The sequence below is a fragment of the Paenibacillus cellulositrophicus genome (genome assembly GCF_009363095.1).
Lineage (GTDB): Bacteria > Bacillota > Bacilli > Paenibacillales > Paenibacillaceae > Paenibacillus_AQ > Paenibacillus_AQ favisporus.
On sequence record NZ_CP045295.1, the window covers coordinates 3020515 to 3251200 of the forward strand.

The 230686-nt window shown below is 54.9% G+C and carries 215 protein-coding genes, 1 tRNA gene, 2 pseudogenes and 3 riboswitches (1 of these 221 cut by a window edge); of the genes and pseudogenes, 53 read left to right on the plus strand and 165 right to left on the minus strand.

Features of this window, described 5'->3' with window-relative positions; translation table 11 throughout:
• Window positions 1-8: 8 nt before the first annotated feature.
• The 15 genes from GCU45_RS13560 to GCU45_RS13630 all read right to left on the minus strand — a co-directional run bounded on the left by GCU45_RS13560 (window position 9) and on the right by GCU45_RS13630 (window position 25007).
• On the minus strand, window positions 9-986 hold the full coding sequence (locus GCU45_RS13560; protein WP_076172909.1) for a carbohydrate ABC transporter permease: 978 nt from the start codon (window positions 984-986) through the stop codon (window positions 9-11).
• On the minus strand, window positions 983-1879 hold the full coding sequence (locus GCU45_RS13565) for a carbohydrate ABC transporter permease (RefSeq protein WP_143811899.1): 897 nt from the start codon (window positions 1877-1879) through the stop codon (window positions 983-985). Before GCU45_RS13565 ends, GCU45_RS13560 begins: the two co-directional genes overlap by 4 nt.
• Window positions 1876-4029, minus strand: a complete 2154-nt coding sequence (locus tag GCU45_RS13570; protein WP_152399330.1) for a DUF5696 domain-containing protein — start codon at window positions 4027-4029, stop codon at window positions 1876-1878. The genes GCU45_RS13565 and GCU45_RS13570 overlap by 4 nt, the downstream gene beginning before the upstream one ends.
• Window positions 4030-4093: 64 nt before the next feature.
• On the minus strand, window positions 4094-6109 hold the full coding sequence (locus GCU45_RS13575; protein WP_167527135.1) for a YIP1 family protein: 2016 nt from the start codon (window positions 6107-6109) through the stop codon (window positions 4094-4096).
• A 26-nt stretch (window positions 6110-6135) separates the two neighbouring features.
• The gene (locus GCU45_RS13580) at window positions 6136-7002 is read right to left on the minus strand and encodes a carbohydrate ABC transporter permease (protein WP_152399332.1); all 867 of its coding nucleotides are present in this window, start codon (window positions 7000-7002) and stop codon (window positions 6136-6138) included.
• A 4-nt stretch (window positions 7003-7006) separates the two neighbouring features.
• The gene (locus GCU45_RS13585; protein ID WP_244364560.1) at window positions 7007-7978 is read right to left on the minus strand and encodes a carbohydrate ABC transporter permease; all 972 of its coding nucleotides are present in this window, start codon (window positions 7976-7978) and stop codon (window positions 7007-7009) included.
• Window positions 7975-10929, minus strand: a complete 2955-nt coding sequence (locus GCU45_RS13590; protein WP_152399333.1) for an extracellular solute-binding protein — start codon at window positions 10927-10929, stop codon at window positions 7975-7977. Before GCU45_RS13590 ends, GCU45_RS13585 begins: the two co-directional genes overlap by 4 nt.
• Window positions 10926-12044, minus strand: a complete 1119-nt coding sequence (locus GCU45_RS13595; RefSeq protein ID WP_152399334.1) for an ABC transporter ATP-binding protein — start codon at window positions 12042-12044, stop codon at window positions 10926-10928. Before GCU45_RS13595 ends, GCU45_RS13590 begins: the two co-directional genes overlap by 4 nt.
• Window positions 12045-12298: 254 nt before the next feature.
• On the minus strand, window positions 12299-16645 hold the full coding sequence (locus tag GCU45_RS13600; protein ID WP_280117542.1) for a glycosyl hydrolase family 28-related protein: 4347 nt from the start codon (window positions 16643-16645) through the stop codon (window positions 12299-12301).
• 211 nt (window positions 16646-16856) lie between these two features.
• The gene (locus tag GCU45_RS13605) at window positions 16857-17717 is read right to left on the minus strand and encodes an NAD-dependent epimerase/dehydratase family protein (RefSeq protein WP_105445625.1); all 861 of its coding nucleotides are present in this window, start codon (window positions 17715-17717) and stop codon (window positions 16857-16859) included.
• Window positions 17718-17743: 26 nt separating this feature from the next.
• Window positions 17744-18955 carry an enolase C-terminal domain-like protein gene (locus tag GCU45_RS13610; protein ID WP_152399335.1) on the minus strand — a complete coding sequence of 404 codons (1212 nt, stop codon included), beginning with the start codon at window positions 18953-18955 and terminating at the stop codon, window positions 17744-17746.
• 30 nt (window positions 18956-18985) lie between these two features.
• Window positions 18986-21742 (minus strand): alpha-mannosidase, encoded by a 2757-nt coding sequence (locus GCU45_RS13615; protein WP_152399336.1) that lies wholly within the window; start codon window positions 21740-21742, stop codon window positions 18986-18988.
• Window positions 21743-21807: 65 nt separating this feature from the next.
• Window positions 21808-22626: a carbohydrate ABC transporter permease gene (locus tag GCU45_RS13620; protein WP_076172898.1), complete on the minus strand. Its 819-nt coding sequence runs from the start codon at window positions 22624-22626 to the stop codon at window positions 21808-21810.
• Window positions 22627-22639: 13 nt separating this feature from the next.
• Window positions 22640-23533 (minus strand): carbohydrate ABC transporter permease, encoded by an 894-nt coding sequence (locus GCU45_RS13625; RefSeq protein WP_152399337.1) that lies wholly within the window; start codon window positions 23531-23533, stop codon window positions 22640-22642.
• 88 nt (window positions 23534-23621) lie between these two features.
• Complete coding sequence (locus GCU45_RS13630; RefSeq protein WP_145161243.1) at window positions 23622-25007, minus strand: ABC transporter substrate-binding protein; 1386 nt, start codon at window positions 25005-25007, stop codon at window positions 23622-23624.
• A gap of 433 nt (window positions 25008-25440) precedes the next feature.
• Here GCU45_RS13630 and GCU45_RS13635 point away from each other — a divergent pair, with 433 nt between their 5' ends.
• Window positions 25441-26580, plus strand: a complete 1140-nt coding sequence (locus tag GCU45_RS13635) for a GntR family transcriptional regulator (protein WP_152399338.1) — start codon at window positions 25441-25443, stop codon at window positions 26578-26580.
• 89 nt (window positions 26581-26669) lie between these two features.
• Here the strand turns inward: GCU45_RS13635 and GCU45_RS13640 are convergent, their stop codons facing one another.
• On the minus strand, window positions 26670-28160 hold the full coding sequence (locus GCU45_RS13640) for a glycoside hydrolase family 43 protein (protein ID WP_152399339.1): 1491 nt from the start codon (window positions 28158-28160) through the stop codon (window positions 26670-26672).
• A 173-nt stretch (window positions 28161-28333) separates the two neighbouring features.
• Between GCU45_RS13640 and GCU45_RS13645 the strand changes: the two genes are divergently transcribed.
• The 4 genes from GCU45_RS13645 to GCU45_RS13660 all read left to right on the plus strand — a co-directional run bounded on the left by GCU45_RS13645 (window position 28334) and on the right by GCU45_RS13660 (window position 31852).
• Window positions 28334-29242 (plus strand): WD40/YVTN/BNR-like repeat-containing protein, encoded by a 909-nt coding sequence (locus GCU45_RS13645; RefSeq protein WP_152399340.1) that lies wholly within the window; start codon window positions 28334-28336, stop codon window positions 29240-29242.
• A gap of 154 nt (window positions 29243-29396) precedes the next feature.
• Entirely contained in the window at window positions 29397-29960 is a 564-nt protein-coding gene (locus GCU45_RS13650) for a class I SAM-dependent methyltransferase (RefSeq protein WP_152399341.1), read from the plus strand.
• Between the two features lie 124 nt (window positions 29961-30084).
• Window positions 30085-30765, plus strand: coding sequence for a response regulator transcription factor (locus GCU45_RS13655; protein WP_152399342.1), 681 nt, complete (start codon window positions 30085-30087; stop codon window positions 30763-30765).
• Complete coding sequence (locus tag GCU45_RS13660; protein WP_152399343.1) at window positions 30758-31852, plus strand: sensor histidine kinase; 1095 nt, start codon at window positions 30758-30760, stop codon at window positions 31850-31852. The genes GCU45_RS13655 and GCU45_RS13660 overlap by 8 nt, the downstream gene beginning before the upstream one ends.
• 128 nt (window positions 31853-31980) lie before the next feature.
• Here the strand turns inward: GCU45_RS13660 and GCU45_RS13665 are convergent, their stop codons facing one another.
• The 16 genes from GCU45_RS13665 to GCU45_RS13740 form a co-directional block, all read right to left on the minus strand.
• A complete protein-coding gene (locus GCU45_RS13665) occupies window positions 31981-33186 on the minus strand; it encodes a TraB/GumN family protein (protein WP_152399344.1) in 1206 nt (401 codons plus the stop codon).
• A gap of 37 nt (window positions 33187-33223) precedes the next feature.
• The gene (locus GCU45_RS13670) at window positions 33224-33406 is read right to left on the minus strand and encodes a hypothetical protein (RefSeq protein ID WP_152399345.1); all 183 of its coding nucleotides are present in this window, start codon (window positions 33404-33406) and stop codon (window positions 33224-33226) included.
• 40 nt (window positions 33407-33446) lie between these two features.
• On the minus strand, window positions 33447-34736 hold the full coding sequence (locus tag GCU45_RS13675; protein ID WP_152399346.1) for an ABC transporter permease: 1290 nt from the start codon (window positions 34734-34736) through the stop codon (window positions 33447-33449).
• Entirely contained in the window at window positions 34729-35631 is a 903-nt protein-coding gene (locus tag GCU45_RS13680) for an ABC transporter ATP-binding protein (protein WP_152399347.1), read from the minus strand. Before GCU45_RS13680 ends, GCU45_RS13675 begins: the two co-directional genes overlap by 8 nt.
• Window positions 35609-36547: an ABC transporter ATP-binding protein gene (locus GCU45_RS13685; protein ID WP_152399348.1), complete on the minus strand. Its 939-nt coding sequence runs from the start codon at window positions 36545-36547 to the stop codon at window positions 35609-35611. Before GCU45_RS13685 ends, GCU45_RS13680 begins: the two co-directional genes overlap by 23 nt.
• Window positions 36548-36958, minus strand: coding sequence for a GntR family transcriptional regulator (locus GCU45_RS13690; protein ID WP_145161262.1), 411 nt, complete (start codon window positions 36956-36958; stop codon window positions 36548-36550). It abuts the gene before it with no gap.
• A gap of 52 nt (window positions 36959-37010) precedes the next feature.
• A complete protein-coding gene (locus tag GCU45_RS13695; RefSeq protein WP_152399349.1) occupies window positions 37011-37727 on the minus strand; it encodes a hypothetical protein in 717 nt (238 codons plus the stop codon).
• Window positions 37728-37934: 207 nt separating this feature from the next.
• Window positions 37935-38879, minus strand: a complete 945-nt coding sequence (locus GCU45_RS13700; RefSeq protein WP_167527136.1) for a DUF4850 domain-containing protein — start codon at window positions 38877-38879, stop codon at window positions 37935-37937.
• Window positions 38880-39282: 403 nt separating this feature from the next.
• A complete protein-coding gene (locus GCU45_RS13705) occupies window positions 39283-39747 on the minus strand; it encodes a DUF420 domain-containing protein (RefSeq protein WP_105445641.1) in 465 nt (154 codons plus the stop codon).
• 28 nt (window positions 39748-39775) lie between these two features.
• On the minus strand, window positions 39776-40690 hold the full coding sequence (gene ctaG, locus GCU45_RS13710) for a cytochrome c oxidase assembly factor CtaG (protein ID WP_152399351.1): 915 nt from the start codon (window positions 40688-40690) through the stop codon (window positions 39776-39778).
• A gap of 98 nt (window positions 40691-40788) precedes the next feature.
• Window positions 40789-41109 carry a cytochrome C oxidase subunit IV family protein gene (locus tag GCU45_RS13715; RefSeq protein WP_152399352.1) on the minus strand — a complete coding sequence of 107 codons (321 nt, stop codon included), beginning with the start codon at window positions 41107-41109 and terminating at the stop codon, window positions 40789-40791.
• Window positions 41110-41113: 4 nt separating this feature from the next.
• On the minus strand, window positions 41114-41740 hold the full coding sequence (locus GCU45_RS13720; protein WP_145026736.1) for a cytochrome (ubi)quinol oxidase subunit III: 627 nt from the start codon (window positions 41738-41740) through the stop codon (window positions 41114-41116).
• Window positions 41737-43587, minus strand: coding sequence for a cytochrome c oxidase subunit I (gene ctaD, locus GCU45_RS13725; protein WP_152403048.1), 1851 nt, complete (start codon window positions 43585-43587; stop codon window positions 41737-41739). Before ctaD ends, GCU45_RS13720 begins: the two co-directional genes overlap by 4 nt.
• 73 nt (window positions 43588-43660) lie before the next feature.
• Complete coding sequence (coxB, locus tag GCU45_RS13730; protein ID WP_076172876.1) at window positions 43661-44704, minus strand: cytochrome c oxidase subunit II; 1044 nt, start codon at window positions 44702-44704, stop codon at window positions 43661-43663.
• A gap of 414 nt (window positions 44705-45118) precedes the next feature.
• Complete coding sequence (gene map / locus GCU45_RS13735) at window positions 45119-45871, minus strand: type I methionyl aminopeptidase (protein ID WP_152399353.1); 753 nt, start codon at window positions 45869-45871, stop codon at window positions 45119-45121.
• 222 nt (window positions 45872-46093) lie between these two features.
• Window positions 46094-46282, minus strand: coding sequence for a hypothetical protein (locus tag GCU45_RS13740; RefSeq protein ID WP_036651115.1), 189 nt, complete (start codon window positions 46280-46282; stop codon window positions 46094-46096).
• A 381-nt stretch (window positions 46283-46663) separates the two neighbouring features.
• Between GCU45_RS13740 and GCU45_RS13745 the strand changes: the two genes are divergently transcribed.
• The 4 genes from GCU45_RS13745 to GCU45_RS13760 all read left to right on the plus strand — a co-directional run bounded on the left by GCU45_RS13745 (window position 46664) and on the right by GCU45_RS13760 (window position 49643).
• On the plus strand, window positions 46664-47683 hold the full coding sequence (locus GCU45_RS13745; RefSeq protein ID WP_244364561.1) for a serine hydrolase domain-containing protein: 1020 nt from the start codon (window positions 46664-46666) through the stop codon (window positions 47681-47683).
• Window positions 47684-47777: 94 nt separating this feature from the next.
• Entirely contained in the window at window positions 47778-48071 is a 294-nt protein-coding gene (locus tag GCU45_RS13750; RefSeq protein ID WP_076172873.1) for a transposase, read from the plus strand.
• Window positions 48072-48258: 187 nt separating this feature from the next.
• A complete protein-coding gene (locus tag GCU45_RS13755; RefSeq protein WP_076172872.1) occupies window positions 48259-48597 on the plus strand; it encodes a DUF4870 domain-containing protein in 339 nt (112 codons plus the stop codon).
• 137 nt (window positions 48598-48734) lie between these two features.
• The gene (locus GCU45_RS13760; RefSeq protein WP_152399354.1) at window positions 48735-49643 is read left to right on the plus strand and encodes a diacylglycerol/lipid kinase family protein; all 909 of its coding nucleotides are present in this window, start codon (window positions 48735-48737) and stop codon (window positions 49641-49643) included.
• 88 nt (window positions 49644-49731) lie between these two features.
• Here the strand turns inward: GCU45_RS13760 and GCU45_RS13765 are convergent, their stop codons facing one another.
• Together GCU45_RS13765 and GCU45_RS13770 are read right to left on the minus strand one after the other, a co-directional pair.
• A complete protein-coding gene (locus GCU45_RS13765) occupies window positions 49732-51090 on the minus strand; it encodes a nucleobase:cation symporter-2 family protein (protein WP_152399355.1) in 1359 nt (452 codons plus the stop codon).
• A 36-nt stretch (window positions 51091-51126) separates the two neighbouring features.
• Window positions 51127-51705: a xanthine phosphoribosyltransferase gene (locus GCU45_RS13770; protein ID WP_152399356.1), complete on the minus strand. Its 579-nt coding sequence runs from the start codon at window positions 51703-51705 to the stop codon at window positions 51127-51129.
• 125 nt (window positions 51706-51830) lie between these two features.
• A riboswitch (purine riboswitch) is annotated at window positions 51831-51930 on the minus strand.
• Window positions 51931-52100: 170 nt separating this feature from the next.
• On the opposite strand from GCU45_RS13770, the gene mscL reads away from it, so the two are divergent.
• Window positions 52101-52592: a large conductance mechanosensitive channel protein MscL gene (gene mscL / locus GCU45_RS13775; protein ID WP_152399357.1), complete on the plus strand. Its 492-nt coding sequence runs from the start codon at window positions 52101-52103 to the stop codon at window positions 52590-52592.
• Between the two features lie 127 nt (window positions 52593-52719).
• Here the strand turns inward: mscL and GCU45_RS13780 are convergent, their stop codons facing one another.
• Complete coding sequence (locus tag GCU45_RS13780) at window positions 52720-53025, minus strand: hypothetical protein (protein WP_076172867.1); 306 nt, start codon at window positions 53023-53025, stop codon at window positions 52720-52722.
• Window positions 53026-53159: 134 nt separating this feature from the next.
• On the opposite strand from GCU45_RS13780, the gene GCU45_RS13785 reads away from it, so the two are divergent.
• Window positions 53160-53795, plus strand: a complete 636-nt coding sequence (locus GCU45_RS13785) for an NUDIX hydrolase (RefSeq protein ID WP_152399358.1) — start codon at window positions 53160-53162, stop codon at window positions 53793-53795.
• A gap of 138 nt (window positions 53796-53933) precedes the next feature.
• On the opposite strand, the gene GCU45_RS13790 is transcribed toward GCU45_RS13785, so the two are convergent.
• Window positions 53934-54794, minus strand: coding sequence for a TrmB family transcriptional regulator (locus GCU45_RS13790; protein ID WP_152399359.1), 861 nt, complete (start codon window positions 54792-54794; stop codon window positions 53934-53936).
• Window positions 54795-54878: 84 nt separating this feature from the next.
• Entirely contained in the window at window positions 54879-55685 is an 807-nt protein-coding gene (locus GCU45_RS13795) for a zinc ribbon domain-containing protein (RefSeq protein ID WP_152399360.1), read from the minus strand.
• A 304-nt stretch (window positions 55686-55989) separates the two neighbouring features.
• Between GCU45_RS13795 and GCU45_RS13800 the strand changes: the two genes are divergently transcribed.
• The 3 genes from GCU45_RS13800 (at window position 55990) to GCU45_RS13810 (ending at window position 59601) form a co-directional block, all read left to right on the plus strand.
• The gene (locus GCU45_RS13800; RefSeq protein ID WP_152399361.1) at window positions 55990-58116 is read left to right on the plus strand and encodes an ATP-dependent helicase; all 2127 of its coding nucleotides are present in this window, start codon (window positions 55990-55992) and stop codon (window positions 58114-58116) included.
• A gap of 134 nt (window positions 58117-58250) precedes the next feature.
• Window positions 58251-58619, plus strand: coding sequence for a hypothetical protein (locus tag GCU45_RS13805; protein ID WP_105445653.1), 369 nt, complete (start codon window positions 58251-58253; stop codon window positions 58617-58619).
• A 241-nt stretch (window positions 58620-58860) separates the two neighbouring features.
• The gene (locus tag GCU45_RS13810; protein WP_105445654.1) at window positions 58861-59601 is read left to right on the plus strand and encodes a GTP pyrophosphokinase; all 741 of its coding nucleotides are present in this window, start codon (window positions 58861-58863) and stop codon (window positions 59599-59601) included.
• Between the two features lie 132 nt (window positions 59602-59733).
• Here the strand turns inward: GCU45_RS13810 and GCU45_RS13815 are convergent, their stop codons facing one another.
• The 7 genes from GCU45_RS13815 to GCU45_RS13845 all read right to left on the minus strand — a co-directional run bounded on the left by GCU45_RS13815 (window position 59734) and on the right by GCU45_RS13845 (window position 70627).
• On the minus strand, window positions 59734-60576 hold the full coding sequence (locus GCU45_RS13815) for a M15 family metallopeptidase (protein ID WP_152399362.1): 843 nt from the start codon (window positions 60574-60576) through the stop codon (window positions 59734-59736).
• A complete protein-coding gene (locus GCU45_RS13820) occupies window positions 60573-61355 on the minus strand; it encodes a hypothetical protein (protein ID WP_152399363.1) in 783 nt (260 codons plus the stop codon). The genes GCU45_RS13815 and GCU45_RS13820 overlap by 4 nt, the downstream gene beginning before the upstream one ends.
• Before the next feature lie 99 nt (window positions 61356-61454).
• Complete coding sequence (locus GCU45_RS13825; RefSeq protein WP_152399364.1) at window positions 61455-64547, minus strand: DEAD/DEAH box helicase; 3093 nt, start codon at window positions 64545-64547, stop codon at window positions 61455-61457.
• Between the two features lie 374 nt (window positions 64548-64921).
• Complete coding sequence (locus GCU45_RS13830; RefSeq protein ID WP_152399365.1) at window positions 64922-67372, minus strand: glycoside hydrolase family 31 protein; 2451 nt, start codon at window positions 67370-67372, stop codon at window positions 64922-64924.
• Between the two features lie 87 nt (window positions 67373-67459).
• Window positions 67460-68737 (minus strand): ABC transporter substrate-binding protein, encoded by a 1278-nt coding sequence (locus tag GCU45_RS13835; RefSeq protein WP_152399366.1) that lies wholly within the window; start codon window positions 68735-68737, stop codon window positions 67460-67462.
• Window positions 68738-68909: 172 nt separating this feature from the next.
• Window positions 68910-69746: a carbohydrate ABC transporter permease gene (locus tag GCU45_RS13840; protein WP_076172855.1), complete on the minus strand. Its 837-nt coding sequence runs from the start codon at window positions 69744-69746 to the stop codon at window positions 68910-68912.
• Window positions 69746-70627, minus strand: a complete 882-nt coding sequence (locus GCU45_RS13845; protein ID WP_152399367.1) for a carbohydrate ABC transporter permease — start codon at window positions 70625-70627, stop codon at window positions 69746-69748. Before GCU45_RS13845 ends, GCU45_RS13840 begins: the two co-directional genes overlap by 1 nt.
• Before the next feature lie 140 nt (window positions 70628-70767).
• Here GCU45_RS13845 and GCU45_RS13850 point away from each other — a divergent pair, with 140 nt between their 5' ends.
• Together GCU45_RS13850 and GCU45_RS13855 are read left to right on the plus strand one after the other, a co-directional pair.
• Window positions 70768-72639, plus strand: coding sequence for a cache domain-containing sensor histidine kinase (locus tag GCU45_RS13850; RefSeq protein WP_152399368.1), 1872 nt, complete (start codon window positions 70768-70770; stop codon window positions 72637-72639).
• A gap of 5 nt (window positions 72640-72644) precedes the next feature.
• Window positions 72645-74273, plus strand: coding sequence for a response regulator (locus GCU45_RS13855; protein WP_152399369.1), 1629 nt, complete (start codon window positions 72645-72647; stop codon window positions 74271-74273).
• A gap of 12 nt (window positions 74274-74285) precedes the next feature.
• Here GCU45_RS13855 and GCU45_RS13860 read toward each other — a convergent pair whose 3' ends face one another.
• The 3 genes from GCU45_RS13860 to GCU45_RS13870 all read right to left on the minus strand — a co-directional run bounded on the left by GCU45_RS13860 (window position 74286) and on the right by GCU45_RS13870 (window position 77405).
• Window positions 74286-75563: an ABC transporter substrate-binding protein gene (locus tag GCU45_RS13860; RefSeq protein WP_152399370.1), complete on the minus strand. Its 1278-nt coding sequence runs from the start codon at window positions 75561-75563 to the stop codon at window positions 74286-74288.
• Between the two features lie 58 nt (window positions 75564-75621).
• Window positions 75622-76407 (minus strand): carbohydrate ABC transporter permease, encoded by a 786-nt coding sequence (locus GCU45_RS13865; protein WP_244364625.1) that lies wholly within the window; start codon window positions 76405-76407, stop codon window positions 75622-75624.
• A 116-nt stretch (window positions 76408-76523) separates the two neighbouring features.
• Window positions 76524-77405: a carbohydrate ABC transporter permease gene (locus GCU45_RS13870; protein ID WP_116232741.1), complete on the minus strand. Its 882-nt coding sequence runs from the start codon at window positions 77403-77405 to the stop codon at window positions 76524-76526.
• Between the two features lie 161 nt (window positions 77406-77566).
• Here GCU45_RS13870 and GCU45_RS13875 point away from each other — a divergent pair, with 161 nt between their 5' ends.
• The gene (locus GCU45_RS13875; protein ID WP_152399371.1) at window positions 77567-78328 is read left to right on the plus strand and encodes a TspO/MBR family protein; all 762 of its coding nucleotides are present in this window, start codon (window positions 77567-77569) and stop codon (window positions 78326-78328) included.
• Window positions 78329-78453: 125 nt separating this feature from the next.
• Here GCU45_RS13875 and GCU45_RS13880 read toward each other — a convergent pair whose 3' ends face one another.
• From GCU45_RS13880 to GCU45_RS13890, 3 genes are all read right to left on the minus strand, one after another.
• Window positions 78454-78834 carry a RidA family protein gene (locus GCU45_RS13880; RefSeq protein ID WP_105445662.1) on the minus strand — a complete coding sequence of 127 codons (381 nt, stop codon included), beginning with the start codon at window positions 78832-78834 and terminating at the stop codon, window positions 78454-78456.
• A 180-nt stretch (window positions 78835-79014) separates the two neighbouring features.
• Window positions 79015-80520 carry a sensor histidine kinase gene (locus GCU45_RS13885; RefSeq protein ID WP_152399372.1) on the minus strand — a complete coding sequence of 502 codons (1506 nt, stop codon included), beginning with the start codon at window positions 80518-80520 and terminating at the stop codon, window positions 79015-79017.
• A 369-nt stretch (window positions 80521-80889) separates the two neighbouring features.
• On the minus strand, window positions 80890-81093 hold the full coding sequence (locus tag GCU45_RS13890) for a CsbD family protein (protein ID WP_076172846.1): 204 nt from the start codon (window positions 81091-81093) through the stop codon (window positions 80890-80892).
• 299 nt (window positions 81094-81392) lie between these two features.
• Here GCU45_RS13890 and GCU45_RS13895 point away from each other — a divergent pair, with 299 nt between their 5' ends.
• From GCU45_RS13895 to GCU45_RS13915, 5 genes are all read left to right on the plus strand, one after another.
• Entirely contained in the window at window positions 81393-81800 is a 408-nt protein-coding gene (locus tag GCU45_RS13895; RefSeq protein WP_152399373.1) for a GntR family transcriptional regulator, read from the plus strand.
• On the plus strand, window positions 81797-82510 hold the full coding sequence (locus GCU45_RS13900) for an ABC transporter ATP-binding protein (protein ID WP_152399374.1): 714 nt from the start codon (window positions 81797-81799) through the stop codon (window positions 82508-82510). The genes GCU45_RS13895 and GCU45_RS13900 overlap by 4 nt, the downstream gene beginning before the upstream one ends.
• The gene (locus GCU45_RS13905; RefSeq protein ID WP_152399375.1) at window positions 82510-83280 is read left to right on the plus strand and encodes an ABC transporter permease subunit; all 771 of its coding nucleotides are present in this window, start codon (window positions 82510-82512) and stop codon (window positions 83278-83280) included. Before GCU45_RS13900 ends, GCU45_RS13905 begins: the two co-directional genes overlap by 1 nt.
• Before the next feature lie 347 nt (window positions 83281-83627).
• A complete protein-coding gene (locus GCU45_RS13910; protein ID WP_244364563.1) occupies window positions 83628-84602 on the plus strand; it encodes an ABC transporter ATP-binding protein in 975 nt (324 codons plus the stop codon).
• Between the two features lie 93 nt (window positions 84603-84695).
• A complete protein-coding gene (locus tag GCU45_RS13915) occupies window positions 84696-85841 on the plus strand; it encodes an ABC transporter permease (protein ID WP_152399376.1) in 1146 nt (381 codons plus the stop codon).
• A gap of 90 nt (window positions 85842-85931) precedes the next feature.
• Here the strand turns inward: GCU45_RS13915 and GCU45_RS13920 are convergent, their stop codons facing one another.
• On the minus strand, window positions 85932-87476 hold the full coding sequence (locus tag GCU45_RS13920; RefSeq protein ID WP_152399377.1) for an HD-GYP domain-containing protein: 1545 nt from the start codon (window positions 87474-87476) through the stop codon (window positions 85932-85934).
• A 594-nt stretch (window positions 87477-88070) separates the two neighbouring features.
• Window positions 88071-89063 carry a polysaccharide deacetylase family protein gene (locus GCU45_RS13925; RefSeq protein ID WP_152399378.1) on the minus strand — a complete coding sequence of 331 codons (993 nt, stop codon included), beginning with the start codon at window positions 89061-89063 and terminating at the stop codon, window positions 88071-88073.
• 92 nt (window positions 89064-89155) lie between these two features.
• Between GCU45_RS13925 and GCU45_RS13930 the strand changes: the two genes are divergently transcribed.
• Window positions 89156-89494, plus strand: coding sequence for a L,D-transpeptidase (locus GCU45_RS13930; protein ID WP_152399379.1), 339 nt, complete (start codon window positions 89156-89158; stop codon window positions 89492-89494).
• Between the two features lie 6 nt (window positions 89495-89500).
• On the opposite strand, the gene GCU45_RS13935 is transcribed toward GCU45_RS13930, so the two are convergent.
• The gene (locus tag GCU45_RS13935) at window positions 89501-90217 is read right to left on the minus strand and encodes a glycoside hydrolase family 73 protein (RefSeq protein WP_152399380.1); all 717 of its coding nucleotides are present in this window, start codon (window positions 90215-90217) and stop codon (window positions 89501-89503) included.
• Between the two features lie 192 nt (window positions 90218-90409).
• On the opposite strand from GCU45_RS13935, the gene GCU45_RS13940 reads away from it, so the two are divergent.
• The gene (locus GCU45_RS13940; RefSeq protein WP_152399381.1) at window positions 90410-90961 is read left to right on the plus strand and encodes a GNAT family N-acetyltransferase; all 552 of its coding nucleotides are present in this window, start codon (window positions 90410-90412) and stop codon (window positions 90959-90961) included.
• A 98-nt stretch (window positions 90962-91059) separates the two neighbouring features.
• On the opposite strand, the gene GCU45_RS13945 is transcribed toward GCU45_RS13940, so the two are convergent.
• Window positions 91060-92514 (minus strand): SulP family inorganic anion transporter, encoded by a 1455-nt coding sequence (locus tag GCU45_RS13945; protein ID WP_152399382.1) that lies wholly within the window; start codon window positions 92512-92514, stop codon window positions 91060-91062.
• A 342-nt stretch (window positions 92515-92856) separates the two neighbouring features.
• A complete protein-coding gene (locus GCU45_RS13950; protein WP_084203986.1) occupies window positions 92857-92949 on the minus strand; it encodes a sporulation protein YjcZ in 93 nt (30 codons plus the stop codon).
• Window positions 92950-93233: 284 nt separating this feature from the next.
• Between GCU45_RS13950 and GCU45_RS13955 the strand changes: the two genes are divergently transcribed.
• A complete protein-coding gene (locus tag GCU45_RS13955; RefSeq protein ID WP_152399383.1) occupies window positions 93234-93923 on the plus strand; it encodes a class I SAM-dependent methyltransferase in 690 nt (229 codons plus the stop codon).
• A 29-nt stretch (window positions 93924-93952) separates the two neighbouring features.
• Here the strand turns inward: GCU45_RS13955 and GCU45_RS13960 are convergent, their stop codons facing one another.
• Window positions 93953-94663, minus strand: coding sequence for a TetR/AcrR family transcriptional regulator (locus GCU45_RS13960; RefSeq protein WP_152399384.1), 711 nt, complete (start codon window positions 94661-94663; stop codon window positions 93953-93955).
• Between the two features lie 155 nt (window positions 94664-94818).
• Here GCU45_RS13960 and GCU45_RS13965 point away from each other — a divergent pair, with 155 nt between their 5' ends.
• Window positions 94819-95490: a DUF6022 family protein gene (locus tag GCU45_RS13965; RefSeq protein WP_152399385.1), complete on the plus strand. Its 672-nt coding sequence runs from the start codon at window positions 94819-94821 to the stop codon at window positions 95488-95490.
• A gap of 69 nt (window positions 95491-95559) precedes the next feature.
• On the opposite strand, the gene GCU45_RS13970 is transcribed toward GCU45_RS13965, so the two are convergent.
• The 11 genes and pseudogenes from GCU45_RS13970 to GCU45_RS14015 all read right to left on the minus strand — a co-directional run bounded on the left by GCU45_RS13970 (window position 95560) and on the right by GCU45_RS14015 (window position 101642).
• The gene (locus GCU45_RS13970; RefSeq protein WP_152399386.1) at window positions 95560-96207 is read right to left on the minus strand and encodes a pyroglutamyl-peptidase I; all 648 of its coding nucleotides are present in this window, start codon (window positions 96205-96207) and stop codon (window positions 95560-95562) included.
• A gap of 186 nt (window positions 96208-96393) precedes the next feature.
• A complete protein-coding gene (locus GCU45_RS13975; RefSeq protein WP_076172832.1) occupies window positions 96394-96618 on the minus strand; it encodes a phage holin in 225 nt (74 codons plus the stop codon).
• A 90-nt stretch (window positions 96619-96708) separates the two neighbouring features.
• Window positions 96709-97179, minus strand: coding sequence for a 2-thiouracil desulfurase family protein (locus GCU45_RS13980; RefSeq protein ID WP_152399387.1), 471 nt, complete (start codon window positions 97177-97179; stop codon window positions 96709-96711).
• Between the two features lie 221 nt (window positions 97180-97400).
• Complete coding sequence (locus GCU45_RS13985; protein ID WP_152403056.1) at window positions 97401-97847, minus strand: spore coat protein; 447 nt, start codon at window positions 97845-97847, stop codon at window positions 97401-97403.
• 131 nt (window positions 97848-97978) lie between these two features.
• Window positions 97979-99310, minus strand: coding sequence for a voltage-gated chloride channel family protein (locus GCU45_RS13990; RefSeq protein ID WP_152403058.1), 1332 nt, complete (start codon window positions 99308-99310; stop codon window positions 97979-97981).
• A gap of 134 nt (window positions 99311-99444) precedes the next feature.
• Window positions 99445-99505, minus strand: a riboswitch (Fluoride riboswitch).
• A 137-nt stretch (window positions 99506-99642) separates the two neighbouring features.
• A complete protein-coding gene (locus GCU45_RS13995; RefSeq protein ID WP_152399388.1) occupies window positions 99643-100065 on the minus strand; it encodes a CBS domain-containing protein in 423 nt (140 codons plus the stop codon).
• Window positions 100066-100178: 113 nt separating this feature from the next.
• Window positions 100179-100322: pseudogene (locus GCU45_RS14000) on the minus strand (manganese catalase family protein); the annotation flags it as partial.
• 104 nt (window positions 100323-100426) lie between these two features.
• Entirely contained in the window at window positions 100427-100537 is a 111-nt protein-coding gene (locus GCU45_RS14005; RefSeq protein WP_105445680.1) for a sporulation protein YjcZ, read from the minus strand.
• A gap of 261 nt (window positions 100538-100798) precedes the next feature.
• Window positions 100799-100915: a YjcZ family sporulation protein gene (locus GCU45_RS34020; protein ID WP_208837126.1), complete on the minus strand. Its 117-nt coding sequence runs from the start codon at window positions 100913-100915 to the stop codon at window positions 100799-100801.
• Window positions 100916-101186: 271 nt separating this feature from the next.
• Window positions 101187-101258 (minus strand) — tRNA-Thr (locus GCU45_RS14010).
• 81 nt (window positions 101259-101339) lie between these two features.
• On the minus strand, window positions 101340-101642 hold the full coding sequence (locus GCU45_RS14015; protein WP_152399389.1) for an MTH1187 family thiamine-binding protein: 303 nt from the start codon (window positions 101640-101642) through the stop codon (window positions 101340-101342).
• Window positions 101643-101930: 288 nt separating this feature from the next.
• A riboswitch (cobalamin riboswitch) is annotated at window positions 101931-102153 on the plus strand.
• A 234-nt stretch (window positions 102154-102387) separates the two neighbouring features.
• Between GCU45_RS14015 and GCU45_RS14020 the strand changes: the two genes are divergently transcribed.
• The 3 genes from GCU45_RS14020 (at window position 102388) to GCU45_RS14030 (ending at window position 107082) form a co-directional block, all read left to right on the plus strand.
• Complete coding sequence (locus GCU45_RS14020) at window positions 102388-104721, plus strand: ribonucleoside-diphosphate reductase subunit alpha (RefSeq protein WP_152399390.1); 2334 nt, start codon at window positions 102388-102390, stop codon at window positions 104719-104721.
• Between the two features lie 486 nt (window positions 104722-105207).
• A complete protein-coding gene (locus GCU45_RS14025; RefSeq protein ID WP_145026826.1) occupies window positions 105208-106239 on the plus strand; it encodes a ribonucleotide-diphosphate reductase subunit beta in 1032 nt (343 codons plus the stop codon).
• Between the two features lie 144 nt (window positions 106240-106383).
• A complete protein-coding gene (locus GCU45_RS14030) occupies window positions 106384-107082 on the plus strand; it encodes a M50 family metallopeptidase (RefSeq protein ID WP_076172968.1) in 699 nt (232 codons plus the stop codon).
• A gap of 121 nt (window positions 107083-107203) precedes the next feature.
• On the opposite strand, the gene GCU45_RS14035 is transcribed toward GCU45_RS14030, so the two are convergent.
• Window positions 107204-107368, minus strand: coding sequence for a DUF1328 domain-containing protein (locus GCU45_RS14035; RefSeq protein ID WP_076172824.1), 165 nt, complete (start codon window positions 107366-107368; stop codon window positions 107204-107206).
• 154 nt (window positions 107369-107522) lie between these two features.
• Between GCU45_RS14035 and GCU45_RS14040 the strand changes: the two genes are divergently transcribed.
• Window positions 107523-107993, plus strand: a complete 471-nt coding sequence (locus GCU45_RS14040) for a MarR family winged helix-turn-helix transcriptional regulator (RefSeq protein ID WP_152399391.1) — start codon at window positions 107523-107525, stop codon at window positions 107991-107993.
• A 174-nt stretch (window positions 107994-108167) separates the two neighbouring features.
• Here GCU45_RS14040 and GCU45_RS33785 read toward each other — a convergent pair whose 3' ends face one another.
• Complete coding sequence (locus GCU45_RS33785) at window positions 108168-108344, minus strand: hypothetical protein (protein ID WP_167527137.1); 177 nt, start codon at window positions 108342-108344, stop codon at window positions 108168-108170.
• On the opposite strand from GCU45_RS33785, the gene serS reads away from it, so the two are divergent.
• Together serS and GCU45_RS14050 are read left to right on the plus strand one after the other, a co-directional pair.
• Complete coding sequence (gene serS / locus GCU45_RS14045) at window positions 108334-109629, plus strand: serine--tRNA ligase (RefSeq protein ID WP_152399392.1); 1296 nt, start codon at window positions 108334-108336, stop codon at window positions 109627-109629. The two genes, GCU45_RS33785 and serS, sit on opposite strands and share 11 nt — an antisense overlap.
• Window positions 109630-109721: 92 nt before the next feature.
• Entirely contained in the window at window positions 109722-110228 is a 507-nt protein-coding gene (locus GCU45_RS14050) for a DUF1572 family protein (protein ID WP_152399393.1), read from the plus strand.
• 113 nt (window positions 110229-110341) lie between these two features.
• Here the strand turns inward: GCU45_RS14050 and GCU45_RS14055 are convergent, their stop codons facing one another.
• The 9 genes from GCU45_RS14055 to GCU45_RS14095 form a co-directional block, all read right to left on the minus strand.
• Window positions 110342-111355, minus strand: a complete 1014-nt coding sequence (locus GCU45_RS14055; protein WP_152399394.1) for a HoxN/HupN/NixA family nickel/cobalt transporter — start codon at window positions 111353-111355, stop codon at window positions 110342-110344.
• A gap of 27 nt (window positions 111356-111382) precedes the next feature.
• Window positions 111383-111994: a PadR family transcriptional regulator gene (locus GCU45_RS14060; protein WP_152399395.1), complete on the minus strand. Its 612-nt coding sequence runs from the start codon at window positions 111992-111994 to the stop codon at window positions 111383-111385.
• A 184-nt stretch (window positions 111995-112178) separates the two neighbouring features.
• Window positions 112179-113003, minus strand: coding sequence for an urease accessory protein UreD (locus GCU45_RS14065; protein WP_152399396.1), 825 nt, complete (start codon window positions 113001-113003; stop codon window positions 112179-112181).
• Between the two features lie 3 nt (window positions 113004-113006).
• On the minus strand, window positions 113007-113618 hold the full coding sequence (gene ureG / locus GCU45_RS14070; protein ID WP_145026839.1) for an urease accessory protein UreG: 612 nt from the start codon (window positions 113616-113618) through the stop codon (window positions 113007-113009).
• 31 nt (window positions 113619-113649) lie between these two features.
• A complete protein-coding gene (locus GCU45_RS14075) occupies window positions 113650-114336 on the minus strand; it encodes an urease accessory protein UreF (RefSeq protein WP_152399397.1) in 687 nt (228 codons plus the stop codon).
• Window positions 114329-114784 (minus strand): urease accessory protein UreE, encoded by a 456-nt coding sequence (gene ureE / locus GCU45_RS14080; RefSeq protein WP_145138467.1) that lies wholly within the window; start codon window positions 114782-114784, stop codon window positions 114329-114331. Before ureE ends, GCU45_RS14075 begins: the two co-directional genes overlap by 8 nt.
• A 17-nt stretch (window positions 114785-114801) precedes the next feature.
• Window positions 114802-116514, minus strand: coding sequence for an urease subunit alpha (ureC, locus tag GCU45_RS14085; protein ID WP_152399398.1), 1713 nt, complete (start codon window positions 116512-116514; stop codon window positions 114802-114804).
• Window positions 116511-116834 carry an urease subunit beta gene (locus tag GCU45_RS14090; protein ID WP_145138473.1) on the minus strand — a complete coding sequence of 108 codons (324 nt, stop codon included), beginning with the start codon at window positions 116832-116834 and terminating at the stop codon, window positions 116511-116513. Before GCU45_RS14090 ends, ureC begins: the two co-directional genes overlap by 4 nt.
• Before the next feature lie 11 nt (window positions 116835-116845).
• Entirely contained in the window at window positions 116846-117148 is a 303-nt protein-coding gene (locus tag GCU45_RS14095) for an urease subunit gamma (protein ID WP_145026848.1), read from the minus strand.
• A 236-nt stretch (window positions 117149-117384) separates the two neighbouring features.
• On the opposite strand from GCU45_RS14095, the gene GCU45_RS14100 reads away from it, so the two are divergent.
• Window positions 117385-118329: an urea transporter gene (locus GCU45_RS14100; RefSeq protein ID WP_244364565.1), complete on the plus strand. Its 945-nt coding sequence runs from the start codon at window positions 117385-117387 to the stop codon at window positions 118327-118329.
• A 346-nt stretch (window positions 118330-118675) separates the two neighbouring features.
• Here the strand turns inward: GCU45_RS14100 and GCU45_RS14105 are convergent, their stop codons facing one another.
• From GCU45_RS14105 to GCU45_RS14120, 4 genes are read right to left on the minus strand one after another with little or no spacing between them, the layout of a single operon-like run.
• Window positions 118676-119374: an ABC transporter permease gene (locus tag GCU45_RS14105; protein ID WP_167527138.1), complete on the minus strand. Its 699-nt coding sequence runs from the start codon at window positions 119372-119374 to the stop codon at window positions 118676-118678.
• On the minus strand, window positions 119367-120290 hold the full coding sequence (locus GCU45_RS14110) for an ABC transporter ATP-binding protein (RefSeq protein ID WP_152399400.1): 924 nt from the start codon (window positions 120288-120290) through the stop codon (window positions 119367-119369). Before GCU45_RS14110 ends, GCU45_RS14105 begins: the two co-directional genes overlap by 8 nt.
• 19 nt (window positions 120291-120309) lie before the next feature.
• A complete protein-coding gene (locus GCU45_RS14115; RefSeq protein ID WP_152399401.1) occupies window positions 120310-121242 on the minus strand; it encodes a sensor histidine kinase in 933 nt (310 codons plus the stop codon).
• Window positions 121239-121964: a response regulator transcription factor gene (locus tag GCU45_RS14120; RefSeq protein WP_280117543.1), complete on the minus strand. Its 726-nt coding sequence runs from the start codon at window positions 121962-121964 to the stop codon at window positions 121239-121241. Before GCU45_RS14120 ends, GCU45_RS14115 begins: the two co-directional genes overlap by 4 nt.
• A 177-nt stretch (window positions 121965-122141) precedes the next feature.
• On the opposite strand from GCU45_RS14120, the gene GCU45_RS14125 reads away from it, so the two are divergent.
• The gene (locus GCU45_RS14125) at window positions 122142-123593 is read left to right on the plus strand and encodes an amidohydrolase family protein (protein WP_152399402.1); all 1452 of its coding nucleotides are present in this window, start codon (window positions 122142-122144) and stop codon (window positions 123591-123593) included.
• Window positions 123594-123703: 110 nt separating this feature from the next.
• On the opposite strand, the gene GCU45_RS14130 is transcribed toward GCU45_RS14125, so the two are convergent.
• From GCU45_RS14130 to GCU45_RS33790, 9 genes are all read right to left on the minus strand, one after another.
• Entirely contained in the window at window positions 123704-126244 is a 2541-nt protein-coding gene (locus GCU45_RS14130; RefSeq protein ID WP_152399403.1) for a LamG-like jellyroll fold domain-containing protein, read from the minus strand.
• A gap of 437 nt (window positions 126245-126681) precedes the next feature.
• On the minus strand, window positions 126682-127821 hold the full coding sequence (locus GCU45_RS14135) for a glycoside hydrolase family 88 protein (RefSeq protein WP_152403064.1): 1140 nt from the start codon (window positions 127819-127821) through the stop codon (window positions 126682-126684).
• Between the two features lie 2 nt (window positions 127822-127823).
• Entirely contained in the window at window positions 127824-129683 is a 1860-nt protein-coding gene (locus GCU45_RS14140) for a heparinase II/III family protein (RefSeq protein WP_244364567.1), read from the minus strand.
• Window positions 129684-129716: 33 nt separating this feature from the next.
• The gene (locus tag GCU45_RS14145; RefSeq protein ID WP_152399404.1) at window positions 129717-131366 is read right to left on the minus strand and encodes a response regulator transcription factor; all 1650 of its coding nucleotides are present in this window, start codon (window positions 131364-131366) and stop codon (window positions 129717-129719) included.
• A complete protein-coding gene (locus GCU45_RS14150) occupies window positions 131359-133164 on the minus strand; it encodes a sensor histidine kinase (protein ID WP_152399405.1) in 1806 nt (601 codons plus the stop codon). The genes GCU45_RS14145 and GCU45_RS14150 overlap by 8 nt, the downstream gene beginning before the upstream one ends.
• A 71-nt stretch (window positions 133165-133235) precedes the next feature.
• Complete coding sequence (locus GCU45_RS14155; RefSeq protein ID WP_076172816.1) at window positions 133236-134627, minus strand: ABC transporter substrate-binding protein; 1392 nt, start codon at window positions 134625-134627, stop codon at window positions 133236-133238.
• Between the two features lie 252 nt (window positions 134628-134879).
• Entirely contained in the window at window positions 134880-135719 is an 840-nt protein-coding gene (locus GCU45_RS14160; RefSeq protein ID WP_105445697.1) for a carbohydrate ABC transporter permease, read from the minus strand.
• A gap of 21 nt (window positions 135720-135740) precedes the next feature.
• Complete coding sequence (locus GCU45_RS14165; protein ID WP_152403068.1) at window positions 135741-136676, minus strand: carbohydrate ABC transporter permease; 936 nt, start codon at window positions 136674-136676, stop codon at window positions 135741-135743.
• Between the two features lie 232 nt (window positions 136677-136908).
• Window positions 136909-137052 (minus strand): hypothetical protein, encoded by a 144-nt coding sequence (locus GCU45_RS33790; RefSeq protein ID WP_167527139.1) that lies wholly within the window; start codon window positions 137050-137052, stop codon window positions 136909-136911.
• Between the two features lie 72 nt (window positions 137053-137124).
• Between GCU45_RS33790 and GCU45_RS14170 the strand changes: the two genes are divergently transcribed.
• Window positions 137125-137595 (plus strand): hypothetical protein, encoded by a 471-nt coding sequence (locus GCU45_RS14170; RefSeq protein WP_152399406.1) that lies wholly within the window; start codon window positions 137125-137127, stop codon window positions 137593-137595.
• 25 nt (window positions 137596-137620) lie between these two features.
• On the opposite strand, the gene GCU45_RS14175 is transcribed toward GCU45_RS14170, so the two are convergent.
• From GCU45_RS14175 to GCU45_RS14185, 3 genes are all read right to left on the minus strand, one after another.
• On the minus strand, window positions 137621-139249 hold the full coding sequence (locus GCU45_RS14175; protein ID WP_152399407.1) for an NAD(P)H-hydrate dehydratase: 1629 nt from the start codon (window positions 139247-139249) through the stop codon (window positions 137621-137623).
• A gap of 151 nt (window positions 139250-139400) precedes the next feature.
• Window positions 139401-140033, minus strand: coding sequence for an NAD(P)-dependent oxidoreductase (locus GCU45_RS14180; protein WP_152403070.1), 633 nt, complete (start codon window positions 140031-140033; stop codon window positions 139401-139403).
• A 79-nt stretch (window positions 140034-140112) separates the two neighbouring features.
• Window positions 140113-140835, minus strand: a complete 723-nt coding sequence (locus tag GCU45_RS14185; RefSeq protein ID WP_152399408.1) for a DUF421 domain-containing protein — start codon at window positions 140833-140835, stop codon at window positions 140113-140115.
• Between the two features lie 174 nt (window positions 140836-141009).
• Here GCU45_RS14185 and GCU45_RS14190 point away from each other — a divergent pair, with 174 nt between their 5' ends.
• Together GCU45_RS14190 and GCU45_RS14195 are read left to right on the plus strand one after the other, a co-directional pair.
• Window positions 141010-141660: an MgtC/SapB family protein gene (locus GCU45_RS14190; protein ID WP_105445702.1), complete on the plus strand. Its 651-nt coding sequence runs from the start codon at window positions 141010-141012 to the stop codon at window positions 141658-141660.
• 302 nt (window positions 141661-141962) lie between these two features.
• Window positions 141963-142826: a hypothetical protein gene (locus GCU45_RS14195; RefSeq protein WP_152399409.1), complete on the plus strand. Its 864-nt coding sequence runs from the start codon at window positions 141963-141965 to the stop codon at window positions 142824-142826.
• Window positions 142827-142997: 171 nt separating this feature from the next.
• Here the strand turns inward: GCU45_RS14195 and GCU45_RS14200 are convergent, their stop codons facing one another.
• From GCU45_RS14200 to nirB, 11 genes are all read right to left on the minus strand, one after another.
• On the minus strand, window positions 142998-143216 hold the full coding sequence (locus tag GCU45_RS14200) for a YezD family protein (RefSeq protein WP_076172809.1): 219 nt from the start codon (window positions 143214-143216) through the stop codon (window positions 142998-143000).
• A gap of 125 nt (window positions 143217-143341) precedes the next feature.
• Window positions 143342-144202, minus strand: coding sequence for a sulfate ABC transporter permease subunit CysW (gene cysW / locus GCU45_RS14205; RefSeq protein WP_145161364.1), 861 nt, complete (start codon window positions 144200-144202; stop codon window positions 143342-143344).
• A gap of 75 nt (window positions 144203-144277) precedes the next feature.
• Window positions 144278-145111, minus strand: a complete 834-nt coding sequence (gene cysT / locus GCU45_RS14210; RefSeq protein WP_076172807.1) for a sulfate ABC transporter permease subunit CysT — start codon at window positions 145109-145111, stop codon at window positions 144278-144280.
• 41 nt (window positions 145112-145152) lie between these two features.
• Window positions 145153-146271, minus strand: a complete 1119-nt coding sequence (locus GCU45_RS14215; RefSeq protein WP_152399410.1) for a sulfate ABC transporter substrate-binding protein — start codon at window positions 146269-146271, stop codon at window positions 145153-145155.
• A gap of 278 nt (window positions 146272-146549) precedes the next feature.
• Window positions 146550-146738: a hypothetical protein gene (locus GCU45_RS14220; RefSeq protein WP_152399411.1), complete on the minus strand. Its 189-nt coding sequence runs from the start codon at window positions 146736-146738 to the stop codon at window positions 146550-146552.
• 129 nt (window positions 146739-146867) lie between these two features.
• Window positions 146868-147926, minus strand: a complete 1059-nt coding sequence (locus GCU45_RS14225) for a lactonase family protein (RefSeq protein ID WP_341874559.1) — start codon at window positions 147924-147926, stop codon at window positions 146868-146870.
• Between the two features lie 216 nt (window positions 147927-148142).
• The gene (locus GCU45_RS14230) at window positions 148143-148553 is read right to left on the minus strand and encodes a DUF4395 domain-containing protein (RefSeq protein WP_076172803.1); all 411 of its coding nucleotides are present in this window, start codon (window positions 148551-148553) and stop codon (window positions 148143-148145) included.
• A 298-nt stretch (window positions 148554-148851) separates the two neighbouring features.
• Window positions 148852-149619 (minus strand): uroporphyrinogen-III C-methyltransferase, encoded by a 768-nt coding sequence (gene cobA, locus GCU45_RS14235; protein WP_152399412.1) that lies wholly within the window; start codon window positions 149617-149619, stop codon window positions 148852-148854.
• Entirely contained in the window at window positions 149616-150485 is an 870-nt protein-coding gene (locus GCU45_RS14240) for a formate/nitrite transporter family protein (protein ID WP_152399413.1), read from the minus strand. Before GCU45_RS14240 ends, cobA begins: the two co-directional genes overlap by 4 nt.
• Before the next feature lie 23 nt (window positions 150486-150508).
• A complete protein-coding gene (gene nirD / locus GCU45_RS14245) occupies window positions 150509-150826 on the minus strand; it encodes a nitrite reductase small subunit NirD (RefSeq protein WP_076172800.1) in 318 nt (105 codons plus the stop codon).
• Window positions 150827-150838: 12 nt separating this feature from the next.
• On the minus strand, window positions 150839-153274 hold the full coding sequence (gene nirB / locus GCU45_RS14250; RefSeq protein ID WP_152399414.1) for a nitrite reductase large subunit NirB: 2436 nt from the start codon (window positions 153272-153274) through the stop codon (window positions 150839-150841).
• Window positions 153275-153618: 344 nt separating this feature from the next.
• Between nirB and GCU45_RS14255 the strand changes: the two genes are divergently transcribed.
• Together GCU45_RS14255 and GCU45_RS14260 are read left to right on the plus strand one after the other, a co-directional pair.
• A complete protein-coding gene (locus GCU45_RS14255) occupies window positions 153619-154242 on the plus strand; it encodes an ANTAR domain-containing response regulator (protein WP_076172798.1) in 624 nt (207 codons plus the stop codon).
• Complete coding sequence (locus GCU45_RS14260) at window positions 154239-155273, plus strand: anthranilate phosphoribosyltransferase (RefSeq protein WP_152399415.1); 1035 nt, start codon at window positions 154239-154241, stop codon at window positions 155271-155273. Before GCU45_RS14255 ends, GCU45_RS14260 begins: the two co-directional genes overlap by 4 nt.
• Before the next feature lie 270 nt (window positions 155274-155543).
• On the opposite strand, the gene GCU45_RS14265 is transcribed toward GCU45_RS14260, so the two are convergent.
• The 3 genes from GCU45_RS14265 to GCU45_RS14275 all read right to left on the minus strand — a co-directional run bounded on the left by GCU45_RS14265 (window position 155544) and on the right by GCU45_RS14275 (window position 157341).
• Window positions 155544-155822, minus strand: coding sequence for a DUF2277 domain-containing protein (locus GCU45_RS14265; RefSeq protein WP_076172796.1), 279 nt, complete (start codon window positions 155820-155822; stop codon window positions 155544-155546).
• Between the two features lie 116 nt (window positions 155823-155938).
• The gene (locus tag GCU45_RS14270; RefSeq protein WP_167527140.1) at window positions 155939-156736 is read right to left on the minus strand and encodes an N-acyl homoserine lactonase family protein; all 798 of its coding nucleotides are present in this window, start codon (window positions 156734-156736) and stop codon (window positions 155939-155941) included.
• Between the two features lie 167 nt (window positions 156737-156903).
• Window positions 156904-157341: an RrF2 family transcriptional regulator gene (locus GCU45_RS14275; RefSeq protein WP_076172795.1), complete on the minus strand. Its 438-nt coding sequence runs from the start codon at window positions 157339-157341 to the stop codon at window positions 156904-156906.
• Between the two features lie 445 nt (window positions 157342-157786).
• Here GCU45_RS14275 and GCU45_RS14280 point away from each other — a divergent pair, with 445 nt between their 5' ends.
• Window positions 157787-158755 carry a putative RNA methyltransferase gene (locus GCU45_RS14280; protein WP_167527141.1) on the plus strand — a complete coding sequence of 323 codons (969 nt, stop codon included), beginning with the start codon at window positions 157787-157789 and terminating at the stop codon, window positions 158753-158755.
• A 100-nt stretch (window positions 158756-158855) separates the two neighbouring features.
• Here the strand turns inward: GCU45_RS14280 and GCU45_RS14285 are convergent, their stop codons facing one another.
• Window positions 158856-160487 carry a DUF4179 domain-containing protein gene (locus tag GCU45_RS14285; protein ID WP_152399418.1) on the minus strand — a complete coding sequence of 544 codons (1632 nt, stop codon included), beginning with the start codon at window positions 160485-160487 and terminating at the stop codon, window positions 158856-158858.
• Window positions 160444-161040, minus strand: coding sequence for an RNA polymerase sigma factor (locus GCU45_RS14290; RefSeq protein ID WP_145026898.1), 597 nt, complete (start codon window positions 161038-161040; stop codon window positions 160444-160446). The genes GCU45_RS14285 and GCU45_RS14290 overlap by 44 nt, the downstream gene beginning before the upstream one ends.
• A gap of 597 nt (window positions 161041-161637) precedes the next feature.
• Here GCU45_RS14290 and GCU45_RS14295 point away from each other — a divergent pair.
• The 5 genes from GCU45_RS14295 (at window position 161638) to GCU45_RS14315 (ending at window position 165669) form a co-directional block, all read left to right on the plus strand.
• Entirely contained in the window at window positions 161638-162363 is a 726-nt protein-coding gene (locus GCU45_RS14295) for an MBL fold metallo-hydrolase (protein ID WP_152399419.1), read from the plus strand.
• On the plus strand, window positions 162363-162929 hold the full coding sequence (locus GCU45_RS14300) for a TetR/AcrR family transcriptional regulator (protein ID WP_152399420.1): 567 nt from the start codon (window positions 162363-162365) through the stop codon (window positions 162927-162929). Before GCU45_RS14295 ends, GCU45_RS14300 begins: the two co-directional genes overlap by 1 nt.
• Window positions 162930-163053: 124 nt before the next feature.
• Entirely contained in the window at window positions 163054-163572 is a 519-nt protein-coding gene (locus tag GCU45_RS14305; protein ID WP_152399421.1) for a CcdC family protein, read from the plus strand.
• Between the two features lie 447 nt (window positions 163573-164019).
• Window positions 164020-164451 carry a helical membrane plugin domain-containing protein gene (locus tag GCU45_RS14310; protein WP_152399422.1) on the plus strand — a complete coding sequence of 144 codons (432 nt, stop codon included), beginning with the start codon at window positions 164020-164022 and terminating at the stop codon, window positions 164449-164451.
• Between the two features lie 39 nt (window positions 164452-164490).
• Entirely contained in the window at window positions 164491-165669 is a 1179-nt protein-coding gene (locus tag GCU45_RS14315) for an NAD(P)/FAD-dependent oxidoreductase (RefSeq protein ID WP_076172787.1), read from the plus strand.
• A 96-nt stretch (window positions 165670-165765) separates the two neighbouring features.
• On the opposite strand, the gene GCU45_RS14320 is transcribed toward GCU45_RS14315, so the two are convergent.
• A complete protein-coding gene (locus GCU45_RS14320; RefSeq protein WP_152399423.1) occupies window positions 165766-167640 on the minus strand; it encodes an FUSC family protein in 1875 nt (624 codons plus the stop codon).
• Window positions 167641-168015: 375 nt separating this feature from the next.
• Here GCU45_RS14320 and GCU45_RS14325 point away from each other — a divergent pair, with 375 nt between their 5' ends.
• Together GCU45_RS14325 and GCU45_RS14330 are read left to right on the plus strand one after the other, a co-directional pair.
• The gene (locus GCU45_RS14325) at window positions 168016-168288 is read left to right on the plus strand and encodes a hypothetical protein (protein WP_076172785.1); all 273 of its coding nucleotides are present in this window, start codon (window positions 168016-168018) and stop codon (window positions 168286-168288) included.
• A gap of 45 nt (window positions 168289-168333) precedes the next feature.
• Entirely contained in the window at window positions 168334-169287 is a 954-nt protein-coding gene (locus tag GCU45_RS14330; RefSeq protein ID WP_152399424.1) for an L-lactate dehydrogenase, read from the plus strand.
• Window positions 169288-169291: 4 nt separating this feature from the next.
• Here GCU45_RS14330 and GCU45_RS14335 read toward each other — a convergent pair whose 3' ends face one another.
• Window positions 169292-169744 (minus strand): hypothetical protein, encoded by a 453-nt coding sequence (locus GCU45_RS14335; RefSeq protein ID WP_152399425.1) that lies wholly within the window; start codon window positions 169742-169744, stop codon window positions 169292-169294.
• Window positions 169745-169837: 93 nt separating this feature from the next.
• On the opposite strand from GCU45_RS14335, the gene GCU45_RS14340 reads away from it, so the two are divergent.
• Window positions 169838-170113 (plus strand): hypothetical protein, encoded by a 276-nt coding sequence (locus GCU45_RS14340; RefSeq protein ID WP_152399426.1) that lies wholly within the window; start codon window positions 169838-169840, stop codon window positions 170111-170113.
• Window positions 170114-170133: 20 nt separating this feature from the next.
• On the opposite strand, the gene GCU45_RS14345 is transcribed toward GCU45_RS14340, so the two are convergent.
• Together GCU45_RS14345 and GCU45_RS14350 are read right to left on the minus strand one after the other, a co-directional pair.
• A complete protein-coding gene (locus GCU45_RS14345; protein WP_152399427.1) occupies window positions 170134-171621 on the minus strand; it encodes an amidase family protein in 1488 nt (495 codons plus the stop codon).
• 97 nt (window positions 171622-171718) lie between these two features.
• Window positions 171719-172138 carry a VOC family protein gene (locus GCU45_RS14350; protein ID WP_152399428.1) on the minus strand — a complete coding sequence of 140 codons (420 nt, stop codon included), beginning with the start codon at window positions 172136-172138 and terminating at the stop codon, window positions 171719-171721.
• Window positions 172139-172203: 65 nt separating this feature from the next.
• Between GCU45_RS14350 and GCU45_RS14355 the strand changes: the two genes are divergently transcribed.
• Window positions 172204-172620, plus strand: a complete 417-nt coding sequence (locus GCU45_RS14355; protein ID WP_152399429.1) for a GNAT family N-acetyltransferase — start codon at window positions 172204-172206, stop codon at window positions 172618-172620.
• A gap of 85 nt (window positions 172621-172705) precedes the next feature.
• On the opposite strand, the gene GCU45_RS14360 is transcribed toward GCU45_RS14355, so the two are convergent.
• Window positions 172706-173218: an NUDIX domain-containing protein gene (locus GCU45_RS14360; RefSeq protein WP_244364568.1), complete on the minus strand. Its 513-nt coding sequence runs from the start codon at window positions 173216-173218 to the stop codon at window positions 172706-172708.
• A gap of 146 nt (window positions 173219-173364) precedes the next feature.
• Here GCU45_RS14360 and GCU45_RS14365 point away from each other — a divergent pair, with 146 nt between their 5' ends.
• On the plus strand, window positions 173365-173859 hold the full coding sequence (locus GCU45_RS14365; RefSeq protein ID WP_152399430.1) for a hypothetical protein: 495 nt from the start codon (window positions 173365-173367) through the stop codon (window positions 173857-173859).
• Here GCU45_RS14365 and GCU45_RS14370 read toward each other — a convergent pair.
• The 9 genes and pseudogenes from GCU45_RS14370 to GCU45_RS14410 all read right to left on the minus strand — a co-directional run.
• Window positions 173856-173996: pseudogene (locus GCU45_RS14370) on the minus strand (GNAT family N-acetyltransferase); the annotation flags it as partial. The gene GCU45_RS14365 and the pseudogene GCU45_RS14370 overlap by 4 nt on opposite strands.
• A gap of 221 nt (window positions 173997-174217) precedes the next feature.
• Complete coding sequence (locus GCU45_RS14375) at window positions 174218-175195, minus strand: potassium channel family protein (RefSeq protein WP_341874560.1); 978 nt, start codon at window positions 175193-175195, stop codon at window positions 174218-174220.
• Window positions 175196-175276: 81 nt separating this feature from the next.
• A complete protein-coding gene (locus tag GCU45_RS14380) occupies window positions 175277-175666 on the minus strand; it encodes a DUF350 domain-containing protein (RefSeq protein WP_105445732.1) in 390 nt (129 codons plus the stop codon).
• Window positions 175666-176301: a hypothetical protein gene (locus tag GCU45_RS14385; RefSeq protein WP_105445733.1), complete on the minus strand. Its 636-nt coding sequence runs from the start codon at window positions 176299-176301 to the stop codon at window positions 175666-175668. Before GCU45_RS14385 ends, GCU45_RS14380 begins: the two co-directional genes overlap by 1 nt.
• Window positions 176302-177495, minus strand: a complete 1194-nt coding sequence (locus tag GCU45_RS14390; RefSeq protein ID WP_152399431.1) for a glutathionylspermidine synthase family protein — start codon at window positions 177493-177495, stop codon at window positions 176302-176304.
• A complete protein-coding gene (locus tag GCU45_RS14395) occupies window positions 177492-178187 on the minus strand; it encodes a hypothetical protein (RefSeq protein ID WP_152399432.1) in 696 nt (231 codons plus the stop codon). Before GCU45_RS14395 ends, GCU45_RS14390 begins: the two co-directional genes overlap by 4 nt.
• A 29-nt stretch (window positions 178188-178216) precedes the next feature.
• Window positions 178217-178432: a hypothetical protein gene (locus GCU45_RS14400; RefSeq protein ID WP_105445736.1), complete on the minus strand. Its 216-nt coding sequence runs from the start codon at window positions 178430-178432 to the stop codon at window positions 178217-178219.
• Between the two features lie 474 nt (window positions 178433-178906).
• Window positions 178907-179764: a MurR/RpiR family transcriptional regulator gene (locus GCU45_RS14405; protein WP_152399433.1), complete on the minus strand. Its 858-nt coding sequence runs from the start codon at window positions 179762-179764 to the stop codon at window positions 178907-178909.
• Window positions 179765-180328: 564 nt separating this feature from the next.
• Window positions 180329-180994: a GntR family transcriptional regulator gene (locus GCU45_RS14410; protein ID WP_152399434.1), complete on the minus strand. Its 666-nt coding sequence runs from the start codon at window positions 180992-180994 to the stop codon at window positions 180329-180331.
• A gap of 172 nt (window positions 180995-181166) precedes the next feature.
• Here GCU45_RS14410 and GCU45_RS14415 point away from each other — a divergent pair, with 172 nt between their 5' ends.
• Window positions 181167-181694: a YbhB/YbcL family Raf kinase inhibitor-like protein gene (locus GCU45_RS14415; RefSeq protein ID WP_145138581.1), complete on the plus strand. Its 528-nt coding sequence runs from the start codon at window positions 181167-181169 to the stop codon at window positions 181692-181694.
• 413 nt (window positions 181695-182107) lie between these two features.
• On the opposite strand, the gene GCU45_RS14420 is transcribed toward GCU45_RS14415, so the two are convergent.
• The 28 genes from GCU45_RS14420 to GCU45_RS14555 form a co-directional block, all read right to left on the minus strand.
• Window positions 182108-182851, minus strand: coding sequence for a hypothetical protein (locus GCU45_RS14420; RefSeq protein ID WP_116232860.1), 744 nt, complete (start codon window positions 182849-182851; stop codon window positions 182108-182110).
• On the minus strand, window positions 182848-183546 hold the full coding sequence (locus tag GCU45_RS14425; RefSeq protein WP_152399435.1) for an ABC transporter ATP-binding protein: 699 nt from the start codon (window positions 183544-183546) through the stop codon (window positions 182848-182850). The genes GCU45_RS14420 and GCU45_RS14425 overlap by 4 nt, the downstream gene beginning before the upstream one ends.
• Window positions 183524-183940, minus strand: a complete 417-nt coding sequence (locus GCU45_RS14430) for a GntR family transcriptional regulator (RefSeq protein ID WP_076172765.1) — start codon at window positions 183938-183940, stop codon at window positions 183524-183526. The genes GCU45_RS14425 and GCU45_RS14430 overlap by 23 nt, the downstream gene beginning before the upstream one ends.
• A gap of 43 nt (window positions 183941-183983) precedes the next feature.
• The gene (locus GCU45_RS14435; RefSeq protein ID WP_145949096.1) at window positions 183984-184739 is read right to left on the minus strand and encodes an ABC transporter permease; all 756 of its coding nucleotides are present in this window, start codon (window positions 184737-184739) and stop codon (window positions 183984-183986) included.
• A complete protein-coding gene (locus GCU45_RS14440; protein WP_244364570.1) occupies window positions 184732-185709 on the minus strand; it encodes an ABC transporter ATP-binding protein in 978 nt (325 codons plus the stop codon). The genes GCU45_RS14435 and GCU45_RS14440 overlap by 8 nt, the downstream gene beginning before the upstream one ends.
• Window positions 185710-185993: 284 nt before the next feature.
• A complete protein-coding gene (locus GCU45_RS14445) occupies window positions 185994-187337 on the minus strand; it encodes a glycoside hydrolase family 30 protein (protein ID WP_152399436.1) in 1344 nt (447 codons plus the stop codon).
• Between the two features lie 46 nt (window positions 187338-187383).
• Complete coding sequence (locus GCU45_RS14450; protein WP_152399437.1) at window positions 187384-189030, minus strand: type 2 periplasmic-binding domain-containing protein; 1647 nt, start codon at window positions 189028-189030, stop codon at window positions 187384-187386.
• 90 nt (window positions 189031-189120) lie between these two features.
• A complete protein-coding gene (locus GCU45_RS14455; protein ID WP_089549172.1) occupies window positions 189121-190005 on the minus strand; it encodes a carbohydrate ABC transporter permease in 885 nt (294 codons plus the stop codon).
• Window positions 190006-190028: 23 nt separating this feature from the next.
• Window positions 190029-191018 carry an ABC transporter permease gene (locus GCU45_RS14460; RefSeq protein WP_208837127.1) on the minus strand — a complete coding sequence of 330 codons (990 nt, stop codon included), beginning with the start codon at window positions 191016-191018 and terminating at the stop codon, window positions 190029-190031.
• Between the two features lie 129 nt (window positions 191019-191147).
• Window positions 191148-192167 carry a LacI family DNA-binding transcriptional regulator gene (locus GCU45_RS14465; protein ID WP_076172759.1) on the minus strand — a complete coding sequence of 340 codons (1020 nt, stop codon included), beginning with the start codon at window positions 192165-192167 and terminating at the stop codon, window positions 191148-191150.
• A gap of 192 nt (window positions 192168-192359) precedes the next feature.
• Window positions 192360-193415 (minus strand): glycoside hydrolase family 76 protein, encoded by a 1056-nt coding sequence (locus GCU45_RS14470; RefSeq protein ID WP_152399438.1) that lies wholly within the window; start codon window positions 193413-193415, stop codon window positions 192360-192362.
• A gap of 53 nt (window positions 193416-193468) precedes the next feature.
• Window positions 193469-194455 (minus strand): carbohydrate ABC transporter permease, encoded by a 987-nt coding sequence (locus GCU45_RS14475; protein WP_145949099.1) that lies wholly within the window; start codon window positions 194453-194455, stop codon window positions 193469-193471.
• 27 nt (window positions 194456-194482) lie between these two features.
• A complete protein-coding gene (locus tag GCU45_RS14480) occupies window positions 194483-195352 on the minus strand; it encodes a carbohydrate ABC transporter permease (RefSeq protein WP_145949100.1) in 870 nt (289 codons plus the stop codon).
• Entirely contained in the window at window positions 195349-197598 is a 2250-nt protein-coding gene (locus tag GCU45_RS14485; protein ID WP_152399439.1) for a DUF5696 domain-containing protein, read from the minus strand. Before GCU45_RS14485 ends, GCU45_RS14480 begins: the two co-directional genes overlap by 4 nt.
• A 10-nt stretch (window positions 197599-197608) precedes the next feature.
• A complete protein-coding gene (locus GCU45_RS14490) occupies window positions 197609-198256 on the minus strand; it encodes a Yip1 family protein (RefSeq protein ID WP_167527142.1) in 648 nt (215 codons plus the stop codon).
• Window positions 198253-199677, minus strand: a complete 1425-nt coding sequence (locus GCU45_RS14495) for an NHL repeat-containing protein (protein ID WP_145161469.1) — start codon at window positions 199675-199677, stop codon at window positions 198253-198255. The genes GCU45_RS14490 and GCU45_RS14495 overlap by 4 nt, the downstream gene beginning before the upstream one ends.
• Before the next feature lie 9 nt (window positions 199678-199686).
• Window positions 199687-200544: a carbohydrate ABC transporter permease gene (locus GCU45_RS14500; protein ID WP_152403080.1), complete on the minus strand. Its 858-nt coding sequence runs from the start codon at window positions 200542-200544 to the stop codon at window positions 199687-199689.
• Window positions 200545-200565: 21 nt separating this feature from the next.
• Complete coding sequence (locus GCU45_RS14505; protein WP_076172753.1) at window positions 200566-201516, minus strand: carbohydrate ABC transporter permease; 951 nt, start codon at window positions 201514-201516, stop codon at window positions 200566-200568.
• Window positions 201517-201537: 21 nt separating this feature from the next.
• The gene (locus GCU45_RS14510) at window positions 201538-204468 is read right to left on the minus strand and encodes an extracellular solute-binding protein (protein WP_152399441.1); all 2931 of its coding nucleotides are present in this window, start codon (window positions 204466-204468) and stop codon (window positions 201538-201540) included.
• 164 nt (window positions 204469-204632) lie between these two features.
• Window positions 204633-206051 (minus strand): ABC transporter substrate-binding protein, encoded by a 1419-nt coding sequence (locus GCU45_RS14515; protein WP_152399442.1) that lies wholly within the window; start codon window positions 206049-206051, stop codon window positions 204633-204635.
• 276 nt (window positions 206052-206327) lie between these two features.
• The gene (locus GCU45_RS14520) at window positions 206328-207740 is read right to left on the minus strand and encodes an ABC transporter substrate-binding protein (RefSeq protein WP_167527143.1); all 1413 of its coding nucleotides are present in this window, start codon (window positions 207738-207740) and stop codon (window positions 206328-206330) included.
• Between the two features lie 63 nt (window positions 207741-207803).
• Window positions 207804-209609 carry a cache domain-containing sensor histidine kinase gene (locus GCU45_RS14525; protein WP_152399444.1) on the minus strand — a complete coding sequence of 602 codons (1806 nt, stop codon included), beginning with the start codon at window positions 209607-209609 and terminating at the stop codon, window positions 207804-207806.
• Between the two features lie 15 nt (window positions 209610-209624).
• Window positions 209625-211334, minus strand: a complete 1710-nt coding sequence (locus GCU45_RS14530; protein WP_152399445.1) for a response regulator transcription factor — start codon at window positions 211332-211334, stop codon at window positions 209625-209627.
• A 274-nt stretch (window positions 211335-211608) separates the two neighbouring features.
• Entirely contained in the window at window positions 211609-212850 is a 1242-nt protein-coding gene (locus GCU45_RS14535; RefSeq protein WP_244364626.1) for a glycoside hydrolase family 125 protein, read from the minus strand.
• Window positions 212851-213103: 253 nt separating this feature from the next.
• Entirely contained in the window at window positions 213104-214285 is a 1182-nt protein-coding gene (locus GCU45_RS14540; RefSeq protein WP_244364571.1) for a GntR family transcriptional regulator, read from the minus strand.
• A gap of 218 nt (window positions 214286-214503) precedes the next feature.
• Window positions 214504-215247, minus strand: coding sequence for an ABC transporter permease (locus GCU45_RS14545; protein ID WP_089549184.1), 744 nt, complete (start codon window positions 215245-215247; stop codon window positions 214504-214506).
• A gap of 2 nt (window positions 215248-215249) precedes the next feature.
• Window positions 215250-215969 (minus strand): ABC transporter permease, encoded by a 720-nt coding sequence (locus GCU45_RS14550; RefSeq protein ID WP_152403084.1) that lies wholly within the window; start codon window positions 215967-215969, stop codon window positions 215250-215252.
• A complete protein-coding gene (locus tag GCU45_RS14555) occupies window positions 215969-216889 on the minus strand; it encodes an ABC transporter ATP-binding protein (RefSeq protein WP_425281294.1) in 921 nt (306 codons plus the stop codon). Before GCU45_RS14555 ends, GCU45_RS14550 begins: the two co-directional genes overlap by 1 nt.
• A 148-nt stretch (window positions 216890-217037) precedes the next feature.
• Between GCU45_RS14555 and GCU45_RS14560 the strand changes: the two genes are divergently transcribed.
• Complete coding sequence (locus tag GCU45_RS14560; protein WP_208837129.1) at window positions 217038-217487, plus strand: GNAT family N-acetyltransferase; 450 nt, start codon at window positions 217038-217040, stop codon at window positions 217485-217487.
• A 107-nt stretch (window positions 217488-217594) separates the two neighbouring features.
• On the opposite strand, the gene GCU45_RS14565 is transcribed toward GCU45_RS14560, so the two are convergent.
• On the minus strand, window positions 217595-219025 hold the full coding sequence (locus tag GCU45_RS14565; RefSeq protein ID WP_152399449.1) for a HAMP domain-containing sensor histidine kinase: 1431 nt from the start codon (window positions 219023-219025) through the stop codon (window positions 217595-217597).
• On the minus strand, window positions 219022-219696 hold the full coding sequence (locus GCU45_RS14570) for a response regulator transcription factor (RefSeq protein ID WP_105445760.1): 675 nt from the start codon (window positions 219694-219696) through the stop codon (window positions 219022-219024). Before GCU45_RS14570 ends, GCU45_RS14565 begins: the two co-directional genes overlap by 4 nt.
• A 292-nt stretch (window positions 219697-219988) precedes the next feature.
• Between GCU45_RS14570 and GCU45_RS14575 the strand changes: the two genes are divergently transcribed.
• Window positions 219989-221734 carry an alpha-glycosidase gene (locus GCU45_RS14575; protein ID WP_152399450.1) on the plus strand — a complete coding sequence of 582 codons (1746 nt, stop codon included), beginning with the start codon at window positions 219989-219991 and terminating at the stop codon, window positions 221732-221734.
• Between the two features lie 60 nt (window positions 221735-221794).
• Here the strand turns inward: GCU45_RS14575 and GCU45_RS14580 are convergent, their stop codons facing one another.
• From GCU45_RS14580 to GCU45_RS14630, 11 genes are all read right to left on the minus strand, one after another.
• Entirely contained in the window at window positions 221795-222946 is a 1152-nt protein-coding gene (locus tag GCU45_RS14580; protein ID WP_152399451.1) for an ABC transporter permease, read from the minus strand.
• A gap of 1 nt (window position 222947) precedes the next feature.
• Complete coding sequence (locus GCU45_RS14585) at window positions 222948-224075, minus strand: ABC transporter permease (protein ID WP_152399452.1); 1128 nt, start codon at window positions 224073-224075, stop codon at window positions 222948-222950.
• Window positions 224076-224103: 28 nt separating this feature from the next.
• Entirely contained in the window at window positions 224104-225039 is a 936-nt protein-coding gene (locus tag GCU45_RS14590; protein WP_152399453.1) for an ABC transporter ATP-binding protein, read from the minus strand.
• Between the two features lie 190 nt (window positions 225040-225229).
• Window positions 225230-226336 carry a sensor histidine kinase gene (locus tag GCU45_RS14595; RefSeq protein ID WP_152399454.1) on the minus strand — a complete coding sequence of 369 codons (1107 nt, stop codon included), beginning with the start codon at window positions 226334-226336 and terminating at the stop codon, window positions 225230-225232.
• Between the two features lie 12 nt (window positions 226337-226348).
• Entirely contained in the window at window positions 226349-227161 is an 813-nt protein-coding gene (locus tag GCU45_RS14600) for a response regulator transcription factor (protein WP_152399455.1), read from the minus strand.
• Window positions 227162-227442: 281 nt separating this feature from the next.
• Window positions 227443-227790: a PIN domain-containing protein gene (locus GCU45_RS14605; protein ID WP_152399456.1), complete on the minus strand. Its 348-nt coding sequence runs from the start codon at window positions 227788-227790 to the stop codon at window positions 227443-227445.
• Window positions 227757-228083 (minus strand): PIN domain-containing protein, encoded by a 327-nt coding sequence (locus tag GCU45_RS14610; RefSeq protein ID WP_152399457.1) that lies wholly within the window; start codon window positions 228081-228083, stop codon window positions 227757-227759. The genes GCU45_RS14605 and GCU45_RS14610 overlap by 34 nt, the downstream gene beginning before the upstream one ends.
• Window positions 228073-228543: a helix-turn-helix domain-containing protein gene (locus tag GCU45_RS14615; RefSeq protein WP_152399458.1), complete on the minus strand. Its 471-nt coding sequence runs from the start codon at window positions 228541-228543 to the stop codon at window positions 228073-228075. The genes GCU45_RS14610 and GCU45_RS14615 overlap by 11 nt, the downstream gene beginning before the upstream one ends.
• Window positions 228544-228674: 131 nt before the next feature.
• The gene (locus GCU45_RS14620) at window positions 228675-229502 is read right to left on the minus strand and encodes an undecaprenyl-diphosphate phosphatase (protein WP_208837148.1); all 828 of its coding nucleotides are present in this window, start codon (window positions 229500-229502) and stop codon (window positions 228675-228677) included.
• 31 nt (window positions 229503-229533) lie between these two features.
• The gene (locus tag GCU45_RS14625; RefSeq protein WP_152399460.1) at window positions 229534-230154 is read right to left on the minus strand and encodes a DedA family protein; all 621 of its coding nucleotides are present in this window, start codon (window positions 230152-230154) and stop codon (window positions 229534-229536) included.
• 38 nt (window positions 230155-230192) lie between these two features.
• On the minus strand, window positions 230193-230686 hold the final stretch of the coding sequence (locus GCU45_RS14630; RefSeq protein WP_152399461.1) for an ABC transporter permease. 1456 nt of this gene lie beyond the right edge of the window; the window shows 494 of its 1950 coding nt (coding positions 1457-1950); its start codon lies off the right edge, out of view; it ends in the stop codon at window positions 230193-230195.

Consider the following 230686-nt stretch of genomic DNA (forward strand, 5'->3'; position numbering starts at 1 on the left):
GCCAAGGCTTATTCCACGATCCCCGTCCGTTCAATGCCGGTAATGAACCAGCGCTGCAGAAACATGAAGATCACGAGCGGCGGAAGGATGATCAAGAAGGCGGCACCCATTTTGGTGCCTTCGGTCACCGGATTGCTGACCAGGTCTTTGCTGCCGAGCAGCGACGGGTTCAGCACATCCTCCAGCTGGTCCAGCCGGATGGAGAGCGGCGTGAAGCCCTTGGCCAGGAACATCGAAGGCTCATAGTACATGTTCCAGTACCAGATGAACGAGAACAGAAAGACGACCAGACAGGCCGATTGGGCAAGCGGCAGCATGATCCGGAAATACAGCCTTGCAGCGGAAGCGCCGTCCAGTTTGGCGGCCTCCTCTAGGCTGGGCGGCTGCGCCCTAAAGAACTGGCGGAAAATAAGGATAAACAGCGCCCCCTTTAGCCCCTGCCCGAAAATCGCCGGTACGAGGAAGACAAACAGCGTGTTGAGCAGGCCCAGCTTGCTGAAAATCACATACAGCGGAATAATGATCACCTGCGGCGGGATCAGAAACGTCAGCAGCACCAGCGCCGTGATCAGCCCTTTAAACGGAACAGCCAGCCGGGCGAGCGCATAGCCGGTCATCGAGCATATCAATACCTGGACAATCGAGCAGCTCAGGGCGATGAGAGCGGTGTTCCGGAGGGCTTCCGGATACTGCAGCCCTTTGTAGGCTTTGGTCAGATTCTCCCAGGTGACGACCCGGGGAATCCATTTAACGCTGGGATCCAGCAAATCGCTGACCGTCTTCAGCATCGTGCTGATCATATAGAGCAGCGGCTGCAAGTACAGATAGGCCACGATGGACAGCAGCACATAAATGACCATTTTCGCCAGGAGACCGTCCGACAGATTTCTGCCAAGCATGACCATCTTGTACTTCTGCGCCTTACGGCTCCACAAGAAGCTCGTGGCGTAATTTCTGGCCCTTTGAACCCATGGTTCCGTGTTCATGGTCTTCCTCCCTTAAGCCGCATGCTGCGGCTGAATAGTCCAGTCACGAGCGCGAGCAGGACGAAAATAAAGCCGAAATAAATCCAAGCAAGCGCACTGGCGTAGCCATATCCGGTGTCGACCTTGAACATGTTGTCCTTAATGTGCTTCAGGACCGGATTCAGCGGGAAGGTGAACAGGTCGATGATGGTATAGAGCACGTTCAGGCTGATAAACGGAACGCTGGCCGGAAGCGTAATCTTCCAGAAGCTCTCCCATGGGGAAGCGCCGTCGATGCGTACCGCTTCGTAAATTGACGGGGAAATCGTCTGGAAGCCAGCGATGAAGATCAGGATCTGCACGCCCGAGTACCAGAGGATAAGAACGACGCGCCCAAGCACTTCCATGACCGTCTTGGCCAATTCTCCCCCGACATACTGCCGGACGACGGGCTCCAGATTGTACTGGTCCAGAAACGGTATATCGCCCGCGCCCTGCGTAAACAGTTCGGACAGCACCTGCCCCGTCGCAAAGATGACCGGGAGGAAGAACAGCGCCCTGTACACGAACCGGCCGGGGAACTGCTGGTTCAGCAGCAGGGAAATCAACAGGGCAAAGATGACGATAATCGGCACCATCAGGATCATTTCCTGAAAGTAGGTGATCAGCTCGATCGGAAACACATTGTCCTTGAGAAAGGCATCGCGGTAATTTTGCAGACCAAGCCACGTATATTTGAATCCCCCCGGCACCACCGCGACCTTGTGCAGGGACATGAACATGGACCAGCCGATCGGAATCGCCACAAACACGCAGAACCCGATGATCCAGGGGAGCATAAACAGCAGTCCGACGCCGTATCGCTTCAGATGATATTGGGCCGCTTTTCGTTTGAAATCCGGAACGCTGCTCATTTCCCCGCTCCTTTCTCCACGGTAAAGTCCTTGACTCCGTAATCCACGATAACCCTCGTGCCGTCCTCATAAGTGGTGGCATATTTCTGGCCGGACAGCTTTTCATGACCGATGATCCGCATGCTATACAGCTGGCTCAGTGAATCGAACTTCGCGTATTCCTCCTCGATCCGTCGTTCCCACTTATCGAAACGGCTGCTGTACAAAAAGTTCGAGGGAGTGTCCTTCAGCTTGCGGGAATCGTCATGGGTCACAAAGAACGAGGGCAGCGCCCCATATTCGATCGCCCGCAAAAATTCGGCATCCTCATCGTCGCGAAGGTTGCCGTCTCCGAACGTGTAAGGAACGAAGCCATGCAGCACGATCGGGTAAAAGGGAACCGTCTCGTCGATCATGAAATCGTAGCTCGATTCGGACGGCAGCCCGTCAATGTAATCCGTTTGGCCGAGCGCATAAGCATCCCCCTGGTTGACCGACGCGCTTCCCAGTGCCTCCCGGGTATATTTCAGCAGCCCGTCGTAGATGGTTTTTGCATATTCCCGGGTTTGGATGCCGGAAGGCTCGTAATCGTTCAGCAGCATCTCGCCGATTCCGCTGAAATGGATGCCGTCCACGCCAAGCTTCTTCAGCCTGTCTACCGTATCTGCCGCCGTTACCGCCGTATAGGCGGGCTTGGCGATATACCAGCCGTCGTCGACATAGGCGGTCCCGTCGATCCCCCGGATGGCGTCTGTCTTTCCGGAGAAGGAGGAATGTCCGTCGACCCAGAGGAAGTCCTCGCTGAAGCTGACAGGGACGCCCCGCTCCTTCATCGCGGAAATGAACGTCTTCGCGGCCGCTTCGCCGCCAAGCGCCGGATCGATCGGAAACCGCTTCTCCATGTTGTAGTCACCTTCATTCTGCCAGCCGTAGAATATGGTGCGTAATGAAGCGACGCCCTTGCTCTGCAAGGTACTGACGATATCGCCCGCCTGCTCGAAGGTCGTGGCGGCCACATACCGGATTCGGCCAAAGGCCTTTTCGTAATTGCCGCCCATGATTTTCAGGTATAGCGGCACATGATCCACCGGTTTCAGCGCCTCGGTAAGACGGCCGGTCTCCTGCAGATAGCTCCGGTAAGCTCCCGCCATACCGACATAATCCGCGTCCGCGCCGTTCAGGAACCGGTATTCGACCTCCCGGTCCCGGTTCAGCCGTTCCTTCTGAACGGCCTTGCTCGGCGCGGCCAGCCGGCTCATCCGGTAGAGATATTCTTCGCGATAGATTTGACTGGAAAATACCTGATAGAATGACGACTTGAGTCCGGGCGCCATGGCGGATACGTTGGCGGAATCTTCCCCCTTGGTCATGACGGCCAGAAAGGCATGGTCGCCCTTCTTCAACCCGAACACAGGGTAAGCGATGTCTTCCCTCCGTTCTCCGGTACGCGTCCCATTCTCCTCATTGGTCACCTCGCTGCCGTAAACCTGATGCGAGTAGCCTCGGGTAAGGCTCGCATGCTCCTGAGCGAAGCGGATGAGTCCTCCAGGGCCGTCGGGAACGAACACATAACCATTCTCTTTAGCGGGTGCGGCTCCAAAATAAGGCAGAACGTCGAGCGAGAACAGCGCAGACGCTCCTTCCTCCCGAATGCCGGCCGCAGGCACCTTGACCTTGAGGCCGCTGTCCGTCAGCTCATACTGCATGACAAACCCCAACTGTTTGGCGGGAAACGAGTATTCGATTTGCAGCCCCTCAGGCTTGCGGATCATGGCGATTTGCATGCCGGCCGTCTGGTTGCTCAGCGTCTCCCTGACCGTCTGATCGGCTCCCTGCGTCCGGACATGGGTCAGCAGAAAAGGGGATTGCAGGTTGGCCAGCAGCTGTCCTTTGACCGTTTCACCGGCCAGCTCCTCCTTGATCGGATTGCTGGTCCAGCGGTAGCCGGATGCCTTATCCAGCACGGCGATCTGGGTGTTATCCGGGCGGACGTACAGCGCATAATGTTCGTTCTCCAGCACCAGCGCATAACCGTCAGCCCCTGCGGCCGGTTTCCAGAGATCGCCCTCATACAGGGCGTCCGGAGTTGGAAGGTTCGCGGCGATGCCCGTTTGGGAGAATCGTTCGGCTGTCGTTTGCTCCCAAGGCTTGAACACCAGCAGCAGAAGCACGATCAGAAGAGCCAGTGCGATGGCGGCAGGCCATTTTGCTTGGCGGAATCGTCGTTTGGCAGCGTTAATGATAGATGTTCACCTCTTTGTAAAGCTCATAGAAAAAGTCATACAGGTTATAGGACAATCCGAAAATAATGAAGCCGAACATCCAGATCGTCAGAATTGCAAACACCGAGATAGCCGAGTTTTTCAGCGTCTCCAGGAAATCGAAGTTGTGGATCACCTGCGTCATCACGATGAACATGACGAGCAGCCATACGGTCATGATCGTGTTCAATGCATGAATGATGACCGCCTCATCCAGCGATGCGATGTTGGACAGCAGGATCGTCGGGACCGAAAAGAACACATAGGGCGACAGCGCATAGACGCTGCCCTGAATGACTTCCCGGAACCGGCCCTCCCCGTCCTTGATGCTGCAGACCAGGTAGTTGGCGATGATCCAGGTGACCCATGGCAGGGCAAACAGGCCGAGTTCCTTCATCAGATTGACTTCCGAGAGGTCGACAGGATGGAACAAAAACCCGGTGAGATAAACTCTGCACAGCTTGATGCCGATGACCAGGAGCAGCAGGGAAATCGTGATCCAGGCGGGAATCCTCGCCTCCTTGATTTTGTAGAACCCCTCGTAAGGATGAATCAGGACGTAGCCCAAATTACGGATGTACGCCAGCGGTTCCTTCCAGGATACCGGCAGCGGACGCCTGCGCAAGGACCAGCGGATGAGGCGATAGCCGAAGTAAACGGCAAGCATCACTGCGGCCAGTCCGCCCACCAGGGCGACAAAATGGCGCTGAAGCCATTCCATCCGGATCTGCCAAAAGGCCTTCGAATAGCCGTCGGTATCGAAAGCGGCTTTCATGTAGCTCAAGGCTTCGTCATTGCGGTCCTCGTGCAAAAACACTTTGCCCAAGCCTTGAAAGGTCCCGTTGTACATATCATTGCGGGCATAGACCGCCTCCCAATAAGGCTTGCTCTCTTCGTATTTCCCGTCGGCATACAGTGCGAGCGCCTGAAGCGCGCTGCTGCCGAAAGCGGTACGGACGTATTTATGGACCGTATTGGTACCGCTGTCGGATATCCAGATCGCATGATCCGAGTCGATGCCGATCCCGGTCGGATAACCGAGCACGCCGTACTGCTGCGTTTCCTTATCGATGTCGCCGAACTCGAACATGGCCTCACCGCTGCGGTCATAAAGATTGATGCTCATGGAATCGAGGTCGATATTGTACAGGAAGCCTTCCGGATCAACGGCAACGTCGACGATGCCGTGTCCGTTCACCAGCGTCTTGTTTTTAAAAGCGTCCACCCCGCCTGCATTCAGCTTGCGGATCGCTCCCTTCCCTTCCCCGCCGGCGGTGGCCGTGTACACAAATCCGTCCGGATCGATCGCCACATTCGTAATCGGCTTGGGGAGCGCGCCCTTTTCCTTGGACAGCTGCTCCTTGTTCAGCACCAGCTTCTTCAGCCAGTTCAGCATCGACTGATCCGCCTTGTTCGCACCGAAATAGCCCATGAATTCGCCTTTCGGATTCAGCCGGACCAGTCCCTGATACGAGGAATTCAGCTGGATGTACATCACGCCGCGCCGGTCTACGACAAGCTTGACAGGGACAAAATGCTCCGAGCCGAGCAGCGGTGTCTCTGGCTTCTTGTACTCCCTCTGAAACCGTCCACTCCCGTCAAACACGGCAATCCGCTGATTTCCAGAGTCCGCCACGTATACCTCGTTGTCCGGAGTAACGTATACGCCCTCCGGTCCAGAGAGCTGACCTTGGCCTTCGGCGTCGCCGAACGTCCGGAGCAGCGTGCCGTCCGGATTCAGCACCGCAATGCGGTCTTTCTTTTTGTCGGCGATATAGACACGGTCGTCGGCGGCGATATCGAGATCAGCCGGTTCACCGAAATCGGCGGAGATGGCCCCGGCCGGACGGTATATCGGCTGGATGCGGAACCAGGACGCCTGGTTCGAGTCATAGTAGGATGTCATATATGGAGGTTTGGCCATGGCGGTACCCGGCAGGGACGTCAAGACGGCCATAAAGACTAGCAGTAATGGAAACCATTTTTTCATCGTTCCGACTTCCTTTGCTGATGACATTACTTGATACCGGAATGGACCATCGTCTCAAGCACTCTGCGCTGAAAGAGCAGGAAAATGATCAGATTCGGGATGAAAATAAGCAGCCCGGCCGCCGCCGCCATGTTCTGCCCCGCCACGTTGTTCTGCAAACCGCTCAGCAGGCTGTTGACGTAGAAAGCGAGCGTCCGCATCGTCTCCTTTTGCATGAACAGGGTTGAAGTCTCCACGTCTCCCCATACGCCCTGGAACGTCAAAATCGAGATAGTCGCGATCGCCGGGACGGACAGAGGCAGAATCATGCGCACGAAGATGCCGACATGCCCCGCGCCGTCGATCCGGGCCGCCTCCATCAGATCGCTCGGAATTTGCGAGATGAAGCCGACGAGCATAAACACCGCGACGGGCGATGCAAGCGCCGGCAGGATATGCCCGAGATACGTATTGTTCAGCCCGATGCCGTTGATGACGAGATATCTCGGAATGGATACCGTTTCGGGCGCGAACATCAAGGACAGGGTAATCAGCGACATGATGAGCTGTTTGAAATGGAATTGGTATTTGGCCAGAACATAAGCCGCCATCGTACTGACCACCACGACGCTGACCAGTGTCAGCGAAACGACAATTAGGCTGTTGAACAAATACCGTGTGAACGGCACCGTCGCATTGGACGCATGCAGAAAGAGCGTTTCGAAATTGTGCAGGGTCGGATGCCGGACGAAAAACCGCGGCGGAAATAGGAACAGCTCGTTTTGCGGCTTAAACGCATGGTTGAAGATGAAGACGATCGGCAGCGACATGAACAAGGCCAAGGCGGTAAAAAGCGTGATCAGAATGACCTGAAAGGGCGAAGCCGTGCGGAGCCGGCGCAATTTGGGCATCATGGGCTTACAGTTCCTCCTTCGAGTTAAACATCCGGTAGGCAAACCTCATCACGAAGTAACTGAGGAGCAGCAAAATAACTGAAACCGCTGAAGCATAGCCGAGTTCGAACCGGATGAACGCGTAATCGTCGACATGGTTGATGATGAGGTGCCCCGCGTACTGCGGCGTAATCGCCATCCCGGTCAACTGGGTTGAAATGCTGCCGGCCTTCAGGGTCGAAACGATCGTCATGACGGCGCTGAACAGCATTTGCGGTTTCATGGACGGCACGGTAATGTAGAACACTTCCTGCAGCCGGTTCGATATCCCGTCGATCCGTCCAGCTTCATACAGCTCCCGGTTGACCGTCTGCAGACCCGCCAGCATCGCCAGAAATCCTACGCTGAAGCTCATCCAGAGGGATACCAGAATCATGATGTTCAGCAGGTACTTCGGATCCTGCAGCCAAGTTACCGGGGAATCGATCCAGCCCATATTCAGCAGGAAGTTGTTCAAATAGCCGACGCGGTCGCCGCTGAAAGCGGCAATCCAGACGACCGTCAGCGCCACGCCGCCCGCCATCGACGGCGCATAGAACACCAGCGTGTAATAATCGCGCACCTTCATCGGCAGCTGATGAATGAGCCAGGCAAACAGGAAAGACAGCATATACCCGCCCGGTCCGACGATCAGCGCGAATACGAACGTGTTCGGAAGCGCCTTGGTCAGAAAAATAATGTCCTGCGTAAACAGCGCGATAAAGTTGTCAAAGCCGATAAAATGCAGCTTGCTGAATCCGTCGTAGGACGTGAAGCTGAGCGTCGCAGCCATCACGACCGGAATGACGATAAAGACGAGAAAGCAGATGAGAAAAGGAGCCAGGAACGCGTAGCAGAACGCATCCTTCTTCAAATCCAGTACAAACCGTTTCAGCTTGACCGCTACCGGGGATGGCGGCTTCGCGGCGGGCAAAGCGGGCGTAACTTCTGGTTTCACGGCTTAGCCTCCTCCCAGTTAAAAGGTTCGGTAATCTGCGGCACGCGCAAGTTTCCTCCCGCAATGCCGAAATTCCGCTGCCTGCGGTCCATCTCCCGCTGCAGCGACAGGCTGGCCTCTTCCAGCGATTCGCTCGCCGGCACGCCGTCAAATACCGTCTTGTTCCAGGCGAAATCCATTTCACGGGCCAGGAAGTAGTATCCTGGAACATTGGGCAGGTTCGCCGCCCAGCGAGCCTGTTCCCGGATCGCTTTCAGGTCTTCGGACGGCCAGCTCAGCGACTTCATCGCCTCGACATTGGCCGTATTCCAGCGGTACTCGATGCCGTAGTACGACTCCATATCCCCGGCATACCTCGACTGGACATCCGCGGAAGTCCACCATTTCAGAAACTGCCAGGCCGCATCCTTCTTGTCGCTCTTCTTCATGATCATGGCCGTGGACAGTCCTTGCGGCGACCAGCGGGCCACTTGACCGTCCGGCTGCTTGATCCCCGGCAGGGGCGCAACTTTCCAGTGCCCCGTGATCTCAGGCGCAGCCACCTGCAGCTGCACGTACGTGTTGAAGTCGGATATGCCGATCGGGATATCCCCGTCACGGAAATGCTGGAAGAATGCCGGTATGTCGATCGGCAGGTTGAATTTGGTGTACAGCTGCGTCCACTGCTTGAATGCCTTTTGCCCCGATTCGCTGAACAGGCTGGACTTCAGCCCGTCGGGCGTATACGGCGATGCGCCGTTTTCGAGAAAGAGGGTGGCGAAATCCGCCTTCGGAACATTCATCGTCATGCCGTTCTCCTGCAGCGTCGGCAGGATGTCAAACACGTCGTCCCAAGTGTCCGGGGCCTTCAACCCCAGGCTCTCGAAAATATCCGAGCGGTAAAACAGCAGCTGGAAGTTCTGCACCTCCGGCAGGCCGTAAGTGCCGCCGTTGTAAGTCAGGGCCCTCGTTGCGCCCGGTATGAAGCGTTTCATGACATCGGCGAATCCCGGATAGGAGGACAGGTCCTGAACGGCGTCCCGCATCGCATAATCAGCCGGTGTGGCCTCTGCCAGCCCAAGCGCCACGTCGGGCACGTCGCCGGCGGCATTGCCCAGAATCAGCATGTTGGGATTCGGCATAAGATTAATGTTGACCTGAATCCCCGTTTTCGGCGTGAAATCCTGGCTCACCAGCTCCCGCAGCTCATCAACGTAATCGCGGCCGCGGCCGACCCAGATCTCCAGCGCCCCGTCCTTCTTCTCCCCGTCCAGGTCGTAATCCATCGTAAAGGAACGGGCGAAGTCTGCGATGGAATACGGAATCCGGGAGAGCGCCGTTGGCTCTTTGAGGCCGGTTCGGGCATCCGGCGTCCGTACCACGAAATAATCGAGCATCAGCGGCTGCTGGGTCAGCGTGGACATCCAGGTGCCGATGTTGGCCTGGATCGTGGAGAAGTCATTCACCTTGTTCGGAACGTTGTTGACGTCGGCCGTCATCTCTTCCAGCATGCTCACCGCTGAAGCAATCGCTTGCGACAGGTCGGAGCTGCCTTCATTGACGCGGTTAATGTAGTCCCGGATCAGCTTCAGGCGGTCGATCAAGGATTGAAGCGTTTTGCCCGCATTGGGATCGTATTTATTCATGTCCCAGGTACGGCTGGCATCCAGGTTGGCATCCGAGGCGCTTTTGCTGTAATTGCCGGTGATGAGCCGGATATGGCGGTCGAAATCCGAAATTTGCGCCAGGGTATCCTTCAGTGCGATCAGAATCGGCTGCATCGTGCTTGAATCGGCCGTCATTCGCATCGTGTGGGTCCCTTTGTTCAGGTAAAACTGATAGGGCCTGCCTTCCGCATCCGATATCGCCGAGATTTCAAATTCCTTGTGATACGCCAGACCGTAATGAAGCAGCTCCTCGAACGGGACTTTTCCGTCGATTTCGATCGTCCGATACGCTTTGAATCCTGATCTGTAGTTTTGGAAGTTTTTCAGATCGATGACGTACCAGCCGTCGGCCGGAACCTCAAAGCTCCACTCCACCCACTCGCCCGGCTGCTTCCAACGGTTCCCTCCGAGCACGTTATAGGTGATGCGGCCCTTGGGATCCGGTGAAATGTACGGCTCCGACCAGCGGTCCGTCTGAATGGACAGGCTCGACTTGCGCTGGAACTGCTCGGCTTCCGTCTGCTTGAACCAGCTCTCTTGGTCCTTCATGGCGGGCTGCTGCTTGACGTATTCCGCATAGGCCGCGATCGGCTGCTGGGTCCGGAAATAGATGTCCCGGATCGCGACCGCCCCCCTCTCTCCGGTCAACCGGAGCGTGTGCTGCCCGGGCTCAAGCCGGTACAGAAACGGCCGGGAAGAAGCCGAATAATCGCTTGCCGCCTTGTCCGTCCATTCGGGGAGTTCAATCTGCTGGGGACGGACCTGCATCCCGATTTCGTTGACTTCGTATGGATACTTCGCGTCCTTCCACATCCGTTCCAGCTCGATGCGCTCTGATTCCGCGAAGGGGTATTGTCCGTCGATCATGGCCCCGCGGATCACGGAGCTTCCGCTGCCCGGCAGCGCCTTATAGTCCAAATGGAGCTCATACCAGCCAGCCTCGGGGACCGTAAAGGTCCATTCCACCCAGCCGGATTCGTTGCTCCAGCTCAGCATGCTTCGACCGCTCTCGGCCTCCTTGGCCAGGTCCGCATCGGTGGATGCCGCCTTGTAATTGACCGGATCGAGCCGAATGGACCTCTCTTCCGCAGCGGCATATTCACCTTCCGGCCCCTTCATGAGCTGGGCGTAAGGGAGCTCGCCTTCCTTGCTTGCCAGATCAAGCAGGTCGGCGGCGGTGACGCTGGTGGAGTAAATCACAGGCTCATCGGCTGAGAGCCAGCGGACAAGTCCGAACAGAAGTGCGGCAATGATCAGCAGTCTCAGGGAAATGCGCGCGAAGCGGGGCAAGGTGCGTTTCTTCATGCCTCACCTCTCCCCACCAATTCCTCCGTACTCTCATCGAAAAAGTGGATTTTGTGCATCTGCAAGCCTACAGAGACCACGTCCCCGGCGGCGTACGTCTGTTCAGGATCGGTACGGGCGATCAATGGATAGGAGCCGATTTGCACGTAAACATAGGAATCCGCGCCGGTGGCTTCCGTCATTTGCACAAGCCCGGTGATGAAGCCGGCTTCCTCCGTGCTGCCGCGCTTCAGGATGACGTGTTCCGGCCGCACGCCTAAGATGACGCTGCGAACGGTTTTCGGGGCCCGCTCAAAATTTCTGCCAGTGGCCTCAGGCAGGAGCAGCCTCATCCGTTTGTTGGAAAAATAGTAGTCTCCGTCGCTTTTCTCGATGGTACCGTTCAAAAAGTTCATCTGAGGCGAACCGATGAATCCGGCGACAAACACATTGGCCGGTTCGTCGTACAATGCGCGCGGGGCGGCTACCTGCTGAATGACCCCGTCCTTCATCACCACGATGCGGGTGCCCATCGTCATCGCCTCGACCTGGTCGTGGGTGACATACACCGTCGTCCGTTTCAGGTCGCTCTGCAGCTTGATCAGCTCGGCCCGGGTCTGCGCGCGCAGCTTGGCATCGAGATTGGACAGCGGTTCGTCCATCAGAAACACCTGAGGCTCACGGGCGATCGCCCTGCCGAGCGCGACCCGCTGCTTCTGGCCGCCGGACAGCTGACTCGGCTTGCGGTCCAGCAGATGGGCGATTTCCAGGATGGACGCCACCCGCTTCACGCGCACATCGATTTCATGCTTCGCCGTCTTGCGGAGCTTTAGGCCAAGGGCGATATTTTCATAAACGGACAGATTGGGATACAGGGCATAATTCTGAAAAACCATCGCGATATCGCGGTCCTTCGGGGAGACATAATTGATGAATCTGCCGTCCAAATACAGCTCGCCGCTGCTGATCTCCTCAAGCCCCGCAAGCATGCGCAGCGTCGTCGATTTGCCGCAGCCGGAAGGTCCGACCAGAACAAGAAATTCCCCTTCTTCAATGGACAAATGGAAGTCGTTCACGGCGGGGCGGGATTCGCCCTTGTACCGTTTGAATACATGATTAAATGTGATGCTTCCCACCGTTCTCACCTCACGCTATCTAACTGCCGTTTCTACTTCAATGGTAGCGCATTCATAACAGGGCCAAAATGAGGCGGAATTAATGTTTGCAGTCCATTTTTAACGTGTCCTGCGTTTAGAGTGCGGCTGGCCCCGAAATTGCTGGATGCGGGAATCGCCACGATCACCCCAGACGCAAAAAAGCCTATGCACGATCGCTCGAAAGCGATGCTGTGCACAGGCATACAAGTGCCAGTTTGTCCTAAGGCAGCAGATTATACAAGCGGTACACCAGAACCGGAATTCCCTCCTCCATTCGATCCCGGTCCTCCCGGATGTCCCTCTCCGCCCGGAACTGTCCCAAGCTTCGAACCAATGGCAGCGAGCCGGGCCTGCAAGGATTTCTTCAGTCCGCTATCCGGCAGGAGAAGCACGAAATTGGCAGCAGCATCGACGGTGCTGACCTCTTTCTTTTGCATGGCCAACTTCACGCTGGCTTGGGCGGATTTCTCCAGCAGCTTCACATAGTCGTTCTGGAGGAGGTACAAATTGCCGAATAATCCGGCATCCTTGCTCGCGCCGATACCTCCGTTAAACTCCATGAATCCGGAACGGCCGTCCCCGTCATTTTCGTTGACGAGCAGCGCAAGCCCTATCGGTTTATCGGGATGGAAGTTGTACCCGGCGCCGTGAAGCGCCTGAAACGGAAGGGTCAGCTCATAATGCGTCACCTTGGCCGCTTCGTCGCGGGTAACGACCGCCTGAACGGATTCCAGCGGACCCGGTGTGACCCCATCCGGAGCACGCCATCTCCATTTCTGCACGCTGCCGTCCTCGTTCAGCGCAAACCCGAGCTCATTCACCTGGCGGCTGGCCGCGCCATCTTCCTTCGCCAGGTCGATACCGACCTGCAGGCTGTCGCCCTGCCATATATCGCCGTTGGTAAACGTCTGGCTGTGGACATTGTCCTTGACATCTACGTTAACGTACAAGTGGGCTTCATCCCAGGTGACCTTGGAGGTGAGCCCGAGATCATCGGCGCCCCCCCAGCTTCCGCCAACGCTGTAGTAATGCTCCGGACCAGACACTTCAATGGTTGGCGTGTGGTCCGCTGCCCCGCTCCGCGATGCGAAGGACTGGGACAGCTTGACTGAAGTTTCATAACGTTCCCCGTTATCCAGCGCAACCCTGAACTTCAGGGAATCGGCTGATAAGTAAGGGATGGCCACACTGCGGGTTTCCCCCTGCTTCAGCTCCTCAAAACGGATCGACTTCAGCGCCTCCTGGTACATGCCGGGACTGACCCATTCGATTTGTCCCTTCAGCGTTCCAGCTCCGGCCGCATTGGTTATCGACAGCACCGTTCCTGTATTTTCCGGGTGTGAAGGATCGAAGGGTGCCTTCTCTAACTTCAGCGTCACAGGATAGAGATTGCTTCCCGACACTTTGCCCGGCGCATCGTTCTGAATTAGAAGTCCCCCGCTGGCCAGGTTGTTGGATACGACCATCTTGTCGATGCTCGGCCCGGCATACACATGGGTCGTTTGGGACTGCTGGAAATAGGAATCGTACAGTCCGATGTTACCGCCGACGGCGTTAATGCCGATGTCGCCGACTTTGGTGAAGTTGGCCTGCTGAATCCGCACGGTGCCCCCGAAGATATCGAAGGAACGGTTTGTATCGCCCCACATCGAAGAATTGAAAAACACCGCTTTGGAGCCGAAGTCTTTGCCGACCTCAACGTAGACTTTGTCGGTCGTGCTGATCGAGACCAGCTCCGTGTTGATGAACTGGAGTCCCGCCTTGTCCGCGCCTTCCAGCACGGCTCCTTTTTTGCTTCCGTCCGTGCCGTGGCCGATCACGACGGCTTCAGGGCCCTGCCCGTCCTGTCCTTCGAAATGGATGCCGAACTTCGAACCGAAGACGAATGTGTTAAAAATGGTCTCCTGTTTCACGTTGCCGATGCGGAAAGCATCCAGATGGTCCTTCTGGTAACTCCAGACCATGTCGGAGTCCGCGCCGGTGGATGGATGGTTCGGGTAATTGCTGCGCCCGTAATAATGCGGATTGAACTGGACGTTCCGCAAGTATCCGCCCTGCGCACCTCCGCCCAGGTAAATCCCTTCCTTCAGCGGGGAACCTGCCACGTAATCGATGTAATGCCCGCTCGTATCGTATGTTCCAAAATCGACGGCCTGGTATGGATTGACCAGCGTCGTATCAATAAGGTAAACGTCCTTCCCTTGGCCTTGAACGGTCCATGGGTAAGGCTTGACCGGATTCGCTTCGGTCCAGGTTTGATGGTCGTAATATACGGATATCCCGCGGAGGCCCGCCAACGCTTTTAACTGGATCAACGCCGGGGCGTCCGCTTCATTTTCCCCGTAGTTCGTAAAAATGACCGTGCCGCCGCCAATCGTATGATGCGGAACATCAAAGTTGCCGCGCAATTCTACGCCTGTCGGTACAACCAGCGGCTGCTCGACCCGGTAAATCCCGGCCGGCATATACACCGTGCCGCCGCCAGCGTCACCGGCATCGCTTAGAGCCTGCTGGATCGCCTGGGAGGCATCCTCATTCCCGGTCGGATCAGCGGAGTACGGAGCATTCACCACATTAAACAATCTGCTCGTCGCCGGCTTGGGACGTGCGGCGATATCCACGGAGGGCACCTCAGGAAGGCGGTCCAGGACATACTTGTCGTCTTGGCGGATATTCAGGTCCGTCGACTGGCTGTGATTGGTTACGGACAGCTTGCCGTCATATCCCGAGTTGATGGAATTTACCGTTCCGACATTCCCTTCAAGCAGGAGATGGCGATCGGATTTGGCGAAGCTGGAAGCCCCCAGTATCAGCGATCCGCCTCGTGCGATGATCGCATAGTCTTCGCTGCCGTCCCCCCAGTTTTCGAATGAGCTGTTTTCGAAGGATAAGGTGCCGCTGCCCTCGTTCAGAACCGCCTGATCGGGGTGCCCGCCAACCGTAACGCCGTTAAACTGAACAATGGAATTGAAGCCCTGCGTCGCGTAAATGGCAATCGGATGCTGCCCGGCGCCAGCTTCGAACCGGCTGTCCGAAATCAGCAGGCCGTAATTGTTGACACCCTCGATCTTGAGCGCAACATGGCAATCCTCGACCTGGATCTTGTACAGCTGCGCATTGGCTGATTCAAGACTGCCGGTTCTTGTCGTCATCCGCATGCCCGTCTCATATCCGGAAATATGGATGTCCGACATGTATTCCCAATCGGAGCGGCCCATCACGATGCCCTCGGCGTGGCCCGTCATGTAATCATGCAGTTCGCCGCGTTCGGGTGATCCCGCGAGGCCCGATCCAGACCAGAGATCCGGGGACAAATGAATCCCCTCCAGCCGTCCGATATCCGTCGTGTAATCGAGGAAAATGCCTGTCTTCAGCGTGGTACCATAGAGATTTTTGACGTAATGCAGCTCGTTCCAGTCCGGTCCGATCTTGATCCCCTGGTAAGCATTGACCAGCGTGACATTCTTGACGGTCGCACTGTCGCCGGGTAGCTGTTCGATCGTCCACGGATATGGAGACGGATCGGATGCGTTTTGTTCCGGATACCAGATGGACAGGTTCGTCACGCCGCTGGAAGGCTGCAGCTTGATGAAGCTCGTGCCTGTCTCCTGTCCCTTACCGGCATAGACAGCAAGAACGGTGCCCAGAACCTTGCCGCCCTGCGCTTCCGGATTCGCCCAATCGCCGCGGAGCGTGACCCCTGTCGGGACGACAAGCTCGCTTGTCAGCCTGTACGTGCCTGAAGGCACGAACACGACGCCCCCACCTTGGCTTCCCGCATCGGCCAGCGCTTCCTGGAAGGCGCGGGTGTCATCCGTGCTCCCATCCCCTTTGGCGCCATAATCCGTCACACTGCGGTCGGCAATGACGATATCGTCCGTCGGGTATACCGTGTCATAGACCTTGGTTTCGTGGCTCCCCGACGATTCACGGGGCTGCTTCGTCATGGTCACTTTCGCCAAATACAGCTCGGGATTCAGTGCCTTCGCTCCGGCGCCGGTGACGCCGATCCGGAAATCCGCACCGTTTGTGCGGTTCTCAAAGCGCGCGTCGCTCAGCTTGAAGGTATGCGTCTTCCAGGTCCCCGAATTTTCGTACGAAAACAGCGGGGCGTCCTTAAAAGCGGACTGCTTGGAATCATACTGAAGCACCATATCCCCATTGCCCTGGTCATAATATTCGGCCGTTACCAAAACGTCCTGGTCGCTAAGATCTCCCGCAAAGTCGTCATCCACATTGAAATAAAAGTAGAGGATGTTCTGTGCCGGATCATTCGGATTTACCGCTTGATTGGTCTTCCAGTACGTTTTACCGTCCATTTCGCCCACCTGCAGGCCTTCCTCCGGACCGTCCCCCGGACGGGCGGTTACGCCTTGTCCTTCCGGCGTTTCCCCGAGCGTAATGTATACGGAATCGGTGACCGTTACCGGGGCGTATGGCGGAAGCTGGCTGCCGCCATCTGCATCCTCGCCATCGGCGGCGGCTCTAAGTGGAGCCGGGGCCATCCAGAATAAGGAGACGACCATCACGATGACGGTCATTTGCGCGATAAAGCGCCTAAAGCTCAATCGATTGTTCACGATTATTCCTCCCATGCTTGATTTGCTTATCAAGCTGCACGAAAGCAACGCTGCTTCGCTGCGGGATCATGATTGTATTCGCTTTCAATTTTGCAGCAAAAAAACCATCGGCAATACACCCGAGCTTGTCCCGTATCCAATTTAGCTTGCGGCACCTCCCCCTTTCAGCAGGCGGCTTGCTTCATCTATGAAACCTGAAGGAAAACCGACCTTAACGGCCGGCGTTCCTCCAGGAATGAGCAGGCTCCCAGTTCAGGACCGACTTCGCCCGGGCGTTGGACACGAGCGCCGTCAACTTACCTGGGTCCTTGCCTGGAAAAGGCACCTGCGGATAATACTTGGCTGCCAGCTCGCTGACGCTTGCATCGCTCAGCAAGTCGCTGGATGTGATGTTCAGACGGCATGCCTCTGCCTGGCCTTGCACGGGTGCTTCCAGCGCAAGCCGGCAGGCTGAAGCGGCGTCGCGCGCGTCGACATAGCTCCATAGAATGCGGTGATGTCTGGCGGTATCGCTGAAGGCCGCGATCTCCCGATCGTATTCATTCGGCGCCAGAATCAAAGAGAAGCGGAGAGCATAGATCTCCATGCCGGTACGGCGGGCAAACATGTCGCCCGTCTGTTCGTTCACCTGCTTGGACAGACCGTAGCTTTCCTGCGGCAGCAGCACATGCTCCTCGTCAACGGGGAGCGTATGCGGCGGAAAGGGATGCTTCGCCCAGCAGAATCCATAGGCCGATTCGCTCGATCCGAATACGACGCGCTGGATGCCTAGCTTCGAAGAAGCCTCCAGGATGTTGTATGTCGCCATGACATTGTTGGCGAAGATCCGCTCCGGCGAAAAGTTGATAGGATTCGGCACGGCAGCCAGGTGAACCACCGCATCCGACTCCGCCAAGATACCGTACACCTCGCCAAGCTGGGTCAAGTCCCCCTGGACATAACGGGCATAACGGTTTCTCCCGCTTGCCGGGCGGGCATCCGTTCCGATGACCCGGTATCCTGCATGGTTAAGCTCTTGAACGACGTAGTGGCCCAGTTTTCCTTCCGAGCCGGTCACGACGATTTGCTTCATGATCTTTTCCTCCTTCCGGCCGGACCTTACGGACGAATCAGCGTTCCATCCGGCTTGCGGTCCAGCTTGTATGGGTGATGGTATGCTGCCAGGGAACCTTGATCCTTTACCAGGGCTGCCGTCTTATGCTCGTCGATATCGATGCCAAGCCCCGGCTTATCGTTCAGCTTCAAATGCCCATGTTCCAAAACTGCGTGGCCCGGGAAGGCCTCTTTCTCTTCACTGCGGAAATGGTTGATCTCCTGTACGCCGAAGCTCATGGTAGCCATGTCCAGATGCGCGGCCGCGATTTGGTTGACCGGGTCGTTCTCCCCGCCTTCCTGCCACGCAGTGCGGACGCCGAAAGCTTCGCAGACGGCGGCAATTTTGCGGCATGGGGTAATGCCGCCGGCCTTGGAGACGCGCATCCGGACAAAGTCGATCAAGCGCTCCTGCACCAGCGGGAGCCACTCCTGCGGGTGAACAAACAATTCACCGACGGCCTGCGGCGTGGTGCTCGTTTCTTTGACCCGCCGGTACCATCCCGTATGCTCCGATTGCAGCAAGTCCTCCACGAAGAACAGGCGGTACGGATCCAGCGCTCTCGATAAGCTGACGGCGCCGGAAGGCGTCAGATGCTCGTGAACGTCATGCGTAAAGCCCAGGTTCATGCCGAACCTTACACGCAGCTTCTCGAACATGTCCGGGATCGCCGTGATGTAGCTGGCTTCATCGAATACACTGGCAGGAGGGAATTTCGATACGCCCTGCGGTGGGACGAATCCGCCTCCGCCGTAGCCCCCAAGCTGGCAGCGGATCACGCCGAAGCCCTGCTCCTGAAAGGCATGCACCTCTTCCTCCAGCTGCTCGTAGGTGGCACCGTTAGCATGCGCATAACAAGGAACGGCCGAACGGACCGCGCCGCCCAGAAGCTGGTACACGGGCATCCCCGCTTCCTTCCCCTTGATGTCCCACAGCGCCATGTCGATACCGCCCATGGCGGTATGGAGCGTAGAGCCGTTGCGCCAATAACCGCTCGTATACATCGTCTGCCACAGATCCTCGATCTGGCCGGCATCCCGTCCGATAAGCACCGGTGCCAGCAGTTCCTCAATGACACTGACCACGGCTCCCGGCTGGTAAATATCGCTGGCCGAGCCGATGCCGTGCAATCCGTCCTGGTCCGTCATGACTTTGACGATGACCCAGCTTCCATCATGTCTCGTTCGAATGCAGCGTACTGCCGTTATTTTGGCCATACCGCTTTCCCCTCCCCAAAATGGACTATATTATCGCAGAGCCGGACGAATGCCGACCGTCTGAATTTTTGCCGGTCCCAGCTCTGCCGTATACCCGCTTTGCTCGTTTCTTCCCATCTCTTCCCCGCGCTGTTCAATGATGGTGCTCTCATAGACGCCGTTCACCTGGAATGAAGGTGCGAATGACAGAGCCGTCGAGGCTGCCGATGAAACGTTAAATACCCGGAACATCAGATCCTCGTTCTCCTCGCCCAGCTTGAGTGCGCTGAAGGCAAGGCGGTCGCCCTCCCATTCGAGGAACGTATGATTCGCCGGCAGCTTGCCGCCGTGGACTCCCGTCTGATGAACCGTCCATGGAACCGGGAATTGATAAGCCTCGATAAATGCGCCCGATTCAATCACATCGGCATCATGGGAAATCAGCTCCATTTCCAGGACATGCGTTCCCAGGCACTGCGCTTCGGGCGTCGAGAATACGCCCCAATCCCCAAGCTCTCTGACGCCGCGCACAAGCGTGACCGCCATCGTGTTATGCGCCGGAAGCACTTCGTATTCGTTCAGTCCCTGATTCGCGACGGTAAGGCCCGCTTGGCCGTCGCTCAAGCTGATGAACGCATTCTGATGCTGGGCGTTGCTCGGATTGCTCCACGCGGCTTCAGGCTGAATCGGGCGCCGCGCCACTTCATAAATGGAGTCCGCCATCACATGAGCCGCTGCCAGTCCGGTCTTGAACAGCATCCGGATGCGGTGGTCCTTCACCGTGTTGTCGATCATGCTGCGGATGCCGACGGAGCGGCTGTCCTTGGCCAGGGTGAGCTCCGTGACGATCTTCACCCCGGCCGTCTCGCTAACGCGGCGGGATTTGCGGTACCGGAAAGGGACCATGGAGCGAATCTCTTCGTCCAGCAGCACATCCGCTCCAAGCGGCAGTTTCCAGACGCGCTCGATCCGGTATACGGCGGCCAGCGGCGTATGCTTCACCAGCCGGATATCCGCCGAAAGGCCCTCCGTCGTCAGCGGCACCTCTCCATCCGGCTGCCGGTACATGTATTCGTTCCCGATGTCGCCCGTGTCCTCGTAAATGCCGAGCCCCTCATACTCCCGGCCATTCACTTTATCCAACAGCGTAAAGGAGCCGTCTTCCGCGATCTCCACCCGAAGATAACGGTTCTCCATCGCGTTGCCGCCTGCGTTCACGCCGCCTGCAGCAGGTGAAACGGACTCGGCTTTGGCCAGGGAATCCTTGCGGACAAGGGCGTAGGCCCGATAACCGATCCCTGGAACGTCCTTGACGTAGAGCTCCACATCCACCTGAAAAGCCCAATAAGGTTGACGGAACCGGTCATCCGGGAGGCCATAGCCGAATACCGGGCCGAGTGGCTCGATGTTAGCCTCAACGGGCTTGCCTCCTTCGTCCGTTACGATCCATTCCTCCGGATCAAAAGCCTGGTACTCTTCTTTGAACGCTTCGTATTTCTCGTGCGGAGCCTGATGATCGAAATAGCGGCGCTCTATGTCCACCGTCGTGCGAACCGCGCCGGAACGGGAATGGCCGGACGTGTTAAAGACGACGAAAGGCCGCGCCGATTCCGGGTCAAAGCCGGAGGTATCCACGGCAGCAGCTACCGCCGCGGCGCTGTCCGCAGCGATCGACTCCGCCACCTGCTGCGACTTGGCGAAGCGCGTCATCATCTCGCGGTGCACCTCGTCAACGCTGCAGCCGCAAATACTGTCATGCGGATGGTTTTGCAGCAGCGTCTTCCATGCATACAGCAGTTCGTGCCGCGGATAGGCCGTACCGGTCAAATGGGCCATGACGGCGAGCGGCTCGGCCACCTTTTCCAGCAAGGTCTGGCTCCGCACGTTTTGCTGTTTGATGTACACCCGGGCCGACGCGGTATTGACGAGCGTGATCCACCCGTCCGTCCACTGGCTTCGGAGCTCGCCGCGCACGACATCGAGGGCATCCGGGTTCGCCTGACGAAGCGCTTCAATATACTCGGGGAAGCTGGAATGGCGGAACTCCACGTCCGGCAGCATCTCGCCGGCGGTGCGCAGCGCCCTGGACAGATCCTTCTGCAGCGGCTGGTGGTCGCAGCCGTTCATGAAGAGCAGCTCCGGTCCCGAAGCGAATGCTTCGGCGGCTGCCAGCTTTTCCGCCCAATACGCCTTTGCGGCTTCGGGGTCCGTCGGAATCTCCATCCCGTTGTTGTACCAGTTGGCGAACAGGATCGCCAACACCCGGGACCCGTCGGGAGATTCCCAGTACATCTCGGAGTATTTTGACGTATGTTCGTTACCGGACTGGACCTCGTTGTTGAAGCCCACCGGCTTGACGCCGCGTCCGTATACGGCGACATCGATGCCCGCCTGGCGAATAAGCTGGGGAGCCTGCCCCATATTGCCGAAGGAGTCGGGAAAATAACCGATTTTCGCGTATCCCCCCATCTTTTTCGAAAGGAGGATCCCGATCAGCAGGTTGCGCGCATTCGCTTCGCTGCTGACCAGAAATTCATCCTGAAGAATGTACCAGGGGCCGACGATCAGCTTTCCCTGTTCGACCAGCGAACGCACTTGCTCCGCCCGGTGCGGCATCATCTGCAAATAATCCTCCAGGACGATATATTGGCCGTCCAAATGAAAGCTGGCAAACCCCGGGTCCCGCTCGAAGGCCTCGATCAAATCCTCCATCAGGCGGACCAGCTTCAGCCGGTGTTTTTCGTATGGCAAATACCACTCTCTATCCCAATGCGAATGCGCAATAATATGCGCTGTTTTTATGGTCATCTCTTTCATCCCATTCTTGTATGTTTTCTAGTGCGCTATCGATGGTACGGCATGAATGATGCGTTTTACATTTTGACCGAACCGACGGTCATGCCTTTAACGTACATCTTTTGCATAAACGGAAACGCGATCAGGATCGGTATGACGGTGATCAGCGCTCCGGCCATCAGCTCGTTCCATTTTTTAAATGAGGAGGAATCCAGGTACATCAGCCCCATCGGCAGCGTGAACATCTCCTGCTTGTCGACGATAATCATCGGCCACAGAATGTTGTTCCAGCTTCCGATAAAGTTCAGGATGGCGATCGTTCCGATCGCGGGCAGAGCCAGCGGCAGATAGACCCGCCAGTAGATCTTGAAGTTGCCGCAGCCGTCCAGAACGGCGCACTCGTACAGCTCATGCGATATGGTCCGGAAATAGCTCGTAAACAGGAAAATGGCAAACGGCGCGGCCCCGTTAATCATCGGCAGGATCATGCCGACGTACGTGTTCTGCAGGCCGAGATTCGTCATGTTGATATACAGCGGAATGAGCGTCGTCACGCCAGGAACGAGCAGCAGCGCGATGAACGTGTAATACACGAATTTTTTGCCTCTAAATCTGAACTTGGCGAACGAATACGCCATCATCGTATAAATCAGAACGACTCCAATAATGACGATGATGCTGACGACCACACTGTTGACGAAAAAGCGGTAAAAGTTCAGCTTGTTCCACACTTCTGCAAACGTGGACCACTCAGGCGCCCCTTTGGGGAGGGGTGACTGCGGATTGGCCAGTGCATCCTGGGATGTTTTCAAAGAGGTGCCGATCATCCACAAGAAAGGATACACGCAGGTCAGCCCGTATAAAACCAGAATGATGTGTTTGATAGTCTTGACCATCTCGGGTCCTCCTCTAAATGTCGACTTTGAACGACCGGATACTGAACATGGCAATGGCTCCGGTAATCAGGAAGGATATCCATCCGATCGCACTGGCCAGTCCGTAATCGTTATTCAGGAACGCCGTCCGGTACACGAGCGTCCCGATAACCTCCGAGCTGCCCGAGGGTCCGCCGCCAGTCATGATGAACACGTTCTCGAACGCCTGGAACGCGCCGTTGACCATCTGGATGACCGCGATCAGCGTAATCGGCTTCAGAAGCGGCCATGTGATTTTGGTGATCATCGTCAGCTTGCTGGCTCCGTCAACGTTCGCAGCCTCATACAAGGTAGGATCGATCGAGGTTAATCCGGCATAATACAGAATCAGCGTGCCCGGAAGGCCGCCCCATATCGAGGTAATAATAATGCCGATCAGCGACGTGGACGAGCTCCCCAGCATTCCCCCGGGTACGGTCAGAAAGTCGAGTCCGATCGCATGAAACAGGGAGTTAAAAGCGCCGGTAGGCTCAAACAGTCCTTTCCATACATAAAAAATCGCCACGCCCGATGCGATCATCGGCAGGAAGTACACCGTGCGGTACAGCGACGCCATCTTCGTATTCTGCAGGACGAACGCCAGCACGATCGCGATGGGGATGACGATAACGACCTGGGCTGCACCGATCAGGACGTTATGCAGCAGTGAGTTGTAAAAGTTCTGAGTGACGATCGGGTCATCCCCGAGCAGAAACTGCTTGAAGTTAGCAAGGCCTTCAAAGCGGGCCGTCGAAAAGTCGATCCCCGACCAGTTGTAAAAACTGAGCAGAATCGAGAAGCCGACCGAATAGACGCCAACGGCGAGAAACAGGAGAACACCCGGCAGCAAAAACAGATACGGTACCCATTTATTTCTAGTTGTTATCATCTTCCATCACCTTTGGATTTGGATTAAGCAAGCGGCGGAAAGGCGCTTGTCCCTGCCGCCGTTTGCATCATATAGCCAGAGCCGGTTATCAGTTGCCGCTGGCCTGCAGGCTCTTCATCGTATCGTCGAATTTTTTCGCAGCCTGCTCGGCCGTCATTTTCTTTTCGATCATGGATTGGATGGACTGGGCATACACTTCCCACTCCTTGTTCTTGCCCCGGTAAGCGTTGATAGCCGGCTGCGCTTCCGAATATGGTCCGGGCTCGGTGGCGAACGAGTCAACGATCGCCTTCAGGTTCGGATCGAGATCTTTGGCACGGTCGCCCAAATTCAGAGCCGGAACCGTATAGGCCGCATTCGCGAACGCAACGGCCGCATCCGGATCCGTGGTCATATACTTGATAAAATCAAGCGCGGCATCCTTGTTCTTCGAATCTTTGTTTACGGACAGCATCGTCAGCGTAAACGGATCTGTCGTCCAGGAAGTGATTTTCGAGCCGTCAATCGGCGGTACAGGGAACGTGACGATATCCTCCGGTTTCATGCCCATCGCGAGCAGCGTGGACATCGTGAACGAACCGCCAAGGTCAAATGCGGCTTTCCCCGCGGCGAACGCCTGGTCCGCGCCGTCGATATCCGTCGACAAAATGCCCGGCATCAGCAAGTCTTTGTCAGCGAGCGTCTGTACCGCCTGAACAACCGGCAGATGCTCCGGATCGCTCATTTTCGCTTTTCGTTCCAGCAGGTCAATATACGATTGAGGCCCGCCATACATGATCGCCAGCGCGGATCCGGCCCAGTTCTCCCACAGGTCGGACGTTTTGGCGCCAAAGACAAGTCCCGGTGTTCCCGTCTTGCTCTTGATCGTTTCCATCATCGTGACGAACTCTTCCCACGTTTTCGGAGCTTCGGCGGTAAGCCCCGCCTTCTCGATCAGCTGCTTGTTGCCGTAAAAGGTAAAGAATCCGCCGATATCGAGCGGTAGTCCGTAGAACTGCCCCGCCTTCAGCGACTTTTGTACCGTCGTGGCGTTTTTGTCCTTCTGCCAGGAATCGACTTGGCTCTGGGTCACCTTGATCGGATCCATGGCCGTACCATAATACTTGCTCAGCACATCGTCGCCGACTTCGCCCGACAGCTCAAGCACGGAGCCTTCGATGGAGTCGCCCGCTGTCGCCCACCAGTTGACGACGTCGGGGAGATTTTTCGAGTTGGCCGCCGCCTGAAACTTTTGTCTGTAAGTATCGTCAGGCGTAAAGGTCTCGACATCTACTTTCACTCCGGTCTTCTCCTCGTACAGCTTGGCTGCCGCTTCGATTCCCGGCGTGTAAGCGACCTTCCAGGTCCACATGGTCAAATGCTTGCTGCCTTCCGCGCTGCTGCCGCCCTCCTGCTTCTGTCCGCCTGAGCAAGCGCTTACAAACAAGCAGAGAACGGACAGCATCGTTACCATCAAGGTTGCTTTTCTTTTCATGGGATAACCACCTTTTCGCTTAATCGGTTAATATGGGTTTTTATTCCTGAAGGATCCTGCGGATTGCAATCCCTTTCAATATGGCGGATTTGGATACCACCCCCTTGTTAAAATATGACAAGTACCACCCTTGCCCCGTATCGCTTCCAGCCTTCTTTCCACGATGCCTTCACGATGTTCGACTCAACTTATGATAACAATATAAACATCTTATTTTTTAATGTAAATGTTTATTTTTTTATTACAACTTACTTAGAGATAAGATCAATATCACGAATAACCATTGAAACAACTCGTATTTTTCACTAGATTATTTAGGGAAAGGAACTATAAAAACATACCATTCGATATAATAACTTGTATTTTACACTTGTTCGGGTTGGATAATTGTAATATATTTTAAACAGACCTATTCTCGAATGGAGCGCCAAACATGACGAAAAAGTTTACTCCCATGTATAAAAAAATCGAAAATTATATCCTGGAGCAGATCCGCAGCGGGAACTGGAAGCCGATGAACCGGATCCCCTCGGAGAATGAGCTCTCGGATCAATTCGGAGTAAGCCGGATTACGGTCAAGAATGCGCTGTCCGACCTCGTGGACAGAGGCATCGTATACCGCATGCAGGGAAAAGGAACCTTCGTGTCGGAACAAAGAACGGAAGCTCTGTTTCCCCCGCTGTCGACCGAAGCGGCACTGCCGGCGAGCAAGACCGTCGGCTTTTTGCTGCCCCGCTTGGACAACCGTTTTACCGCCCATTTGCTCAGCGGTATTGAGGATTCCTTAGCGGAGCAAGGCTATCATCTGCTCTTTTCCAAAACGAATGACTCCCAGGAGTATGAAATCCAGAAAATACGCGAGATGAAGCAGGCCGGCGTCGCCGGACTGATCATTTATCCCGTAGAAGGCGAAAATTACAATAACGAAATTCTGTCGCTCACACTGAACCGATTTCCGCTGGTGCTGTTAGACCGGCTGCTGAAAGGAGTGGAGACCAACTCGGTCAGCTCCAACAACTACGAAGCAGGCCAACAGGCCGTACAGCACTTGTATGATCTGGGGCATCGGCATATCGGATTTATCTCCACCAAATCGGAAGGAACCTCGAGTATTGAAGATCGGCTTGCCGGATACGAGCAGGCACTGGAAGACCGCCACATTCTCATCGACCGCAGCCTGCAGATGACCCGTTTGGGGATGGACAATAGCGACGAAGAGGTCATCGAGATGATCCAGCAGTTTTTGCAGGCCAACCGGCATATGACCGCAGCCCTTTCTTCGAATTTCAGCCCGCATGTCATCCAGGCAGCCTTGGCTATGGGACTGCGGGTACCCGAGGATCTCTCCGTGGTCTTCTTTGACGACGTCGTATACCCCGATTTCAGCATCGTTCCCCCGACGGCTGTGGTGCAGCAGGAACGGGAATTGGGCCGGGAGGCCGGAAAGCTCATTATCGAGCAGATCGAAAACGACTCACCCGGATACAGGCAGATCAAGCTGCCAACCCGCCTTATTCCGCGCCGTTCGACGTCGGTGCATGCCGGCGCTACCGTTTCCCAAAGAGGCCTGTGACGACGCATATAAAAAGCAAAAAACCGACGTTTTCACGTCGGTTTTTTAATAGATAGAGAATCTTACGGCCCTCCCTATCGATTGAAAAATTATAGATATTCGCATGTGAAATTCGTAAATTGGGCAGCAGCGTCTTTGCCGTATGCGTACAAACCGATAATGACACCCGTAAATCCTCCCGCTACTTCGGAAGAAAGGTATTTCGTCTGTGCGGTGCCAAGCTGTATTTCCTGGCCGTCCGCTCGCAGAAGGAACCGGTATTGCGTAGGGCTGGCTTGGATCACCAGAGAGGCGCGGCTGCTATTTTTTAAATCGACAACTTTCTCGATGGACTTGATATCCCCAACATTCAGGCGCTCAATGACCTCATACCCGCTTCCGCCTTGACGTATCGCGAAATCGTAATGATGGTTCTCGTCCATATAGAGTGTAATGCCGGCTTCGCCTTGAGTGAGGCTTACGTCGCAGGAAATCACCGCTTCAAAATCCCTTTGGCGGATTCCGATGAAAGTGGGAGAATCCGCTTGATCGAGCGTTATCTCGGTTCCTCTCAGCTCCAGCACGCCATGCTCATACGAGTAGTTGCCAAGATCCGGATGGCGCAAATAGCACCAGTCCTTGCCCCATTCCATATTTTCAAAAGTATAGCGCTTCTTCTCCTGCTGAACGACTTCATCCGGAATGCGGTCGGTTTCAAAGGACGACAGCGTCGTGCCATGATGTCCTGCCGTGAACCAGCCGTCCTCGCCGAACGTAACCGGTGTCAAAAATACCTCGCGCCCCAGATGATGATAAGGAATCCACTGTCCCATCTGCCGGAATCCGAGGTGAAGCAGCCACCAGTTTCCTTTCTCGTCTTGAACGAGATCGCCGTGGCCCACCGCCTGCACTTCATAGCCGCCCATATTCCGGTTGGTTAATACAGGGTTATGGGAATACGGTTCAAACGGTCCGGAAGGGGAATCTCCCCGCGCGTAGGTCACCATATGGCCAAACTCGGTGCCCCCTTCTGCGGCTACTAAATAATAGCGTCCGTCGATTTTGTATAAATGCGGGGCTTCGAGATAGCGTCCTCCCGTCCCCTGCCAGATGCAGCGGCTTGGCGTCAGCTTCCGTCCGGTTTTGATGTCAATTTCACACTGCACGATGCCGCCGTTGCCTTCATCGTCCACACCGTTGCTCATAAAATAAGCTTTGCCGTCTTCAAAATATAAATCCGGATCGATCCCGCCCTGATCCACACCGATCGGGTCCGACCATTCTCCGTAGATGTCGTCCGTCCATACATAGAAGTTTTGGTGCGTCGTATCGTTGGTCGTGGTCATGTAGAACCGTCCGCCGTTATACCGCAGGGTAGGAGCAAATACACCGCCCGAGCTGTTGACCTTATCCAGCTGAATTTGGCTCTTGCGCGTCAGACAATGGCCGATCTGGGTCCAGTTGATCAAATCCTTGCTTTCAAAAAGAGGGACGCCGGGAAAATACTGCATCGAACTGCAAACGAGATAATAAGTATCGTTCACCTTGCAAACGCTGGGATCGGGATAAAACCCTTTGATGACTGGGTTATCGTATTTCATGGGTTCACCTCTGTATGAGATCTGCATAGATGGTTTGAATTTTACCTTACCGCGGATAACAAAAATACCCGAAAAATCAGCAGAAAAATCATGTCAAATTAAAACTTTATGATCATCCTGTTACTTGTTCAGAGCATCCATTGGATATAATCGCTAAAAAAGGAGGTATGTAGATGCCGCGTTTATCTATACTTGCTCTGACCATGACTCTCCTTTCCGGAATTATTGGCTGCTCCCAGGGGACGGATCATCCCGGAACTCATCCCCAAGTGGCTGCTGTACACGAAACCGAAGGCAAGCTAAGTGAACAAGATCAGCCTGATTCAAATGCGTTAGAGAATGCCAATTCGGGCACTCTGGATGATGCCACAGCAGAAACAAGTACGACAAAAGACAATCGCAGCAGTGAACCAACAGCTCGAGCAACTGAGGATTTCCCCGAACCAGCCCAAGTGCCGGAGAATGCCGAACGGATTTACGCCCATACCACAGGCTCTGAAGGTTGGTTTATCTATTCCGCCCTTCAAGGCGGCCAAGCCAGCTTATTGACCTTTTACAGTCCGGATCGGGGAGCAAACTGGAAATCGTCCGCATGGAAGCTGGACCCCGACCTCAATCAAAAAATGACCGAACATCATATTTTTGTGGCGATGGCTGAGACAGGCGGGAAGAATCAGATCTGGGTCTTGCTTACTTCCGATCCTGGCGCGGGGTTAATGACGAAGAAATTGTACCTTTCAGACAACGAATTACAATCCTTTTCACTGGTTTCCGACGTGTCCGATAAGATTGATGGTTATGTATCCGGCGTTACTTTTGCTGATGCCCAGCATGGCTGGATTGCCGCAAGCTATCACGGCAGCGTATCCGTCCCTCTATACAGAACGACAGATGGGGGCATTAGCTGGGTCCTGCAACACATCGACATCCCTGAAGGGTTTAAATACGGAAACGTGTCCCCACCTCAATTCGATGCTACCGACAGCAAGACTGGGAGCCTGGCCATAGAATTCGTAAGTGATACAGAGAACCGGACATTCACCTATACAACAAAGGATGCCGGAGAACATTGGGCGAAATAACGCCTCTTTGCAATCTTCAGATTTTCTTTAGATTTCCCCCCATAAAGTCCTCAGATTTTTTCGTTATGATGGTTCATGCCAACAACAAGCGATACAGCTTGATGAATCATAACTTTTCATAACTGTCCGATCACTTTATTGGGGGGGACCCCGCTTGAACATCAATGAACATCTGCTATTTTTACAGGGATTTTTTAAAGAGCCCAAACGGGTAGGGAGCGTCATCCCGAGTTCCCGCTTCCTTGCCGCTAAAATGGTTCAGTCCGTACCCTGGAACGAGGTAAAGGCTGTTGCGGAACTCGGATCAGGTACAGGCGCGATCACACGTTTCATAAAGCCGCAGTTACATGAATCTAAAGTGTTATTGTTCGAAAGAGATAAAAAGATGAGAAATAACTTAAGGATCGAGTACCCGGATTTCCCGTGTTACTCCAATGCCTGCCAGCTCGTTAAAACCATCCATCAAGAAGGCATCGGCCAGCTTGACTGTATTATCAGCGGATTACCCTTTTTTAATTTCACGAGTGAAATGCGCGAAACCTTACTTCATCAAATGGTTGAGGCGCTAAAACCAGGAGGCGTTTTTGTCGCTTTCCAGTACTCCCTGCAAATGAAAAAGCAGTTTGCCAAGGCGTTCACCATTGAAAACATCGAGTTTGTCCCCCTCAACTTCCCTCCGGCTTTTGTTTACACCTGCCGCAAAAAGGAGATGCTGTAAAACATCTTGGCGCCGGATCTGCTTGGAAATTGGTTTCGGCCTGACGGTTATGTAGAATAAATATGGGCCGCAAATGTTGAACGGCTATAATACCCGTAATCCGAAAATAAAGGAGCAGCATACCATGAACACCGTGCTTGTCGTAGACGACGATCCGGAAATTCGAGACGTCATCCACGTTTATTTACGCAATGAAGGATACCATGTTCTGGAGGCGGCAGATGGTCTGGAAGCGCTGAGTATCATCCACACAACCCCAGTTCATCTGGTCATCCTGGATGTGATGATGCCGCGAATGGATGGGATTAAAGCTTGCATGAAAATCAGGGAAATATCCAGCACCCCCATCATCATGCTGTCGGCCAAAGAAGAAGATATCGATAAAATTACGGGACTGACGACCGGAGCGGATGATTACATGGTCAAACCCTTTAATCCGCTGGAACTGCTTGCCCGGGTCAAAGCTCAACTGCGGCGGCAATCCTTAATCGGAAAAGAGGAGTTTCAATCTCTAATCATCCTTAAAGACCTTGTCATAGATAAGGCCAAGCATGCCGTTACCTTAAAAGGGAACCACATTTCGCTGACACCTTTGGAGTTTTCCATTCTGGAGCTGCTCGCGACTCATCCTGGGCAGGTATTCAGCTCCGAGAAGATCTACGAAAGCGTCTGGAAAGAGCCGTACGGCTATTCGGACAATACCGTGATGGTTCATATTCGCAATTTACGGGAAAAAATAGAGGATCGCCCAAGAGAGCCAAAATACATTAAAACCGTTTGGGGAGTTGGCTATAAAATTGAATGAACATGGACAGGAGCCAAAAAGGAAGAAAAAGATCCAAATCAATATTTTAATCCGCATGGTGCTCAGTTTTATCATAGCTACGGCCATAAATGATTTCTGCATCTTATTATTCTTAAAGATATTGAAATGGAACGTCCTCCGAGATATCTTTCCTTACTTTCTTACCCCCCTCTTTTTTATCATCTTTATCCTTACCTTTTTTATGTTGACACGGCGGATCGTGAAAGACCTGGTTCATCTGGAACACGGACTGCAAAAGATCTCTGAGGGCGATTTAAATTATCGCGTGGATGTGAGTCGGAAAGACGAGCTCGGAAGGGTTGCGCACAACATCAATTTGATGGCGCAGCGTTTGCAGCAGCAGATTGAAAAGGAGCGGGAACTGGAGAACTCCAAGATGGAGATGATCACGGGAATTTCCCACGACTTACGTACGCCGCTTACGAGCATTATCGGCTATATCGAGCTTTTAAGAACAAATTCCTTCCAGGATCAAGACGAGTATACGCGGTTTGTGCAAAACACTTATAACAAGGCTGTGCATTTAAAAAAACTGCTCGATGATCTGTTTGAATATACCCGGCTGACCTCAACTGAGCCTCGGCTTGACTTAAAGCCGATCGACGTGCTTCAGCTTCTCGATCAGCTGCTTTTTGAATTTGAGCCGATTGCCCAGGAGAATGAAATCACCATCGTGAAAGAGATTTGCAGCTCTCCTGCTATTACCCTCATTGACAGTGAAAAGATAGCCAGAGCCATCGATAATCTGCTGATGAACGCCTTGAAATACTCGGAAAAACCGGGGACCGTGCGCGTCATGATGAAGTCGGATCATCGGCATATCATCATTGAAATCGAAAATAAAGGAAACCCCCTTACGGAAGAGCAGGAACATAAACTCTTCGAACGTTTTTATAAGGTAGACCATTCCCGAAGCAGTGAAGGCATTCAATCCGGCGCCGGTCTTGGCCTTTCCATTGCCCGGAACATTGTGGAGCTGCACGGAGGAACCTTGACGCTCCAGCATAGGAATCGATTGTTTACATTTCATCTGAGACTGCCTTTAAGGGATAATACAGATGAATAGGTCAATTAGGTATATAAAAAAAAACTTAAGCCAGTAGGGACGCAGGAGCCCCCGGCTTAAGTTTTTTCTTTTCCAGACTAACATGCTAACCGGCAATGTCGCCGCATGAAACACGCATTACAGGATGATTATTTACGTACAACCGTATAACCTTTATCCTCTAGCAGTTTAATCACGCCATGTTCCCCCAGATAGTGGGCTGCGCCGACGACGATGAAGTACTCCGCTTTCTTGTCGCTTTTCAGGTATCCGTCGATTTTATCGGCCATGCCGATGTTGCGGTCGATCAGCATCGCTTTGTTATACTCCGCGTCTCCCGCCATGCTGTTCGTCAGCTCCAGCAGCGCCTTTTCGTCCCCTTTTTTCCACATGTCCGCCATTTGGTCAACGCCGTCGTCCAGGACGTCGAAATTGTCCAGTGCCGCATTGAGGTTCTTCTCCTGCAGCTCTTTGGAGAACTGATCGAACATGCTCAGCTGGGACTCGTAGGATTCCAGCTCCACGATCGGAATTTTGCGCTCCAGCGCCTTTTGAATAAAGTACAGGTCAATGCCTTCCGTTGCCTCGTATCCGGCCATGACCGATTTCAGGCTGCTGACGGTCGTCTCCACGACCCATGGTTTGAATGCATCCAGTGCATCCCGTTTCATTCCGTTTTGCTCCAGAATGTCCCCCACTTTTGCATACGTTTCCTTGGACACATGGTCCTTCAGCGTCGTACCGTCCTGAAACATGCCCAGCTTCATGATCATGTTCTGCTGCTCTTCGTCGGCTGCCTTGCTGAGGTCAATCTCAACGCCCAAATAATCGGCTTCGGCAAAGGCCTGCTCGAATTCCGGGCGAAGCGGATAGAAGCTGTCGTCCGCAATGTGCATGGACCCTACCAGGTACACCGTGTTCCCGTTATTTTGCACTTCCCACATGAAGCCGCGGCCCGCTTCCTTCGTCGCTTTCGAGAGCAGGAATACCGTGCGGGTTGCCGGATCCCAATAGACCGTGTAACCGGCGGCTTCACCAATGGTCCGGACCGGCACGTAAGTCACGCCGTTAACCTGTTTCGTCTTGCTGCTCAGCGTGATCTTCTGATCACCCTGAGCGGCATGAATAGTTCCATTCTCTACATCGGTCAGCTTTACGTTTAGCGCTTCAAGCGTCGTGCGCAGCGGAACCAGCGTAGTGCCCTGATCGACAATAGGTGCACTCGTGGCAAAATCGATGGTCTTGTTATTGACCTTGAGTTCCGGCTGCAGCGGAGCAGCCATGGCCGGAGCCGCCGTAGCGAGCATTCCTGCAGAAATCATAAGAGATAAGAGCGTTCGTTTCCAACTTTTCATTCAGAAATCCCCTTACTGTAGTTTATAGACTGGGCTGTTACTGTTCTGCCGTCTTCCGCGGCATCTTGATCAGCGCCAGCAGTATACAGCCCATTCCCGCCCCAGTCAGCAGGCCGTCCGCAAAGTCGTTTAATGCCACACCCGTATGCTTCAGGGTCAGCGGACCGACGATCAGCAGCATGCCTGCCGCGATAACGTATGGAAAAACCTTTTTACTCATGCCGATTCTCTCCTTCTCCTTATCAAGTTAGAATCCGCGCCTAAATCTTGTAAGCTTTCATGGCCTTGCGCAGCTCTTTGATGGATGGGCGCTTGCCGTACATCAGGACGCCGGTGCGGTAGATTTTCGCGGACAGCCATCCAAAAAACAGAATGGACACCAGCAGCAAAACGAGCGATATGAGGATCTGCCAGGTCGGCACCGTCCCCATCCCGATCCGCACGAGCATCGCGGTAGGAGCGGTGAACGGAATGAAGCTCGTCACCTTGATCAGCATGCTGCCCGATGCAGTAATGCTGAACAGTCCGATGTAGAACGAGGCCAGACCCAGCATCGTAATCGGCATTACGGCTTGGCCGAGATCCTCGGTACGGCTGACAATCGATCCAATGGCCGCGTACAGCACCGCATACAGGAAGTAACCCAAGATATAGAACAGCAGTCCGTAGAACAGCACCGGTAGGTTAATATCCGAGATACTCAGGCTGTATCCTTGCAGAATGTCCTGGTTATGCGGCAGCATCAGGTTCGCCCCGACCACGACGCCAAACACCGCAATTTGCACGATCCCGACCAGGAAAATACCGATCACTTTCCCGAACATCTGGGCCAGCGGCGAAACGCTGGTGATGAGGATTTCCATGATCCGCGAGCTTTTCTCCGACGTTACTTCGGCTGCGATCATATTGCCTGTCATCATATTGGAGGTAAAGAACAGAATCAGCAGCACATAAACGACCACATAGTTCATGGCTTTCTGCATGTCTTCGCGGTGGGTGTCTCCCCCCGCTTCCGTCTTACCCTCCGCGTTAATCCGCACCGTATCGAGCTTGACCGGTTCGTTCAGAGCGGCGATCTGCTCCGCAGACAGCGCATCCTTGGCGATCACGGTCGTCTTGACCGTCTGCAGCGCGGGCATCAGAAAGCTGCTGATTCCTTGTCCCATGCCGTCTTCACCGCCGGTGAAAGTAACAGCAGGAAACGCCCCATCCCCGCCGTCAAAAGAGAGGTAACCCTCGATCTTCCCGTCTTCCAGGTCCTTTTTCGCCTGATCCGGAGCGGTCCCTTCGTATTTGATGAACGTATAGTCCTTATTGCCGGACTGCGCGGCATACTTCTCCAGTTCCGCAGCAATGACCGGCTGCGAGCCGTAGAGAATCCCGATCTGTTCGGCCTTGGATGCGTCGTCACCCTTGATCAGCTTAATGATATACGGCACGTTCATGCCGATCGTAATGAGCAGTGCAAGAATCAGAGTAGTAATCAGAAAAGATTTCGTTCTGGCTTTATTTTTAAACGTAAAGCCGATAATCGTCCCAAGCTTATTCATGCGAATCACCCACCTCTTGAATAAAGATTTGGTTCAGCGTCGGCTCCTTGATTTCAAAGCGCTCCACCGTGGTTTCCTGCATCGCTTTCTGCAGAATGCCCTGTGCCGTTTCCGGCGCAGCGATTCGGATGTGGTATCCCCGATCAATGCGTTCCACAGCCGTCACTCCCGGAATCACATCCAGGCCGCCGACATCGCCTGTCGTATGAAGCAGCACTTCCTCACGGGGATAACGGCTCTTGATATCCCGGATATTTCCCTGAACGACCGTATTGGATTTGTGCAAAATCGTAATGCGCTGGCACAGCTCTTCGACATGCTCCATCCGGTGCGTGGAAAATAGAATGCTGGTTCCCTCGTCCCGCAGTTCCTTGACGGTCGCCTTCAGCAGTTCAACGTTGACCGGGTCCAGTCCGCTGAACGCTTCATCCAAAATGACGATTTGCGGCTTGTGCACGATTGCGGCGATAAAGCCCATTTTCTGCTGATTGCCCTTGGACAGCTCTTCGATCCGCTTATCGTAATACTCCGGAACGTCAAAGCGTTCCAGCCAGTAGCGCAGGCTCTTATCCGCGTCTTGCTGCGACATGCCCCGAAGACGGGCCAGATAGACGATCTGCTCGCTGACCTTGATTTTCGGATACAGCCCTCTTTCTTCCGGCAGGTATCCCATGATTTGCTGAAGCTCCGCATGATAGGGCTTGCCGTTATACAAGATCTCTCCCCCGTCCGGATAGATCAGGCCAAGCACCATACGCATCGTCGTCGTTTTGCCGGCACCGTTCGCCCCAAGCAGCCCGTAAATTTCTCCTCTGCCGACCTCCAGCGAGATTTGGTTGACTGCGGTTTTGTCTCCGTATTGTTTTACCACGTTAACTAGTTTTAATGGTTCCATGTGTCTGCTCCTCCCCCTCCTGCACGCCGGCAGGCTTATATCCTTGCACCCACAACGTTAAAATCTCGTCCAGCTCCAAAGCCCGTGTCTTCAGCACGTTGATACCTGAATCGTACAGGATCTGTTCCAACTCACGGCAGGACGTCGTCACCACGCGCGTAACGCCATGGGATTCCTGCTGCGTCTGCACAATGTTCGGCAGTTCTTCCAGATCGGTCTCGGGGCACCCTGCCCACACTTCCTTCCAGTTGTCCAGCAGACTGTCCTTCTCCGCCATCCCCATCCACTTGCCGTGGTGAATCAGCATGACGTAGTCCGCCAGCCTTTTCACCTCATCAATAATGTGCGTAGACAGTACAATCGTCGTATCTTCGGTCTGCAGGCATTCCCTAAGCACCTCGATCATCATTTTCCAGGCAAAAGGGTCCAGACCCGACGATGGTTCATCCAGCAGCAGCAGCTTGGGATGCGGCGCAAGGGCCGCGGCGATTTCGTATTTGCGGCGCTCCCCCTTGGACATTTTGCGCAGCCTCGTCGCTTTCGGTACCTGGAACAGATCGCACAGCTTTTCAAAATAAGGCTGATCCCATTCCGGATACCAATACGCCCGAAAAGCAGCGGCCTCCTCGGCGGTTAGGTTATCCTCCTCCAGGTTGGATTTTTCCGCCACATACCCGATCTGTCTGCGCACTTCCATAGGAATGCCTTTACTGTAAGCGTGGCCGAACCAGGAAATGCGCCCCGAATCCGGAAACACCGTCTGCAGCAGCATGTGGATCAGCGTGCTCTTGCCGGAGCCGTTCTCGCCAATCAGCCCGTACACATAGCCTTTCGGCAGGGCCAGGTCGATCGGTCCGATCGTTTTATGCCGTCTTTGCTTGGTCACGCCTTCCATTCGTATGATGGGCTGTTCCATTTATGCCTCACCTTCTCCCTTCTCCGGATGGTACTTTCTTTTCAGTATCGATAAAAACAGCTCCCTCAGCTCATCTTCCTCGCATTTGACGGACATCCCGACATCCACCGCATGGTTTAGCGCCTCTTCCACCGCCTCCCGCCGGAATACTTCACGCTGTGAAGTACCAACCTTGGCGACAAATGTGCCGGTTCCCTGCTTCGTGCGCAGAAGTCCTTCGCTCTCCAGATCCTGATACACTCTTCGAACCGTAATTACGCTGCAGTTCAGCCCGTTGGCAAACTCTCTAATTGACGGCAAAAGGGTTCCCTCCTCGATCTGTCCGCTGATGATCAGCGATCTTAATTGGGATTCGATTTGATGATAGAGCGGTTCAGCGCTGTTCTCATTCACTTGTATAGGTATCCACACCTTTCGCACCTCACCTTGCTATACTCGTCAATCCTCTTATTGGTTTCAAAGCTTACACCAGATCTCTAGATTCCAGCCTGCGGAGCGTTCCGATCGAGCACAGCACGAGGCTGATGACTCCGGCCAGCAGCATCCCCCACATCGCCGGCGATAGCAGGCTCCATCGTTTGGATACCTCCACCGTGTACACCAGCAGGTTCCCTCCCGCCGCATAAACGGCTGCCGCTGCCACTACGGAGCCAACGAGGAAAATGAGGGTCGACAGCAGATAAGCTTTGCCATGATTGGAAAACTCAAAATAGATATAGGGTCCAGTCATCATAAGCCCGTAACCGACCCACGTCAGCGCAAAGGCCAGGTAATGGTCAAACCGCATATGATCCAGCAAGGTCCCCTGCACGCAATACATAATCACGAAGAAAATGATGCCGTTCGCGGCAAAGGCTAACACCGATTGCATCACCCGGTATACCAGGACCACGCCGTTAGAGATCGGAAGCACCCGGAAGAATGCCAGCATTCGCGTATAGGAATCTTCCGTTAAATACTTGAAGGATCTTCGGGAAAAGTAAAACCCCAGCATCGGAACTAACATCAGCAGGATGAAATCAGCTACCGGACCAAGGGATCGTGCCTCTTCGCGCCCCAGCATCATGACCCCTGTAGTTCCTCCCATGTAGGCAGCAAATATGATCGACCACAGGAGGTACCTTTTCTCGCTGCGTAGATCCTTTCGTACCATCATCCAAGCGTCTTTTATTGTGTTCAACAACAATCGCCCTCGCTTTTTCCGTAATCCATAAGGGTGTATATACAGCACAGGTTCACTGTGCTTATTCACCACTCAGTGTGTATACTGTGTATATGTTTATACACAGTATACAGTGTGCTTACCGGAGATGCAACGGCGAAATGAAAATATTAACAAAAAAACAGCACCCATTGTCGGGTGCTGCTTGAAGCAGTGCATGTTGAGCTAGGAAACGCTTGGCATTCCCAAGTATGGCTGAACCGAAAGATCGGCGGCAACGGAACTCGGAAAGCGTGCAAAGAAATCCAGCATGACGTTCGCCATATCCAAATCCTCCGGCGGAACGCTGATTTCGTAACGGGTAAACATCGCATCCTGGGGTTCATGGCGCTCAAACGCAGCGCCGACCGTCTTATAAGCCGTGCTGCCTGGTGGTAAAACATACGTAACGACATGGTTCCGAACGTAAGCATGATGCAGGAACTTCATCGTCTTCCCGGGAAAGCCCTTTTCTTCGGCCCAATTCTTTAATGTCGTGAAATAGGAACCGATTAACGCAATGTTGCAGCCCTGACAGGGGCCGCCGTCCAAGTAAACGGCCCTGCGGTCCGGGTGCTGCGGATCAGCAAGCTCAAGGCCCACCGATCCGTTGGCTCCGGTATCGGCCCGGACGACTTCCCAGTGTCTCGGGGCGAGGAGCAGATGCCCCCAGGTTCCGGAAGAATCGCTTAACCAGAACGCTCCCAAATCCGACAGAATCTTCTCCGGGATGACGGTGTCGATCTTTACCTGAAGCGGGCTTGCCGGCTGCATCAGGGGTGTGTCTCCGGCATGATATTTCCCTTCGATGCAGTACAGCGGGATTTGATCATCCTGCGGCTTTCGAGCGCCATGTCTCAGCTTCATCACGCCGCATTGAACGCTGCTTGGTTTGAAGCCAGCTTCCTGCTGCTGGCCGGTGGTTCCGCCGCCGGGACTGCCGGTCCCTTGAGCCGCTGCCGGATCCCTGTCTGTTCCACCGGCCTGGGCCGTACGGTCACCGTCGGTCACAGCCGGTATGTATTTCGGGATGAGCGAAGTGGTAAACATGACAATGAAGCCGCAGAAGAGCAGCATGATGAAGACCCACAACATTTTTTTACTATGTATAAAATTCCTTCTTCGCCTCATGTCATCCCCATACCTTCTCTTAGCTTCGTTCATTGAACCTTATATATGAATAACGTTTGAAGAAGCACAAAAGTTTCCGCTAGATTGAATGAACTAAAGAAATAATTGTAATAGGGCCGCATGGGACCCTTATAACTGGAAGTTCAATGCAAAACTTTGGTTCAATCTATGGATCTCGTCTTTCTAAGACTTTTTTAACCATTTTTACTGCGCTCGACGCCAGTGTCCTAAAAAATGCAATACAGCACTTCGGAACTGGCATCCGGCAAAGAAAACCTGGCGTTATTTCATCCTATTAAACAAATACGAAAAACCTTGGCTTTCCAGCGGGATCAGCGGTTTTTCATAAAAAAAGCCCAGCGGATTAATCCGCCGGACTCTCTTTGTACCCGATCCACTCGGGTTATGCTCCCAAAATAACATCCCATACCGGCTTCGTATGCCCGCCAGGATACAGGACGTACAGCAGCACGTAAACCACAACACCGGTGATGGCTGTGACAAACCAAATACTTGCCGTAACCCGGCCCCATTTCCGGTGCTTCGCAAACCTTTCCCGGAATGCCAGAACCAGCGTTGTAATCCCGAATACCGCAGCAACCGTTGCCAGAACGATATGGAAGATCAGGAAGATCTGATAGTAGATCTTCATTTCGTCCGAACCGCCCCATGAGGTGTTGCCGACAAAGGCCGTTCTGGACACGTAAATGATGAAAAACAGCAGCGCTGCGATCGCGCCCCAGATCATCACTTTTTTATGGGCGTCCCGTTTGCCTTGAACGATCAAGGCCCATCCGATGGCCACCAGAATCGCACTGATGACGATGAATGAAGTGCTGATCGTAGGGAACAGCATATACAAATCCATGAAAATCCTCCTTAACGCTTAGACCAACTCATGCCCGGTTCAAAGAACCGTCAGAAAGATCGGTTGGAATGATATCGTCGTCATCCTCTTTATTTTCGCTCTTGTACCAGCGGAAGAATACCCTCGCCAGCATCGAAGCGAATATAAATTCCTGAATGAACTTCATGACGATGCCGCCCAGTTGTTGGTCGACCTTGGTGCTCAGCCCATAGAAAAAGCTTGGTCCGCCGAAAGTCTGCAGCAGAGCCGACGTATCGCCCGATACGCAGTATCCCATCGCTTTAGCCCACGTATTGGGATCGCTGTAGGTCGCATACATCGGATGCGTCGAGAAAATGATCAGGCCGCAAGCAGGCGTCAGCAGCACCATGTTCAGAAAAATAAACCCGATCTTCGCAAGGCCCGATGCCTGGTGTTTCTCCGGCAGCGGATTAATGAGCGTCCACCACATAAGCGCGGCAGCGATGAACAAAACAATATAGTACAGCCGGTGTACCGCAAAATGCAGCATGACATAGTCGTGGATCGCAGGGATATGGTAGAACGAGAACAATCCGTTAAATACGACAGCTGCGACCACCGGCTTGGTCAGAAAACCTAGCTTCTTGAACGGGTTGATCCGGTCAAAAGCACGCCACAGCCAGGTTGGAATCCCCAGCATAATAAGCGGCGTAGCCACCAGGTAAGACAAAGCCATCGATGTCATGTGGAACGTAAACATAATGTGGCCCAGCAGACTCACCGGTCCGCCCTGAGCGAGATACAGGAAGAACATACCGCTGACGAACATGATCTTTTTGCCGATCGATACGGGCTCGGCATCCGCGAACTTCTCACTGAGCGGGCCGATAACAACAAAATACGCGGCCGTTACCAGCAGCATAAACGCCAGAAACAACGGACTGAACAAGGCGGCAAAGCTAAAATATTCTAACCCCAGCATATGAAAACCTCCTCCCGCCGGGCGGAATTTCTGTCGATATTGTGACACCTTGATGCCATTTAAAAAAAGAGGGGGCAACTGGCCCGCCTCTTTTTATTTTACCACCAAACCCAATACAATGCTGTGACGATCGCAGTAAATGCGACAAAGGCGCCACCGCACATGAAGATAATCGGCATCAAATGTCCTTTATCCTTCAAGTGCATCCAGTATCCCAACTGAACCAGTGCCTGCAGCACCGCCATTACGACGAGAAGTATAACCGTGAAGGCGACGTTCACCCCGCCAGCCATAACCGTAGCAAAAGCGATGGCGGTCAGGATAATGGAGAAAATAAATACGACGACATGCTTTTGCGGTCCTTCATGACGATGACCGTGTTTTACCGTATCATCTTGATGCTGTTCAACCGTAGTCATAATCTTAGCCCACCTTTCCAAGCAGGTAAACGACCGAGAAGATGAAGACCCATACGACGTCGATAAAGTGCCAGTACATGGCCGACACGTAAACCTTCGGAGCCGTTACGACCGTTAACCCCTTTTTGTACAGCTGGCCGATCAGAATACCGATCCAGCATACACCGAATGCAACGTGAGCTCCGTGGAAACCGACCAGCGTGTAGAACGCCGAACTGAAAGCACTTGTCGTCATGCCGAATTTCTCGGCGGTGACATACTCGTGGAACTCGTAAACCTCGAGGCCAAGGAAGCCAAGGCCCAGAATAACCGTAATGATCAACCACAGTCTCAGTGCAGCTGCTTTATGACGGTGCATTGCCTGTACGGCGAATACACTCGTCAAACTGCTGACAAGCAGGATCAACGTGGCTGCAGCCGTCGTTGGCAACGAGAAGAGCTCATGGGCTGTCGGGCCGTCATTGGTCTGGTTGCGAAGCGCCAGGAACGTGGCGAACAGGGTACCGAAGAGCACGGACTCTCCGCCAAGGAAGAGCCAGAAGCCAAGCACTTTGTTGCGGCCTTCCAGGGTTGCTTTCTCCGGTTCATGCGGCAATGAGCCGTTTACCGATTCTGCGTGTGCCGATGTCATGCTTTAACCCCCTCTTCTTCCAGTTCTTCCGGTTCGATATGCCAGCCATGATCGTCAAACAGTGAACGAAGCAGCATCGATCCGAACGTAATGACAAGTCCGATAATGACGACGATCCAGTTGTTGAAGATCATGCTCATAAAGGAATTGTTGAATTTCTCACTGCTGAACATCAGTCCGAGACCGGCGATGAAAATACCGACGGACATCACAAAAGGCAAAATCGTTGGCGAAGGCATATGGATGGATCCCAGCGGTTCTGCAGGAGTCATCTCTTTGTTGCCTGCCATTTTTTCTTTCCAGTAAGCGTCAAGTCCGCGTACAAGCGGGATTTGTTTAAAGTTGTACTCAGGAGGCGGAGATGGAATCGCCCATTCGAGCGTACGTCCGTCTTCCCAAGGATCGTTGGCCACGCCTTTTGGCTTGGCGGCTGTCATAAAGCAGTTGAACAAGAACAGCAGAACGCCGACGGCCATCAGGAACGCCCCGACCGTACTTACCAAGTTCAATGTATCGAAGTCCTGGTTAGGCAGATACGTAAAGATACGGCGCTGCATCCCCATGAGTCCGAGGAAATGCTGTACGAAGAATGTCAAATGGAAGCCGATTGCAAAGAACCAGAACGTCCATTTACCAATCGTTTCGTTGAGTACGCGGCCGAACATTTTAGGCCACCAGTAGTGCAGACCCGCAAAGAGACCGAATACCAGACCACCTACGATGACGTAGTGGAAGTGGGCAACGACGAAGTAAGTATCATGGAACTGGTAATCCGCAGGCGCGGATGCCAGCATGACCCCGGTAACACCACCCATGACGAATGTAGGAACGAAACCAATGGCAAACAGGTTTGCGCTCGTAAAGCGGATCTGTCCGCCCCACATCGTAAAGAGCCAGTTGAAGATCTTGATCCCCGTAGGAACGGCAATCAGCATCGTCGCGATCGAGAACAGCGCGTTCGCAATCGGTCCGAGACCGGTTGTGAACATGTGGTGAGCCCAAACCATGAAGCCCAGGAAGGCGATCAGGATGGTCGCGAACACCATCGAGCTGTAACCGAAAAGACGTTTGCGTGCAAAAGTCGGAATAACTTCGGAAATGACCCCGAAAGCAGGCAAAATGAGAATATATACTTCAGGGTGACCAAAGATCCAGAAAATATGCTGCCAAAGAACGGGGTTACCGCCATTGGATACTTCAAAGAAATTCGCTCCCAAAATACGGTCAAATGAGAGCAGTACCAGACCTACCGTAATGGCAGGGAAAGCAAACAGGATCATCGCGGAAGTAATGAAAGATGTCCATGTGAACATCGGCATCCGCATAAATGACATTCCCGGTGCGCGCATCGTAATGATCGTCGCCAGGAAGTTGATGCCGCCGATCAGTGTACCGAGACCGGCGATCTGGAGACCGACCGTATAGAAGTCGACACCGTGCGTCGTACTGTAAGTTGAAGTCGACAACGGCGTATAGGCCGTCCAGCCGGCGTCAGGCGCGCCGCCCATAATCCAGCTCAGGTTCAGCAGGATTCCGCCGAACAGGAACGTCCAGAAGCCAAGTGCGTTGACGAATGGGAAAGCGACGTCACGGGCGCCGATTTGCAGCGGAATTACCGCATTCATCAATGCAAAGATCACTGGCATGACACCAAGGAAGATCATGGTCGTTCCGTGCATCGTGATCAATTCGTTAAAGGTTTGCGCTGATACTAAATCATTCATAGGCTTAATCAATTGCAGACGGATCAGCAAGGCTTCCACGCCGCCGAATCCGAAGAACAAGCCGCCTGCAAGCAAATACAGGATGGCTATCTTCTTGTGGTCCACGGTGGTGAGCCAGTCCATCAAGCCCGTATGACGCTTGACACTGTGAGCATGAGCCAAGGTTGGTACCCCCTCTTATTCAATCTTGCTGTTACTAGTAATTCAATTTATAGTTGGCCAAGTAATCGGCAATACCATCGATTTGTTCGTCAGTCAGACCGAGATCCTTCGGATTAGGCATTTTGTTGCCTGGTTTAACGGCTTGTGGATCCATGAGCCATTCTTTCAGGTTCTCTTTGACTGGTTTCCCGCCATCTTGGCCTTCGTTCAGCAAGATACCTGCAACCGATTCACGGGAACCGATGCCGGTAAGGTTAGGGCCTACAGGTCCGCCTTGGTCGCCAACAGCATGGCAGGACAAGCATTGTTTCTTGAAGGTTTCTGCCAAAGCCGGATCTTCAGGAAGCACAGCCGGTGCCTTCATGGCAGTCACCCAGTTATTGAAGGAATCTCCGTTAACCGCTTTAACCTTGAATTCCATGAAACCGTGGGAAGGTCCGCAGAGCTCCGCACATTTACCACGGTAAACGCCTTCTTTATCGGCGCTGAAGCTGAATCTGTTAATGGTACCATCCGGGTTGGTATCCATCTTACCCGAGAGCGAAGGAACCCAGAACGAGTGGAGTACATCCGCCGTTTTCAGCTCAAACGCAATCTTCTTCCCAGTCGGAATGACCAGGGTTTGGGCCGTTTTCACACCGTACTGCGGATACTCGAACTCCCACCAGTATTGGTGCGACGTAACCTTAACCTGTACGGCGTCCTTATCATTGTAATGATCGTCACCGAAAGCAAAGATTTGCTGTACGGTAGGAACAGCCAAAATAATAACCAGAACGAGCGGAATCACTGTCCAGATGATTTCCAGCTTGAAGTTGCCTTCAACTTGTTCAGGCACACCGTTCTGCCCTTTTCTTCTGCGGAACTTCACAAGCACGTATGCCGCAATCGCGAAAACGATTACGAGTACCACAATCATGATTGAGATTGCGAGCTTCATCAATCCCAGCTGTTCTTGAGCCACCGGTCCCTGTGGTCTCAGAACCGACAAGTCCTCGCGGCCGCACCCGGCTAAAAGCAGAGAAAATACTGCGAGCAAGGGAAGAAGTCGCTTTACAGCCTGCCACCGTTTCATCATTGATCTACCCCACTTTTTCCATTTTCGCAGGCTCCGCTGAAAGCACATTCAACGGCCATTCACCTGCACTATCACGAATGATTTGCTACTGTCAATTAAAACAATCACCTATTAAATATAAGTTTCCAGTACTATTTTGTCAATGTTTCCAACCTAGTTCACAAATTGTTCGAAAAGTGCCGAAAGTCGCGCCACAAAAGCTTTTGCAATCGTTTTCAGCGGGTTTACATCCCGCTTGCCAGCCCCTTTACGTGCAACCCGGTTCATCCTCCTTCGTATACCCAAGTTTCAACGATTACATTCATTTTTACCTGTTATGGAATTTTTGAATCGTCAAATTCAAACAAAAAAGAACCTGGGGACAGGTTCTTTTTGTCGATCGAAATATGACAAATTGTGGCGAATCCTTCCGGGTCACTGCTGCGTTAATATCAACGGGCCGTCCCGGGTGACGGCAACCGTATGCTCAAACTGCACGCCCCTGCTGCCGTCCGCCGTTTGCACGCTCCAGCCGTCATCATTCCAGAGCACCGCCCCCGAAGGCCCGAGGGTAAAAATCGGCTCGATGGTGATGACCAGCCCCTCAACAAGCTTCAGCCCCTCGCGACGATTCCCAAACGCCGGCACGTCCGGCGGCTCATGCAGCGACCGGCCGATACCGTGGCCTACCAATGGCTTGACGATGCCGTATCGGCTCCGCCTGGCCACCTTCTCCAACGCATAGCCGATATCTCCGACCGTGTTGCCCGCGACGGCCTGCGCGATGCCTTTGTACAGCGCCTTTTCGGTGCGCTTCAACAAACGCTCCAGCGGTTTGCTGACCCTGCCGACAGCATAGCTCCATCCGGAGTCGGCGAGCCAGCCGTCTTTGTTGACGACGATGTCGATGGTGACCACGTCCCCTTCCGCCAAGGGAACCTCGTCCGGAAAGCCATGGCATACGGTATCGTTCACCGAAGCACATGTGGCATAAGGATATCCCTTAAACCCCTTCTGTTCAGGAACGGCTCCCTGCCTGGCCAAATATTCCTCAACCCAGTCGTTGATCTGCATTGTCGTTATGCCCGGCGTGATTTTGTCCGCAACTCCCCGATGACAGGACGAAAGGATGCGTCCTGCTTCCTGCATGTATCCGATCTCTTCCCTGCTCTTCAGCGTAATCTCCAAGCGCCGCACGTCCTTTCCGATGCTAAAGAATGATGAATCAGACCGTGGTTTAGTATATGCCCGGAGCCATGCAGGCAGGTACAGGAAATACAAAAAACCGTATCCCGCGCAGGTTCCGCGGAATACGGTCATGTTATCAGGCTGTTCTTCAGCTTCATCGTAATCGTGTCCAAATCTTCAACTGCAATTCAATAAGCGATACGCTCGTTACGGCCAGCTTTGTCAGGAAACAGACGAATTCATCCGCCCTAACTCATGTTCCACAACCGAGGTTAATTCCTCTTCGTATCCCCCCATAATATGATATTTCCGGACGTACTCCTTAACAAACTTCTTCGGATCCTTGGGCCGGAAAATTCGTGTCATCTCGCGCAGACTTTCTTTAACTTCATTGTGACCTTTCGTTGCCATGATAGTTCCCTCCCAAAACACTTGAATGGATTGCTCCAGTTTGAGAATGCCGAAAAGACCTTACCTGACATCTGTGAAGTCGTCATTTGCAGTTATAGGTTTGGGCTGAACGCTCCCGGCTGCCGCTAAAGGTATCTGACACTAAGAATACCCTAAGAGGATGTTATTGAATCACTCCCTTCATTGTATCATATTCTAATGGCGAAAACAGCTTTCCAAAAAAATGTAAGGAATTACTTTTTTTCGAGTGCAGTCCTGCCGGATTAAAGCACTTTCCAGACTGCCCGTTTATTTGGATATCGGCATTTCAGGTTAAGTTAATGATACCGGTCAACCATCGCCCGTACCGGAGAACGATCCAGAAGAGAGGAGCCGGTCCCATTGAATCGTCCCGTTCTGCTGTTATCCTCCCCGCCGCTTCATACGCCTGCCTTCCCCACCTCCTCGCCGGAGCAGGAAGACGTCAGGCCTGAACCGCTTGAAGAGGCACACGCCCAGATCTTGAGGCGTTATCCGAAAATGCGCAGCTTTCTCGTCGTCAGGCACGGCAGGCTTATTTATGAGCGGTACTATAATGAAGCCGGACCCGGCACCCTGCATGATCTCCGCTCGGCGACAAAGAGCATCACGTCCACCCTCGCAGGGATTGCTGTGAGCAGACGAGAGCTTCCCGGCCTGGACGAACCGCTGATGCCTTATCTGCGGGACTACGCGCGGAAAATGACCGACCCGCTCTTAGAGGAGGTGCTGACGCTTCGGCGCCTGCTTACAATGTCGACGGGGTTCCGCTGGCAGACGGGCAAAACGCTCGGCGAACCGTTGATCCACCGATTTCACCGCAGCCGTGCCTGGACATCGTTCGCTCTCTCGCTGCCGGTAGATGCGCACATGGCCGGCGTATTCCAATACAGAAGCATCGATTCGCACCTGATCTCGGTGCTGATCTCGGAATGCTGCGGCACGGATGCATACAGCTACGCCCGCCAGCATCTGTTCGGACCGCTCGGGATCGAATATGCCGCCTGGTCTTCCAGCCCCGAAGCCCATACGATGGGCCATATTGGCTTGTATCTGACCGCCCGTGACATGGCCAAGTTCGGTCTGTGCTGCCTGAATAAAGGCCTGTGGCAGAACCGCCCGGTCATTCCCGAAGCATGGCTTGAACAGGCGCTGACCCGGCAGCTCGGCGGTTATCCCGCCTTTGGCGACTACGGATATCAGTGGTGGACAGGCCGGATGTGCGGTCAGCCGTTCAGCTGTGCCCATGGTCACGGCGGGCAGCAAATTTACCTTTTTCCAGAGCTGGATGCGGTAGTGGTGTTCACTGCGGACAGCAAGGTCAGCCGCTGGAGAAACCCGCGGTCCCTCCTTCAGCAGCATATTCTCGGCAGCATGGAATGATTAGGCCCGGCGGGATAATCCGCTCCCGGTCCGGGTAACTTAAATGAGAATCAGTTCGTTGAAGGATTTCCTATGGAACGAAGGAGGACTTGTCATGACTAATGAAGATAAACGCATGCTGCCGATTTCCCACGATAAAGTTGAGGTCGACGGCGTATATACCAACGAAGCGGGCAGAGAGGAAGTGCTTCACCGGGGCGACGAGTTCCCGGCTGACCTGATTTTGGGCTCGACGGAGTGGAAGCTGAGCGAATTTACATTCGATAACCATCATGAGGGCCGTACGGACCCGCGCCTGGTTCCCAAAGAAAACGACACCAACAAACGCGAGAAAATCGTCGGCCCGCGGCGCCAGTTCGGCCAAGGCGGCCACGGAGGCCAGGCGTGAGAGCAGCCCCACTCGTTTAATGCTCTCTTTTATTAAGCCCATCCTACTCTAATGGACAGAGTGGATCACTAAGGGCATCCTGCTACCTGAACCCCAGGCGGCCGGGTGCCTTTTTCACTGCTCATAACTTGTCTCCGGGGTTCATATGATAGAAGACAATCCTGCCGTATAGAAGGAGTGGTCTATCTTGTCCCCTTTCAAATCATCCACCGGTCTGCCAGAAAATATGGCCGCCACGCTCTGCTACCTGTTCGCTTTTGTCGGAGGCATCGTCTTCCTTGCCGTTGAGAAGCGCAGCCGCTTCGTCCTCTTTCATGCCTTACAGTCCGTTTTGACTTTTGGCGCGATTATGATCGCCCACATTCTGTCCGGCCTGATCCCGCTGATCGGCCCGGTTATTGCCGCCCTGCTGTCCATCCTGACGCTCGTCGTGTGGGTGGTCATGCTGTTTACCTCCCTGCAGGGAAAATGGCTGAAGCTCCCCTGGATCGGCGACATCGCGGAAAAGCAGCTGCGGCACCTGTAATATGCCCCATCGCTATGCCCTATAGATATGACCGACGTGATGCAGCATAAATATGCCCCGACTTAACCGTTCCTTTTTTGGGGTGGACTTCTTACAATTAAGAAGGCAGGGTTTATGTTGGCGTTGGGGGAAAAGCAATGTACTTATTCATCATTAATCCAAAGTCCGGCAACGGCAGGAGCCTCCGTACCTGGAAACGGATGCGCGAGGCTCTCGATTTGAAAAAGATTGCATACGCATCGCTGTTGACTGCTAGTGCGGAGGAAGTTGATGCGATGGTGACGGAAACGCTGGATCAGCACGGCAGCTGGAACGCTATCATCGTCATCGGCGGCGACGGCACGATCCACAGCCTCCTGCCGATATTGAAGCGGACCGGCATCCCGCTCGGGGTGATTCCTGCCGGTTCGGGCAACGACACTGCCCGGGGGTTTGGCATTCCCCGCGATCCGCTCGCCGCGCTGGAGCTCATTCTAACCGGCAGCGCCCAATCGGCCGATCTCATCTCGGTCGCGGGCGTGCCCGTCATGACGGCGGTGGCCGCCGGCTTCGACGCGCAGGTGAGCGAGAACGTGAATCGCAGTCGGTACAAAAAGATCTGCAACGCCATCGGTGCCGGGCGCCTCGCTTACGTCATTGGCGTTCTGCATACGCTGGTCACGTTCAAGCCAGGTCCCGTAAGCGTGACCTGTGGCGGCCAGACGGTCAGCTATCCGTCAGCCTGGCTGACCGCGGTCAGCAATGTGCCCAGCTACGGCGGCGGACTGCTCATCAATCCGCAGGCGAAGGCGGATGACGGCATGCTGGACGTCTGCGTAGTCCACGATTGCTCCCGGCTGCAGCTGCTGCTCCTATTCCCGACGGTCCTGAAGGGAACGCATGTGAAGCTGCCGATCGTGACCCTTTTTCGCGGAGACACGGTCGGCATCAGGTTTGACCGCCCGCGCCTGGCGCAGGGCGACGGCGAAGACGTTTCCGCCCTCCCGATGGATTTCCGGGCGGATCCTGGCGCCATCCAGGTATTCTCGGCACTTTCTGATATCTAAAAGAAAACCGTCTATCGACGCACAATCAAAGGCCCGCCCCGTAAGAACACGGGGCGGGCCTTTTGAACTTCTATTTTATTTAGAGGAATTAGGCGGCATGCTCATTCTGGACGGCTTCTCCCTTTTCCGCTGAGGAGACCCCGCCTTTAAAACCGTTGAACATCAAATTCAGAACAATCGCCGTCACGCTGCCGGCCACGATGCCGTTATCCACGAGGATGCGGAGATCTTCCGGGATGGCCTTGAACAGATCCGGTACGACGCTGACGCCCAGCCCCATGCCGACGGAGCAGGCGATGACGAACAGATTTTCAAAGCGGTTCAGGTCAACCTGCCCGCCCAGCATGCGGATGCCGGAAGAGACGACCATTCCGAACAGGGCGACCATCGCCCCGCCGAGCACGGATGTCGGCACCAGCTGGGTCAGCGCCGCAATTTTCGGCACAAACCCGATCACGATCAGCAGGCCGCCCGCCACAACAATGACGTCACGCGTTTTGACGCGGCTCATTTGAACTAGACCGACGTTTTGCGAGTACGTGGTGTACGGGAAGGAATTGAAAATCCCGCCGAGCACGATCGCCAAGCCTTCGGCGCGGTACCCGCGGGCCAGGTCTTTGGAGGAAATGTCTTTGTCGACGATTTTGCCAAGCGCCATAAAGACACCCGTGGACTCCGCCACGCTGACGATCGCCACCAGAATCATGGTCAGGATCGAGGAGGCATGGAACGTCGGCGTTCCAAAGTTAAACGGCTTGACCGCATGGAACCAGCCGGCTTCCTTCAGCGGGCCCAAATCTACATGGCCGAAAATTGCCGCGGCGACCGTTCCGGCGATCAGGCCGATCAGCACCGAGATGGAACGAAGAAATCCGGTAGCAAAACGGTTCATCAAAATGATAAAAATCAGTACGCCGAAGCCGAGGCACAAATTCAGCGGACTGCCGAAATCCTCGGCTCCCTGGCCGCCGCCCAGATCGTTCAGCGCGACAGGGATGAGCGTCACCCCGATAATCGTGACGACCGAGCCGGTGACCACCGGCGGGAACAGCTTGATCAGCTTGCCGAATATCCCTGAGAACAGAACAACGAAAATCCCCGACGCGATGATCGCGCCGTAAATGGCCGAGACCCCGTCCTTGAGACCGATGGCGATCATCGGCGATACCGCCTGGAACGCACACCCCAGCATGACCGGCAGCCCGATGCCGAAGAACCGGTTGCCCCATACCTGCAGCAGTGTAGCCACGCCGCAGGCCAGCAGGTCGATCGAGATCAGGTAGGTTAACTGTTCAGTCGTAAAATTCAGTGCACTCCCTACAATCATAGGTACGAGGACTGCACCGGCGTACATCGCAAGCAAATGCTGAATCCCGAGCGAAAAGGTTTTAAGCGGATGGCGTTTGCCTGTAAGTTGAGTCGTGTCAGCCTGATGATTCTGTTCCATGCCGGTATCATTCCTCCCGTGTATAGTTATGTGAATCTAGTCTTGATCTGCAAAAGTCACTTTGCCGTCATCCAGTGCCGCTACTCGGACCAGTGACTCGACACGGTAGCCGGCTTCCTTCAGCAGCCGCCCGCCGGGCTGGAACGCCTTCTCGATCACGATACCGATTCCCGCAACGGTCGCGCCCGCCTGCTCTACGATCCGGGCCAGTCCAAAGGCCGCCTCGCCGTTCGCCAGAAAGTCGTCGATGATCAGCACCCGGTCCCCCGGCTGGATGAACTTTTTGGCCACCGTAATTTCGTTCGTTTCCTGCTTGGTGAAGGAGTATACTTTTTCCACAAAAATATCGTCACGAAGCGTCAATGACTTCTGCTTTCTTGCAAAGATCATCGGCACTTCCAGCTCCAAAGCGGTCATAATTCCGGGGGCAATCCCGGACGATTCGATCGTAAGCACCCGGTTCAACTCCTCCCCGGCAAACCGGCGCGTAAACTCGCGGCCGACTTCCTTCATCAGAACAGGATCCATCTGATGGTTCAGGAACGAATCCACCTTCAGCACCTGATTGCTGAGCACGATACCTTCATCCAGTACTTTCTGCTTAAGTAATTGCAACTTGCTTCCCCCTTTGATGACGTTCCATTCCTCTGTAAAATACAAAAAAGCCCATCTCTTCCCCTGCCTTGATCGGCGGAAACAGACGGACTCAGGACAAACTCAAACATTCCGGACAAGCGCCCGAAAAATTTCGTTCATCCCGTAGTCCGATCATTCCGGTGATCGGGTAGAGACATGCAGGCCGATTCCTGCACATATACGAGAAACCTATATTCATTCATAGACTGGTGAAATGACAATGCATGAAGTATAACGCATAATAGGCTGAAAAATAAAGAGGTATTTGATGGACAATTTGAAAACATTTCAGAAACAAATACCAGTTTCAATGTTACAATGCCCTATAGAATATCTGCTAGAATAGATGCATGACACTCAGGAGGTTTGGTGAAATGAAAGGATTTATTCATGAGTTTAAAGAATTTGCAGTGCGCGGCAACGTGATCGATCTGGCCGTCGGGGTCATCATAGGGGGAGCGTTCGGAAAAATCGTCTCCTCGATTGTGAGCGACATTATTATGCCGCCGATCGGGGTGCTTCTTGGCGGTGTGAACTTCTCCGATCTCATTATCCGCCTGACCGGAAAAACCTTGAAGGACGGCAGCAAGGTCACCACACTAGCGGAGGCGAAAGAGGCCGGAGCACCCGTCATTGCTTACGGGCAGTTTCTGAACACGGTGATCGATTTTCTGATTATCTCGTTCTGTATTTTCCTGCTCGTTAAGGGCATCAACTGGATCAAAAACCGGGAGCATGAAAAGCCCGAGCCGGAGAAAACAACCAAGGAATGCCCGTACTGCCTGTCGGAGATCCCTGCGGCAGCTACGCGCTGTGCGCACTGCACCTCTGTGCTGGATACCGATCCCGAGCCGCAGCATGCTTGAGGGGACCCAGCAAGTAGACAGACCAGACCAGCGGACTTGATGGAGAGCTTGCTCTCCTGGAAATTTGCAGGTGTTATACTTTTCTATAAAAAAGACCGCCAGCCCCTTTCGGAATTCACTTCCGGAATCAGAGGCCGAGCGGTCCTTTTGGCATCAGCGTGCTGATGACGTTTTTCAAATCACGGTCTTCCGTGTACTTCTCTTTTCCGGTGTCCAGCTCCGTGATCCGAATCGACGTATACCCCGCGCCCGGGTCGAGCGGAACAAATTGCAGCTGTTCCCTTTCGGAGGCCCTCACGTTATATTTCATATCCTTAAACATTTGAATAAGCTGATCTTCGGTGGGGTGTCCGTCCTCCCCCGTCCAGATCAAGCCTCGCAGCTGCTTGTTCCCTTCCGGATATTTGACCTCAAACCGTACGATGCATTCCATCAATGCTTCCCCCTTTCTCTGTTCATGATCAAAACGCTATACTTAAAAGCTTATTTTCAGCAGCCTGTCTCCAGTCTTGCTACTTTTCCGGTAATCCTCCATAATTCAAAAATATGAATGGAGGTTTTCGCCACATGAAGAAAGAGTTCTTCGACATTTATAACGACGACCACGAATGGATCGGCACCGCTCTGCGCGAAGAGGTTCATGCCAAGGGTTATCTCCACCATACGTTCCACTGCTGGATCGTGCGCGATACGCCGGATGGACGCAAGGTTCTATTCCAGAAGCGCCAGACGTCCAAAGACACCTTCCCGGGTTATTACGATATTACCGCAGCCGGACATCTGGCGGCTGGAGAAACCGTCGCCGATGCAGTCCGGGAGCTCGAGGAAGAACTCGGCGTCACCGTCAGCCTGGACCAGCTGATCCCGCTCGGAACCGCCGATTATGAAAATCGGGGGACAGCCGGGGGAAAAGCTTTTATCGACAAGGAGAGATGCTTTATCTTTGGCGCCAAGCTGGATCAGCCGTTAGCCGCCTACCGGCTTCAGGCTGAGGAACTGACTGGTCTCTACGAAGCCGGCCTGGACGATGCCCTGAAACTGGCGAATGGCGAGATCGGGGAAATGCAGGCAACCGGCATCCTTTCGGAACCGCGGCCTGCTTCCGACACCGAAACCTTTGCGTGTACAGTGAGCTTACAGCAATTTGTACCGCATAACAGTGATTATTATCACACCGTTTTTATGAAGCTGCGCGAACTGTAACGGGATTAGCACATCCCAAAACCCCGAGATCCCGGTGCGGCCGATCCGTCGCAGAGAATCGTTCATGCCATGAACCATCTAACGCCGGATTTCATTAGACAAAACGGGTCCCGTCTCAACGGTACCCGTTTTCGTGCTTTATACTTCCTCCGAATCCTCAGAACTGTCGAAATCCCCAATGACTTCCGAGTCAGCCTCACGCGGATCGACTTCCACATACTTGCGGTAGATCCGCTCGTAAGCCGGACCGTACCGCTCCGCCAGCTCGCCGCCCAGGTCCTGCTCCACCTCGTAGAGCACCATTTCCTGTGTAAAATGGTGAAGCAGCAGCTCCACCATCACGGGATGCTCGGTGACCAGCGCCTGCGTCGCGCAGTCCTCCCCGCGCATGCCCAGCATGCACCAGCGGCGGTCAATGACGAAGGAGAACTTGCGGCCTTTCAAGGTGTGCCGATCCCCTGCGTCCTGATTCAACGCCGGCCAGGGAAGCAGCCGCTCCATGCCCGTATCGCTGCCGATACAGGACCAGAGCAGCTTCACCCCCCGCTGCTCGGCCTGCTCCAGCTCGCTGCGCATCAAAGCCGCTTCCTCGCGCCAAACGTCGACGACGATCTCGTGCTCCGCCCGCTCGAGCTCTCGGGTCAGCGCCTCCATGACGTTCCGGTCCCCTTCCACGTTGTAGAAGGGCTGCTGATCCGGCTCCACCCGCGGCATCCGGTTTTCGATGAACGAAAGCGATTCCTTCATCTGCCCCGCGATCATCCGGGTGAGTTCCTCCGTCTTCAGCATGCTGTAGCGGACCGGATCCCCTTCGCTGCGGTGCAGATATCCCTGCTGGCATAACCGCTGCAGCGTAGAGTACACATTGGAACGGGATACGCCCAGCCCCTTGGCCACCTCATATCCGGAGGACGGGCCTTTGCCCGCCAGCTCCACCATTATTTTCGCTTCCATCTCCGTGAATCCCAGATTCCGCAGATGATGTAGCAGTTGTTCCATTACGTTTTGTCCTCCCAATGCTGCCTAAAACCGCTGTCCGCCAAAAAAGCTTCTATTAAGCGTAATCGTTTGTTTCTCGCACCCCTAAATCTGTTCCGCACCGCATCTCGGGCACCACTTCGAGCCCTTAGGCAGGTCTGCACGGCAAATCTGGCATTTCACCGAATCGCGCGGACCTTCTTCACGCGCCCCCGTATCGCCGTCTCCGCTGTTTTCCTTCCAATAGCGAATGCGGCGGTCCAGCTCCAGCTGGCGTTCCCGCTCGCGTTCGAGCTCCTCGGCCTGGCGCCGCTCCCGCTCCGCTTCAGGATCATTTTCGTCGGTGTCGGTAAGGTCAAGATCATCCCACGCTTCCCTCATCGGAAACTCATAGTCGTAGTCCTGTTCCACCGCGGCTGCCGCCTCCTGCTGGCCGGAATATTCCCGCTCCTCCGGTTCTTCCCGGTAGGATGGCTCATCTTGAGCCTTGCTCCCGAAAATCGCTTCTTCATCAAAAGCAAAACCGACCGGTTTGGCGGGCTCGCTCGGCTTCACCCCATCATCCGCCAGCTTTCTTCCGCAGGACGGACAGAAATTGGCATCCAGCGTGGCAACGTATCCGCATTTGCACAGCCGCTCGTTTTTCAGCTCGGCAATCCGGATACGCAGCTCATCGATTTCTTCCTGAAGCAGGTCGCAGGATTTGCACAGGTCGACCATTTCCTTCTCGGCCTTGCTCATATCGCCAATGCGGTAGCCTTCGTAGAAGACTTTTCCCATCTCTCTGTAGTGAATGCCCATTTCCCGTTCGATGTCGGCAATCTGGCTGTTCAGCTTGCTGACCTCCAGCGTTCCCTGAGCCTTTTCCGTTGCGCGGTTAGCCCCTTCTTTGAGGCGCTGAATAATGTTCATGAGTTCTCTCCTCCAGTTTCCATGTCATCCCATTTATTCATTCCAAATGATCATTTACAATAGTAATCTGTGCCCTTGAGCTCATATCATCTGCCCAGGCCGCTGCCCGGGCTGCCTATTACCAAGATACCATGCCGGAGCTTTCCTGTGAAATCCGGGCCTGCCGTCAAGCGGCCTTGAATCTGGGAGCTTGGAATCGAGCGGCTGCAGGCGCATCCTTTCCGGATGTGCATATATCATACCAAATTTACAGTGCACTTGTGAAAAAGGCAATCCCTTACAGCCATAAAAGGAGGTCCTATCGATGGCTCAGCCCCCCATACATCTGAATGTTTCGATACATAGCGTGCCTGCGAAGGTGCTCTCTTCCTCTCCGGTTCCCCAAGCACGCCCCGCATCCCTCTCCACCAGCCGGGAGCTGGTGGGCGCAGGCGACGCGGACGCGTTTTTCTTTCGCGAACTGGAGCGGATGGGCATCCTGCTGAACGCCCCGCAGATCGATGCCGTACGCCACGGCGACGGGCCAATGCTCGCCCTGGCGGGCGCCGGCTGCGGCAAAACGACCGTTCTGGCCGCCCGGACGGCTTACCTGATCGCGGTCCGCGGCATTCCGGGTTCCCGGATTTTGCTGGTCACGTTTACGAGCAAGGCCGCCAAGGAGATCAAGGAAAGAATCGGACGCATGCCCGGCATTTCCGCAGCCGCGGCCCGTGCCGTAGAAGCGAGGACATTCCATTCCTTCGGACTGCTGCTGCTCCGCCAGCACGGATATACCGAGCAAATTTTTGGCGAATTCACGGCACAGCACACCATCATGAAAATGATTTTGCGCCGCCTGGATCACACCGGATCCTATCAGCCCGAGACGCTGCTGGCGGCGCTGTCCGCCTGGAAAATGCAGGGCGGATGGCCGGCTGACCTGCCTGAGGCAACCAAAGAAGAATCCGCCGTCAAACGCATTCTGCTCGGCTATGAAGATTGGAAGGCACAGCGGAACCAGTGGGATTTTGACGACATCCTCCTGCATGCCCGGAAGCTGCTCGACAACCCGGCTACGCTGAAACGGCTTCAGGACCGCTTTCATTATTTGATGGTCGACGAATTTCAGGATACCAACGCGATCCAGTACGACCTGGTCCGGCGGCTCGCCGAGCCCCGGCACAATTTGGCGGTCGTCGGGGATGATGACCAGACCATTTATTCGTTTAACGGAGCCCGGCAGGAATCGATTCTCGAGTTCGACCGCGTCTATCCGGGCACCAAAATCGTGAATCTCAACATCAATTACCGGAGCGACAGCCGGATTCTCGGCCTGGGGAGTGCCCTCGTCCGGCATAACCGGCAGCGCCGGCCCAAGGAGCTGCTCGCGGCGGGAGCGCGCGGCTTCAAGCCTGCGTACTTGACCCCTGCAACCCCGGATGAAGAGGCCCGCTGGGTCGTTCAGCATATCCAGGAGCATGTCGGCCGGGATGGGCTGGACTATGGCGATATCGCCATTTTGCACCGGACGTCCGACAGCAGCCGTGCCGTACTGGAGCAGTTGCTGCTGTGCGGGATTCCTTTTGTCCAGTTCGGCAGCGCACCGGTATTCTACGACCAGACATTGATCAAACCGCTGATGGATCACCTGCGGCTGAGCCTGACGCCCCGGCGGAAGGAATCGCTGCAGAGCGTGCTGGGCCCGTTGTATGTACCGAAGGAGGACGGTATGGCTTATATCCGGCAGCAGGAGAAGCTCCAAGCCAAAAAGTATCCGCTCATCCATCTCGCCCGGTGGGAACGGCTTCAGCCTTTTCAGCAGGAGGCGGTCAAGGAGCGCATCCGGTTCATCAAGTCGCTGAAATCCCTCAAACCGGCCTATGCCATTCAGGAAATGCGCAGACAGTTCTACGACAAGTACCTTCAGGCAGGCGATCCTCTCATTTATACCCAGTATAAAGAGATGGTGAGCGATACGCTGGAGGAGTTCGAGAGCGCGGCGGGACGCTTTGATACCATTGAGGAGTTCGTGGCTTATGCGGACGAGCTGACGGCCCGCCATGAGCAGATGGAAGCGGCCCGGGAGGAACGGAACGGCAGCGCCGTTCAGCTCATGACGATCCACCGGGCCAAGGGGCTGGAGTTCCGCCAGGTGTATTGGATCGGCGCCAGCGAAGGGATTCTCCCGCACAGCTCCGCCTTGAAGAAGCAGCCTCCGGCCGATATCAAAGCCGGGCAAGCGCTGACGGACGAGCAGCAGCTGGCGGCCGCGGCGCTGGAGGAGGAACGGCGGCTCGCTTATGTCGCGGTCACGCGGGCCAAGGAGAGGCTGTATATCAGCTCGCCCGCGTACTACCACGGCAAGCCGTCGGCGCCTTCCCGCTTTTTGCATGAAGCTTTCGGCATCCTGCCCCATCCGGACTCGCCCAAGCCCGTTTCACCCAGACGCTGAGGTGATTTACTGATTCAAACCGGCCGGTCCCGTGTAAAAAGCAGTAAAAGCGTTCATGCCTGTCCGGAGCATCCACCGGAAATTGCCAATACACGGGATGCGCGGATGCCATGGATAAGGGAGGAATCTGCCTTATGGATACCGATAAGAAGCGTTACTATATTTCTGTGAGCCATCAGCTGATTCAAGATGTGCCCAATGACTCTGCCGAGTATGAGGTCCTGATGACCGAGACGGAAGTGTCGAAGCTGCGGGATCTGCTGGAGGATCTCACCAAGGAAGACGAGTATGCGTTCAAACGAACCTTTGTTCCGTATAAATCGGCCGACCATGATGAAGCGGCTGATGAGTATAACGATAGACTGATCGCCGTGTATGCTTATCTGCATGAGATCGGGGACGAAAAAACGCGGCGCACGATCGAGGATATGAATATTTTAGGTAAAATGCAGCATACCGATTACCACGATAAAGGGTATGAAGGATCTCCTCTGAACAAATAAAGGGATGATCCCCATATCCCTTTCCGGCCCTTGCCCCTCATGACTTTCCGGTACCCCGGTACATGGGATTCGGGCGGATGGCAGGGGCTTTTGCGGCCTTTACAGGATTGCTGCACTGCCGTCTTGCTTTGCTTCACCCTCCTATTTTCAGGTAAAATGTATACATAAATAGAATGAACTAAAGCAACCATTTCTTTCATTCTATACAGCACTTCAATTTGCAGATAGGTAGGAGATTGGCATGAACGAACAGCAGAACCAACAGCTCGTCGTAAGTCCCGTAACGTTGAAAGACCTCCATCAGCTCGATATAGATAACAACCTGCTCCGTCAATTTGAAGAGTGGAAGAAGCTTCCGATGCTGTACAAACTGGCCCTGGAGGAGCTTCAGAGCAAAATCAAGCTGATCAAGACCGAACTGAAGCTGCAGGACGGTTACAGCCCCATCGAACATATCAAGGTCCGGATCAAGGAACCCAAGAGCATCATGAACAAAATGGAGCGCAAAGGATATGAGCTGACGATGGATAATATCCTGAATCATATCCACGATATCGCCGGCATGCGGATCGTCTGCGCGTTTGTCCAGGACATTTACCGGCTGCTTGACCATTTAACCCACCGCGACGACATCCGGCTGATTGAGGTCAAGGATTATATTGCCCATCCGAAGCCGAACGGCTACCAGAGCCTGCACGTCATCGTGGCCGTGCCGCTGATTCTGATCGAAGGCACCCGCTGGATGAAGGTTGAAATCCAGATGCGGACCTTGGCCATGGATTTCTGGGCGAGCATGGAGCATATTATTTTCTACAAATATGACAAGCAGGTTCCGCCCCATGTGGTGGCCGAGCTGAAAGAAGCTTCCCAGGCCGCCGACAAGCTGGATCACCAGATGCTCCGGCTCCGCCAGGAGATTCTTGCGGAGAACGGCGATTTGATCGAGGGAGCCCTGCATGAAATGCACGAGGGAGAAAGCTAATGCCGGGTGAAATTTGAGGTTGCGAATAAGACCAGCGACCATGGATCGAGTTATATAACGATTGAATAGTGAAAAAAAGCCGTCCCCTAACTAGGGGGACGGCTTATTGGCGTATATCTTGATGGAACGCCGTTATAGCTTCATGTTCGCTTCGTCAAAATAGTCCTCGAGCGCAAGCCCGCTCCGGGCGATGTCCGGTGCCAGGTCCGTTCCGATATAGCGGAGGTGCCACGGCTCGTACACGTAGCCGGTCACGCTCTCCATTCCGTCGGGATATCGGACGATAAAGCCGTACTCCGCGGCATGCGCCGCAAGCCAGCGCCCTTCCTCGGATGAGCCGAATACCGCCCCCAGCACGTTGCCGACACTGGGGCTCGAAACGTCCATCGTCAAGCCCGTCTGATGCTCGCTCGTCCCAGGGACGGCGCTGACGCGGGCGGCTTCCTCCGCCCCCTTGGTGCGGACATGCTGCCCGTAAACAGCCTGCTGGCGCTCATACGAGCGGTAACCGGAGACGGCCCGAAGCTCCAAGCCGGCCTGCGACGCCCCGGCGAACAGCCTTTCGAGCGCGGCGGCGGCTTCCTTTCGCAGCTGCCGTTTCTCATGGTGCCCGTCGAATGTAAAAGGCACGTCCGGTTCCACGAGGTCGGGAGGGGCATACCCTTCCGGAAGGCTGCGCTGCTTATTGACTACCACGGTAACCGCATCCGGATTGGTCACCACCTGCTTCCCGTTCACGGTCCGGGCCGTAGCCTGCAGCGAATTTTCGCTGCGCTTGGCCAGCACGGGATCGGCGACCCGCTCAAGGCCCGCCTGCCCTCCCGCATCCGAGCCTCCGGGAGCGTGAAGGGCTTGTACGCTCTCCCGCCCTGCCCCCTCCGACCGCTCGCAGCCGCTGAGAACGGCGGAAGCCGAGAGGATCAGCGCCGCCAGAAGGCAGGCGCCTCGGCTTCCGGCGCGGGATGGCCCGATCATGTTCTCTTCTCCGAAGCCGGAGCCGGAGTCGGAGCTGGGGCTGGGGCCAGCCCAGCGGCAGCCGGTGGTACCCGCTTCAGCTGCTCCTTGGCTCTCGCCGCAGTCTGCGTCTTGATCGAGCGGATTACCTGCCGGGCTGCCGTCACCTTGGGCAGGAGGCCCGACCAATCCTCCTCCGGCATATCCTTGGTGGGCACCGCCTTCAGATGGACGGCCACCTCCCGGTACGGCGCTCCCGGTTCATGCAGCATGCCCTGCTGCGCCGCTTCTGCCAGCCATTCGCCGGGAGACGGGCCGCCTTTGCCTTTCTCCTCCAGGGAGGACAGGTCGCCGTCGGCCAACTTGGCGTCACCCGGGGGCAGGGAACCAGCCCAGTCGCCGAAGACCCGGCCGAGCAGCTCCTCGCGGGGAAGCCCCAGCAGCGCCAGCATCAGAAGCGGCTCCTCCGCCAAGCGCTGACGGATGGCCGGCATCGACTCCGAAGCATGGGGGCATCCGTCTGCGCCGCAGCTGCAGACCGCCTCCCCCCAGGTCAGGGCGGTTTGCCCCAGCAGCTCATCCAGCCAAGGCAGCTGGCTTTCCTGAAGGAGTAAATAAAGGTCGGCGGGGCAATCGGCCAGCCTCTCCACGATGGTGCCTGCGGGCACAGCTCCGTCTACCGTCACCGGAATGCCGAGGGTCCATTCCTCACGGCCTTCTGCGGTTGTCCCTTGGGCTCGGATCAATCCGGGTTCCGCTTCCACGATCAGCTCCATTCGGTCTTTACCTTGTGCCTTCATCCCTTGTTCCCTCCTTGGAGTGCCCCCAAAAATCAGAAGCGTCGAATCAACATGATAGCCGCAGCCTGCTTAAGGAAGCCCTAAGCCGCCGGTTTACATTTACATCCAGTCTTCCCCTTGCAGCATGATCAATTCCTTCAGCTCGTGATCCGACATCTCGGTCAGCCACGTTTCTCCCGAACCGACGACCTGCTCGGAGAGCGACTTTTTATGCTCGATCAGCTCGTCGATCCGCTCCTCGAGCGTCCCTTGGCAGATCAGCTTGTGAACCTGCACGTTTTTCTGCTGTCCGATCCGGAATACCCGGTCCGTCGCCTGATTCTCCACCGCCGGATTCCACCACCGGTCATAATGCAGCACATGATTGGCCCGGGTCAGATTCAGACCGACGCCTCCCGCCTTCAGCGACAGTACGAAGAAGGACGGGCCTTCGCCCTCCTGAAAGGCCATAACCATGTCGTCGCGCTCCTGTTTGGACACGCCGCCGTGAAGGAAGAAAGGCGCCCTGCCGTAACGCTCCTTCAGCCTGGACACCAGAAGATGCCCCATCGCCACGTATTGCGTGAAGATGAGCGCTGACTCCTGATTTTCCCGGATGTTGTCAAGCAGATCGAAGAGCCGCTCCATTTTCCCGGAAGACTCGGCTTTGGCGCCCCGCACGTCTTCCCTGCCGAGCAGAAGCGGTGAGTCGCAAATCTGCTTCAGCTTCGTCAGCGAGGACAGCACGAGCCCTTTCCGGGCGATCCCCGTCTGCTGTCCGATCTGGCCCATCATCTGGTCCACGACCGATTGGTACATCGCTCCCTGCACCTCAGTCAGCGTGCAGTAAGATTTGATTTCCAGCTTTTCCGGCAAATCCTTGCGGATGTCGGGATCGCTCTTCAGGCGTCTCATCATGAAGGGCGATACAAGCTTATGCAGCTCCTGCAGCTTCCCTGGCGCGACCTCCCCTGTCGTGTACCGCTGCCGGAACGATGTGGAAGAACCGAGATAACCCGGATTGAGGAATTGGAAAATCGACCACAGCTCGCCGAGGCGGTTCTCCACCGGCGTCCCGGTCATCGCGATGCGGTGAGGCGCCGACAGCTTCATGACGCTCTGCGCCTGCTTGGTCCGGTAGTTCTTAATGTACTGGGCTTCGTCCAGCACGACGGTGGACCACAGCACCGAGGCCAGGTCGGAGCCGTCCCTTCCGGCCAAATGGTAGGTGGTCAGCACGACGTCATGCCGAAGCGCCTGCTCCAGAAATTCATCCCCATGAAGGCGGCGGTTGCCGTGATGAATGTACAGCTCGAGCCCGGGGGCAAAGCGCTGCATTTCGCGCTGCCAGTTGCCGAGCAGCGAGGTCGGGCACACGATCAGCACGGGAGGATTGCCTTCCTTGTGCTGCTCCAGCAGACAGGTGATCACCTGCACTGTCTTCCCGAGGCCCATGTCATCGGCCAGGCAGACGCCGAAGCCCATGTCCCGCATCGCCGCCAGCCATTGGTAGCCCCGCTCCTGATAAGGACGGAGTACGCCGTGCAGCGAAGCGGGAACCGGGCGGACAGGCACCTTCTTGGGCCCCTCCTCGCCAAGAAGGGACTGCAGGTAGCCCATCGTCTCCAGCTCCAGCACCGGAATGCCCTTCCAGGTGCGTTCACCGTCCTCTCCTGCACTGAGATGCATCCAGTCGGACATGTTCATTTCGCCTTCGTCATGCTTCTTGATATAGCGCAGCACCTGGCGGATTTCCTTCAAATCCAGCTCGATCCATTCACCGCGGAATTTCACGTACGGCAGGGTCGACTCGGCCAGCTCGGCCAATTCCTCCCGGGTGAGGGTGTGGCCCTCAAGGGCGGCTTCCACCCGGAAGGAGACAAGCTGCTCGAGGCCGATCACCGGATGTCCGGGCGCACCTCCGCCTACATTTTCCGCCAGCATCTTCAGCGACAATCCCACGCGGCGGCGCCCCTTCCGGCTCCACCGGGACGGCATCTGGACCGTGATTCCGGCTTTCGTCAGCTTCGGAACCGAGAGGCGGACAAAGGCGATCATTTCCTCCGTAGTGAGTTCAAGGCTCTCCAGAGCCGGGCTCCTCAGCGCTTCGGCCAGTTCCGGGGACATCCTCGACGCATCGCCGAGCGCACGGAGCATTTGCTCCTGAACATTCGGAAAGACGCGGCCGCGGCGGCTGATATCCCGTTCCCGATACGACCAGATGGCCCGGATAGGAATCCATGCCCCGAACTCATCCTGAAACTCAGCCCAGAACGAGACGCACCAGCGTTCCTCTTCCTCGGTATGGCAGGGCTCGAGCCGCAGTCCCAGCTGCATCCGGCCCTGTGCCGAAGCATCCCCGTTTTCCACGGCCGGGATCGAGGTCCCCCCCGTCTCTCCAACCGCGGACGCCAGCTCCTCCATCTCCTCCGTGCTCCCTTGAACCGGGATCATCCGGCTGGCGGTCAGGGTACTGTTCCACCACAGCTCCGCCACCGGGGAATATCCTCTCCGGTAATCGGCATGGTAGCGGGAAAATTTGCTCTCGTTCTCACGGATCACTTCCCGTACCTGTGCATGGATCATGGCACCCATAAACGAGTGCAGCAAAAATGCCCCCGCTTCCTCCTTGGTCATCGCATCCCTGCCGGATAGCACCGGTACTCCAAGCGCCACAGGTGGCATCGCCGCCGCCAGCTGCAGGAACCGCTCCGCGTCCTGCGGCTGGTTCAGGCTCGGCTTCCATTCCGCCGTCAGCGCTTGCTCGCCCGATTTGCGGCGGGTGCCGTTTGTCGGCACAGGGGCCGTACCCGGCGCGATACTGCCGCGCAGCATCAGCTCCAGGGCGAACCGGGCCGCCTGGGCCCAGTAACCCATCTCCGCCCCGGGCTCCATTCCCGCCTGCCGGATATAAGCCTCATCCCATGCGAGAAGCAGGCTGAAGGCGTCTGCGGCGCTCAGGGCAAGTCCCTCCAGCGTTCTGCCCATGAGCTGGCGCCGTTCCCCCCGGCGGCTCGTACGCTGAGCCGCATGCGCGGACGGGTACTTGAGCTCGGCCAGCCTGAGCGCAGCCTGGGCAAAAGGGCGCGTCCCGTCCGTCAGCGTCAGCTGCTTGACCACTTTGCTCCATGCATCCACTCTCGGTTCGGACATCTCTCCTGAAAAACAAAAAAACACATCGCCAAGCCATACGCCATAAAGCGGTTGATTCATGGTAGTCTCCTGTCGTATCCGTAATTACACATATACTTCCATCTTATACGAAAACGCATGAATTTAAAAACGAGATCCGGGTCTTTTTTAGGCATTTTTCACTATTTTTTTATGCTTTTTGCCCACCATGGGGCCGCCTGCCCTCTGCCTGACCTGATCATGCAGCACAGAGTGAAAGCGTCTCATTGACGCGCATTCAACGAAGCCGGACCGCATTTAACACCGTTTTTCTGGCAATACCAGGAAGCCGACTCTCGAAAAATTAAATTTTCTTATATCTAAAAAAACTAAAAAAGCCGGAAACCGTCCCGGGAGCACTAATCTCCCTGAACCGGTTCCGGCTTGAATCCACCATAGATCTGTATATAGGCTGATCAGGCGGAGATGACCGCCCACTGTCCGCCTTCGGGCCGATCCTGGACCTGAATGATCAGATCGCCGCTCTGGCCATCGACGGCCCAGCCGAGCGCCCCCTGCTCCATTTGCTCAAGCGTCACCTGCCCGAGCCCTTCGACTTCAGCCGGGCGGAACTTCGGCCGGCGCAGCACGAAGCGGAGGGTTTCACGATTCGCTTCATACTGCCGATGCGGGTAAGCATACGACAGGGCAAGCCGGCCTTGCTCGGCCCGCACCTTCAGCTCCAGCTCACTGTAAGCTCCGACTTCGTAGCCGTAGCTCACCCCGTCATCTTCATACAGGCGGTAAGAAGCCGCAAAGTCACCTTCCGCATCCGCGCCGTATACATGGAATGTCACCGCATCATCCGCTCCGTCTTCCGCATGCTGCTTCAGCGGACCTTCCGCAATCACACTGCCCGTCTTCACGTAGATCGGCATAACGGACAGCGGGCTGTGGGCCAAGATATACCGCCCGCCTTCATGCGCTTCGCCCGTCCAGTAGTCCAGCCAAGTCCCTTCGGGCAGGTAAACGGCACGATGGTCGGTGTCCGGACGATAGACCGGCGCGATCAGCACGTTGGCGCCGAGCAGGAATTGATCGCACAGATTCGTTACGTTCGGATCGTGCGGATACTCCAGAATGAGCGGGCGGATGACCGGCAGCCCAGTTGCAGCCGCCTCATGGAACAGGTTGTACAATTGCGGCATCCAGCGGTATCGCAGGCCGATGTACTCCCGCAGGATGGCTTCGGCCTCTTCCCCGAACGACCACGGCTCCTGCCGCACCGTTTCGAGTGCCGAGTGGTTCCGGCAGTACGGGAAGAAGACGCCCATCTGCGTCCAGCGGATCAGAAGCTCCGCGGAGGTATGGTGGGCGAAGCCGCCGATGTCCGGACCCGCGAACGCCAGGCCGGAGAGCCCCATGTTCAGCACCATCGGCATGGCCATGGCCATATGCTCCCAGAAGCTCCGGTTGTCTCCCGTCCAGACGGCCGCATACCGCTGGATGCCCGCGTACCCGGCACGGGTCAGCACAAACGGACGGCGGCGGTCCAGCTGCTCTTTCAACCCTTCAAAGGTCGATTTGGACATAAGCAGGCCGTAGATGTTGTGCAGCTCCTCATGCGTCAGCGGCTTGCCGTTGTTGCGGTGCATCACGTCCAGATCCATCGTCTTGGATTCGTTGAACACCGCCGGTTCGTTCATGTCGTTCCAGATGCCCTCGATGCCAAGTTCGGTATAAAAGGCATGCTGATCCGCCCACCACTTCGCCGTGCGGTCGTCGGTGAAATCCGGGAAGGCGCTTGTCCCCGGCCATACCTCGCCGAAGAACAGATCCCCCTCCAGCTTCCTGCAGAAATGGTCCTCCCGGATCCCTTCCTGATAAATCGGGTATTTCGCATCCTTCTTGACGCCGGGATCCACAATCGGCACGATCCGGATCCCCATCTCCCGCAGCTCGCGGATCAAGCCGGCCGGATCCGGAAACCGCACCGGATCGAACGTAAACACCCGGTATTCGTCCATATAATGAATATCCAAATAAATGACGTCGCACGGAATCTGCTTCGCCCGGAACGTCCTGCCGAGCTCCAGCACCTCCTGCTGGTTCATGTAGCTGTAACGGGACTGATGATACCCGATCGCCCATTTCGGCGGCAGGTTGATCCGCCCGGTCAGAGCAGTGTAACGCTTGACGACATCCTTCAGCTCCGGCCCGTTGATGAAGTACAGGTCATAGCTGCCTGTCGTGCAGCTGACCGTGAAGGCGATTCCATGGCTGCGCATATCGAAATCCGAGCGTCCCGGGTTATCGAGGAACAGTCCGCAGCTGATGCCGCCGTGCATATGAATCAGCAGCGGAATCGACTCGTACAGCGCCTCGATTTCCGGCATATGCGGAGCGTATACGTCGGTGTTCCAGTTCGTGTACCGCTCGCCGCGTTTATCGAGGAAGCTCGATTTCTCCCCGAGTCCGTAGAAATGGGAATCCTGCGGCATGTCGTACACGCCGAAGACCGATCCGTCCGGGCTGAAGGTGATGCTCTTCTGCTCGGCCAGCACGGTTCCTGCCAGGTCCCTGACGGTCATGGACAATCCCAGCTTGTCCAGCGTCACTTCCAGCGACGCCGTGCGGAACCGGACGACCCCTTCCGTCTCCTCCAGCTGTGCCTGGACTTCGCCCCCTGCCGCAGCGGCCGGATCGATGGCGACCGTAGTCGACATTTCCGGATCATTTCCGAGGAAATATTTAATGCGCAGCATGTCGTCCGTGACGAATTCCACGGCCGCTCCCCCGCGTTCCGTTCGTACCCAGTAGGTTCCTTCTCTTTTTTCCACGCCGGTATAGATACCCAGGTTCTCCCAAGCCTCCTGCACAATGGCAGGTCCGTCTTTATCCGGCCGGATTGCTTCGCTGCCCTCCATATCCTGCTTCCCTCCTCTAAGATGAAGAGGCTCCCTTTCATTGGTTCAAAAGGAAGCCTCCAGGTCATTCGTATGCTGCTTAAGCTATTATTTTTTCAAATTATCCCACGTTTTTTGGAAGTCCTCGAACAGCTTGGCCTTGTCGGTCTTGCCGGCGATATACCCCTGCATGCTTGCGCCAAACTCGTTCCAGGCCCCTTCCGGGAATCTCGCGAACTGCCAGCTCAGCAGCTTGTTCTCTTTGCTGTATTTCATCACTTCCGCGCCGAGCGCTCCCAGATCCTCTTCAGTGGCGTTAATGCTCTTGAAGGCCGGAATGAATTTGAATTCCTTGGTGATATAGTTTTTGCCCTCGTCGGAGGTGACGAGCCAGTTCAGGAATTCCTTCGCGTCATCCTTCACCTTGGAGTTTTTGTTGATGACCCAGTTGTTCGGCACGCCAACGAGCAGCTTGTCGTTCTCCTCCGCGTTGTCATTGATCGGCATCGGCAGGATCCCGATATTCATGTTCGGCGTGATGCCGTCGATCTGCACCTGCGTCCAGTTGCCCTGCTGCGTCATAGCCGCCTGTCCGTTCGCAAACATCGTCATTTCCGTGTTGTAGTCGGTCGTCAGCGGATTTTTGTTGCTGTATTTCAGCGTCAGGTCAAACAGATTCATGAACTGGTCCATTTGCTCGTTGCCGGCAAACTTGGCCGTTCCGTTGTTGAGGCCCTCAATGTAAGCGCCCGGATCCTTCTGATGGGCAAAAGCCACGTTCAGCGAGTGCTGGCCGAGAATCCAGCCTTCTTGGTATCCGTTGACGAACGGGGTGATGCCCGCGTCTTGAAGCTTTTTGGCGGCTGCCTCAAGCTCGGTTAACGTCTTCGGAATATCGGTAATGCCCGCCTTTTTGAACAAGTCTTTATTGTAGACAAAGCCGTAGCCTTCCAGGTTCATCGGCATGCCGTACACTTTGCCGTCCTTGGAGATTTGGTCCTTGGCGACATCCACCATATCGCTGACCCATTTTTCACCCGACAGGTCTTCCAGCTTGGCCTGCCACGTATCCAGATCGGTATAACCGCCTACGTTGAAAATATCCGGCTCCTCGCCCGATGCGAATTTCGCTTTCAGCGCCGCACCGTAATCCGAACCGCCGCCTACCGTCTGAATGTCAAGCTTCACACCAGGATGGCTGGCTTCATAGTCGGCTTTGAGCTTGTTGAGCGCCTCGGCGATCTCCACCTTGAATTGGAAAATGTGAATCGTCTTGGTGCCGCCGCTCGCGCCTTCGGCGCTTTTATCTGTTTTGGAGCCGCAGCCGGCCAGTACTACGGAAAGGGCCAGCACGGAAGCCAGCGCCATTTTGGTCCGTTTTTTCATGATCAAGAATCCTCCCTTTTTGTTCTTGCGTATCAAGCGGAATGCTTCATTAAAATGTTCTCTCGTTGAAATCGCTTACTCCCTCATTATAGGGAACGGCATGTCCCGCCGGCACTTACGATATTGATCAAACAGGGGGACGGGATTGACCTGTTGTTCGCAGCTGAAGGATTCAGCCTTTGACCGCTCCCTGCGTAATGCCTTCGACGATATATTTTTGCATAGCCAGGAAAAAGACGATGACCGGCAGAATGCCCAAGACGAGCGCCGGCAGGGCCAGATCCCACTGCTTTGTGAACTGTCCGAAGAAGGCGAAGGTCGCGATCGGAATCGTCCGCAGGTCCGGGCTTTGCAGTACCAGCGACGGCAGCAGGTAATCGTTCCAGATCCAGAGCGTGTTCAGAATGATGACGGTAACGAACATCGGCTTCATCAGCGGAACGACGATCCGGAAGAACGTGCCGTAAATATTCGTTCCGTCCACCGTGGCGGCTTCCTCGATTTCCAGCGGAATCGATTTGACGAAACCGTGGAACAGGAATACCGTCATCGGCACCCCGAAGCCGAGGTAACAGGCGATCAGTCCCGGAATGCTGTTCATCAGGCCCAGCGTACTGGTGACTTTGACAAGCGGAATCATGATGGATTGGAACGGGATGACCATTGCAGCCACGAAAATCATAAACAGAAAGCGGTTGAACCGCGTATTGTGACGCACCATCCGGTACGAGGCCATGGCGCTGAACAGCGCCAGCAGCACGTTGCTGACCACGGTAATGACCAGCGAGTTCCACAGCGCCGACGGGAAGTTGGTAATGTCCCAGGCCCGGCTGTAATTGTGCCACTCAAAGGTTTTCGGCCAGCTGGCGGAGTTCGTCAGCAGGTCGCCAAACGTTTTCACCGAGTTAACGAACAGAAAGTAGAACGGAACCAGGAAGAGCAGCGCAACCAGCACCATAATGATTTCGGTGACGAGCGTCCCCCAGCGGTATTGTTTGGATGCTTCCATTACGATTCGACCTCCATGCTTTTCGTGATTTTAACCTGAAGGCTGGTAATGATGGCAACCACGACGAAGAAGATGATCGCTTTGGCGGTTCCAAGCCCGTAACGGTTGTTCTGGAATGCTTCATTATAAATGTTGAGCGCCACCGATTCCGTCGAGCGGAACGGTCCGCCCTTCGTCAGCGACAGGTTCAGGTCAAACATCTTGAACGACCAGGAAATGGCAAGGAACAGACAGACCGTAACGGCAGGCATCACCAGCGGCACGATGACCGATTTCAGAATTTGCAGCTTGCTGGCCCCGTCGATTTCGGCCGCTTCCAGGATATCTTTAGGGATATTATTGATCGAAGAAATGTAAATGACCATCAGGTAGCCCGCAGTTTGCCAGACGAACACGATAACGATGCCCCAGAAGGCGGTCGTTTCGTCCCCCAGCCAAGGCAGGTTGAAGAAGTGCCAGCCGGTGGCGCTGCCGAGCGCCGAGAAACCCTTTACAAAGATAAACTGCCAAATAAAGCCAAGCAGCAGCCCGCCGATGACGTTCGGCATAAAGAAAATCGTCCGCAGCACATTGCGCGACTTCAATGGCTTGGTCAGGAAATAGGCAAGGAAAAATCCGAGCACATTGGTTACAATAATGCCGATGACCGTGAACCTTACCGTAAACCAGAAAGCCTTCCCAAAATCGGGATCATTGGTTATGATTTGTTTGAAATTGTCGAATCCGACCCAGGTGACGTCGCCGGATACCCCGTTCCAGTTGGTAAAGGAATAATATAAGCCCAGCAGGAACGGAACGACAATGATGATGAGAAAAAAAATCGTGGATGGCCCCACGAATATCAGCTGCTGGAGCAGCCCGGATGACTTTTGGCGATTCATCCTGATCTCCCCTTTACGATTCGTATATGACTATTTCAGTATGAGGGAAGCCTTTCTCCAATAACACGGAGGATCGTGAACCGTTAGGGGGAAAATATTGATATGACATACCTCACGCACCCCGAAAGAGTGGTGTTTCCATGAAATTCCGCAGCATCCGTTCGCGGCTGATTCTGTTTATGCTGCTGGCGACGACCGTCCCGCTGCTGCTCTCCATCACGATCACATACATCCATACCAAGGAGACGATCAAAGAGCAGGCGCTCGAAGAGAACCGGAACCTGATCTACCAGGGCAAGGTCAATTTGACCAACTATCTGAACAGCATCAACCAGGCTTCGCTCACCCTGTACACGGACGCCAACTTCCTGCGCAATCTGCGGAAAATCCCGGACGATTACCGGGCGGTGGCCGAAGTGTACACGTCCTTGCAAAATATTTTGAATACGGTGCACGGCATCGAGCGGATTTACCTGCACGCCACCCAGTCCGGCCAATCCACCTTGGTTACGCCTGCGATCTACCCGAAGCGGGAGTACCGGACCGAGCCCTACATTTCGACCCAAGGGTATGAAAAATATACGACGGCGATCGAGCCGACCCATAAAAGCCATGACTATGGTTTTCCCCCGTCACCGACCTCCTACTCGGACAAAATGGTCTTCACCTTCCACCGGTCCATCACCAATGTGCCGTCGGAGAAGGTGCTGGCCCTGCTGGCGATCGACGTCAGCCTGGATTCGGTGGCGGATATTACCGAGCAGCTGTTCAACAAGGACAAGGAGCAGCTGCTGGTCGTTGACCAGGGCGGTACCGTCGTCTATTCCGGGCGGGACAGCCAACTCGGCACCCAGATCACGGACAAGGAGCTGCTGACGCGGATCAAGGGAACGCAGACCGAGGGCTTTTTCGAAAGCGGCGGAGCCATGAACGTATTCGAGAAGATGCAGACGCCTTATACCGAATGGACGATTATTAAAAGAATTCCGAACAGCACGCTGTATGAGCGCGCGCGACAGCTGACCCAGATCAACGCCGCCATTGCGGTCATCGCCCTGGGAATCATCATCTTTGGCACGCTGTTCATCTCGATCCGGATCACCGAGCCGATCAAGAGGCTGACCAGCTACATGAACCGGATTCAATCCGGCCAGCTCGACGTCGACATATCCTGGAACCGGCAGGACGAGACGGGCATCATGTTCACCCGCTTCAGGCAGATGATGGATACGATCAACAACCTGATCCTGCGGGAATACCGGCTGGAGCTGGCGAACAAAACCAATCAGCTCAAAGCGCTGCAGGCCCAGATCAATCCCCATTTTCTGTACAACACCCTGCAGTCGATCGGAACGCTGGCGCTGCAAAATAACGTTCCGCGGATCTATGCCCTGCTCTCTTCCCTGGCCAAAATTATGCGCTACAGCATGCGCAACAACGATGTGCTGGTGACGCTGAGGGACGAGGCCGATCACGTCCGGCTCTATCTGGAGCTGCAGAAGGAACGCTTCGGGGACCAGCTCGTCTATACGCTGGACCTGGCGCCGGATACGCTGGATGTGTCCATGCCGAAAATGATTCTTCAGCCGCTGATCGAAAATTACTTCAAGCACGGTATGGATCACGAAGGACGTCAGGGCATGGTTCGCATCGAAAGCCATATGCGGGAAGACGGCGTGCTGCAAATCGGGATTGAAAATAACGGCAGCCGGATCGAGCCGGAGAAACTTGCCGCGCTGCAGGAACAGCTGGCTGGCCGGGGAAACGGCGAACTGGAGGACGAATGGGCAGGCGATAACGGAGAAATCGGCGTGCGCAACGTCCTGCTTCGTCTGCAGCTGTATACGCCGCATGACGTCGGCATGCGGATTGAAAACCTCGAGCCGTATGGAGTCCGTATTTCCTTGGAAATCGGTACAGAAGATATGCAAGATATGCACACCGGAGAAAATAAAACGGCTGAAGCCCGCACAGGGGCTGGGCCGAGGGAAGTTCATACAGAGGAGAATTGACAGCCATGAAAGTGTTAATTGTAGACGATGAGAAGCATGTCCGGGAAGCCATCAAGCTGCTCGGGGAATGGGAGCGCCATGGCATTACGGACATTCTGGAAGCGGCCGACGGGAAGTCAGCGACGGAGATGATCGAGGAGCACGCTCCCCAGATCGTGATGACGGATATGCGCATGCCGCGCATGGACGGCACGCAGCTGATGGAATGGCTGAGCGGAAGCCATTCCGGGATAAAGACGATCGTCATCAGCGGTTATGACGATTTCGATCTGGTCCGCCATGCCATCCGCCACGGCGGGATGGATTACATCCTGAAGCCGGTGGACCCCGCCGCCTTGAACGAGGCGCTCGCCAAAGCCGCGGCGGCCTGCCGGGAGGAGGAGCTGAAGCGGCGGCAGAGCAGCCGCCAGAGCATCGAGATGAACCGGATGCGGCCGCATTATGCCGACAAGCTGCTGTCCGACCTGATCGGCGGGCACGGGCGCCGGGAGGAGATCCTTCAGCAACTGCGGGAGGAATACGGCCTGCCGGAGCAAATCGACCGCTGCGCCGCGGCGGTCATCAGCACGGCGCAGCTGGACGACGAGCTTCTGGAGAAGTTTGCCCGCATGAAGCAGCTGCTCTATTTTACGCTGACGAATATCGGCAACGAGCTGCTATCGGCCAAACGAAAAGGGTTCGCCTTCCATCATCTGGCGAACCCCGAAGAAATCGTGCTGCTCCTATGGGATGACTCCATGCCGATGTCCTCCCTGCTGGAGGACATTCACCGCGGCATCGACGCCACCCTGCACCGCAGCGTGCATATCGGCGCCGGGTCCTTCCAGCCGTTCCCAGAGGGCCTCGCCCGCTCCTATCAGGAGGCGCACCGGGCGCTCTGGCAGCGCAGCCTGCAGGACCCCGCCGCCTGGCTCCATACGCTGAGCGCCGACGGCCCGGCAGCTCCGCGGCCCTTGCGCCTGAGCGCGCATGAGGAGCAGTTCCGCCTGGCAGCGCTCAGCGGCAGCCCCGAGCAGATCAGCGCCGCCGTGGACGGCTGGATGCAGGCCGTCCGGCAGCTCGATCGGGTAACGCCTGAGCAGCTGGTGCAGTGGAACGCGGAGTGGGACTGGATGCTGAAGCAGTGGATGGATCAGGGCGCCGAAGCTGCGGCGCCAAGTCCCGACAAGGACGCCCTGCTGGAGCTACCCCGCTCCCTTCCGCTCGACAAGCATGGACGGTTGTCCTATGACCTATGGACTTCCCAATACGAAGGGCGGCTGACCGCAGCCAGCCGCATTTTGACACAGAAGCACTCGCGGGAGAACCATATCATCCACGACATTGCCGCATACCTGGAAAGCCATTATGCCGAGGATATTTCCCTGCAGGAAATGGCTGCGCGCTTTTTTCTCAGCCGGGAATACATCTCCAGACGCTTCAAGCAGGAATTCCATGTGAACCTCTCCGACTTTCTCGCCCGGATCCGGATTGAGAAGGCCAAGCTGCTTCTGCACAATCCGCAGCTGCGCATCTCCCAGATTGCCGAAATGGTCGGATATCAGGACGAGAAATATTTCAGCAAGGTGTTCAAGAAGCAGGAAGGCCGCACGCCGAACGAATTCCGGAAGGACCTCGCGGCTCAGACGCACTGAGCCCGGCGGTCATTAGCGGACGCTCAAGTTGTCCCAGTTCTGCTGGAACTGCTCAAACATTTCCTGCTTCGTGATTTTGCCGCCGATGTATCCCTGCATGGCCGCGGCGAATTCGGGCTGCATGCCGAACGGGAACCGGAACCAGTTCCAGGTCAGCGTCTTGCCTTCGTCGGTGTATTTCTGCACTTCCATGCCCAGCTGTCCCAGGTCTTCGTCCGTACCTTTAATGGACTTGAAGGCCGGAATGAATTTGAACTCCTTCGTAATGTACTTCTTCCCGATATCAGAGGTCACCAGCCAGTTCAGAAACTCCTTGGCCTCCTCCTTGACCGGTGAATCCTTATAGATGACCCAGTTGTTCGGCACGCCGACGTACAGCTTGTCCCCCAGCTGCGGATCGTCATTGATCGGCATCGGCAGGATGCCCAGGTTCAGCTTCGGATTAATGCCGTCAATCTGCACCTGGGTCCAGTTCCCCTGCTGCATCATGGCGGCTTCCCCGCTGGCGAACATCGTGACTTGGGTGTTGTAGTCCGTCGTAAGCGGACCTGGATTGCCATATTTCAGCGTCAGGTCGAACAGGTTCGACCACTGCTTCACGACTTCGTTGTCCGCGAACGTTTCCGTCTTGTCATTCAGATGCTGGATAAAAGCGCCAGGGTCCTTCTGGTCGGCAAAAGCCACGTTGATGTTATGGTTGCCGAGCACGAAATTTTCCTGATACCCGTTGGCAAACGGGGTAATTCCGGCGGCCTTCAGCTTCTTGCACGCTTCCTCAAGCTCGCTGAGCGTGGTCGGACGCTGTGTGATGCCCGCCTTCTTGAACAAATCCTTGTTATAAATGAAGCCGTACCCTTCCAGGTTCATCGGCTGCCCGTACAGCTTGCCGTCCTTGGTCATCGGCTCTTTGGCGATGTCCTTCACATCCTTGACCCAAGGCTGATCGGACAAGTCCTCCAAATATTCCTGCCACATGTCCATTTCGGCATAACCGCCGATATTGAAAATGTCCGGCTCTTTCGAAGCTGCAAATTTGGACCGGAGCGAGGCGCCGTAGTCGCTGCCCCCGCCGACGGTCTGTATATCCAGCTTGATCCCCGGATGGGACTGCTCATACTCCGCTTTTAGTTTATTTAATGCATCCGCAATTTCCACCTTGAACTGAAAAATATGAATGGTCTTGACCCCGCCACTGCCACTGCCACTTCCGCTGCCGCATCCGACCAGCAGGGCGAACGAGGTCAGCAGCACACCAAGGCGGGCTCCAACGGCATAGGCCTTTTTCTTCATGCCGCATAACCTCCTTTATGGAATATACTTGAGCTGCCGGGACGGACTGAGGCTGGGTTCACCCCTTCACCGATCCCTGGGCGATGCCTTCGATAATGTACTTCTGCATGGCCAGGAAGAAGATGACGATCGGCGTAATGCCGAGCACCAGCGCCGGCAGGGCCAGATCCCACTGCTTCGTAAACTGGCCGAAGAACGCATAGGTCGCGATCGGGATCGTCTGCCGCGACGGGCTCTGCAGAATGAGCGACGGCATCAGATAATCGTTCCAGATCCACAGCGCGTTCAGGATGATGACGGTGACGATAATCGGCTGCATCAAGGGCAGGACGATGCGGAAGAAAATGCCGTACGTGGAGCAGCCGTCAACCCGGCCCGCCTCCTCGATCTCCCGTGGCACCGATTTGACAAATCCGTGGAACAGAAACACGGACAGCGGCGCGCCAAATCCGAGGTAGCAGATGATCAGCCCGGTTCTCGTGTCCATGAGGCCTAGCGTGCTGACGACCTTAACGAGCGGGATCATGATCGATTGGAACGGAATGACCATCGCGGCGACAAACGCAGCGAACAGCAGCCGGTTGAACACCGTGTCCCTGCGCACCATCCGGTACGCCGCCATCGAGCTGATCAAGGACAGCAGCACGTTGCTGATAACCGCGATCAGCAGGGAATTGCCGAACACTTTCGGGAAGGCGGTAATTTTCCACGCCTGTGCATAGTTGTTCCATAGAAAGGCATGCGGCCAGCCCGCGGAGTTGGTCAGAATATCGCCGAAGGACTTCACTGAATTGACGAGCAGAAAGTAGAACGGCACCAGGAACACCAGGGCCAGCAGAATCATCAGCAGTTCAAGGATCAGCCGTTTGGCGCGATACCCGCGGCTTGTGCTTGCGCCGGCTCTTGGGCTTGGACCTCGGTTTGTGCCTGGGTTTGTTCCTGGGTTCGTGCTTGTGTGCATCATACTTCCACCTCCTTGCGCTTTGTGGCGCGCACTTGAAGGATCGAAATCAAGGCAACGACAATAAAGAAGATGATCGCCTTCGCCGAACCCATGCCGAAGCGGCTGATGTTAAACGCCTCATTGTAAATGTTCAGCGCAACGGATTCAGTCGATTTGAACGGACCGCCCTTGGTGAGCGACAGATTCAGGTCAAAGAGCTTGAACGACCAGGAAATGGCGAGGAACAGACAGACCGTCACGGCCGGCATGACCAGCGGAACGGTGATCTTCCGGAGAACCTGTCCCCTGGATGCACCATCGATTTGAGCGGCCTCAATGAGGCTTTTCGGCACATTGTTCAGCGAGGAAATGTAGATGACCATCAAATAGCCGGCGTTCTGCCAGACAAAGACGATGACGACCGCCCAGAAGGCCGTCGCCTCGGTGCCGAGCCAGGGCAGCTTGAAGAAGGAGAGCCCGGTTGCCGCACCGACAGAAGAAAACCCTTTCACGAAGATGAACTGCCAGATAAATCCGAGCAGCAGCCCCCCGATGACATGAGGCACAAAAAATACGGTCCGCAGCGCATTTCGCGTCAGCAGCGACCGCGTCAGCACATAGGCGAGAATAAAACCGAGCACATTGGTTAGGATGACTCCAAGTACGGTAAATTTGACGGTAAACCAGAACGAATTCAGAAACGCCGGGTCTTCCGTGAAAATGTGGATATAATTGCGGAAGCCGACCCAGCCCGCATGCCTCGACACCCCGTTCCAGTCGGTAAACGAATAATACAGTCCTAAAAGAAAGGGAACGACAACAATGACGAGGAAGCACAGGGCCGACGGTCCGACAAAAATGAGCTGCTGCAGCAGCTGAGACGATTTTTTCGAGTTCATGCCCTCACTCCTTACACTTTCATGGTTTTTCATTTAATTACCTATATCGACAAGGATTGAATCTGCATCATTTTGTTCTTTTTGGGACAAATTCGGGTATATTTGTAGGGGAAAGGCCGCTTTGCGGCAAGCCGTAGACATCACTTCAGGAGGCTGGTACGATGCTTAGAAGCAATCCGTATAAATGGTGGAACTGGCTCGCGTTCATCGCCGCGATGGTGGTCAACGCGCTGGCCAATACTGCTGTGCTCGGGGGAAAAACGACAGGAGAAATATCGGACCAATACCCAACCATGATCACGCCCGAAGGGTATGCTCTTACCATCTGGTCCTTAATTTATGTACTGCTGCTTGGCTTTCTTCTCTATCAAAGCGGACGGGTCACCGAAACCCGGGATTCGGTCCGGACCATCGGTCCGTGGTTTATCATCTCCTGCGTGCTGAACATCGCGTGGCTGCTCTTGTGGCAGTATGAATATATCGAGCTGTCGCTCGTCGCCATGGTACTGCTGCTGCTCTCGCTGTTTGTCATCTATCGGCGGACGCGCAGCGTCTATTATCCGACATCCGGAGAGATGTGGCTGATCAAGCTTCCCTTCAGCCTGTATTTCGGCTGGCTTAGCGTAGCCGTCATTCTTAATATCGCGATCGTGCTGAAAAAGAACGATTGGAACGGCTTCGGATTGAGCGAGCTGGTGTGGGCCGTGGTTTTCCTGCTCGCCGGTGCACTGGTCGCCATTCTGGTCAGCTACCCTTACCGGGACAGCATATATCCGCTGGTCTTCGTATGGGGCTATGTCGCCATTGCCCTGGAGCAGCAGGATCAGGTGGAGCGGGCGTTTATAGCCGCCCTCATCCTGGCGATCATTCTGTTCGTCTATGCGATCTATCTATTCTTCGCCCGGAGCCGGGATCGGGACTGAATGTAACCCCGCAAAGCGCGGCCTCAGCTTCGGGCGAGATATAAACAACACAAAAAAGCCGGGCTTTGCGAACGGGGCGCACCCCGGGCAAAGTCCGGCTTTCTATAGGATATGTAGCTTCCGATCTATTTAACGGCGGCAATCGTCTCGATTTCCACCAAGCCGTCTTTCGGCAAGCGTGCGACCTCAACCGCACTGCGCGCAGGGTAAGGCTGGGTGAAGAAAGAACTGTAAATCTCGTTGACGGCGGCAAAATCGTTCATGTCTTTCAGGAACACGGTCGTCTTGACCACTTGATCCAGGCTGCTCCCTGCTGCTTCAAGAATCGCCTTCACGTTATTCAGAGCCAGGCGGGCCTGCTCCTGAACGCCGCTGCCGAACTCACCGGTCGCCGGGTCGAGCCCCAATTGTCCCGATGTGAAAATAAAGTCGCCGACCTGAACGGCCTGGCTGTAAGGTCCGATCGCTCCTGGCGCGGACTCGGTCGAAATCACCTTTTTACTCATGGAAGTCACCCTTTCGTCTTCGTACTATCCTTCTCATTGTAAACAGAGGTCGGCCAAGTTGCAATACGGCACCGCGCTGCTCCAGGCGTGCGGCTGCCTCGATTGCAAGCTGCCCGTCACCCAAATTCTCCATCTCTGGCTCCAAGGACCGCTCAGCATATATGAGCAGCGGAAGGACGGTTATTCCAGGCTCGGAACCGTTCCGGTGCGTCCCGGAAGCAGCGCCTTCTGCTCCACTCCGCCGACGGATGGGGTGATTTCCAGGGTGGCACATTCCTCCGCTTCATTGGCCAGCGGCAAATAGAGCGAGAAACAGCTGCCCCTCCCCACTTTGCTCTCCAGCCGGATAAACCCACCCAGCAGATGTGCCAGGTCCCGGCTGATCGAGAGCCCGAGGCCCGTCCCGCCGTATTGCCGGCTGATGGAGCCGTCCGCCTGGGCGAACGCTTCAAAGATCCGCCGCTGCTGCGGCGGCGAAATGCCGATACCGGTATCTTGAACGTCAAACACGATCCATGAACCCGCAAGCTTTCCCTCCGGGTTATGCTCCGCACGGATGACGAGGCTCACCTTTCCCTGATGGGTAAACTTAAACGCATTAGACAGCAAATTTTTTAGAATCTGCTGCACCCGGCTCGGATCGGTCCGGAACGTTTCCGGAAGCGAGGGGTCCAGCTTGATGGAGAAGCCGACGTTTTCTTTTTGAGCGACCAGTTCAAAATGCATTTGCAGCAGCTGCGGAATTTCACTGATATTCATATCTTCATGCATGATTTCAAGCCGTCCAGCCTCCACCTTTGACAAGTCCAGAATGTCGTTGATGATACGCAGCAGCTCATGGCCCGACTGGTGGATAATTTCACCGTACTCGGCCATTTCCTCCTTGGTGCGGCTGTCGTCGTTGTCGCTGATCAGCTCGGCAAAATTGATGATGCTGTTCAAGGGAGTGCGCAGCTCATGGGACATGTTCGCCAGAAACTCCGTTTTGTAGCGCGAGGACCTCGCCAGCTCTTTGGCCCGTTCCTCCAGCACGCGCTTGGCCTGATGCAGCTCTTCAGCCTGGGCCGACAGCAGCACGTTGCTTTGTTTGAGCTGGATGGTGCGGGCTGCTTCAAGCTGGAAATCGCGGAGAATCAAAGAAAAGATCAAACTCAGCAAGAGGGTGAGCGGAAGCGTGGCCGGCATGATCGTTTCAAAATAATGAGCGGCAGGAATAACCCCTAAAAATGCAATATCGATACAATTCAGTACGTTCAAGACCAGAATGGCCAGGAAGCCGCGGGTCACAAGACTGAACCCCTTGCGTCTCATCCAAATATTGAGCAGTGCCGCCGCAGCGCCCAGAATGCACAGATTGAACAAACCGGCAACCGAGGCCTCGTTCACGCCGAACGTAAGGCGCGCGAATCCGATCCCGATGCCGATAATGACCAGCGTCACCGGCTCAGCGTATGCAACCGTCGCAATGATGAGGGGGATGATCCGGAGATCGAAAATGACATTTTCGCTAAGCTTGTATCCGAAAACCATGCTCAGCCATCCGCAAAAGATGATCAGCAGCACCGAGCAGGTGTATTTCACATGTTTAGGGGCACGGGCAAGTCCATATTTGTAGACCAGATTGGCCAAGTAGGCAGCCGCTATGAGCAGGGCTGTGTTGCCAAGAAATATTTTGCAAAAATCCATGTACTCACTCCTGAAGATGGATATTAGCCGTGCTCTCTTATCATATCATGGCAGATCCATATATCCAGAATTTATAAATAGAACGATGCCGGGTTAAGCCGGGATTACCGCGGCAGCCCGCCGAAGCTGGGGGATTCTTGCTGATTTTGCGGCCCATACCGGGTAAGTGGGGAAACCTTCTTGTGGGTAAACCGGTCAGACCTTTGAGGTAAGTCTATGGCGGATAGCGTGCTTGAAGTCATCCAGGTGAGGGCAGGGCGTACTTGGGTTAGGTAGGTGAACACCCGAAATAAGCGCAGCGCTCCCCGGTTGCCGGAGATTCGCTGCGCCTTTTGTTGTTTCCACATGCCGGCCGCAGGACGAAGAGGCCTACAACTGACGCGAACGCGTCCAGTCATGGTACTCTTTTTCCGCGGCGTCCTTGGAATGGCCATAGCGCTCCTGAAGCTTGCCGATCAGCTTGTCCTTTTCGCCGCCGATTTTATCCAAATCGTCATCCGTCAGCTCGCCCCACTGCTTCTTGGCTTCACCTTTCAGTTGATTCCATTTTCCCTTGAATACGTTATGATCCATGAGGATCAGCTCCTCTCGGTATAAGTTGTTGGTCGGCGGAACCTATCCGCTCCGCCTGTAGTTCTTTATTACCCGCAGGAACGCGGGCTGAATCCAACGAGCACCAGCAATGCTGTCCCAGTCTTCATAGCCATAAACCGGTGCGAAAAAGATTTTAACCAAAATATTGATCGCCTATTGCATTAGGTGTATTAAGTGATATAATACACTTAAATCACATAAGTGACCTGAACGTTTGCGCTTATGCCGAGAAGGAAAGCTGTGCTTCCAGACCAGCAGAGCTTTTAGGAGGGAAGGCCATGGAAGACCAACAGGTTGGCTCGCTGCGGTTCCACATCGACTTCAGCCAACCTTTATATGAACAAATTCTGGATCAGGTGCGCAGCGCCATTGCCAAAGGAGAGATTGGATTGGGAGACAAGATGCCTTCTGTGCGCGAGCTGGCTCAAGAGCTTCGGGTGAACCCGAACACCGTCATGCGGGCTTATCAGGAGCTTGAACGGGACGGACTTACCGAGAAACGACGGGGTCAAGGAACCTTCGTCACCTCTTCCCCGGAGCATGTCCGGTCGTTCCGAACAGCGCTCGCGGCCAAATATATCGACAGCTTTATGGATCAAATGGAAAGCCTCGGACTAACCTGGAACGATATCCAGTCCTATATTGAACAAAAATACGACGCGGAGGAAGGAGGATCCATGCGATGACGGCACCGATACTGCGATGTGAACAAGTAAGCAAGGCCTATGGGAAGAAGCAGGCGCTAAACGGACTGAACATCACCGTTCCCGAAGGGCGGATCACCGGTATTCTGGGCCCGAATGGCTGCGGCAAATCCACGTTATTCCGGATGCTTACCGGCCTCGTCCGGCCAGACCGGGGCACCGTGGAAGTGCTCGGCTCGAAGCCCGGCTGGGAAACCAACCGCCACATCGCCTACCTCCCCGACCGGGCCCGCTGGTATCCGAACCATACGGTGCGGCAGGCGTTCGAATGGGGGGAGTCCTTCCTGCCTCGCTTCTCGATGGAACAGGCCATCCGCCTGGCGGATTATATGGATGTTGAACTGGATGCGAGAATCGGCGGAATGAGCAAGGGCCAGGAAGCCCGCGTTATGCTGATTCTGTGCCTTGCCCGGGAAGTGTCCCTCATTATTCTCGACGAGCCTTTTACCGGCATCGACGTCATGTCGCGGGAGGCGATTGTGGCCGGCATCATCGACTACCTCGAGGACAGCGGACAGTCCGTCCTGATCAGTACCCATGATATTCAGGAGGTTGAAGGGTTGTTCGATTACACGGTCATGATGAAGCAGGGTCAGGCGATCTGGTCCGGCGACACCGAAAGGTTGAGGGCGGAATACGGTTCACTGCGCGATGTATTCCGTAAAATGTACGCAAAGGAGTGGCAGCGTTGATGTCATCAGGCACGTTTATGGACCTTGTCCAGCATGAGTTTATGGTGCGGGGCAGCTGGAGAAAAAAGAACCGCGTCCGCTTATCCAGAAGCTGGTGTGTCGCTTATATCCTGATTGTTGCCGCAGCTGTGGTCATCGTCACCACCTATCTGGCGGCGCGCAATGACCTAGAACTGAGCAGCTTCTGGTATATGACGCTGGCGTTCCCTTATTGGATCTTCTTCCTGGGATACGGCTCCATTAAAAGAGAGTGGTCCAACGATACGTACGGCTGGTGGCTGACGCTCCCGATCCCGAGATTTCGCCTTATTGCCGCCAAATGGCTCGGTAACTGCTTGAAGGTATGGATCGCAATGATCGCCATTTATATCGCCTTCTCGGCGTACGTGCTTATTCTGACCTCGACCATCGATCATTACACCTATGATATGGCTATCTCCTTCGTGATCACGGGCATTAACTGGCTGACCGTCGTCGCCGGCCTGACCCCATTCATCATAGCCGCTGGCATGCTGACCATTAGCGTCATGTACAGCACCGCCAAGCCGCTGACGCCGCTGCTCTGGATTCTATTTATGGGAGGCTTCAGCATTGTATACTCCAATTTGAACGAGTATTTGCTGCCTGAAGGCCGGCTGGAAACCGCAGGACCGGCGACGTTCTTCCCCTTTCCATGGGAGCTTCCGGCAATCATCATTGGCAGTTGGGCGGTAGCCTATGGCCTGATCCGGGCGGTGACATACGTCATGGATAAAAAGCTGGATCTGTAGCAAGTTCGCTTTTCTTCTATAAACTTAACGGGATATTCAACGTGGCCGCCGGAAGCCTTTCGATCATCCGCGCGAGCCGGTACTGCCGGCGGCCCGTCATTTTGCAGACATGCTGCTTCACAAAACTTAAAGCTTGCTGCTTCCGGTGCCAGTTTTGCTGCGACCATTTTACTTTGAAGTTATGCTTCACAAAACTTAAGCTGATGCTTCCGATGCCAGTTTTGCTGCGACCATTTTACTTTGAGGTTATGCTTCACAAAACTTAAGCTGATGCTTACGATGCCAGTTTTGCTGCGACCATTTTACTTTGAGGTTATGCTTCACAAAACTTTTAGGAGGTTGTCCCTATGATCCAAACGACCGCTCGCAACACCGCTGAATCTAATCATACTTCTTATAACAACGATTATATGCTAGAGGTTTCCCAGCTCCGCAAATCCTATCCGAAGAAACAGGCGCTCCAGGACGTGAGCTTTTCTCTGAAAGCCGGCACTTCGTTTGGCTTCCTCGGACCGAACGGCGCGGGAAAGTCCACCACAATGAAAATTTTGACCGGCATTGTCCAGGCCGACAGCGGCTCCGTCCGGCTGCTCGGCAAGGAGGCGACCAAAAATCCGGACGCCGTATCGAAATATATCGGCTACGTCCCGCAGGAAATTACGCTGTACGATAAGCTGTCTGCTTACGACAATCTGGAGTTTTTCGGTGAGGCTTACGGCGTCCGGGGCAAAATGCTGAAGCAGCGCATCCACGAGGTGCTGACCCAGACCGGTCTACTGGACCGGGCCAAAGAGGAAGTCGGCACGTTCTCGGGAGGCATGAAGCGCCGAATTAACATCGCCGCCGCGCTCCTCCACCGTCCCAAGCTGCTGGTTCTCGACGAGCCGACGGTTGGGATCGATCCGCAGTCGCGGAACCACATCTTCGAAATGATCCGCGACCTGAACCGAGAAGGCGTGACAATCATCTACTCCACCCACTACATGGAGGAAGTCGAAGCGCTGTGCGATGAAGTGGCCATTATGGATCAGGGCACGATCAAGGCGATGGGCCCGCTCGGGGAGCTGCTGGAGAATTACGGACAGAAGGCCATTTACGTGGAAATCGCAGGAGCCCATCACCTGCCGGAAGACCCGGATGTAACCGCGGTCCGCAAGGAAGGCTCCGGATACGTGCTGGAAACGGAGAACCTGCATGGCGTGATGCAGCGCCTGCTTCGCCTCGCATCCCAGCACAGCTGGGACGTGAAACAATTGGAAATCGTCCGTCCCTCGCTGGAGAACGTATTCCTGCGGGTAACAGGTACCGCTCTCCGGGATTAATTCTTTCACAAGCGTTCCTCTCACTCTTTAAGGTGATAAATCGTTCATCGTATGAAATAGACAAAGAAATTAACACGCAAAGGAGCAAAACCCATGAGAGCCATGATTATCAAAGAATTGCGGCTGATCCGCAAAGACCGCAGAAGCTTCTTCTTCCTGCTGCTGATGCCGATCCTGTTCATCGCCATGTTCGGTACGATTTTCAATAGCGGCGGAGGCGACAGTTCCTCCATATCCATCCGCACGATCGACCAGGATCAATCCGCCGCGTCCCAAGCCTTTGTGAAGCAAATGCAGGGGATTATGGACGTGAAGCTGGAATCGGCATCCAGCCTGAATGACCAGGTCGACAAAATGAAGCAGGGCCAGTTCTCGGCCATGCTCGTCATTCCCGCCGGATTCGAAAAAGCCATGAAGGAAGGCAGTCCCGCGGATATCCAGCTGTACCAGGATCCCACCGCACAGACCGAGCTTGCGCCGATTCAGGCAATCCTCAGCAGCATTTCCAGCCAATACCGCGAGCAGAAGCTGACGGATGTCCTGCTGGCTAAGGGAGATTCTAAGGAGCAGGCAGAGCAGGCGCTGGCCTCCCCGATCCAGATTAAAGATGTGGCGACGACGTCCGACCATATCAGCTATATGGACTCCATGGTCCCCAGCATGACCGTCATGTTCGTCTTCTACATCATGATCACGATGGCTCGCCGCTTTTTTGATGAAAAGAAGACCGGCCTTCTGTCCCGCATTCGCAGCACGCGCGTAAAGCCGCTGCAGTATCTGGTCGGGATGTGGGTGCCCTTCATCCTGACGGTTATCGCCCAGTGTGTCGTCCTGTTCGCCTTCGGCCACTTCGTCTATGATGTGAAGCTTGGCGACGTCGCCGCCCTTACCTTGATTGTGCTCAGCCTCAGCATCTGCGGAACCGGCATCGGGCTCGGCTTATCCTTCCTGGTGCCCGGCGAGGGAGCCGCCATGGTCATCACCCAGGTCATTGCCATGGGCGGTGCCATGCTGGGTGGCCTGTGGGTACCGTCCTACCTGCTTCCGCAATCCGTACAGACCGTCGGGCATTTTCTGCCGCAGTACTGGGCGCTGCACTCGCTGCAGAACATTATCGCCCATGGCGCCCATCTCGGCGATGTTGCGGGACCTGCCCTCATTCTCCTGACGTTCGGGGCCGCCGGCCTCCTGGTTGCATTCTTCCGTCTGCCAGGGTTCCTGCGCTCGGCTGCAAACTGATTTCTTATCAAAACGACGAAAAAACCTCCCGTCCGGAAGTCATCCTTCACGGCCGAGAGGTTTTCTTGCTCTCCGAACCTTGGTCATCGCTTATGTATCGTCGCCTGCCGCTTTTTCCAACCTTTGATTTCTCATATAGTCGACAAAAATGCGGGCGTATTCCGGATCCCACTGCGTCCCTCCGCCCTCTTCGAGAATGGACAGCGCCTTGGCGACATCCATGCCTTTACGGTATGGCCGATCCGAAGTCATCGCATCAAAGGCGTCGGCTACGGCGATAATTCTCCCGAGCAGCGGGATATCGTCCCCGGCCAGTCCGTCCGGATACCCTTTCCCGTCGTATCGCTCATGATGGGACCTTACGCCGGGAAGGAGCGGCGCCAGGGCATCCTTCGGCTCGATCTGCTTCAGAATCGTCTCACCAAGCACCGGATGAGCCTTGATTTGGTCGAACTCCTCTTCCGTCAGACGCCCTTCCTTCAACAGGACGGTGTCCCGGATGCCGATTTTCCCGATGTCATGCAGCAGCGCCGACTGGCGGATCACGTTGATATCCTCCTCCGTCATCCGGCTGAGCCGCCCGATCAGCTCCGAATATTCGGCCACCCGCAAGGAATGCCCTGCCGTGTAGGCGTCTCTGGCATCGAGCGCAACGGCGAGGGTCACAAAGTAGCTGTCCAGCATCGCCCTGGTCTGGGCTTCACGCGACTGAAGCGCCCGGACCATCATGTTGAAGCCGGTGGCCAGCCGGGAAAACTCGTCCGAATACACGTTTTGGACCGTCTTCAGCCGGCCGTCCTTGACATGATTCATGGCGTCGTACAGATGGGAGATCGGCCGCTCCACCTCATGGGTCAACAGCCTGGCACCCGTATACGTAAAAATGATGTCGACCAGCAGGATCAGCCCCGCCCAGCCCCAGTACCCGGTCATCATTTCCTCGTTTAAATTGCCCAGCCGAATCTGGGCAGCCAGGGTGAACAGCAGGAGCGGCGAGGTACCGATCAGCATGGCACTGAGCAGAAACTTCGGACGGATGGACAAGACGACATGCCCCTCCGGATTCAGCTCAATGCGGTGCGTTTCCTGGGCGAGCCGGTGAAATTCCTCCATCAGCGGCCGGACCGTCGCCGTCGTCAGGAAAAACTCGATCATCGCATGCATGCTGGCTACGAGGAAGGCGCCGGCTACCGCAGCCGCAACATAAATCGGCGGGAAATGAAGAAGGCCACGGCTCATCTGCCACAGCGTCACGCCGGTCGCAGGTATGGCAAGTCCGAGGAAATGCGGGACCAGAATCCGGAACACCGCCAGCTGCGGCAGCTTATGTGCCTGCCGGTAGGCTGTTTCAATGGTTTGAACCGTACAGGTCCGGCAGAACAAGCCCTGCCGGATCGGCCGAACGTGCCGCGTGAATACCCAGGATTCCACCGCGACCATGACCGCCATGGAGCAAGCAAAGATGATCGCCAGCCGTTTGATCTCCTGCGGAGAAATGCTGATCGTGGTCAGAACGAGAGCGCTGCCCACGATCCATACCGCGAAAAGCGATCCGAAAATATAATTCCGTACCAATTTGTTCCGAAAAGCATAATACAGGGCAACTCCCTGCAAACGGGTAGAATCGGTATCCATAAGCCAGCCTTCCTTTTTCATCAATATAGGCCGTTCGGCGCAGCACTATTAAGAATATCGGTTATTTCATCCCAAAATGTGACATGAACCTGCGACAAAAACCAACTTTTATCATAAAATCCCTCCGCATGAAAGGGTGTTTTTGCACATTTATACAAGTCTGGTGGGCGATATAATTTCCTATTGCATACATAAATGATATGTGATATATTATATTAATATAACTTCATTTAACCCTTTTCGTTCCCCGCAAGAAAGAATAAATCTTCAACCTCGAAGACTTAATTTCCTATTTTGAAATAACCCAATGCGAAGTATGAGATTTAAGATGTCATTTCTGATTCACGCTGGCGCGGTCATCGGAGCCGCAAGGACAAAAGAGAGGCAGGGCTTTTGTTGTTTTGGAAGTCATTATTCTGTTAACGAACTAGAACAAGGAACCAGACTGCAGCCTTGAACGGCTGTCAGGGGTTAAATATATGAGGCGGCCGCAGCGCCGCCAAAGCCAAACCCCCCGGAGAAATGTCCGGGGGGTTATCCATATTTTCCAATGTATTTACGGCCTACTGCCACTTCCTTCTCTTGTCAGGAGGCTTAGCCGGCTTTGCTGTATCCGCGGAGCGACTCCGCATGCTTCATCGATTCAATGAGCGCGATCGGGTTATTGTCCATGCCGCCCGCGTTGACCCGGTATCCCATGTACTGCCCGGGGCCGTCGATTCCCGGTTTGACGGTAAAGACTACCTGAATGCCGAGATTGCGGCAGAGATCCAGCACCTGCTGTGTATAGCCGCCGTAGGGAAAAGCGAGAATATCGCGGCGGTTGCCGATTTCATTCCGGAGGATTTGATCCGCCCGGGTTAAATCACCCTTCACCCGCCGGATATACTCCTGCTCCGTCTCCACATGCCCGGTAGTTTTGTTATGCTCCGGTCCCATCAGCATTGGCTCCAGCCTGTCATGGGTTTTCCCTTCGGGGCGAACATAAGCATAAGCGTGCGAATCAAACGTATGGCTGTAAAAGTCGATACCGCTCCGATGCATGAGCTTGACCTGGGCCCAGGTCAGCTTCGGCAGTCCGGGATGCTTCGGATTTCCCACTGTCGACACGATCAGAAAATTCGTTGCCGGCACATGGTACTTCTTCAGGATCGGGAACACATTGGTATAGAACGTCTCATAGCCGTCGTCAAACGTCATCAGCACGGCGTTGTCCGGCACCGGCTGATGCCGGGTGACGAAGTCGGCGTACTGCTCCATCGTAATCCAATGGAATCCGTTCGCCTTCATGGCCTGGAGCTGCTCCTCGAATACAGCGGTATCCAGACTCTTGTCATTGATCGGACGCGGGGAGACATCATGGTACATCAGCGTGATGACTTTGTTTTTATAATACACCGCACCTGGCGTCGGTCTCGTGGAAATAAAGCTGTAGGCCGGAACACCGTTCTCTTCCTTTTTGATGTGGGGCCTTCCGGGATAACGAACCAGATGATACACATAAGGGCCCTGCCTCCAGACGAAAAATGCCGCGAACAGCACAAGCACGGAAAAGGTGCAATAGAGGATAATTTTTTTTCTCAGCATCACGTTCCAATCCCCTTCGTTCCATAAATTCACTTGCAGAGGGATGCATTCCCCGCCCTATAAACATACTCTGGAAACAAGGAGTGATGCAAATGCCAAAATACCGGATCATCGTCGACCTGTCGGAACGCACGTTATATTTGCTGGATGGCGATCAGACCGTCAAATCCTATCCCGTTGGCATCGGAAAAATGGTGACGAAAACCCCGACCGGAGAGTACACGATTGTCAATAAACAGGAAAATCCCGGCGGACCGTTCGGGGTGCTGTGGATGGGCCTCTCCAAGCCCCATTACGGCATCCACGGAACCAATGATCCCGCCTCCATCGGACGGGAAGTCTCCCACGGCTGCATCCGGATGCACAATGAGGATGTGCTGGATTTGTCTTCCTACGTTCCTGTGAATACAAGGGTGACCATCCGGCCGTAAGTCCCGTCAGCCTTGATCCGAAACGACCTTGATTCCCTTCTCTTTGCGGTACTGGATCACCAGCTGCCGCCAGAAATCATAACTTCCCGTTTCATCTGCAATATAAGGCTTGTAATAGCGGTAAGCCTCCTTTGCCCAGTCCGGGCAGGGCATGCTTAACAGCGCCTGCTGCTGCTTGATCCATTCCGCCTGCTTCGCAACCGTGTTCTGCAGCTCGCTAAATGCCGCCTTTTCCTCAGGGGTCATATGCGCCCCCTCCTTCCAGGCATCGTATTGGTCCAGGTTATGCTGGTCAATAATCCGGATTAGCTTATCTGCATACTCCGGGTCCGTGGCATAACCGGCGGCGCCGATCGCGGCGGCGGCCGATCGCCCGTCTGTGCCGAGCGCGCCGGCATACTTGTCACGGTCCCAGGACACGCCGTTCACCAGCAGGCTTGAGTGATCGGCCACCGATTCGGCCCAGCTGTTGTACGCGCGGAAGTCGGCTATCACCCGGCCGGCCACGCCGCGAACGTACTCGGTGGTCTGCAGGCGCATGCTCCCTGCGGTGCCCTGTCCCTTGATGCCGAACAGATTGTTGGCCTTCACCGCCAGCTCGCTCGTGCCCCAGGCGGATTCGAGGGCCGCCTGGGCGATCGTGAGCGATGCCGGCACGCCGGACTGCAGCTGGTCGAATTCAGCCAACGGTGCCATGATGGCGATAAAGTTTTGTTTCTTCATAATCCTCCCTCCCAACCCTCTGGTACATACAATGCTGACCGCTGGCTAACGGCCTGGACGCGGCTGCCGCCCCACGTCTTCAGAGCACCTGAGTCACATAAAAATCTCCGGACCGCTCCGGTGTGAAGCATTTGCCTAATTCTTCACGGCTTCTTACAATAAGAACATATGTAACGCTTGGAGGGTGGATGTATGAAGCAGGCAAAAGCAGATCATTTTATCATCAATCAGGAGTGGGTTACCCCGGAAATCCGTGCCGTTCAGGCCGGTCCGGAAGATGTCGCAGCCGCGCAGGGACTGCTGTTTCGAACGGCGCAATGGCTTCAGAGCATAGGCTCCAAGCAGTGGAATCAGCTGCTGACCGGCGAGGACAGGCATCATATCGACGAGGCGGTCCTGCGAGGGGACGTCTTCCTGTTCAAAAAGGAGGAGCGCCTTGCCGCCATCGTCATCCTCCAGCAGCATGCGAGCGAATGGGACCGCAACCTGTGGGGCAAGGAGGGGCACGATACCTCTGTCTATCTGCACCGGCTTGCCATTGACCGCGAATTCGGGGGGACGGGTCTTGGCAGCGCCATTCTGCACTGGGCATTGACCGGAATAAGGTTCCAGGGTAAAGACCGAATCCGTCTTGACTGCATCGCCAACAACCCCGGCTTGAACCGGTTGTACAGCGGGGCCGGCTTTACGCTGAAGGGCCAGCATGAGAGCGGGTTTAATATTTATGAGAAAATGGTGAGGTAGCGTTCGCTCCTCAAGCGGATAACTACGTAAAAAAAGCCTTCCGGCATGCCGGAAGGCTTCTCTCATATCGTATATAAAATGCAGGTTTTACGAGATGGTTAGTGGGACGATACCGAGGCTACGCCAATCTTGTCGATGATACGCTGGCTCTCCGGATTCAATCCCCGAACGGCCACCTTTTTGTCCAGCGCCTCATATTTGGCCAGCACCTTGGACACGGCGTTCACGCCCGATTGATCCCAAACGTGGGAGTAGGAAAAGTCAATCGCAATCTGCTCCGGATCCTCCTGGTAATGAAAGAGATGCACAAAATGGTTCATCGTTCCGAAAAACATCTGTCCTTTGATTTCGTACACCTTTACCCCATGCTCATCGATATGGGTCTGCGCATGAATACGCGCCATTTTCCAGCCAAAATTCAGGGCGCTCAGAATGACTCCGGTCACAACGCCGATCGCCAGGTTGGACGTGGCCACCACGATTACGACGGTCACGACCATGACGATCGTGTCGCCCAGCGGCACCTTGTTCATCGTTCGTAAAGAATGCCAGTCGAACGTGCCCACCGACACCATGATCATAACGCCCACCAGCGCCGCCATTGGCACCTGCTTGACGACATCGCCGAGCACGAGGATCAGGAACAGCAGAAAGGCGCCGGCGATAAAGGTCGACAGCCGGGAGCGGCCCCCCGACTTCACATTGATGACCGTCTGGCCAATCATGGCGCAGCCCGCCATCCCGCCGAAAAAGCCGGTGAGGATGTTGGCGATGCCCTGCCCCTTGATCTCGCGGTTTTTGTTGCTGCCGGTATCGGTCAGCTCATCCACCAGGTTGGCGGTCAAAAGCGTCTCGGTCATGCCAACGACCGCGAGCGCCAGCGCGTAAGGCAAAATCGTCAGGAACATATGAAACGACAAGGGAACCGACGGAACATGAAATGCGGGAAGCGACTGCGTAATGGTACCCATATCGCCAACGGTACGGACATCGGCATGGGTCAGCACCGAAATGATCGTCATGACGATAATGGCGACAAGCGCTGAAGGCACCGCTTTGGTGAGCAGCGGGAACAGATAAATGATCAGCAGCGTCGCGGCCACCATCAAGTACATGATCCAGGTAGCCCCTTCAAAATTCGGCAGCTGCGCCATAAAAATAACGATCGCCAGCGCGTTAACAAAGCCCACGATGACCGATTGCGGGATAAATGTGATGAAGCGCCCGAATTTCAGCGCCCCCATGAACCACTGCAGAATGCCGGTCAGCACTGTGGTCGCAAACAAATACTCAATCCCGTACTTGGCAACGATCGGTCCCATCAAGGATGCCATAGCACCGGTGGCCGCCGAAATCATCCCCGGGCGTCCGCCGAAAAACGAAATGCTGACGGCAATCACAAAGGATGCGTAGAGACCGACCATCGGATCCACGCCGGCCATAATAGAGAACGCGATGGCTTCGGGAATAAGCGCAAAGGCAACGGTTAGACCGGACAAAATATCTTTTCTGACGTTGCTAAAGAAGCCTTGTTTGATCCAGTTCAAAAACAAGAAATAATCCCTCCTGTGGATATAAAGTTGTATCTGTAGGGCTGATCGTGCTGCTATCCGTTCATGAAATGTTACGGGGTGTTTCAAGCGGGCTCCCCACTCTCAGGTTCGCCGGGTCCGATGGTTCACTGTTTTTCATTATAGCGGTATAAGCAGCTGAACCCAAAACTGCATGTATGCGCTATTTCCCTCTGTATACTGATCCATTCTCCCATTTACTCGTCTATATTTCCTTTTTCAATTCATATGTATATACTGCGGTATCTGCCTTTCTTATGAAATGGCGAAAGCCCCGCCGGAGGGCAGGAGCTTCGTTGCCCAAGGACCGCTTGAGTCCATGGATTAATAAATAAAGGATTTGGTAATGATGACGAGCAGAATAAACAGAACCAGGATGGCTCCCGTTGAGGTAAATGGGTTTCCTACACCACTCATGGTTTCTCCCCCTCTCTCCTGTTTATACTCTATCGTATGCCGCGTAAGGCGAATCGGTTTGGACAAATATCATTCAAGTCCATTTGCCCTATGAAAATGCGCGATGTTCCCGGGGTTAAAGGACCTTGCCGCCTCAACTCTATCGAGCTTATCAATGCTGATCCGTGGAAGGAATGATATAGGTAATACCTATAAATATAATACAGTTTATATATTTCCATAATGAGCGAACTGCCGGTACAATGAAGTCAATTCCAACAATCCACGGGTAAAGGAGAATGGTGATGGACAGATCTGTGATCAAGCTTTTTGACGCCAATGCAAAGGACTATGACCGGCAGCGGAGGGGACTGATTCCCTGCTTCGACGACTTTTACGGGATGGCCCTGTCCCTGGTGGAGTGCGGCAATTCTTCTCCAAGTATTTTGGATCTGGGGGCCGGAACAGGCCTGTTCTCCAGCATGGTACTGCTCAAATACCCTGAGGCCCGGCTTACGCTGATGGATTTAAGCGACAGCATGCTGCAGGAGGCCCGCCGGCGGTTCCACGGGGCACCGAATGTAGATTATGTAACCGGGGATTACAGCAGTTATCCGTTTACGCAAACTTACGATGTCGTCGTCTCTTCCCTCTCCATTCATCATCTGTCCCATCCGGAAAAAAGGCAGCTGTTCGCCACGATCCATCGGCTGCTGAATGAAGGCGGCATCTTTGTCAATGCCGATCAGGTGAAGGGCCATACCGACCAGGCGGACGTATATTACCGGAGACGCTGGCTGGAAGAAATCAGGGCAAGCGGTCTGCCGGAAGAAGCCATTCAGGCGTCGATTGAACGCAGAAGCCTGGATATCAACGCTACCGCCGCCGACCAGATGCAGTGGATGGAAGAGGCCGGCTTTGAAGACGTGGACTGTATGTACAAGTATTTGGACTTCGCGGTGTTTTACGGAAAAAAATCAGGGCGGACTTCCTAGTCCCCCTGATTTTTTTGCTTAGCGCCGGATCAGTCGGTCAGCCTCTGCCGGAAGCCGTCCATCAGGACGTCCAGCCCGAATTCGAATTCCTCCTGCCATCCGGTACCGGTCGTATGGGAAGCCAGCCGGATCATATTCGGAAACTGCTCCCTTGGCAAACTGCGGAAGAACCGGGCGTACTCCTCGCTGAGCTGAGCCTGGGCTTCCTCGCCGGAACCGGCCATCCCCTTCAGCCGCACCTCCTCGGCCACAAAGCCGAGCACATGGTTCTTCACCATGGATGCCATCCACGGGATGTGACCATCTGCAAATCCGGCCGATGCAAAGATTTGGTACAGTCTTTCAATCTGCAGCAGACGGTGGTACCCCATGGCGATGCCGCCATTGAACAGGTCCACCGCATCACGATAGCGGTGCAGTACGCGCCGGAATGCATGCCCCCACTGGATCAGCTGTTCCTGCCAAGGCAGGTCCGGGTCGGGCCTGTCCATTTCTTCGCTTATTTTATCCCCGATAAGCTGGAGCAGCTGGTCTTTATCCTTCACATGATAATACAGGGAAGCGGTCTTTACCTGGAGCTCATCGGCAATCTTGCGCATGCTCAGCTCCTTCAAGCCAAATTCGTTCAACACGCGGAGCGCCGTCCGGACAATCCGGTCACGGTCTAGTGGAATGTGCAGCTCCTCCTGTTCCCCCGTGCCGAAGAAGGGATGCTGGGGCACCGTTCGTTTTCTGGCCATCGAAGAGCCCTCCTTTTCACTTGACAATTATAGCATATACCTTTATTCTAATCCCATTAGATTAATCTAAAACCATTAGATTAATGGGCGAAGTTTATTCCGCAACGGAATCAGAACAGCCTAAGCAAAATTTTACGATGTGAAGGGAGTTTTATATGAATCCAATTTATTCGGTGGTCCGGTCCATGAACCGGCACCTGGACGAAATTTGGGAGGCGATTCTTCAAGAGCATGCGGAGGAACTCAGCAGCATGTTTGCGGAATTCGGCGACCGCGCGTACGGCGTCTATATTCAACAGCTGATGGGTCTGATCTGCGAGGAGGTGCGGAAGTCGGGATACGAGGTCCCCGCCGGATTCCGCTTGTCGGAGTCGGTCGAGAACTGGGGCCCGCCCGAGGAGCGTGAGCGATGCGTATGGTATGTGGTCAGAGACGATACCGGCCATCCGTGCGGCACGGCAGTGCTGCAAATTTTCCATTCTCACGCCCAGTTTCATCTTCCGCAGCCGCCACGCTTTTTAGCCCTGGAAGAAACGGAGCAAGAAGCCATTCTCCAAGCACTCTGCACCACAGGCGTGCGCCTAAGCGGACTGCCCCAGCGTTACCGTCATTCCGCCGGCGACGAGCCGCTGGAATGGGAATACGGGACGGACGCGGGGCTGCTCGAATACGTGCAATCATACCGTGGCCACACGGCGGTGGACTTTAATTATGCGCTGTCCTCGTGGGGGCGCCATGGCTGGGAGCTTGTACAAATCGTGCCGCATCAGGACCGCCTGATCGGTTTTTTCAAGCGTCCGGTTCACCTCGCCGGCGAAGGGCAATAACAGCAAAAAACACCCCCGGCGCTTGTTGTGAACAAGCACCTGGAGGTGTCAGGCGGTGAGCGATACCCGTTACACCGCGGGCTGCCGCTGCTGCTTTGCCGCATCAATCGTCGCATGGATGATCACGCGCAGCGCCCGCAGCATCGTTTCCTGCGGCAGCGAAGGCAGGCCCGGCTTCTGAAGCGCCATTTCCGTGGAGGCCGGAAAATGGACAAAACCCGCCAGCGTGGGCAACTCCTGCTCACGGATATAATCCAGCACGGCGTACATCGTGTTGTTGCAAATAAACGTGCCGGCCGACTCGGACACGGCAGCCGGAATCCCCTCCGCCTTCAGCCGGTTCACGGCCTCTCGGATCGGCAGCCGCGAGAACAATCCGTCCGGTCCTGCCGGATTAATGGGCAGATCCTGCGGTCTCTCCCCTTTGTTGTCGGCGTATGCCGCTTCCGGCGCCACGTCCTTGACGTTCACCGCGATCCGCTCCGGCGTTACCGCCGTCCGGCCTGCGGCCAGGCCGCAGCAGATTACGGCGTCCGGCTGAAAGTCACGCACTGCCTCAAGCAGCCTTTCGGCACATTCGTCATAATGGACCGGAAGCAGAACCGTCCGGATCTCGGCCTCCGCAAACGTCTCCTCCCGGATATCCCGCACGAGCTGCTCCGTCGGATTGACCGCATTTCCGCCAAAGGGCTCAAATCCTGATACCAGTATTTTCATGAAGCTTCTCCTCCCGGCAAGTCTTTCCTTCCATCATATCAAACGGGACGGATCGTTCCTACCCGAAATCGCGCCGCCAAGAAGGGATGCTGCTTCCTTGCAGATTCAGCTGCTTTGCGGGGAAACCGGAATTTGGCAAAAAAACACCCTGCTCGGCAGCTGACGGCTGCACGGCAGGGTTCCCGTCTACAAATTATATCCGCCGCTGTTCGGCTTGGTCGGGTTGGAGATAATCCCCAGCGTCGCCAAAATTCCGAGCACCAGGTCTGCGGCCGCCACGAGCTCTTGCCGCTTCATATCCGACAGTTCAAACGCGCCTGTGAGATGGCCGATCAGCTGCACCAGCAGAAGCACCTGTGAGACCATACTGATCCAGAGCGCATAGTTGCGAAACCGTTTCTTCTTGAGCATCATATGACCTCCTTTAAGGTCATATATATTCATCCGCCCCGGCAAACTTGTCCGAAACTTTTACAGGATGGACGAGCGATGCCAGCGATTTTAGAGGAGACCAGAGTCCAGAGCCTCCAGAAACGTCTCTTCGGACATCACCCGAATGCCCTCCCGTTCCAGCAGGGCGGTTGTCACCCCGCTGCCGGCCACCTTCTCATTGGCGAAGGAACCGTTATAAATCATGGCGCTTCCGCAGGAGGGGCTGTACTCCTTGAGCACCACCATGGACGCACCGACTTCACGGGCTTTTTCCAGCGTCCGTTGAGCCCCCTGAATATACATACCGCTGACGTCCCGGCCCGATTTCTCAACAACCCTGGCCCGGCCCTCCAGCACATCCCTCCCATCACCGCCTACGATCTCCGCAGGCTCTCTCGGGGTGACGAATCCCCCCAGCAGTTCGGGGCAGACCGTCACTGCCCTGTTCTGCGCCACCAATTGCTGAATCACGTCATTCAGGCTATCTGTTCCGTTATAGCGGACCTTCAGTCCGGCCAGACAAGAACTGACCATAATCACACCCGTTCACCTCCTGAACTGTTAATCCGTTTCACGTAAACTATTTATTCGTCCCACGTAAACTATTTATGACTTTAATGAAAGTATACTGCATAAGCGAACTGCTGGGGAGGCCCGGCTTCACGGTGTAGGATTTGGCCAAAAAATGCAGAAAGCCCGGGACCAGGCTCCCGGACTTTCTGCGATATCTCTTTTTCCCCTTGCCCCAGGTAGTACAGATGTTACATGCTTAACGCCTTTTTCGCATTTTCCAGATCATTGGCCAGGAGCCGCTCCAGATCGTAAGCAGGGTACAGCGAACGCTCCTCCATAAAATCAAAAACCTTGGCATGGAGTTTGATCGCATGGTTCAGATGCTTAACGAAAACCTCCCTTAAGGCCAGTGTTGCCGTTTCCGTAATCGCAAGCGCGTAATTGCGAACCCAACCTTTGGCCTTGCCCAGCAAATGGCCGGCATAAAAGCCCGTCATGTCTGCCGCTTCGGCTTTGCCGCCTCTCGCTGCAGGGACCGGCGCTTGCGGGTAAAACTGCAGCAGGTCCTTTATGTTTTGCTCCAGGCTCATAATAGCCTCTTTATACAGGGCGTGCAGCTGCGGATCGGTGACCTTGCCGATGTCCATTTTCAGGCAAATCAGGTCGTTGGACTGTGCTGCTACCAGCTCATGCATTTCCAGTGTTTCATGCCATGCTAAGTGTTTCACTTGGGCTTTCTTACCAGAAGACAATGCAATCCCTCCAATCGATGATGGGATAGCATATGCCCAGGGCGCCCAGAGGGGAAGATGTCTTGCCAAAAAAATTAGGCGCGCTCCCTTTTCCCCTTCTTCCTTCCCTTCTTCCCTCGGACCGAAGCCAGCGTCGCCTGTTCCGGCAGGCGCAGCAGCCTGGACTTGGACACCCCGATCCGCTGCGACACATAGATGCCGGTATGCCCGGAAAAATAATAACTGACGACGCAGGCGATGAACATGTATATCAAATTCCCCGAACCGAACAGCTCGATCCCCATAATAAAGCAGGCAATCGGGGTATTCGTCGCACCGCTGAACACCGCGATAAAACCGAGGGCTGCCATAAACGGCACCGCTAGATGGAGCAAGTCCGCCAGCGTGCTGCCCAGCGTTGCGCCGATGACGAAGAGCGGAGTCACCTCTCCGCCTTGAAATCCGGCCCCAAGCGTAATCGAAGTGAACACGGTTTTCCAGAGAAACGCCAGCTTTGGCGCCGTCCCTTCAAAAGCATCGCCGATCAGCGGAAGGCCAAGCCCGAGGTATTCCCTTGTGCCGAACGCGTAGACAATGGCAATCAGGATGCAGCCCCCGGCGAAGCTCTTCACCGCCGGATTCCGGAACCAGCCGGTGAACCGCGCCCTCAGCCAATGCGTCAGCTCGCTGAACAAAATGCTGGCCAGGCCGAACACCATCGACGCGAGCACGACCTTCAGCACCGTGATCAGCGTGATCGCCGGAATCGTGTTTACGGAATAATGAATATGATGAATTCCCCAGGCCTTCGTGGTCAAATCCCCGATAAAGCTCGCCACAAAACAGGCAAACAGCGCTTCGTAACGGATCATCCCCAACGCAAGCACCTCCAGCCCGAAGACCGTTCCGGCGAGCGGTGTCCCAAAGACCGAGCCAAAACCGCTGCTGATGCCGCACATTAGAATGATGCGACGGTCGGCGGGGCTAAGCCGAAGTCTCTTGCCAATCCATTCCGACAGGCTTCCACCCATCTGCACCGCCGTACCTTCCCGCCCGGCCGAGCCGCCGAACCAATGGGTCAGAATCGTTCCGAACAGGACGAGCGGAGCCATGCGCAGCGGAATAGCTCCGCCGCCGTCATGAATCTGTTCCAGTATCAAGTTGTTGCCCTTGGACGCGTCCTTGCCGTATTTCCAATACAGGTAGCTCACTAAGGCTCCCCCAAATGGAAGCAGCCATAGGAGCCATGGGTGCTGCAGACGCTGCTGCGTAACGGCATCCAGCGCTGCCAGAAACAAGGCCGATCCGGAGCCTGTGAGCACCCCCACCAGACTCCCGATGACCGACCACTTCACGATATAGCCAAGCAGCGCGAGATGCATAAATTTGCCTGCGTATACATATAACCTGCGTTTTCCCCTCGTCATCCGTTTTCCCATTACAGCGGTTTCCCCCCAGCTATGATGTATTTCCTATTGTTCCTCATTCAGGGGCAAATTACCGCTCCCTGCTTGTCCCGGTGCCGGAATGTCTGCAAAAAAATAGACTCCTACCAGTGTCTGCACTGGTAGGAGTCATTAGCTCACGGGCGGTTAAAGGCGAACTCCATCGCCTATGTTGTTACAAATTATTGTAATGAGCGATTGGCCTGAAGTCAACAGAAAATCTGAACGCCACAATAGACGAAAAAGCACCCGTATCGCGCTTTCGCTTTACGGGTGCTTCTGCTGCCAACTAGTTTCCCTGCCGCTCCGTCCTCTTAGTGGAGAGGTTCAGAAATTTGGCTGAGCGCATCGCCGGCTTCGTTGATGTGGATGTTCATCGTCGCCAGGTCGCCAATTGCGCAGATCCCTACCATTTCTCCGTTCTCTACAACCGGAATGCGGCGGATTTGATGGTCGGCCATCAATCGCGCGCACTCGTGGGCATCGGTGTCCGGCGAGCACGAAATGACATCGCTTGTCATGCAGTCATGGCAGTGTACGCTGCTCGGGTCTTTACCCGCAGCTACGCAGTTCAGCACGATATCACGGTCGGTAATCATACCTACCACTTTTTTGCCTTCGCAGACCGGAACCGATCCACAGTTGACATCGCGCATGATTTGCGCCGCAGCCGTGACCGAATCATGGGGTGCGCATACCTTTACGTCTTTGGTCATTACGTCGCGAACCATCGTCATTGCTGTTTACCTCCTCTAGGAATGATCCCCCGTATTTTACCCAGGGGTACCGGGATTATTCAGGCATGGGACGCTTTACTAGAACTACAGAGGCCCGGGGCAGGCTGTCAGCCTTAACGATTCATATCCGTGATCCCAAGGCTGTGCTCATCGGCGAGTTCAGGCATCATCGGTACCGGGAAGCCCTCCGGCGGCTGGATCACTCTCAGCTCCCCGCCGTTACGGCTAGGCGTTTGTCCGCTGAAAATTTCGCCGATGATATGTATAAAAAAAGCGCAGGATCCGTAACGGATCACTGCGCTTCGCTTGTGCTGGTCTCATGCCCTGGGATCGACCAGGTGGGCTAAGGACCGTTCAGCAATTAGTATCCCCAAGTTTTCGCGATGATGACAAGCAGAATAAAGAGGACAAGAATGATGCCGACGCTCGTCGACCAGCCGCCACCATAACCAACTCCACCAACTTCGCTCATGTGATATTCCCCTTTCGTCATAGGATCAGTTTTATTCTATGAAAGAAACCTTTCAGCGTTGTGGACAGAGTCAGCGGTTTAAAAGACTATTTTTTCTCGGTCTCGAGAGAGCCCCGGCGGGCTGACGGGATTAGCACAACACGTGCTACCCTAGTAATCCTATTTGTACGTGCCTAGCTAGTAATAAACTACTTTATTTATAAATAAAAAAGCCCCTGCCAGCACTTAGCCGGCAGGGGCTTCCTCATTCCTGACTTTTTATTACCAACAGAATGCCTTAACAATAATTACCAGCAGGATAAAGAGCACCAGGATAGCACCTACATTGCTGTGCAAACCGTAACCGTATCCTACGCCACCAACAACACCGTCGCTCATACATGTACCTCCTTTGTCAGAAGTTAATATTACAATATGTATATTCCACTATTTGGTATGGGTAAACGCACTTAAGATTTGATTTTTTTTTTGAATGAAAAAACCCGCTTCGAAAGCGGGCTTTGCCTTACATCAAGGAAGTTTTATGAGCCACTATATAATATGCCCCGTATAGATAAATGGTTCTTACATACAGAAGTTTAGCAAAATCAACAAAAAAGACGCGGTCTCCGAAATCCGGAAACCCGCGTCCTGTATGGCTTATGAAAGATGCTGGTGAAGGGAATTGAACCCCCGACCTACGCATTACGAGTGCGTTGCTCTACCCCTGAGCTACACCAGCGTGGAAAATGAAATTTTCCGTCAAACAAAAACTATTATACAACTTCTTCTCCAAAATGCAATACTTCATTGCGATTGGAATTTATTTCAATTTGTCGCGGACCGATTGCAGCTTCTGGGCGCTGGAAGAGGCTTTGTCCCGTCTGTCGTCGATTTTGACCGAAGTGGATACGCGCTGCGCACCGGCCAGGAACGGTGCTTCGTGAAGGGCTGCTAACGCCTGCCATACATCCGGAAGAGCCCCCTCAATGATCGTGCTCATCGAAGTCAGCTCGTAGCTGATCCCCTTCTGCTCCGCCAGCACCTGCTGCATTTGTGCCACATAGGAGCTCAGGCTGGTCGTGGCCGTTCCGATCGGAATGATCGTTACCTCTGCAATTGCCATGGTCGTGCGCCTCCTTTATCCTTTTGCAAGCGGATCGAACTTTATTCCTAATTTTATTGTACCCGACCGTCTATGGAATCGCAAAAGAATGGCCTGCAAAATTTTTTATTCGCGTTTTTCCTGCAAATTTCGCCCGATTTCTACCTTTTCAGCCCCCTCTAGAGGCTAATCTCCAATGGTTCACAGTAGCGCCCCGGGGGTCCATCTGGTATAATTCTCATTGCTCGTCTTTTAAGAGAAACTATGTTTACAAACACAATATATTGGGTTAAATTAGTATGAAAGCAACCAAATATAGTGGAAACAGGTGAACACGGCTCGATTTGCCAGGCGTTCATAATAGGGAAGCACGGTGTGAATCCGTCACGGTCCCGCCACTGTAACCGGAAGGCTGAGAGCTCCGAGCTTTCGGCACGATATCGGCTAAGGCCACTGTCCGTCACGCGGACGGGAAGGCGCCGAATATCGCATTTTCGGGAGTCAGGAGACCTGCCTGTTTTGTCTCACGAAAGGCCTACGAGGAATAGGTGCGTGATGCCAGTCGATATCTATACATAGGGTGATAGATATTTTTTCCCATGCTCGTAAATAGGGCATACGGGATCTAGCGGCATTTTCGTACCTGTGCTCCAGGTTCTTCGGAAATGCCTTTTGTATGGGCAAGCACAGCAAGAGCTCCCTCTTAACAGCATCGTCCTACTTTCCGTTATACCAAATATACAAACTTTGAAAGGAGATCTGCACCATGCCGCAGCTCGTTACCAAACCGAACAACCGCCAGCTGGCTTTTGATGAAATCCGTCTCTCCGTTTATGCCGACCGAATCCTGGAGGGGCTGGAGACCCTGGACAAGGAGCGCCTCCTCCGGGGCGTGCAGAGCAAACTGCGCCGCGAGGAAGTCACCGGCGACGAAATCAGCAGCGCGTTCACGATGTCGGCGCTTGAGCTGGTCACCAAGGAGGAGCCGAACTGGAAGTTCGCCGCAGCGCGCTCGCTGCTGACCTCCCTGTACAAGAAGGCCGCTTACAACCGCCGCTACAAAGCCTATCCTGACGAGCCATATGGTGCGTTCTACCCTCTCATTACCGAGCTGGTGCAAAAAGGAATCTACCGCGAGGAGCTCCTCACCTGCTATACCAAAGAGCAAATTGAAGAATTGGGCCGCAGCATCGATTACAAATGCGACCTGCTGTTCGACTATATCGGGCTGCTGACCCTGTCCGACCGCTACCTGGCGCATGATTTCGACGGACGCGTTATGGAGCTCCCGCAGGAGCGCTACATGGTCATTGCCATGTACCTGATGCATACTGAGCCAGAGGACAAGCGTCTTGAGCTCGTGAAGGAAGCGTATTGGGCCATGAGCAACCTGTACATGACCGCCGCTACGCCAACGATGTCCAACGCCGGCAAGAAGGTCGCCGGACAGCTGTCCAGCTGCTTTATCGACACGGTGGACGACTCGTTGGAAGGGATTTTCGACTCCAATACCGACGTGGCCCGTCTCAGCAAAATGGGCGGCGGCATCGGCGTCTACCTCGGCAAAGTCCGGGCGCGCGGCTCCGACATCCGCGGTCACAAGAACACCAGCTCCGGCGTCATTCCTTGGATCCGTCAGCTGAACAACACGGCAGTCAGCGTTGACCAGCTCGGCACCCGCAAAGGTGCGGTTGCCGTCTACCTGGACGTCTTCCACAAAGACATCCTGGCCTTCCTGGACCTGAAGCTGAACAACGGTGACGAGCGCATGAGAGCGCATGACGTGTTCCATGGCGTGTGCCTGCCTGACCTGTTCATGGAGGCGGTCGAAGCTCGCAGCGAGTGGAGCCTGTTCTGCCCGCATGAAGTGAAGAAAATTATGGGCTGGAAGGATGCCAACGGCCGTCCGGCGGGTCTTGAGGATTATTATGACGAAACGGTCGGTCAAGGATCGTTCCGCGAGAAGTACGCCGAAGCGGTTGCCCACCCGCTGCTTCCAAGAATTACGGTGCCTGCGATCGACATCATGAAGCGCATCATGAAATCGCAGTTGGAAACCGGCACGCCGTACATGTTCTACCGGGATACCGTCAACCGGGCGAACCCGAACCGTGCCCATGGCATGATCTACTCGTCCAACCTGTGCACCGAAATTATGCAGAACCAGTCCGCCACCGTGGTGGAAAAAGAAGAACTCGTGACCAAAGACGGCCAAACCCGGATCGTCATTTCCAAGGTTCCGGGCGACTTCGTCGTCTGCAACCTGAACTCGATTCACCTGGCCCGTGCCGTTCCGGACAATGTGCTGGACCGTCTGGTGCCGATCCAGGTACGCATGCTGGATAACGTCATCGACATTAACAACATTGAAGTTCTGCAAGCCCAATATACGAACAGCCAATACCGCGCGGTTGGACTCGGCACCTTCGGCCTGCATCACCTGCTCGCCCTTGAAGGCATCCGCTGGGAGTCCGACGAAGCGGTTGAATATAACGACAATCTGTACGAAAAAATCAACTACCTGCTCGTCAAATCCAGCATGGAGCTGGCCAAGGAGAAAGGCCACTATCCGAAGTTCAAAGGCTCCGACTGGGAGAACGGCGCTTACTTCACCAGCCGCGGTTATGTCGACGGCGAGCATGAGGGCAAGTTCGTTACCACCGAGCAGTGGAAAGAGCTCCAACAGGAAGTGCAGCAGAACGGCGTCCGCAACGCCTGGCTGTTCGCTATCGCGCCAAACGGCTCGACTTCGATCATTGCCGGCTCCACCGCCAGCATCGATCCACTGTACGACCTTCTGTCTTATGAGGAAAAAACGACCTACAAGATCGCCAACCCGGCTCCGGACCTGTCCGAGAAGACGATCTGGTATTACAAAACGGCATTCCTGATCGACCAGCATTGGTCCATCAAGATGGCTGCGGCGCGTCAGCGCCACATCGACCAGGCTCAAAGCTTCAACCTGTACGTTCGTCCGGATATCCGGGCGACGGAATTCCTTGAGCTTCACCTTCACGCCTGGAAAGCCGGCATCAAAACGACGTACTACGTCCGCAGCCGTGCGCTGACGATTGAAGAGTGCGAGTCGTGTGCATCGTAAAAGATATTAAAGCCTAAAACCTTTTTCGATCCCTCCCAAACCCTCCCTTCCAAGGGAGGGCCCCGAGGGCGCTGCCCTCTGGACACCCGGAATGTTGGCGGATGACCGGCGGGTGGTGGATTTTCTTGATGTGAATATGTGCTGTGATTCGCTTTCGTCCCCCTCCTGCTTTGCAGGTTATGGGGGACACGCTTTTACGTTTGAGCGGTGCGCGTGGTGGTCTCCTCGATTCTCGGAGACCCCTTGCGTCGCGCGGCTTGCTCCCTGTTTTGGCTTTGCCAAAATACGGGAGCTCGCCACGCGTCCGATTAAACGGATAAGTACAACTGCAATGGAAAGATACTGCATGAACCATTTGAGGCAGACTATCTGAAACCTTAAGTTAAAGATCACTGGTGCAGATCAACTGATATGGATTACAGCATCCTGTGACGGATGTTGATATATATGAACAAGCAAAATAAAGAACAAGGAGTGAAATCGAGTATGCAAATGCAAAAGATTTTTAACACCGAAGCGCCGAACCGCTCGACCCGCATCATCGAAGGAGAATGCTCGGGCATCCTGAACTGGAACGATATCCGTATGCCCCATATGTACAAATTGTATAAAGTTCTGCTGCTGAACCACTGGATCGCCGACGAAATTCCGATGGCCAAAGACGCGCAGCAGTTCGTCAACCTCGATCCGGAAGAGCGGCGCACCTTCAAGATCAACATTTCTTTGCTCGCCGTGCTGGACTCGATGCAGACGATGTTCATCGGCGACGTAAAGCGTTATTTTACCGATTCCTCGCTGGAGGCCATCTCGGCTATCATCGGGCAGCAGGAAGTCGTGCACAACCAATCCTACTCCTACGTGCTGTCTTCGATCGTATCCGAGCAGGAGCAGAAAGAAATTTTCGAATACTGGAAGCATGATCCGGTGCTGCTCGACCGCAACCGTTTCATCTCGGAAATTTACCAGGAGTTCCGCGACGAGCAGAATCCGCAAACGTTCTTTAGAGCACTTGTGGCCGACTTGATCCTGGAAGGCATTTTCTTCTACAGCACGTTCGCCTTCTTCTACAACCTGGCCCGCGACCAGAAGATGATGGCGACCAGCCAAATGATCTCCTACATCCAGCGCGACGAGAACCAGCACTGCTATTTCTTCGGCGAAGTGTTCAAGCAGCTGCTCAAGGATTTCCCTGAGCTGAACACGAAGGAGAACATGGACTACGTCTACCGCACGATCGACCGCGCGGTTGAGCTGGAAACGAACTGGGCGCACTACACGCTCAGCGAGGTTAAAGGCATCGATCTGAATGAGCTGTCCGACTACATCAAATACATCGCCAACAAACGCCTGAAAATGATGGGGATGGAAAAAGGTTACGAAGGCGTGGATTCCAACTGCATGCCTTGGATTCGTCCTTTCTCCGACGAGGCGCTCAACGCCACCAAAACGGACTTCTTCGAAGCCAAATCCCGCAACTACGGCAAGGTCGGCGACGACAACGGATTCGACGATCTGTAAGCCGCTCGCCTGTAATATACTAGTTTCGCAACAACCGGGAAGTGCAGCTCCGCTGCGCTTCCCTTTTTCATTGGATCGTGTATGATGGAACAAAAGATTATTAGATCCGCATGTTACCGTTTGGAAAGGAGCTGCCCGTTGCCCGTGAATAAATCCTTGAAGGCTGTATTGTTTCTTGTCGCATCTGCGATTCTGACCCGGCTGATCCCGTTCTCCTCCTGGTTCCGCACCCTGGATACGATGATTCATGAGTTCGGTCATGCGGTCGTCACCCTGCTGCTCTCCGGAAGGGTTCTGCGCATCGAACTCAATGCCGATCACAGCGGGACCACCTACTCCTATTTATCCTCCGGCTGGAGCTCCGTGCTCGTCTCGCTGTCGGGGTATACGATCGCTTCCATCTTCGCTGTGCTTCTGTTCTACGGGTATGCCAAACGCAAGCAGGCCGCCGGGCTGATCCTGATCACGCTGCTGGCTGCCGTCAACCTGCTCTTTTTTGTCCGGAACAGCTACGGCGTTTGGTGGCTCGTCATCTTTATGGCGCTGAACATCGTGTTTTATTTGCTGGGCAGCACCGTGCGCAACTTCTATTACCTTCTGCTCGCCTTTCTTTGCCTGGAAGAATCGGTTGTCGGGCCGCTTACCCTGGCCATCACTTCCTTGACCAATCCGCGGCAAGCTGGTGACGCGGCCAACCTGGCTCACATGACGGTGCTCCCTGCCATCGCCTGGTCGGTGCTGTTTCTCCTGTTTGCGCTTTGGTGCACCACCCAAAGCCTTACCTTGTTTTGGCGGAAGCCCGCGCGAAAGCCTGCTGCAAACACCAGCATGCGGACCGGATAAAACGTACGCCGTTTCGAATTTTCTCAACCCAAAAAAAGGCTTGTCCCACAAGTATGTGGGCGCAAGCCTTTTCTGCTCTTATCGAGTGTTCGTATGAACGGGATCAGCGGCGCAGCTAGCGTCAACTGCTCCGTCTTCTGCCAAAAATCAGCGACAGAATAAACAGGATCAGGAAGACGAAGAACAGCACCTTTGCGACACCAACGAGCGCTGAAACGATGCCGAAGAAGCCGAAAATCGCAGCTACGATGGCAATGATCAAAAACAAAATCGCGAGTCCGATCATCGTGATCACCTTTCTTTCGTTAGAATGTGGTACTTGTTTTTAACCCTGAATTGGAGATTTGAACCTTGAAAAATACTCCAGATCCGCATATAATTTGTTCATAGCTGAACTGTTCATTATTGAACAAATTGATAAACGAAAGGTTGCCTGAGATATGGATCACCAAGAACGCCAAGATCCTCAGATCAAGCTGGCCGCTGAAGTCGTTCAATCCTTTTCTGGCATTCAAAAACGCCTTCTGGAGTTTACCCGCAGCAACGCGGAGGGGCTAGGATTAACCGTGCTGCAGCTCGCCATCCTGAACACGCTGTATACCGCGCCCGGCATGACACTAAGAGAATTAACCGAGCGTCTCTCTTCTCCTAAAAGCACCCTTAGCGTTCAAGTGGAAGGCCTCGTCCAATCGGGATTGGTGGACCGTGTTATCTCCGAGACAGACCGCAGGGAGGTCAAACTGAGCCTTACCGCTGATGGACGGGAGCGTTCCCTTCAGTCGGCGGCTAAGCCCCGCTCCTACCAAGCCATGGCGTATGCCCTCGAGCAGCTCCCCGCTTCCGATGTGGAGAGCCTGCTCCGCATTCACCAAAGCATACAAAAGCTTTTGGAGGAGTATACATCCAGGTAAGGGATGTACGTATATTGTGCTTTTGATCGGTTTACGCTATACTAAACCGCAAAGAACTGAACAGTGACATTACGCCGATGAACAGCATCCAACTGTGAGGCGTTTTCGACCGGAGCGGATGGCGATTCCCGCATGTACGCAGCATGACAGTGCAGCGGCTCCACCATTCTCTCTCTAAGTTAACCGGCCTCCGTCCGTTATCGCGGAACCAAGCGGATCGGCACTGCCTTCAGGCAGGCCGGTCAAATTGGGTGGCACCGCGAGCAAGCGCTCCTCGTCCCAAGGGATGAGGGCGCTTTTTGTATTTTTACAGGACAAAGAGACAAAGGAGACGGTATCGATGCTAAACATTCAATTCATCCGTGACCATCAGGAGCAGGTACAGCAAGTCGCGGAGCAAAAAAATATTCCCTTTCAGGTGGACGATCTGCTGGAATGGGACGAGAAGCGGAGAAGGCTGCTGCAGGAGACGGAATCGCTAAGGGCGCAGCGCAATGAGCTGACCAAGAGCATCGCGGGGCTGCTGAAGCAGGGCAAGGACGAAGCCGCGGAGCAGCTTAAGGGCCAAGTGAAGGAGATTAACCGCAGCCTGGACGGCTGCGAAGCCGGTCTGCGCGAGGCAACCAGCAAATTTGAGGAACTGATGCTGCTCGCCCCCAACGTTGTCTCGGAGGACACGCCGATTGGCAAGGACGACAGCGACAATGTGGAAGTCCGCCGGATCGGGACGCCGCGGCAATTTGATTTTGAGATGAAGGATCATGTCACGCTCGGCGAGCTGCATGATCTGTTCGATATTCCACGCGGGGTCAAGACGGCGGGCAGCCGCAGCTATTACTTGAAGGGAGCCGGCCTGTTCCTTCATCTGGCCGTGCAGCGGCTGGCAATTGACCTCCTGGCCTCGCGCGGATTTACGCCGATGGACGTGCCGGTCATGGTCCGTCCCGAAGCGCTGGCCCGCTCGGGATTCTTCCCTACCGGGAAGGATCAGACCTATGAGCTGGCCGGTGAGGACAAGTGGCTCGTCGGCACTTCGGAGGTGTCGCTGGTGTCGTACTACAGCGACGAAGTGATCGACGCCGCCCTCCCTATCCGGCTCGCGGGCGTGTCGAGCTGCTTCCGCCGGGAAATCGGCTCGGCGGGCCGCGACGTACGCGGCTTGTACCGCGTCCACCAGTTCGCCAAGGTCGAGCAGGTCGTCCTCTGCGAGAACGATCCCGCGGCGTCGGAGGCGATGCTTCAGGAAATTACCGGCCATGCCGAGGAGATCCTGCGGCTGTTGGAGCTTCCTTACCGGGTGATGGCCGTCTGCACCGGAGACATGTCGCAGAAGACGTATAAGCAGTACGACATCGAAACCTGGATGCCGAGTCGCGGAGCCTACGGCGAAACCCATTCGTCGTCGAATCTGCTCGACTTCCAGGCCCGGCGCTCGAACATCCGCTACCGCGATGCGGAAGGCAGGCTGCAGTACTGCCATACGCTGAACAATACGGCCGTTGCCTCGCCTCGCATTCTGATTCCGCTGCTCGAAAACCATCAGCAAGAAGATGGCTCGATTTACATTCCGGGCGCCCTTCGGCCGTATATGGGCGGTATCGATAAGCTGGTGCCCCCTGGCCCCAAAGCAGAGTAACCGTATTGTAGAGTCACCTCCCTGCTTGCCGGGAAAGAAGGACGGCCCCTATACTGGTGTGAAGAAATCATTTTATAGTGGAGGTGGTTGGAATGAGCGCCCACGACATCGGAACTGAATATTTCCGGGTAGTCAACGAGAAATTCGCCGAGCTGAAGCGTTCCGCCGAGAAGGCGATCGCGCAGGTTCCGGACGATAAGCTGAATTGGTCGTTAAACGAAGACTCCAACAGCATTGCGGTTATCGTTCATCATATGAGCGGGAATATGATCTCCCGCTGGACGGACTTCCTCGATTCCGACGGGGAAAAAGAAGGCCGCGACCGGGACAGCGAGTTCGAGGGCACCGTGGCCTCGAGAGAAGAGCTGCTGGACATCTGGAACCGCGGCTGGGGCGTCTTTCTGCAGGCGCTTGGCTCCCTCGGCAGCAGGGACCTGCTGCGGACCGTCTACATCAGGGAAAAGCCGCATTCGGTGCTGGAAGCGATCGAACGGCAGATGTCGCACTATTCCAGCCATATCGGGCAGATCATTTACATCGCCAAGCAGATTCAATCGGACGCTTGGGAGACACTGACGATTCCGCGCCGGAACAAATAGCGGGCAAGGAAAACCGTTTATCGAGGTACATTCATAGAGGACAGACCGCGTTTATCCAAAAACGGGACCCGCCGGCATCACGCCGGGCAGGTCCCGTTTTGCTTTCACGGTCCTTATAGACTTTTCCCTTTCACCGCATACCGCTCTTCAATCCGATAAACCTTCCAAATGAGCACAGCCACGCCCCAAATGGCCAGAAACGCCACGACCAGGAAAATACCCAAATTTCCAAAGTCGATGCCTGCGATGACATCCCAGATGCCACCGGATAAATGCAGCTTCTCCGTCGTGATCTGCGCCAGTTCCACCGCGCCGACTGCCACGGCGGCGATCACCGAAATCGCCGTGACGATCAGGTTGTAGTAGACCTTCCGGATCGGACGGTCACTGGCCCAGGCATAGCTCTTGGTCATCATGAGGCCGTCCAGCGTATCGAACAGGCTCATGCCAGCCGCAAACAGCAAAGGCAGCGCAATGATGCCCAGGACCGGAACCTGCTGGTTGGCCGCCCCAGCCGACATGGTAAGCAGCGAAATCTCGGTGGCGGTGTCAAAGCCGAGGCCGAACAGAAAGCCGATCGGGTAAATATGCCAGCTTTTCGTGACCAGCTTGAACCATTTGCCCATAAATCGCGTAAAGAAGCCTTTGGCTTCGAACATCTCCTCAAGCTCCGCTTCCCCGATCCGGTCTTCCCGGATTCGGCGGAACGTGCGCCAGAGCTGGGCAAACAGCATGAAATTGAGCACGGCCAGAAACAGCAGGAACACTCCTGACACGGTCACCCCGATGATGCCGCCGATCTCCTGCATGCCGGACATATGCTTGGCGACAAAGCGCACGGAAATGGCCGTCAGTACCGCCAGCAGGAAGACGACCGTCGAGTGCCCCAGGGAAAAGAAGAAGCCAACGCCCCGGGAATCCTTTTTCTGCGCCACCAATTTGCGGATCGTGTTATCCACCGCGGCGATATGGTCGATATCAAAAGCATGGCGGACGCCAAAGACGTAAGCCGCAATTCCCATGCCGACAAAAGCCGGATGGGCGGGCACCACCGTAAATAAGGCAAGCAGCCCAAGGACATGGATCAATGCCACGCCCAGCATGTAACGGTTCCAAATGAACTTCATGTTTCCACCTTTCGAGAAAAGAGCCGGTCAGCATTCGGACAGCATCGAAATGCCCCGGATCAATGTATTGAACGTGCCGGCGCCGATGAACCCGATCACAAACTTGACAATCAGCGGATTATCCATCAGATTCAGCACCCACTTGCACCACGAAATCTCTTCCTTGTCGAGAAAATTGCTGCGGTTCAGCAGCACGTACCTCCCGAAATGCTTGGAGGAGGCGCGGGTATGGTCCTTCTCCACCGACGCTATTTTTTTCTCCCGGACCGTCACTCTCAGCTTCAGCTTGGAGATCCTTTCCAGGATCAACTTTCTGGCGTTCTCCTCATCGGTCAGCCACATCGAGTAAACCTTGATGAGGAACTCGTCCCGCACTGCGGGTTCCGCCGGCTTTTCTTCCACCCAGGAACCCAGTGCCTCCCGGCCCTGATCCGTGATGGAATACGTCTTCTTGTCTGGCCGTCCCGTCTGCTCCACATGCTCATATGCCACCAGGCCCTTTTGCTCCATTTTATTCAGCAGCGGATAGATCTGGCTGTGCTTGGCAGGCCATAAAACCTCCAAGTAAGCAGCCAGCTCGTATCCCGAACACGGCGTACGGGCCAGCACGCCGAGTATTGCGTAACCTAATGTGTTCATTTCGTTTCATTCCCTGCGTTCTTATAGATATATACCTCGAACCGGCAGCTTTATCCGGCTTGTATACTACCAGTGTATCCGCAATGATCTCGAAATGGTACCTTTCCGGCCAAAAAAGCCAGCAAAGAAGTTTGGCGAAGAGCACGCAGCCGGCGGGACGGATCGCTGCGGACGGCAGACGAATCTAGTATTTGCGCAGAAAGCTCGGATTCCTACCGAACAGACGGCGGCTGACGAGATGATGGCATTCCGCCTGGATCCGTTCCACCGCCTGGGTGGAGTGAGCTAGGATCCGGACAGCCAGGCCGGGGACATTTAGCAGCGACATGCCGATCCGGACCCCGTCCGGCTCCGGGTGAACGGCGCTGTACAGCTCGTCAAGCAGTCCGGCATCCGCCTTTTCTCCGATAAACAGCATCGATCCCAGATGCGTGTACCCCTCCAGAAACCCCAGCCCATCCACCGGCTGGCCCGCAGGCTGCAGTTTAATATGATCATAGACGGCAAGCTCGCCGTCCATATAGATCTCCGTGCGAAGCCGAAGGGTGTCGTAGCTGAACAGGGTACCTTCGGGCGACCAGCCGGGGGTGACGCTGTCGCAGTACAGCAGCGACGCCCCCTTTTCCATGCGGATCACCGTCTTTTGATCGTATCGGGCATGCTCGTAACCGATTAGCGGATCGGGAATGTATTCGAGATAGCTTCCCTTTTTCAGCGAAATCTCCGTTTCCTGGTACGCTGGCGTGTTCGGCGTTTTGTAGATTTTGGTGGCCGACTGCGTCGTCAGCGTGAGCCGGGCGTTTTCCAGCAGCGATATGCCAAGATGATAGCGGTCCCCATCCAGGTAGCCGCCCCCGGGATTCAGCAAATAATAACATGGCTGCCCGGAATCGTCGTGATAGATGGGACGCATCACCTTGAAGGCCCCTTGAAAATAGACGTTCCGCGCGACTGTCCTGCTGTCCCGCTCTTCCGCCTCCAGTCGCAGAATGCCTGTCCAATCCTTCATAACCTAGCTCAGACCGTGGAGGAAGGCGTTATCCTTGATCCAGGCGATGACCTGGTCAAGCCCTTCTTCCTTTTTCAGATTCGTAAAGACGAACGGCTTGTTGCCGCGGAACACCTTCGTATCCGATTCCATCACTTCCAGCCGTGCCCCGACATGAGGCGCCAGATCGGTCTTGTTGATGATAAACAGGTCCGATTTGATCATCCCCTGCCCGCCTTTGCGCGGAATTTTCTCTCCTTGGGCCACGTCGATAATATAGATGGAAAAATCAACGAGCTCCGGGCTGAACGTAGCGGCGAGGTTATCCCCTCCACTCTCGACGAAGATGAGCTGTACGTCCGGATGTCTTTCCTTCAGCTCATCGATCGCCGCGAAATTCATCGATGCATCCTCGCGGATCGCCGTGTGCGGACAGCCTCCAGTCTCCACCCCGATGATCCGGTCGTCTGGGAGCACCCCGTTGGCCATCAGAAATTTGGCGTCTTCCTTCGTATAGATATCATTGGTGACTACTGCCATGCTGATTTCTCCGTCAAGATGGCGGGTCAGCTTTTCCACCAGCATCGTTTTTCCGGCCCCTACCGGGCCGCCAATTCCAATACGGATCGGCTCCATCCTCACACACTTCTTTCTATAGATTAATAGTTTAGGACATAAAAATCCGGATATTGACGCGTTCATGCTTCATCTGGGACAGCTCGATTCCCGGCGACAGGACGCCGAAGTCTTCTTCGTCCAAGGCGAGAATCCGGTCGACAGCAGCAGGCAGCTCCTCCTGAACGTCGCGGATGATTCGCTGCCCCGCCGTCTGCCCGAGCGGGATGGCCCGGACCGCATTTTGCACCAGGCCGACCACCACCGAGTACAGATAAAATACAAGCGTATCTTCCCGGCTTGCCCCCAAATGGTGACCCGTCATCGTAAAGACGACGGCGGGATGTCCGAAGCTGGCCTTGCCCCGGATGCGCTGCCGGTATTGCGAGAGAATGGGGAAGCTGTACATCGATTCGATGAGCGCAAGCATCCGGTCCCCCATCTTCTGCGTGCCTTCCCTCGTCTCCCGTGCCAGATTCTGCACGCTAAGCAGCCGGTCCCATTTCCACACCTCGTCAGGTCGGTTCCCCTGTACGGCGTCAAACACGCAGCGCGCGGCGAGCCCGTCGGCATGCACCAGCTGCTGGTTCAAATAAACGCCGAGCCAACTCGCAAAGGTCGCCGGATCATGCACCTGCCCCTCTTGAATGTAGCTCTCCAGGCCGAACGAATGGCTGAACGCCCCGGTCGGAAAGTTGGAGTCGCACAGCTGCAGCAGGGACAACATCGATTTATCCATGGCTGTGGCCGATGTGGCGGAAGGCTTGCTTCACCTTGCGCTCCTCCCGCTGGTACGGGATGCCGAGCTGCATCAGCAGTTCCTCCACCAAATAGTCGTACTGGACAAGCATCTCATCACCTTCAAATTGTGCCGGAAGATGGCGGTTGCCCAGCTGATGGGCGATCGTCCCCATCTCCTTCAGGCTGCGCGGACGAATTACGATCAGGTCGTCAGAAAGCACATCGATCACGATCATGTTGGTGTCATCCATATATAAAATGTCGCCGGCCACAAGATCGCGAGGGTCTTTCAGCCGAATCCCGATTTCTTTTCCGTGGTCGGTCTTGACACGCTGGATCCGTTTCACGAGATCGGAACTCTCCAGATACACCTTCTCGGTATGGCGTTTCTTGATTTCCTCCGGCTCCAATCGGTCCAGATTGCCTACGATTTGTTCAATGATCAACGCGCTTACCTCCATGCTTAGAATAGGAAATACCTTTGGCCCATCGGCACCTCGCTGACCGGATCACAGGTGATCAAATCCCCGTTCACCCGAACCTCGTATGTCTGCGGGTCTACCGTAATTTCTGGCGTTTCGCTGTTGAGCCGCATGTCCTTTTTCGTCAAAGAGCGAATGCCGCGGACGGGCAGGACGATTTTCTGCAGACCCAGCTTTTCGTGGACGCCCAGATCAAAGGCCGATTGCGATATAAACGTAGCGGAGCAGGAAGCCAGAGCTTTGCCGTACTGTGCATACATTGGCCGATAGATGACCGGCTGCGGCGTCGGAATCGACGCATTGGCATCCCCCATCAGGCTCTGAACCACCAGGCCGTTCTTCAGAATCAACTCGGGCTTCACCCCGAAAAAGGCCGGATTCCAAATGACCAGGTCGGCCATCTTGCCGACTTCGACCGAGCCCACATATTCGGAAATGCCATGGGTGATGGCCGGATTGATCGTATATTTGGCGACATATCGTTTCGCACGGTTGTTGTCAGACCGTTCGCTGTCACCCTGCAGGGAGCCGCGCTGCTTTTTCATTTTGTCAGCGGTTTGCCAGGTACGCAGAATAACTTCCCCAATCCGGCCCATAGCCTGGGCATCGGAGCTGACCATGCTGAATACGCCCATGTCCTGCAAAATATCCTCTGCAGCAATCGTCTCGCGCCGAATCCGCGAATCCGCAAACGCCAAATCCTCCGGAATCGACGGATTGAGATGGTGGCACACCATGAGCATGTCCAGATGCTCGTCGATCGTGTTCACGGTATAGGGCAGCGTCGGATTGGTGGATGAAGGAAGCACGTTAGGGTAGCCGGCGGACTTGATCAAGTCCGGCGCGTGGCCGCCGCCCGCACCCTCGGTATGGTACATGTGGATCACCCGGCCCTTGATCGCGGCCATCGTGTTCTCCATGAAGCCCCCTTCATTGAGGGTATCGGCATGTACCGCTACCTGCACGTCATATTGGTCTGCCACGGTCAGCGCATGATCCAGTGCCGATGCCGTCGCTCCCCAGTCTTCGTGGACCTTCAGCCCGATCACACCCGCCCGAACCTGCTCTGCAAGGGGTTCGACCGCGGCGGCCTGGCCTTTACCGGTAAAGCCGACGTTGATCGGCATCCCCTCCGCAGCTTCCAGCATACGGTGGATGTTCCACTCTCCGGGGGTGACCGTCGTTGCCTTGGAGCCGGCCGTCGGGCCGGTGCCCCCGCCGATCAGCGTCGTCAGGCCGGAGGACAGGGCTGTTTCAATCTGGGAAGGACTGATGAAGTGCACGTGGCTGTCAATGCCGCCGGCCGTGACGATCATGCCTTCCCCGGCGATGATCTCCGTCGATGCCCCGATGACGATGTCCACCTTCTCCATCACCAGCGGATTGCCCGCCTTGCCGATGCCGGCGATTTTCCCGTCGCGAATGGCGATGTCCGCCTTATAGATCCCGGTGTAATCCAGGATTACGGCGTTCGTGATCACGACGTCCGGGACCCCGTCGGCGCGGGTGGCGAGCGGATGCTGTCCCATGCCGTCCCGGATGACTTTCCCGCCGCCAAACACCACTTCATCCCCATAGTGGGTATAGTCTTTCTCGATTTGAATGATCAGGTCCGTATCCGCGAGCCGGATTGAATCGCCGGTGGTCGGGCCGTACATTTGCGAATATTGCGTTCTTGGCATCCGGAAAGTCATGGGCGGGGGCCCCCTTCCACGGAACCGTCGGTTTTATTGTTGAAGCCGTATACGCGTCGCTCTCCGCCGTAGCTTACCAGCTCAACTTCCTTCTCATCCCCCGGTTCGAAGCGGACTGCCGCCCCTGCCGGAATATTCAGATGCATGCCGAAGCCGTCTTTGCGATTAAACTGCAGCGCTTCGTTCACTTCATAGAAGTGGAAATGGGACCCGACCTGTACCGGGCGGTCGCCCGTGTTGGTCACCTTCGTCCGGGACACGACCCTTCCCTCATTGCACACAATGTCTTCGTCTTGCAAAAATAATTGCCCTGGGATCATCACGATTCCTCCTATCGTATCGGATTATGTACGGTGACGAGTTTAGTGCCGTCGGGGAAGGTAGCCTCCACCTGAATATCGTGGATCATTTCGGGCACGCCCTCCATGCAATCGGCACGGGTCAGTATAGTCGCCCCATACTCCATCAGTTCGGCAACGGTACGTCCGTCCCTCGCCCCTTCCAATACCTCATAGGTAATGTAGGCAATAGCTTCCGGGTGGTTTAACTTAAGCCCCCTTTCCTTGCGGCGTCTTGCAAGATCCGCGGCGACAACAATCAATAACTTATCAACCTCACGCGGCAGCAGCTGCATTGTGCTTTCGGCCTCCTTATCCATTCGGATACATTTGTGTGCGGCAATCTCTTTTCGATTTCCCGTCCGCGTTGCGCTTGTTTAATGGCCTTTCCGGGCGAAAAACTTTGTGATTGATAACCCCGCAGCCTTAATATATCATAAATTATATATATAATAAATTACATATAGCTATCACGTCTTGTCATGGAGGGATGCCCGGATATCTCGAAAGCATTTCAAAGGAAAAGGGGAATATGATGCTGAAAATCGAACGCTATCTCTTCGGGGCTTGGAGACTGCCCGCCTTTGCGGAAGCCGTCCTGAAGGGGATTTCTCAGGTAATCCTGGTCGAAAATACCGTCTCCGGCCTCCTCATCCTGATCGCCATTCTGATCTCCTCGGTCCGGGTAGGCGTCATCACGCTGCTGTCGGCCTGCATCGCTACACTGATCGGCTGGTGGGGCGGCGCCGACCGCGATGCGGTCAAGCAGGGACTGCTCGGCTACAATTCGGTGCTGGCCGGCATCTCGTTATCGCTCTATCTGGGAGGCGCGGACCGGTGGGTCATCGCGCTGGCCGGTGCTGCCGCAGCCGCAATCCTCACAGCCGCCATGATGCATGCGATGCGGGGCAGCGGGCTCCCGGTGCTGACGCTCCCATTTATTGTCGTCACTTGGTTTCTGCTGATGGCTTCCTACCGGCTGAGCCTGTTCCGGCTTAGCCCGGACATTGCTCCGCAGGACCTGTCCCACTGGACGCTTCATCCGGAAGGAGCCATCCACCTGTTCCGCAGCCTTGTGGACGGTGTCGGACAAGTTTACTTTCAGGACGGGATTTGGCCCTGCCTGCTGATTTGGGTCGCCGTGCTGTGGGGGAACTGGCGCCTTGGCATTTATGCGGCCATCGGCTCTATAGCCGGGTGGCTTACCGCATTTGGACTTGGCGCGGAAATATCGCTGATGAACCTCGGCTTGTACGGGTACAACGCCGTCCTGACCATCCTCGCCGTCGGCGCCGTTTTTGACGCCAAAAGCCGCTGGGCACCGTTCACCGGGCTGATTGCCGCCGCGGTAACGGTGCCGGTTACGGCCGGCATCGATACCTGGATTCTGCCTTACGGCCTGCCCGCGCTGACCCTGCCGTTTGTGCTCAGCACCTGGTTGTTCCTCGCTGCGCGCAAAGTACTGCCGAAGCTGTAACCGCAGTTCGGTCGGCAAGCCGGCTTTGACAGCTCGGTGTCGATTCGGGTCCATTGGGGAGACAGCGAAATTCAGAAAGGCTACAATGCAAAAAAACCGTCAGTGGCGTTCGCCCTGACGGTCCTTTTGTATTTGGAGAATATCCGAGATTTTGTATTGCTGTCCGTGCCCCCCAATCTTCCTCTCGACAAAGCCATCCAAGCGAGCGGGAACGGACGAGTCGGCCGCCGGGCGAACCTCCTCAGGAACGACTTCCGGCCCGGCCCTCGTTGAAGGCTCGATTTGGATCACTCGTTCTGCCGCGTCCTTTTCGATCTATCAAATCGGTCTGAATCCACGCTCTTCCCTAGTTCACGTCCTTCGTTTCCAGACGATGCATCGAGAGCCAGGCAATGCACAAGCCCGCGGCTCCTAGGGCCAGGTGGATCGCGATGATGGATTCAATGGATACCACCGGTCCGTTAAAGCCGGAGCATACGATAAGCACCAGCAGGATGGAAGAGACCATGGTGGTCGTAACCGAGTGCTTCCGCATACCGAATAACAAAGGAATCAGGGCCATCGCGGCAGCCGACAGCGAACTGACGGTGTACTCAAGCAGCAGCTCTCGTGCCTGCTCCATCGTTAGCGAATCCGTAATGAAGGGATAGAAACGATCCACGACGACCAGGACGGAACCCATCAGCACGTCGGTCAACAGGATCATTCCGAACGTAAACACGAAGATGATGACCAATTTGGCAGCGATCAGCTTGCGGCGTTTGATCGGATACGTAAAGAGCACGCCCATCGTTTTGTTTCGGTATTCCAACGCAATCATTGTAGAGAGCAGCACCCCGGCGAATATCATGAAGGTTGCCCTGACGAAGGTATCGATCAGCATGAACGACCCCGCAAACGTGGAGAAAGCATAATCCTCGGCTCCATAATCGGTAATGCCTAGCAGGGTCAGGAACAGAAGGATCGCCAGACCGGCCATGGCGGCATAGCCAATATGACGGGAGAACCGGTACTTCCGAAGTTCCAGCGAGATCAGTTTAAGCAATGCCTCCATCCCCCTTCATCAGGTTCATGAAGTATTCCTCCAGAGAGTGCGCCCGTTTGAAAATCGATTCAATCGCGACGTCGTGGCGAACGAGGCTCGCATTCAGCTCCGAAGGACTCATGCCTGGATCGTAAACCCTTATCGTATGCTCGCCTACAAGCTTGTAATTGCGAAGTCCGAGCAGATGTTCCATGACGTACGCCGCCTTGCGAACGTCAGTCGGCCGGAGCTCGATGTATTCGTTGTGTTGTCCGCGAATGCGTTCCATTGATACTTCCTCAATCAGCCGCCCCCCGCGAATGACGCCGACCGTATCGGCAATCTGCTCGATCTCGCCGAGAATGTGGCTCGAGACGAGCAGCGTGATCCGGTATTCAGCGCTGAGCCGTTTAAGAAGATCGCGCAGCTCCTTGATGCCTGCGGGATCCAGACCATTGATCGGCTCATCCAAAATGAGCAGCTCTGGCGTCGTAACCAACGCGCGGGCGATGCCAAGCCGCTGCCTCATGCCGAGGGAAAATTCCCGCACGGGATTCCTGCCTATATCCTTCAGGCCCACCTGTTCCATCATGGTGCCAATGACCTTTTTGTCCGGAAACCCCATATATTCGCAGTGCAGATCTAGGTTATCCCAAGCCGACAGACCGTCATAGAAAAACGGATAATCGATCACGCTGCCCATGCGTTTCAGCACTTCATACGAATGAGGCGTGAGCTTCTCCCCGAACAATTCGATCTCGCCCGCGGTAGGCTTGACCAGGTTGGTCAGCATCCTCATCAGCGTCGTTTTGCCAGCCCCGTTGTGCCCGAGAAATCCGTAGATTTCACCCTGCCTGATGTTCATGCAGACGTCGGACACCACTTCCGTGCCCCCATAGGTCTTCGTTACTCCAATCGTGCGAGCTATGTATGTCATCGCTGCGTACTCTCCTTTGCTAGGTGGACTTCAGGACAACCGTGAACACCGTCCGTTCGTGGGGCACGCTGTGCAAGCCGATGGTGCCTCCCATGCGCTCAACGAGCCGCTTCGCAATGGTTAGGCCAAGGCCGCTGCCTTGGTAGAGGCGATTTCGCGAATCCTCCAGTGTGTACATTCGCTCGAAGACTCGGTGGTGCTCTTTCTCGGGGATGCCTTTGCCTTTGTCCCACACCTGGATGGCAACCTTACCTTCGCCCGACCGCTCCAGTGTCAATCCCAGCAGCTTGCCATCGGCCCCGTATTTCATCGCATTCGTAATCAGGTTATCCAGCACTCGCTCCAGCGCCTCCGCTTCGGCCATGACATACAGGTCTTCGCCCGGCATGGACAGCTCTAGTCTCATTTCGTGGCTCTCAAACATGTCGTAAAAGGACAGTAATTTCAATCGGCACAGCTCACTGGCATTCACACGGGTCAGCTCTATCTCCGTATCACCCGCCTCCAGCTTGGCCAGGTCGAAGAAGGAATGCACGAGACGGAGCACCTCCTGCGCCTTGTCGTGGATATTGGCCGTCATCGTTTCTCGCTCGTGCTCAGCCAGTCTACCGTCATGAAGAAGAATCTCGCTATAGCCCAGCACCACCGTCAGCGGTGTCTTCAGGTCATGCGAGATGTTGGACAGCATGCGGCGAATCTCGATCTCCTGATTGGCATAGCGCGCTCTGGTCCGATGCAGGCGATCAAGCAGCCGGTTCATGTCGGTCAAGAGCTGCCCCACCTGAGCATCGCTGTCGAATATCAGCAGACGCTCGTTTGTGCCTTTATCCATAATAGAGTTCAGCTTGCCGTGAAGATACGCGAGTTGGCGGTTTCGTTTGCGCTGGCGCGCCCAAAGCACGACCACGGCAATGCCGACCAGCGCGGTGGAAGTCACGAAGAACCAGATCATGACCCGTCCGCTTCCAGCTTGTACCCGATGCCCCACAGCGTTTTGACGTATTGAGGATCGGACGGGTCCGCTTCCAGCTTCTCGCGCAAACGGCGCATATGTACGTTAATGATGTTATCGTCTCCGTAAAAAGCATCTTTCCAGACCGACGCATAGATTTGGGCTTTCGTATACACCCTGCCCGGGTGCTCCGCGAGCAGCCGCAGGATGCCGAACTCTTTGGATGTCAACTTCACGGGCTGGCCGTCCCGCTCGACGCCGTACGTCTCCAAATTCATAACAATCCCTCCGACCCGAATGACCTCGCCTTCTTCCGGCGAATCTGAGACCTGTCCCGCTGGCACGACATAATTGGAGCGGCGAATGGCCGCTCTCACGCGGGCGGTCAGTTCGATCAGCGAGAAGGGTTTGCTTATGTAATCGTCCGCGCCCAATTCGAGGCCCAGCGCCTTGTCCACCTCACCGTCCTTGGCCGACAGGATCAGAACAGGCACCAAGCTGACACTGCGGATCGCCCGCAGCACCTCCATGCCGCTTCTGCCCGGCAGCATCAGATCCAGGATGACCAGATCGTACCGGAGAGGCTGCACCGCGAACAGACGCTCTGCCTCCGTGCCATCGTATGCATACGAGACGCAGTGGCCCTCTTTTTCCAGATAAGGCCCAACCATTCCACTAATGGACCGGTCATCCTCGATAAGCAGTACATGATTCCCTAACATGAATTCCCTCCGCGAACCTTTTGAATCTATTACCTCACAGATTTCAGACCTTGGCAACCCGGCTTCCTTCCTCCATTACAAATGTAAGCTTTTTGTAAGAAGCGATTAATAAAAAAGCAGGATTTGCACTCTACAATCAAGTTATATCGATGAGTTATTTCTGCGAGGAGGACAACGATGAGTTTAAAGAAGAAAATGTGCAACTTCAGAAAGTCCATAGTAGGGTTCATGGCATTATTGATCGTGTTAGCGGGAGGTACAGGTACCGGTTACGCAAGCATTGAGCCTGCCACCAGGCAGACGCTGGTGCTTCAGCATGCGACGATCGTGGACGTAACGTCCGGAAAGTTAACCAACGATCAGACGATTATCATACAGGATAACAAGATCAGTTATATTGGAAACAGCAAACAAACGGCTGTCCCCGATTACGCGCAAGTACGGGATGCTTCAGGCCAATTCGTCATTCCCGGCTTGTGGGATATGCATGTTCATCTGGAGAATAATTACAAAAACGCGTTCCCGCTCTTTCTGGCTAACGGAGTAACCGGCGTACGGGAGATGGGGGCAGCGTTAAAAAACATTGATGTGTGGAAAACGAGCATCCAAGCCGGTATGCCGGCCCCGCGTCTTGTCTATGCGGGTTCAACCTTAAATGGAGGTCCGGCTGACGATGCTCCACACATGCTCTACTTGAAGACAGAGGAAGAAGCGCGCGAAGCCGTACGTCTCAATGTGGCGAAAGGGGCAGACCATATCAAGGTGTACTCTTGGCTGCCGCGTCCTCTGTTTCTAGCGGTTATGGATGAAGCCCAAAAGTACGGCTTGCCGGTAGAAGTACGGGCCAGCGAAGCCATTCAACTGGGCTTCAAGAGCATTGAACATCTGCACGGATTGTTTATTGCCACTTCGAGTATTGAAGACGATATTTTCAAAAATGCCGACATGAGCGATTTGGCCGGTTACTCGCTGGCAGAGATCGAGGCGTCCAAATCCTATGATCCCGTAAAGGCGAACAAGCTGTTCCGCAAATTCAAAGAAAAGGGAGTCTGGCCTGTACCGACCTTAGTGACATACTTGAATATGGCCAAAACCGAAATCGATCCACGGTCCAAATACGTTCCGACTGACGTACAGAAGCAATGGGCCGAAGTGATTCGCGCCATGTCTCCCGAACAAGCGGAATTACTGGCGGCCATCAACTCCACCACGCCGGGCATGGTCACAAAGTTGAACGACGCCGGTGTGCCAATGCTGGCAGGCACCGATTCCAGTTACGAAATGAACAATTTTATTTACGGCGTATCTTTACACGATGAGCTCGAATTGCTGGTTAAAAGCGGCCTCACCCCGCTGCAGGCCTTGCAGACAGCTACGCTGAATCCGGCAAAGTATTTGGAGAGAGAGCAGGATCTGGGCACTGTTGAAAAAGGAAAGCTCGCCGATCTCGTGCTGCTTGACAAGAACCCGCTGGAGGATATCCGAAACACGACAAGCATCTCTGCGGTGGTCTTGGACGGGAAACTGATGGAAAAGCAGACTTTGGACCGGGCGGTTAAAACGTACCCCGTGATCAAGGTTTCCGATCTGAAGGATGAACCGGAGGTACCCGGGTCATCTGCCAAATAAAAACATATTCTATAATCTTAAAAAACCGTCAGGGGCGTTTGCCCTGACGGTCCTTGTTGAGTTTGGAGAATATTCGGAATTTTGTATTTGTGTCCGCGCCCCTCCCTCATTTAAGAGGGGTTCTTGGCCAAATCCGCCGCCTGCGCTGGCGTCAGCGCGCCATCATACACGCGCAGCTCGTCGATCAGCCCTTTAAACGGCAGGTCCCACCAGTTGACGCCCAGGCTAAAGCTTGCCTTCGTGCCGGTAAACCAGTCCGGGAAGTTCGCTCCCTTGAACTTCTGCACCCCGTTCACGTACACAGTCAGTGTGCCGTTTTCCACGGAAAAGGCCAGATGCGACCACTCGCCGGTCGGAATGGTCAGTCCGGTCGCCCCGTCATACCAGCTCGTGCTGCCCGACCAGACCATCGTATTGTTGGCGACGGCTCCCCGGGGCACAAGGCTCACCCAATGGTCGCCGTCCTTCGCGCCAAAGAAGGCCGTCGTGTACGTCGTCAGCTCCTCCGGTTTGATCCACAGCGCAACCGAATAGGCATTGCTTGAAATCAGACCGTCCGGCAGCCGGATCCCGGAGGCACCGTCGAACTTGGCGGCCTGGCCTTGTCTGCCCTCAGCGAAGGTGATGCTGCCGCCGGACTTGTCAATCCGGTCGCCGGTCACCGTACCTGCGGCAAACCGCCCCTGACTGTCCGCAAAGCTGCCATCAAGGCCGTAATAAGCAGACAGCTTGGCGTCCTGGTACGGCAGAACGGTCACCGTAAAGGACTTCGTCAGCGACGCGCCGCCTTTGGTGATTGTCGCAGTGAGCACCGCTTGAACCGGGACGCCGCCCGCCGGACGGTGCACCTCACCTTTGGCCGATACGACCGCTTCGTCCGAGCTCTTCCAGGAAATCGCGGTGTGCCGGGTTCCTTCCGCCGGAAGGGCGAGGTCCGACACGACCTTCGCCGTATCCCCCAGACTCAGATCGTTGTATACGTCCTGAACCAGCGCCTGATCGGTTTTGTCTTCAAGCCGGCTGCCCCAGACCGCCACGCCCTCCTGCGAAGAAGCCGTGAAGGTCATGACATAACGCTCGGACAACGGATCCCAGCCGCTGGCAAAGACGCCCTTATACACCGAACCGGCAATGACAAGCTCCGCCTCGTTGTGCCCGGTCTTTTTCCAAGTGCCGGTCACATCGCCCGAAATCGTGTTGTCCTTGTTCAGCCGGATATATACGGAGGACTGGATATCCGCGGTCGTCCCTTTTCCGTGGTTGATGAATTTATATTCCCCGATCAGGTCCTGACGGTTCACCTTGCTCAACGTTTCTCCTGCATACCAGTAGGGGGCAACCACTGGCCAGCCGTCCTCATTCATGTACATTTGATGAACCCGCACCTCATGCGCTTCGCCCATCTGCGGGAAACGGGTATGGAAGACGAGGAACCGCTTGCCGGTCGCATCATCCAGCAGCACGGAGTTATGCCCTGGAGACACATAGCCTACGCCGATGCCGGTGCCCGGATCGCCCACGTCTCTGGCAAACAGGTTGTTCCCCATCAGCTTGTTGCCGTACGGCGCGTTGTCCGTGTCTCCGGGCAGCACGGCGTTCTGGCCCTGGGCATCCACATACGGTCCGTCCGGGTTCTTCGCGCGGAATACCCGCATGTTGTAACCGCCGTCGGCTCCCAGCCAGCCGTAGGTCATGTACAGGTAGTAGTAGCCGGTGGCTTTATCAAACACCACATACGGACCTTCGCCCGATTTGCCGTAGCCTCCGGCCACCTTCGTGCCGAAATACCGGTCCACCAGGCGTCCGTCGGCGGTCTTGCCGTCTTTGCCGGGATATTTCACCTTGCCGGTCTTCGGGTCCACGGGAAGGACGAAGATACCACCGGACCAGGAGCCGTAAGACATCCAGAGCTGCCCGTTGTTGTCATAGTACAGGTTCGGATCGATCGCATTCGGATACGTGCCGTTGGCAAACGACCCGTCAGCGTTGAACCAGGCACCGCTTGCCCCGCTGAGCTGTCCGGCGTCGATCAGCTTCGGAATGTTCGTGTTCGTCCACTTTTTATTGATCGCGCTGTCCTTATCCTTGGCATCGCCCTCCGTAAAGCCGGAGTACACCAGGGTATCGACATACTGATAAGGCCCCTCGATCTTTGGCGACACGGCAAACCCGATAGCCGACCGGATATACGTCGAGGACGTGCAGAAGTACAGCATATAGGCGCCTTTGGTGCCGTCCGCATTCACATATTCGGGATTCCAGAACACATCGGGGGCCCACACGGAAAAACCGCCCTTGCTGTCCGAATCATTTTGTCCGGCCCAGGCGAACGATCCGGCCAAATTTTGCGCCAGATCGCCATACAGCACGTTGCCCGGCGTCGTATACCCGTTCGTAAACCGGGTCCAGCTCTGCAGGTCCTTTGACCGGGCCGCTTCAATATGCGAACCGAATACGTAATACGTATCCCCGTCCTTCACGATGGATGGATCGTGCACGGATACGTTTTGATACACCGGCGCCTGTCCCTGCTGCTCCTGTGTCTTGCTGCCTTTCTGCGCCGTACTGTCCGGCCCGGTGCCAAATACCTGCCCCGGAACCGTGACGAACAGCATCATCATCAACAATGCCGAAACCCACCTTCTGTTCATGTTTGCTCCCTCCAACAAATAAAATCTTCAGAAAATAAGATCATTCAACCTTGACGAAAACGCATTCATTGATCCGCACAGTGCTGCTTCATCGTGACGCCTGCCGCGGCCCAGCGACCGATCCCTCCCTTTTTACCGTTTTATCGACCTGTAAACCGCTTTCAACATGTATTTTATTTAAATAAAACTAAAATGTTTTAAGTAATCATATAATGGCAATCATTAAATTTCAATCGCTTTTGGAAAATATTTAACTTATCGCTGCTGAAATAACAGTTATCAACCTTCATTAAGTTTAAAAAAATATAAAATAAAAAAAAGAATAAGACCCTAAAGTCCCATTCCTTTCGTCCATTCATGTATTCAGGTGTAAACACAAGTTCGGCCGTTCAACCCTGGGCGTACCCATCGCCCCTACACCGCAATACAACGTACGCTTATTCCCAATAAAACGGTCCTTTCCCCTGCAGCCGGGCGAGGCCCTCCACGAAGAAAAAGTCGCCATAAATCAGCGGCACGTCCACATTCGTTTGGTTCGGATAATGGCTCGTCCCATGCAAAATGAGGCCTTCCTGCGCATGATCGTCCAAAGCGCCGTAATTCGCGTACAGCGACTCCAGCATGCGCACGGCCGGCTCACGGTAGACGGCTGCTTCCAGCTCGCCCACCTGCTCCGACAGCAGGAGCAGCCCGCTGGCCGCGCACGCGCCGGCCGAGGAGTCGCGGTACCGCCTTTCTTCCAGCGGTGCCCGGAAGTCCCAGTGCGGCACGTGGTCCTCCGGCAGATTGGCAAGGAAGAAGTGGGCGACGCGCTTGGCCGTGTCCAGATAGGTTTGCTTGCCGGTATGATGATAAGCCAGCGTCAGGCCGTATATGGCCCAGGCCGTGCCGCGGGACCAGGCCGACTCCGGCGCATAACCCTGGCCGCCGAGGCCGCCGATGCGCTCGCCCGTGTCCGGGTCGTAGCGCATGATGTGGTACACGGAGCCGTCCGGCCGGACAAAGTCGGCGGCCACCGTGTCCATATGCGCCTCGGCGACGTGGCGGTACCGCGGATCGCCGGTCATGGCGGATGCCTGGAACAGCAGCGGCACGTTCATGGCGCAGTCGATGATGGCGACGCCGGCATTGTCCTCGCCCGCAGACCACGGATTCCAGGCGCGGATGAACCGGCCTTTCAAATTAAAGCGGGCGGCCAGGTAATTGGCCGCCTTGAGCGCCCTCCGCTTCGACTCCTCGCTTCCCGTCAGCTTGTAGGAAGCCAGGCTCGTCAGCGTCCACATAAATCCGAGGTCATGGTCGAGACGGGTGTAGCCGTCCAGCACTTCATCGAGCCGGGCCTCGCATTCCTCGGCGATCCCCCGCAGACGCTCGTCCCCGCTGCCGTTATACAGCAGCCAGAGCAGCCCCGGCCAGAAGCCCGCCGTCCACCAGTGCGGGGGTTCCAGCACATACTCACCGTTTGGGCTGGCATGGGGAAATCCCGCCCCAATGCGCTGGCTCGTGCGCCGGACTTTATCCAGCGCCTTCCCCCAAGCTTCATTTACCCATACCGCCTGCGCGGCCTGTTCCGTCATATTCACTGCCGATCCCCGCTTTCCTCGTTATTTGGCTCAAACTCGAAAGTGACGGCAACCCGGATGGAGGGCTCCGGCTTCCGGACCGTCAAATCGATCGTGTACCATTCGGCTTCACATCCGTCATGGTCCATAAACATCCGCCGGGTGATCTCCGGCGAGAGCATCCCGCCGTCATAATGTATGATCAGCTTCAGTCCCTGCTCTCCTGATCCTTGGAGCTCGATCCGGTCCCCCGCAAGCCGCGGCCGGACGCGGGTGACAAAACGCTCCACCACCGAGCTTGGCGCTCCTGCAAACCGGTACTCGTCGGTCAGCGCCAGACTCGGCAGCTCCCCCTGCATCTCCCAGCGGAGCGCGCGGTGCAGGCCTTCCAGCCCCGCGTACCGATAGGCTTGCGTGAGGTCCACGCCAAACACAGCTCCAGCCTCATCGGCATAAGCCTCCTCAACCACCGCCCGGCTGTCCACTCCTTCGGCCTGATACTGGCCGCCGACGATCGGCACGCTGTGCCCCTGCGAGCCGTTGCAGTCGTAGGTGTAGCGCTCCGGTCCGAAATACGACTTCGTGTATTCCCCGCTGCCAAGGTCGGCGAGGAAAAACTCGCCGTCCCCGTACAGCATAAACTGCCCGAGGTCGTTATGGTTGTGGGGCTCGGCGTTATGCCCGCCTTTGGCTGCAAAGCCGAACGCGCAGCTGGGGCCGGCATGCCGCCAGATGAGCCACTGTGCGTCGGGCAGGTAGCCGAAGAACGGCCCCCACTCGCTCTGGGCCGGCTCCCCGCTCCGCCACAGCAGATTCCGGATGGCCGGCGCCCAGCGGCTGCAGTGATCCTCCGTAAACGCAGCCCGGAGGCGGGCCGGCGGCCGCTGGAACTCGGGATACAGGCCGGCCAAATAATCCGACAGCCCCGGCTGAATGCTGCCGCTCGGCCTGGAGTCGGAGAAGTTCGCCACCGCGCTTCCGCCAAGAAAGCATTTTTGCTGAAACAGCGCGATGCGGCGGACCTTGTCGCTGGCGAACCAGTCCAGCCGTCCACGGGACCGCTTCCGGAGCAAAACGGCGTAATACGTAAAATAACCGAATCCGTAATTCCAGTACCCGAGCCCCTCCTGACAGGCACCGTCTTCACCGAACCCCGTCAGGTAGCAGTTCATGCTTCTCTCCGCCTTCGCCAGAACGGCCGCCAAACGGTCCGCATCCTCCATCAGCAGCAGCGCCGCCGCGCCGATCGATCCGGCGCACACAGCGGACCAGTTATGTACGGCCGACTCCCAGTGAAACTCCCGGGCCAAATACGGCTCGAACAGGCGGCGATGCACTTCATCCCGAATTCGGCTCCGGATCAGGGGCGGCAGATCGTCGCCCGCCAGGTACAGAAGCTCGCTGAGCGCAAATCCGGTTTCAGCGCTGAACAAATCGATCTCGCCTCCGGCGTCGCCTTCTCCCAGGTGGGCGGGGAGACACCAGGTATACTCCTCCAAAATAAGCCACAGCGTATCGCACAGAGCCTCGCGGTATTCATTCCGCTCAGGCTCAAGCATCGTCAGAATCGCGAAGGTGTTCAGCCGGCGCCGCCGCTCGAAATACACCCGCTCATACCCAAGCCGGCGCCCGGTACGGGCAAAGTCGGCATACAGCGAGTACGTTAATACAGGCAGCGGCAGTCCAAGCAGCCGCTGACCTTCCGCCTGAATTTCACGCCGGTCCGCTTCATACAGGTCCGAGGTCCGGACCTTCTGCCAGAAACGGGCCGCGTCGCCGTCCGGATAATACAGGTCCAGCCCGGCGGGAGCCATGTCATGAGCCACTTCCTTCAGGAACGGACTTCCTTGCTCATGACGGGATGATGATTCCAGCAATTGCGAATCCTCCTCTCTTATGCGGTCCAAGCCTCACCGCAGCCGGCTCCGGTATTCGACCGGGGTCACGCCGGCATAAGATTTGAATGTCTTAATGAAATAGCTTTGATTGTCATAGCCCAGCTGCTCGCAAATCTCCCCGACGTTCGCTCCCGTCCGGTCCAGCAGCTCCTGGGCCCGCATCATTTTGAGCCGGGTCACGTATTCGATAAAGGTGCTGCCCGTCTCCTTCTTGAACAGCCGGCAGAAGTAGCTGGTGTTCATGTGAAGGTGCTCCGCCACCTCGTCCAGCGAAATCCGGCTGTGCAGCCGCCGCGTGACGTACACGCAGGCTTCGGTAATCTCGGGCCGTCTGCCGGACTTATGTCCGCCAAAATCGGTCGCCGCCCACGACTCCAAATGCCCGTTCAGCCAGGCATGAAGATCCGCAAGCGAATCGATGTCCGCGATTTCCTTATTGAGCGTATCCGCGGAAGATGCCGTCGAAACGGAAGGGATGGCTTGAAGCTTCAGCTTCAAATCGAGCAGCAGCTTGAGGACCCAATCCTTCACCGTCTCCGGCGGATACCGCTCCTTGCGGATCCTCGCCATCCAAGCAGCCGTCGCCGACCGGATCGCCTGCGGCTCCCGGTCCAGCAAGGCCCCGCGCAGCTCGCCAAGTGCCTCATCGTAGAAGCTGAACAGGTCCCGCGGCGGCAGGTCATCCTCTTCCGGCTCCGGCTCCGGCTCCTGCTTCGACCTTGATACGCGCAGCTTCACCGTCTCTCCGGGTTCCAGATAGAAACGCAGCCCGCCCGAGGCCAGCAGACCGCCGAGCGCCTGCTTCAAGCTCTCCGGCGAAGCGCAGGGCTCGCCGATGCACAGCGACATGTCAACCTTAAGTACTTTTCGCAGCGCGGACTGGATTTCCTTCAGCATCTGCGCCGTTTCCTCATATAAATTCCGATGAAGCCCCGGCTTGCCGGAGAAAAACAGCAGCCAGGTTCTGGCATCGTAACCCGCGTGTACCCCGCATGGTGCAAAGTTCTCCAGCACTTCCTTCATGACGTTGCCGACGGCAAAGCGCAGCGTTTGATCCGAGAAGAAGCGGTATTTCACCTGCCGGTAGTTCTCCAGAAATCCGGCGACCGGCAGGGTGTGCTCGCCTTCCCGGAGCAGGCCGTACTCCGCCGCTTCCTTCCTCCAGTTCTCCGGGGACAGCAGGGGCAGATCGATGAGGTTTTTCAGGCTCTGTTCCTTCCGCAGCTCCTTCGCCTCATCATACATGCGCTTCATCCGGCTGTGCTCCCATCCGGCCTGCTTCTCCTCATCCATCGCCTGCTTGAACCGGGTGAGCCGCTGTACCAGATCCTCCGGGTCAAGGGTGTCCTTCAGCAGGTAGTCCTGTACGTTCAGACGGACGGCCTGCTGCGCATACTGAAACTCGCTGTGACAGGACAAAATGGCGATTCGCACGGCGGGATTCAGCTCCCGGATGCGTCCCGACAGCTCCAAGCCGTCCATCTTGGGCATCCCGATATCCGTAATGAGAATATCCGGGGTCTGGCGCTGGGCCTGCTCCCAGGCGCTCCATCCGTTCTCGTGGGTGGACATCAGCCTCAGCCCGAGCTCCTCCCAGCGGATCGTCTCCGACAGCAGCTCAATCACGGGGTAATCATCGTCGGCCAGCATGACATTATACATCCCGCAGCCCCTCCTTCCGTGGAATATGCATTTCAATCACGGTTCCGGCCCCCGGCTCGCTGTTCACGCAAGCCTGGAATCCATCGCCAAACATCATGTTCATCCGCTCCGCCACATTAGGCAGGCCAATGCCTGAAAAGGAGCCGCTTGACGGCGAAGGCTCCGCTTCATAGGCGGCTCCGTTCAGGATCCGCATCAGCTCCTGCCTCCGCTCCTCTTCCATTCCCGCGCCGTCGTCAGCGACCGTCAGAATGATCCGCTCCGCCTCCGTCACCGCCCGGATCGATATCGTGCCCGCCTGGCGACTCAGCCCATGAATCATCGCATTCTCGACCAGGGGCTGCAGGAAGAAGCGCGGCACTTTGATCAGAAACGCTTCCGGGTCAATATCCAGCTGCAGCACGGCCTCCTCCTTCTGCCGCAGGTTCATCAGAGCGACGTAATGGGAAATCAAGTCGATCTCCTCGTGCAGCAAAATTTCGTCGTCCTCGCGGCTGATCGTCATGCGGAGCAGGACCGACAGCGAGCCGATCATTTTGGCGCTCTCCGGATCGCCGCGCTTCATCACCTTCATCCGGATGGAATTTAACACGTTGAACAAAAAATGGGGATGAATCTGCGCCTGCAGCATTTTAAGCTCGGCCCTTCGCTTGCGGGCCTGGTGGTCCGACACCTCGGCGATCATCTCTTTGACCCGGTCCAGCATCTGGTCGAATAACAGTCCGAGCCGCCCAATCTCATCGTTGCCGGCCACGCCTGAGCGCACGTCCAGGTTGCCGCGCTGCACCGCGTTCGTTACCTTGCCAAGCCGGACGAGCGGCGTCGTGAACCTGCGCACCAGCACGATCAGCAGCAGAAGGAAGATGAAGAACGAGATCATTTCGAACAGAAATACTTTGCTGAAGATGGCATTCAGGTCCACGATTGCGTCCCGATACGGCTGCATCAGCACGAGATGCCAGCCGTTCATCGGAATCTCCTGCTCCACCATCAGGAACTTCTCCCCATCGATCCGTTCAATCGAATACGGCTTGTTTCCCTCGTTCAGATCAGCATAAGCAAACTTCCTGCCGATTTGGCCGGCCGGTCCCGATACGATCGTGCCCGAGCCGTCGACCATCAGCACCCGGTTTCCTTTGGAGAGCCGGTCAAAGATGCCGCTGACCTGATCCTCCACCCAAGACACCACCACATAGCCGTAAATTTCCGAATTGGCCAGCCGCAGCGACCGGGCAATGGACAGCTGATAGGGGTGATCGGCTTGATCCTGCACATAGACGGTTCGCTCAGGCCCGGTCCAATAAGATTCCAGCCCCCTCAGCTCCTTCATCTGCCTGAACCAGGGCTGCCGGGTCAGGTCCGGCGGATTGTAATCGCTTACGGAATAATTCATGTAATACGCCCCGTTTGTCAGCAGCACGGTCACATACGTCTGCTCGCCGACCACCGTCAGGCTGTCGAGCTGCTCCAGCACCCGGTTCGCCTCGGTGAACCGGCGGTACGGATCTTTCTCCTCGTTGCCTGAGGCGACTTGCTTGAAGTACGTATTCAAACCAGAATTGACCTGAATGTAGTTGGCAATGTTCAGCTTGCTGGACAGCAGGTTCGTGACGGATCCGGCCACCAGCTGCAGCGAATCCCTTGCGTTCGATACGGCCTGCCGCTTCACCGCCTCCCGCGATAAGCCGTTGTATACGATCAGGCTGATGACCGCGGGAACGACAATGCAGACAATCGACGCGAAAATGAGCTTGTGGCGAATCGAGCGCAGCGCCAAGTGCCGCAGCCGGTTGATCATGATGGTCCCCCCAGGGTACAAAAAAGGGACGAAATCGCCGTCCCCCGTTTTTGGATCATATTATACCAAAATTATTTTTGGTTGGATTCGATGATTTTGTTCACGCGCTCCTGCGAGTTTTTCACCGTCGCATCGATATCCTGGTTGCCGAGGATCAGCTTCTCGTATTCCTCGTTGACCGCTTTGAACACTTCGGCCTGGTAGGAGGCCGGCGGTACGATCGCTGATGCTTTCGAGGCGACCAGCGTGTCGACCAATGACTTCTTGTCGACCTTCTCCGGGGTTTTCGTGCCGGCGAGGATTGTATCGATGATCTGCTCCACCTGGTCGCTCTTCACCTGGCTCCAGGCCGGAATATTTTTACCTTGGACCGTCTGCCCTTCGGTCGTGTACCAGCGCACGAACTTGTAGGCTTCTTCCTTATGCTTGGACTTGGCAGCGACGGCGACATAATCGGTCGTGACCGGGGTGATACCCGTGGGATCGCCCTCTTTGTTTTTCGGGAACGGCGCCACGGCGACGTTAAACTCCAGCGGCACCTTATCCGTCCCGCCGATTTCGGTATTCATCCAGCTGCCGATCACGATCATGCTCGCCGATTGGTTAAAAAACTGCGTCCGGTAATTGAGCTTCTGCGAAATCATATCGGTATACGGAACAGAGGACTGGTCTTCCTTCTCCATTTTCAGCCGTAACTCAAGTGTCGCCCGGAAATTGGGATCATCCAGATTCGAGGAGCCGTCGGCCTTGAGAAAGTCAGAGTTTTCCGGCTGATTCTCCATCTTCAGCTTCAGGAACTCCAGCCAGCCCCCGCCCTGCGGGCCGTGGAAGTACGTGCCGTAGCGCTTGCTTGCGCCTTCGCCCTTGGTGAGCTTTTTCGCATAATCGGCAAACTGGTCCCACGTCCAATCCGTCGGCACGCTCAGGCCTGCTTCATCCAAATGGTCCTTGTTCAACAGCACATACCATGGGTTGAACTTGCCCGGCAGCGCATACACTTTGCCGTTCAGGCGGGTATCGACTTTATAATCCGTCTCTTCCTTATAACCGTCCTTGGCAATGTAGTCGTCCAGCGGTTCCGCCATGCCCAAAGCCACGCGCTGCGCGTATCCGGCCGGATCGCTGAACATCAGGATGTCCATCTGTGCAGAGGACGCCGCCTCCAGGTCCAGCTTCTTGGAAGCCTCCTGCGTATCGCCTTTTTCGCTGAGCTGCACCAGCTCGATCGTGACGCCGGGGTTGGCGTCTTCGTAGGCTTTGAGCGTCTTGCTCCAATTGTAAGCTTCCTCGGTTCCATAGGTGTATAATCTCAGGTTGACCTTGTCCTGGCCGCCGCTTGATCCGCCGGAGCCGGACGCCGCCCCTTCGCTATCCCCTCCGCCGCTGCTTCCCCCGCAGCCTGACAGCAAACTGATCAGCAGCATGCCGGCTGCCGCGCCGGTAAGCCATCTTTTTCTCTTCATCCCTCAATAACCTCCCTTGGATTATGCTTGCCCGTGAAAATGCTTCTACCGCCAACTACCATACGGCTACAGAACACCGGCCTCGGGCCGTATGCCCGCTTTATCTGCCTGCCTCCGTGTGCCTCCATGTGCCTCCGTATGCCCACCGCTTGCCGGCTGCGTTTTCCCGTATCTGACGCTTTGATTATACCGGGGCCAATCCCCCGGCTCATGACGCTAAATTGACCGTTGATCCTGCTATTTTGACGGATGCTAGCCCTTGACTCCACCGAGGGCAATGCCTGCGATGACGTTTTTTTGCCCAATGATAAAAATCAGCAGCAGCGGGAAAATGGCGGATACCGCCGCGGCCATGATCAGCGAGTAGAACTCCCCGCTTAAAGACGTAAACTTCTGCATCGCCAGCGGAATCGTAAACAGCCGGTCGCTCCGCAGAAAGATCAGCGGATTCTGGTAATCGTTCCATGTCCAGATAAAACGCAGAATGGCGTAAGTCGCCACCGCCGGCTTTACGAGCGGCAGCGCGATCGAGGAGAAGATGCGCGGATGGCCCGCGCCGTCGATTTTCGCCGACTCGATGAATTCCTGATGAATGCCCATAAAGAATTGACGAAGCATGAACGTGCCCAGCACGCTGAAGCTGCCCAGAATGATCAGACCAAAGTGGCTGTCAAACAAGCCGATGTTGCGGTATAAAATAAACTGCGGAATCAGGATAGCCTGCCCCGGAATCATGTAGGTGACCAGCACGATCATGAACAGCCAGCGCCCGGCGGCAAACTGGATTTTGGAGAAGCCGTAGGCGGCCAGGGCCGACGCCGTGCAGGAGATCAGCGTCGTCAGCACGCTCACCTTGATCGAATTCCAGTAATAGAGATAAAAAGGATAATCCCCAAACCATACCTCTTTATAATTCGCCACCGCGTTCCATTTCCTTGGGATCCACTGGATCGGGTAGACGAAGACGTCCTTTTCGATCTTGAAGGAAGTGACCAGCATCCAGATGAACGGCATCAGAAACAGGATGCTGACCGCCAGCATGACCACGGTGATGACCAGCCTGCGCCAGTCGGGCCCGGTACGTGTCGTCATTTTCCGCTCAGCTCCTTTCGCTTAGTAATTGACCCATTTCTTCTGGGCGGACCACTGTCCGAGTGTAATCAGCATGACAAAGGCAAAGAGAACGGCGGCGATCGCCGAAGCGTAGCCCACTTTCAGATTGACGAACGCCGTGTCGTACAGATACCAGACCATCATCGTCGTGGAGCCCACCGGGCCGCCCTGGGTCATTACTGCGATGATATCGAACACCTTGAACGTTGAAATAATGCCTGTCACCATCAGGAAAAAGGACGTCGGCGACAGCAGCGGCACCGTAATCCGGGTGAATTTCGTCCAACCGTTCGCGCCGTCGATGTCGGCCGCCTCGTACAGGTCGCGCGGAATCGACTGCAGCCCGGCGATGTAAATGATCATGTTGAAGCCGATGGAAATCCAGACCGAAATCATCATGATCGACAGCAGTGCAAAATGCGGATCGGCGATCCATTTCGGCGGATGGTGCACCCCGATCGATTTGAGCAGTTCGTTGATCGGGCCGTACGAAGGCTGGAACAGCACCTGCCAGACGACGGCGACCGCGACGACGTTCGAAATATAAGGCATGAAGTAAGCGACCTTGAAGTAGCTCTTCATGTACACGAACCGGTCGATCAAGATGGCGAGCACCATCGAAATGAGCATGTACACCGGCACGGTCAGCAGAAAGATGACATTATTGCGGACCGATTTAATAAACATGTCATCATGAAGCAAATTTCGAAAATTTTCAAACCCGACCCATCGGATGCCGTTCCATCCCTGCACAAAGTTCCAGTCGGCAAATCCGAGCACCATCGTTGCGACGATCGGCACCAGCACGAGGATGAACACCCCGAGCAGCATCGGGCTGACGAACAGCATTCCCCACAGCGTTTCGCCCCGCTGGAGGGAGCCGCTTTTCCAGGTGCGTTTCCCTATGCCCGGCGGCGCTGCCGCGGCCGTTTCCATTCGTTGTTCCAAGCTCTACACCCCGTTTCTTCTGCATTCCTTAAAGCCTGATTTGATTAAAAGAAAAACGTCTATCGAGGTACCCTCAAAGAAGACAGACCGCGTTTAGCGGAAGTTTTTCTTGCAATATCAGGAAGCAATGGCTCTGGATTTTATACTTGATATTATAAAAAAAATACCGTCAGCAGCTTTGACGGTATTTTGATCATATTCACGCTAATTTTTACTTTTTTCATTCGGTGAGGGACTCGCTGTCCTTCCCGCGGAGCGATTCGTTATGCTTCCGGATGCGCTCCTGCCTTTCCCGGCGCTGGTTCTCCAGCAGCTCGCGCTGATTCATCAGCACGACACCACCTCTGCCGCCTACAGATGACATCCCCAGTCACCTTTACTCCGGCATCCGATTATGCTGTACTACGTACTATGGAATCACAAGGAGAGAAACTTGATGAATTCAGACCGTTCCCCCTTTATCTCGTCCAGGCTCAAATCGGGGCTGTACGCCCTGAACAAGCTCGCATCGGCCGGCTTAACGCTGCTCCTGCTGGTGATACTCTCCGGCATGCTGCCCCTTCAGGATCAGCTTCCTATGGCATCGGACACTGATCTGCCCATTCCCTTGTCCTACTGGGTCTACGGTTATGCGATGACCGCCTCCATTCTGGCGGATTTTGTGCTGTACGTGCTGCCTCCCCTGTCCAGGGACAAACAAATCTCGATCTACGCGGCGGCCGGTTTTCTGTGCTTCTATGCGCTGTATGTACATGACGCCGCAGGAACGGACCATATCGCCTCCACGGTGGCGGGCATGTGTACGGTGCTGCTGTTTTACGTCGGGAAAAAGCTGTTTGTACGCGATTCGCTCATCACGCTGATTTTCGCCCTGCTGGTTCCCCTGCTCTGCTGGGGCTTTCTGTAGCCACCGCTTTTGCGGCTCCGGCCGGCTACAGCGCCTCGATGATATCGCCCGCCACGAGCGATGCCGGATGGGCACGGCGCCGCGCCGCGGCTTCGCCGGCAAGCCCGTGCAGGTACACGCCGAACGCGGCGGCCTGCGGACCGCTTGCGCCCTGGGCCAGCAGCCCGGCGATGATGCCGGTCAGCACGTCGCCGGCGCCCCCGGTCGCCATGCCCGGGCTGCCGGTCGCGTTCACGAACGCATCGCCGTCCGGCGTGGCGATGACCGTCCGTGCGCCCTTGAGCACCAGCGTCACCCGGTGCGCCTTGGCGTATTCGGACGCCAGGCGAATCCGGTCGCGCTGCACCTCGGCGGTGGACAAGCCGGCCAGCCGCGCCATTTCGCCGGGATGGGGCGTCAGTACTGTGTCCGCCTGGCGCGGCTTCCACGCGTCCAGGTCGTCGCTGGCGGCCAGCATGTTGAGCGCGTCGGCGTCGACGACCATCGGGCATGCCGCCTCCTCCCAGAGCGTGCGCAGCCAGCGTCCGTCGCCCTCGAAGCGCCCCAGCCCGGGGCCGACGGCGAGCACGTCGCGCCCGGCCAGCAGCTCGAGCACACGGGCGGCGGAGGCCTCGTGCCAGTCGGCGGCGGTCGCCGAGGCGAGCATGACCTCCGGCGCTGCGCCCGCCATATGCGGCAGCAGCGGACCGGGCAGCGCCCAGGTGACGAGGCCGCTGCCGGCTCGCAGGGCCGCCCGCGAGCAGAGCAGGCCGGCGCCGCTCATCGGCAGGCTGCCCGCCGCTACAAGCACGTGGCCGTACGTGCCTTTATGGCCGTCCGGCGAGCGGCGGCGCGCCGTATCGACCCCAAGCCGCGTGCGCAGCACCTCCTCCGTCAGCAGGAACGCGCTGACGTTCTGCTGCGCGCACAGCAGCGCGGGGATGCCGATGGCGCGCACCACGATCTCCCCGGCGGCTTCCGAGCCGGGGAACTGCGCCAGGCCTCGCTTCAGGAACGCGAGGCATACAGTCCGCCGTGCACGGATGCAGGGATCGTGCACGGCCCCCGTGTCGGCGTCCAGCCCGCTCGGGATGTCCGCCGACACGATGTCCCTGCCGCTGCCGTTCGCCGCGGCAATCAGCTCGGCGTAGGCGTCGCGCGGCGCACCGCGGCTGCCGGTGCCGAGCAGGGCATCCACGATGCCCGTGCAGGCGGTAAAGTCCACGTCGTCTTGGCCGTGGACGAGCACCGGGATGCCCAATGCGCGGGCCGCGTCCCGCTGCAGCGCCGCCTCGCCGGTGAGGCTGCCGGGCTCTGCGGCGTATACGATCGTGACGCGCACACCCGCTTCACGCAAGTACCGCGCCGCGACCAGGCCGTCCCCGCCGTTGTTGCCCTTGCCGGCCAGGACGAGCCAATGCTCGCGCTCCGGTTCCTCCAGCCGGAGCGCGGCGTCCCCTTGCACCGCCTGCACAATATCGCCCTGACTTCCATTCTTGGACTCGGCGCCTTTCCAGCTGCCGCCGCTGACATAACGGCGCTCCCGGCACCACCGGATCACCTCCTCCGCGATGGCTCTGCCGGCGTTCTCCATCAGCGCTACCGCCGGGATGCCGACCTCCTCGATCGTTCGGCGGTCCAGCTCTCTCATTTCGTCGGATGTCACGATATACATCTGCCGTCTCCTCCTTATATGAAACAACCCCACAGATGTGGGGTTATCTTCGTATGTCATCCAGCTGTCTTAAAGGGCCCCTCTTATTGTCGCCCGGATACTTAATATAGAAGCCTTAATATAGAAGCCCGACCGCGAGACCGTCGCTAACCTAGTAAGCTACCGTAAACCGGGTGCGGACAAAATACGGATCCTCCATTTCGTCGATCAGCGCCGCGGCCAGATCTTCGACCGAAATTCGGCTATCGCCCAGTTCATCGGAAATGAGCATGTCCATGCCGATCCGGAAGTTTCCGGTACGCCGTCCGGTTTCCAGCACCGCCGCCGGGCTGAGATAGCTGTAATCCAGATCGGACTGACTGTAAATCTTGTACGCATCCGCATGCGCCCTGGCGAGCGGCACCAGCTCCTGCGGAAATTCCGGCGCATCCATCAGCAGCGTGTCCGGCCCGGTCTTCAGACTGCCCGCCCCGCCAACGATGAGCAGCCGCTTTACACCGGCACGGCGGACGCCCTCGATCAGTGAGCGCGCGGCTTCCAGCAGCTCCTGCTCCTCGCCGAACGTCGGACCGTACGCGCTGATGACCGCGTCCTGCCCCTCGCATACGCTGGCCACCGAAGCAGGGTCCAGAATGTTTCCGGTCACCACCTTCAGCCGTTCATGCTCCTCGGTCAGCTTGGCGGGATCCCGCACGACGGCCGTGACCCCGTGCCCGCGTTTCAGCGCCTCATGGACGATGGCTTTTCCGACCTGTCCGCTGGCTCCAAATATCGTAATATGCATTGCATTGATCGTTTCCATAGGTTATTGTCTCCTTCGCTGTTATGCCTGTTATTATTCTACATGACCTGTCTTCCGCATGCTATCCTTCCGCTTTTTGCAGCCGTCCGCTCCCCGTCTGCCCCTCCCGGTTATGCTGCAAAATGTATAATCCTTTCCCTTCCTCCCATTCGACATAGGCCAGCTTGCCGGGATCGCTGAAGCCTTTTTCCTTCAGCATGGCCGCCAGCCATTTCCGGTCTCTGCCGATCTGCTGCAATTTATCGTCGTTATAATCCCCATCCTCCAGCAGATTATAGGTCAGGCCGGATGGATCCGAATCCAGATCCAGATCCTGTTTTTGGACCGCTTCAAAATCCGCGTTCTTCAGAACGCTGAGCGAGCCGTTCGTCTCAAAGATGGCATAAGCAACCTCGCGCAGGGAAAAAATATCCTTTTGACGCAGCATCATGCGCAGCTGCTCGAAATCCAGACGGTTCTTTTTCATTTCCCGCATATCCACTTTCCCGTTGTGTATTAATATGGAAGGCGTACCCTCCAAAGGCCCCCTGGTTCGGCGCGCATACTGGGTGACTTTTTCAAATAAATACGATAGGATGAACCAAACCGCCAGTCCGAACAGGAGCTGGCCATAGTGGACGTCCTTCTGGTATACCGTATTCCCCACCAGCTCGCTCAGCATAAGCGAGGAGACGAAGTCGAAGGGGGTCAGCTGGGAAATTTCCTTTTTCCCGAGAATCCGGGTCATCAGCCACAAGCCGATGAATCCCGTAATTAATTTTATGGTGATCATGCCATAATCCATAGCCTCCGCCTCCCGTGTCTCATCGTTTGCTCAATATTTACCCATTTCAGGGCGGGGGTGAAAATCCCGATTGGCATCGGCGGGCGGAATGGGTAATGTTACCTGGGGAGCAGTACCTTAGGGACGGTGGATGGTTGCAAAAACATTTGTAGCATGGAGAGGAGCTGTTGTCACATGATTGGTGAATTTATCGTCCGGCTGGCCGTGGCCGGCCTGCTTGGAGCCGTAATCGGTCTTGAGCGGGAGCTGAGGGCCAAGGAGGCGGGGCTGCGCACCCACTTTCTCGTTGCGGTTGGAAGCGCATTAATTATGCTGGTATCCAAGTACGGTTTCTTCGACATTATGGACCACGACCACGTGGCGCTCGACCCGAGCCGGGTCGCCGCCCAAGCCGTCAGCGGCATCGGCTTTTTAGGTGCAGGCATGATCATTATCGAGCGGAAAAGCGTTCGCGGCCTGACGACCGCGGCCGGCGTGTGGGCTACATCCGGCATCGGCCTGACCATCGGCTCGGGCATGTATGCCGCCGGGATCAGCGCCACGATTCTCGTCATGATCGGCTTGGAGCTGCTGAGCATATTCAAGACCGGCAAAGCGCTCAGCATTTCATTTGAGCTGGACGACAAGGAGTCCGTGAAGCCGATTCTAGAGCGCCTGTCGGCGCGGAAAATCGCAGTGACCTCCTACCAGCTCGAACAGGACCCGGGCGATAGCAGCCTGTATCACCTGAACATCAAGGCCAGGGCCAAGCATAACGGTACGCTGCAGGACCTGCTGCGGGAGCTGGGTGAACTGCCTCATATATTATCCGCAAACCTTGAGTAGCGAAGGTTAACCTGTTGAAATCCCGGAAAGGTTATGCAATAGTTAAGAAAAACGGCTATTGATGTATTTTCAAAGGAGACAGACCACATTTAGCGGAAGTTTTTCTTGCGATCATTGAATTTTTATCTTGCTTCGCCTAAAGTTTGTAATTCCATGATCTAAAGAAAAACAGCTGTTGATGCAAATTCACAGGAGACAGACCACATTTAGTGGAAGTTTTTTACGATCATTGAATGATTCAGCTTTACCTTTGAAATTCCTGATCTTGATAAAATAATAATGAATGAAGGGAGGTGGCGCTGTTGTCCCTTGCTCTACAGGCCGGCCTTGACCGGCTGACCGAAACGGAGTCAAATTTGATCATAGCTGGGCTCGCGGTCATCGTCTTCCTCTGGCTGTACATCCGCACATCCCGTTCCTTGAGGGCCGAGGCCGCCGCGCGGCTGGAGCTGCTGCAGCGCACCCTCGCCCTGTACAGCCGGGCGCAGGGCGTCCTTGGCGAAGAAGTGGAAGCCGCCCATGTCGGCGCCCAGGAGCCGGACCAGCTTGTCCAGCTGCTCCAGGAATGCAAAGCGGCTCCGCTGATGACTCCGGAGCTGCTGGACATGATCGATGCTTACATACGCGAACGGGATTTCTCCCGGCTCCTGATGCTGCAGAAAATGCTGGACCGGGAAATCCACCGGCGGATTCATGAACAATCGGTGCTGATCCGCAAAATAGACAATCCCGGCTGGGGCACCAGCTTCTGGAGAATGATCCGTCCGGCGGTTCCTTTCGCCGCTCTGGTCCTCACCCTGTATTGGTTCATCCAGCTGTATAACGGCTTTCAGGACAGCGGCGCCGCCGCCTTGTCGTGGACAAGCCTCGAGCTGTGGACGCGGCTCATTTCATGCCTCGCGGCCACGCTCTTCCTGTACTGGGTCATCATGGATACCCGAAGGGATACGCCGGGCATTCTGTACCGGCTGCTCGCCCTGATCATCGCCGCGGTGGCGCTTCTGCATCTGCTCGGTTTGACCGCGGCACCTTACATACTGGCCGTCCAGCTGGTGCTGTTCCTGTTCGGCTTTACCCTGAATCCCAAGCCCAGCCGCCGGAACCGGCCCTATGCCGGCCACCGCGAAGTAACCCAAGACAACGAGGAGGATCCGAAGGATCGCTGAGTCTCCAAAGCCTGCGTCCTGCGGACCTTCCCCCTCGTTCCACTAATAGGGTTGACCCTTCTGATCTCTTAAAAAATAACCCCGCTGTCCTGCCCCCTTCCACGATGGAAGGCAAGGCATTCAGCGGGGTTATTTATTGTCCGTTCGTCATGCTGACGGGGGAGTCCGCGGCTAGCGCAGCCCGGACTCTCTTCCGGTCCTCCGCTCGGCTCTGGCTGCCGCCTTCACGGAGCTGCCCGGCGTGTTCTCGAACCGTTTGCGTTCCGTCCGCTCCATCTGCACGATCTGTCCCTCATGCACAACGATGTGAAGCGATCCGAATTCCATATCGTTCAGTTGACTCGCAATACGTTCCTTCCATACTTCATCAACGATAAGAGGTTTTGCCACAATTGACGCCTCCTTTAGTTCCTGGATTTTAAGGAATATGAGCCATTGGGGATGAATGTAATAATAATCCTTCTTTTCCAACCAAATTAGTATGGTTTAACATTATCACGCGGGTAAAATCGCTGTCAATGAGCATTTTTCCACGACAGCCAACTTTTAAAAAGAAGAGTGACCAGCGCCAGTAGCAGGAGCAGAGACGCCACCGCAAACGACGCCGAGAATTGGTATTCGTTATACAAAATTTCAACGTGCAGCGGCAGCGTATTCGTCTGTCCGCGGATATGCCCGGAGACGACCGACACCGCCCCGAATTCCCCCATAGCGCGGGCGTTGCAGAGGATCATCCCGTACAGGAGGCCCCATTTAATATTCGGCAGGGTCACCCGGGTGAATACATGCCAGCCTCGCGCGCCAAGCGTTACAGCCGCCTCCTCTTCCTGGGTGCCCTGGTCCTCCATCAGTGGAATTAATTCCCTCGCCACGAAGGGAAAGGTCACGAACAGCGTCGCCAGGATGATGCCCGGCACGGCATAGATGATTTTGATATCGTGGTCGCTCAGCCAGGGGCCGAACCAGCCGTTCGCCCCAAATACGAGCACGAAGATCAGCCCTCCGATGACGGGCGACACCGCAAAGGGCAGGTCGATCAGCGTGATCAGCGCCCCTTTGCCGCGAAACTTGAATTTAGTAATGGCCCAGGCGGCGGCGATGCCGAACACCGTGTTCAGCGGAACGGTCACCAGCGCAACGATGAGCGTCAGTTTCAGGGCGGACAGCGCATCTGGATCGGCGAGAGCCGCGACGTACACATCCCATCCCTTCTTGAGCGCCTCGGTGAGGACGATGAGCAGCGGCAGCACGATCAGCCAGAGCATCGCCAGCCCAGCCGCCGTAATCAGCAGCCATTTCACCCAGGCCGCTTCCGTCGTGGCCGGCGAAGCCTGGGCACTCGTTTGAACGGAAGTCATGGGCACGGTACCTGCCATAGGGAAGCCCTCCTTTTCTTAGTGACACTTGAGCATAGGGTATAGTCCGGGCCGGGGCTAAACCCGGGCGGGGTATTAACGCACCGAACGCCGTGTCCACCGCTGCAGCGAATTGATGACGAGCAGCAGCAGAAACGAGATCAGCAGCAGCAGGATCGCTACGGCAGCTGCGCCGGCATAATCGTACTGCTCCAGCTTTGACATGATGAGCAGCGGGGCGATCTCGGTCTTCATCGGCATATTGCCGGAAATGAATACGACCGAGCCGTATTCCCCGATGCCGCGTGCGAACGCCAGGGCAAAACCCGTCAGGAGCGGCGGAATCAGCTCCGGCAAAATGATGGTCCGAAACGTCCGGAATCGCTTCGCCCCGAGCGTGGCGGCCGCCTCCTCGGCGTCCCGCTCCGCATCCTGCAGCACAGGCTGCACAGTCCGCACAACGAACGGAATGCCGATGAACATCAGCGCGATCGTAATGCCCAGCTGCGTAAAGGCCACCTTGATGCCCAGCGGCTCCAGCAGCGAGCCGATCCAGCCGTTTTGCGAGTAGAGCGCAGTCAGGGCGACCCCCGCTACCGCGGTCGGAAGTGCAAAGGGCAGGTCGATCAGTGCGTCAAACAGCCTTTTACCGGGAAACTCGTAACGCACCAGCACCCAAGCGATCAGCAGCCCCAGGATCGAGTCGATCAGGGCGGCCGCAGCCGAGGTCAAAAAGCTGATCTTGTAAGAGGCCAGCACCCGCGGGTCGGTAGCCACATGCCAAAATTTGTCCCAGCTCAGCCCTGTGGAATTTAGGAGGAGCGCCGACAACGGGATCAGCACCACCAAGCTCAAATACAGCACGCTGTATCCCAGCGTCAGCCCAAAACCCGGCAGCACCCTCCGCCGGGCCGCATTCACTTGACTCATGACCGTTCATCCTTTCCTGCCTTCGGCCTTGTGTGCGCCGATCAGCTGCCAGGCGTATAAATTTGATCGAAAATGCCTCCGTCGCTAAAATGCTTCTTCTGCGTCTCATCCCATGTTCCGAACACATCCTGCAGCGTGAACAGATTGATGTCGTGGAATTTATCCTTGAACTTCTCCTTGACGCTATCCAGTGTCGGCCGGTAGAAGTTTTCCGCGGCGATCGTTTGGCCTTCCTCTGAGTACAGGTACTTCAGGTAAGCTTCGGCTACCTCGCGGGTTCCGCGCTTATCCACGACTTTGTCAACGACGGCGACCGGCGGTTCGGCAAGGATACTGACCGACGGATAGACGATGTCGAATTTGTCCGGACCCAGCTCCTTGACCGACAGCATGGCCTCGTTCTCCCAGGCAAGCAGCACGTCGCCGATGCCGCGCTCTACGAAGGTTGTCGTAGCTCCGCGGGCGCCGGTGTCGAGCACGGGTACGTGCTTGAACAGTTCCTTGACGAACTCCTGCGCTTTGGCCTCGTCGTTATTGTTTTGCTTCAAGGCATAGCCCCACGCCGCCAGGTAATTCCAGCGGGCGCCGCCCGATGTCTTCGGATTCGGCGTAATCACTTCCACGTCGCCTTTGATCAGATCGCCCCAATCCTTGATGTTCTTCGGGTTGCCCTTTTTCACCAGAAACACGATCGTCGAGCTGTACGGCGTGCTGTTGTGCTCGAATTTGCTTTCCCAGCCTTCATTGATCAGGCCTTTCTTCTGAATCGCATCGATGTCATAGCCGAGTGCCAACGTGACTACATCCGCTTCGAGTCCGTCGATAACGGAACGGCTTTGCGCCCCCGAGCCCCCATGCGACTGCTTAATTGTGACCTTCTGGCCCTTTTCTTTTTCCCAATAGGTCGCAAACGCTTTGTTGTAGTTCTCGTACAGCTCCCGTGTCGGGTCGTAGGAGACGTTCAGCAGTTCAACCGGTTTGGCCGAGCTGTCCGCCTGCGCCTCCGTGCTTTTTCCTTCGGTCGTGCCCCCCGCCTCTTTGTCCGTACTTCCGCTGCCGCTTCCATTTCCGCAGGCCGCTAGCGCAGCAGTCAGCAGCAGTGCCAGCCCTGCGCTCACTCCCCGCCTTACGATTTGTTTTCTTCTCCATACGTGTACCATATGACCCACTCCCCAGTGATAAAATGTACGGCCTGACCATGATTCATCGTGAAATTCTCGGTTTGGCCGGTGTTCGCCAAGCAAAAAAGGACAGAGGAAAATCCGGCACAGCCTGCAGACAAAACGGTCATGAATTGACCTGTCTGCTCCTGTTCCAGAGGTTCCTCCGTCCGTACGGTGAGAACTGCAATTTGTAATTATTCCTACCTGATTAGTATGTTATATGGGTATATTGTAGTGAGCCGAAACGTACCTGTCAAACCTTTTTTTCACAAAAATCAATTTCTCTTTCTGGACCTGAACGCCAGGTTCGTGACGGTGCCGACCACCAGACTGACCAGCATTGCGGATACGGCGAGACTGGCCACAACGGCAGCATAATTGGCCGGCGGGACGATATTGATGATCCCCAGACCAAAAACGAGGACAAACACAATCGCGTAATCGAGCCATCGGAACTTCCTCATTCTATCCCCCTCTCATCGCTCCGTCATACCGGAAATGTGCAATGGAGCCTAACCCCAATGTATCACAACAAAAAAACCAGGGGAACCATAAAATGGGACCCTGGTTTTTGGTTGTTAAGAAATTATTTGCTATTCGCCCTTCACCCACTGCTGAATGCATACCGGCTTCGGCAGCTCCAGCGCAAAGCCGGTCGGGGTCAAACGCCCGGAATCCGAACCGATTTTGTACGACAGCATATTGCCTGTGTTCTGGTTTGCCGCTATCAGGTATCCCGAAATGATCGCGAAATTGCGCGGAAACTCGCCGCCCGTCGATACCCAATCCACCGGAGTCAGTTCACCGGTCGACTCGTTGATATGGAACAGGACGATGCTGTCATCTCCCCGGTTGGACCCGTACAGAAAACGCCCGCAAGGGGAAATATGGATGTCGGCGCAGAAGCTCTCCCCGGTAAAATCCTCAGGCAGCGTAGATACGTTCTGCAGCACTTTCAATTCCCCGGCCTGCCCATTATAGGCAAACACCGTTACCGTATTGTCGAGCTCGTTAATACCGTACGCCCACTTACCGGACGGATGAAAATCAAAGTGGCGCGGTCCCGCTCCAGGCGTCGTTTTTACTTCCCCGTGGGTCACCAGCTTGCCGTCTTCTAGGCGGTAGAGCACGATTTCATCCAGCCCCAGGTCGCAGACCAGCACAAACCTACCTTCCGGATCCTGAAAAATCGAGTGCGGATGCGGCCCCTCCTGCCGGTCGTCCCGGATGCTGCGCCCGCTGTGCTTGACGATGGAGCTCATCTCCGCCAGCCCGCCGGTTTCGCCGATCCGGAACACATTGATATGCCCGCTGGAATAATTGGACACCATCGCAAACTGCCCGTCCCGGGTCAAGGAGACATAGCAGGGGTCCGCCCCTTCCGTCGGCATCCGGTCCAGCAGATGGAGCTCGCCGGTTTCGTTGTCGATTGAATAGGCGAAGATCTCGCCGCCTCCCGTTTCGCTCACCGCATACAGCCGGTCCCCCGCCGCGTTCAGCGTCAGATACGAGGGATTGGCAATGCCGGGCAGGCCGTTCACGACATCCATTTCTCCGGTTTCCGTGTCGAGGGAACAGAGGAAAATCCCCTTTTCCGCCTCAGGGGCGTATGTACCTGTATAGAAGAAGCTTTTATTTTCCGGGTTCACCATTCACCACTCCTTGTCCATTCAAAAATAGGATCCTCATCTGAATTCATTATAGATTCATTTCTGTAGTTCATTCTATATATTACCCTATTTTATTCTCGGCGACTGCCTACGGCTGATGAAGAAGAGGCGCAGCAAAAAGGCGCTCCTGCGAGCGCCTAGATAGTATGGAAATAAACGGACCGGCAGGCGGTCACTTTCCCTGTATATTAAACCCGTTTATGAATGAATCCGTCTTCTCGCCTTAAACTGCTTGTATTGAAAATACACCGTACAGCCGATGCAGTAACCGCACAGCGCCACGAATGCCGCCAGAAACAGCATCGCCGCAAAAATATACCCGAACACCGGCAGCTGCAGCGCAAAAAAGAGCAGCGACAGCGTCAGGAAAAGCACGGCCAGCACATTGTTGAACCGCTGCAGTTCCAGTGCCTGAGTCGGTTTGCCTTGGACACGCAGAAACGGTTTGGCCAGGAGCACGAACGCATTTTTTCCTGTTAGCAGCCCAAGCACCTGAATGATCCATAGTGCCAGCAAAATGTACGGCTGGTTGAACACGGCGGTCAGGATCACAAACAGCACGATGCCGGTCTGATTCGCTTTGACATAGGGTTCCGGAATTTCCTTCATCGGGGTTCACCGTCCTTTAAAGAAGAGATTGGGGTCTTTGACCTTACTATAGAATATTAATCCGATGAGTACAATAGGAATAAAATGCGATGTGGTTCACGTAATTAATCTTTTATAATCTAAAACGTTTACCGACTCCAATGAAAAAAGGCCCTGCGTCGCGGCAGAGCCCTTCTGATCGTGAAGCTTACTTGATCTCAATTTTAAAATCCTGCAGGATTAATCCGCCGGGATAATCGGCCAGCCGCTGGTTTAGACCGGCCCCCTTCGGTTGTCCCTTCTCACGGCTTTCCTAAAGTTACCCGATCCGCTCCTCAGCCTCCTCGGCCAGGCGGAGCAGCTGCTCCCGCACATGCACCACCTCGCCGAAAATGAGCAAGGCCGGGTTTTTGACGTGCATGAGGGAAGCCAGTTTGTGGATGCTGCCCACCGTGCCGGTAATGACCCGCTCCTGCTCGCTCGTCCCCTGCTCGACGATCGCAGCCGGGGCCGAATGCGGCCGGCCGTGAGCGATCAGCTCGCGGCAGATATCGGCCATGCCGGCGACACCCATGTACACGACCAGGGTGTCGACGCCCTGGGCAAGCAGGTCCCAGCGGGGACCCTGCTCCCGGCCGGCACTGCTCGAGCCGCTGACGAAGGCGACCGAGGCGCTCCGCCCGCGGTGGGTCAGCGGGATACCCGCCGACGAGGCGGCGCCGATCGCCGAGGTCACGCCCGGCACAAACTCGAACGGGATGCCGCGCAGCGCCATCTCCTGTGCCTCTTCGCCGCCGCGGCCAAAGATCAGCGGATCGCCGCCTTTCAGCCGCACGACCTGTTTGCCCTTCATGGCGAACGCGGCGAGCTGCTCATGGATTTCCGCCTGCGGCACCGCATGCTGTCCCGGCGCCTTGCCGACGTAGACGAGCGCCGCGCCTTTCTTCGCATACCCAAGCAGTTCCTTGTTCACCAGGCGGTCATACAAGATGACATCCGCCTCCTGGATCCGCCGGAGCGCCTTTACCGTAATGAGCTCCGGATCACCGGGACCGGCGCCGACGATAGACACCATGCCCGGCTTCATCGGCCGCGTTCGGCAGACACAGCCGCCGCCTCCATGGAGCCGCGGGCTCCGGCCGATCCGATCGCACTCGGCTTGCTTTTGCTAAACCCGCGGATGGACACGTAATACGCTACGCCCGTAAACAAAGCGCCGCCAATGAAGTTGCCGATCAGCACGGGGATCTGGTTCCACAGCCACCAATCGGCAAAGCTGACGTTGGCGCCCAGCATCATCCCGGCCGGAATGACGAACATATTGACGACGGCATGCTCGAATCCCTGGCCGAAGAAGATGAGAATCGGCAGCCACATCGCTGCGATTTTGCCAGCGGTAGACTTGGACGTAAACGCCATGACCACGCCCAGCGTCACCATCCAGTTGCACAGCATCGCCTTGATCACGATCAGCAGCAGGCCTTCGCCGCCGAGCTCCTTATAGGCCAGCGTCTTTGCTTCGCTCGTCTTGATGATCGTCTGGACAAGCGGGCTGCTCATGTCGTGCCCCATTTTGGTAATGGTCAGGCCGTACAGCACCGCATAGACCAGGCAGCCGATCACATGGCCGAGGATGACCCAGCCATAATTGCCAAGCATGGAACGGACCGAGGCCTTTTTCTGCAGCACCGCCAGCGGAATGAGCGCAAAGCTCCCCGTTACCAGCTCCAGCCCGAGCAGCACGATAATCACAAAGCCTACGGGAAAAATAAGCGCACCGGCCATCGGAATATTCGTTTGGGATGAAGCGGTAAAGGCCAGCGTCGTGGCAGAGGCCAGAATCGCCCCCGCGAGCATGCTGCGCACCAGCATTTGCCCCGGACTCAGCTTCGTTTTGTTCGCGCCTCCCTCAATCATGTCATTTAGAACTTCGCCTGGTTTTACATAATCCATCGGCTGCTCCTCCTCCCTCTCGCTTAAGATTCCGTCAGGCAATAAATCGCCCCGCTTACCGGATCCACCTCAACCTCATAGGTGCTGACCTTGCCGGTATCCGGCTCCTGCACGCAACCGCTGCGCAGGTCGATTTTCCAGTCGTGCAGCGGACAATGCACATCCTTGCCGCACACCATGCCTTCGGAGAGCTTTCCTCCTTTGTGCGGGCACTTGTTCTCCACCGCCAAAATATCCCCATCGCTTAAGCGGAACAAGGCAATCTCCGTCCCCTCCAGCACCACCGTCCGCGATCCTTTCGGATCGATTTCCGCTATATTTCCGATCAGATGCTTAACCATCCCGTTCCCCCCTTAGTTCTTCACAGGCTCTGCATTCGGCAGAGGTTCAAAATTTTTACGGAGTTCCTTGTCGGACAAAATCTCCTTCCACGGATCCTTCTGCGTGCTGAGCGCCAGCTTCAGCCGCGCATGGAGAGCCTCACGGTCTTCCTTCTTCTCCAGCGCCTTCTTTACGCTGTCCAGCCCGATCCGCTCAATCCAGACCGAAGTCCGTTCATTCCACTGCGCATGCTCGCGGTAATATTGAATAAAGGCACTCGCCCATTCGACCACTTCATCCTCCGTCTTCACGACGCAGAGCAGCTCGGTTGCCCGCACATGCACGCCGCCGTTGCCGCCGACATGCAGCTCCCAGCCGCCATCGATGGCGACCACGCCGAAATCCTTAATCGTCGCTTCCGCGCAGTTCCGCGGACATCCCGATACGGCCAGCTTCACCTTGGCCGGTGTACTCAGACGTTCCAGCTCTTTTTCAAGCCGGATGCCCATGCCGATGGAGTCCTGGGTACCGAACCGGCAAAAGGTTGAACCGACGCAGGTTTTCACCGTGCGGAGCGCTTTGCCGTATGCATAGCCTGAAGGCATGTCGAGCTCCTCCCACATTTTCGGGAGATCCTCCTTTTTGACGCCAAGCAGGTCGATCCGCTGCCCTCCGGTGATCTTGACCATCGGCACGTCGAATTTCTCGGCGACCTCGGCGATTTTCTTCAGCTCTGACGGGGAAGTGACACCGCCGTAAATCCGCGGCACTACGGAATAGGTTCCGTCCTTCTGAATGTTCCCGTGGTATCTCTCGTTGGTGAACCGGGATTCTTTTTCATCCTTATAAGACTCGGGGAACAGCATGCCCAAATAGTAGTTCAGCGACGGACGGCATTTGGAGCAGCCTTCGGGATTGTTCCAGCCCAGCACGTTCATCACTTCTTTAATGGACTTCAGTCCCATCCGGGAGATTTCTGCGACGATTTCGTCCCGGTTCAGCGTTGTGCAGCCGCAAATGCCTTCTTTGACCGGCTCTCCTGCTGCATCGCCCGCGTAGAGCTGAACCAGGCCCTCGACGAGCGGTTTGCAGCCGCCGCAGGATCCGGACGCCTTGGTGCAGGCTTTGACCGAGGATACAGTCGTGCAATTTTTGTTCAGGATCGCGTCCTTGATCGTCTCTTTGGTGACGCCGTTGCAGCCGCAGATGATTTCGTCATCCGGCAGACTGGCCAGCCGTTCTTCCGGCGATACGGAAGCTCCCGCGCCGACGGCGAAGCCGAGCAGCAGCTCCTTTTCCCGGCCCTTGACCGATTCCCGGCTTTTCATCAGCGAGAACAGCTTGGAGCCGTCGCCTGTGTCCCCGAACAGGACGGCGCCGACAAGCCGATCGTCGTGGATGACGATCTTTTTATACACGCCCTCTACTTCATCTTGGTAGCGCAAAGCCCTGGTGCCCTCCGGTTCGGCAAAATGCCCCGCGGAGAATACATCTACGCCCGACACTTTCAATTTGGTGGAAGTCACGGAGCCGGCATAACCGGCGGTTTCCACGCCCGCGAGCCGTTTGGCGAGCACAGCCCCTTGTTCATATAGGGGAGCGACCAGTCCGTAGGCGATGCCCCGATGCTCCGCGCACTCACCGACAGCATAGATGCCGGGAATGTTCGTTTCCATATAATCGTTGACGACGATGCCCCGGTTGACCTCAATTCCGGCGGACTTCGCCAAGGCCACATTCGGCCGGATGCCGACCGCCATAACGATTAAATCGGCGTCGACCCGGGTTCCGTCGGTGAAGCGAAGCTCCTTGACCCGCTTGCGCCCCATAATGGACTCGGAATGCTTGCTCAGCAGAAACGTCATCCCTTGGGCTTCCAGCTCCCGCTGCAGCATCCGCGATGCGGTTTCGTCCAGCTGACGCTCCATTAAATAAGGATGGATATGGACGACCGAGACGTCCATGCCGAGGTGCAGCAGCCCTCTCGCCGCTTCGAGCCCCAGCAGTCCGCCGCCGATGATCACAGCTTTTTTATGCTTTTTAGACGTCTCCATCATCATTTCGCAGTCCTTGATATCCCGGAAGGCGATGACCCCTTCCTTATCTGCGCCCGGAAGCGGGAGCATGAACGGATTGGAGCCCGTCGCCATAATCAGCACGTCATATTTCGCCTCTGCACCTTGATCGGAGTAAACGACGCGGTTTTTCGTATCGATTCGGGTCACCATGTGCCCGGCATATAGTTGAATCCGGTTCTCTTTGTACCAGTCCCAGTCGTTGATCACAATTTCCTGAATATCCGCACCGCCCGTAAGGACCGATGACAGCATGATCCGATTGTAGTTGGGATAAGGCTCCGCCCCGAAAATCGTGATTTCGTACGCATCCGGCGCCAGCTTCAGCAGATGCTCCAGCGCCCTTACCCCCGCCATCCCGTTACCGACCATGACCAGCTTTTTCGTCGCCATGTCTCTTCCGCTCCCCTCAATAGTCCAATCTTCTGAATCTTGTACCAAAAACCAGAAAAGCCCGCCTTCGGGCCCCGGGCAGAGTGGACACACTCTGGTTCAGGAGTCGAAAGCAGGCTTCATTGCCGCTATAAAGGATACACCGTTGTATCCGGCTGTTATCAAGTTCTTGATGGAAATATACACTACCTCGCGAATGTTTGTCAACATATTTAACATGAGAAAACCATTTCGATTTGGTTATCGACATGTCACCTTATTTTATGTTATATAAATTAACATACAAATCTGTTGCACTCATCTTAAACTCTGACTGGACTGAATTAAGAAGGGAGCGTCTATGCATGCGTTCATTGCTGGTTATCCACCGCCAGACCCCTCCTTCAGAGCGAAGTGATTCAGATAGCAGGACGCTTCTGCCGGAGTACATCCTTCGTTCCTACGGGTACCAAGTCCATCTAGCGCGCAATGAGGAGCAGGCGATCGCCGGAATCGGAGATGCGGACGGTGCGGTGCTTCATCTTCCCGTCTCCGAGATCAAGGCTTGGTGCGGCAAGCTCGAGAAACACAAACAAACGCCGGTTCTTTGGTGGTGCAGCGATACGGCCGCTTCCATGTCCCTCGAGGCATGTGAGGATGATGTTATTATTGACGGGCTTTTATTTCCGACCATGAAAGCGCACGAGCTGCATTGGTCGCTGCATTTCAGCTCCGCCCACTTTTATGAGCGGCAGCAGTGGAAGAACGAGCGCAAGCAGCTTCTCGCCCGCATTGAGGAACGAAAGTGGATCGATATGGCCAAGGGGATTCTGTGCGAACTCAAAAATATATCGGAATCCGAAGCCTATGACGTCCTGCGCAAGCAGGCGATGAATGAACGGAAACGGATGGTGGACGTCGCGACCTCCATCGTCAAGCTGTATCAGCTGCTTCAGGAATCCGGTTCGGGAGGTGCCAAGAAATCATGATCCATTTATTAAAAGAAGTCGGACGGGGCAAGCGAGGCGCCCGTGACCTGACCTATGAGGAAGCCCTCCAGGCGGCTGAAGCGATCCTCGGTTTAACGGCCACGCCCGCCCAGATCGGGGCGTTTTTTATCGCCGAACGCATCAAAATGGAAAGCGTAGAAGAGCTGGAAGCCTTCGTGTCGGTCCTGCGCAAACACGCCGCCCGTTCGGACCTTCCGCAGGGCATCGACTGCGCCGGCCCGTATGATGGGCGAAAATCGTCCTTTATGTCCACGATTGCCACCTCGTTTGTGCTGGCTGCCGCCGGGCTGCCTGTCACCCTGCACGGGTCGGCGTCCCTTCCGCCGAAGTGGGGGATGACGCTGGCCGATGTTTTTGCCGCAATGGGTATTTCCGATCCGTCGCTGTCCAGGGAGCTGTGCCTGGAAGCAGCGCGCCAGACGGGCGTACTGTACGCCCATGCCGAGACTTGGTGCCCGCCGCTGGCGAAGCTTCGCCCCATTCGCGAGGAGCTCGGCATGCGGACCGTGCTCAACACGGCCGAGAAATTTGCGGATTACGGGCACTCCCCTTTCTTAACGTTCGGGGTGTACCATAACACGGTTTTTGACCGGCTCGGCCGGCTCATCATGAACCTCGGCTATGAGCGGGCCATGATTATCCAGGGAAGCGAAGGCTCGGATGAGCTGTACATCCACCGCCCGACGCGAACCTACCGGATCGAACACGGGGAGGCTTCGCTCCAGATCATCGATCCGGAGAGCTTTGGCCTGGATACGCCGCTGCCGGAGGTCGACTGGACGCCAGCCGAGCAGGCGGCGGTCACCGGCCAGGTGCTGCAGGGCAAGGGCAATATGGCTTTTATGTATCAGGTGCTGCTGAACGCGGCAGTGCGCCTGCATCTGGCGGATCGGGTGCAATCTGTTGAGGAAGGCCTGTATACGGGCAAGGCACTGCTGGAATCCGGCAAGCCGCGGGAGCTGTACAAAAAGTGGCAGGCGGTGCTTAAAAACCAGCCGTTAACGGTCTGAATCCCCTGTCTTCCTGCTGTCGGTAGAGGCAGAACAAAGAACGTCCCGGAAAGTTCCGGGGCGTTCTTCGGTTTGTCTCCAGCTTGTCTTTGATTTGTCTTCGGTGCGGCGTCGGTCTACATGGCGGGCTCACTTTGCTTTAGCCGGGACCGGCCTTGCCTCAGATCATGAGGTTTGGCGTAGCCTATGGCTTCATTGCGCCGCCTGTCCAAGAAGGCGTCCATTAGCGGATCAACGCCGCCTACTACATCGCACTGCCTAGCCCGCCGCTTACGCCTCTGCCGTTCCGAACCGCTTGGCCGACCGCTCTTTCGCCTTCTGAGCCTCGATCTCGCGGTCACGGGGACTGGAGTTTGTAACCAGGGAGTCCAGCAGCTTCCTGGATGCCGCAGCGACCTCCGCTATCGCCAGATTAAAAGCTTCCTCATTCGCCTTCGACGGGCTCTGGAAGCCTGACAGCTTGCGCACATACTGCAGGGATGCAGCCTGAATCTCTTCATCGGTAGCCGGCGGATCAAAATTAAACAGCGTTTTGATATTTCTGCACATAGCCCTTCTCCTTTGGAATGTTTTTCGAATGCGTTTTATGTCCAATATAACGCACCTGCTGCCGTTTTCCAAGAAAAGGGATACGCTCTCCTGCATCAAGTCTGTTTCCCGGACTTTTAAAACCGCATAGGAATCGGCTTCGCCTCATGATGGGCCAGCGCCGCAACGCAGTCCTCTCTCCCGGCAAAATCCCGCACCCACTGCAGCGATTTCATCGCCTGATCCGGATCCGATGTAATCCCCGGCAGAATCATCTCCTGCCAGGATCTTTCCGCATACCCAGCATCGGAAGCCAGGAGCAGCCATCCTTTCTCTACTTTGGCCAAAATAGACAAATGTCCTGGCGTATGTCCCGGGGTATGAACCAGATACAGCAAGCCGTCGCCGAATACATCCAGACCCGCTTGATACGGGCCGTAGGGAATCGGCTCGAGAGCAAACGGAGTTACGGGCACTTCCCGGTGCCACGCCTCCTGGCTCACGGCCGCAAACTCCCATTCCGGCTGGCTGACGAGAAAACGACCCGCACCCTTCAGCAGCCCAAGGCCGCTGATATGATCGACGTCCAGATGGCTGATGACAACAAGATCAATATCCCTCGGGGTAAGCCCGCGAGTCTGCAGCTGTTCCCTGACAGAGCTGCCGGCAGGCAAATCGTATTCGATGAACTGCCATAAATCGCTGCCCAGGTGCTGCTCCGGCCGGGTTCGTATATCCTCATGCCATCCGGCATCGACGACAACGCGCAGTCCACTGGGGTGCTCAATCAAATAGCTGGACAGCGGGACCTCGGACTGGAAGGATTCGCCCCGCTGATTCACCGGAGGTATGCTGTCCAGTTCCTTAAATGCGAGCGAGCGGTCATATTTCAATCGGCCTGTATGCAGCACCTCTACCTTAACAAAATCGTTCATGCTAACTCCCCTTCCTAGATCGGTTAACAGCATTATGCAGCGTTCCCTTCATTTCGTGAAGACGGCACTTTTTAGTGATATACGAACCCGAAGGTTCGTGCTGAACTCCAGGAACAGCACAAAAAAGCCCGGCTTACGCCGGACTTCATGTCGTTCCATTCTGTTCATCACGTGGGGTTTGCCGCGCTGCCCGCTTCCTCGATCTGCTTAATGACATCCGTCAGCGTAATGCCATCCAGATACCGCTCCAGCGCGGCCTCTCCGCCGCTGTATATCTGATCCATAATTCCCTCGATATTGGAAGCCACTTCGCAAGGCAGCTCCTCTCCGCCTGAACACCAGCTCGGCTTCAAGGATCCTCTTGCAAGCAGACGGTACAAATCACCCAATGTGACCTTCTCGGTGCCTGGATTCAGCAAATAGCCTCCGCCGACACCTTCCTTGGTCGTTACATACCCCTGTTTGCGCAGCAGTCCAAGCACTTTCCGAATCCGTGCCGGATGCGTGCAGACACTCTTGGCAATCTCTTCACTGTTAGCCATTCGTTCTTCTTTCAAGCTAAGAAGGGTTAAACAATGGACGGCAATGTTGAACTCACTATTCATTTTCGCTCCCCCTTATTACTGTAATTATATGGTTTACAGTTGCTTGTGTCAACCGGATTGCCAGGGTTTGGAACGTTTTCCGCTGAAAAATAAATAAAGGAGGTTAACGAGACTGCCGGAGCTGTTTTTCCTCCGGACCAGTATGCTTAGTTTGACTTAATTCCCCTTGGATTAAACCTCCTCTCCTGACAGATCCAGCGATCGTTTTCCCGGCTTTGAAAAGTTTGTTATACTAAAGCGGGATCCTGTCCTTTAGATCTAAGGCTGCAGGCTCCCTAAATCCTGCGTGAAAGAGGTTGTGTAAACCATGATCATTCAATTTATTCGTTACCGTTAATGTAAGGTACAGATAACAAAAGCCCCGTTTTTTAAAAAATACTGACGAGGGTTTATTTGTCTGTGCCTTTTTCATTCAAACGGAATACGAATGAATGGGGTGTTTTTGGTGCACAACGCTAAATTAACCGTGCTCGCCGGACTGATATCCCGGCACGAGCACCTGTTTCGCTGTCCGATCTGTTCCCGCCCATTGAAAATGGACGGATCGCGCAGCATGATTTGCGGCAGTCGGCATTGTTTTGATTTGTCCAAGGACGGTTACATCAACTTGATTCCGCACGCCGTGCGGTCCAAATACAACAAAGACCTGTTTACTTCACGGCGGGAAACCAGCCGCCACGGCTTGTTTGACCCGCTGATCGATGCGATTCGCAAGAAAATTGATGATATGGCTTCATCTAGATCAGAGGAGCTCCGCATTTTGGATGCGGGATGCGGCGAGGGCTCCCATTTGGCGGCGATTCTGTCTGCCCTGCAGAAGCCGGATGCTCCAGACATCCTGGGCGTGGGCGTGGATATCGCCAAAGAAGGGATTCGCCTGGCCGCCAAATCGGGTGCACCGGCGATCTGGTGTGCGGCCGACCTGGCCGGCAGCCCGTTTGCCGACCGGCAGTTCGACGTCATCCTGAACATCTTGTCTCCGGCGAACTACCAGGAGTTCCAGCGCCTAATCCGGGATGATGGCCTGGTAATCAAAGTCATCCCGGGGAGCCGATATCTGCAGGAAATCCGTGCCTTGTTCCAAGGTGAGGCTCCAAACCGGCCGTCTCCGGCCGAGGAGTTTACCGACGGATACACAATCGACCGCCCGTCTCCTGCTGCCGACAGAACCACCCGACGGCTCGTTCCTGTTACCGGACGTACCGCTGAATTATTCGGCAGGAATTTTGCCAGCGTGGATGTTCAGCATGTGGAATACAACATGCTCGTCGCCGGAGAAGCTTTGGAGCATCTTCTGCGCATGACCCCGCTCTCCTGGGGCGTGCCGGAAGCAGCGATTCAAAAGGCTGCCGGGCAAGGCCCCCTGCGTGTCACCTTTGATTATGTAATGTTATGCGGCGGAATGAACGAATAAGTGATCGGTCATATCGACATCAAAGCCCCTATCGGCCAGCAGCGGCCGGTAGGGGCTTTTTTCATACAAAGATTCGGTTATGGGGTGGACGGAGAAATCGTCATGGAGCTTCCCAATAATCCTCCGGATTCACGTTTTCCAGCCCCTTGATCGGCTCGCCCTTCGGCAGGTCGAAGGACCAATTGACGTTGGTGTACCACTTGTCGGTGACCTTGCGGATGAGGGTCGCTTTTTCGGGGAGGGTTGTTAAGCCTTCGACGATGAAGCCGGGGTCGCCGTTGACGTCCTGAAACTCGTTCAATCCTCCATAAGAGCCCCTAAAGCTTGCGGGAAATTCCCTACCTGATTTTTCGTCTCTCATCACCCATTCGTCATAGGAAAACATATTTCTGAATTTTCCTTCCACCTGAAGCAAACCAACCATTTCTTTCTCGAGCGAATTCGGATCTTTGCCAATCTTCATGCTGCTGATCGTTAATGAATCCCCTTGCCCTTTAAACTCTACAGGCTTCAAAGACAATTCAAGAGGATGAAATTGCACCGAATCGTCACTTATCACAGGAATGGAATACCCGTCCAAAACAAACCTTACCTTCTCGCGGTCATAGGGAAGATACTTAAACGTGTAGTACCAGTGAAGCGTATCTCCATCCAACTGAGGCTGTTGGGCAATCAACGTTTCCCTATGCGGACTTCTATGGTTATTGACGCTTGAAAAGTCATTTCCATTCTTATCCTCAAAATGGTACATGAGTAGCATATTCTCCAAACCTGATTCCGGGACAAGCTTAGCCAGCTTCCCATCTAATGAAGTAGATAGCTCCAGCCGTACAGCACTTGGCGTTCGAACCAGCCGTTCCATCTTAACGTGTAATCCATCTGGTGTAGTATACTGCTGATCCAATAGCGTTACTTTGGTCAGTTCATTCGCTTTTTTCATATCCAGGGAAAATTTGAAGTTCCAATTCCCCTTAACGACCTTATGGGAAAACAGCTTCCGCCCAATTTGGGTGATCTTCCCCTCCACGGTGAGCGTATCGGATTTAACTCCGTCCGGGAAAAGTGACGAAACATTTTCAATTACGGCGGATCCCCCTAAAGAATAAAGCTTTGCCACTTCTTTGCCTTCGGTATCCTTAACTGTAACTTGGCTCCAGTCTACCTTGTTTACCACTGGCTTCCCATTCGGGTCGGTAATTTTGACTCCCATCATAATCCTCGCCGCATCCACAACAACTTCATTAATTTCTAATGTATATCCTTTGTCCTTTACTTTGATATGCGGATTTTGGACAAGTCCGAGTGTTTGAGAGTCCAACAGCCCAATATCCGTATTGTCCCTCGCAAATATCGACCTCACCCAATCCGCTATCGAAGGCTGGGCGTAAACCGTCAGTGCGGCGGCGACGATCAGTAAGCAGGCTGCGGCCAGAGCGGCCCGGCGAATGAAGGGAGAACGTCTCTTTTTTCTCAACAAAATCGTGTCCGGCTCGTTCTCCTCAACTGCAGGCTCAATCGGGACATCAGCCAGGGAAGCCATCACCTGTCGGGTGAAATCATCCGTCAACTGCTCCGGGTACAGCGCTTGGCTCCAGGCCTCCTGCTCCTGTCGGACTTCTGCCATCAATGCCTGACAGCGAGAGCAGTTCTGCACATGAATAGTTAACCCAGCCCCAGCAGACGCTTCTTCAAGAATGAACTCTTCCATCTGAGCACGATTCAAGCATTTCACGGCTGATCCCCTCCTTTCCTTTCAGCTTTTTTTGCAGCTGCTTTCTGGCCCGGTGCAGCCGGTTGCGAACCTGATCCACTGTCAGGCCCGTGACGCTGCCGATTTCGTCATAGCTCAGCTCATTTGTGTACCGCAGCAAAAACACCAGACGGTATTGTTCAGGCAGTTCCCGAACTAACTGCAAAGCCTCCTGCCGAGTTTCCTTGCGAAGGAGAGCCCTCTCGGGCGTGTTCTCATCCCGTACCGCCTGGTACGCTTCTTCCTCCGGGGCCTGCGGAAACGACTTTCGCCTTCCCGCATCCCGCAGCACATTCACCGCGATCGTATACAGCCAGGACGCAAAGCTCGATTCCAGGCGGTAGCTGGCCAGCTTGCGGTACGCCTTGACAAAAGCCTCCTGCGTATAATCCTGGGCATCCTGATGACCCGCCCCCATACTCCGTAGCAGACCATATATTTTGTTTTTATGCGCATCGACCAACTCGGCAAAGACTTCCTTGCGCCCCGCCAACACCTGCTCGATCAGCATGCTTTCCCGTTTCGGGTCTATCATGACGATCCTCCCTGCTTTAATAGCCATCTGAAACTATAGACGGCATACGAGGACGAATGCTCTCACTTTCTGGAAAAAACATCTGCCCATCGGTCGAACAGATGCCAAAGTGGATTGTCCCAACTCTATCCGACTACCCGATCAGGCGCAAAAAAAGTCCGCCACACTGAACATCACAGCGGCGGACCCGAGAGGGATTTTCGGAGTCAAAATCCCCATAAACACAAAAAAATGAGCCCTTCAGCGAAGGAGCTCCAAATCAGATTAGACATATGAAAGGGTTTACAATAGGTATTATAGTATAAATCTTCCTGATTGAAAACGCTTTTTTATCCTTTAATTTCATTTTATCTCATGCGTACTGTGTATCGTATATCTCTTGTACCTCATATCTCGTCTTACCTTCATGTCCTCATATCCTCATGTCCTCATATCCTCATGTCCTAGATTCTACAAGTTTCTCATTACATGTTTCTTCATTAACATGATTACCAAGCCATTCCCGTTTCTCCGCCAATTATTTTTAAATTGGGTATTGCAAAAACTAACGTCATTAGTTATTATACTAATATGATTAGTTTTGAGGAGGAGTTATCCATGAAAATGACGACCGTTCAGCAAGTAACCCAGGTTGCTTTTATGCCCCGCTTGTTTCCCATTAATGTGTATCTCGTTGAAGAAGAAGACGGGTTGACCCTAATCGATGCCGGCATGCCTTTTAGCATAAAAGGCATCCAGCAAGCCGCCGCCCGCCTAGGCAAACCGATCGTAAGGATCGTTCTGACGCATGCGCATGGCGACCATATCGGGGCATTCGACCTGCTGAAGGCGGCTCTTCCTCAAGTGACGACTTATATTTCCCGCCGCGACAGCCGCCTCCTTGCAGGCAGCAAGGAGCTCGAGCCCGGCGAGCCGCAGGAGCAGGTCCGCGGAGACATCCCCGCCCCGGGCAAGGTCACCACGAAGCCTGACGTGCTGCTGGAAGACGGAGACCGCATCGGGTCGCTGCTGGCCGTCGCCTCCCCCGGGCACACGCCGGGACATATGGCGTTCTACGACACGCGCAGCGGCGTCCTCATCGCGGGCGACGCCTTTCAGACCCGCGCTGCCCTGGCCGTATCCGGCCATATGCAGCCGCTGTTCCCTTTCCCGGCGATGGCCACCTGGAGCAAGGCGACCTCCATCGCCAGCGCCAAACGACTCGCCGGTTTGAATCCAACCTGGCTGGCGGTCGGCCACGGCAAAATGATTCCGCAGCCGACCGATAAGATGGCTGTCGCCATTTCCCGGGCCGAGGAGGCCCTGAAGAAGGGGGCGGTCTAATGGTGCGCCGCATGGGGCTTGACCGCGAAACCCTGCTGGTTGCTGCGGCCGAACTGGCCGATGAAGCCGGATTGGATAACCTGACGCTGTCCGCTTTGGCCCAGAAGCTCGGCGTCCGTTCCCCTTCCCTGTACAACCATGTGAACGGACTGCCGGACCTGCGCAGCGCGCTTGCCGCTTACTGCATACAGCATCTCGTCGATTTGATGCGCGACGCGGTCATCGGCAAATCGGGCGAGGAAGCGATTCTGAGCTTGAGCACAAGCTATTTGACATTTGCCCGCCAGCGCCCCGGCCTCTATGAGGCCTTTTACAAAATCGAGGCGTCGGATTCCCCGGAAACCGCAAAGCTGGGTGAGCAGCTGTTGAGCATCTTTATCCGGGTTCTCGAACCCTACGGTCTCGGGGAACAGAACACATTGCATACGATCCGCGGTCTGCGGAGCCTCCTGCACGGCTTCGCCTCCCTGGAACAGAACAATGGCTTTCAGATGAAGCTGGATTTTGACGAGAGCCTGCATTTTGTTATGAAAGCCTTTCTGAAAGGACTGGAATCCGGCGCATAACCGCCCGGCAGGCTTGCCCTCAAGGCCCGGTAAAGATGTCATATGACGTTCAAGTTTACTTCTCTATTTGTGTGATATACTATTAGATGTGATAAATTATATTGACAAGAGGGGAGTCCTTGACGTGCCTCATATCAGTCCCTTGTATTTGCAAATTGGAACGACCGTGGGGACGTTGGTTTTGGCCCTGATGACCATATTCATCCGTCTCAAGGCGAGCCACAGACCCGTTACGATAAAGAAAATACTAATTCCGCCGATGGGCATGGCGACCGGTTTTCTGATGTTCGTCGCCCCGGCTGTGAGAATCCCGCTGTGGTGGGCGCTCATCGCCTTTTTAGTCGGCTGGTTCCTGTTCTCCTATCCGCTGATACGCAGCACCAAATTTGAAGTAAGCGGAGGACAGGTCTTTGCACAGCGCTCCAAGAGCTTTATCATTATTCTCTTCGCCCTGCTGGCTGTCCGCATGCTGCTGCACCAGGTGATTGAGGAATATGTATCGATTCCGCAGACCGGCGCCCTGTTCTTCATTCTGGCCTTTGGCATGATCCTCCGCTGGCGGATTTTCATGCTGAGACAGTACCGGAAGTATGCGCCCGCTGCCGTAGATCCGGTATCCGATCCCTTAAATCCGGCGGAATGATCCCATGATCGATACTAAGCCAAATAACGTCTTCCACGCAGGGTTTCCTGCCCGGGGCAAACGATAAGCCAATTTCCTTGATAAGGAGATTGGCTTTTTTGATATCAGAAGATTTCCTCAAAAAATAAACCCGCCAATGCATAGCGCCAGGCCGTTTGGAAAATGCTTAAAACGAATGAAATAAGCGGGTCCGCTGCGCTGGACGCCCGGCCTGCAAGCTCTTTTCCAATCGATGGCGGCGATACCATGTATATTTTTTCACATTTCTTTCGTAAAGTGGTCCTTTTTACGATCATTTATGTTAACATTAGGAGGACGATAGTGACTAGGCCTTTTCGGACGGAAAAGGTCTTGTGGCTTGTAGATACTCCTTCGAAGGGAGTCTATGAGCTCCTTTTCATTATAAAAATACTTAAGCACAACTGCTTACGCAAAGGAGAAATGGACATGTCAGAAGCAATTTCTGAACAAGAGACACAAAACGTGTCTGTCGGCAAGGAACAAAACGACGTGCTGGACCAGCTGCTCAAACCTGAGGTGCAGGAATCCCTTACGATTCTGGTCGACCAGCTTCCAAAGCTGACTGAGCTTGTGAATCTATTGACAAAGTCTTATGACTTCGCTCAAACCGTCGCTACCGACAAAGTGCTGAAGAGCGACACCGTCGGCGCGATCACCGAAATTGTGGAGCCTGTGAAGCATTCGGTGAAGAACATCGCCGCTAATGTCATCGAAGCGAAAGACCGCGCTGAAGACAGCAACGAAGTGATCGGTCTTTTTGGTCTGCTTAAAATGCTGAAGGATCCGCAAGCTCAAAAAATCTTCCGGTTCCTGAACGCTTACCTTCAAATCTCTGCGGAAAAAGCAAAACAACAATAATCTTTTATACATCTAACCAGTAAGGACGGAGGAAAAACCATGTCAAAACATATTGTCATTTTGGGTGCCGGTTACGGCGGCTTGCTTGCCGCTCTGACCGTACGCAAATATATGAACAAAGATCAAGCACGGGTTACGGTCGTGAACCAATACCCTACGCACCAAATCATTACCGAGCTGCACCGTCTGGCTGCAGGCAGCATTGCTGAGAAAGCGATCGCTATGCCGCTCGAAAAACTGTTCAAGGGCAAAGAAGTCGACCTGAAGATCGCAACGGTCAACTCTTTCTCCGTAGACAGCAAAGAAATCAAACTTTCCGACGGTTCCAGCCTGTCTTACGACGCTTTGGTTGTCGCACTCGGAAGTAAAACGGCTTACTTCGGCATTCCAGGGCTCGAGCAGTACAGCTTCGTGCTGAAGTCTGCTGAAGACGCGCTGAACATTCATAAGCACATCGAAGACCGCATTCGCGAATACTCCAAAACCAAAAACGAAGCTGACGCAACGATTCTCATCGGCGGCGGCGGCTTGACCGGCGTTGAGCTTGTCGGCGAAATCGCTGATATCATGCCTGGTCTGGCTAAAAAATACGGCGTAAATCCAGCCGAAGTGAAGCTGCTTCTGGTTGAAGCCGGCCCTAAAATCCTGCCTGTGCTGCCTGATCACCTCATCGAGCGCGCGCAAAGCAGTCTGGAAAAACGCGGCGTAACCTTCCTGACAGGATTGCCTGTAACAAACGTGGAAGGCAACGTGGTTGACCTGAAAGACGGTCAAAAGATCGTAACCAACACCTTCGTATGGACAGGCGGCGTGCAAGGCAACCCGCTCGTAGGCGAATCCGGCCTCGAAGTAAACCGCGGACGCGCTACCGTCAACGAATTCCTGCAGTCCACTTCCCATCCGGACGTGTTTGTGGCTGGGGACAGCGCCGTTGTATTTGATCCAAGCGGACGTCCACAACCGCCAACCGCGCAAATCGCTTGGCAAATGGGCGAGCTGATCGGTTACAACCTGTATGCCCTGCTCGAAAACCATGCGTTCGAAACATTTGCTCCGGTGAACTCCGGTACGCTTGCAAGCCTTGGCCGTAAAGATGCCGTGGCTACCATCGGCGAAAGCAACACGTCCCTCAAAGGTCTGCCTGCATCCCTGATGAAGGAAGCAAGTAACATCCGTTACCTGTCCCACATCAAAGCTCTCTACACGTTGGCTTACTAATCTGTAAACCATCGTTTGACGCATTAAACCAAACAGCCCTCTTTCCAAGGCATTTGCCATGGAAGAGGGCTGTTTTTTGTTGGGATTGGTGCCCGCTCACCTGCCGTTCAGCGCATGCCGGAGATCGGCGAGCTCCTGCCCGATATCCGGCACCAGCGGCAGCTCCAGCCCGTCGGTTCCCTCTGGCCCCTCTTCCGTCTCCCGCCGCTGCTCTGCGGACTGGGCCATTTTCTCGAGATGGAGCAGCACCGCTCCCAGCTCCTGGTCGGGCAGAACGGGCCGGAGGGCGCTCAGCGCGTAGGAGTTCAGCACGTACCCGAACTGATCCAGCGACCAGATGACGGGCAGCAGCTTTTCCAGCTCCTCCTCGCTGCGCGGAATCTCGCCGAGCGCGGTCTGGTACACCGTCCTCAGATTGGACAGGTGCCGCCGCATGGAGCGCTGCTGGAGGATGAGGCTCAGCTTCGCTGTGGCACTCGCAGGCTGCCGAATGAACAGCAGCGCCAGAAACTGCGCCTGGCTGCGGATCGTCCGGCCGAGAAGGTACGGAATCCGGCTGGAAGCCGAGCGGCTGCCGACCAGCAGCACGCCGATCAGGCCGATGACGCTGCCGACGAGCACGTCGGTCAGCCTGGCGCCGGCAAAGTAGCCGAAGTTATGTATCCGGGTATTGGTCTCCGCCATCAGCAGCGCGTTGGGCGTGATGAACAGCATGGCCAGGGCGTAGTTACGCACGATCAGCAGTTCCGTAAAAAAGGTGAACAGCATGATCGCTATGGATACGACGAAGTCCTCCGGGTGGGTCCACAATATCGCGCTCGCGATGAGGATGCCGAGTATCGTTCCGAGGGATCGCTGAATCGCCCGGTGAAAGGTCGCGATAACGGTGGCGCCGAGCATCACCGAAGCACAGGAGAGCGGCACCCAGTAGGACCGGTTCAGCTGAAACGCATACGCGGCAGCGGCAGCCACCATCAAAATGACACCGAACCGGATCGCCTGCAGAAATACGATCGAGTCCTTATCCAAATTGCCCTCTAGGATGCTCCACACCGGCGTGCGGGTCAGCTTGCGGCGGTCCTGCTCCCCCTCGGGTTCCGCATCGCTAAAAATAGCATCCAGCTGCCCAACAAGGTTCCTCAGATCCCGGATGCGGGGATCCGGGCCGTCCGGCAGCGGCGTTTGAACCCATGCATCCGGCTGCCCGCACGCTTCCCCTGCCCTTCTGACCGCGGCGCTGAGCTCAGGCGGCAGCTTCTCCCCCACGGCCAACGGAATTTTGTCCGTAATCAGATAAATGTGGTGCGCAAGCGAGTACATCCGCGACAACCGGCGCGGTGTTGCGTCGCTTCGCCGATCGAACCCGCCTGTCGCGAGTGTGGTTTCCGCGCTGTACATGGACAGCAGCGTTTGATGCCGGGCCCGGCTGTATTCCCGGGTACCCGCACCATCCAATAGGGAGCCCAGGTCGAGATACAGCTGGCGGACGGCGCCGATTTCGGGACCGTGCGGCCGAAGCAGCCAGCCGGCCATGGCAAAGCACCAGGCCAGCATTCCGCCTAGAAACACCAAGCCGCCGCGGAGGAACGCCTGGGAAGGATCGGGCGGCATCCCCGTGGCCAGCGTGAAGCTGAGCACGAAGAATAACGCCCCCGGACCTTTAAACTTCAGCACGCCGAACAGGTAGGACGCCGCTGCCCCGATGCAGCCCAGAACAAAGGCGGCAAGGAGCGGGTAAGGAGCCAGCAGCGTTCCAGCTGCCACAGAGAACGTCAGGCCCAGGGCGGCAAACAGAATTTTTTTAGCCCTTAACGCATACGGCTCGCTCGCCACGTATAGATAGGCGAATCCGCCTGTTCCTGCCAGCATCCCGTACGAAAATTGGCCAAGCCAAAATCCGATCAGGGATGGCAGGCCAATGCACAAGCCGGCGCATAAAGCCCGGTTCCACGGGAGCGCAACCTTCTTCACCTCAAAGGCTTGTTTGAGGGTACGCGATAAAAACCGGTGCTGCTTTTTCGTTACCCCAACTTGGATCCCTCCTTCCCCACCTGATCATGCCAAAAGAGCAGCCCTACACTTGTAAGGCCGCTCCCGGTTTACCATGTACTATATTTATTGCCAACCGTAATCCGCAATATGCTGAGAACGGCTTGTATCGCCGCACACTTTTGATGTCTTCTCCCATTGATCAGGGTACGAAAAAAAAGGACGCCCTGCGACCGAAACCTTCCACTCCGCGTGAGGAGCGAATAGCCCAAGCCCGATTTTCCATAAAATAATATGATTCCACGATTCAAAGTGCCGCTTCAAAATTACCCCAGGGCACAGGGCAGGAGGAAAGGAATGAAGAAGGACCTAGGGCGCCCCAGGCGGCGTTCCGAGTTTACGGTTTGGGTCGTGTCCCGATCCGATGTGTTTACGTTTGTGGTCTACGAAATTATTCTCAGCTCTGCGGTGTATGCCGGCCTCAAGCGGGCCAACGGGCATGAGCTGATCGCCATACTGGGAAGTTCGGTCAGCACGACCATGTGTAAAAGGTGGGTTCGCCTGGATGCGCTGGCCTGGTGGAGGCGCGGGCGGGAGCTCCATATTGTTCCCTGGCCAAATCGCCCTTAGGGTAATTTAAAAGAATTCTAGCTCACGGAGAAGAAGGTGGCGGAAATGAAAAGAAGAAAGCGCAGGGTCGCCATCGTCGGCTCGGGCATGGTCGGTGCAACTGCAGCCTATTCCATGATCAACCAATCGATCTGCGACGAGATCATGATGGTCGACCGCACTTATGACCGCGCGCTGGCACAGGCGCTCGACTTGTCGCACTGCATTGATTTTACGCATACGCGCACTTCGGTTTACGCTGGAACATACGCGGACTGTTCGGATATGGACGTCGTAATATTGACGGCAGGAGCTAATCCGAAGCCGGGCCAGACCCGGCTGGATGTGCTTGAAGAGGCGGTACTTATCACCCGGCAGATCGTTACGCCGATTTTGAAGAGCAGCTTTGAGGGCATATTCATCACCGCGGCCAATCCGGTCGATATCGTCACCTATCTGATCCGGCAGTTGTCGGGCTTTCCACGGCACCGGGTTATCGGCACCGGAACGTCCATCGACTCTTCGCGCCTCAAAACGCTGCTGTCGGACATCTTTTCGATCGATCCCCGCAGTGTTCACGGGTATGCTCTGGGTGAACACGGCGAGTCCCAGTTCGTCGCCTGGTCGCATGTCACGATTGGCGGCAAACCGGTTCTGGACATTCTCTCACAACACAAGGAGCGCTTTAAGCACGTGGACCTGACGGACATCGCCCGAAAAACGAAGGACGCCGGCTGGGAGATCTACACTCGCAAAGGATCTACTCATTTTGGCATCGGTAGTGCCATTGCCCACATCACCCGCTCGGTGCTGAACGATGAGCATAAAATAATCGCCGTGTCAGCCATCCTCGAGGGAGAATACGGCGAACACGGCGTGTGTACCGGCGTCCCGGCGATTATTCACAGCGACGGGATCCAAGAAATTATCGAGCTGAATCTGAATGAAGATGAGCGCGGGCTGTTTGCCGCGTCCTGTGGCGTCATCCGCAGCAATTTGGATAAGCTGAATCTGGTCTAGCCGGCTACATCCACCGGATAAAAAATCTCTGTTCCACGGGGATGGTATGCTCCTCCGCCCATTGGAGAAGCTCTGGCTCGCCAGCGGGCTGACGGGGCTGCAGGACAAAGCACAGCTTCATCGGCACGATCCGCCGCTGCTTCAGCTTGATTCCATACCAGCGCTCGTTGATCCACACGCCCTGAATGTCCGCAGCGGATACTTCCTTGCCTTCCAGAACAAGCTTTCCCGGTTCGAGCAGCAGTGACTTGGGTTTGCCTGCTGAGCGAAAGAGTGCAACCGTAATGGCCCCGGCAATAAATAGAAGCAGCAATATATTCATGACGTAAATACTTATTTTAAAATTGTCATTCAACGAATTAACAATTAACATTTGAATCGTAATGGCTAGAATCACAACCATGCTGATCAAAAATTTTGCCCGCAGCGGATATTTAATGGCAAGCTGGGAACGCATGGGCTGCCCCCTTTCCGTGTGTTATTTTACATATTATGGGACGCAAGCTATACTGCTATCATACATCACTTTTCTGGAAAGGGGGCAGCCCGCGTGAATTTCGCCTTGATCGGTTTGGCTGCTGTCTTGATGGTGTTGTTTTGGTCCGCTCTAGTGATCGGGGGTATCAAGCTCCTGTTCAGCAAGGGATTAAAACGCAGGCTGGACCCGTTTATCCTGTTGTCACTCATTCTTGGACTGGCTGCCGTCGCCCGGATCGTCCAATGCTGGATTTACGGCCAACCTATGCCCGCAAGTCTCATCATGCTTTTCGTTTCCATCCTTCTGGTCGGGTCATCGCGGCGGCGTTACTTGAAAAACCAGCTTTAAGTTTTCACCATCCCCCTTGCCTACTCCAGAACAGGAGGCACCCGGTGCCTGGTGGCCTGTTCATAGCCATAAGCGATCTTGATCAGCGTCGGCTCGCTGAAAGCCCGGCCGATAAAAGTAATCCCCTGAGGCCCTTTGGTGGTATAACCGCCGGGTGCAATGACTCCGCGCTCTGCGAATCCGCCCGGCACCGTAATGACCGGGAAACCGGCCCGTGCCGCCAGGTCATCTCCCCCTTCACTCCCCAGAAACAAGACGGCATCCAGCTTATGCTCATCGAAAGCCCCGTTCAGCCCCTGCCTTGCCTGACTGACGCTGCGCTTCAGGCTGTCGGTATACTCCTTTTCGGTCAGCGTGCCGCTGGTAGCCTCCGAATGGATCAGAACGTCCTGCCCGTAGCGCAGGCAGGTATCCGCATGCTCCTCATTGAACCGGATCACCTCTTCGAGAGAATGCACCGGCACGTCTTCCGACAAGCGGGACAAGTAGTCATTGACCCCTTTTTTAAATTCGTAGGTCAGCACATGCCCATCCCACTCCGCCTGCTCGCAGGATAATTCAACCGGGTCGATGATCTCCGCTCCCTTCTCCTTCAGCACCTTGATCGCGGCTTCGATGATATTCAGCCGGTCCTCATCCAGATCCTGATAATAAAACCTCGGAATCCCGATTCTCGCCTGCGGGAGAAATTCGGCATCCAGAAACGGCGTATAGTCCGTATAAAATTGACCGCTGCTGCCTTGCGTCACCTCGTCTTCCGGGTCTACGCCGGTCAAAGCGCCAAGCAGCACCGCCGCGTCGGCCACCGTTCGGGCCATGGGGCCTGCCGTATCCTGCGTATGCGATATCGGGATAATGCCGGCTCGGCTTACCAGGCCGATCGTCGGTTTGATCCCGACGATATTGTTCTGGCTGGCCGGGCTGATGATCGACCCGGAGGTCTCCGTGCCGATGGCGGCCGCGGCCAGATTCGCCGCCACCGCGCTGGCCGAGCCGGAGCTCGAGCCGCCGACGAACAGTTCGCCGGGCCCGTAAGGGTTCAGGCATAACCCAGCCCGGCTGCTGTAACCTGACCACATCGTGCTGGACATAAAGTTGGCCCACTCGGTCATATTGGCTTTTCCAAGCAATACCGCCCCGGCGGCCCGCAATTTTTCCGCCACGAAGGAGTCCTTCACGGCTATCGAATCCGCCAGCGCCAGCGCCCCTGCGCTGGTATGCATCGCATCCTGCGTAGCAATGTTGTCCTTCAGCAAAATCGGGATGCCGTGCAGCGGCCCGCGGGTGCCGATTTCGTACCGCTCTTCGTCGAGCGCCCGCGCGATATCCAGCGCCTCGGGGTTCACTTCGATGACCGATTTCAGTTTTCCGTCAAACTGCCGGATTCGTTCCAAATACAGCTGGACCAGCTCTTCCGAAGTGATGGTGCCGGTATTCATCGCTTCCTGCATGCCGGCGATATCGGCCTCCACGATCCACTCAGCCGGGTTTATTGGACTGCTGCTCATTATAATCGCCCCCTGGGTAAGCTGCCTTCGTCAGCATGTATCTGCTTACCATTTTTCGTAACACTTGATCTGTATAACCGCTTTTTCCTTTTGTATTCTATAGGCCGCTAGTATTTTGCAGCACGATGCGCCAGCCGTCCGGGTCACAGATGGTGATGCCGTTAACGTCCCAGTACGGGTTCTCGGCTTTGACAGCCGGGTAACCCATCGCCTGAAGACGCTGCGCGATGGCATTTCGCTTGTCGGTATCCGGTATGTAGAACACCAGCAGATTGTCCTCTGAAGGCGGCGGCACGGGAACCCCGTGTTCATGCTGCGTAAATTCAAGATGGTAGGCGGAATCCGGCAAGCCGAACATCACACCGTCATAGCCTTGATGCTGCTGAAATGAGCCGATGACCGGCGGTCCGAGCCCTTCATGGTAGAACTGTTTGATTTTCTCGATTTGGTGCGTCGGGCGCGCCACCCGGAACTGAACGGCCGGCATCTGCTCCGACCAGACAGGGTTGTTGTCCATGATTGACCTCCTATATAGTAAAGTCATACCAACTCATTTCATTTTCAGGAAAGAAGGTACACTCAATGATTATTTACCAGGACCATTTGCAGGGAATCACGGAGTCGTCGGTTGCCCCAGGCTTTTTCGACGGCTGGCCCAACCCGCCCACCCCCGCTGTGCTGATCCGGCTGCTTGCGAACTCTACCTTTATCATACTGGCTATCGATTCTGATACCAAGCGAATGATTGGCTTTATTAATTGTTTATCAGACAAAGTATTAACGGCCTATATTCCTTTGCTTGAAGTGATTCCGGAATATCAAGGCCGGGGGATCGGCAAGGAGCTGACGGCACGGATGCTGGAGAGGCTGAAGGGGCTGTATATGGTGGATCTGCTGTGCGATCCGGATGTGCAGGAGTTTTACGCCCGTTTGGGTATGAAAAAAGCGACCGGCATGCTGATGAGGAACTACGAGCATCAATCAGGGGCCGAGCAATAGGATAGGCGGTCTCCGGGTCTTCCGAACTCGAGGAGGGTGTTCCCCATGGACGACATCATCCTGATGCAGGCGCGTTTACACGCCCTCATCGTTCCCCTCCCGATTCGCCGGCAGGCTGCTTCAGCGCTTCCTCCAGCACCAGTCCCAATAAGGCATGATCAATGACATAACGAAACTCTTCAGGCTCCACCCAAATTCGGGCCAGGCACTCGTTTTCCCGGTTAAACGGCAGGCATTCCTCAATGTCCATCCGGTAAAACAGCTGGTAGCCGACCAGCGGATATTTGCCGTTCGGGTCAAAATGCTCATTCTCCTCGTGGCTCACTTCCATCATCCCGATGTACACGGCACGGCCGCGGACGCTGCCTTCCTCCAGCACCTCGCGGTGAAACGCCTCCTCCGGCGTCTCGCCCGGCTCGACATGCCCCCCAGGGATATCAAAACCGCGCCCGTCCACATGAACGGCCAGCACGTTACCCCGTAGCATACAGATGCCGTGAACGCTGGTCACTTTGGCCGGATCCGGCATGTCCTTCGTTGGGATCCAGGTCAGCTTGACCGGCTGGCCGCCCCATTCTACGCGTATCGTTTGACTCACAGATATAATCCTCCTTCATTGCAGTGCACGATGTTTGCCGTCAGCCTACGCTCATTTTCTCAATACAAAATGATGAGGGCAGCGGACATTTGATTCTCTTTCCACACCGCCCAAAGTACCTTTATATGGGAATGAATACTTGGGAGGTGACTACTATTCCTCGTAAACCACTATTCATATTATTTCTCCGCCGCCGCGCTCTGATCCTGCCCTCCGCACTCCTGGCCATTGTTCTGCTGCTCACGACACTGCCGGGATGCGGCAGCCGAGAACCAGGGAACACTGGTGCACACGAGACGGTGCGAACCGGCATCTCGCATTCCTGGGCTTTTCCGTTTATCCGCTGGGATAGCCGTCTGTATCGGCTGACCGAGCTGCACTCCGTCGAACTCGGCACCCGCCTCGGTACCGTAGAAACCTACGCCGATGTCGAAGGCCACGAATACCACGGAACCTATTCCAATGCATACGAAGTGGGAACCGGCATATTTTCCATCCAGGGAACGGCTCCTGATCAGGCTATTGCCGTCCAAACCATGGATGGGATCGATGTGCTGATCGAGTCTACGCTGAAGGATCCCCCCGATTCGCTGAAGCCGGCTGAAACGGCCGATCCAAGCGAGCCGGACTCATCCCGCTAGTCTACCGGATTGATAATGGCCAGCACCTGATGATCCTCCCACTTGCCGTTGATCAGCACATTGCTGCGGGCGATGCCTTCACGGTGAAAGCCTGCCTTTTCGAGCACGCGGATGGATCCCAGGTTGCGTGGCATGACGCTGTTTCCCTTTAAAAACATGACATGTCCTCCCTTCATCCCTATGTAATAACGTCCATCGGTGTACATTCAGCTTTCCTTTGGAAAGTTCTTAGAACGCTTCGCCTCTTCGGAATCATTCTACTCCCGCTTATACCTTTATATCTAAAAAAACCGACAGCCCGCTCTTGCAGGCCATCGGTTCTTTCGGGAAATGATCTCTATCGACAAGTGCATTGGCTTTATTTCCCGGCAATCCGCCGGTACGTCGCCTCATCGGCAACCACATACAGCCTTGCATCAGCCGGGATTGGCTCGCTTAACCGCCGGTTGATCGACATGTCGTTCCGGTCGGCCAGCAGGGTGGCGCCCTGCGCTAGCAGCGCCTGAAACGCTTCGCCGTAGGTTTTCCAGGCCGGATTGCACGGAACTTCGTAGATATCGTCCCCGTGCTCGCGGCTGATCAGCTGGCTGATCACCGCCGAATTTCCCTCCTGCAGCGCAGCCCGCACCGCCAGGCTGGAGATCGCATCGTGGGACAGCACGAATTCGTTGACCTGGACAAACCGGAAGTTCTGAATGTGCTTCTCGTGCATGATTTCCACCGTCGTGTGCACTTCGGGCGCGATTCGTTCGATACTGGAGGCGATCAGCAGCGACTTGCCATCGGTCAGCGATGTTTCCTCGATCCGGGTGTCGGCGAAAATAATAGCCGCCCGCGCCCGCTCAATCCCAGCCTTGATCAGCGTCTCCGCGGACGAAGGATCCCCGCTGACAAAATGCACCTGGTGCATCTGCAGCGCCGGATGGCGGTCCGTCTCATCGACGATGACGATCTGCGCCTTCGGGTCGTACGTGAGAATTTCGTCGATGGCGGACCTCGCCTTTCGGCTCCAATTGATTAAAATGACATGATTGCCTCCGTGAAAATTCAACGTTCCCGCCTCCCTTTGGCGCTGAATGCCCGCGATGGAATCGATGATTTTACCGATGACCAAGCTGAGCAGCCCGATACCGAAGATGTATAAAAACAGCGTAAATATTTTACCGGCCACCGTAGCAGCAAAGAAGTCGCCGTACCCGACCGTGGCCATCGTCGTCATAACCCAGTACAGGGCATTAAACCAGCTATGAAAGGTAGACGGCTCGAGCAGATAGGCGATCGTTGCGCTCAACGTTACAAAAATAACAATAATCAGGCCAATCGTCGTTTTGCGCATCCGCATCATCCGGGCGGATAGCCGGAGGAAAAAATGCAGCGGTCTCACCCTCTCTTCAGCATCGCAGCTTGATCTACAGCTTTATACAATCAGGCTGCTGATGGCAAAAGCCATGCCGACGAACACCATGGACAAGAGGACGGCAACGGCCGTATTTCCCTTTTGCAGCTGCTCGGAAATTTTAAAGCCAGGGGTCACCAGCTCGAAAATCCAGTATACGGCGATCAGGCACACGTACCCGACGGCAAACCACATGGCCAAAAACCAAATGGACGTGTTCGTATAAGCCGCCACGCCGAGAATGATGGCCGTCCCCAAAAATTTGCCCCCAAGCGCGATGCCGACGGCCGTATTGCCTTTCTTCAGCTCTTCCATGTCCTTGAACGGCGTCATCCAGCTGAAGATCACCATCCCGAGCAGCTGCAGGATGATGATGACGATGACACTGACAACAATATTAACGACGACCATTAACTGGCCCACCCCCTGAATTTTGCGTATGCCGAATCGTAATCGGCGAAATCATGAACTTCCTCGAGTTTGACGGAAACTTTCTTCTTCTTCTCCAGTTCCTTGTAGCGCGCATCGTCGATCGGCTGCTTGATCCGGTTGCCGGAAGGCAGCTCCACGACCGCAAAGTCCCGCGTCTGATCCTTGTATTTTGTTTGGTATACGCCGACCAGGTCGACTTCGGTCGTCACGTTAACTTTTAGATTGGCCAAGTCTTTCTTGGCCTCCTCCTGCGTCTTGAACGTCTTGATCGTGTCCCAGGAGGACAGGCGGACGTCGGTCTTCTGGTTGGCACCGGTCGTCATCTCGGCGTCCATGTACTGCAAAGACCAAATTTTGTCCCCCGTAGCATAGTTACCGTCGTTAGGCATCAGCTCGTTGTCCGGAAGGACCGTCATGTCGCTGCCGATGAGATCGCCGACCGTTCCTTCGACAATCCGGTAATCCCAAGGAACCCGGGATACGTTCGTATCCTCCGACGTCGACACACTTGTATCGAATACGGAGGGTTCATTCGAGGAGCATGCGCTCAGCAGGAGCGCCGCCAGCAGGAACAGTCCCAGACCCGTCCGGAAGAACTTGTGGTAGGTCTTCATTTATTTCACTCCCATCGCGATAAAATGGCTCGTATTCCCCGTAATCAATCCGCCCGCTCTTCCGAGCAGCCCGCACGGCTGTCCGTTGATCACGAACATACCGGTCAGCAGGTGCCGCGGCCCTGCGGCGGTCTCAATCCGCGGGAGCTCCGCCCGCAGCTGATAGACGGACGGGAACAGGACGCTCGTGTCGAATCCGGCCTCGTCCTGGATATCCATCTCTCCTTGTTCATTGAACATCCGCACCGATCCGCCCTCGCGGCCGAACATCGATTTGGACACATAGCTTCCCGAGAACACGGGCTTATTGTAGGTTGGCAAAATATATTTCTCTACCGTCTCCTGCTCCCACTCGTCAAACAGGAGACCCAGTTCATACAGGCCCCAGGCTGCCGCCAGCAGTCCTTTGGACTGCAGCAGGATGCTGTGTGGTCCGTTAAAAAGCGCAAGCTTGCCGGTCTCGATCGCATAGGCGAGCGCGTCCCCGCCGTCGTCGACGGCCATCCACTCCTTCGGGTACAGCGCGAACATCCGCTTGATTTCCCGGCCCGTCGCGTCCTTGACGATCCCCTCGTCGATCCACAGATCGAGGCAGTCGACGCAGGTCACGGGAAGGCCGCTGTGCTTCACCAGCGCCTCGATCGTTCCCGAGTCCTCGAGGTGGCTGCCGTAGGCGACGCAGGCGGCGGTATCCGGGCGCTCCACGGCCCAGGCAGCTTTCACGAGCTCCTTCATCCGCCCGTTCGGCGTCGGAATTCCCGCTTCGCCGCACAGCCAGGGGGTCGCGATCGACGCTTCCACATAGCCGGTCGGCGTATCGGCGTTCAGCTCATACAGCTTGATGCTTCCGTCATGGTCGACCGCGTAATCGAACCGGGCATAGCGGCTGATCAGACCTTTATCGGGAATCGGACAGTCGTCCAGCATATCCCACAAAATCTGCGGTATGCCGATCAGCTCATACAGGTCGCGGCGCTTGTGCACATAGCGGACCGTCTTGTCGAGCACGCCCCACAGCCTCGAGGAGGCCTCCTCGAGTTCGCGGTACGTCTCCCCGTTCATGACGACGATCTGGTCCAGCCAGTACTCCTCGTCCTCCAGATCGGCCCAGGCAAAGCCCAGCTGCCGCAGCTGCTCCACCCGCTCCGTGCGTTCCCCGGTTCCCGGGGCAAGCACCTCAAATACGCTGCTCATCCGCCAAACCCGCCGCTTCTGGAGCTGGAGTGGGAGCTCGAAGAGGAGCTGAATCCGCTTGACTTGCCGCCGATGCTGCCGGACGAAGACGACGTTCCTCTTCGGGTGATCGACCCGGTCGAAGTCGACGTTTTCGGGCGCACCGTCGAGCCGACGACCGGCTTGTTCTGGAACGTGCCGCTGGTATAGGTCCGCGGCTTATACGTCTGGCTGGTGCCGGTGTAGTACGTCGGCCGGCCGTTGTAATAGTTGGTGGTAGAATAGCTGGATCCGCTGTTGAACAGCATGTGGTACAGCAGCAGGTCATCCCAGCCGAATCCGGAATGAGCCGAGCCGTAATTGTTAATGACGGTCGTTCCGCCGCCCGACGATCCGGAACCTGTCGACGCCGATTGCCCCTCCTTGTCTTCCTCCGGCTGCTCCTTAAGCGGAATGTTCCAGTCCGCGTTTTTATCAAAATACTGTTTAACTTCCTCTGTCGACCAGGAGACCAGGATCGGTTCATCCGCCGAGGTCTGGTCACCTGATGTATTGGCCGACGCTCCGGCCGCTGTCGCTCCCGGGATCAGAAAGGCATTGGCCAGCAGCGCTACGCCCAGGGACGTGGACAATACCCGGGCTGCCTTCCCTTCAACCGGAAACCGTCTTGATCCGGATTCGTCGCTCCGCTTCGCCTTTTCTTCGTTTGCCATGATCGCATCTCCTTTCGCCGAGTTCCCTGTTACTCGTTTCGTATCTGCACCAGCAAAAGCTCAAGCTTGCCGGTATCGACATTCAGCCTTCCCTCAATCGTTTCGTATTCCTTGCCGTCGACGACGATATAGTTGACATGCTCCAGCGCAGCCACCATATTCATGCCCCATCTGCGCTCTTCCATCGTCCGCAGGCTGCCGTTTGACATCTTCTCGACCAAAATGACATCCATCTCATTTCCCATTTTCGTTACACCCCTTATTTCATTGCTTTGTACTTTACAGCATTTTTTTACGTCGGATCTTCCAGCCGGTTCCAAATGATTTTCACTTCCGACTATGAAAGGATGTACATATCCTCCCAAAACGCTCTCCATTCAAGCCTTGATGGCATTTTGTCAAATTTAAGTATAAATTGTCTGCTGCTGGAGGGAAACCAAAAGTTTGGGGTTTTTCCTGTTTTCCGAATCTTACCTGCCGACGCGATTGGAGAAATCGCAGTACGGTGATATGATTCAACGCCTCGAACACAACACTCGCAGTGAAAAGGGACGTCCTTAACGAGTCTTGTGGCCTACGATAAAAGGCTGCCCCGGATTAAACGGAGCAGCCCCTTTGCCGCAGCGTTACTCTTATACGTATTGGGCCTGTCCCCGCGGGTGCGGACGCGGTCAAGCGCGGAATGGCACGCTTCAACCCGGGTCACAGCTTCCCTGAGCTCAGCCTCCCTTTTGCTTCGTCTTGTTGATCATCGCCCGGCTCTTCTCCAGGTAGTCCACCGACTGGTCATAGCTGCGGCTGGCGACACCCAGGTACAGCATGTCGATGATGTTCAGCTGGGTGATCCGGGAGGCGGTCGCCCCGCTGCGGATATCGTTTTCGGTCGATGATGTGTACAGCTGGATATCGGCAATCCCGCTCAGTGGCGAATTTCCGTATTTCGTAATGCAGATCGTCACCGCCCCCGCCTCCTTGGCGGCTTTCATACCGGAGATGACATAGTCCGTTTTGCCGGAATACGAAATGCCGACGGCGGCATCCCGCTCCGTGAGCAGCACCGAAGAGGTCAGCTGCAGATGCGGGTCGGCAAACGAAAAGCTTGGCTTGTTGATCCGCAGAAACTTGTGCTGCGCATCCTGGGCAATGAGGTTCGAGGCGCCGATCCCGAAGAAAAAAATCCGCTCCGCCCGGCCGAGCGCCTCGATCGCCCGTTCAACCATGTGCTTGTCCAGCACCTTAACCGTGTTACGGATCGACTGAATATTGTTATTCGTCACATTATGAATAATGGCATCCACCGAGTCATGCGGGCGGATCTCCTGATACCCTCCGGGCTCCTCCTGGCCTTCCTGCAGATCGCCCGCCACCTTAAGCATCAGCTCCTGGTAGCTCTTAAATCCGGCCGATTTGCACAGTCTGACGACGGCGGCCTGGCTCCCCCCGCTCCGGCGGGACAACTCGGCGATCGAAAGCCCGATCATCTCGCCCGGGTGCTGCAGAATAAAATCGGCTACCTTGCGCTCCGATGGTGTAATGTCATCCAGAATTTCCCGCAGTCGGACTATTCCTCCGTTCATGTCATTCCTCACTTTCGCTGGCTCGAAAATATGGATCCGTTATGATCCGCTGACCTTCACATAACTGGAAAATGTTCACAGACCTTATCCCTCTATTTTAAAGGAATCATACTCCCGAGATAAAGTGATTTTTTAAAGATATCCGCACGCATCCGAGGTTCCTCCATCTCCGAGATCCGGCCTGGTTGTCGCCCGATGAGTCTGATGGTAGAATACACCTGATTTTACCAGTATGGTTTGGAACGAGCTGAGCCAAGAGGAAGGTGAGATGAGCTGAGAAAGTTTGAATTATTTACGGGCCACCGGAGCGTTAAAAATATCCGACTGTACGAAAGCATCGGATATCGCATGGTTCGTACCGCCGTCATTAATTGACAGTTGAGATTAGTTTATATGGAGAAAGAGTTGGAGAATTGGTAATTCCGGCCGGTTAAGCTGGACCCTATAAGCCGTTGGGAGTTTTGAATCGTGTGACATCATTAAAAAAGGAGCCGTTTGCCATAGCGCAGACTGCTCCTTTTTTTGATTTCAGAAAGGATACGTGGCGATTTGAAGGGTATCCGCTTATCGATGGTCAAACAGGATATCCGCAGTGAGTTGGATGTGCGCCTTAAAAATCTCGACGGCACGATCGCCGTCACGGCTTACTACGGCATCCGCTAATGCCTTATGTTCGGCGCGGCCATCACGAACGGACTGCTGCGGGGGTGAATAATGCCGATAAAATTCGCTTAAATCCCACAGGCGTCTGCAAATATCCAGAAGCACCGGATTGGGACATGCAGCGATAAGTTCGTAATGAAATTGACGGTGAATGTCGGACCACTCTTCGCGAACGACGAGCTTTGGAAGACCATCCTCGTACTCGGGTGTTTGCGATAGTTTATGGTGAACAGCGATGACGTTGGATTCCCATGTGAGATCGCCGTGAGCGATGGACAGGCGTAAGGCTGCGGATTCATTGATCGACCGCGCTTCTATAATGCTTTTCAGTTCTTCTTCCGACGCCGTCTTCACGGAAAATCCGTGATTCGGGTTCTGTATGACGAGGCCTTGGGTCGCTAAGCGGGTTAGCGCTTCCCGAACGACGGCAACCGAGACCTCGAAACCTTTGGCTAATTCCGAAACGGTTAATGGAGCGCCCGGTTCATATTGTCCGTCCAAAATATCATACCTCAGTTTTTTTGTGACATTTTCACTTAAAGTGGAAGAACCGTTTCTCTTGGCCATGAAGCTGACACCATCCTTTATGCATATCGGGATTGTACACGTTTAAATAATTTACACCGAAACCTACAAAAAAACAAGAAATAAATCGATAATTCACACATAAAACGATTTATATTTACAAAATCGATTCTTGCGTATATAATCGACTCATACAAAAAAGGAGGAGTTTACAATGAACAACAACCCATTTGCCAAATTGCCGGAAGTTGAAGCCTTTCGGTTAACGAGTAATGATATTGCGGAAGGCCTTCCCCTGCCTCCCCAGCAATACGCGTCTGGAGTGGAGGGCGGTAAAGATCTTTCGCCCCATTTGAAATGGTCCGGTGCGCCCGAAGGGACGAAGAGTTACGCCGTAACCGCATATGACCCGGATGCCCCGACCGGATCGGGCTTCTGGCACTGGGCCGTCATCAACATCCCTGCCAATGTCACCGAGCTGCCGACTGGCGCAGGCGACGAGCATGGTAGCGGTTTGCCGCAAGGCGCCCTGCAGCTGCCGAACGATGCCCGGCTTGAACGCTTTATCGGTGCGGCGCCTCCAGCGGGACATGGTCCGCATCGGTATTATTTTGTCGTTCATGCGCTGGATGTCGAGGATATCGGCGTTGATCGCAGCGCCACGCCGGCCGTCTTAGGATTCACCATGCTGGGGCATACGCTGGGGAGAGCCGTGCTCGTGGCTACAGGGGAAAGCAAGTAACCCAAACCGTTTGTCGATGGAATATGAAAAAAGAGTTCGTTTGCGTTGTTGCCGGTATAAAGCATCGAGGCAGGAACCGCATGACAAATGCATCAAGCGAAGCCGAGTTAAGTACGGAGGTGGCTGTGAGTTTGAACGATCCAATTCATCAAAGCATATGCCCCCTGTGCCATCAGCCAATTAAAGATTTGAAGCACACGATCATATGCGGCTGTGGGAGCAAAATTAAAAACACCATCAAATTCAAATAACCCAGTAAGCAAAAAAGGTACCCGTACACTAAACACTTTTTGAAGTGTCAGTGTACGGGTACCTTTTCAGTTCCCTAACCTTTTTTTCTATAGCAAACGGCGGCACGGTTTACCCCTGCGTTCGGTCTTCAACCTAACGCCGCTCAAAGCCAACCCTTCTCCTTATCTCGCTTCAATCTTTTTCTCTATACACCATTTGATCACGTACAAAAATGCTACGCAGAGCAGCCCTTCAAACACGATGGAGCCCCAGGTTTGCCAGGCAGACAGGAGACCCGGCAGCTCCCGGGCCAGCACGCCGGACTGAGAGCTCCACTCCAGATCTACGCTTCCGAACAACGCGGACGAATCCTGGCCGAACAGAAAGTCTTCAACATAAGACAGGACGATGGTCAGGACGATAAAAATCAGCAGTCCGATCCAAAACACGCCTTTGGTCACCAGGCTGCGCGCCAAGGCGATCGTCACATAAAAGGTCAAAAAGCCGTATACGAGCAGAAACAGATATTCGACAACGATCAGCACGATGGCCCAGACCGGTATCTGGCCGGCCCAGCTGAATCCGCCCCCTAAGTTGACCACCATATAAGCAGTGAACGCCGCGCCAATTACGGTCAGCACCAGTGAGTTCAGCAGTCCGTACAGCAGGGAAGCTCCCACGTAAGACAAAGCACCTACCGGTACGAGCCGGCGGCTGACCGTGGTGATATTGTAGTCGAACACACGGAGGCTGGAAATGAAGTAAATCACCGCGACTGCGCCGAAGAACAGAACCGAGAGGACGATTTTGACTTCATCCGTGGCCCTGGACCAGAGGAGGACGAACTCGCACAGGAGGAGAATCGCCATCCCGCCGAGCAGCAGCGTCGCGTTGCGCTTTAAATCGTATTTTAACAGCTTGATCATTCGCCAAACACCTCTTTAAACAGATCGTCAATGCCTTTACCACGGTTGATGCGGATGCTCTCGACTTCCTCGTGCAGGACGATGACGCCGTCTTGGATAAACATGACTTCATCAAAAATCCGCTCCATATCGCGCACCAAATGCGTGCTGACAATCAGGCTGCTGTCTTCGCTGTAGAAGCGGACGATCGCGTCCAGAATTTTACCCCGTGCCACCGGATCCACGCCGCCGATCGGCTCGTCAAGCAGATACAGGTTCACTTGGCGGGAGAGGGCCAGCGTCAGCTGCAGCCGTTCGCCCATGCCCTTGGAAAGGGAGCTGACCCGGTCGTTCTCCTTCAAATTCATAAAGTCGAGCATCTCGCGCGCCTTTTCCAAGTCGAAATCATCATAGAAATCCCGGTAAAAAGCAACCGCATCCTTCACCCGCATCCAGCTCTCCGTCAGCGGAAGGTCCGGCATATAAGAGATCAGGCTGCGCGTCTCCTTGCCCACCGGCTTGCCCAGCACGGAAATGCTTCCCGCGGTAGGCGGCGTCAGCCCGGCGGCGATCCGCATCAGCGTGCTCTTCCCGCTGCCGTTCGACCCGAGCAGGCCGACGATCCGTCCCGGTCCGATGCGCAGTGACACGCTGTTCAGCGCCAGCTTGCCTCCGTATTTCTTGGATACGCCGTCAACTTTGAGCAGTGTTTCCACCCTTAGCCCCCTCCTTTACGCCTTGCTTTCGGTCCTCCGCGACCGCCTCGCTTACGATGGAGACGATGTCTTGATTTTTGAACCCCAGCTCCTGCATGCCATGGATAAACTGGTGAAGCAATTCGCCCGCCATTTCCTTTTTAATCGCCATAATCTTCGATTCCTCGCTTGTCACATATCTTCCCAGCCCGCGCCGGGTCTCTACGACTTCCTCGCGTTCCAGCTCCTGAAACGTGCGCTGGATCGTGTTCGGGTTGATCTGCAGGTCGGCCGCCAGTTCCCTTACGGAAGGGATTTTATCGCCCGGCTGCAGGATGCCTGAGACAATTTGTCTCTTGATATGGTTCATGATTTGCAGATAGATCGGCAAATTGTTGTCGAATTCAATACTCACTTCAGGACAGACTCCTTTCGCCGTCAGCTTACGTTCCCGCGCATCAGGCTATATCACGTTTCTTAAACGTAACAAAGCTGGCGACAAGAAACAAGACGAGATATGCCGCCAGAACGGCGATGGAAAAGCCCAGGCTCATCCCCTGAATCGGTGCGTGTCCGCCCTGACTGTACACCGACAGGTCTGCGTTCGGGAACAGCACGTATTTATAGAAGCTTTTCGGAATAACGATTCCGCTGAACATCACCGAGGCCATACCTACGCCCATCGCGGCACCCGTCGACCGGGTCAGCACCCCCATCATAAAGGCCAATGTCATGAAAATAATGCTGTACACCAGCGTGCTGCCTCCGGCCACCAGCACATCCCGCCAGCCGGCTTCCCCTGCATCCGTGCCGAAGAAGAACGCACCCGCTGCGAAGCTCAGCACCGTCAGCCATACGGCCAGCGACAGTGTAAACAGGACGGCCGCCGTGTACTTGGATGCCAGAACTGCGGACCGGCTCTGCCCGCGGATCAGCAGGAACTTGATCGTCCCTTGGCCATGCTCCCCGGATACGATGCCGGCTGTGAAGATGATCGCCAGCATGGCCGTCATTTGGCCAAATCCGCTCATTCCCGCCATCAATACCGTATAATCCAGGGCGCTCGCCCCTGTCATCATCTCGCCACCCCAACGCTTGAGAATCCAGCCCAGGGCGATCGCGGCCACCGCAGCGATGGCGTAAGGAATGAAGAAGCTGCGCTTCTTGGCCATCTTGAGCCATTCGTTGACCACCAGCAAAGAAAAACTACGCAATTTGGTTTCCTCCCGTCCATTTCAGGAATTCGTCTTCTAGAGACTGCTTGAGCTCGGTAATGAGGTAAATCGGGATCCGGCCGGTGCCCAGCCGCTCCACTACTCCCGGAATGTCCTTGTACTGCAAGGAAAGTATCAGCTCGCTTTGTTCCGGGTTCACCGCCAGTACCTCCGCCAGATCCAGCCCTTCGAGCAGCCTCTTCGCCTCTTCGAGGCGGCCAACGCGGAACATGACGCGCATCGCTTCCTGCTGCCCCGGCTGCTCCGCTTCCCCGCTGCCTCCGCCAATGGAGCGGACCGTCACCAGCTTGCCGTCTTGAATGACGACGACCCGGCTGCACAGCTGCTCCATTTCAAGCAGGAGGTGACTCGACACCAGAATGGAGATGCCTTCTTCGCGGGCGATATTTTTGAGATAGTCGCGCATCTCCCGGATGCCCGCCGGATCCAGGCCGTTCGTCGGCTCATCCAGAATCAGGACCGACGGCTCATGCAGCAGCGCCTGGGCGATACCGAGCCGCTGGCGCATGCCGAGCGAGTAGGCTTTGACCTTCTTCTTCATGGCCTGCTCCAGCCCTACGAGCCGGACGACCTCGTCGATCCGCTCCCGGCTGATCCAGGGATTCATCCGCTGGTACTGCTTCAAATTATCGTATCCGGTCATATACGGGTAGAACTCCGGGTTCTCGATAATCGCCCCGATATGGCGGATCGCCTGCTTCCATTCGCGGCGGATGCTGCTCCCGCGGACCAGCACATCTCCTTCCGTCATCCCGATCAATCCGGCGATCATGCGGATGGTTGTCGTCTTGCCCGCACCGTTGGGCCCCAGCAGGCCTACCACTTCGCCTTTATGCACATCAAAAGAAAGCTGGCTGACGATCCACTTGCTTCCGATCCGTTTCGATACCCCTTGGAGTGAAAGAACCGGCGCATCGGCATCCGCCTGCATATTTGTTCGATGGTTCATGATCACAACTCCCTTGTATTAGTGTTATAGTTAGATAGTACACTAGAACATTAAGATTGTAAAGCCCAATCATTTGGTTTCGGAGTAAATTCTCTTTGTGTCACTCCGACCAAGCCGCGCAGTTTGTAGGAAAATTTGAGAAGAAAAAAAACGGCGACCACTCTCCGGTTGAATACCGGGAAGCGATCGCCGTGCAGTGTGATCCTCTTTTATACTTTTCAATCGGTGCAGGCCGTTTTCTCATGTAACAAGCTGGTTTTTATTATAAAAGGCCCAGCTACTAGTTACACTTCAAACATTACCGTCAAAGCGCTCTTGGGCGGCATCTCAAGCTGCAATGCCTCTTTTCCGTACAGCTGAACAGCAACACTCTCCGATGCTTCGCTGTCGTTAAACATAACGGCTGCGATCGATCCATCCGTATTTTTAAAGGCAACCGAGCGGATCAGATCATTGCTGGTCGAAGCAATACGACGCGCTCTCGGACGGATACCTTTGCTGAAATGCGCCAGCGCGTAGTAGTCCAGCGTATAGGTTAGTTCCTTCGTCTGTTGATTCACGGTCACAATACCGCGACAGGTGCTTGTACCAAAGCCGGGTACGGTAGGGCCATTTTTCTCATCCAGTGCCATATTCCACAAGACGTAAGACTTGCTGTGATTGCGGAGAATCTCGATACCTGTCCGCATGACATTCGAGAAGGCTTGCTCAAACGGCGGAATCCACTCCCCGCCTGACCCTTCCGTGAAATGAACCTCTTTATCAGGGAAAGCTTCGAATACGTCCGATTGGGCTGACGGCTTACCGCCGTACCAGTGCCAGGCGACACCATCCACTGCATCGCCGGCCTGCTCAAGCACCGTCAGCGGGTAGTCGGGTTTATCCCAATTATGATCATAGCAGAGAATTTTCGTATCGATATGATTCTTCACGAATTGCGGCTTCAGGTGATTCTTAATGAAATCACTTTGTGTCTCAGGCAGCATGATCATGCCGGGATAATGACCCGGTGAATACAATGCCTCATTTTGCGGTGTAATCGCATAGATAGGCAGACCTTTAGATGCATACTCCTGAATATAACGGACGAAATAATGGGCATAAACCGAATAGCACTCTTGCTTCAGCTCCCCGCCGATCATCGACCCGCTAGTCTTCATCCAGCCAGGCGGACTCCAAGGCGAACCCATCAGCTTGATATCCGGATTCAATCGCAGTGCTTCCTGCAGGAGTGGAATAATATCGTCCTCATCGTGTGCAATGGAGAACTGTTTCAGCTCCATATCGGACTGGCCTTCCGGCAGATCATTATAACTGTAGAAGTCACGTGCATAATCAGATGCGCCCATGGGCTGGCGCAGTACCGACAAACCAATCCCTTCCTTCGGATCGAACAATTGGGTCATAAGCTCCGAACGCTGATCGGCCCCCAGTACTTGATGAATCAGATAAGCCGCGGAATCCGTGAAGGACGCGCCAAAGCCATCCATCTCCTGATACGTCTGCTCCTCATCGATAACAACCGTATTCAGCGGTACAGTGGGAGATACAGGCGACAGCTCCTCCTTGGTTTTCTTAATGAATAATTCCTCTTCCCCATTCGACTGGTAGATTGTCATGTTCAGCATGTTGTTCCCTCCAGATTTCTATATATCGTTTCCTATCCGTGAACGCTTATTTCAGCCCAAGCTTTTCTTTGTTCGCTTTCATCTTCTCATTGCGAACCTCCACGATTTTGTCCCAATTGTTACTGTCCAGGAACTTTTTGTATTCATTCAAGAGGCTATCGAACGCAGCCTCATCCTTCGAACGAATCATACTTATGAGTGTTGAGTTCCATTTGGTATTGATTGCGGTCAAAGAACGCGCTTCCGGTGTGCCTTGGTCAGGGTTGATATTTTCCAGAATAAAGTGTGGTACCAGCTTTCCTTTACCCCATTCCTGCATTTGCTTGATGGCATCCGGGAATGCGTCACCACTGAGCGCTTTGTGGCGGTCATGGCCAAAGAACATGAATTCGCCCATGCGGTAATCCTTTTTAAAAGAATCCGGGTTGTTCAACTGAAGCTCCTTCACAGCAGGCAGGAACTCAACCTTTCCATCGGCGTTCACTTTATAGGTCTCGCCTTCAATACCATAGTTCATCAGCATTTGTCCTTCTTCGCTTAACAAGTAGGTGAAGAGCTGAATCGATTTAGCGGGATCCACGTTATTTTTCGTAATAAAGCTGATCATCCAGCCTGTGATCCCGGATTGGTTCAGTGTCGGTGAATGCCCGACCGTGCTTTGGGGTCCGTCAATCGCGATATACTCTTTGCCTTTATTATTACTGTAGAAGCTTTGCAGGTTGCCGCCCTGCTGCGGTGTTCCATCCAGCAAAATGGTTGCATATTTGCCGGCCTTGACCTTTTCTTCAAAAGCTGTTCCGTCATCGGCAAAGCTGTCATCGCTGATCGCCCCGGCTCTGTATACGGAATTAAGCGTCTTTACCCAAGTTAAATAGTCTTCATCGAGGTTACGGTTATAGAATCCACCATTCTTGTCTTCCAGCGGCACGCCGATGAAGTCCTGAAGCGTATCGCCAAGCGATCCTGTTCCTTCACCTATGGAGTTGAATCCCAGTGGAATCAGGTCAGGGAATTTATTCTTGATATCCTGGAGGACAGCCTGAAATTGTTCTGGTGTGCCCATGACAGGCTTACCCAAGGCTTCGTAAACATCCTTACGGATGATAAATGCCGTTTTCGCAGGAATATTGCCGCTGTCATAGTCCTTTTGTGTATTGGAATAGTTCGGATATCCGTAGGTTTTGCCGTCCTTGAGCTGGAACCAGTTGAGTGTGTCTTGTGCAGCAACTTTATTGAAGTAGGGATCATATTTCTCAGCCAGATCATTTAACGGCAGCGCCCAAGTAGCCGCTTTTTGTACCACCGGGGAGTTGGAGTCAAACGTTGTGATCAAATCCGGCATTTCCCCGCCGGCAAAAAACGTATTCAATTTGGTATCGTCACCCGTGATGAACTTGATATTGATATTCAGATCTTCCTTGATTTTCTTGGTGACCACGTCCTTGCCGAAATCCGTATTCCACCAATCCGCATTTACATACCAAGTCAGGTTGGTTACCTCTTCTTTTTTATCCAGCTTCCAGGCCGGAGTCTCGGCATCCGGTGTATAACGGTCTTCGATCGAAACCCAATTCTCCTTCTTTGAGCCGGACTTGCCGCCCGACCCGCTGCAGCCACTCACAACCAATACAACACTCATCAATACAGTAAACAGTGTGAGTCCTTTCTTTCCAAAAGCTTTGTTCGTAAACATCCTATACCCTCCCTTTTAATTAAAGCGCTTTCCTGATAGAGCCTGTGTTTTTACAGCCAGCTTCATTTCCACTCCCTTAGAGTTGCTTCTCTATTCTTTGACTGCTCCAAGCATCATTCCCGAGATAAAATATCTTTGCAATATCGGATACATCACAACAATCGGCAGTGTTGTTACGACGATTGTTGCTAGTTGGACCCCTTTCGTGGTGGTTTGAATCGCTACCGAACCGATATTTTGCATCGATTGCGTCTGAGACTGCACAATAATTTCATACAGCATCATCTGTAAGGGATATAGCGATTGGTCGGTGATATACAGTTTCGTGGTCATAAAATCATTCCACTGCCCTACCCCGTTAAACAGGGCGATTGTGGCCATGGCCGGCATAGAAAGAGGAATGAATATGCTCAGAAAAACTCTCCAGTCGCCACCGCCATCGATCTTTGCCGACTCTTCCAGCGAATCCGGCACATTGCGGAAGAAATTCATCAGGATGATGACATCATAGAAGCTTAAGAGAGCCGGAATAATATAAACCCAGAAGGTGTTCAGCAAGCCCAAGCTTTTAATCAATAAGTAGGTCGGAATCATACCGCCCGAGAAAAACATGGTGATGACACCCATCGCAACGTAGAACTTGCGGCCGCGGACGTATTTTTTGCTCAGGCCATAACCTACCATGGCACAGAAGAATACATGGGTGATAACCCCGATCACGGTTTTGGCAACCGAGATGAAAAAGGCCTGCCATATGCCTGTATCTCTGAATACAGCCTGATAATTTTCAAGCGATAATTCCTTAGGCCAGAAAATAAACCCGCCCTCGGCAAGGGCCCTGCCCGAACTGAAGGATGAAACGACAACGTTCCATAACGGAACGACAATAATAATCGTAAATACAACCAATAGAATGATGTTGATCGTATCAAAGATCTTGCTATCGAGATCCCCTTTAGCTGCTTTCAAATTCACCGTAATGCCTCCCCCTGCATGGCCTATAGAACGGATTGATTATCATTTAGTTTGCTGGTCACCTTATTAGCCGTAACGAGCAGAATGACCGATATGATGGATACACCCAAACCAACCGCGGTGGCATAAGAGAAATCCCCTTGCGTCATCCCCATCCGGTACACGTAGGAGTTAATGACTTCCGCCTTTTCCCGGTTCTGTGAATTCATGAGCACCAAGGTTTGATCCAAATTCGACCCCAATAAACCGCTTACAGTCAAGATCAGATTTAAGCTGATAATCATCTTCATGTTAGGCAGTGTGATGTTCCAGATTTGTCTGAGGCGACTCGCACCATCGATTTTTGCGGCTTCATAGTAGGTAGGATCAATCTTGGACATGACCGCCAAGTACAGAATCGTCCCCCATCCAGCTTCCTTCCAGATGTCCGATAAGGTCGCGATCCACCAATACTTGCTCGGGTCGAGCAAAATGTTTTGCGGCTGCGAGATCAGCCCTAAACCAAGCAGCACTTCGTTAAGTAAACCGGAGGTGGAGAACCAAGTAATGAGCATTCCGCCCAGCACGATCCATGACAAGAAGTGAGGCAGATACGAAATGGTCTGTACGAACTTTTTGAACCGGCCCATGCTAACCTCGTAAATCATAATGGCCAAAATGATCGGAATGACAAAGCCCACCGCCAGTTTCAAAAAGCTGATGCCCAGCGTGTTGACTACGGAATCCCAAAAATACTTGTCCGATATAATAATTTTGAAATTGTCCAGGCCAACCCACGGAGCGGAATCCAGCGTATCAATGACGGTGTAATTTTTAAAAGCAATGGATAAACCATAAATCGGTATGTAGCAAAAAATAAACATAAAGATAATACCGGGAAGAATCATCGATTGAAGCTCCCATTGCCGCCTGAAATCAATGAAAAACTCCTTGATTCTCTGCCCTCGCGGCTTCTTTCCGGTTGATTGAACCGGGCCTGTGCCGGTTGGCTGAACTAAAACTGTTTTGCCCACCTGGTAAGCCTCCTTTGATCACAAAATGACAGACTTAAATAAAAACGTTTTTATTTTTTGACAAAAAATATCCTCCTATTTTGTATCATTTTTAAAAAAAAGAATCGGAATAATCATCAGCCCTTTCACTTAAACCGGTTTATTCCGATTGATCTTCACATGACTGGTGCCGCGAACGACAAGCTCCCCAGGCAATTTCTGAGTCTTGCCTTGCTCTTTCTTCTGAATCATGCGAACCAGGTGATCCACGGCCAGAATGCCTTGTCTTGCAATCTGATTGCGTACGGTCGATAGAGGCGGTGTAAAATACTGTGCAATATCAATATCATCGAAGCCCACGACGCTTATATCTTGGGGAACCTCGTATCCCAGAGATTTCAGGGCCCGAATACAACCGATGGCACTCACGTCGTTACCGGCAAGAAAAGCATCCGGCACTTTGTCGGGGTGCAGGTGAAGAAAGGATTTCACAGCGTTATAGGAGCCTTCTTCCTCAAAATAACCCTGCAGGATATAGTCTCCATCGATGGGAAACTGACACTCGCGCAGTGCAGCCAGATATCCTTCTTTCCGCTGAACGCTGTCAAACATCGTATCCACGCCGGAAATATAGGCAATCTTCTTATGCCCCAGGCTGATCAAATATTTCGTCGCTTCATAACCGGCCTCATAGGAGTCGAAAATGATGCTGCCCATCGTCTCTTTCTGGATCTCGCGATCCAGGAACACGGCATTGATCTTGTCCTTCTCCATAGCGGCGATGTCTTTGTCGTCGATCCTCAGCTCTTCGAATATGATGACGCCATCCACCCGGCCGCCCATAATATTGCTCATGATAACCTGCTTATCCTTCGTAATAAACACATTCAATCCGTAACCCAGACGGTCGCATTCATGTGACATCGACTCAACCAGTGTGTAGAAGTAGGGCCCTGCCACGCTTGTTGTAAAGAAGCCAAGCATCTTGGTCTTCCCCGACTTCAGCAGCTTCCCGTTCAGGTTCGGTACATAATTTAATTGTTCTGCCACCTTCAGAACATGTGATTTGGTCTCCGGAGTCAATACATCCACGTCATTCAATGCATTCGAAACCGTAGAAATGGAGACTCCGGCCGCTTTAGCCACATCCTTGATCGTTACCTTACCCATATAACCATTCTTCCTTTGCTATAAAAACGTTTTTATGTACATAAAATACCATACAAGCGCTTTCAACACAATCCTTTTTTTAGCAAGCGGGAAAACAAACCAAAAGACCGCCCACTTTACGTGAACGGTCCACTGAGCCTGCCTTCCATACCAACGATGCAGTTCTACTGTTTAAGATATCGTTAAACATGCTTATTGTTTATTCTCATGATCGGCAAACCCCAGTTTCTCCAGCACCGCCATGCGCTCCAGCAGCTTCACACCGCTCAGCTGGGTGCTCAGGGATACCGGTTCTGCCGGCGCCTGCCTCCAGTCCGTTCCGAACAGGCATGCGGCGCTTCGCCCGGCGTCCCACAGCACGCCGGCATTTGCGGCGAGCATCGGGACGGCAAGCCGGGCCGCCTCCTCCGAGGCTAGGCTCAGCTCAGCCAGGTAGCGGACCAGGATGCCTTTGAACAGGCCGCCGTCCCCGCTTCCTTCGTCCGGGAACACGCCGTCATCCGCGGCAAGCTCTGCCTTGGCGGCCTCGGCCGTGCGCAGAGCATCCCTGAGGAAGCCCGGCTCCCCGCTCACCCGCCACAACTCCACGCCCGCTCCGATAAAGACACCCTGGCAGTAGGTAAACTTCCAGTCCTTATCAATCCTTCCGTCCCCGGTCCGGTTCATGCCGTCCCAGACGAAGCCGGTGGCGGGATCAACCAAAGAGCGCTGCTGCCAATCATAAATGTTGCGGGCCCACTCCAAATCCTCCGCGCTGCCAAAGCACCGGTACAGCCTTGCCGCGAGAATGGCGGCGGGCGCATTGGCCGGGGTGTTTTTATAAGCCAGCTGGGATTTATGCCACGCAATGCCGCCTCCCATATGGTCGTTCCATCCGCTCTGGATGTCCTCCCACAGGATGTGGACGGTTTCCTTGTACTTCTCCTCGCCGGTCGCCTCATACGCGCGCAGCCAGGCGAGCGCCATCCATTCCATATCGTCGTACAGCTCATTCGGGTACACGCCGCCGTTCCGGCGCCGGATGCCGTCATGGAGCTCCGCGAGCATTTCCCCATACACCGCCTCGCCGGTGCGCAGCAGTCCGTCCACCAGCACGTCGGCGGCATGCGCCATCCACCAGTAATGGAAAATCGTGTTGCACTCGCCGTTTGGGCACGGCGTTTCAATATTAAACATGGCGATATCCGGATTCCAATAATGCCGGCGCAGCGCTTCCTGCGCCGCATCCGCGCGTTCTGACCACAGCATGGCGACCTCTCTCCCCTTTCAACGGCACCCGAATGGAGGGCTGTTCATTCCACTTACTCAACCAGCCCGGAACGCTCCACACCTTGAATGAAATACCGCTGCAGAAAGAGATAGACGACAAGCATTGGAATCAGCGCAAGGAATGTAGCGGCCATGACGACAGGCAGGCTGAACACTTCAAAGCTGCTGCCTGTCAATGTATCCAGGGATTGATAGAGCCGCGGAAGCATCATCGGCAAGGTGAACTTCTCCTCCGACGTCAGGAAGATCGACGGCTCGAAGAAGTCATTCCAGTGCCATACCAAGGACAGCAGGGTTGTTACGACGATCGCAGGCGGTGTAAGCGGGAGAATAATTTTCCAGTATACGCGGAAGCTTCCGCAGCCATCCACCCTAGCCGCATCCTCCAGCTCCCACGGAAGCCCGCGGAACAGCTGGCGGAAGATAAAGATGAACAGGGCACCCCTAAGCCCATTCGCAAAAAAGGAAGGCACGATCAGCGGCATCACGCTGTCCAGCCAGCCGATCGTCTTGTACTGCATATACAAAGGGACAATGATCGTTTGCGGCGGAATGATCATCGTGAACATGCACAGCACGAACAGGACTTCCCGTCCGGGAAACCTAATGCGGGAGAAACCATAGGCGACGAAAGAGCAGGATAATACCTGGCCGATCACGCTCACTACGGAAATCAGGGCCGAGTTATTGAAATGCGTCCAAAACTGCAGCCCCTTCATGCCGTAGTAGAAGTTTTCCCACGCCAGACTCGTCGGAATCCACTTGATCGCGAAGTCGATCAGATCCACCGGATGCTTGAGCGAGGTCGTGATCATATAGATAAACGGATAGAGAAAAACAAAGGCCAAGTCAATTAGAATCACGTACACGAAGATGCGGTAAATGAGCGCGAACCAGCGGCTTCTGCTGCTGATCCGGCTGATGACGCTGTTATTTCTTAACGCTTTCGCCCGGTTAGCGATACTTTCGGGCTGCACAGCCACACGCTGCTTGGTCTTCGACATCGGAATCGGTTTCACGCTGCACCACCTCCTTGCTCCTCATTCTCATTTTTCACCTGTGTATACGACTAAGCGTCTGGTTGAAGCAAATACGATAATGAGCAGCAAGAAGATAAACAAGAAGTAGATCCAGCCCATACCGGACGCGTAGCCCATTTCGATCTTCGTAAAGGCCGTATCTTTGATATAGACCATCATCCTGTTGTTGATATCCGTAAAGGAATCCACGCATGTATAGACCAGATTAAGCAGGATGATCGGCGAAATCAGCGGCAGCGTGATTTTCCAGAACATCTCCCATTCGGTTGCCCCGTCGCATCTTGCCGATTCATAGAGCGACGGAGAAATCCCCTGAAGTCCGGCTAAAAAGAGCAGGATCTGCACGCCCGTTTTCCAGAAGATCACGGTAAGCCTGCTCAGCATATCAAAAACGATCTGCGAGAACGTCGGGCCCATATACAGAAATACTTCTTCCGGAACGCCGATGCCGTTCACCAGCGTGTCTTTGCCGACCCCTGCATAGAGCAGCTGCTGCATTGCAAGGCCGGAGCCGATCAAGACGGGCAGGAAGAACGCCGCGCGGAAGAAGGCGCGTCCGCGGATCTTATGATTCAGCAGGATCGCGATAAACAAAGAGAAGACCAGAATCAGCGGCGTATTGATGACAGCATCCTGTACCACCGAAATGAACAACGGAATAAACTGCGTATCCAGCACGAACGCTTTGTTGAAATTTCCCCAGCCGACAGACTCCAAGTCGAAATTGCCAACGCCGACAACTTCATGAAAGGCCAGCCAAAGGGAGTAAATCAAGGGATATAACATGAACAATGCGAAACCGATCGCCCATGGAGCGATATAAACATAGCCTGCCAGCATTTTTTTTCGTTCCAGACTCAACTTTTTCCCTGTCATGCTGATCCCCCCTTCGGCACCACGATGAAGTTTTTCTCCGGAACAACATAATGATCGACCGTTACCTCACCCGGCGTATAATTGACAATGACGCGAGTCCCGTCCTCATATACGACCTCATAAACATCATCCTGCAGCTTGCGGTGCTCCTTCATCGTCTGCGACCAAACCGGCCTCAGCTTGTCGTTCATCTCTTTGTAGTATTGGACCGCTTGATCCACCCAGTTGCTGTAGGCCGAGCTGAACAAATCGCTGTAGATGGTGTCCTTCAAATCTTCAGAGTGGTTCATCGTTAATTGGTAGTAAGGCATATAGCCGTATTCCACCATCTTTAGGTACTGCAGCTGTGGATCGTAAAATAAATTTTGCGGATCGCCCGAGTAAGGAATAATGCCATGCAGCGCCATTTGGTAGAACGGGATCGTTTCGTCGGTAAAGAAGAAGCCGCTGTCCTCCATCGGGATGCCGAACAGGCGGGAGGAATGCTTCAGGCTGTATCCATTGCCCCCAACCGAGGCCGCACCGCCGAATTGCAGGACCGATTTCTCCATCATTTCCGTCCACTGCTTGGCTGTCCCCCCGCGCTTCAGCGGGTAATCGTCATTATAATCGTAGTAGAGCTGACTGCCGATGCCGTCGAAGTTAATGCCGGTAATGCCCAGCTTGCGCAGCGGATTCAGCACTTTTTTCTGGAAATGCGCATTCTGTTTGCCTGCATTCAAGTAGAAAAGCTCGCTGTAACGGTCGGTCACGACAAAATGATTGGCTCCGACAACGACGTCTTTACGCGACGAGAACCCGTCGTTGCCCTTCCATGCCTCGACATAGTTGTCCTGCAGAAAAAGCTGGTAGTTCTTCGCCTTCGCATACTCGCTCAGCTTCGCCAGCCCGCTTGTGCCGCCCAGCTTACCGGAAGGCTTATATCCCGACGGATAACTCATATAGCCTTCACCCGTCCATCCGAGCAGGTTCGCCGAAATCGACTGCACGCCGCGTTGGCTGAGGTCTTCCATCATGTCCTGCGCCTCTGAGAAGGTCGTATTTTGAATAAAATGATCGATCAGAATCTGGTCCTTCTTAATGCCCATAAGCAGGTCAAGCCCGAAAGGAACCGCCTCCCCTTTCTTCACCTTCGGAACCACGCCTTGCTCGTCGAGCAAATACTCCCTGTAGGCGGTCGCCATATGGCTGTAATCGGCCTCTTTGCCGCTAAAGAACACGTAGCGGATGGTATGATCCTCGCGGATCAGATCCTTTTCGGGCTTCTTCGTCAGGTTGCCGTCTTTTTTAACTGCTTCATACTCGCGCCTGTAAACGAGCTCGGAAGATACACGGTTCAAATTAATGAGATAGCCGCTCGGCGAATACAGGACATTCGCGTCGTATTCCCCCTGGGTGATGATCCCCATAAAGGAGTTATCGGCCACTTTCAAGCCGAATATCGGCAGCATCGCGTTCTGTTCCCGTCCGAAAAAATTGAAAGTAATCGTATCCGCGCCGTAAACGCTCGCACGATAAGGATTCAAATAATTCGGGTGGTTCGTCTTAAAGTAAGACAGCGCACCCGGCCCGTCGGGATAGACCGCATAGCCTTGATCGTGATCCGATGCCGCTCCGAAGAAGGGAAGTGGAGCAACCGACATGAGCCAGTTGTCTTCCCCTTCCTGGATCGATTGGCCGGGTACGGTGACTTCGAGGGCGTTTCCCTTCAATTGGAAGCTCATATCGAAGCTGATTTTCAGCCTCGGCAGCTCGTAACGAACCGATATCCCGTTTTCCAGTGAGGTCGTCGTCATCTTCGGCTGCTCGAGGGCAAAGTTCGTCTCCTGCGTTTCCAGCGCAGGCAGATGGGGATCCGTGTAGGTCAGATGAAAAATCGACTGACTGCTGGCGGTCCACAGCTCATTCCCGTCCGTTTCGACATCCTGGAGCGGAACTGCCGATTCCCACCGGTACCCGTTGCTCTTGTCGATCACCGCGATGGCGGAATCGGATGAGCGGAACTGCAGCTCAAGCCGGTTGTTTTCGGCGATCTTCTCATAATTGGTTGGCTTCTGCGGCTGTCCGCTCTCCTCCGGAGCCGGCATCTGCTCACTCTCAACGACCTGGTTCTTATTCGGCCGCATTTCCTCCTTGGCCCGTTCAATAGCTTTTTGCACGGAGGGTAACGCCAGGAGCACGAGCGCAGCAATGATGACGCTGACGGTTAAATAGTAGATCCATCGTTTGGCGAGTCTCGTTTTCATGGTACCCCCCTCAATTTTCCAGTAAGTATCTGACTTCTACGGCCACTTCACGCACAAATTGAAGAACGTGGTTCGTCAAGGCAAAGACAAGCCCTACCGTTCCCCAGAAAATAATAAAGGCAAAGATGGATAAAAGGAGGACGCCGACCGCCTTCTTAAAGGTATAGTCATTCAGCACCTTCAGTTGAATGAAGATGAGCAGGGCCACCCACAGCCATATGATCGAATTGATGCTGTTGTACAGCCCCATTTCACCCCTTGACATCACCAAGGAGACGGCAGCCAGCGGGATGGTAAATACGATATAGGGAATCAAGGCATAGGACATCGCGGTCAGCACCTGGCTGAAGTAGGCCTCGCCGTCCATAATCGCCGTAATTAAATAGCAGGCAATCACGCCCGAGATCAGCGGCACGACGAAGCGGATGATTTCCAAATTCAAATTGGCATCCTTCGGCTGAAGCGACGTCATATGAAAGCTGGTCATATAGATCGAGATAATTCTGACGCTGATGGTCAGCAGGATTAAGACGAATGCCGAGATCAGATGCTTGTTTTTCTGCAGCTCCTCGAATCCGTCCACGGGATGAAACAGTATTGCTATGCCCAGCCGTAGTGACCGGAGACCCGACTGTTTGAAATCCGCCGTTCTGATCAATAGCCATACCTCCTTATGACGGTATTCGTGACGCGGATCATGAATTTGACGATAAAGTAGATGGCGACCACGATGAGAACGACGGCCATAATGATCCAGCCCAAATATTCGCGCAACAAGCCATGCCGATACTCGGCGAAGGCCAGTGAATACCCTTCCTGGTCATTGCCCAGCTTAAATTCCCGCATCGCTTCCTTCCATCTCTCTTCCTTCATCAGCGCTTTGGCCACGCCGCGGTGGGCGAGCGGATAGTTCTCGTCGATCTTCAGCACTTCCTTCCAGGGCACCATCGCTTCCTGGTAACGCCCGTTGAAGTGCAGCTGGCTCGCTTGGTGGACCAATTCCGCGAAGCGTGTCGGCTGAAAAATTTGAATGTTATTGCGGTCCCGGTCCAGCACGTAGATTTTGCCCGCCTTATCGACGACGATACTCGTCGGGTATTCGAAGCGCCCCTTCTCATCGCCTTGTCCCCCGAATACGGCAAGCAGATTGCCTTCCTGATCGTATTGATAGATCTTCCGCGACATTGCGTCGAGCGCGTTCACAACCCCGTACTGATCGACAGCCATATCGATGAAATAAGGGTTTTCCAGCGCCCCGCTTTCGATCGAGGCTTCGCCGAAAAATGCCTTCTTGTAGATGTTTTCACCCATGGCATTGAACTTCTTGAGCTGGTCCGCTTCGATCAGAACCGTCGGCGTATAGATAAATCCTTTACCGTCGATCGTGATATTTGAATTTTGCGGAGGAACCGCATTGTTCAGCTGCTCCCGCTGCTCCGGCGTTGCCAGTAAACGGATGAGCAGCTTCTTCCAGTCGAACGGAACGCGGTTGGCGCCGATGTAGCCGCGGAACTGGTTCATCGCGTCGATCATCATGAAGCCGCTGTAGTCATTTTTATTGAGCGCATAAAGATAACCGCGCCGGTCCATGATGACTTTATCCGGGGAAAAATCCAAATCCTCGCTCAGCAAGGAAGATTCCGGCTTGACGAATTCTTCGATCAATTCACCTTTCGGAGACAGATGAATGATCCTGCCGCTGCCCGTGTCGGCTACGAACATATGACCGAGGCTATCGACATAGATACCGCTCGGACTGCTGAGCTCGACGCCTTGTTCTTTCCCGAAGATGCCCAGCACTTTCCCTTGACCGTCCAATTTCACAATCCGGTTGTTATCCGTGTCGGCTACGTATAAGAGCCCCTTCTCGTCGATAAACAAGTCGTTCGGTTTATTCAAGCCGGGCTGGCCAACATCCATAATGATCGTGTCTACCGTATAGGTCAGGGGGATCGGCATCCGATGGCCATACATCGGATCGAGCGTATAGGACATTTGCGGGAGCGCATGGGCAGGCAAGCTGCAGATCAGAAACAGCAGACCGCCGAGTATACTCGCCGTTATTCGTTTGTACACCATATCCGCCCCCTATGATTTGATCCCGGAATGAACCATCGTATTCATAATCAGCTTCTGGAACAGCAGGAAGATGAGAATCGGAGGAAGCGTCATCAGGAACGTGCCGGCAGCCAGCGCACCTGTCCGTGCGACGACGCCCGGCCCTCCAGCCAGCGTCTGAATCGCCAGGGGCAGCGTCTTCATCGATTCGCTTGTCGTAAACACGAGCGCCGAAAAGAAATCGTTCCAGTTCCCGATGAAGGAGAAAATAATCAACGTTGCCCAGGCCGGCTTACTCACCGCCATAATCACCCTCCAGAAGATTTTCCAATCCGATGCGCCGTCGATATGCGCCGCCTCAATCAGGGCATCGGGAATTTGGTCGAAGAACTGTTTCATGAGGAAGATGTTGAAGGCCACAGCGATCTTCGGCAGAATTAACGCCCAATACGTATTGACCAAGCCTAAGCTCGATACGATCATATAGGTCGGAATCTGGGTCACCTGCGGCGAAAACATCAGGGCCGACAAGATAACAGAGAAGATGAAGCCCGCACCCGGCGGTTTGAACTTGGATAACACGTACGCTCCCAGGCAGCACACAACCAAGCTGGAGAGCACGACCGCAACGGAGACGAACAAGCTGTTAAAGATGTACCGCGAGAAAGGAACGACAGAGCTGTCCGTCGCGGTCAGCAGATCAAAGAAGCTGCGCAGGGTCGGCTTCTGCACGAAAAATCTCGGCGGGTAAAGGAACAGCTCGTCGAGCGGTTTGAAAGCCGTGGAAATCATATATACGATCGGCAAGGACGTAAATCCGACCAATGCGATCATAAACGCGTATAACAACCCCCTGTTGAAACGGGTGATAAATTTCGTAAAGCTCATCGTCACGTCCTTTAACCCCCCTTATTGATCTTTGGACGATAGCAACCGCATCACGATGCGGCCTAAGCCGAACGTGACTACAAACAGGAAGACGGCGATTGCCGATGCGTATCCCAGCTCGAACCGGATAAAGGCATAGTCGAACAGATGCGCAATAATCGTATGGCCCGCATAGTTCGGGCTCGGCATCCCGGAGATGGCCACGGCAATGTCGAACACCCCGAAAGCGCCGACGATGGCGTTGACTGCGCCGAACAGCAGCTGCGGCTTCATCAGCGGCAGCGTAATGAACCACAATTCCTGAAACCGGCTGGAAATCCCGTCAATGGCGCCTGCTTCATACAGCTCTGGCGATACATTCTGCAGCCCCGCCAGGAACACCAGGAATCCCGTACCCATGCTCATCCACAAAGAAACGATGATGATGACCGGCATGATCGTATTCGGATCCGTATTCCAGAGAATCGGTTCGCTGATCATGCCCCAGTTAAGCAGCGCATTGTTCAATAACCCGTAGCGGTCTCCGGAGAATATGTACAGCCAGACGATCGATAAAGCGATTCCGCTCGTAATCGAAGGGACGTAAAAGGCCAACGAGAAGATCATTTTGGCCTTCAGCGTATTGATCACCCAAGCGAGCAAGAAGGATAAGCAATAGCTTAACGGCCCGGCGATCACAGCGAAGATAAACGTATTTTTTAGCGATGTGAGAAAGATGTCGTCTTCCAGAAACAAGACGCTGTAGTTGGATAAGCCTACCCACCTCGCCGGTTGGAGCATGTTGTAATAGGTGAAGCTGAGATAGACCGACTGCACGACGGGAATGACGGTAAACACGATGAAGAGAATCAGGAACGGGCTGAGAAACAAATAACCGAGCGCAGCCCTCTTTCTCGCGTGAGTCAATTTGAATCGACGTGCCTTCTGCGGTGCCAGCTGGAGCGGCCCTTTAACCTCCACGCTGCTTTGCATACTGCTCCTCCTTCCGCCGCCTTAGTCTTTCGGCGTGAACCCGAATTCCTTCTGCTTGGCGTTAAGCTCTTTGTTAATATCCTTGATGCCCTTCTCCAGCGACTCCCTGATATTCATGCCGCCAAGAACGACGCGGTTCCAGGCGTTATCGATGTTCCGCCCCGTGAAGTAGCCGCCGAGCACGTACGGCTGCTCTTTGTAGTACTTCCATTGGTCCTTCAGTGCCTTGAGGTCGTCCTCCGGCCATGGCAGCTGCGATAAAGCGTCTACATTCGCCGTATTCCAGCGGGCCTCCACGCCGAGCAGCGCCTCCAGCTCTTGGCCGAACTGCAGCTGAACCTCTGTACTCGTCCACCATTTCAGAAACTCCCAGGATTCCTGCTGATGCTCCGATTGCTTGAAGATCGCAACGGACTGTACCGCTCCACCGGTCGTGCGGTCAATCGATCCATCGGCCTTCTGATGGCCCGGAGACGGAGCAACGCCCCAGCGTCCGATCAGCTCCGGCGCTGCGGTAGAGAGCTGTACATACGTGAGATAATCCGCGATCCCGATCGGCATTTCCCCGGTACGGAACCTGTTGAAGAAGTTGGCCATGACCGGGAACTTGTAATTGGTATACAACTCCGTCCATTCCGTGAAGGCCTGGAAGGCTTCCGGTGAATCCAGCGCCGACTTTGCTCCATTCTCCTTGTAATAGTCGCCGCCATTCTGGTAGAGAAACGGCATGAAGCCGAGCTGCGTGATCGGGTAGTACATCTGCATCCCGTTCTGCTGCAGAATCGGAAGCAGAGCATAGACCTCATCCCATGTCTTCGGGATGCTGACGCCCAGCTCGTTCAAGATATCCTTCCGGAAGACCAACAAGTTGAAATCCTGCGTTTCCGGCAGCGCATAGTTCCCCCCGTTGTATTTGAAAGGAATGAGCGATCCTGCAAGGAACCGTTTACTGACTTGTTCGTAATCAGGAAACTGCGTTAAATCGACGGAAGCGTCCCGGATCGCAAATTCGACGGGCAGATGCGCATCGACGCCTGTTGCGACATCCGGAGCTCTGCCGGAGCTTGCCGCGAGCAGCAGCGTGTTGACGGAACCCGAGTTCAATTGGCCGGCCGGGAGCGTATTGATGTTGATGCGTATGCCGGTTTTGGGCGTGAAGTCTTCCTCCGCCATTTCCTTCATAATTTCCGCCCACTCTTTGCCACGGGATACCCAAACCTCGATAACCGGACCTTCTTCCTCCCCCGTTTCGTTGTCGTAGACGCTGCCTACGCCCGTATAGTCCTTCGTAAAGGAAGCCATGAAGTTTTTGAACGTGCTGACCGATTTTTGCAGAACGTTGGATTTTACCTTCGGATATTTCGTATCCGGGGCGCTGATCAGGATGTAATCCAGAACAAGCGGCACATTCTGGAGATCCATCAGCAGCGTGCTGAGGTTCGTTTGGCTGTTGCTGAGCTCTGATAATTGTCTTGGAATCGAATCGGGGTTACGGATCATTTTCTCGAACGTGTGGTTCATCATCCGCAGACTGTTCACCGTGCTCGGCTCTACATCCGACAGAGCCTTGAGCGCATCCATCTGAACGAGCAGATCGTCCGCGATGACCTTCAAGTCCTCAATCAGCTTCGGCACCTTCTTGTTCAGCTCGTATTCGAAGTTCGGATCCGGCGTCGGTCCCGTGATCATAATAATGCGTCTGTATAGATCAGAGAGCTTCTGGGTATCGGCCGTCAAAGCTTCCATGATCGGTTGATACGGCCCGACCTGGGCGGTCATCGTCAGCGTATGCTCGCCTTTCGTTAAGTACACGAGCAGGGGTTCGTCTTTGCCTGTTTGTTCATTGTCCTTATGCAGCGTTTCGATCCGCCAGTTGCGCGAGTAGGTAAAAGGGTAGAGCTCCATTTCCTTGAACGGAACTTTTCCATCTATAAGAATTTGACGATAGGACGGCAGCCCATCGCCCCACCATTGTCCAAATTTCAGCCCAATCTTATACAACCCGTCCTGCGGAACCGAGAACGCCCACGATGCCTTCTGACCGCCCTTCCTCCAGCGCCAGTCGCCAAATGCGTTCAGCCGGATTCGCCCATCGCCTGCCGGCTCCATTAACGGATCGCCATTCGATTCTCTGCGGATCGTCGGATCGGATTTCGTCGGATTGTTCTCCGCCTGCACTTTCACATTGATCTGCTGGGCAGGCTCATAACCTTGCGCGGTGTAGGCCTGCTTCACTTCGGCATAGCTGGGTAGCTGCTCCGGTGACGTAATCCGGATCTCGTCGATGGCCATCGGTTCGAGCAAATAATTCATCCGGATGACATGCTTGCCTGCGGTCATATAAAATTGGAAGGGTTCCGGGTACAGACCGTTCCCGTCCGAAACCGGAAGGTCCATCCACTGCGGCTTCTCGATTTGCTTGGGTCTGACGTCGTCTCCCTGGTTGTTTTGGGCCGGATCGCCCCGGTCGACCCAACTGCGGTAGAAATAGATGCGCTGCGCCTCGCGAAACGGGCTTTCTCCGTCAATAAGCAGCTCCCGCTGAATCGGCATTCTTTTTCCCGGCATCGGATAATAACTTAGGGCCAGGTTGTAAAGACCGTCCTGCGGGATATCTACCGACCATTCGATCCACGTTGTCTTGCTGTCCCACACAAGAGCGGAAAGGCCGTCTACCGTTTCCAAGACCGGCTTCGTGCCTCCAAACGCCGAATGCTGATCGGCTTTTACCACGATGTCCGGCTGATCAGCAGGCGGATAGCCCTCTTTCTTATATCCAGCCAGCGTAGTCGCATAAGTCGGCTCCAAAATACTGTTCATGGCTAATTGGTCATTCGTCAGCGGAACGCCTTGATTCTGATTCCGGTCCCGTAAACGTTCGTTGTTGGCATAAGAATGAAAGCTCTCACCGAAGGTCAGCGAAAAGACAAGAAAAGTGATCGATATAAGCATGACTCTCTTCCACTTTAGTGCATCATTCCAACGCCATTTCAAGCACCGTCACCTCTTTGTCGTTCAATTCATCAGGATGTCCCTTAAGCGGTTCTCTTCCTTCTGATGAAGAAAGGGGACAGGCGATTCAGCCGCCCCCTCCTTATGAAACCGGTCCACCTTGATTATTTCGATTCCAGTTTTTTGAGCTCGTTATCGACGTTCTTCTTGACTTCGTCCAGCAGCTTCTTCGGCTCGCCCTTTCCGTTCAAGGCCAAATCCTGAACGCGGAAGGTTTCATCCCACAGCTTCTGGCCAACAGGCGTAACAGGGCGGTAATGCGCTACAGGCATCAAATCGACGAACACCTTCAGCTTCGGATTCTCGGTGATTTTAATCTCTTCGTTGACCTTCGGCATCGTCGTTATATCGTTGCCCGCATCCGCCCGCTTGGCCCAGAGAAGCGTGCCCTTATAGCCGCCGATAAACTTGAGGAGCTCCCACGCTTCCTGCGGATGCTTGGCTCCCTTCGGCATGACCCAGGAATGGCCGCCTGCCCATGTCGTTTGAGGATAGCCTTCCGCGGAAGGCATCGGGGCGACGCCCCACTCGAAGGTAGGCTTCACCTTCGCATTGCTGGTCAAATCGTTCAGCACCCAGTTGCCGTCCACGACGAATCCGACTTTGCCGGTCCAGAACGAATTGATGCCGGTTTTGCCCATGACATCGTTGAACTTGTTGATTTTGGACATATCGTATTTTTTGGCGTAGCTGACCATCCATTCAAGCGCTTTCACAATTTGCGGGTGGTTTGGCGTCAATTCCTCGCCATTGGTCCATTCTCCGCCGAAGTTCCAGCTTTGCGTATATAAGTAGGTTTGATTTGCCCAGGGAATAAAGCCGACCTGCTCATAGCCGCTGCCGTTGCTTGTTTTCTTGAACATTTTCTCCGCCATCGCGTCCAATTCCGCAATCGTAACCGGCGGCTTCTCGGGGTCGAGACCCGCTTCCTTCATAAGCGTTTTATTATAATAAAGCGCCCGGTTATCTGTGGTGAACGGCATCGCATAGAGCTGGTCCTTGTAATTCGCTTCCGCCCAGACGCCCGGATAATAATCGTCGGCACGCACTTCGTCTCCGGCATCGACGAACGGCTGCAGGCTTTCCAGCGATCCCTTCGCCGCCCATTGCCCTACCATGAAGCGGTCGAGAACCGCTACGTCCGGAGGCGTGCCGCCGGCAATCAGCGTCGTCAGCTTATCCGTGCCCCCTTGATCGATGATGTATTTCACCTTGATATTCGGGTGCTCTTTCTCAAATTCGCTGATGACAATTTTCGTGTAGTCCGTCTGGAATTTGCCTCCCCAACCCCAGAGCTCAAGCGTTACCTTTTCACCGCTGCCTTTACCCGTATCGGTATTTTTCTTGGCGGAATCGGTCTGTTGATTCGTACTGTCCGTTCCCTTTGTATCCTTGGCTCCATTCTCTCCGCTGGACCCGCCCGAGCCCCCGCAGCCTGTTAATACGAAACATACCGATAATGCGGTAACCAGATACTTGAGCATCGCTCTTCTCAAATGAGTGGCGCCCTTCTTTTTCCTCACTTACATGCCTCCTTTTTGCATATATAAGTTGAAATATTGAACTAGGAATGGGGGCAAATACGGCCTACATCCTATTCTTTAGTTCATCTTATATAGGTTTTAAATGGTACTAATGAAGTTAGTTCCTTTTTAGTGTAAACGCTTTTATGGGAGGGGATAATGAGACTGCTTTTGTATTTCGTGTACTATCTTTACTATCTTGAAGGGGAGCCATCGGCTTCGCGTTTCCATTCGAGGCAAGAAAAAAAGAGTGCCTGTCATACATGACAGACACTCTTACGGCTGCTCATCGCGGCCTTGGGGATGCTCCATTTTGCTGTTTCCGTACCCCATGACCTTAGCCAATTCAGCATCGACGTTCTTCTTCATTTCATTCAAGAGCTCTCCCGGTTCTCCCTGCAGATTCATCGCCAGCGTTTGCACGCGGAGCATCTCATCCCACATATATCCGCCCACAGGTGTGACGGGCCTGATGTAGGCATTCCCAAGCAGCTCTGTAAACACCTTCATCGGTTCCTTCTGATCCAAGCCGAGCTTGGCATTCACTTCCGGAATGCACATCAGATCATTCTTGCCGCCCTCGCGGCTGGCCCACAGGAGCGTGCCTTCCTTGCCCGCTACGTACTTCATAAACCTCCAAGCTTCCTCTTTATTTTTCGCCCCTTTGGGCATGACGAACGACCACCCCCCTGACCATGTGACCGGCCGGTTGCCATCGATTGTAGGCATCGGCGCCACACCCCACTCGAAATCCAAATCTTCCATCTCATCAAGAAGCCAGTTGCCTTCATAGACAAATCCAACTTTGCCGGACAAAAAGGAGTTTCTTCCGGTTTGTCTCATCATCTCCGAAAATTTCAAAAGTTTCTTTACATCGTACTTCTCGGCGTAGCCCTGCACCCACTCCAGCGCTTTAACGTTCCGCGGATCGTTCGGCGTCAGCTTCCCGCTTCGCTCCCATTCGCCGCCAAAGTTCCATCCATGCGTATACAAGAAGCCCTGACCCATCCATGGGACGAATCCGACTTGCTCATATGCGCCGTCCCCGTTCGTTTTGAACATCCTCTCTGCCATGGCATCCAGGCCGCCAATGGTTCTCGGGGGATGGTCAGGGTCAAAACCCGCCTGCTTCATCATCGTTTTGTTATAATACATGGCGCGGCTGTCCATATTCCAAGGGAGGGCGTACGTTTTGCCGTCGTATTGGGATTCCGCCCACACGCTTTTGTAATAAATACTCGCCATATCTTCACGATTCGCATAAGCCGAAATGTCTTCAATGGAGCCCATCGCCGCCCATTCGCCTACAATAAACCGGTCGATCATCGCGACATCCGGCGCCTTCCCTCCAGCAATCGCAGTCAGCAGCTTATCCGAACCCTGCGAATTATCCGAGTTCTCGATGAAGGTCATTTCAACCTTGATATCCGGGTTTGCCTCTTCGAACGGCTTCACGACCGTATCGTAGAATTCGTCCTGAAATCCTCCGACCCATGAATACCAGAAGCTTATCGTTACAGGGCCGTTATGATTAATCGAGCTGCTCGCAGCATTTTTGCCTAATAATTCCGAATTAACGTTGAATGTCGCTCCCTTGCTGACATAAGCGTTCCATACCATGATTACGGTGGCCAGGAGTACAAGTATGAAAAGAACAGGCATCTTTCGACGAGTCAAGAACACTTTCATCGTTACCTCCACTTTTAACTTTCTCTTGTAATCATCTACGCACGCTGTCATATGAAACTCGTTTCAACTGACTTGCTGAGCAGGGCTTCGCTTCGTGAGAGGGATCGTCATGGTTACTTTCGTTCCTTCCCCCAAGCTGCTCTCCATCTCGATCCCGTACTGGGCGCCATATGCGATTTTGATTTGTGAATTAATATTTCTCAGCGCAAAGCTGCTTTCCTCCGCAGGCTGTTCTCCGCCCAGAATGTGCTGCAATTCAGCCAGCTTATCCGGCGCAATTCCGGCACCATCGTCCGTAACGACGAATTTCAGGCAGCTGCCTTCCCGGGTAAAGGCGATATCCAGCCTGCCCTTGCCTGATTTTCGCTCCAGTCCGTGATAAATTGCATTCTCTACGATCGGCTGAAAAATAAATTTGAGCACTCTATAATCCATCAGCGATTCATCCGCTTGCACATAGAGCGTAAACTTGTCCTTATACCGGACTTTCTGGATCATGATATAGCTCTCGATCAAATGGACGACCTGGCTGACCGGCACTTCATCCCTTCCCTCGCTCAGACTGATCCGCAAATACTTCGACAGTCCGAAGATCATCGTGCTAATGTCGTCAACTTTATGTATGCGGGCAATCCAGTGGACGGAATCGAGCGTATTGTACAGAAAATGAGCGTTAATTTGAGATCCCAGCATTTTCAGCTGAAGATCCCGTTCCAGCAGCTTCTGCACATACAGTTCGTTGATTAATTCCTTGATATGGGCCACCATCTGGTTAAAATGGGTGAACAAATAGCCGAATTCGTCCTCTCGTTTATCGACAATCCGGATGTTGAAATCGCCGTCCCTGGCTCGGCGCATCGCATGCGTCATCTTCTGAAGCGGCCGGTGAACGGTAGAAGCGATAATGATCGCGAGCAGGATACCGATGCACGAAAAAACAATGCCCAGCGACAGCATATACCAGCGAATATCCATCGCTTCCTTCATCAAATCATGGCTGCGCAGCATGCCGACGAGCCTCCAATGGTTCGTCTCCAATTGACTGTAGACGACCAGCATCTCTTGCCCGTCTATAGAGTAGCTTAGCGTTCCTTGACGCTCTTCCTTAAACGGAATGTCCAGTTTGCTGGACAATAGAATTCCACCCTTATCCCCTTTGATCTGGCCGGTATCGTCCATCATGACGTTGATTCCCGACCCGTCATAATCGATTTCCGCCAAAATTTCCCGGACCTCCGCCGGATCGACTTCGTACAGCACGACGCCGATAATTTCTCCGCGGCCTTTCATATTTTTCTGGGCACGGCCAAAGGTAAAAACAGGCTCGGAGCTCGGACCTTTTATTAATGAGGGCATGATGCCGAAATAGACGAGCCTGCCGTCCGCCTGACGGATTTGTTGATACCAGGCCTCCGTGAAATATTCATTGGGGTAAGAATTGTAGACCGGAAAGGATTCTTTGGGTGAATAGCGGTAGGAGTAGCCCCTCTCGCTGAGCAGATAGATATTATTCATATCATTCCTGGAGTTTACCAGGTTCGATAGAAAGGCGGTATTCGCGTTATTCGTCTGAATCCTTTCCTTCTCGTCCATAAAATCTCCCATGAGCTGCTTCTGAATATCCTTATTGCCGACGACAAGAAGGGAACGGTCCTCGTATCCCTCCAGAAGGATATCGACCCGCTTGCTCATCTGCTGAACGTTCTGAAGCGCCATGCCTCCGATTTTGTTCTCCATCATCTGAGCGGATTTATCATAGGATAGATATCCCATAACGGTAATAATGACGATCATGCTGGCTACATAGAATCCGAACACCTTCATTCCGACCGAATTGAACTTGATTCTATCGATGAACTGCAGTCTCATGAGGTCCCTCTCTTCTTATGCCCCGTAATTACGGTATTGAGCGGGCGTCATGCCTTCCCATTCCTTAAAGGTTTTGACGAAATGCCGAAAATCCCGATATCCGACCCGGTCTGCGACTTCATATACCTTTAGAGGGGTCTGTTCAAGCAATTCTTTCGCCTTCGTGATTCGGATTCGAATGAGATAGCGACTGAGCGTTTCGCCAACCTCTTCGTGAAACACTCTGCTGAAGTAAGAGGGATTCATGTAAATCTTTTCGGCTACGTTATGAAGGCTGATGCCAAGGTGGTAGTTATCATGGATATAACGCAGCGCCGTTTCTATCGTTCGCTTATGCGCAATTGAGGGTGCATGAGTATCCTTTATGAGGAAGGTGTCCATGATCATGGCCTTCCAATCGCCAATGGAACACCTGTAGAGCTGAAGCTTGCGTTGATGCGTCATTGTGGAAGCCTTGGAATGATTCTTCGCCTGGAGCAGCTCCTGCCACTTGGACAAAAGGATGCTGATGTGCATATTCATTTCATACCGCACGGCAATGGCCGGCGTCTGCTTGATGAGCTCTTGAAGCATACCGGTTTGTACATCGAGCAGTTCGGACAATCTGCCCGCATCCCTCAGCTTCATGGCATGCAGAATCCGATTCGACAATGCCGAGTCAAGGGAGTCCGCTTTGTGATCCGTGAGCAGAACGTCCGCCGCCAATTGCCCCATGCATGCAGCCATGCGGTAGTCCAGCTGCTCAGCCGGGCGGGGCTTGGATCCATGACCTGCTGAACCGCCGTCCATCGGGGCAGTGTGGACCTGCCCGGGTCCGTGAACCAAATAGTTCATACTTATGGTAAGCGCTTCCCTAAAAGAGGATGCAAGCTGCGTCCGCTCTCTTAAGCCGCTGATCCCTATGCTGATTCGAACGCCTAACACTTGAAGCGCATCTTCAATAACGCCATCCATATAGCGGTACAAGTCCTCGACGCCGAAAGAGGTATCGGGCTCACTTAGCGAAGCAATCAGCGCAATGTCCGCAAAATCATTCCCTTGTAAAGGACAAGCCAAGCACCGGATCCCCTTTTGAGACAGGATTTCTTCCACCAAATTCCCGAGCGCGTACCTCATGAGCGAGCATCCGCTTTCGTCCATCTCCCGGTCTCCCCACTCGTGGACGACCATCGCCATAACGATCAGCCGTTTCGGATCGAGGTTGATATGAAGGGCTTCCCATGTGGATTGCATCTCTCGCTCTGTCAAAGATCGGGTTAAACACATCTCCAGGTGCTTCTGTCTGGCGAGCGGCAAGCTTTCCCGGATGCGGCCCGACAATTCTTGCAGGCGAGAGTTCAGCTCCTGCTTCTGTTTAATTTCATTGATGCAGCGTTCAATAATTTCAAGCAAAATCGGTTCTTCGACCGGTTTGAGAATATAGTCAAACGCTCCTAGCTTGACCGCCTTCTGTGCATACGCAAAGTCGCTGAAGCCGCTAATAAAAATAACCTTTGTATCGATTCCGCGCTTTTTGATTTCTTCCATTAAATCCATACCGTCCATCGTGGGCATCTTGATATCCGAAATGATAATTTCCGGAACATGGGCTTCGATTAATTCCAACGCCTTGCAACCATCCTCGGCGTCACCGATAAATTGGATTCCGTGTGAGCTCCAATCAATGGTCCTTTTCAAGCCTTCCCGAATCCAGTGCTCGTCATCGACTACCATGAGTTTTATCACTGTGTATGCCCTCCTTTTCGATCAGCCCAACACAAACCAGGCTGTGTTACACCAATATTACAGAAGCAGCAAAAGTAATATAATGTTTTTATCTTTGGATTAAGTGTAATATTTTTACTTCGCTCTGTCTCCTCACATATGCAACAAGCTCTTGGCCGCCGCCAAGGCGAAGAAACAAAAATTCCCCCTACGGAAGTAGGAGGAAAGTAATATCGAGGTGCAGGAAAGCCTTCGTCCAACTCCGCACTTTATTAGATATCTGGGATTATCTCTCTTAGCGCATCACGCGGATGCCGCAGTAATCCATCAGCAGTTCGCAGAACATCATGTTTGCCCACGAGAACCAAGGTCTCGTATACTCCGCCGGATCGTCGGCTTTAAAGCTTTCGTGCATCAGCCCGGTTCCCGCATCCGTTCGGCTCATCACCTGGAGCAGGCGCAGCTTCTCCTCGGGGCTGTCCGCAGTCAGCCCTTGCATCGCCAGGGCGATATGCCAAATGTAGCCCTGCGGTGTATGCGGGCTGCCGATCCCCTCGGCCGCAGTTCCTTCAAAATAATAGGGATTGTTCCGGCTCAAAATAAACCGCCGTGTATTCTGGTACACCTCATCTGACGCATCCCGGTAACCGAGATACGGAATCGACAGCAGGCTCGGCACGTTGGCGTCGTCCATCAGATTGTGATGGCCATATCCATCGGTTTCGTAGGCGTAGATCGGGCCGAATTCCGGATGCTGTACGATGCCGTGCTCCCGGATGCCCTGCTCGATCTCCTGGGCAAGCTTGGCGGCCCTGCCCTGCAGTTCTTCATCCTGCAGCACCTCTCCGGCGATTTCCTGCAAATAGCCGAGCACCACGACGGCGAACATATTGGAAGGAACCAGATAGCCGTATTCGCACGCATCGTCGCTCGGCCGGAATCCGGACCAGGTCATGCCCGTATAGGCCGTCTCTGCGCCTTGGCCATCCCGCACCAGCGTATCGCTCGGCACGCAGTCCTTCCGCTGGAAACGGTAAGGCGACAGCTCTTCATGGCGCTGCTCCACCGTCCACAAATCCAATATGGCCTCCGCAGCTTGACGGAAGCTGCCTTGGAATTGCGAGGTTCTGCCCGTGTTCTTCCAGAGCAGATAGCTGAGCTGAAGCGGATAGCAGAGCGAATCGATTTCGTATTTGCGTTCCCATATCCAGGGGGTCATCTCTGTCTCGTCCGCCTGGTGGCCGCGCCCGTTGGCTTCCTCATTGAAGGCGTTTGCATAAGGGTCCAGCAAAATCGAATCCAGCTGCCGCCGCACCAAGCCTTCGATCATGTCCGCAGCTTCCGGATCCTCCTTCGCCAGCACCAGAAACGGCCGCACCTGCGCGGCCGAGTCGCGCAGCCACATCGCCGGAATATCGCCGGTGATGACGAAAGTCGTTCCGTCCTCCATCCGTTTCAGCGTCGTCCCCCAAGTATTCCGTATCGCATTTTGGAAAATGTCCAGCAAACGTGTCTCTCCGGCCAGCTGTTCGGACATTCTCCCGGCCAACCGTTCCAAAGTAACAGGCTCCGTACCCAGTGATTTCATGCGCTCTCCTCCTTGGTTATGGCATCATAAGCATCGAAAGTTAATGAATATATCAGCTATGCTACCGTATGAATACACAAAAATTATATTTGTTGGTAAGTTAACATGTCAATATACTTTTTATAACATTTTATCGTTAAATATTATATTATTTAAAAGAAAAACGGCATTCCCGCTGAGGCCTGCCGCTTTGGTTCCAGCTCTATTCGTGTTTCATGGCAAGCCCGCCGTTCCGGACAAGTCCCGCCGACAAGCCTTCGACGAGCTCGGCATCCAGCAGGATTTTACCGGGAACGCTCTCGCCGTTTCGCAATTTAAGCACGTTTTCAAAGGCGAGCCTCCCCATCTCATTCTGCTTCTGCCGCATATGGGTGAACAAGGATCCGGCAGCGTCATCCGGACTGTCAAAGCATACAATCGACAGGTCTTCAGGCACACGGATCCCCGACTCCAGCGCCGCCTCATAAGCAAGTCTGGCGATGTTGTATTCCATAGCGAACAGAGCGGTAATCTCCGGATGGGCCGCGAGATGGCGCTTGATATGTTCCTTCTCCTTCTTCTTGTTCTCCGGTACAAAGGCAGCCGGCAGCGTCGCCGTAATGTTCTCCATCCACAGGCTCCGGTCGGCGGCAATGCCGCTTTCCGCATGGGCCTGGATAAACCCTTCGATCCGCTCCTCGATGGCGGTCGTATCCCGGGGCGGGGTGGTCATAAGGCCGATATGGGTATGCCCAAGTCCGAACAGGTAATGGATCAGCTGCTTGGACGCCGATACGTTGTCCGTGCTGATGGAGCTGGCGGAGACGCCTTTCAGATGCCGGTCCAGCAGCACAAACGGATACTCGCTGATGACCAGCTTCAAAATTTCGGCATTGAAATATTCACCCTGCGCCGGGAAAATAATGAGCCCGTCCACCCCGATCTCCAGAAGGCCCTGAATCGCTTCCTGCTCTCTGGCGGTCTCTCCCAGCGACCTGCGGAGAATCAAATAGCTGTCATGCTCGCGGGATGCTTCCTCCATGCCGAAGACAAGGTCCGTTCCATAGCTGTCCCCAAAGTCGGTCATGACCAGTCCGATCAGCAGCTTGCCGCTCTCCCGGCGCCGCTTGGACGCTGCCCCCGCACGGGACGGCGGTGCTCCTCCTCCGCTCTCATAATCCTCGGCCACAAAGGAGCCCCTCCCCGGCTGGCGGACAATGTATCCCTCCTGCGTGAGCATCTCCAGCGCCTTCTTGCTGGTGATCCGGCTGACGCTGTAGGCTTCGCCCAGCTCCTTTTCCGATGGGATCCGCTCCCCCGGCATATATTTTCCGGCTACGATCTGATCGCGCAGTTCTTCAAAGATTTGTTCGTACATCGGCTTCGACGACGATTCATGCGACACGTTGCAACCTCCTCTGTCTCTGGGTCCACAAGTTCAGCTCCGCTGAACCATTCTACAATCTCTAAATAATATATCATGTTATATTCGCTTTGTGAATAGCCGCCGGACTGGAAGCCCCGTTGAACGGCATCTTCACCCTGCACCAGCACAAAAAAAGAGCGCCCCCAGCGGGGACGCCCTTATGTTGCTTTACCCTTATTTTCAGCAGTCCAAACCTTCTATACTTCCTTCATCCGGAAGTAGATCCACCCGATCAGGAAAAAGACTACAAAGCTGCCGACGACTGTAATCATCAGACTTTCAAACGGCAGGTTCAGCGCCCCGAATCCGCCTCCCTCCATCGTGCCTGCCGGCAGGGTTGCCAGAAACGGCTGCGCCCAGGGATAGTAAGGACCATAGGTGGCCGAGTTCACCACCAGCATATTCGGGATGGTGAACATCACGTTCAGCGCCAGCGGAGCCGCGAAGCTGCTCCACATAAGCGAGGCGGCCAGCTGCAGCGCCGCGAGCGGCAGGCAGGCGACCCAGCCGCCCAGCAGGCTGCGGCCGATCTCCGTCCACGGAATCGGACCGGGCAGGCCCTTCACGGCGCCGACCAGCAGCAGTGCACCGAGAAAAAGCACCTGCATGATCAGCAGCAGAGCGATAATGACCGTATACTTTGCCAGGAACACTCCGGACCGGGTCACCGGCAGCACCAGCAGCTGCTTCCACCCGCCCCCCTGATGCTCGTAGCGGCAGATGAAGGCGGCGAAGATTCCCGACATGATCGGCATGAACAGCAGCGCATGCAGCATGCTCAAGGCGCCGAGCAGCACCAGCCATGGCTGCTGCCGGCTGTCGACGTCCGACAGCAGCCCGACCAGGACGGAGACGAGCGGACTGACCAGGATAAGCAGCACGATCAGAGAGCGGGACATCTTCAGCCGTTCGGCGGATAACACCCGAAAGTAACTCAGCATCTCTAGTCCACATCCTTTCCGCGGAATTGCCCCATGCCAGCCAAATAAATGATAAATGCCAAAATGATGCCTCCACCTACCGGCAGGGCCGGAGACGCCTTTCCATAGAACGACAGCAGGGGCCAGGCCAGCGGGAACCATTCCGGGTAATTCCCCGCGAACAGCGAAGCGATGGCGGCGGTAATGCCGAGCGTGATCGGCAGCGCCTGATTTTTAAACGTCAGGGACAGCCACAGCTCCAGGGCAAACAGCGGCAGCGACGCCAGGAAAGGCACAAAGCTGAGCTTCAGAATCGTCAAATACGGAATATGGTCCGGACTGAATTTGAGGGCCAGTCCCAGGACGACGGTTCCGCAGGACAAAATCAGGCAGGATGCCGCCAGGGCAATGATCCCCAGCAGATATTTGGCCGTAAACACCGAGCCCCGCGAAATCGGTAATGCCAGCAGCTGCTTCCAGGAGTTGCTGCCATGCTCGACGTTGGCAATTTGCGAAGCGATCAGCGTCGTGCCCAGGAACAGGGCGATCGGCACGAACGAGAAGATCTCCCCGATCAATCCGGCCCACGGATCATCTTGATAGCGCTGCAGCAGGTAGTCGTACCGGAGGCCGAAATTCAGCCCCTGCATCGCCAGCAGTCCAACCGAGCCCAGAATAACGAGGAGCCAGATCCCTTTGCGGCGCATTTTCAGAAAATCGGCCGACAGCGCGCGCGCCACCATCATGAGAATCCCCCCTGCTCGATCACCTGCATGAAGATATCCTCCAGCGACCGGCGCTTCTCTTCCACCCGGTAAATCGCATGGTTGTTGTCTACGAGGCGCTTGACGAGCAGCGCCACTTCCGGATCGCTCAGCTGGTCCAGCTTGATCGCCCCGTCTTCCATCCGGCCGGTATAGCCTTGGCCGATCAGGTGAACCAGCGCCTCCTGCGGCTCCGATACGACCAGGCGGAATCCGCCTGAGGCTTGCTGCTTCAGGTTGCCGATCGTATCCTGGAACACCATTTCCCCTTCGCGGATAATACCGACGGTCCCGGCCATTTGCTCGACCTCGGAAAGAAGGTGGCTCGAGACGAGCACGGTAATCCCGTGCTGCTTCGGCATGCTGCGGATCAGCTCGCGTATTTCGTGGATCCCGGCCGGATCCAGCCCGTTGGTCGGCTCGTCCAGAATCAGCAGCTCCGGACTTCCAAGCAGAGCGGCGGCAATGCCCAGCCGCTGCTTCATCCCGAGCGAATACCCTTTGACGGGGCGCTTCGCGTCCTTCGTGAGGGACACGATGTCCAGCACTTCGTGGATGCGCGCCTTCGGCACATCGAGGATGCGGCGGATCGCCTCCAGATTTTGCACGGCCGTCAGATGGCCGTAGTTCGAAGGATATTCGACCAGCGAACCGACCTTGCGCAGAATGTTCATTTTATCCTTCCTCAAATCCTTGCCGAAAATCTGGATCGAGCCCACGGTCGGGCGAATCAGGCCGAGCAGCATCCGGATCGTCGTCGTCTTCCCGGCCCCGTTCGGTCCGAGAAAGCCGTAAATTTCCCCCTTGGCGATTTCCAAATCCAAATTGCGTACGGCATAGCGGCCGCGGTATTTTTTGTTCAAATTTCTCGTCTGTATCACGAGTTCACTCACGATCATCACCTCGATACCCATCTTACCGGGCCAAGGTTAAAAGACAGGCTGCTCCAAGTTTAAATTTCGTTTAAAACTCCATTGCCAAAATCCGCGCCAGCCTCTACCATAAATGAGAGAAACTTGTCATCTCTTGACGATTGGAGGCGTAACATTGACGGATTGCACGGTTAGGCAGATTGAAGCAGCGGATTACCGCGATATTTACGTATTGAACCAGGATTTCAACCCGGATCTGCGGTTGTTTACCGAAGACCGGGTGAAGAAGAGGATTGAAGCCATCACGGCTCAGACGAAGGATGTCATTTTTGTATGCGAGCACAATGAAGAAGTCGTCGGATACATTCACGGCAGTCCTTATGAGCTGCTCTTTTCCGACTCGCTGATCAACGTTCTGGGGTTTGTCGTAAAAAAATCGCACCGGAATCAAGGGGTCGGCAGTATGCTGATCAGCCATCTGGAGCAGTGGGGGAGAAGCCACGGGTTTTCCGGAGTCAAGCTGCTGTCGCATCCGAGCCGCGTCCAGGCCCACCGATTCTACGAACGCCGTGGATACGTGTTCACCAAGGATCAGAAAAACTTCATCAAATCCTTTAACAGCTGAAATATTCATCACGTGAAAGTATACAGAAAACCGCTCTGATTAAACTACACCCCTTGTTAGGCTTCGGCTAACAAGGGGTGTAGTTTTCTATGGTCAAAACCAAGGCTTCACTTGATCATCAGCCCCGGTTTTTCCGAGCCCGCGGGGTACAGCAGGACCCTTGTCCCCTGTGAATCGCTCTCGATCATCATGGACAGCCCCATTTCCCGCGTCAGGAAGCCGACGATCGCGAGGCCGATCCCGGCGCCCTTGCCGCCGGAAGACGACTGCATGCCCTGGCCGCGATCGGAAATGACAATGGCCGTCCTGCCCCCGGCCGCCTCCGTAGCGATGCCGATATACAATCCGGAATGAGCGTGCCTAAGCACGTTCTGGAACAGATTGTCCAGAATCCGCCGGAACCACTGGATATCGACAAGCCACCACAGCGGCTCTTCCTGCAGCGAGACATCCACTTCAAAGCCTTCCTTTTCCCACAGCGGATACCAGGCGGCCGCGCTTTCCCTCACGATCCGGAGCACGTCCGCCTGCACCGGCTGCAGGGTGTATCTGCCGCTCGTCAGGAGATTATACGACAGCAGGTTATCGATCAGCCCGCCCAAATCACCGAGCTTGGCTTCGGTCAGCTTCAGCAGCTCCTGTCCCCGATCGGACAGGGGCTCTTTTTGCAGCGTATGGACATGGCCACGGATGACGGTCAGCGGTGTACGCAGGTCATGCGACAGGTTGGCGATCAGCCGCTTGCGCAGCTCCTCCTCTTCCCGTTCGCGCTTTAAACTTCGACCCAGCTTGGCCACCATCCCGTTAAATGCGTTTTCCAGCTGTCCGATTTCATCCTCCCTTTTGACCTGGATCGGCTCCGGCAGTCCGTTCTGACCCTGCACCGTCATGGCATGCTGCAGGCTCAGCAGCCGCCTTCTCATGTTCACGAAGAACATCCATGAGACGGCGACAAAGGCCAAAAACATCAGTAGAATAAGTACATATACGAAGTAAAACGTCCGGTCTGACACCGAGTCGCTGCGGGTGCTCTGCACTTCCTTCGGCACCTCGATGACCATAAACCCCTTGCCCAGAGACTCTGCATCCCCGATAAAAGCCACCACCGTAAACTTCCCGTAGGATTCCCGGTACTTCTTCATATAGGCCATCGCATCCGACGCGCTCCACTTCTTCGGAAGATCCAGCTTGCTGCCCCCCGGCTCCCTGAAGTTGCCCTGCCCGTCAACCCAGAACACGGCAGCCTTGTCGTACTCCTGGCTAAGCTTTTTTAGCCTGGCATCGATCTGCGCCGGGGTTTTGTCCTTCAGCTGCTGGGCTTCCTGATGCCACGTTCTCTCAAGACGCAAGCCTGCGTATGGATTCTCCTGCTCCGGCTCCGAGGGAAACAGCGGATCGACGATATTCAAGTTGACGAGCTGATATCCGATCAGCGCCGCAGGAAACACCACCGGAATAAAAAGCAGCGCGATGACCATAATTAAAAGGTATCTCGACAGCAGCGAACCGCGGAACTTTCCGCTTCTGCCCGTCTTCATGCCTTGATGCGGTAGCCGACACCGCGGATCGTTTCAATGATTTCGGGCGAGGCCGGGTCACGTTCCAGCTTCTCGCGGAGATAACGGATGTGCACCATCAGCGTTTTGTCTCCGTCGAAATAAGGCTCGCCCCACACGCCCTCATAGATCTGCTCTTTGGTCAGGATCTGGCCCAAATGCCGGAGCATAAACTTGAAAATTTGATACTGCTTGCCGGTCAGGATGATCTCTTCCCCGGTCTCGCGGTTCACGATCCGGTTCTCCCGCTCGTATACCGACAAGTGCTTCAGTTCCAGCACATCGGACGCGACCGATCCCGACCGGCGGAGCAGCACTTCGATGCGGGCCGCCAGCTCGTCGGGGTGAAAAGGCTTCGTGAGGTAATCGTCGGCAAACTGCAGCCCTTCCAGCTTGTCGTCGATGGACGTCCGCGCGGACAGCATCAGAATCGGCAGCTCCGGGTACGCCTTCTTCAGCCTTTGTCCCACCGTAAATCCGTCCAGGCCCGGCAGCATGACATCGAGAATAACCAGCTTGCAGTTGGCCGCAAGCTCCGCGGCCCTTTCGCCGCTGCGCTGCCATTCCACCTGATATCCGCGTTCAGCCAGGTCCCGGCAGACCCATTCGCCGATCTCGGCGTCGTCTTCGATATATAACAATGATACGTTCAATGATATCGTTCCTTTCTGTCTGTTTCAGGCATAAGCATCCAAGGTAATTTCAATGTGATTATACCTTATTTCGCTGGAAGAGGAGGAGCGTTCACTGATCGGCCGCACAATTTTGCAGGTTGAAGCCCAGAAGGAATCATGCTATATTTTAGCTACCTGAGCACGGACGTTTCCTTAACCGATGTTCTCAGCATTCTAATTTAAAGGCTATGTTACCCTAAATGAAGGTACAACCTCGGGCTGAAGTATGTGGACCCTGGTTGTGCCTTTTTTGCGTGAGGAGGAAAATGAGATGCTGCTGGAAGCTGTGTACCACCGCCCCAAACTTAACTGGTGTTATGCCTATGACGGACATACCATCCACCTGAGAATCCGCACCAAACGAGACGACGTGACCTCGGTATCGGCCATGGCCGGCGACAAGTACATTTGGGATGAGTCGATGGAGTATATCCCGATGATCAAGCTGGTTTCCGACGAACTGTTTGATTACTGGGAATGCGAAGTGACGCCTCCCTACCGCCGGCTGAAATACGGATTTCTGCTCGAGGACGGCAAGGAAAAGTACTGGATGACCGAATACGATTTCCTTCCGGAGCCGCCAAAGACGCCGGACCGTTTGTTCGAGTATCCTTTCATCAATCCGGTCGATATTTTCACTGTGCCGGCATGGGTGAAGGACGCGGTCTTTTATCAAATTTTCCCTGAGCGCTTCGCAAACGGCGATCCGTCGCTGGATCCGAAAGGAACGCTGCCCTGGGGCGGCGAGCCTGAGCGGGACAACTTCTTCGGCGGGGATCTGCAGGGGGTGCTTGACCACCTGGATCATTTAAGCGAGCTGGGCATCAATGCGATTTATTTTACGCCGATTTTCAAGGCGACGACCAACCATAAATACGATACCGAGGATTACTTAACGATCGACCCCCAATTCGGGGATATGGAGCTGCTGAAGAAGGCCGTGGCCGCCTGCCACGAGCGGGGCATCCGCGTGCTGCTGGATGCGGTGTTCAACCACTCCGGCCGGACGTTCGCCCCTTTCCTGGACCTTCGGGAAAAAGGAGAGCAGTCGCGCTATAAAGACTGGTTCCACATCCGCAAGTTCCCAATCGGCGTGGAAGACGGCGTACCGAGCTACGACACGTTTGCTTTTGAACCGCTCATGCCGAAATTGAATACCGAAAACCCTGAAGTGAAGGAATACCTCCTGAAGGTCGCGGAGTACTGGATCAAGGAAGCCGACATCGACGGCTGGCGCCTGGACGTGGCTAACGAGGTCGACCATCAGTTCTGGCGCGAGTTCCGCCAGGTCGTAAAACAGGCTAAACCGGACGCCTATATTCTCGGCGAAATCTGGCACGAGTCCTCACCTTGGCTGCAGGGAGACCAGTTCGACGCCGTCATGAACTATCCGTTCACCAACGCGGCGCTCGACTTCTTCGTCGATGGAATTACGGACGCCGAAGGATTCGCCAATGCGATCGGCAAGCAGCTCTCCCGCTATCCGCGCCAGGCGAACGAAGTGGCGTTCAACCTGCTGGACAGCCATGATACGCCGCGCCTGCTGACCAAATGCAAAGGGAACAAAGATAAAATGAAGCTGGCCGCCCAGTTCCAGTTCACGTTCCCCGGAACCCCGTGCATTTTCTACGGGGATGAGGTCGGCCTCAGCGGCGGTCAGGACCCGGAATGCCGCCAGTGCATGCAGTGGGATTCCGCCAAGCAGGACCAGGACCTGCTGGCGTTCTATAAGGACCTGATCGCTCTGCGCCATCAGTACGGCGCGCTCCGCACCGGAAGACTGACGTTCCTGTCCGCGGAGGAAGGAAGCACGCAGCTGGCTTACTCCCGCGAGGACGAGAACGACAAGATCGTCATTCTCATGAACAATTCGGCCCAAGAGGACACCCTCACGGTCGACGTGGAGGAATCAAGCTGGACGGATATTCGCACAGGCCAAACCGCGTCTGCCCGCCAGGGCAAGCTTGAAGTAAAGCTGCCGGCATACGGCTGCGCCATGCTTAAAGCGGACAAATAAGAAGCAAGGGCCCCCAGGTTTCGTACCTGGGGGCCCTTATTTTTCTCCATATGCTTAGTTTTACACAAAGTTACGCGTATCGTTATTTCTGCCGAACTTGTAGGTCGCGATGAGGAAAAATACCACCGCGAAGGCAAACAGGATCGACAGGTTAAACCATACGCCGGCGAAGCCTTCGCCGGACTGCAGCTTCTCGATCGACTGCAGCACCCAGTTCTGGGGCAGGAAGTCGGACACCCGGCGGATTGCATCCGGCATGATGCTGATCGGGAAGAAGCAGCCGGAGAGCAGGCAGGTCGGCGTAACGATCAGGTTCGAAAGTGCGCCGGCCATGGCGGTGCTCTTCGAGAAGGCCACAATCACCAGGGAGATGCTCACCGATACCAAGGAGAACAGCAGCAGGATGCCGAACATCTGCGCCACCGGCATGCCCGGATCGATCCGGAACACGACGCGCATGAAGAACAGGACGATCACGATCTGCGCCAGCATGACGATCAGATTCATCAAGATGTTGGCCATGACGTACGTCCTGGCGTTAATCGGCGAAGACAGCACCCGGAAGTACGTTCGGTTCTCCCGGTTTTTCAGAATGAGCTCCGACAAGCTCACTGCCGAGGTCATCATAAACATCAGCAGAAAGCCGATGGACTGGTAGGACATCTCCTTCGTGGTCGACGTGTCATTGACAGACTCGGAGGTGACCTTGAAGTCCGCCGAACGGTAGCGGTCATACAGCTGCTGGAACTTCGCGTCGTTCCCGGCCGAAATTCTGCCCATGGCCGCCACGTTGTCGATATATCCGTACAGCATAGATTTCATATACGCCGTTACCTGGGCGCCCTTCACCGACTGAATCGCGATATGGTCCGGGCTGCCGCTCCGAACGCTCTCCGAGTAGCCGGACTCGATGATCAGCCCGCTGTCGAGATCGCTTGCGGCAAGCTGATCCTGCAGCTCCTGCTGCGTCACGTTCACGACCTTGACATGGTCCAGACCTTGAACAAACTGAACCGTATCGGCTGCGATGGTTTGCCCGTCATCCCCGTTGACTACGCCTACCCGAAGCTCCGTTGCTCCCTGCGATCCATAGAGCAGCAGGGAAGCCAAGATGCCGGCGATCGGCAGCCCGAAGTACAGAATCATCGTGCTGCGTTTGCGAAATGTGGCCCGGAGTGTCCGGATCACCAAAAACCAGATATCCTTCCACATGTTACAATCCCTCCCTGCGTCTCATGACGGCAATGGATGCGCCCAGAAACAGTATGGCAAACCCGATATACAGTCCCACCGCCGGCCAGGCAGCGGATACGTCGTTTCCATAAATCACCTGGGTCAATCCATGATTTCCCCAGCGGATCGGAGACAGATTCACGAGAAATCCCATAATGCCTCCCCCGGCTTCGTCCCCGATCGGAAAGTACGCTCCCCCAAAGAAGGACATCAGCTGAACGATCAGAGAGATAATGCCCCGCGATGCGCTGCCTTTGAGCAGATAACTGAAGGCAAGGCCCAGGCTCAGCGCCATGATGACTTCCGACAGCAGCACGATCAGGACGATGCCCATATGCTCTCCCCAATACGCCTTGAAGACGTACTTGCTGAAGACGATAATGACGATCACGAACAGAAAGTTGGTCACGATGCCGCCCAGCACCTTGCCGGCAAATATCTCGCTTTTGCGTACCGGCGCCGTCACCAGCCGCACCGCCGTTCCGCGCCCGATCTCTCTTTGGATCAGCCCCCCGGCCGGCATGGCCGCCCACAGGCCAACCATTACCGTCAGGGCCAGCGCGTAGTAATCGATCGACCCCGGCGTCCGGTTCGCGTTGATCGACAGTTCCTTGATGTAATCTGACCCGGCTCCGCCAGCAAACACCGCCTGAACCTGTGCAGGCTCGGTCTGCGCAACCGCCGCAGCCGCATTGTACTTATCGGCAAAGGACGTCAGCATCCCTTGCACAATATTGCTCTCAATCGTACTGCGGCTGCTGCCGTAGAGGGAAATCCCCTGCCCGCTCAGCTCCACATAATCCACGTAGCGGTTGTTCTCCACTTCGGTACGGCCGTTCTTCCCCGCCGGGAGCGAATCGAACGTGATCCCCGACTTTCCGGCCTCCTTGGTAAAGGCAGCAAACGCTTCGGACAGCTGTCCTCCTCCGGTGGTGTCCTTCACGACCACCTTCAGGTCACCGACGCTCAAGTCGCCGCTGAATGCGTTCGTCAGAGCAAGGCCTAGAATCAGCATCAGAATGATCGGAAAGCCAAGCATAAAAATCAGTGTGCGCCGATCCCGGAAATCCTGTTTGATTTCTTTAAATGCAATCGATAAAATATTCACCTCATGAACCTCCTCCCCGCTTAAGCGATTAATCCCGTAAATTTCTTCCGGTCAAGGTCAGAAACACCGTCTCCAGATTGGGCTCCTTTTCTTCCACCGAGCGGATTTCCATCCCGTCATCCATGAGCTGCTTCAGGATCCGGTTCAGGTTGTCGACCGCCGCGTCGCTGTGAATCCGGATCACATTCTCTTCCTGCAGCACCGTCCGCACGCCCGGAATCGCTTTGAGCACCCCTGCCGCCGCAGGCTGCGCCGATTTCACTTCGATGCGGATGTCTTTCACGTCGGTAATCGTTGACTTCAGCTGCTCCTTCGTGCCCTCGGCGATGATTTTGCCATGATCTACAATGGCGATCCGCGAGCAGATTTCCTCGACTTCTTCCATATAGTGACTCGTATAAATAATCGTGCAGCCCGATTCATTCAAATTCCGCACCGAGGTCAGGATATAGTTCCGCGACTGGGGATCGATGCCGACCGTCGGCTCATCCATAATAATAAGCTTCGGCTTATGAGCGATCGCGCAGGCGATGTTCAAGCGCCGCTTCATCCCGCCTGAGAAGTTCTTCGGCAGGCTCTTCGCCTTGTCGCTGAGGCCGACAAATTCGAGCGCTTCTTCCGTCCGTTCTTTGAGCTGGGTGCCGCGCAGACCGTACAATCCGGCAAAGAAGCTCACGTTCTCATAGGCTGTCATATCTTCATAGATCGCCAGATCCTGCGGCACGATGCCCAGGTTCAGCTTGGCGAACCGGCTCTGCTTCGTGATGTCACGGTCCAAAATCCGGATTTCCCCGCTGCTCGGGCGCAGCAGTGACGATACCATATTGATTGTTGTGCTTTTGCCGGCGCCGTTGGCCCCGAGAAAGCCGAAGATTTCCCCTTCCCTTACCGTCAGCGACATATTGTCCACGGCGACGAATTCGCCGAATTTTTTGGTCAGCCCCCGAATATCGAGCACGTTCATTTCATCCCACTCCGTTTCGTTGTCCTTTTAACAGATCGACAGGGCGGCATGCATCTCGCCCGCTCCATCTGTCTTGATGCTCTTATCTTAATAAAAAAGGATGACCTTATGTCAGTGCATAAGTTCATCCTTGATCCATGAGAAAATTCATGTCTTTGCCGTGGGGGCATGACCTGTCATATGAGATTTATCATTCCCTGCCGTACGGAATCAGCGTGGTGACCGTGAAGCCCTGGGAGCCGTCGGCGATGACCGTCCCGTTCACGGATGCCGTCCGCTCTTCCATGCCGATCAGGCCCAGACCTTTAACGATCTTGGACGAGCCCTGGCCGTTATCGGAGACGACCGCTTTGATGAAGCGGTTCAGCACGCGGATTTCCACATGCGCCGACGTAGCCCCGGAATACTTGGCGCTGTTGGTCAGCGCCTCGGTCACATTTTCATAGATGATCTTCCATTGGAGAGGGGTGATGATTTCCATGTTCCCGTCATGAACGACAGAGGTCATCATCCCCGTTTTGCCGCTAAAGGCTTCAACCGCCGTTTTCAGGCGGCTCAGTCCGAGCTGTTCCACCGGGGGTTTGTTATTCTTTAGCGTAACACGGATTTCCTCGATGGCCTCCTTCGAGATGCCGATGGCGTTCTGAAGGAGACTCTCTGCGGTATGGGGGTCGCTGTGCAGCAGCCGCTTGGTGGCCTCCATTTGGATCAGGGCCCCGGTCATGGCATGCCCGATCCCGTCATGAATCTGCTGGGTAAGCCGGCTGCGTTCCTCCAGCTTGACCATATATTCCGAGGCCCTGGCGAAGTCCCTGTTTTCGTTCAAGCTCCGGGCCAGCCGGTGCATATCCTTGCGTATTAGCTCGTTTTCGTCTTCCTGGCGGACGATCCTGCCCATATACTGCCGGACCAGCACATAATTGAAATAGCTCAGCGCGGCCACGAACATATACAGAACCATCATCGAATCCCGCAGGAAGATCAGCGGAATGAGGATGACGAGGAGAACGACCCCGTTCTTCCGGGGATAAAAGGTGGCCAGCTCATAACACCCGAAGGGCAGCAGCAGCGTGAAAAAGGGATGATACACCGCGCAGCCGATCAAAAACAGCTCGATCAGCACGATGGCGCCCTGCTTCAGCCGGCTGCCCTTCACGATATGGAGCATCAGATTCAGCGCCGAGTAAATGAGAAACAGCAGCACGATCCACGGGTCCGGTTGGGCTGCTGTAAAATAGGTGGCGATCACGACAAAGAGCAGCAGTATCGTTTTGTTGCCGACAGTCCACAGTTCCATACAATCCGCCGCCTACCGGACCTTGCCGGTCAAATAATAGATGGCGATCTGGGTGCGGTGCGACAGCGCCGTTTTGTTCAGGATCGATGTAATATAGTTGGCCGTCGTCCCTTCCGAAATAAACAGCTCTTTGGATATTTCCTTGTTGGACAGTCCCTGGGCGATCAGGGACATCACTTCCAGCTCGCGTTCGGTGAATACGCTGCGGTCAAACGGGCAATCGGAAGACGAGGCTCCCTTAGCCTGCGCCGCCGATGCTCCCGGTGCCCCCGTTGTGCCCCGGCCAGGTGCACTCCCCGCGGTCGCAGACGCTCCTCTCCCGCCAGCCTCCTGCACACCCGCTTGCTGGGCTCCGCCATGTTCCTGAGGGGCACCCGATTCCGTCCTTTTCCCCTGGCCCGCAGGCAGTCCGTCCATCACCAACTTCAGCTTATCCAGCACCACGTCCTGCAGTACGTTGTTGCCGCTGTGCACGCTCTTGATCGCATCCCGGATGCGCTCGGGGTCATTGTTCTTCAGCAGATACCCTTTGGCTCCGTAACGGATTGCATCAAGTATGTATTCGTCGTCATCGAAGGTCGTCAAGATCAGCGGCTTGGTTCCGGTCTCTTCGGTCAATATTTTGGTCGCTTCCACTCCGTTCATATTCGGCATCCGCACGTCCAGGAGCACCACGTCCACCTCGTGGGTCCTACAGTAGTCCACCGCTTCCTGCCCATCGTTCACCGTAGCCAGCACCTCAAACTCCCCGAACGTATTCAGGATGATCTTCATTCCTTCCCGGATAAACGAATTATCATCCGCAATCAGCACTCTAATTTTCATGCCAGGCCTCCTTGTCGAACCTATTGTACCTGATGGCCGGCCTGGATTGGAAGGAGTTTCTAAGCATCAGCAAAGCACACAATAACTCATATCAAATCTCCCTAGGGGGTGAGCTACGAAGATAGACCGATTAGCACTGTAATCTTGCTGAGAAGGGAGTATTTTACACAGATCAGTTTTTTCGATAATGCCTAAAAAAGGGACCCCTCCTGTTTCAGAAGGGGTCCCTTTGCTTTAGCCGACTCATAACAAAGCTTGGGCCCGGCCTAGATAAATGAAAGTCACTCTGCTCTTTTCCTTTTTAAACTAAAAGCCATTCTTAAAATTTGGCTTTTGGATTCTTGATTAACAATGTTAAATAAAGTAGAGGCCAGTCTTCGTAGATCATCTTCATGCATTTTCGAGCAGACCTTTTCAAAGGTTTGCTGCAAATTTTTAACAGGTTTTGCCAAGTTGTTTTCCTTCATGAAGAAATCTAATTCTGTGCGATCAATAGGATTTAAAAACTTCAGCCCAAAGCGATCTACAGCAAAGCTGAAGTCCTTATCGTTATTGCTCAGGAGCTGCGCATTCATTTCGATTGCTGTTGCTGCAATTACTGCGTCCGGAAGGGGGAGCTTCTTCCCCACACCTCCTCAGACCACGTTACGCGGAGATCGGCTGCCGTCTTGGCAATCTTATCGCTAATATCTATGATGAGTCCTTCTTCCTTGGGATAGCGAATAAATTCATTGATGACTTCCTGATATGCCAGGTCTTTATGCGCTCGTGGAATGGACTGCAGCTCCGTTTGAATGACAGTGGGTAGGAGCAATTCCACTTCCGGATCAAAACGCAATTCATTAATCAATTCCATAGCCGGATTAAATCCCCAGGAAGCATAGATATAAATGTTCGTGTCGCAGATCACCTTATTTAACATCGAGCTCCTCCATATCATCTTCGGCCGTTACCGGGTAAAGATCGGATGGTTCGTCAACGACAGGTTTAACTCGGGCCAAGGCTTCTTTGGTACGTTTTACAGATTCAATCTGCTTTTGATACTTAGGTGCTTTGAATTGTTCCTTCGGTATCAGGTACTTTGTCCCACCAGGAGCCGCAAATTGTTCAACATGGATTTTGCCAAGTTTAATCCATTTGTAAACGCTCTGCACACTGATGCCAAACATCTCAGCAACTTCCTCAACAATGTAAAAGTCGCCACTTATAGTCTCCCTTAATTTCTCTACAGAGCTGACCGTTTTCCGAAAATCCTTTTGTATCATGCTCTGAAGAACAGAGATGGTATCTTTGATTGTTTCTCGATCCTGTTCAGGCAGGTATGAATTGTGACTTATATGCTCTAAACGCTTCACCAGCTCATTTTTTTCAATCATCGACATATTTATCACCCACCATTATTATAACACATCGGTTAAACCTTTAAACTTATTAAACCATTAAACCAAAAGTAAATCCATGTATAATTTCTTATCTCAAAAAGGCCCCTCTGCGAGGGGCTTATAACGAACGGTTACCATATGACGAGAAAAATGATGGCGGCCAGCACGATCCGGTACACGGCGAACGGTACCAGCTTGATGCGGTTGATGAGCTTCAGGAAGAAGCGGATGGCGATCAGCGCCACGATAAACGAGCTGATAAAGCCTGCCAAGAAAAACGGCATCATATCCATCGTAAAATACTCCCAGTTCTTCAGCAGCGACAACCCGCTGGCACCGAGCATAATCGGCACGGCCATAATAAACGTAAAGTCGGAAGCCGCCCGGTAGCTCATGCCCATCAGAACCCCGCCGGAGATGGTGGAACCGGAGCGGGAGAAGCCCGGCCACAGGGACAGGCACTGAACCAGTCCGATGCCAAAGGCCTGCCCGTATGTAATCTGGTCCACCGTCTCGGTCTTCGGACGCTTCGGGCGCCATACGTCGGCTGCGATCATCAGGAGCGCCCCGATGACCAGCCCGATCAGCACCGTCCGCGTCGAAAACAGATGCTCGTCAATATAGTCGTTAAACAGCAAGCCGAGCACACCGGCCGGAATGAGGCCGACAAGGACCTGGGTCAGCTTCAGGCGTCCCTGCGCCCGGCTGCCTCCTGCCTCAGGCTTCCTTCTCCGCAGGCCGAGCAGGTCGAGAAACCGGCTCCAGAACACAACGACCACAGCCAGGATCGAGCCCAGCTGAATGACGACTTTAAAGGTGTTGGCTACGGGAGAGGCCAGAAACTCCCCGGTCTTCAGCCACATATCGTCCACGATAATCATATGACCGGTCGACGATACCGGGGCGAACTCCGTCAATCCTTCTACGATCCCGAGGATCACCGCTTTAATGATTTCCATCAAATCCAAAACGTTTCACAACTCCTTCAGTTTACTTTTCAACCCGCATTCCCCGCGCGCGGCGGAGGTACAGGAACAGCACGCATACAATAACCAGGCCGATCACGGCGTATGCGACATGCGAATACATGTCCATATAGTGCAGAATGCTCTCCCAGGAATCTCCCAGGGCCGCCCCCAAATACACGAGCACCGTGTTCCAGATCAGCGTTCCGACGGTGGTAAAGAGCAGAAACAGACCAAACTTCATCCGGGCCATCCCGGCCGGAATCGAGATCAGGGACCGCACGAGCGGAATCATCCGGCAGAAGAACACCGTAAAGTAGCCATAACGGCTGAACCACTTCTCCGACTTGGCGATATCGGAGGATTTGACCCGCAGAATGCGTCCCCATTTGGCCACGATCCGCTCCAGGCGGTTCACATCCAGCAGCAGGCCGATGCCGTACAGAATGACCGCTCCGATCACGGAGCCGACTGTAGCCGCCGCGATGACGCCCGGGATGGTCAGATGCGATTTCGTTGTCATAAAGCCCCCGAACGTAAGGATCAGCTCCGACGGAATCGGGGGAAATATATTTTCAAGGGCAATAATGAGCGCAATACCGACATAACCGAACTGTTCCACGACGCTGGTAATCCAATGCTCCATGGAATTCCCTCCCATACGGTTTATAGTGAAGCCCTGCGTTAAATCAGGGTCTTTCTTACGTTCCGCAAATAGTTGTAACGGATGAAGAAAAAATACGCCACCTGGGCCGTAACGAAGCACGCCAGCACCGCCCCCATTTCCCAAGCGATGGAGAGATAATAGAAGCTTTGCAGCGCCATAAAAGCGAAAATACTGTGCAGAGCGGCTAGAAATATCGGCACGAAAAAGAGCATCGCGAGCTGTCCGGTCACGATCCGGTTCAGCTCCCGGTCCGTCAGTCCCATCTTGGCGATCGTGTCGTATTGGCGCCGGTCGTAGTCCAGGTCCGCATAGAGGCGGAAATACAGGAAGCTGCCCGCCGCGATAAAAAACACCGTTCCCACCAGCAGCGCTGCAAACAGCATCGCCCGGTAAGACGTCATTTGCGTCACATACAGCGTGCCGCTCACCGTCATCGCGTACGGTTGTCCGGCGTCATACCGGACTTCGCCGCGCGGCGCGAGCCGCTCTCCGAGGCCCAGCGTACGCTCGA

Excerpts from the sequence above, each read along its gene's own strand:
- GCU45_RS14450 (WP_152399437.1), bottom strand. The coding sequence starts at position 189,030 with ATGTTTACGAACAAAGCTTTTGGAAAGAAAGGACTCACACTGTTTACT.
- GCU45_RS13920 (WP_152399377.1), bottom strand. The coding sequence starts at position 87,476 with ATGGATACCGATTCTACCCGTTTGCAGGGAGTTGCCCTGTATTATGCT.
- GCU45_RS14110 (WP_152399400.1), bottom strand. The coding sequence starts at position 120,290 with ATGACATACATAGCTCGCACGATTGGAGTAACGAAGACCTATGGGGGC.
- GCU45_RS14350 (WP_152399428.1), bottom strand. The coding sequence starts at position 172,138 with ATGGACAACAACCCTGTCTGGTCGGAGCAGATGCCGGCCGTTCAGTTC.
- GCU45_RS14345 (WP_152399427.1), bottom strand. The coding sequence starts at position 171,621 with ATGAGCAGCAGTCCAATAAACCCGGCTGAGTGGATCGTGGAGGCCGAT.
- GCU45_RS13615 (WP_152399336.1), bottom strand. The coding sequence starts at position 21,742 with ATGACCATAAAAACAGCGCATATTATTGCGCATTCGCATTGGGATAGA.
- GCU45_RS14095 (WP_145026848.1), bottom strand. The coding sequence starts at position 117,148 with ATGCAGCTGCTGCCGCGTGAGGTTGATAAGTTATTGATTGTTGTCGCC.
- GCU45_RS13675 (WP_152399346.1), bottom strand. The coding sequence starts at position 34,736 with ATGAATAAGCTTGGGACGATTATCGGCTTTACGTTTAAAAATAAAGCC.
- ureG (WP_145026839.1), bottom strand. The coding sequence starts at position 113,618 with ATGGAGCCGATCCGTATTGGAATTGGCGGCCCGGTAGGGGCCGGAAAA.
- GCU45_RS13800 (WP_152399361.1), top strand. The coding sequence starts at position 55,990 with ATGGCTCAGCCCCCCATACATCTGAATGTTTCGATACATAGCGTGCCT.
- GCU45_RS13625 (WP_152399337.1), bottom strand. The coding sequence starts at position 23,533 with ATGATAACAACTAGAAATAAATGGGTACCGTATCTGTTTTTGCTGCCG.
- GCU45_RS14580 (WP_152399451.1), bottom strand. The coding sequence starts at position 222,946 with ATGTGGAAGGATATCTGGTTTTTGGTGATCCGGACACTCCGGGCCACA.
- GCU45_RS13750 (WP_076172873.1), top strand. The coding sequence starts at position 47,778 with ATGACTAATGAAGATAAACGCATGCTGCCGATTTCCCACGATAAAGTT.
- GCU45_RS14275 (WP_076172795.1), bottom strand. The coding sequence starts at position 157,341 with ATGAATAGTGAGTTCAACATTGCCGTCCATTGTTTAACCCTTCTTAGC.
- GCU45_RS14090 (WP_145138473.1), bottom strand. The coding sequence starts at position 116,834 with ATGATCCCAGGGCAATTATTTTTGCAAGACGAAGACATTGTGTGCAAT.
- GCU45_RS14055 (WP_152399394.1), bottom strand. The coding sequence starts at position 111,355 with ATGAAGTTCATTTGGAACCGTTACATGCTGGGCGTGGCATTGATCCAT.
- coxB (WP_076172876.1), bottom strand. The coding sequence starts at position 44,704 with ATGATGAAACGGTGGCAGGCTGTAAAGCGACTTCTTCCCTTGCTCGCA.
- GCU45_RS13965 (WP_152399385.1), top strand. The coding sequence starts at position 94,819 with ATGAATCCAATTTATTCGGTGGTCCGGTCCATGAACCGGCACCTGGAC.
- GCU45_RS13860 (WP_152399370.1), bottom strand. The coding sequence starts at position 75,563 with ATGAAGAAAAAGGCCTATGCCGTTGGAGCCCGCCTTGGTGTGCTGCTG.
- GCU45_RS14050 (WP_152399393.1), top strand. The coding sequence starts at position 109,722 with ATGAGCGCCCACGACATCGGAACTGAATATTTCCGGGTAGTCAACGAG.
- GCU45_RS14470 (WP_152399438.1), bottom strand. The coding sequence starts at position 193,415 with ATGCTGTGGTCAGAACGCGCGGATGCGGCGCAGGAAGCGCTGCGCCGG.
- GCU45_RS14120 (WP_280117543.1), bottom strand. The coding sequence starts at position 121,964 with ATGTTAGGGAATCATGTACTGCTTATCGAGGATGACCGGTCCATTAGT.
- GCU45_RS13905 (WP_152399375.1), top strand. The coding sequence starts at position 82,510 with ATGTCATCAGGCACGTTTATGGACCTTGTCCAGCATGAGTTTATGGTG.
- GCU45_RS14600 (WP_152399455.1), bottom strand. The coding sequence starts at position 227,161 with ATGAAAATTAGAGTGCTGATTGCGGATGATAATTCGTTTATCCGGGAA.
- GCU45_RS14525 (WP_152399444.1), bottom strand. The coding sequence starts at position 209,609 with ATGAGACTGCAGTTCATCGATAGAATCAAGTTCAATTCGGTCGGAATG.
- GCU45_RS14590 (WP_152399453.1), bottom strand. The coding sequence starts at position 225,039 with ATGAACGTGCTCGATATTCGGGGGCTGACCAAAAAATTCGGCGAATTC.
- GCU45_RS13720 (WP_145026736.1), bottom strand. The coding sequence starts at position 41,740 with ATGACATCGGCACACGCAGAATCGGTAAACGGCTCATTGCCGCATGAA.
- GCU45_RS33785 (WP_167527137.1), bottom strand. The coding sequence starts at position 108,344 with ATGTTTAGCATCGATACCGTCTCCTTTGTCTCTTTGTCCTGTAAAAAT.
- GCU45_RS13950 (WP_084203986.1), bottom strand. The coding sequence starts at position 92,949 with ATGAGTGGTGTAGGAAACCCATTTACCTCAACGGGAGCCATCCTGGTT.
- GCU45_RS13915 (WP_152399376.1), top strand. The coding sequence starts at position 84,696 with ATGAGAGCCATGATTATCAAAGAATTGCGGCTGATCCGCAAAGACCGC.
- GCU45_RS13640 (WP_152399339.1), bottom strand. The coding sequence starts at position 28,160 with ATGAAATACGATAACCCAGTCATCAAAGGGTTTTATCCCGATCCCAGC.
- GCU45_RS14150 (WP_152399405.1), bottom strand. The coding sequence starts at position 133,164 with ATGATCAACCGGCTGCGGCACTTGGCGCTGCGCTCGATTCGCCACAAG.
- GCU45_RS13795 (WP_152399360.1), bottom strand. The coding sequence starts at position 55,685 with ATGAACATTATTCAGCGCCTCAAAGAAGGGGCTAACCGCGCAACGGAA.
- GCU45_RS13835 (WP_152399366.1), bottom strand. The coding sequence starts at position 68,737 with ATGAAAAAACGGACCAAAATGGCGCTGGCTTCCGTGCTGGCCCTTTCC.
- GCU45_RS13785 (WP_152399358.1), top strand. The coding sequence starts at position 53,160 with ATGAAGAAAGAGTTCTTCGACATTTATAACGACGACCACGAATGGATC.
- GCU45_RS14020 (WP_152399390.1), top strand. The coding sequence starts at position 102,388 with ATGCCGCAGCTCGTTACCAAACCGAACAACCGCCAGCTGGCTTTTGAT.
- GCU45_RS13705 (WP_105445641.1), bottom strand. The coding sequence starts at position 39,747 with ATGGATTTGTATATGCTGTTCCCTACGATCAGCACTTCATTCATCGTC.
- GCU45_RS13960 (WP_152399384.1), bottom strand. The coding sequence starts at position 94,663 with ATGGCCAGAAAACGAACGGTGCCCCAGCATCCCTTCTTCGGCACGGGG.
- GCU45_RS14595 (WP_152399454.1), bottom strand. The coding sequence starts at position 226,336 with ATGGAACTGTGGACTGTCGGCAACAAAACGATACTGCTGCTCTTTGTC.
- GCU45_RS13875 (WP_152399371.1), top strand. The coding sequence starts at position 77,567 with ATGCTTAGAAGCAATCCGTATAAATGGTGGAACTGGCTCGCGTTCATC.
- GCU45_RS13940 (WP_152399381.1), top strand. The coding sequence starts at position 90,410 with ATGAAGCAGGCAAAAGCAGATCATTTTATCATCAATCAGGAGTGGGTT.
- GCU45_RS13760 (WP_152399354.1), top strand. The coding sequence starts at position 48,735 with ATGTACTTATTCATCATTAATCCAAAGTCCGGCAACGGCAGGAGCCTC.
- GCU45_RS14265 (WP_076172796.1), bottom strand. The coding sequence starts at position 155,822 with ATGTGCAGAAATATCAAAACGCTGTTTAATTTTGATCCGCCGGCTACC.
- GCU45_RS13810 (WP_105445654.1), top strand. The coding sequence starts at position 58,861 with ATGAACGAACAGCAGAACCAACAGCTCGTCGTAAGTCCCGTAACGTTG.
- GCU45_RS14565 (WP_152399449.1), bottom strand. The coding sequence starts at position 219,025 with ATGAAGACGGGCAGAAGCGGAAAGTTCCGCGGTTCGCTGCTGTCGAGA.
- GCU45_RS13665 (WP_152399344.1), bottom strand. The coding sequence starts at position 33,186 with ATGAAAAGTTGGAAACGAACGCTCTTATCTCTTATGATTTCTGCAGGA.
- GCU45_RS14355 (WP_152399429.1), top strand. The coding sequence starts at position 172,204 with ATGATTATTTACCAGGACCATTTGCAGGGAATCACGGAGTCGTCGGTT.
- cobA (WP_152399412.1), bottom strand. The coding sequence starts at position 149,619 with ATGAAGCCGGGCATGGTGTCTATCGTCGGCGCCGGTCCCGGTGATCCG.
- GCU45_RS13930 (WP_152399379.1), top strand. The coding sequence starts at position 89,156 with ATGCCAAAATACCGGATCATCGTCGACCTGTCGGAACGCACGTTATAT.
- ctaD (WP_152403048.1), bottom strand. The coding sequence starts at position 43,587 with ATGGACTGGCTCACCACCGTGGACCACAAGAAGATAGCCATCCTGTAT.
- cysW (WP_145161364.1), bottom strand. The coding sequence starts at position 144,202 with ATGGCAGGTACCGTGCCCATGACTTCCGTTCAAACGAGTGCCCAGGCT.
- GCU45_RS13925 (WP_152399378.1), bottom strand. The coding sequence starts at position 89,063 with ATGCTGAGAAAAAAAATTATCCTCTATTGCACCTTTTCCGTGCTTGTG.
- GCU45_RS13765 (WP_152399355.1), bottom strand. The coding sequence starts at position 51,090 with ATGGAACAGAATCATCAGGCTGACACGACTCAACTTACAGGCAAACGC.
- GCU45_RS13865 (WP_244364625.1), bottom strand. The coding sequence starts at position 76,407 with ATGATTCTGCTGGCCCTGGTGTTCCTGGTGCCGTTCTACTTTCTGCTC.
- GCU45_RS14405 (WP_152399433.1), bottom strand. The coding sequence starts at position 179,764 with ATGAACGGAGGAATAGTCCGACTGCGGGAAATTCTGGATGACATTACA.
- GCU45_RS14310 (WP_152399422.1), top strand. The coding sequence starts at position 164,020 with ATGTCAGAAGCAATTTCTGAACAAGAGACACAAAACGTGTCTGTCGGC.
- GCU45_RS14130 (WP_152399403.1), bottom strand. The coding sequence starts at position 126,244 with ATGAACAGAAGGTGGGTTTCGGCATTGTTGATGATGATGCTGTTCGTC.
- GCU45_RS14505 (WP_076172753.1), bottom strand. The coding sequence starts at position 201,516 with ATGCAAAGCAGCGTGGAGGTTAAAGGGCCGCTCCAGCTGGCACCGCAG.
- GCU45_RS13985 (WP_152403056.1), bottom strand. The coding sequence starts at position 97,847 with ATGCATGAGCTGGTAGCAGCACAGTCCAACGACCTGATTTGCCTGAAA.
- GCU45_RS14480 (WP_145949100.1), bottom strand. The coding sequence starts at position 195,352 with ATGACAGGGAAAAAGTTGAGTCTGGAACGAAAAAAAATGCTGGCAGGC.
- GCU45_RS14300 (WP_152399420.1), top strand. The coding sequence starts at position 162,363 with ATGGTGCGCCGCATGGGGCTTGACCGCGAAACCCTGCTGGTTGCTGCG.
- nirD (WP_076172800.1), bottom strand. The coding sequence starts at position 150,826 with ATGGTTAAGCATCTGATCGGAAATATAGCGGAAATCGATCCGAAAGGA.
- GCU45_RS14270 (WP_167527140.1), bottom strand. The coding sequence starts at position 156,736 with ATGAACGATTTTGTTAAGGTAGAGGTGCTGCATACAGGCCGATTGAAA.
- GCU45_RS14380 (WP_105445732.1), bottom strand. The coding sequence starts at position 175,666 with ATGGTCGTCGTTAATATTGTTGTCAGTGTCATCGTCATCATCATCCTG.
- GCU45_RS13685 (WP_152399348.1), bottom strand. The coding sequence starts at position 36,547 with ATGGAACAGCCCATCATACGAATGGAAGGCGTGACCAAGCAAAGACGG.
- nirB (WP_152399414.1), bottom strand. The coding sequence starts at position 153,274 with ATGGCGACGAAAAAGCTGGTCATGGTCGGTAACGGGATGGCGGGGGTA.
- GCU45_RS14145 (WP_152399404.1), bottom strand. The coding sequence starts at position 131,366 with ATGTATAATGTCATGCTGGCCGACGATGATTACCCCGTGATTGAGCTG.
- GCU45_RS14315 (WP_076172787.1), top strand. The coding sequence starts at position 164,491 with ATGTCAAAACATATTGTCATTTTGGGTGCCGGTTACGGCGGCTTGCTT.
- GCU45_RS14440 (WP_244364570.1), bottom strand. The coding sequence starts at position 185,709 with ATGAACCATCGAACAAATATGCAGGCGGATGCCGATGCGCCGGTTCTT.
- GCU45_RS14255 (WP_076172798.1), top strand. The coding sequence starts at position 153,619 with ATGCGTTCATTGCTGGTTATCCACCGCCAGACCCCTCCTTCAGAGCGA.
- GCU45_RS13845 (WP_152399367.1), bottom strand. The coding sequence starts at position 70,627 with ATGAATCGCCAAAAGTCATCCGGGCTGCTCCAGCAGCTGATATTCGTG.
- GCU45_RS14230 (WP_076172803.1), bottom strand. The coding sequence starts at position 148,553 with ATGAAGGAAATTCCGGAACCCTATGTCAAAGCGAATCAGACCGGCATC.
- ureC (WP_152399398.1), bottom strand. The coding sequence starts at position 116,514 with ATGACTTTCCGGATGCCAAGAACGCAATATTCGCAAATGTACGGCCCG.
- GCU45_RS14410 (WP_152399434.1), bottom strand. The coding sequence starts at position 180,994 with ATGGCCAAGAGAAACGGTTCTTCCACTTTAAGTGAAAATGTCACAAAA.
- GCU45_RS13790 (WP_152399359.1), bottom strand. The coding sequence starts at position 54,794 with ATGGAACAACTGCTACATCATCTGCGGAATCTGGGATTCACGGAGATG.
- GCU45_RS14520 (WP_167527143.1), bottom strand. The coding sequence starts at position 207,740 with ATGAAAGTGTTCTTGACTCGTCGAAAGATGCCTGTTCTTTTCATACTT.
- cysT (WP_076172807.1), bottom strand. The coding sequence starts at position 145,111 with ATGAGTCAAGTGAATGCGGCCCGGCGGAGGGTGCTGCCGGGTTTTGGG.
- GCU45_RS13605 (WP_105445625.1), bottom strand. The coding sequence starts at position 17,717 with ATGAAGCAAATCGTCGTGACCGGCTCGGAAGGAAAACTGGGCCACTAC.
- GCU45_RS13780 (WP_076172867.1), bottom strand. The coding sequence starts at position 53,025 with ATGGAATGCATCGTACGGTTTGAGGTCAAATATCCGGAAGGGAACAAG.
- GCU45_RS13645 (WP_152399340.1), top strand. The coding sequence starts at position 28,334 with ATGCCGCGTTTATCTATACTTGCTCTGACCATGACTCTCCTTTCCGGA.
- GCU45_RS14390 (WP_152399431.1), bottom strand. The coding sequence starts at position 177,495 with ATGAGCAGCGTATTTGAGGTGCTTGCCCCGGGAACCGGGGAACGCACG.
- GCU45_RS13850 (WP_152399368.1), top strand. The coding sequence starts at position 70,768 with ATGAAATTCCGCAGCATCCGTTCGCGGCTGATTCTGTTTATGCTGCTG.
- GCU45_RS13575 (WP_167527135.1), bottom strand. The coding sequence starts at position 6,109 with ATGAAAAAATGGTTTCCATTACTGCTAGTCTTTATGGCCGTCTTGACG.
- GCU45_RS13840 (WP_076172855.1), bottom strand. The coding sequence starts at position 69,746 with ATGGAAGCATCCAAACAATACCGCTGGGGGACGCTCGTCACCGAAATC.
- GCU45_RS13700 (WP_167527136.1), bottom strand. The coding sequence starts at position 38,879 with ATGAGGCGAAGAAGGAATTTTATACATAGTAAAAAAATGTTGTGGGTC.
- GCU45_RS13910 (WP_244364563.1), top strand. The coding sequence starts at position 83,628 with ATGATCCAAACGACCGCTCGCAACACCGCTGAATCTAATCATACTTCT.
- GCU45_RS14615 (WP_152399458.1), bottom strand. The coding sequence starts at position 228,543 with ATGTCGATGATTGAAAAAAATGAGCTGGTGAAGCGTTTAGAGCATATA.
- GCU45_RS13880 (WP_105445662.1), bottom strand. The coding sequence starts at position 78,834 with ATGAGTAAAAAGGTGATTTCGACCGAGTCCGCGCCAGGAGCGATCGGA.
- GCU45_RS14160 (WP_105445697.1), bottom strand. The coding sequence starts at position 135,719 with ATGACGACACGTACCGGGCCCGACTGGCGCAGGCTGGTCATCACCGTG.
- GCU45_RS14005 (WP_105445680.1), bottom strand. The coding sequence starts at position 100,537 with ATGAGCGAAGTTGGTGGAGTTGGTTATGGTGGCGGCTGGTCGACGAGC.
- GCU45_RS13900 (WP_152399374.1), top strand. The coding sequence starts at position 81,797 with ATGACGGCACCGATACTGCGATGTGAACAAGTAAGCAAGGCCTATGGG.
- GCU45_RS14575 (WP_152399450.1), top strand. The coding sequence starts at position 219,989 with ATGCTGCTGGAAGCTGTGTACCACCGCCCCAAACTTAACTGGTGTTAT.
- GCU45_RS14240 (WP_152399413.1), bottom strand. The coding sequence starts at position 150,485 with ATGGATTATGTAAAACCAGGCGAAGTTCTAAATGACATGATTGAGGGA.
- GCU45_RS14420 (WP_116232860.1), bottom strand. The coding sequence starts at position 182,851 with ATGATCAAGCTGTTAAAATACGATTTAAAGCGCAACGCGACGCTGCTG.
- GCU45_RS14125 (WP_152399402.1), top strand. The coding sequence starts at position 122,142 with ATGAGTTTAAAGAAGAAAATGTGCAACTTCAGAAAGTCCATAGTAGGG.
- GCU45_RS13630 (WP_145161243.1), bottom strand. The coding sequence starts at position 25,007 with ATGAAAAGAAAAGCAACCTTGATGGTAACGATGCTGTCCGTTCTCTGC.
- GCU45_RS14135 (WP_152403064.1), bottom strand. The coding sequence starts at position 127,821 with ATGACGGAACAGGCCGCGCAGGCGGTATGGGTAAATGAAGCTTGGGGG.
- GCU45_RS14075 (WP_152399397.1), bottom strand. The coding sequence starts at position 114,336 with ATGGATAAATCGATGTTGTCCCTGCTGCAGCTGTGCGACTCCAACTTT.
- GCU45_RS14185 (WP_152399408.1), bottom strand. The coding sequence starts at position 140,835 with ATGGATTATGGCATGATCACCATAAAATTAATTACGGGATTCATCGGC.
- GCU45_RS14015 (WP_152399389.1), bottom strand. The coding sequence starts at position 101,642 with ATGGCAATTGCAGAGGTAACGATCATTCCGATCGGAACGGCCACGACC.
- GCU45_RS13715 (WP_152399352.1), bottom strand. The coding sequence starts at position 41,109 with ATGACTACGGTTGAACAGCATCAAGATGATACGGTAAAACACGGTCAT.
- GCU45_RS14180 (WP_152403070.1), bottom strand. The coding sequence starts at position 140,033 with ATGCATATTACGATATTTGGAGCCAGCGGACAGGTCGGAAAAGCCATC.
- GCU45_RS14260 (WP_152399415.1), top strand. The coding sequence starts at position 154,239 with ATGATCCATTTATTAAAAGAAGTCGGACGGGGCAAGCGAGGCGCCCGT.
- GCU45_RS14065 (WP_152399396.1), bottom strand. The coding sequence starts at position 113,003 with ATGAAGGATTGGACAGGCATTCTGCGACTGGAGGCGGAAGAGCGGGAC.
- GCU45_RS14555 (WP_425281294.1), bottom strand. The coding sequence starts at position 216,889 with ATGATCGTGAGTGAACTCGTGATACAGACGAGAAATTTGAACAAAAAA.
- GCU45_RS14445 (WP_152399436.1), bottom strand. The coding sequence starts at position 187,337 with ATGCTGAACATGACAATCTACCAGTCGAATGGGGAAGAGGAATTATTC.
- GCU45_RS14500 (WP_152403080.1), bottom strand. The coding sequence starts at position 200,544 with ATGAGCTTTACGAAATTTATCACCCGTTTCAACAGGGGGTTGTTATAC.
- GCU45_RS13815 (WP_152399362.1), bottom strand. The coding sequence starts at position 60,576 with ATGATCGGGCCATCCCGCGCCGGAAGCCGAGGCGCCTGCCTTCTGGCG.
- GCU45_RS13970 (WP_152399386.1), bottom strand. The coding sequence starts at position 96,207 with ATGAAAATACTGGTATCAGGATTTGAGCCCTTTGGCGGAAATGCGGTC.
- GCU45_RS14510 (WP_152399441.1), bottom strand. The coding sequence starts at position 204,468 with ATGCTTATATCGATCACTTTTCTTGTCTTTTCGCTGACCTTCGGTGAG.
- GCU45_RS14550 (WP_152403084.1), bottom strand. The coding sequence starts at position 215,969 with ATGGTGGCGCGCGCGCTGTCGGCCGATTTTCTGAAAATGCGCCGCAAA.
- GCU45_RS14155 (WP_076172816.1), bottom strand. The coding sequence starts at position 134,627 with ATGAAGAGAAAAAGATGGCTTACCGGCGCGGCAGCCGGCATGCTGCTG.
- GCU45_RS13855 (WP_152399369.1), top strand. The coding sequence starts at position 72,645 with ATGAAAGTGTTAATTGTAGACGATGAGAAGCATGTCCGGGAAGCCATC.
- serS (WP_152399392.1), top strand. The coding sequence starts at position 108,334 with ATGCTAAACATTCAATTCATCCGTGACCATCAGGAGCAGGTACAGCAA.
- GCU45_RS14040 (WP_152399391.1), top strand. The coding sequence starts at position 107,523 with ATGGATCACCAAGAACGCCAAGATCCTCAGATCAAGCTGGCCGCTGAA.
- GCU45_RS14415 (WP_145138581.1), top strand. The coding sequence starts at position 181,167 with ATGAACAACAACCCATTTGCCAAATTGCCGGAAGTTGAAGCCTTTCGG.
- GCU45_RS14225 (WP_341874559.1), bottom strand. The coding sequence starts at position 147,926 with ATGGTGAACCCGGAAAATAAAAGCTTCTTCTATACAGGTACATACGCC.
- GCU45_RS13610 (WP_152399335.1), bottom strand. The coding sequence starts at position 18,955 with ATGGCCAAAATAACGGCAGTACGCTGCATTCGAACGAGACATGATGGA.
- GCU45_RS14290 (WP_145026898.1), bottom strand. The coding sequence starts at position 161,040 with ATGATAGACCCGAAACGGGAAAGCATGCTGATCGAGCAGGTGTTGGCG.
- ctaG (WP_152399351.1), bottom strand. The coding sequence starts at position 40,690 with ATGCTGGGGTTAGAATATTTTAGCTTTGCCGCCTTGTTCAGTCCGTTG.
- GCU45_RS14465 (WP_076172759.1), bottom strand. The coding sequence starts at position 192,167 with ATGGGTAAGGTAACGATCAAGGATGTGGCTAAAGCGGCCGGAGTCTCC.
- GCU45_RS14215 (WP_152399410.1), bottom strand. The coding sequence starts at position 146,271 with ATGGTACACGTATGGAGAAGAAAACAAATCGTAAGGCGGGGAGTGAGC.
- GCU45_RS14375 (WP_341874560.1), bottom strand. The coding sequence starts at position 175,195 with ATGCGCAAAACGACGATTGGCCTGATTATTGTTATTTTTGTAACGTTG.
- GCU45_RS14395 (WP_152399432.1), bottom strand. The coding sequence starts at position 178,187 with ATGGCAAACGAAGAAAAGGCGAAGCGGAGCGACGAATCCGGATCAAGA.
- GCU45_RS34020 (WP_208837126.1), bottom strand. The coding sequence starts at position 100,915 with ATGAGCGACGGTGTTGTTGGTGGCGTAGGATACGGTTACGGTTTGCAC.
- GCU45_RS13830 (WP_152399365.1), bottom strand. The coding sequence starts at position 67,372 with ATGGAGGGCAGCGAAGCAATCCGGCCGGATAAAGACGGACCTGCCATT.
- GCU45_RS14100 (WP_244364565.1), top strand. The coding sequence starts at position 117,385 with ATGATGCTGAAAATCGAACGCTATCTCTTCGGGGCTTGGAGACTGCCC.
- GCU45_RS13975 (WP_076172832.1), bottom strand. The coding sequence starts at position 96,618 with ATGCTCAAGAAGAAACGGTTTCGCAACTATGCGCTCTGGATCAGTATG.
- GCU45_RS14485 (WP_152399439.1), bottom strand. The coding sequence starts at position 197,598 with ATGAAAACGAGACTCGCCAAACGATGGATCTACTATTTAACCGTCAGC.
- GCU45_RS14495 (WP_145161469.1), bottom strand. The coding sequence starts at position 199,677 with ATGGTGTACAAACGAATAACGGCGAGTATACTCGGCGGTCTGCTGTTT.
- GCU45_RS14165 (WP_152403068.1), bottom strand. The coding sequence starts at position 136,676 with ATGGAAACGGCCGCGGCAGCGCCGCCGGGCATAGGGAAACGCACCTGG.
- GCU45_RS14610 (WP_152399457.1), bottom strand. The coding sequence starts at position 228,083 with ATGTTAAATAAGGTGATCTGCGACACGAACATTTATATCTATGCTTCC.
- GCU45_RS14115 (WP_152399401.1), bottom strand. The coding sequence starts at position 121,242 with ATGATCTGGTTCTTCGTGACTTCCACCGCGCTGGTCGGCATTGCCGTG.
- GCU45_RS14025 (WP_145026826.1), top strand. The coding sequence starts at position 105,208 with ATGCAAATGCAAAAGATTTTTAACACCGAAGCGCCGAACCGCTCGACC.
- GCU45_RS14335 (WP_152399425.1), bottom strand. The coding sequence starts at position 169,744 with ATGCGTTCCCAGCTTGCCATTAAATATCCGCTGCGGGCAAAATTTTTG.
- GCU45_RS13825 (WP_152399364.1), bottom strand. The coding sequence starts at position 64,547 with ATGAATCAACCGCTTTATGGCGTATGGCTTGGCGATGTGTTTTTTTGT.
- GCU45_RS13870 (WP_116232741.1), bottom strand. The coding sequence starts at position 77,405 with ATGAACTCGAAAAAATCGTCTCAGCTGCTGCAGCAGCTCATTTTTGTC.
- GCU45_RS14190 (WP_105445702.1), top strand. The coding sequence starts at position 141,010 with ATGATTGGTGAATTTATCGTCCGGCTGGCCGTGGCCGGCCTGCTTGGA.
- GCU45_RS13655 (WP_152399342.1), top strand. The coding sequence starts at position 30,085 with ATGAACACCGTGCTTGTCGTAGACGACGATCCGGAAATTCGAGACGTC.
- GCU45_RS14295 (WP_152399419.1), top strand. The coding sequence starts at position 161,638 with ATGAAAATGACGACCGTTCAGCAAGTAACCCAGGTTGCTTTTATGCCC.
- GCU45_RS13670 (WP_152399345.1), bottom strand. The coding sequence starts at position 33,406 with ATGAGTAAAAAGGTTTTTCCATACGTTATCGCGGCAGGCATGCTGCTG.
- GCU45_RS13820 (WP_152399363.1), bottom strand. The coding sequence starts at position 61,355 with ATGAAGGCACAAGGTAAAGACCGAATGGAGCTGATCGTGGAAGCGGAA.
- GCU45_RS14385 (WP_105445733.1), bottom strand. The coding sequence starts at position 176,301 with ATGAAGACCTACCACAAGTTCTTCCGGACGGGTCTGGGACTGTTCCTG.
- GCU45_RS33790 (WP_167527139.1), bottom strand. The coding sequence starts at position 137,052 with ATGTCATCTGTAGGCGGCAGAGGTGGTGTCGTGCTGATGAATCAGCGC.
- GCU45_RS14625 (WP_152399460.1), bottom strand. The coding sequence starts at position 230,154 with ATGGAGCATTGGATTACCAGCGTCGTGGAACAGTTCGGTTATGTCGGT.
- GCU45_RS13580 (WP_152399332.1), bottom strand. The coding sequence starts at position 7,002 with ATGATGCCCAAATTGCGCCGGCTCCGCACGGCTTCGCCCTTTCAGGTC.
- GCU45_RS14325 (WP_076172785.1), top strand. The coding sequence starts at position 168,016 with ATGAAGAAGGACCTAGGGCGCCCCAGGCGGCGTTCCGAGTTTACGGTT.
- GCU45_RS13955 (WP_152399383.1), top strand. The coding sequence starts at position 93,234 with ATGGACAGATCTGTGATCAAGCTTTTTGACGCCAATGCAAAGGACTAT.
- GCU45_RS14220 (WP_152399411.1), bottom strand. The coding sequence starts at position 146,738 with ATGAGGAAGTTCCGATGGCTCGATTACGCGATTGTGTTTGTCCTCGTT.
- GCU45_RS14535 (WP_244364626.1), bottom strand. The coding sequence starts at position 212,850 with ATGTCCGAACAGCTGGCCGGAGAGACACGTTTGCTGGACATTTTCCAA.
- GCU45_RS14060 (WP_152399395.1), bottom strand. The coding sequence starts at position 111,994 with ATGAACACATTAGGTTACGCAATACTCGGCGTGCTGGCCCGTACGCCG.
- GCU45_RS13935 (WP_152399380.1), bottom strand. The coding sequence starts at position 90,217 with ATGAAGAAACAAAACTTTATCGCCATCATGGCACCGTTGGCTGAATTC.
- GCU45_RS13620 (WP_076172898.1), bottom strand. The coding sequence starts at position 22,626 with ATGGTCAAGACTATCAAACACATCATTCTGGTTTTATACGGGCTGACC.
- GCU45_RS14035 (WP_076172824.1), bottom strand. The coding sequence starts at position 107,368 with ATGATCGGACTCGCGATTTTGTTTTTGATCATTGCCATCGTAGCTGCG.
- GCU45_RS13805 (WP_105445653.1), top strand. The coding sequence starts at position 58,251 with ATGGATACCGATAAGAAGCGTTACTATATTTCTGTGAGCCATCAGCTG.
- GCU45_RS14400 (WP_105445736.1), bottom strand. The coding sequence starts at position 178,432 with ATGGGAAATGAGATGGATGTCATTTTGGTCGAGAAGATGTCAAACGGC.
- GCU45_RS13890 (WP_076172846.1), bottom strand. The coding sequence starts at position 81,093 with ATGGATCATAACGTATTCAAGGGAAAATGGAATCAACTGAAAGGTGAA.
- GCU45_RS13565 (WP_143811899.1), bottom strand. The coding sequence starts at position 1,879 with ATGAGCAGCGTTCCGGATTTCAAACGAAAAGCGGCCCAATATCATCTG.
- GCU45_RS13995 (WP_152399388.1), bottom strand. The coding sequence starts at position 100,065 with ATGACGATGGTTCGCGACGTAATGACCAAAGACGTAAAGGTATGCGCA.
- GCU45_RS13635 (WP_152399338.1), top strand. The coding sequence starts at position 25,441 with ATGACGAAAAAGTTTACTCCCATGTATAAAAAAATCGAAAATTATATC.
- GCU45_RS14330 (WP_152399424.1), top strand. The coding sequence starts at position 168,334 with ATGAAAAGAAGAAAGCGCAGGGTCGCCATCGTCGGCTCGGGCATGGTC.
- GCU45_RS13990 (WP_152403058.1), bottom strand. The coding sequence starts at position 99,310 with ATGACGAGGGGAAAACGCAGGTTATATGTATACGCAGGCAAATTTATG.
- GCU45_RS13590 (WP_152399333.1), bottom strand. The coding sequence starts at position 10,929 with ATGAAGAAACGCACCTTGCCCCGCTTCGCGCGCATTTCCCTGAGACTG.
- GCU45_RS13680 (WP_152399347.1), bottom strand. The coding sequence starts at position 35,631 with ATGGAACCATTAAAACTAGTTAACGTGGTAAAACAATACGGAGACAAA.
- GCU45_RS13885 (WP_152399372.1), bottom strand. The coding sequence starts at position 80,520 with ATGGATTTTTGCAAAATATTTCTTGGCAACACAGCCCTGCTCATAGCG.
- mscL (WP_152399357.1), top strand. The coding sequence starts at position 52,101 with ATGAAAGGATTTATTCATGAGTTTAAAGAATTTGCAGTGCGCGGCAAC.
- GCU45_RS14545 (WP_089549184.1), bottom strand. The coding sequence starts at position 215,247 with ATGCTGAGTTACTTTCGGGTGTTATCCGCCGAACGGCTGAAGATGTCC.
- GCU45_RS14620 (WP_208837148.1), bottom strand. The coding sequence starts at position 229,502 with ATGGAAATCATTAAAGCGGTGATCCTCGGGATCGTAGAAGGATTGACG.
- GCU45_RS14170 (WP_152399406.1), top strand. The coding sequence starts at position 137,125 with ATGAATTCAGACCGTTCCCCCTTTATCTCGTCCAGGCTCAAATCGGGG.
- GCU45_RS14175 (WP_152399407.1), bottom strand. The coding sequence starts at position 139,249 with ATGTATATCGTGACATCCGACGAAATGAGAGAGCTGGACCGCCGAACG.
- GCU45_RS13740 (WP_036651115.1), bottom strand. The coding sequence starts at position 46,282 with ATGGCAACGAAAGGTCACAATGAAGTTAAAGAAAGTCTGCGCGAGATG.
- GCU45_RS13560 (WP_076172909.1), bottom strand. The coding sequence starts at position 986 with ATGAACACGGAACCATGGGTTCAAAGGGCCAGAAATTACGCCACGAGC.
- GCU45_RS13895 (WP_152399373.1), top strand. The coding sequence starts at position 81,393 with ATGGAAGACCAACAGGTTGGCTCGCTGCGGTTCCACATCGACTTCAGC.